Raw genomic sequence first — 230,686 nt, forward strand, 5'->3', positions numbered from 1 at the left:
CGTGGTCCGGGCAGCCGCGTTCGAGCCAGACCCTGTCATCCCGGATCAGCAGGGCGCCGGAGAGCCGCCGCACCTGCGCGAGCGGCGGGTTGCTCTCGTGGCAGCGGGGACAGAACGCTGTGACGTACCGGTGGATGCGGTCCCCACGGAGCGGCTGGCCGGGACCGGGCAGCGCCTGCCGGGAAGAGAACGGTGACGGATTCATCTCAGACCTCGCCTCTCATCTGCGCGAGGAACGCGACGCAGACGCCGCCACCGGCCAGCGTGAAGATCCCCAGGCCAATCAGCATCCCGGTACCCCACCGGGATGTACTTGGCCTGACCGCCAGCACTATGGCTACCGCCAGATAGGCTGCGATGGGTAGGAGCGCTGCGGGCCCCGCGAGGAAGGTCCTGTACCCCTGGTCCGGAGCGATTCCCATTGTTGTCCCGAAATAAAGGGCGTAAAGCGCCAGCGCCCCCAACAGGATTCCCAGCACCATCGAGCCCCGCTTCGGTTCAGGCGGCTCCTGTTGCGGCTGTTCGAAGGGATCCCATGGCGTGCCGGGCTTGTCCTCGCTCATGCCGGTGTTCCTTCCAACTGCGGGCGGAGAGGTTTCCCGAAGACCCGCTGCATCCGCCAAAGCAGCAAGGGAAGAATCACCAGCAGGAACCACTGGGGGCGGCTCATCCCCAGCAGGATCACCTCGTTGCCCCGGACAAACTCGACTCCGAACCGGAACAGGGCGTAGGAGGTCACATAACAGATAAAGAGATCGCCAGGGCGGGGCAGGCGGTCACGAAAGCGCCACATCACGGCGAAGGCAGCAAGGTGGAACACCATCTCGTAGGCAAATGACGGGTGGAGGCCCACACCCGCCTGTGTGCCCAGCATTGCAGCCTGCACGGGGGTGAGTTCGATCCCCCAGGCTCCCCCGGTTTGCGTGCCCGGAAGTTCCGTCAGGAGGCAACCGGTCCGCCCGATGATCAGCGCCAGCGCCACTGCGGGTGCCAGCAGATCCCCGGTTGGCTCACGGTAGCCAGTGAGCCGCTTGCCCAGATGGACGCCGAGCCATGCGCCCACCAGCCCCGCGAGGATGCTTCGGTCTCCGTTTCCCCACCAGTCCGCGAGGGAGACCTGCCGGGATACGTCCCAGGTGAGGAGCCTTGAGCCGATGGCGCCGAAGGCAACAGCGAATCCTGCGATGGGCCAGAGCCGTGGATCGGTGAGGCCTCTGCGGCGCTTTTCGTAGGCGTAAAACAGCAGGGCTGCGAAGATTCCCAGCCCCACGAGGCCACCATGCACCAGCCCGTTTCCCGCAAAGGGAAGCCCGATCATGAGCAGAGTGTAGCAGTGGGCTGGTGCGGCCCTTCGGTGCTACATGTGGACGTGCAGGCGCCGGGCAGCTTCGGAGATGGAGCCGCTGAGCGACGGGTACACGGTGAAGGTGCTGGCGACGTCGTCCACGTGGAGTTTCTGCTTCACGGCGATGGAAATGGCGAAGATCAGCTCTGACGCGTTCGGTCCCACCACCACCCCGCCGATCACAGTGCCGGAGCCTTTGCGGGCGAAGATCTTGACGAAACCGTCCTTGTGGTTGCGCATCTTGGCGCGGGCGTTGCTCTTGAGCGACAACTTGATCACATCGCCCTGATACTTGCCGGAGTGGATCTCGTCCTCGGACACACCCACCGAGGCGATCTCCGGGGAGGTGAAGATGTTGGAGGCCACCTGATGCAACTTGAGGGGCATGACGCTGTCGCCCAGGAAGTGGGCGATCGCGATCCTGCCCTGCATCGCCGCCACGGAGGCAAGAGCCAGGACGCCGGTGCAGTCACCGGCGGCGTAGATGTTGGGCGCGGTGGTGCGGGAAACGCCGTCCACCTTGATGTGCCCGCTCTCCGTCAGTGCAACCCCGGCTTCTTCCAGGCCGATGCCTGCGGTGTTGGGGATGGAGCCCACGCAGACCAGGCAGTGGCTGCCGGTGACCTTGGACCCGTCGCCAAGGGTGACCACCACGCCGTCGTCCGTCCGTTCGACCGTTTCCGCCCGGGCACGGGACAAAACCCGGACGCCGCGGCGTTCGAAGACTTCCTCGAGCACCTCTGCGGCGTTGGTGTCGGAGCCGGGCAGCACGCGGTCCCGGCTGGAGATGAGGGTGACTTTGGAGCCCAGGCCGTTGTAGGCGGAGGCAAATTCGGCGCCGGTAACGCCGGAGCCCACCACGATGAGTTCCTCGGGGAGTTCGTCCAGATCGTAGATCTGGGCCCAGTTAAGGATGCGTTCGCCGTCCGGCCGGGCCGTGGGGAGTTCGCGGGGATGGGCGCCGACGGCCAGCAGGATGGTGTCCGCTTCCACCATTTCCGTCCCGTCCGCGGTGACCACTTCGATGGTGTGCGTGTCCACGAGCCGGCCGGAACCGATCACGATGCGGACGTTGTGCTGCTCCAGCCCGGACGAAATATCCCGGGACTGCTGGCGGGCCAGGCCCAGCAACCTGTCGTTGATGTGCTTCAGATCGGCGCGCATCACCGGCACGAAGTCGCCGCCGTCGACGTCGAACTTCACTCCCAGCTCCCCCGCCTCGCCGACGCGGGTCATCAGATCCGCCGTCGCGATCAGGGTTTTGGAAGGTACGACGTCGGTCAGTACCGCCGAGCCGCCCAGGCCGGCGCGTTCGATGATGGTGACCTGCGCTCCCAGGGAGGCTGCCACCATGGCGGCTTCGTATCCGCCGGGGCCACCTCCCAGGATTGCGATCCGGGGTGAGCTGAAATCAGGATGCGTAGTCACAATCAACCATTGTCTCCCATCGGCACCGGGACCACCACCCGAGGCTGGGCAGAGCGGCGGCAGCAGGATAGCTTGTACCAGTGAGTAATACAGACCTCCCCACCATTGACCCCTTCCTCGCCGCGCGCTCCGCGGCCGACTACATCGCCGAGGCGACCGGAGTGGCGAGCCACGACGTCGCCCTGGTCCTGGGCTCTGGCTGGGCCGAAGCCGCCGACCTCATCGGTGACACCACCGCCACCCTGGCCGCCGCCGATGTCCCTGGCTTCCATGCCCCGGCAGTGGAAGGACATACCGGGACCATCCGCTCAGTCCTGACCAAAGAGGGCAAACGCGCCCTGGTTCTGGGCGCACGGACCCACTACTACGAGGGCAAAGGGGTCCGCGCAGTGGTGCACGGCATCAGGGCCGCGGCAGCCGCAGGGTGCAAGACCCTGGTCCTCACCAACGGCTGCGGTGGCCTGAACGAAAGCTGGGCGCCGGGGACGCCGGTTCTCATCAAAGATCACATAAACCTCACCGCCACGTCCCCGCTGGAAGGCGCAACCTTCGTGGACCTGACAGATCTCTACAGCCCGCGCATCCGCGACCTGGCCCGCGAAGTGGATCCCTCACTGGACGAAGGGGTCTACGCCCAGTTCAGCGGACCGCACTATGAAACCCCTGCTGAAGTCCAGTACGCCAAGCGGATCGGGGCTGACCTGGTGGGCATGTCCACCGCCCTGGAAGCGATCGCAGGCCGCCACGCCGGTATGGAGGTGTTCGGCATTTCGCTGGTGACCAATCTGGCGGCGGGCATCAGCCCCCTGCCGCTGAGCCACCAGGAAGTCATCGAATCCGGCCACGCCGCCGGACCGCGGATCTCCAAACTGCTGGCCGGAATCATCGCCAAACTCTAGGACAGCGCGGGGTCAGGACCTGGGCCCGGTCAGGTGCTTGAGCGTGTCCCCCCGGGCCTCGGGGAACCGGCGTTCGATGGAGTGGGCGATCCCCGCGATGCTTTGCCGGGAAAGCTCCGTCCGCCAGGTAACCTCGGCGTGGCGCATCGCCTGCGAGATAAGGCACGTCCGCGCGTAGTCGGCGTCCATGCTCCCGCCCGGGGCGTCCCCGAGGATCCCCTCGCAGCGGAAGGCGTCCTCGTTTCCCTCGATGGCCAGGACCACGTCGAGGACCGAGATCTTCTCCGGGCGCCGGGCCAGCGAAAAACCGCCCCGCGGCCCGGACACCGAGGTCAGGATCCCCGCGCGCACCAATGCCTGGAGCTGCTTGTTCAGGTAGGCGGCCGGAAGTTTGTAGAACTCAGCCAGCCGTGCGCTGCTTACGGCCTCCCCCGGAGTCGTCCAGGACATGTTGACGCAGCTGTGCAGCCCCCACTCAACGCCCTGCCCCATTTTCATATTCGCGACGTTACTTGTCCAGAAATCCGGCTGTCAAGGATTTCGGCTTTCGCTATCCGTCCTTGAGTGTTCAAGGAACAGTTCCGCCGGCAATGACGATAGCGTGGGGACCATGACGTCCTCCGATGCCGAGTCCTTGTTCAGCCGAGCCCGCGAATGGGCCGCCAAAGACCCGGATCCTGTTACTTCCGCAGCCCTCGCCGATCTGCTGGGGCTGGCCGAGGACGGCTCCCCCGCCGCTGTGCAGGAGCTTACCGACAGTTTCAACGGGACGCTGCAGTTCGGCACCGCCGGCCTCCGGGCCGCCCTCGGGCCGGGACCGAACCGGATGAACCGTGTGGTGGTACGCCGCGCCGCCGCCGGGCTGACCGCATTCCTGGCAGCGGCCGTGGGTGAGGCTGCCCCCGGAACCCGGCCGCGCGCCGTCGTCGGCTACGACGCCCGCCACAACTCGGATGTCTTCGCCGAGGAAACGGCCGCCATCTTCACTGCTGCCGGGATCGATGCGTTCCTGATGCCTGCAGCGCTTCCCACCCCGCTGCTTGCCTACGCTGTGCGGGCGCTCGATTGCGACGGCGGCGTGATGGTCACGGCCAGCCACAATCCGCCGCAGGACAACGGCTACAAGGTGTACCTGGGCCGCCATGCCGTGGAGGAAAGCGGCCGGGGCGCGCAGATCGTTGCCCCCTACGACGCCATGATTGCCGCACGGATCGACGCTGTGGGCGCACTGGAATCCATCGCACTTGCAGCCGATGGCTGGACCGTCCTGGACCCGTCCATCGCGGCGGACTACAACCGCGCGGCGGCAGCGCTCGCCGATCCGTCCTGCTTTCCCGCCCGTGACCTGCGGATCGTCCTGACGCCGATGCACGGCGTGGGCGGTGAAACGGCCGTGGCAGTACTGAATGCTGCGGGCTTTGCGGAGGTCACCCTTGTGGCGGAGCAGGCCGAGCCGGATCCTGACTTTCCCACGGTGAACTTTCCCAACCCGGAGGAACCGGGCGCACTGGATCTCGCGCTGGAGACCGCAGCCCGGGTGGACGCAGACATCGTCCTGGCCAACGATCCCGACGCGGACCGCGCCGCCGTGGCGGCGAAGGATCCGGACACCGGTGCGTGGCGCATGCTGCGCGGCGATGAGGTCGGCGCCCTTCTGGGTGCGCACATTGTGGCCCGGCTGGCGGCAGGAGCTGCCGGGGGCGCAGGCGGGACCGGTTCAGCCGCCGCCCCCACGGCAGGCGCGGAAAAAGCCGGCGTCTTCGCCAACTCGATTGTTTCCTCGCGCCTGCTCGCCCGCATCGCCGCGGCCGCCGGGTACGCGCATGAGGAGACTCTGACCGGCTTCAAGTGGATTTCCCGGGTGCCCGGGCTGCTCTACGGCTATGAAGAAGCCCTCGGCTACTGCGTTGCGCCGGACCTGGTCCGGGACAAGGACGGGATCTCGGCGGCTGTCCTTATTGCCGAGCTTGCCGCTGCTGCAAAGGCTGAGGGGAAAACCGTCTTCGACACGCTCGATGAGCTCTACCTGCGGCACGGGCTTCACGCCAGCGACCAGCTAAGCATCCGGGTGGCGGACCTGGGCCTGCTCGATGCCATGATGAACCGGCTCCGGGTCAGCGCGCCCGAATCGTTCGGTTCCTCAGCCGTCGAAACCTTCGTGGACCTGGCAGAAGGGAGCGCGCATCTGCCGCCCACCGACGGCCTGCTGTATCTCACGAAGGACCACACCCGGGTGATCATCAGGCCCAGCGGCACCGAGCCCAAGCTCAAGTGCTACCTGGAAGTCCTGCGCCCGGTGGAATCAGCGGCTGAACTTCCCGAGGCGCGGCAGGCTGCACGTGCCGCGCTGGACAACGTACTCACAGATGTCCGTGAGGCGCTGGGTCTCTAGCGAAGCGGTTTAGGCCTCGACCTCGACGAACCCGTCCGAGATGCGGGTGCTGAATGTCTCAAGGCGTACGGCCGCGGTTCCGAAGCACTCACCCGTCTCGAGGTCGTAAACCTCTTTGTGCAGCGGGGAGGCAATGGTGGGCCGGGCGCCACGGGAGCCCAGAATGCCGCGGGCCATCACGTGGGCGCCGGTGGCCGGGTCCTGGTGGGCCACGGCGAAGACCTCCCTGGGGCCGGTCCGGAAGAGGGCCACCTGGCGGCCCGCGATCAGTGCGGCTTCGCCCCACGCCAGCTCAAGGTCCTCTACTGCGCAAACCCGGTGCCAGCCTGTTGCCAGTGCTGCAGCGTTTCCCGCGGTGTCAGCTTCGGTGGCGAGCGCCCCAAGTTCCAGTGTTGCCGTCATGTCCGGCTCCTCTCCACGTTTCGTGTCTGTTTTGCTGTGCATGCTGCTGATATTGCTGAATGCTGCCGGCCACCTCTGCGGCCGTACTACCAAACTAGGCATCGGGTGTTTCGATGGCGTGCGGTGAATGTGTCCGGCGCGTAAAAGAGAACTCACCCTGCCGGAAACGCGTTCGTGATGCAGAAGTTAAGGTGACGAAACAATTGGGAAACTGAAGCGAAACTGCAGCTGCCTAGTGTGGAAGCACACCTCGTCAGAGAAAGCCGCAGAGAACCGCCTGCGGCCCATGCGAAAGGCCCACAGTGACCGAACAGACTTCAAGCACAGAGAACACGCGCCGCATCGTCGTCGCCGGTGGCGGACCCGCTGCCCACCGCTTTGCCGACGCAATGCACTCCCGTGGCCTCGATGGCTGGCATGTCACGGTCCTCACTGAGGAAGCCCACCTCCCCTATGACCGCGTGGCGCTCTCCAAGGCCCTCACCGACAGCGACGTCGATCTGACCCTGGGAAATGCCTCCATGTGGGACCACGCCTCCCTGTCGCTGAAGACCGGCGAGCGCGTGGTCAAGATCAACGCCGAAGCAAAGACGGTTCAGACCGCTGCCGGCAGCATCTTCGAATACGACGACCTCGTGGTTGCCACCGGCTCGAACGCCGCACGCCTCCCCATCCCCGGCGCCGAGCACACGCACGTCTACCGCACGCTCGAAGACGTCTGGGCTATCAACAAGGCCATCACCGAGCTCACGGAGAAGCTCGGCCGCAAGGTCAACGCCGTCACCATTGGTGGAGGCCTCCTCGGGCTCGAATCGGCTGCCGGCACGGAGCAGCTGGGCGCCAACCCGATCGTCATCGACGGTTCGCAGTGGCTGATGGCCACACAGCTGGATGAAGGCGCAGGCCAGGCAATGGGCCGGCTCATCAAGGCCAAGGGCTTCGCCGTCCACGGCGGCGTCTTCCCCTCGGAAGTACTGTCCGACGACGACGGCCAGGTCACCGGTGTCCTGATGGCAGACGGCCGCATCATCGACGCCGACCTTGTGATCGTCGCCATCGGCGTCCGGCCCCGCGATGAACTCTTCCGCGCCGCCGAAGGTGAAGAACAGGTGTTCAGCCTGGGCCAGCGCGGCGGTGTGGTCATCAACGATTTCTGCGCCACCGAAGTACCCGGCATCTGGGCCATCGGTGAAGTAGCCAACTTCGGCGGCATGTGCCTGGGCCTGGTCGCCCCCGCCAACACCATGGCAGAGATCGTGGCCGACCGCCTGCACGGCGGCGCAGCCACCTTCCCGGGCTTCGATACCGCCACCAAGCTCAAGCTGTCCGGCGTGGACGTTGCCAGCTTCGGCGACGGCTTCGCCAAAACCGAGCACTCCCTCGAAATCGTCTACGCGGACCCGGCCCGCGGCGTCTACCAGAAGATCGTCACCACCGATGATGCCAAGACACTCCTGGGCGGCATCTTCGTGGGCGACGCCAGCCCGTACACCAGCCTCCGCCCCCTCTTGGGCCGTGAACTCAGCGCCGAGCCGGGCGCCTACCTCACGGCGGCAGGCGGCGGCGACGCCCCGGAGACGGAACTCCCTGACGACGCCATCCTGTGTTCCTGCAACAACGTCTCCGCCGGAACCATCCGCGACACCGTCAACGGCTGCGGCGCCTGCGACGGCAACGCTCCCGTCCAGGAGCTCGGCGAACTCAAGGGCTGCACCCGCGCCGGCACCAGCTGCGGTTCCTGTGTCCCGATGCTCAAGAAGCTGCTGGAAACAGAGCTCACCAAGTCCGGCGTCGAGGTCTCCAAGGCTCTCTGCGAGCACATCGAACTCTCCCGCCAGGAACTGTTCGAGACCATCCGCGTCCTCGAGCTGTCCTCCTTCGAAGAAATCATGGCCAAGTACGGCACCGGGGCGGGCTGCGATATCTGCAAGCCGACCATCGCCAACATCCTGGCCAGCCAGAACAGCGCCTACGTCCTGGACGCCGGCCGCGGCACCCTGCAGGACACCAACGACCGCGCCCTGGCCAACATGCAGAAGGACGGCACCTACTCGGTGGTCCCCCGCATCGCCGGCGGCGAGATCACCCCGAAGAAGCTCGGCGTCATCGCCGCCGTGGCCGAGAAGTACAACCTGTACACCAAGATCACCGGCGGCCAGCGCATCGACATGTTCGGTGCCAGGCTGGAGGAGCTTCCGGAAATCTGGAAGGAACTGGTGGACGCCGGCTTCGAATCCGGCCAGGCCTACGGCAAGAGCCTGCGCACCGTGAAGTCCTGTGTCGGTTCCACCTGGTGCCGCTTCGGCGTGCAGGACTCGGTAGCCATGGCCATCCAGCTGGAACTGCGCTACCGCGGCCTCCGCAGCCCGCACAAACTCAAAATGGGCGTCTCCGGCTGCGCCCGTGAATGCGCCGAGGCCCGCGGCAAGGACGTCGGCGTGATCGCCACCGCGGACGGCTGGAACCTGTATGTAGGCGGCAACGGCGGCGCCACCCCGGCCCACGCCCAGCTGCTGGCCAAGGACCTGGACGACGAGACGCTGATCAAGTACATCGACCGCTACTTCATGTACTACATCCGCACGGCGGACCGCCTCCAGCGCACCGCGCGCTGGCAGGAAGAGCTCGACGGCGGCATCAAGCACGTGGAGGACGTGGTGGTCAAGGACACCCTGGGTATCGCCGAGGACCTCGAGGCCGCGATGGCAAAGCATGTTGACACCTATGTGGACGAATGGGCCGACACCCTCAAGGATCCCGACCGCCTCCGCCGGTTCCGGTCCTTCGTCAACGCACCGGACCAAAAGGACGATTCCATCACCTTCGTTTCGGACGAACGCGGCCAGTTCCGGCCGGCCACCGCTGAAGAAAAAGGGAAGGTCCTGATCGGAGCTTCCATCCCCATGAGGCCCCGCGATGAGAACGAGGTATAGCCATGCAGCTCAGCATTGATCTCACCGGCCGGGAAGTCCTGGTCACCGGATCCGACTACGCCGCCCGCCAGGCGGTCCGGCGCTACGAGGCCGCCGGCGCGGTAGTGTTCCGCCTCAGCACCCCGCAGGGCGCCAGCCATGACGGGCCGCTTCCCGAGCGCCCGTTCCTGGTTGCAGCGGTCGACGACGGCCAGCCGGGCTGGGAGGCCCTGCTGGACCGGTGCCGCGCCACCGGCATCCCGGTCGCCGTGGAACCTGCCGCCGGGCCCGCGGGCCACGTCACCCTGGTGGGTGGCGGCCCCGGAACCACTGAACTGCTGACCGTGGCCGCCGTGAAGGCGCTGCGCGATGCCGACGTCGTCTTTTATGACCGGCTGGCCCCCTACCAGGAGCTGCCCTCCCTGACCTCGGCCGAACTGGTGGATGTCGGCAAGAAGCCCGGCCACCACAAAGTCAGCCAGGCCGATATCGAGAAGCTGATGGTTGCCTCCGCCCTGGAGGGTAACAACGTGGTCCGGCTCAAAGGCGGCGATCCCTACGTGTTCGGCCGCGGCGGCGAGGAAGTGGCGTCCTGTGTTGCGGCGGGCGTCCCCGTCCGCGTGATCTCCGGAGTCACCAGCGCCATCTCGGTGCCGGCCGCGGCCGGAATTCCCGTGACCCACCGCGAAGTCAGCCACATGTTCACCGTGGTCTCCGGTCACGCCCCCCTGACCCACAAGGAGCACACCCACCTCGCCGGCCTGGGCGGCACCATCGTTGTCCTGATGGGCATCGGAACGCTGCACCAGCTCGCCGCGGGACTCCGTAAGGCGGGGATGCGCACCGACATGCCCATGGCCGTCGTCGAACGCGGCTACCGGCCGGGGCAGCGCACCACCATCGCGGATCTGGGCACCATCACGTCCGCCGCAGCCGGCTGCAGCAACCCTGCTGTGCTGGTCATCGGCGAGGTGGTTCGCGTGGCTGAGGCCAACCGCGGGCATGCCGAGGCCGCCGCCGATCTGGACCGGCTGGCGGCCTCGCTGCTGGGCTCGTGAAAGGATTGACCCCCATGAACGCACTCGCACCAACCGAAGCTCCCGAGGCTGCCCCGGCCCAGACTGAGGAAGCGCCCGGGCGGGAACCCGCGGAGTCGCCACTTGAGGGTTTCCGCATCGGCGTCACCTCGCACCGGCGCTCCCAGGACCTGATCGAGGCGCTGGAACGCCGCGGCGCCGAGGTGCTGCACGCCCCCGCCCTGAAGATCGCCCCGGTGCAGGAGGACATCCGCCTCATTGAGGACACCAAGGCTGTCATCGCCGCCAAACCGGACCTTTGCATCGCCACCACCGCTTACGGCATGCGCCGCTGGTGTGAAGCGGCGGACTCCTTCGGGATCGGTGAGCAGCTGCTGGAAACCCTCGGAAACTGCCGGATGTTTGTCCGCGGACCCAAAGCCCGCGGTGCCGTCCGCGCGGCGGGGCTTGCCGACGTCGGGATCAGCAGCGACGAAACCACCGCCACACTGGTGGACATGCTGCTGGCCGAGGGCGTGCGCGGCAAGACCGTTGCCGTGCAGCTCCACGGCTACACCGATGTCCGGCAGCTTGAACGCCTGCGCATGTCCGGCGCCACCGTGCTGACCGTCACCCCTTACCGCTGGGTGAAGCCCGACGGCGAGGACCGGCTCCCCCGCCTCATCGAAGCTGCCTGCAGCGGCAACCTGGACGTCCTGACCTTCACCAGCGCCCCCGCAGTGGACGCGATGTGGAGCACTGCCCACGAGATGGGCGTCTACAAGCAGCTCATCGAAAGCCTGCAGACCACGGTCACCACAGCCGTCGTCGGGCCCGTGACGGCCCAGCCGCTGCTCGACGCCGGCGTGACCCCGCTGATCCCGGAGCGCTTCCGGATGGGGGCACTGATCCGGCTGGTGTGCGAGCACCTTGCCCTGAACCACGTGCGGCGGCTGGACACGCGGTCCGGCAACATTGAACTGCGCGGACGCAGCCTGCGCATCGACGGGCAGCCCGTTGAGCTGGCACCCGCTCCCTTGCTGCTGCTCCGTGCACTGCTGGGAGCCGGCGGTGCTGTGCTGTCCCGCGAATCACTGTCCGAACTCCTGGAACTGCGCGGTTCAGTCCATGCCCTGGACATGACCGTCAGCCGCCTCCGCTCCTCCCTGCCGGACGGCCGGCTGGTGGAAACCGTGGTCAAACGCGGTTACCGCCTCCGCGTCTAAGCCTTCCGCCCCCGTTTCATTTCCGTTTCACGCGCGAATGAGACGGGGGTCACCGGAAGTGTTACCGGCCGGTAAACATTGGCGAACGGGCCCCGAAGAAGCAGCAATGACGGGGAAACACAACCGAAAAAGCCGGGGCCTACGCTGGGTCCATCAGGAAGTTCCGGCCGTTGACGCGGCCGCCAGCGAAAGGGCCAGCACATGTCCGCTCCGGCACCGTCCACCTCATTCTCCTCCGCCCAGCGCATCGTCATTGCGGGCGCCGGCCCTGCCGCCCAGGCGTTGGTCAGGCAGCTCAGCGGCGCACGGTTCAACGGCACCGTGACCGTCCTCAGCAACCGTGATGACGCACCCGAGGAACTCCTGGAACTGGCCCTGCTGCCCCAGGTTTCGGTCCGCTTCGGCCAGCCGGCCAGCCACATTGATGCAGAGGCCCGCACCGTCGCCACCGCCGATGGCATGGAATTCAGCTACGACCAACTGGTCATCGCCACAGGATCCGCACCGCTGGACGCACCCGTTGAGGGATCCGGACACTGCCTGAGCTACTCCACGATTGACGACGCCGCCCGTATTGGTGAAGCCGTCATGGACATCACCAAGGGACTGGGCCGGCGGCCGCTGGGAATCCTGGTGGGCACCGGAGCTGCCGCCGGACAGGCCGAAGCGGTGCTCCGCGCCCGCGGGGTCCGTCCGATCCGCACCACAGTCCGGCCCGCCGCCGTGGTTCCGGCTTCATCAGGCTCCGCCCTGGGCTCGTCCGGCGTGATCTTCGCGGACGGCAGCAGCATGAACGGAGACCTGGTGGTGCTTGCCGAGGAACGCGTCTCGCGGGACGGTCTGGCCGCCAGCGCAGGCCTGCAGACTGCGGCCAGCGGCGGCATCGTCATCAGCCGGGACTTCCGGACGTCAGTGCCGGGTATCTGGGCCATCGGGGACGCCGCAGCGTTCGACGGCGTCCGGCTGGGATTGTTGGTGGCGGCCGCATCTGCCGCCGGGGTCTGCGCCACCCAGCTCATGACGGCAGCACCCGCCGGCGCAGTGCTCGGGCTGGCCGCCTGAGCTTAGTGGCGCTGTGGCAAGATGGTCACCTGAACAGCCACTGACATGGTGGCGCCAGCGGCCCACAAGGCCACATGGAAAGGACCATCATGAGCAACGAAGCCACTCCTGTGAACCACCCCGGAGCGGGCACGGACTCAGTGCCGGGCAACATCGCTTCCTACATCGACCACACCCTGCTCAAACCCGAAGCGAGCGAAGCCGACGTCCTGAAGGTCTGCGCGGAGGCCGCCGAATACAGCTTCAAGTCGGTCTGCGTTAACCCGGTGTGGGTCAAGACTGTGAAGACCGCCCTCAAGGGTTCCGGTGTGCTGACCTGCTCTGTTGTGGGGTTCCCGCTGGGCGCCACTCCCACCGATGTAAAGACGTTCGAGGCCCGCGGCGCGGTCCTGGACGGTGCGGATGAAGTGGACATGGTCATCAACATTGCCGCTGCCCGTGCGGGCGATAAGGGCGCGCTGGTGGAGGACATCTCCGCCGTGGCCGAGGCCGTTCACGCCAGCGGGGCCATCCTGAAGGTCATCATCGAAACCGTCTTCCTCAGCGATGACCAGAAGGTCCTTGCCTGCCAGGCGGCTGTAGAGGCCGGGGCAGACTTCGTCAAGACCTCCACCGGATTCAACGGCGGCGGCGCCACCGCCGAAGACATCGCCCTGATGAGGCGCGCTGTGGGCCCTGACCTTGGCGTCAAGGCATCCGGCGGGGTGCGGTCGCTCGCCGACGCTCAGGCTATGATTGCTGCAGGTGCAACACGTATTGGTGCCAGCTCCGGCATTGCCATCGTCAAGGGTGAACAGGGTTCATCCGCCTACTGACAGCGCAGCCGGGCTTCCACAGGTCAAGCCCCACGGGGCCAAGGAGGAACGCATGTCCAGCAAGATCACCGGCCAGGCAAACACGTCCGGCAGTGCCCAGGCGGGCACCATCCAGACCCCGCAGAACGAGAACAGCCTCGTCACCAGCATCGCCCTCTTTGTGGTCATGATTGCGCTGTTCCTGGGCTCCGTCTACTCGCTGACGTGGCTGACGCTGGACAACTACTGGCCCATGGCGATCTGCCTTGGCCTGTTTGCCCTGGCCTTCTGGATTCCGATGACCGTGCTGGGCCGCTCCGACTCCGCCGGCGAAAACTAAGCACACCACGAACATTAAAGGCTGGGGCCCCGGATTCTTCCGGGGCCCCAGCCTTTTGTCATTATGTCCGGTTCAGCCAGTGCCTAAGAGCCTGCCGACCACGCTGCTGCCCAACGCCATGGCCGTGGGGAAATGTGCCTTCGCCAGGGACCAGCCGGCCACGCACATGCCCACCATGGCGTAGGCGCTGACCGGGATCAGCACCAGCCACTCACGCTTGGACCCGGCCCTGCCCAGCAGCGGCAGGGAGAACGCGCCGTTGGCCCGCCAGACATCGTTCAGTACCGGAAGCTTCCGGAGGACCCTCGGCGGTTTGATCACAATCGGCCAGAGCAGCGGCACGCCGCCGGTGGTGATCATGTCCCCGACGATGTGCACCACCACCCCGATCAGCATGGACATGGGCAGCCACGTCCACTGCTCGGGCGCAAACCAGGTGACCAGCCCCGCCATGACCAGCCCGAAGATCCAATTGGTGAGGAACCCTGACTTCGGAAACAGCTTCAGGGCCTTGGCAGCGATGTTGATCAGGAACATGCACAGCACCCCGGCGCACACGGACAGCAGTCCCCACTGCGTCTGCACCTGGATCTGGCCGGCCAAGCTAGCCAGCAGGACAAAAAACGCTGCCCCGAGGACCGAGTGGGTGCCCTGCCGGTGCCCGCCGCTGGCGTTTTCAATCCCGACGGCAATGACGTTGGACAACGGCGGCAACGACCGGGCAACGGTGCTGTGCCGGTGGTCCCAGTCGCACACCAGCGCGGTGCCCGCCGTCGCCATGCCCCCGATGATGATTCCGGTGGCGTCCAGCGGATACCAGCCCAGGGTGTACGGCCCCGTTGAGGCAACAGCTACCCACGCCGCGGCTCCCGACGCGGCGTGGTGTCCTCCCATCAAGGTCAGTTACCTGTGGGTGAGGCAGCAACCGCCGCGTCGGCGAAGATGTTGCTGATGACGCCGTTGGCCCATTCCAGGATTTCGGCGTCCTGGAGGTCCCGGCCGCCGATCCTTGCGGTCTTGGGTTTGGGAATCAGCACCGCGTCCAGGGCCGGTTTTGACTGGGAGCCGGGGTACATCCGGGTCAGCCGCATAAGTTTGGACTCCGGCAGCTGCGCCGGCGAGAACTTGATGAAGTTGCCCTGGAGCGCGACGTCGGACAGGCCGGATTCGCGGGCACCCACCCGGAAGCGGGCCACGGCAATGAGGTTCTGCGCCGGGAGCGGCGGCTCGCCATAGCGGTCCACCAGTTCGGCCAGCACCTCCTCGATTGCCTCGTACGTCAGCGCCGATGCGAGCTTGCGGTACGCCTCCAGGCGCAGCCGCTCCCCCGGCACGTAATCATGCGGCAGGTGGGCGTTGACGGGAAGCTCGATCTTCATCTCGGCGGCCTTTTCCTCGGCATCGCCGCGGTAGTCGGCCACTGCCTCACCCACCAGTCGGATGTAGAGGTCGAAGCCGACGCCCTGGATGTGGCCGGACTGTTCGCCGCCGAGCAGGTTGCCCGCGCCGCGGATCTCGAGGTCCTTCATGGCCAGCTGCATGCCCGCACCGAGTTCGTTGTGCGTTGCCACGGCCTTGAGCCGTTCCAGCGCCACTTCGCCCAGGGGCTTTTCCGAGGGGTACAGGAAGTAGGCGTAGGCCCGCTCGCGGCCACGGCCCACGCGGCCCCGGAGCTGGTGCAGCTGGGAGAGCCCGTATTTGTCGGCCCCGTCCACAATCAGGGTGTTGGCGTTGGAGATGTCCAGGCCGGTCTCGATGATGGTGGTGCACACCAGGACATCGAACCGCTTCTCCCAGAAGTCCACGATGATCTGCTCCAGCCGGCTTTCGGACATCTGCCCGTGGGCAACCTCCACCCGGGCCTCCGGAACCAGTTCACGGATCTTCGCCGCCGTGCGTTCGATGGTGGACACCCGGTTGTGGACGAAGAACACCTGGCCTTCGCGCATCAGTTCGCGGCGGATCGCGGCCGAGGTCTGCTTGTCCGTGTACGGGCCCACGTAGGTCAGGACCGGGTGCCGTTCCTCCGGCGGGGTGGCCAGCGTGGAGGTTTCGCGGATGCCGGTCAGGGACATCTCAAGCGTCCGCGGGATGGGCGTGGCGCTCATGGCCAGCACGTCGACGTTGGTGCGCATCTTTTTCAGCGCTTCCTTGTGCTCCACCCCGAAGCGCTGCTCCTCGTCCACGATGACAAGGCCGAGGTCCTTGAACGCGAAGTCCTTGGACAGCAGCCGGTGCGTGCCGATCACCACGTCTACAGAACCGCTCTTGACGCCCTCCACCGTCTCCTTGGTTTCCTTGGTCCCCTGGAAGCGGGACAGCGCCTTGACCCGCAGCGGAAAGCCGGAGAAGCGCTCGGTGAACGTTTCGTAGTGCTGCTGGGCCAGCAGGGTGGTGGGCACCAGCACCGCCACCTGCTTGCCGTCCTGGACTGCCTTGAACGCGGCGCGCACGGCGATCTCGGTCTTGCCGTAGCCCACATCGCCTGACACCAGCCGGTCCATGGGGATCTCACGCTCCATGTCAGCCTTGACCTCGTTGATGGTGGTCAGCTGGTCCGGCGTCTCCACATAGGGGAACGCCTCCTCCAGCTCACGCTGCCACGGCGTGTCCGGGGCGAAGGCGTGGCCCCGGGAGGCCATCCGCGCCGAGTACAACCGGATGAGTTCGCCGGCGATCTCCTTGACGGCCTTGCGGGCCTTGGATTTGGTGCTGGCCCAATCCGAGCCACCCATCTTGCTTAAGACAGGGGTGTCGCCGCCGACGTAGCGGGTCACCTGGTCCAGCTGGTCAGTGGGGACGAACAGCCGGTCCCCGGGGGCGCCGCGCTTGGACGGGGCGTATTCCAGTACCAGGTACTCGCGCACGCCGTCTCCGCCGCCGGCAACCTTGCGCTGGATCAGCTCCACGAACCGGCCAATGCCGTGCTGCTCGTGGACCACGTGGTCCCCCGCCAACAGTTGCAGCGGGTCCACGGCGTTCCGGCGCTTGGACGGCATCCGCCGCATGTCCTTGGTGGATCCTGCGGACGTCCTGCCCAGCAGGTCTGCCTCGGTCAGCAGCCCCACTTTCAGGGATTCCAGAACAAAACCGCGTCCGACGGCGGCGGTGGTCACCTCGATGATGCCCGCCTGCGGTTCCTTCTCCAGGGTGTCCACCCGGGCGCAGGGGATATCGGCGTCGTGAAAGAGTTCAGCCAGGCGCTGCGCGGGCCCTGGGCCTTCGGTGGCCACCACGATCCGCCACTGGTCCCGGACGTGGGAGCCAATGAACTCCATCATCTCGGCCACGTCGCCCTGGTAGCCGCGGGGCTCGCGGGCGTGAAGGTTCAGGACATCGATCTCCGGCAGCAGTTCCTCGTCCTGCTTCAGGGAGGTGATGGACCACCAGGACACGTCGTGGGCCAGGGCAGAACCGCGGGTCTCAGCGAGGGAGCGGAAGCTGGCGGAGTGCAGGGCTTCGGACGCCTGCGATGTCAGGTCCAGCGGTGCAGTGCCACCGTCGGACGCCGTGGACCAGGCAGCCTCCAGGAATTCCTCGTTGGTGGCTGCGAGGTCATGCGCGCGGGTACGGACCTTTTCCGGTTCGATGACCACAGAGATGGACCCGGCGGGCAGCTGCTCCACAAACGGAACCATGGCGTCCACCAGCACCGGGGCCAGCGATTCCATGCCTTCGACGGCGATGCCGCCGGCGATCTTCTCCAGCATGTCCGCTGCGGCCGGAAGCTGCGCCTTCAAGTGCGCTGCACGGGACATGACCGAGGGGGTAATGAGTATTTCGCGGCAGGGCGGGGCATGCAGTTCGGTGGGGTGGTGCAGGCCCGGTGAGGACAGCGAGCGCTGGTCGGCGACGGCGAACCAGCGCATCTGGTCCACCTCATCGCCGAAGAACTCCACCCGGAGGGGGTGGTCCTCCGTGGGCGGGAAAACGTCGATGATGCCGCCGCGGACAGCGAACTCACCACGGTGTGTGACCATGTCCACCCGGGCGTAGGCGGCATCTGCCAGGCGGCGCACAACGTCGGTGAAGGGCACTTCCTGGCCCACCTTCAGCGTGACCGGAACCAGTTCACCCAGCCCCGCCACGAGGGGCTGGACCACCGCGCGCACCGGCGCGACGACGACCCGCAGGGCGCCCGCCGTCGAACTTTCCGGGTGCGCCAGCCGGCGCAGGACGGACAGCCGCCTGCCCACGGTGTCCGAACGCGGCGAGAGCCGTTCGTGCGGAAGTGTCTCCCAGCTGGGGAATTCGGCAACGGCGTCGGCGGGCAGGTACGCGCGCAGAGCCGCCGTCAGGTCCTCTGCCTCGCGGCCGGTGGCGGTGACGGCGAGTACTACGGGAGCCTTACCGCCGTCGGCTGATCCGGTGTCCCCGGCGGACTGCGAGAGCCCGTCAGCCATCTCAGCAAGCAGCACGGCACGAAGGCCTGCCGGGGCGCTGATCTGGTAGTCCTGACCCCTGAAGCCGAACCCCCTGCCGGCCTCGGCCCGGACGCGGGCGAAGGTCTGGTCTCCGGCGAGGACGCGGCGCAGTCCGTCGAGTGACGGGCCGTGATGGGACGGGCCGGTGAGGCTCATGGTGGAAGCTCCTGTGGTGTTCATGGGGATCGCAGGCAACACGAAAACCCGAAATTCGCAAGAATCCCGGGTATTCCCAGCCTACCGCGCAACGCGCCGGACTAAGCTTTCAGGACCCACGGCCGTCCGGACGCCTCGCGGCTACGAATGACAAAGTGAGAAGAAGGAGTCTTCATGACGGGCACAACCGAGCCATCAGCGCGCGCCGCAGCCAAAACCGTACTGGTCACGGGGGCCACCGGCTACATTGGTGGCCGGCTGGTGCCCAAACTCCTGGAGGCCGGGCACCGCGTCAAGGTCCTGGTCCGGTCCCCGGACAAAATCTCGGGGGTGCCGTGGCTGGAGAAGGTGGAAGTGATCCAGAGCAGCCTCGACGACGGGGATGCGCTGCGCGACGGGCTCGCCGGCGTCGATGTCCTGTATTACCTGGTCCACTCCATGGCTGCCGGCGCCGGTTTCGAGGCTAAGGAGAAAGCGATGGCGGAGACCGTCGCTAAGGCGGCAGAGGCCGCCGGCACCAGCCGGATTGTGTACATGGGCGGCCTGCATCCGGCCAACGCCAACCTGTCCACCCACATGCGTTCCCGCGAGACGGTAGGCAAGGTCTTCCTGGACAGTCCCGTGGACGCGGTTGTCTTCCAGGCCGGCGTGGTGATCGGTTCCGGTTCAGCCTCCTTCGAGATGATCCGGCACCTGGCCGAGACACTCCCCTTTATGCCCGCCCCCAGCTGGGTTCGCAACAAGATCGAAGCCATTGCCGTCCGGGATGTGCTGCATTACCTCGTGGGCGCCGCCTCACTCGAAGGGCACATCAACCGCACCTTCGATATCGGCTGCCGGCAGGTGCTCACCTACGCCGGCATGATGAAGGAATACGCCGCCGAGGCAGGGCTGCCGTACCGCGTGGTGCTGGCGCTGCCCATCCCCGCTCCCAAGCTGGCGGGCGTTTGGGTGGCCCTGACCACGCCCATCCCGTTGTCCATGTCCCTCCCACTGGTCCAGTCGCTCCAGGACGACGCCGTCTCCAGTGAGCACGACATCGACCAGTACATCGCCCAGCCCGACGGCGGCCTGACCAGCTACCGTACCGCCGTCGCCCTGGCGCTGGGCAAGGAGCGCGACGGCCAGGTGGAGACCACCTGGGCCAACGCCGGAGCTGATGCCGATCCTTTGCCGAGCGATCCGGACTGGGCCGGGCACAAAGTGTATACGGACGAGCGGACTTTCCACGGGGACGTCGATCCCGCCCATGTGTGGACCATCATCGAGGGGATCGGCGGGCGCAACGGCTGGTACTCCCTCCCCCTGGCCTGGCAGGTGCGCGGCTGGCTGGACAAGCTCACCGGCGGGGCAGGGCTGCTCCGTGGCCGGCGCCATCCCGGCAACCTGGCGGTCGGCGAAGTGGTGGACTGGTGGCGGGTGGAACAGATCGAGCGCGGGAAACTGCTCCGGCTGCGGGCCGAGATGCGGGCCCCGGGACGGGCATGGCTGGAGCTTGCCGTGGAACCGGACGGCAACGGCAGCCTGTACCGCCAGCGCGCCATTTTTTTCCCCAAAGGCCTCAGTGGCAAGCTGTACTGGCTTGCCGTACTCCCCTTCCACAGCCTCATCTTCCCGGCGATGTCCCGGAACATCACCGCTGCCGCCCAGAAGCTCGCCGAGGCCGACGCCGGTTCTGAGAACCTTCCTGCCGCCCCGTAGGATGTGGGGAGCAAAAAGCGTTCTGACACTGAAGAATCACTGGAGGATTCATGGCACTGAGTGCAACCACCACCCTTCCGCACGCCGTCGACAGCGTTGCAGCTGTCCTGGTGAACGAGGACTTCCAGCGGCACACGAGCGAGCTTGTGGGCGGGACCCTGGAGTCCTTCGCGGTGACAGGTGACGTGGCAGGGGCATTCAGCACCACCTCCGTCCGGACCCTGCCCACCACGCGCCTGCCCGAAATTGCCCGCAAGTTCGTGGGTGAGAGCCTCACCGTGACGCAGGTGGAGACCTGGGACGCCCCGTCAGCTGACGGCTCACGCCAAAGCAACATCTCGCTGAAGATCGCCGGCGCCCCCGTGGATGTCTCCGCAGTCCAGCGCCTTGTTGCAGAGGGCGGCAGCACCCGGATCGATCTGGAGGGCAACGTCACTTCCTCGGTGCCCTTCCTGGGCAGCAAGATCGCCGCGGCTGCCGAGCCCATGGTTGCCAAGGCCTTGAACCTCCAGTCCCAGCAGGCCCAGGCCTGGCTCGAAAGCCACTAAGGCGATGCAGCTCCCGCTCTTCGCCGCCTGGATCCTGATTGTGGCCGGCGTCTGGTCCTTGGTGGTGTGGCCGCAGTTCCTGAAACGTGTACTGAAGGATCCGCGCGCCAGGGACGCTGCCGGCAAGGCCACGAAGTTCCTCACCGTCCACGTGGTGCTGGTCAGCATCTCGATGGTGCTGGGCGCTGCCACGGCGGTAATCGGGGTTATGGGCCTGCTCGGCTAGACTGGTCCAAGGTGCGCCGGGAAGTCTGGTCGGCAACAATTTTGCCGACCCCTCATTTCCCCAGGAGCCGTTATGGCCAAGCGCCCTTCCCGTCTTTTCCCGCCAGCTGCCAAAGTCCTCAGCCGGTCCAGCTATCCGGAATATCTGAGGATCTCCGAGATCCTCAGACTCGAGACCGTGGGCGGTGCACTGCTCCTCGTTGCCACTGCCATTGCCCTCATCTGGGCCAATTCCGCGGCCGCCGGCGGGTATTTTGCCCTTCGTGACCTGAAGATCGGCTTCGAGCCCTGGCACCTCCAACTGTCGCTTGGCCATTGGGCCTCCGACGGGCTCCTTGCCATCTTCTTCTTCATCGCCGGTCTTGAACTCAAACGCGAGTTCGTCTCCGGCGAGCTGCGGACCCTGTCCAAGGCAGTGGTGCCGGTGGCTGCGGCGGTGGGTGGAGTGGCGGTTCCCGCCATCATCTACGCCCTGGTCAACCTCAACCAGGGCGCCGAAAGCCTGCGGGGCTGGGCCATCCCCACGGCCACGGACATTGCCTTTGCACTGGCGGTGCTTGCTGTCATCAACAGCCACTTGCCTGCCGCGCTCCGCACCTTCCTGCTCACCCTTGCCGTGGTGGATGACCTCCTGGCCATCGGTATCATCGCCTTTTTCTACTCCTCCGGCTTGCAGCCGCTCTTCCTGCTGGCGGCCCTGGTTCCGCTGGGCCTGTTTACGCTGCTCGTTCAGAGACGCATCCGCAGCTGGTATTTCCTTCTTCCGCTCGCCTTCGCTACCTGGGCGCTGGTCCATGCCTCCGGGATCCATGCCACCGTAGCGGGCGTGCTGCTCGGCTTCGCCGTTCCGGTCCTGGCGTCCAGGAAGCGCGGCGAAACCGGCGCCGGAATGGCTGAATCCTTCGAACACCGCCTGCGTCCGTTGTCCGCCGGTTTCGCCGTCCCGGTCTTCGCCTTCTTCTCCGCCGGGGTGGCGCTCGGTGGTTTTGAAGGAATCCGCTCGGCGCTGACCGATTCCGTGGCCGTGGGCATCGTGGCCGCCCTGATCATCGGCAAGACAATCGGTGTCTTCGGCACCACTTATGTGCTCACGAAGACCACCAGGGCAAAGCTGGACGACAGCCTGGCATGGGTTGACGTGGCCGGCCTGGCACTGCTGGCCGGCGTTGGCTTCACGGTCTCGTTGCTGGTTGCCGAGCTCAGCTTCGGCCCCGGCTCACCCCACGATGACCATGCGAAGGTAGCCATCCTGACAGGTTCACTGGCCGCTGCAGTCCTGGCCGCGGTGGTGCTCCGGCTGCGGAACCGGCATTACCGGAAGGTGGAAGCCGACGAGCGCAGGGATGCAGACGGCGACGGCGTCCCGGACGTTTTCGAGCAGAAAGCCTAGGCGGCGCAGGCCACAGCCGTCACTGCTTGCTTAGGCTGCCGCCTGGTTCACGGCGTCTTCGGCGGCAACCCACGAGATCATGGCGCACTTGACGCGCGCGGCGTAACGGGCCACGCCCTCGAAGGCGGCTGCGTCGCCCAGGATTTCGGGATCGGCGTGGATTTTGCCGCGCGAGCGGAGGACCTCGCGGAAACTGTCGATGATCCCGTGCAGTTCGGCGACGCTGAGGCCTTCAGCGAGCTCACTGAGGACCGACGCCGACGCCATCGAGATGGAGCATCCGGCACCGTCCCAGGAAATCTGTGCCACCTTGCCGTCTTCCACAGCCACCCGGACGGTGACTTCATCGCCGCACACCGGGTTGAGCTGGTGCGACTGGCCAGTCGAGGCTCCCAGCGGTGCCTCGGTCCCGGCCAGGCCGCTGCCGTGGCGGGCTTTGGAATGGTCAAGGATGATCTGCTGGTACAGCTGGTCAAGGCTCATGGATACATCCTTCGGTGGGGGCGCGCTAGACGCGGAAGTAGGAGCGGACGCCTGCCACGGCGTCGAGGAACGCATCGACGTCGTCGGTGGTGTTATAGAGGTAGGCACTGGCCCGGGTGGTGGCGGTGAGCCCCAGGCGGCGGTGCAGCGGCTGGGCACAGTGGTGGCCCACGCGGACGGCGATCCCACGGGAATCAAGGAACTGGCCGACGTCGTGCGCGTGCACGCCCTCAACGTCGAACGCTGCCAGCCCTATCCTTTCCTGTCCGGCGGCGGGGCCAAGGACACGGATCCCCGGAAGGGCTTCCAGCCCGGCGACCATGCGCTGGCCGAGCTCAGCTTCCCAGCGGTGGACGCGGTCCAGGCCGGTTTCCGTGAGGTAGTTGGCAGCAGCGGCCAAGGCGACGGCCTGGGAGATCCGCTGGGTGCCGGCCTCGAAGCGCTGGGGAGCCGGCAGGTACTCGGCCCGTTCCATGGTCACGGTGGTGATCATGGAACCGCCGGTGAGGAACGGTGGCAGCGCGTCCAGGATGTCCTGCTTGCCGTACAGGACGCCGATCCCGGTGGGGGCCAACATCTTGTGGCCCGAAAACACGGCGAAGTCAACGTCCAGTTCTTTGACGTTCAACGGCAGGTGGGGCGCAGACTGGCAGGCATCAAGGACCACCAACGCCCCGGCCTTGCGGCCCAGCGCCACCAACTCCTTCACAGGGTTGATGATTCCCAGGACATTGGAGGCGTGGGTAAACGCCAGGACTTTGGTCTTGTTGCCGAGGATTTCGGCCGCGACGTCCAGCCGCAGCGCGCCGGCGTCGTCGATGGGGATGTAGCGGAGGGTGGCACCCGTGCGGAAGGCCAGCTCCTGCCACGGGATCAGGTTGGCGTGATGCTCCATCTCAGTGACCACAATCTGGTCTCCGGGGCCGACGGCGAGTTCCCTGAGCCGTTCATCCCCCCTGCCCTGTGCCGACCACAGTGAGGCGTTGGACAGGGCGTAGCTGACGAGGTTGAGGCCCTCGGTAGCGTTGGAGGTCCACACCGTCTCGGCGTAGTCAGCCCCGATGAAGTCCGCGAGGGTCTGGCGGGCGTCCTCGAAAACTTCGGTGGCTTCCACGGCGAGGTGGTGGGCGCCGCGGTGTACGGCGGCGTTGCGCTGTTCGTAGAACTCCTGCTCGGCCTCGATCACACTGAGCGGGTTCTGGGATGTGGCACCCGAGTCCAGGTACACCAGCGGCCGGCCGTTGACCTGCTGGCCCAGTACCGGAAAGTCATTGCGGATCCTGAGGACTTCGGCGTTATCCATGGCCGGCACGGCGCGTTCCAGCGTGGCAGGCGTTGATACTAAGGCCAAAGCTAACTCCTTGAGATGCCAATGGATTGACACTCAATTGTCCCACAGCACCACTGTGGCGGCGGTCCGAGGGCCAACCGCCACAGCAGCTCCGGGCTTCTACCCGCGGAGAGGAGGGCCGGCGACGGCTGGGGGGAGAGCCTCGGTCTCAGAAGACTCTGACGTCGCCGGCCCCGTCTATGTCCGGCCCGTGGGCCGGAAGTTTTTCTCAAGACGAGACCTGGAAAGTCTGGTGGCAGTCCGATCGACGTTTGCCGCCGTGTCTTTCTGCCTCTTCCAGTTAAGCGGTTCCGGGCGCCCGGGGCACGAGTAGGAGGTACTCGACTTCTACCCGGCCGTGCTACGGGTTACGCGCGGCTGATACGCGCATTTCGTAACTGCCACCACTTGGCATCCCCGCAGGTCCGCGGCGGCTGCCGGGTGAATAAAAAAACGGTGACCTCAGCGTGGAAGCGCGCTGGCCAGTTCGTCGCGGCTCCGTACCCCGAGCTTCACGTAGGTGCGGTACAGGTGGCCTTCCACTGTCCGCACCGACACCATGAGCCGCTGCGCGATCTCACGGTCGGTCAGCCCTTGGACCGCGAGCTCCACAATGTCCTGCTCCCGGCGGGTGAGGTGGACGGCGGGAGCTGCGGCGATGAACTGGCCCTCGCGGAACCGCTCCCCCAGTTCGTGATCACATTTCTCCCGCAAGGCAACGGCCTGGCGGGCCCGGCGGCGTTCCCCGGAGTTTTCCAGCACAGAGCTCGCACGGGCGTAGGCTTCCCTGGCCAGGTTGACGAACCCTGCTGATTCAAGGGCGGCCGCGGTGCCCATGAGGGCATCGGCGTCAGCGGACTCCCAGTGCCGGGCGAGAGTCAGCATCGCCTCGGCCCAACGGCCTTCGACGTTCGCGGCGACGGACTGGACCAAAGGAATCACCGAATGATCGCCCAGGTCCCAGCACACTGCCAGAAGCTCAAGCAGCATGCCGGCGCGCGCGGAGACCTCTGGAGTAGTAGCCAGTGTATGGACCGACGCCAGCCCTTTGCCGTCGCGTGAGACGTACTCCGATGCCGCGGCGGCGTAGGCGGTGGCCAGGAGTTCCTGACTTGCGGGGCCGGGCCCCGCATCCTTGTAGTCCAGCTCCAAACGACTGGCCTGGGCAGCGTCACCGAGCCTGGCCGCCACATAGAATCCCAGCGCAGATCCGAACCGGAACATCTGCTGGGGGTCCTTTAGCCTGAGGGTCTCCACGGCTGGCAGCAGCGTCTGGTAGGCCCGCTCAATCCGGCCTTGCCGCAGCAGCGAGTAGCCGCGCAGTATCTGCAGGCTGCCGGCGAACGCGGCGGAGCTGCGAGGGTCACCCGAGACGTAGTTCGCGAGCTCACGCTCGGCCGTCTCCCATTCCCCAAGGGCCAGGTAGTTGGCCACCAGGCGGCCGAGGACGAACTCGTTGAAGAAGAACACGCCGCCCTGGAGGGCGGGAAGTTCCGAGGCTGCCGTCACCGCGGCCTCGAGTCCCTGAACGGCGCGGCCGTCACCGGCCAGTGAGTGGGCCAACAAGGCCGTCCCCACCACGCGAAGAGCAGCCTGGGTCGCATCGCCCGAATCGCGGCTGTGAGGCTCCTGGACCTCGCGGGCCAGAGCCGTATGGTTGCCCGCTTCGCCGTGTTCCAGCATGCACAGCAGCTGGTCCCACCACGGCCTCAATGGGGCGTCGGAGGAGTCGCCGGGAGAATCCCGGCCGGACGCAGCGGAATCCACCCCCCGGAGTTGATCCCTGTATTGCGCGGCCAGGACTTCCAGCGGAGTACCGAGCGCCTGGTGGGCCATCACGCTGAGCATCAGCGCCGGGGCGGCTCCCCCGCCTGTCCCCGGCTGCAGCCAACATCTGTCCGCTATCCTCGCCGCGCCCGCGTAGTCGCCTTCGTTGAAAAGTGCCCGCGCCTGGACTGCCTGCGAGTGCGGAACCAACTTCGGATCGGCGACTCTTGCCGCCATGGTCCGGCTGCTCCTGTTCCTGAAATGGGCCAAGGCTGTGTCCGCTGCCTCCAGCAACTCAGGATCAGAAACCTTCAACCCACATTCCAGGGACCATTCCACCGCCCGCAACCGGCCTTCGGGCCCCGCGGGGGAGGTTTCCAGCTGCTCCCGGATGGTTTCGAGCAGCTGCAGGCTCCTGGAAACTGAGACGCTGCCGCGGAGGGCTTCGCCGAACATGGCATTCCACATGCGGAGATCGGCAGGTGTACCGGTGCTTTCCACGACCATCTGCTGGTCCAGCAGGGCACGAACCACTTCAGCGCCGCTGATGTCCTCGATCACCTTGCGCCGCACAGGGCCCGCCAGTGCCACCAACTTCAGTGCTTCCTGCTCTTCAGCGCTGCGGCGCAGCATGTCCTTGACCACAACGCCGGTGAGTTTGGGTCCGTCGGAAGGCAACGCCCCCAGAAGCATCCAGATCCCGTTCCGTTTTGCGAGCACTCCGCTCTCGGCGGCGTCGTGGAGGAGGGCATCGAGAATTCTTGGATTTCCCCCCGAAGCGCTCCAAATGGTGTCAACCGTTCCGGCCGGAACAGTCCCGTCCAGCGCGTGCGCGAGGACTTCCTCGATCTGGTCGCGGTTGAGGGGACGGAGATCCACCCGGTCGGCGAGGCCGTCGTACCAGAGTTGTGCCATGGGCTGCGGCAGTCCGGGACGTGGCCTGCCTGCAGCCACCACACTGGCCCAACCTGCCGAAATCATGTCAGCAACGATGCTGGCCGTCGCTTCATCGAGGTGGTGGGCATCATCCATCACCAGCAGCAGAGGCGTTTCCTTGCCGCCCTTGAGCTTCTCAAAGTAACTCCACACGGACCGGAGCACAGCCACCGAGGATACCGAGTCCTCAGCATTCAGTTCCGCTGTGTAGGGCGCCAGAACACCAAACGGGACGCTGGCCAGCGACGAACTGCCATGGATCTGCACGATGATCATTTCGGCGGCAAGCCGTTCGGTGATGGCATCGGTCAGCGCAGTCTTGCCGATGCCCGGCCCCGCCATCAGGTAGACAGCCTGGCTGGTGCGGCTGCGGATGATGTTGCAGATCCGGTCCAGCGGTTCACGCCGGCCGGTGAGCATACGGTACGCGGCTCCCGGTTTCGGAACGTGCGCCTTAGACGAGTCCAGTCAGATCACCCCTGGATGTGACTCCCAATTTAGTGAAAACCTGGTAAAGATGGCCTTCCACGGTACGTACGGACACACCCATCTCCAGCGCGATATCGCGGTTGGATGATCCCCGGCCCGCAAGCCGGGCAATCTGGCGTTCCCGGCTGGTCAGGAGCGGGCTGCCGCTGCTGGGCACGATGGGCAGACTTGCCACCGTTGCAGCAAGAATATCCAGCCGCGCCTGGGCGGTCCTGGCTGACACGGAGTCACCGGCCTGCCTGGCGTAGTCCACAGCCAGGGCCATGCACCGGGCTTCAACGGCGTCGAGTTCCAGCGTGGCCGCCAGTTCACCGCCGGACAGCAGTGTTTTGGCGTCCTTGGTCCGGCTGCCCACTGCGATCAGACGCGAAATTTCGGCAAGTGGTCCTTGACGGTGGCCGGCCACCTCTTCCATCAGTTTGAAATCGGCGTCGGTGCCATTGACGGTTGCGCCAAGCAGGCTGATGCCGGCCAGGGTGAACCTGCCTGCTGCGATGTCCTCGCGGGCGGACTGCTTCAGGCGCGAGGCGGCCTCATTGTCCCCCAGCCACCGGCCCGCGACGTCGGCACAGAAGTCTGCGATGCTCCGGGTGGCGTGATCGGAGACTCCCCCCGTTCGTGCAAGCTTGTCCAGGTACTTGCGGGACAGCCCGGCATTGCCGATCTGGGCATAGGCCAGGGCGGTGGCCGCGTAGGCGGCGCGAAGCATGCTCTGGACGGGCCGGAGCTCAAGTTGGGCGGTTGCGGACAACAGCGAGTCCAGAGCCATAGCACCCCGGCCGGAGTACACGTACGCAACGCCGGCGGACAACTCGGCGGCCGCGCTCCGGTAGGGAAGCGTGTGGATTTCACTCACCGGCGGCGGGTCAAGGAGATTTATGCAGCGGCGCCACTGACCGGCGGTCAGCAACACCATATAGGCCCGTCCGTTGAACTGTTCGCGCAGACCCACAATCTGCGCGGCATCCGAGATCTGCCCGCCGAGCTGCCGCATCAGGCCCAGGGCGTCCATTTCGCGCCCGGTCATGGACAACGCGCTCATGAGGATCATGGCAGAGTTCATCCGGAACCAGGTGTCGGGGTTCTGCTCCGGGTCCGCAGCGGCCTCCAGCGCCGGGATGGCAGAAGCGTAGTCACCCACGAAGGCCCGGTACTCGAATTCGCTGAGGCTGATCCGGTTGGCCGCGGCGGCCAGTGGCTCCGGCCAGTCTGTGGCGATGCCCGGGTCCACTCCCAGCCGTTCCCTTGCTGCCTGCAGCAGTCCCGGTACCCGGTCCGAATGTTCCGGCAGCCAGACCATTGCCTGTGCCTTGGCCTGGATGACCCTGGCGAACTCCTCAACGTCAAGGTTGTCCAGCTGCGGTTGGGAGATGTCCTCCAGGGCGGCCATGGCCTGCACCGGGAGGTCAAGCAGCAGGTACGCGGCAGCCTTTTGCCTCTGGCCGGGAACCCACTGAGGATCGTTCCGTTTCAGGATCTCCGCGTACCTCAGGGCGAAATGCGGGTCAAAGAGTTCGACGGCGGCCTCCGCAGCTGCCAGCGCCATCGCCGGACTGAGCTCGGCCTCGCATTCCTGCGTCCAGGCAGAGAACGCCATCAGCTCCTCCACCGTCATGGTGGCAGGGTCCGGGTCCTTGCCGTCGAGGAGGAGGCTGCGGAGCTCCCTGCGCCGGGTGATGCTGAGCCAGGAACGGACGACGTCGCCGAGGTACTTCTCGCGCAGGGTCACCCACCGGTTGTCCGACGCATCGATCTCCAGCATGCCGGAGTCCTCCATGTCGGCCACGATCCCGGCACCGTAGACCGCGGTAAGCCTTGAGAGCTCCACGCTCCGGGCACAGGAGAGCATCTCGATGACTTCGCGTTCCCGGGGGGATTTTCGCGACCACTGGGACCGTACGATGTCATCAAGGCTGGCCGCGCCGTCCAGCACCACCTTGTCCCGCAGGGTCCAGACCGAGTCCGAAAGCACCAGGTTCCCCGAATGCTGCTGCTCGGTGACAAGAGCCTTGAGCAACAGCGGGTTGCCACCCACCATGGTGTGGAAGGTACTCACCAGCGAGGCGGATACCCGGTGGCCCAGCAGAGAAAGCAGGACCTGGCGGGTCTGGAGCTCGTTGAGGTTGTCGAGTTTGACCTCGGTGAGCCGGTGATCGGTGAGGAGCCAGTGGAAGTCAGCGGGAAGATCGCTGATCTGCGGCGCGACGGCGACAATGCGGGCAGTGCCGGTCAGGAGGATGTTGAGCAGCACTCCGGCGCTCATGTCATCGATGCTGCCGGCTGTGTCCAGCGTAATCACACACTGCCGCCCTGCGGCGTCGCTCCTGATCAGCGATGTAATCCCCCGGAGAATCGCGGTGGGAGAACCCATATACGCTTGCGGCAGGCGCGCGAGCAGGAAGGCCAGGCAACCGTAGGGGGTCCGGGCCGATGTGGGGCCGCTGCGTAGCTGAAGAGTCCAGACATCCGGGCCAAGCTCTGATACTGCCGTCCGTGCGAGGGAAGATTTTCCAACCCCACGCCCACCGGTGATGACAACGCCAAGGGAGCCGGTGCTGGTCAGCGCCGTGCGGACGGATTCAAGGTTTGCGCTGCGTGCGGGCACAGACCATCGCTGTGGCTCAGATATGCCGGCGGTGTCCGTGCGTAGCCCAACGTCGTTGAGCGATGACCCACGTCCCCAGCTGAGTGGCTCGATTGACATGAACTTATCCCCTACATCCCACTAATAGCGGGAATAAGCCCCTTCGCCCCCCGCTTAGGAAGAAGACTACCCCTTGGCACAGACAGGAATACAGGGACTCAGGGGTTTTAAGTTTTTTTACGGGACATCGGTCTTGGCCGGGTGGAACTTCTGTTGGGCCGCGGTGAGCCCCTCCTTGACCAGCATCTCCACTGCATCGGCTGCCTCATCGAGCAGGAACGGAAGGTCTTTCCGCTCTGCGGTGCCGAAGTCCCGGAGGACGTAATCTGCGGTTTCCATCCGGCCCGGCGGACGGCCCACGCCCACCCGCACCCGGAGGTAGTCCTTGGTAGCGAGGGCCTTGGAGATATCGCGGAGGCCGTTGTGCCCGCCTTCCCCGCCACCGGATTTGAGCTTCACGGTGTTAAAAGGGATGTCGATCTCGTCGTGGACTGCCACAACGTGGTCCGGGAGGATGCCATAGAAGTTCGCGAGGCTGGCCACGGGGCCGCCGGAAACGTTCATGTAGCTCATGGGCTTGGACAGCACCACGCGGGGACCGCCGATCCCCAGCCGTCCTTCGAGCACCTGGGCACGGGATTTGTGGGTTTTGAAGCTTCCGCCCATCCGGGCCGCGATTTCGTCCAGGACCATCTGGCCGACGTTGTGCCTGTTGCCCTTGTATTCTGCCCCCGGGTTTCCGAGGCCAACGATCAGCCAGGTATCAGTCATTGTTCAATCCTAAAGTGGGTCTGACCCGCAAGGGGCGCGAGCCTCGGCGCAGGCCGGGCATCAGAACAGGCCCGGCATCAGAAGGGTCCGGACACAGGTGTGGCCGGACCCCAACGGGGATCCGGCCACACCCAGGTGGACGTGCTTACTCGGCGGCCGGAGCCGAGGAGCCTTCGGTGGTTTCAGCGGATGCCGCTTCCTCGGAGACCTCGGTGGCCTCGGAGATGTGAACAACCAGTGCCTCGGCGTCGGCCAGCAGGACCGAACCCTTCGGGAGGACCAGGTCAGAAGCGTGGATGTGCTCGCCGGCGGTGCGGCCCTCGATGTCGACCTCGATGGCGGTGGGCAGGTGGGTTGCCTCGGCCTCGAGGGAGATGACCGTGAGTTCCTGGTTGTAGACGTTGCCCGGAGCAAGTTCGCCAACAACGTGGACGGGGATGTCCACGGTAACCTTCTCGCCCTTGCGGACGGTCAGCAGGTCGATGTGCTCGATGATCTGCTTGATGGGGTCGCGCTGGATGTCCTTGACCAGGGCGAGGTGCTCTTCGCCGTTGATGTCCAGGGACAGCAGGGCGTTGGCCGTGCGGACTGCAAGCGTGGTGGCCTTGCTGGGCAGGGTGATGTGGATCGGCTCTGCGCCGTGGCCGTAGATGACCGCGGGGATCAGGTGGGCCATGCGCGCGCGGCGGGCAAAGCCCTTGCCGAATTCGGTGCGTACTTCTGCTGCGAGCTTCTGCTCAGACATGTGTATCTCCTCGGAAACTAAAACGGTGTTCAGCAAGGGCGGAGGTCTGTTTGCGACCTTCAACGCCGGGCGCCCTGCGGCGGCCCTTCCAGAAGGGAGATTCAGACCCAGTCGATAACGGAGACCTGCACTCCGGTTTCCGCAGAACGGATCCCGGGGCTCTCCCTCGCCAAGGTATCGTCAAAGAGTTTACCAGCGCGGGGCCCGATTACTGAAAACGGCAGTGATCAGGCGTTGCCGTCGAACAGGCTGGTGACCGAGCCGTCGTCGAAAACTTCACGGATGGCGCGGGCGATCAGCGGTGCGATGGAGAGCACCGTCAGCTGCGGGAACTGCTGGTGGGCTGCGATGGGCAGGGTGTCGGTGACCACCACTTCACGGGCGCCGGAGTCTGACAGTCGCTGGGCGGCGGGGTCGGAGAACACGGCGTGCGTGGCGGCGATGATGACGTCCTTCGCCCCGGCGTTCATCAGCACCTGGACGGCCCCGGAGATGGTTCCGCCGGTGTCGATCATGTCATCGATCAGGACGCAGGTCCTGCCCTCGACCTGGCCAACAACGGTCTTGGAGACGGCCTGGTTGGGAACGGTGAGGTCACGGCTCTTGTGCACAAACGCGAGCGGCGCTCCGCCCAGGCGCTCGGCCCACTGCTCCGCGACGCGGACGCGGCCGGTGTCCGGGGAGACCACAGTGATGTCATCCGCTCCGACGCGGGTGCGGATGTAGTCGGCCAGGAGCGGGATGGCCATGAGGTGGTCCACGGGGCCGTCGAAGAAGCCCTGGATCTGGGACGTGTGCAGGTCAACGCTCATGATGCGGTCCGCGCCCGCGGTCTTGTAAAGGTCAGCTACGAGCCGGGCGGAGATAGGCTCCCTGCCACGGCCTTTCTTGTCCTGCCGCGCGTACGGGTAGAACGGTGACACCACGGTGATCCGCTTGGCGGATGCACGCTTCAGCGAATCGATCATGATCAGCTGTTCCATGAGGTGGTTGTTAAGCGGGGCCGGGTGGGCCTGGATCACGAAGGCGTCGGTTCCGCGGACGCTTTCGCCGGCGCGTACGTAGATCTCCCCGTTCGCGAAGTCGTAGGCATCAACGGGCAACAGCTCGGTCCCCAGCTCCTTGGCGATTTCCCGTGCCAGCTCGGGGTGCGCCCGCCCAGCGGCAAGCACCAGCTTCTTCTCGCCGCGTGCCGTAATTTCGCTCATTTGTGCGTGCCCTCTTCTGTGGATGCCGGGGTAATTGAGGAAGCTTCTATGTCCGCCTGGTGGTCTGCGGCTTCAGCCAGTTCAGCCGAGCGCGTGCCGGGGCGGTGGGTGAGAACCCAGCCCTCGGAGTTGCGCTGGGCTGCGACGGAAACAACGAGTGCCCCCGCCGGAACGTCTTTGCGGATCACAGCGCCGGCGCCGCTGTAGGCACCGTCCCCCACGGTGACCGGCGCAACGAACACTGTATTGGAACCTGTCCGGACGCCCGAGCCGATCACCGTGCGGTGCTTCTTCTCGCCGTCGTAATTCGCTGTGATGTTGCCGCAGCCAATGTTGGTGTCCTCGCCGATTTCCGCGTCGCCTGCATAGCCGAGGTGGGACAGTTTGGAGCCGCGGCCAATGGTGACGTTCTTCGTCTCGTAGAACGCGCCGATCTTGCCGGTGTCACCCAGAACTGTGCCGGGCCGCAGGTATGTGAAGGGCCCGACGGCGGCACCGGCGCCGATCACCGCGCCGGAACCGTGCGTGCGGGTCACCTTAGCGCCTTCACCGATGCGGACATCGGTCAAGGTGGTGTCAGGGCCGACGACGGCGTCCCTTGCCACTGTGGTGTTCCCGTGCAGCTGGGTGTTAGGCAGGATCCGGACGTCCTCGTCCAGGGTGACCGTGGAGTCAATCCACGTTGTGGCAGGGTCAACCACAGTGACGCCGGAGCGCATCCAGGCTTCGACGGTGCGGCGGTTCAGTTCGGCGCCGAGGGCGGCGAGCTGGACGCGGTCATTGGCGCCCTCAACCTGCCAGCGGTCTTCGGTGACGACGGCGGCTACCCGGCCGCCTGCCTGCCGCGCGAGGCCCAGGACATCGGTGAGGTACTTTTCGCCCTGGGAGTTCTCTGTGGTGACGTGCAGCAGGGCATCCCGGAGGACCTCGGCGTCGAAGGCGTAAATCCCGGAGTTCACCTCGCGGATCAGGCGTTCGGTGTCCGTTGCGTCCTTGTGCTCACGGATGCCGGTTACGGATTCGTCGTCGTGGCGGAGGATCCGGCCGTAGCCTGTGGCGTCGTCCAGGAGGGCAGTCAGCACGGTGACGGCGTTGGCCTCGCGTTCGTGCGTTGCCACAAGCTCCGCCAGGAGGCTGCCGGTGAGGAGCGGGACATCGCCGTAGGTCACCACAACGGTGCCTTCAAGTTTTTCCTGGGCATCGAGGGCGTTCAGGGCCACCTCGACGGCGCGGCCGGTGCCGGGAACGTCATCCTGGTCAACGATCAGGGCTTCAGGGTCCAGCTCGTTCAGGTGGGCGGCCACGAGATCACGTTCGTGGCGGACCACCAGGGCCAGACGACCGGGGTTGATGCTGCGGGCCGCCAGCAGTGCGTGGGCCACCATGGAGCGGCCGCCGATCTCATGCAGGATCTTCGGGGTACGGGATTTCATCCGGGTACCGGCGCCTGCTGCCAGAACAATGACGGCGGCTGGGCCGGTATTCTCGGGGATCACGTACGGGCTCTCCTTGCTTGTTTACACGTTGCGCCGGGCGCGGCGCGAACCGGCCAAATCACTGGCGGGGCACCGTGTTCATCCTACTGGACGCTCTATCGCACAGCAGTTCCGCCCATAGGATTCGAACCTATACTCCACGGCTCCAAAGGCCGGGGTGCTGCCATTACACCAGGGCGGACCATGCCAGAGGCACAAGGCCAAGGCACAAGTATTTATTTTGCCATGGGTTCAGGGCAGCCCGCGACACGAGCAGGGATCCCGGCCCCGGGCTGTGCCGCGCCCGCGCTTTTCCGGCCCCATCCATGGTGGTCAGGCATGATGGAAATGTGAGTAACAACCCACCCCGCATCCGGATGACAGGCGTGCAACGGCGCAGCCAGCTGATCGACGTCGGCCGTGGTCTCTTCGCGGCCAAGGGACTCGACGGCACAACGATTGAAGAAATCGCCGCCTTCGCGGGCGTTTCGAAACCGGTGATCTACGAGCACTTCGGTTCAAAGGAAGGCCTCTATACACGGGTGGTTGACCATGAGTTCCGCATCCTCCTGGACTCGATCACCGCCGCCCTGACCGAGGAAGCCAAGCCCCGGGTCCTGGTGGAACGCGCCGCGCTGGCCCTGCTCACCTACATCGAGGACCGCAGCGAAGGGTTCCGGATCCTGATGCGTGACGCCCCGCCGTCCCAGCCCGAAGGGGCCTTCTCCACGCTGCTCTCCCAGGTCACAGCCCGCGTGGAACACATCCTGTCCGACGAGTTCGACCGCCGCGGCTTCAGCGCCGAAGACGGCGCCATGTACGCCCAGATGCTCGTGGGCATGGTGGCCATGACCGGCCAGTGGTGGCAGGACAGCCGCCGGCCCGACAAACAAACCGTAGCCGCGCACCTGGTCAACCTCGCCTGGAACGGCCTCACCGGCCTCCAAAAAGACCCGGAGCTGAAGTCCGGGGCGTAGAGGTTGCCGTTCCCGCGGTCACCTTCACAGGCAATTGCGTCACCTTCGCGGCGAAGGGCCCCCGCACCGCTATTGCATCAGTGGGGGTTCGTTGTCGGGACTCGTTCCCTCGGGAAGGTGACTTCTGCTCGCCGGAGCTGGTTCTTCCGAAAGGAGCGCATCGCGGCACATCGGAGTGCGCAGGTCGCTTAGCGACCGGAGCGCTCCCTATGTGCCGTGTCTAAGCGACGCGGAAGGGCCAACTCCGGCACCCAACGCGGCCACCCGGAAGGGGCCGAGTCGCGACCTGAACAAACAGCCCACGGGTGAGGAGCGTAGTGGTGACTATTCGCCGAGGACTTCCAGGGCTCCGAGCCATTCGAGTTCGAGGGCTTCGCGTTCGCCGGCGAGGTCCTTGAGTTTCTTGTTTTGCTCGGCGAGGGCGTCGAAGTCGTTGGAGTTGGTGCTCTTGACCATCTGGTCGTGGAGCTTCTTCTCGGCCTGTTCCAGTTTGCCCAGCTGGCGCTCGATGCGGTTCTTGGCCTTGCGGGCATCCCGCTTTTCGCCTTCGGAGGCTCCGGATGCTGCCGGCGTGGCGCTTCCGCTGGCGCCGGTGACGGGGTTGCCGCCGCCGGTGATCGTGGAGCCTGCCAGCGCGGATTCACGCAGTTCCAGATACTGGTCAACGCCGCGCGGCAGGGCGCGGATCTTCCCGTCGCCCAGGAGTGCCATCTGGTGGTCGGTGACGCGCTCCAGCAGGTAACGGTCGTGGCTCACCACCACGAGGGTGCCGGGCCAGCCGTCAAGGACGTCTTCGACGGCGGCGAGGGTGTCGGTGTCGAGATCGTTGGTGGGCTCATCGAGCATCAGGACGTTGGGCTCCCCCACCAGCAGGCGCAGCAGCTGGAGCCTGCGGCGCTCACCGCCGGAGAGGTCCTTGACCGGGGTCCACTGCTTCTCGTTCGTGAAGCCAAGCTGCTCCACGAGCTGCCCGGCTGTGAATTCCTTGCCGCCCACGTTGAAGGAGCGCTTTTCGCGCTCGATCACTTCGATCACACGCAGGTCAGAGACGTCGTCGAGCTCCTTGACCTCCTGGGTCAGCACCGCGGTGACCACGGTCTTGCCGCGCTTGACATTGCCGGAACTCGGCTCGATTTCACCGTTGAGGAGCTTGAGCAGGGTGGTCTTGCCGGCTCCGTTGACGCCCACCAGGCCCAGCCGCTCCCCCGGTGCCAGGCGCAGGGTGATGTTGTCGAACAGTTTCTGCCCTTCGTCGCCGCCGAGGAAGTCCAGCGAGACGTTTTCCAGGTCCAGCACATCCTTGCCCAGGCGTGCGGTGGCCATCTTGCTCAAGGCCGTGGAGTCGCGGGGTTCGGGCACGTCGGCGATCAGGGCGTTGGCGGCCTCAATGCGGAATTTGGGTTTGGCCGTGCGGGCCGGAGCACCGCGGCGCAGCCAGGCCAGCTCTTTTTTGACGAGCTGCTGGCGTTTGCTTTCCACCACAGAAGCCGAGCGGTCACGCTCGGCACGGGCCAGCACGTAGGCTGCGTAGCCGCCGTCGAACGGGTCCATGATGCCGTCGTGGATCTCCCAGGTCTTGGTGCAGACCTCGTCCAGGAACCAGCGGTCGTGCGTGACCACCAGGAAGGCGCCCTGGTTGGCCCGCCAGCGGGTCTTCAGGTGGCGGGAAAGCCAGGCCACGCCTTCCACGTCGAGGTGGTTGGTGGGCTCGTCAAGCATGATGACGTCGTGGTCTTCGATGAGGAGCTTGGCAAGGGCCACGCGCCGCTTCTGGCCGCCGGAGAGGGCGTGGACGTTCGCGTGCCAGTCGACGTCGGACACCAGCCCGCCCATCACCTCGCGGATCTGCGGGTTGCGCGCCCATTCGTAATCCGCCTGGTCCCCGACGATCGCGGCACCCACAGTGAGGTCGCCGTCGAGCACGTCGCTCTGGTCCAGGTACCCGATGTTTACGTCGCCGCGTTTGGTGACCCGGCCGGAATCGGGGGTTGAGCGCAGTGCCAGCAGGCGCATCAGCGTGGACTTGCCGTCGCCGTTCCGGCCCACCATTCCGATCCGGTCACCCTCTTCGAGACCGAGGGTGATGCCGTCCAGGACGGTGCGGGTCGCGTACGAGACTGTGAGGCTCTCGCCGCCAAGAAGGTGTGCCAAAAGAGGACTGCTTTCTGCTGCTGAAAAGTCGGAAGTGGTGGAGTCGGGGGTCAGAGGAGCGTATCGGAGATGATGCGGGCCCCCGGTACAGGCCCGTGGACAGCGAGGGCGGTCAGACCGTAGTGCCGCAGGTCCTCTGCCAGGCTTTCGGCGGCGGCTGGATTGTGGGTCAACAGCGCCACTGTAGGCCCGGAACCGGAGACGATCCCAGCGATGGCTCCGTGGGATTCTCCAATGCCCAGCGTATCGCGCAGTGCGGGTGCAAGTTCAATGGAAGCCCGCTGGAGGTCGTTCACCAGGACGCGGCTGAGGGCATCGGCATCTCCGCTCCGGAGGGCTTCGAGGATCTTGGGATCCACGGAGGTAGGCTCCTGGGTGCCCAGGCCCTCGGCTTCGCGAAGCCGGTCCAGGGTGCGGTAGACCTCCGGGGTGGGGAGCCCGTAATCGGCGGCAACCAGGACCCAATCAGTCTGCGCTTTGACCAATGCGGGAGAGAGTTCATCGCCCAGGCCGAGCCCGACGGCGGTGCCGCCCAGAAGGGAAAACGGGACATCGGCACCCAATTCCGCAGCCAGGTGCGCCAGCTCGTCCCGGGACAACCCGCTGTTCCACAGTGCGTCGCAGGCCAGGAGCGTTGCAGCTGCGTCGGCTGAGCCCCCGCCCATGCCGCCGGCCACCGGTACCCGCTTGGTGATCTCCAGGTGGACCCCGGTGGCGTGCTCGGACACATCCGCCATGATGGCCGCGGCCTTGTAGGCAAGGTTGTTCTCATCCAGCGGGATATCCACGCCGTCCAGGTCCAGGGTGCTGTCCGGGCTGATGCTCACGGTGATTCCCGGGGTCTCGGTGCTGGTGGCCGCTACTTCCTCGTAGAGCGATACCGCCAAGTACACGCTGGCCACAGAATGGTAGCCATCCGGCCGCAGTGGCCCTACATCCAGGGAAACGTTGACTTTTCCGGGCGCCTTGACCCTGACGGTCCGGGCGGGGAAACGCCCCGCCAGCGCGTTCATGCGGAGGCCTCGGCGGCCTCGCGGGCTTCGGCGATCCGTGCGAACGCGGTGATGTCTATGACTTCGCCCCTGGCGGTTGGATCAATGCCGGCCGCCACGAGGCAGCGCTCGGCTTCGGCGGCTCCCCCGGCCCAGCCGGCCAGGGCGGCGCGGAGTGTTTTTCGGCGTTGGGCGAAGGCGGCGTCGATTACGGCGAACACCTGCTCACGGGTTGCTGTTGTGACAGGCGGTTCCCGCCGGGTGAAGGCGACAAGGCCGGAGTTGATTTTTGGCGCCGGCCAGAAAACGTTCATGCCAATCACGCCCGCCTTGCGCATGCTGCTGTACCAGGCGGCCTTGACCGAAGGTACTCCGTAGGTTTTTGACCCCGGCCCGGCTGCCAGCCTGTCAGCCACCTCGTCCTGGACCATCACCAGCCCGTGCTGAAGGCTGGGGAAATGCTGGAGAAGGTGCAGGACCACGGGGACCGCCACGTTGTACGGGAGGTTGGCCACAATGGCGGTGGGCTCCACCGGCAGGGAAGTCACTCTCATGGCGTCGCCCTGCACCAGATGGAACGCCTCTGCCGCCTCCGGCCGCCACGCCTTGACGGTTTCGGGCAGCTTCGCTGCCAGGACGGGATCGATTTCGACGGCGACCACCGCCTTCGCGGCGTCCAGCAGCCCAAGTGTCAGGGAACCGAGGCCAGGCCCGACTTCAAGCACTGTCTCCTCCGGGCCGATGTTGGCCACAGAGACTATCCTGCGGATGGTGTTGCCGTCGATGACAAAGTTCTGGCCAAGTGTTTTGGTGGGCCGGATCCCGATTTCCTCCGCGAGCCGGCGAATGTCGGAGGCACCGAAGAGGGGTGCGGGCGCGGCAGCAGTCGGTTCAGTCACCTAGGTATCCTATCCCGGCGCCCATCAGCGCCGTGGCCTCTTAACGGCAGCGACCGGCCCCGGAACCCGGGACCGGTCGTGCCTGCGTGCGGTGCTTCCGCCTGCGTGCCTTGCGGCTCTGTGCCTGCCAGGCGGCTGTGGTCAGCTGCCGCCGGTGGGCTTGCGCAGTCGGTTCCTGCGCTTGCTTCCCTAGCTTGTGGCGGCCCAGCCACAGCCCCAGGGCTGGAGGCCACGCTGCGCGTAAACGCGGTTGGCAATGTCGATCTGCTGAGCCTTGGTAGCGAGGCTGGCGTTCGGCGCGTAAGCCCCGCCGCCGGCACCGATCCAGGTCCGGATATCGAACTGCAGGCCGCCGTAGTAGCCGTTGCCGGAGTTGATGGACCAGTTACCGGTGGATTCGCACTGGGCGATCTTGTCCCACATGGCCTCATTCATCATGGCGGGGGCCGATGCGCCCGTGTTCGTGCCGGCGGCCGGAGCCGCGGCGACAGGCTTGGCCTTGGTGCCCACGGTGACCTTCTCGGTCACAGGCTGTTCGGAAACCGTTTCGGAGACCAGCGTGCGGGAGGCTTCACGGCCGTCCACCATCACCAGCTTGAAGGTCTTGCTGACCTTTCCGGCTGCTCCGGCCTGGGTGACCTCTTTCTCACCCTTGAAGAGCTCTGCGCTCTCAGTGGTCATGCTGTCAAAACCAATGTCTTCGGTGGTGGCTGCCGTCTGGCTCGTATCGACGCGGGAAACCTTAACCACCATGTTGTTCACCACGTGGGCGTTGCCGGGCTGCGAGGTGCGGTCGTCGACGCCGAGCGTGATGCCGGCATCCTCAAGCACCTGGGCGACTGTTCCCGCCGTCGTGGTTGCCGCGGCGACCCGGCCATCGACCAGGATGCTGACAGCCTTGGGGGTGGAGATGGAGACGAATGAGCCGTCCACGGCGAGCTGCGCGTCCTTCGGGACGGAAACCGCCGAGGCGCTGGCGACTCCGAGTTCGGTGACGAGGCCCGCAACATCGGGGGACGTGGTGCTGACGGTCTTCTCGGAACCATCCAGGCTGACCTTCACGGCCTTGGCCATGTTGACGTTGATTACGGTGCCGTTCTCCACTTTGACGTCCGCCGAGGGCGAGACGCGGTCGGCCGGCTTCAGTTCCACGTTGGCGCTCTTGACCACTTGGCCAACCGTGCCGCCGAAGGACTGGACCGAGGTCACTTTGCCGTCGACGTTGAGGGTAACGGTTTTGTTATTTCCTACGAAGGCGACAAGCCCCAGCACCAGTGCGCAGAGCACTACGAGTTGGGTGCCGACTTTGACAAAGCTGAACTTGCCGTCCGTTGTGAAGACCTTGACCACGATTGCCCGTATCTATAGGACCATCCGGGCACGGGGAAAAACGCAGTAAAATAGCCGGCAGTTGCCCGTAGGGACAGCTCCGGCCACCATTGCGCCGCCACACTCCGCAAGGCAGGCAGGGGGCAAGAAAGCCTTGCCGGGTCCTGCTGCGAGTGAAGTGAAATAATCCGAAGGCCTTCCCCGACCCCGGCTAATAGTTACCCACTGTAACCGTAGCGTTATAAAGCGGCCAAGAAATTTGCATACGAAGTATGCTTTGCAAGGTCCCCGACTGCCCCCTCCTCAGGCCCAGGAACCGTATGCCCGCACGGTATTTTCGCTGATCCGGGAGCAGAGCTCGGCCAGGTCGGTTCCTGTCAATTCGGCCATGGCCCGGACCGTGTACGGCACCATGTAACTGGCGTTCGGACGGCCGCGGTGCGGGTGCGGGGTCAGGAACGGCGCATCAGTTTCAACCAGCACCAGGTGCGGATCTGCCACGGCGAGCGCCGCCCGGAGGTTTGCTGCGTTCTTAAAGGTCAGCGTGCCGGCGAACGACATGTTCCAGCCTGCCGCGTTGCAGATCCTGGCGAGCTCCTCATCACCCGAAAAGCAGTGGAAGACGACCCGCTCCGGCGCTCCCTCTTCGCGCAAAACCTGGACGACGTCGTCGTGCGCGTCCCTGTCATGGATCTGCAGGGTCAGGTCGAGGCGCTTGGCGATGTCGATGTGCCGCCGAAAGGAATAGCGCTGGTGCGCCAGGCCCTCCCCCTCGGTGCGGTAAAAATCAAGGCCGGTTTCGCCGATAGCGCGGATGCGCGGATGGGCGGCCAGTTGCTCGATCTCAGCCAAGGCCTCCTCCAACTCGCCTCGCTGCGCGTACTTCGGGGCGTCATTGGGATGCAGCGCCACCGCTCCCAACAGCCTGCTGTCCATGTCCACTGCCTGGACCGTGAACCGGGAGGACTCAAGGTCGCACCCCACCTGGACTGCGCCCTGGACCCCAACGGCCTGCGCGGCGTCCAACGCCGCGGCGATGGCGACAGGCTTGTCACCGTTGGGGAAATCGAGGTGCGTGTGGTTGTCCATGACAGGCACCGGCAAAGGCTCCGGGGCGGGCGGGAAGTCCTGCCGCGCCTGCGGGCCCGGCCCCGCCGCGGCGTCGGGCCCGGCTGACCGGTAAGCGGCGGGAATCAGCGGATTGCACATCCCTCCACACTAGCGGCGTCAGATCCCTCCGGAATTCGCGGAACTCTCTGTCTGCAAAGCCAGTTGTGTTAGTAGGCTGGTACGAACAGATCCGAATGTCCACCGAGGTCGAAGGCAGGCCTGCTGTCCCGTCCCAGGTGATCCCCGGGCTGAAAGGAGCGCAGATGGACCCTCATCGCCGCACCGCAGTAAACGAAATGGCTCCTGCCCCGCGAAATTTCACAGCTGTCACGGAGCCGGTGAGCCATCTGAACGGCCATAAGGCTGCGGCCATGGACGCCGAGGAGTTCCACGCAGCCAGCCGGCGGATCCTGGACTCGATCAACACCGTCATTGACGGAAAGTCGGATGCAGCAAGGCTTGCCCTGACGGTACTGCTGGCCCAGGGGCATCTCCTTTTGGAGGACGTCCCCGGGGTGGGCAAGACGTTGCTGGCCAAAACCCTCGCCCGGACCATTGACTGCACCGTCAGCCGGATCCAGTTCACCCCGGATCTCCTGCCCTCGGACGTGACGGGGGTGTCCATCTACAACCAGTCCTCGCGGCTCTTTGAGTTCCGGCCCGGGGCCGTGTTTGCCAACATTGTCATTGGTGATGAAATAAACCGCGCCTCGGCCAAGACCCAGTCGGCACTGCTGGAGTGCATGGAGGAGCATCAGGTCACCGTGGACGGGGACTCCTACAAGCTCGACGAGCCATTCATGGTCGTGGCCACGCAGAACCCCATCGAGATGGAAGGCACCTATCCGCTCCCGGAAGCCCAGCGCGACCGGTTTATGGCCCGCATCTCGATGGGCTACCCGGACAAGGAGTCCGAGATAGAAATGCTCGAGACGCATCAGGCGTCATCGCCGCTGGACAACGTCTCCCCCGTTGTCACCGCCGCCGACGTCGCGGCCATGATCGCTACCGTCCAGCAGGTTTACGTCTCCCAGGCGGTCAAGGAATACACCGTTTCGGTAGGCCGGGCCACCCGTGAAACCCCGCTGCTGCGGCTCGGAGCCAGCCCGCGCTCCATGCTTCAGTTGCTGCGGGCGGCCAAGGCCACCGCAGCCCTGGACGGCCGCGATTTCGTTCTCCCGGACGACGTCATCAGCGTGGCAGATTCCGTGCTGGCACACCGGATCATCCTCGACCGGAAAGCAGCCAGCGCAGGTGAGACGGCGCACAGCATTATCAGGGGTGTCCTGGCCAGGCTCCCGGTCAGCCAGGACCCGGTGAAAAGTGCCGGCCGGTCCTCCGACTCGCCGGTCGCGGCGTCGCGCCGCACCCATTAGGCAGCCACTCCCATGGCGCTGCACGACCGGCTCCCGCGGCACCTCTTCACCCAGCGCGGCTGGGGGCTCCTTGCTGCGGGGGCCATCTCGCTGTTGGCCGCGCAGATCATGGGACGGCGCGATCTCCTGACCCTCGCGGTCCTGCTGATCGTCCTCCCGCTGGTGTCGCTGGCGGGAATCAGGCTGGTGAAGCCCCGGTTCCAGGTGTACCGCGAGTTCAACCCGTCCCCCGTGGAGACCAACGCTGCCAGCACCGTACGGCTGGCTGTAGGAAGGACCAGTTACGCCGGCGGCCACGCGATCATGGAGGAACGGTTGCCGCCGCGGTTTGGCGAGTCGCCGGCCTTCCGGTTCCCCGCCCGCTCCGCCACCGGCGGGATCAGCAGATACGAATACCATCTCCGTGCCAGCCAGCGCGGGCAGTACCTGATCGGCCCGGTAACGGCTGAATTCACCGATCCGTTCGGCCTTTCGTTACACCGCCAGGCAATTGACGACGGCGACACGCTCACAGTGACGCCGGCCGCCGTCGACCTTCCCGTAACCGGGCTGGCCGGCGCCCGGGGGAACGATGGCATCACAGCTACCCGCACCCGCGCCAATCCCAGCGACGACGACGTCATGACCCGCGAATACCGCCATGGCGATCCCATGCGCAGGGTCCATTGGCCGGCCACCGCCCGCCACGGCGTCCTGATGGTACGCCAGGAAGAGTCGGTCACCACACCCGAAGCCACCCTTATCCTGGACCAAAGGTTCACGGCATTTCCCGGCGGCCCGGGCCCGGGACACGGCGGCAATCCAACGGTGAATGGCCGCGAGATGGCCAGCAGCCCCGCCTTTGAATGGGCCGTAATAGCTGCGATTTCCATCTGTACGCACCTTTCGGACCGTAACTACGCGCTTCGCCTCCTCGATCCCCGCGGCGAACCGGCCTTCCTCCGCTCCCCGTCCTCACCCGAACCGGAAGCCGAGGAATTTACGGGGGCGTCAGGACTGCTGGCAATCGCCGAAAGCCTTGCCGCCATTCACCTCAGCGGACCGCACCACGCCGCCCGGGACCATGGCCCGGACTCCGGCCCTGCCGTGTTCGACGATCATCTGATGGACAAGCTGTCCGCCCACCGGATGCGCGGGCCGGTCATTGCGGTTCTTGGCAAGGTCACAGCGGCCGAAGCCAGGGCCCTGGCGCCCGGTGCGGGCTACGGGGCGAATGCCTTCGCCATCATTGTCACCGACAGGCCCGCGGACGCCGAGGAATCCCTGGAGATCCTCCGTAGGGGTGGCTGGCGGGCTGTGGCAGTAGCTACGTCAATCCCGGTTCCCGTGGCCTGGAGCGAGTTTGATCAAGGTGGCGGCGGGCAGGCTACCGCTGCTGCCGACGTCCGCCGCGGAGCGGAGGTGGGGCGGTGACAATTGCGCCGGAACGTAAGGCCTCGCGCGAACAGCCTCAGGCGGGAGCGGGCACACCAGGTTCGGGACCGAACCGTGCCCGGCTGCGGGTAGGGGTTTACCCCTGGGCCATGGCCGGGGCGGTTGCCCTGTCCGTAGCGGGCGCCGCGGTCTCGCTCAACGGGGTCCTGCGCGGCTGGGCCTGGTACTTGCCCGTTGTGACCACAGTGCTCGTTGTCTGCCTGTCCATCGCAACGCTCCGTGCCCTCCGGGCCCATCCCGTGCTTGTGGCGGCCGGTGGATTCGCATCCCTGATCGCCATCCTGACCCTCACATTCTTCCGGAACACGGGAGTTGCAGGCTTTATCCCCTCCGGGGCAACCATGGCTGAACTGGACAGGTTTATCCGCCGCGCCAGTGAAACGGTGCTTGCCGAAAGCGCTCCGGTGGCTCCGAACGCGGGGATCGTCATGGTCATCTGTGCTGTTCTGGGCCTGACAGTCATCCTCATCGATGCGCTTGCGGTGCCACTGGGTATGCCTGCCACCACCGGGGTGGGCCTGCTCGCCATTCTGGTGGTCCCTGCCATGGTCAAACCGCAGAGCGTGGGGTTCTGGGGCTTCTGCGCCACGGTGGCCGGCTATCTGCTGATCCTGGCCTGCAGCCAATGGTTTGCCCCGGACGCACGCACGTCGGCGGACAGCGCCAGGAATCCGGGCCAGCTCAGGCGCGCGGTCATGACCGGAACCGTGGCGCTGGTGGCAACCCTCGCGGTGCCAATGGCAGTCCCCGGTTTCGATCACGGGACCTTCCCGCAGGGGTCCAGGCTCAACCCCTGGGGCACCGGAACAGGCCTGAATCCCATGATCACGCTGGGAAACAGCTTGCGGACCCCAGCGGGCAGCGGCCGGATCACCTACGCCACCAACGCCAGCAAACCGGTGTATTTGCGGTCGGTTACCGTGGATAATTTCGACGGCGACTCCTGGGGACCTGATGACCGGGAAGGAGACCGGCGGCCGGTTAACGGGGTGCTGGAGACCGGCTACGAGATCCTCGCCGAGGAACAGGTCCGCCAGGTGACGGCGGTGGAGACGGGAACGTTCACCAGCCCCTACCTTCCGTTGCCCTACGCTCCGGAGACCATCCGCGGGCTCAGTGGCGGCTGGACTTGGGACCCGGCCACCCTTTCGGTCAAGGGAGCCAACACCAACTCGCGCAACCAGCTGTACATCGTATCCTCCACCGCGCCCCGACTCACAGCGGAAGCGCTGCAGCAGTCGTCGGCGCCGGTCCGCGGCATCTCCGGGGACTTCACCAGGATCCCGGGCAACATCCCGGAAATAGTCCGCACCACAGCTGACACTGTGACAGGTTCCAGCGGCACCGCCTATGCCAAGGCCATGGCAATCCAAAACTTCTTGCGGTCCGGGGACTTCACCTATTCGCTCCAGTCTCCGGTCCAGAATGGCTATGACGGCAACGGGCTGTCTGTCCTGGCGGACTTCCTGACTCAAAAGAGCGGTTACTGCATCCATTACTCATCGGCGATGGCGGTGATGGCCAGGCTTGAAGGAATACCGAGCCGCATCGCCGTCGGTTACGCCCCCGGCAGGCCCACCGGAGCCACGGTGGCAGTGCTGGGACAGGGAGCGCTGCCCGAGTTCGAGGTGGACTCCCGGGACGCCCACGCCTGGCCCGAGCTCTACTTCCAGGGTTTGGGATGGGTACCGTTCGAGCCCACCCCCTCACGCGGCGTAGTACCCGATTACGCCACGGAGTCCTCCAGCCCCGGCTCCCCCAGCGTCATAGAAAACAACGAGGACCTCCTTCCCGGTGCCACCTCCGCTCCAGTTACCCCAACCCCCACTGCCGCGCCTCTGCCGGGTGCCGGTGGCGGTACGGACGACGCCGGCCAGCAACTCATGCCGTGGCTGGTGACGGCAGGGAGCGCCCTGGGCCTGTACCTGCTTCTGGCTTCGCCGCGGCTGATCCGGCTGGGGCGGCGTGCCCGACGGCTCCGGAGCCAGGATCCGCCCCAGGAGGACGCAGTTCCGCTGGCGTGGTCCGAACTGCGCGATCTCGGGACCGATTATGGCTTGCCACCGCTGCACAGCGAGACGCCGCGGACCTATTCTGCCCGGCTCAGCCATTCGGCCCTGCTCGGTGGAGCGGGCCGCATGGACGACGCCGCGCACAAGGCAGTCCGCACCCTGACAGCCGACTTCGAACGGGACCACTATGGCCGGCCACTCCATCAAGAACGCCCGGGAAAGCATCAGCCGGCGGCCGCACGGATCGCCGCCGTGCACCAGTCACTGCGTCAGAACGCCACCTTCTTCCGGCGTTTCAGGGCCGACTGGCTCCCGGCATCCGTCCTTGGACAGCTGGGCCGGATTCTGGCATTGCCGTTCAACGCGATCGGAAGGCTGGCGCTCCGGGCGGCCAGGACCGCCCCGCGCGCGTGGTCAAGGGCGCGCGACGGCCTGTTCCGGCCCCGCGGAAGCCAATAACAAAAGGTATAGCCGGAAGGCCCCGGATGGGTGAACCGCCCGGCAGGGGAAGCTTGCCGCGGCAAGCCGACGCCGGGGCTCCGGCGCCGCCGGGTCAGCAACCGGCCGTCAGCCGGCGTAGGGGTCGGCGATGCCGATGTACTGGGTGTAGAGGTATTCCTCGATGCCTTCGAGGCCGCCTTCGCGGCCCAGGCCGGACTGCTTGACGCCGCCGAAGGGTGCGGCGGCGTTGGAGATGACGCCGGCGTTCAGACCAAGCATGCCGGTTTCGAGCCGTTCACCCATCCGCAGGCCGCGATTGAGGTCCCTGGTGAAGACGTAGGCGACGAGGCCGTACTCGGTGTTGTTGGCCAGCCGGACAGCTTCGGCCTCGGTGCCGAACGTGATGATGGGGGCGACTGGTCCGAAGATTTCCTCGGACAGGATCCGGGTGCCTTCGGTGACGCCGGTGAGGATGGTGGGCTGGTAGAAGTAGCCCGGCCCTTCCGCCGGTGCGCCGCCCAGGACAGCCTTGGCGCCGGAAGCGACGGCGTCGGAAACCAGTTCGTGGACCTTGTCCCGGCTCTTGGCGTCGATCAGCGGGCCCACTTTGGACTCCGGTTCTGTCCCGCGGGCGGTGGTCATCTCCGCCATTTTCCCGGCGAACTTCTCCGCGAACTCCTCCGCCACCGCTTCGTGGACAATGAACCGGTTGGCCGCGGTGCAGGCCTCACCCATGTTGCGCAGCTTCGCCAGCATCGCCCCGGCGACGGCGGCATCCAGGTCCGCGTCCTCGAACACTACGAAAGGTGCATTTCCGCCGAGCTCCATCGAGGTCCGCAGCACGGTCTCGGAGGCGTCCGCGAGCAGCCGGCGGCCCACCTCAGTGGAACCGGTGAAGGACAGCTTCCTCAGGCGCTGGTCCTTAATCAACGGACCCGTGGTGGCGCCGGCCGTGGAGGTGGGGATCACGTTCAGGACACCGGCGGGCAGGCCTGCTTCCATCATGACGGCGGCGAACAGCTGCGAGGTCAGCGGGGTGAGGTTGGCGGACTTGAGCACCATGGTGCAGCCTGCGGCCACGGCGGGGGCGATCTTCCGGGTGGCCATGGCCAGCGGGAAATTCCACGGCGTAATCAGCAGGCACGGGCCCACCGGCTTTTTCGTCACCAGCAGGCGGGACTTCCCGTCCGGTGACACGGAGTACCGGCCGAAGGCCCGGACGGCTTCCTCGGAAAACCAGCGCAGGAACTCAGCGCCGTAGGTCACCTCGCCGCGGGCTTCGGCCAGCGGCTTGCCCATTTCCAGGGTCATCAGCAGGGCAAAGTCCTCGGCCCGTTCGGTCACCAGGTCAAAGGCCCGGCGCAGGATCTCGCCCCGTTCACGAGGCGGGACCTTCGCCCAGGACTCCTGCGCCCCAGCGGCAGCATCGAGGGCGGCCATACCGTCCTCGGCAGCGGCGTCCGCGATACTCAGCAGCACCTTGCCCGTGGCGGGGTCCTCGACGTCGAACGTCTTCCCCGAGGCAGCGGGCCGCCACTGGCCATTGATCAACAGGCCAGTGGGAACAGAGGCGAGCAGATCGCTCTCGTGCTTGGCGGTTACGGCTGGCTGTGCAGTGAGCGTCACGGTGACTCCCTTGTCAGTGGGGTTGGGCTGCTGATTCACTGTCAGACTACTGCTGCGGTTACTGAGGGTCTACGCCAGGAAGCACTGCAGGGCCCAGCCTCCGTTGTGCGACTGCACAGCCGGGCGCTTACTTCGACGGTGGGCGTTGGGAGGGGCCCCGGGGAGGCCGGTCAACCCTGGCCATTGCAGCCAGGCGCGTTAGTTGCGTTGCTGTAGCGCCCGGTCAGCGCGCCGCGAGGACTGCCGAATAGAGCTCCCGCTTGCTCACCCGGACGTCCTCCGCGACGGCGGCCACCGCTTCCTTGAGCCGGATTCCCTGGGAGATCAACTCGTTGACGGCCGCCACGTGGTCCTCAGGGGTTCCCGGTGCCTTTTCGGGGGCGCCGCCCAGCACCACGGCTATCTCGCCGCGGACCTCGTTGCTTTCTGCCCACAGCAGCAACTCCCCCACGGTGCCCCGGAGGACCTCCTCGTAGGTTTTGGTCAGTTCCCGGCACACAGCGATCCGCCGTTCTGCGCCGAAACGCTCCCGAAGCGCGCGCAACATCGATTCCAGGCGGTGCGGGGCCTCAAAAAACACCATGGTCCGGCGCTCCGCGGAAAGGTCCGCCAGCCGCGAAGCCCGTTCGCCCGCTTTCCGGGGAAGGAAACCCTCGAAGCAGAAGCGGTCAGTGGGGAGGCCGGACAAAGCCAAAGCGGTCAGAACGGCCGACGGCCCCGGGACCGCCGTCACCGTGAGGCCTGCTGCCACCGCGCCTTCCACCAGCCGGAAGCCGGGATCGGAAACGGACGGCATACCGGCGTCCGTGACCATGACCAGCGTCTTTCCCGCCCGCACCTGGTCCAGCAGTTCTGCGGTCTTGGTAGCCTCGTTGTGCTCGTGGTAGCTGATGACCCGCCCCGCGACGTTAACCCCAAGGTTCTGGACGAGCCGGTGCAGGCGCCTGGTGTCCTCAGCTGCCACAATATCGGCCGTACCCAGCAACCCGATCAAGCGGGCCGAGGCGTCTCCTGCGTTGCCAATCGGCGTCGCCGCGAGGATGATCCGGCCCGGCCCTCCCGCAACGGGCTCGGCCGGAACCTGCGCTGCCGGATCGAGCCCCTCCGGATCGAGCCCCTCCGGATCGAGCGCCGCCGTATCAGGCGCTGTCTTATCAGGCTCTGCATCACCGGTCCCGGAAAGGTCTGCAGGGCTGGAATCGGCGAAGGTGCTGGGGTTAGGGTCCACTACCCCAGCCTACTGCTGGGCGGCTTCACAGGCTGCAAAAGGTAGCATGGGGCAGGTGACGCAGACCTCCATGCGGCCTGCCGGGGCCGGGCAAGCCACCGCGCCGGCACCAGCCGCCGGGTCCCCCGGGAATGCGGGTGCCGTTAATTCGCTGCCTGGCCGCTCGTGGATCAGCCGGCCCGGGGAGGCCTATTCCGCAGAGGGTCTCCGGGAGCGCCTGATCGGAAACTTCCGCAGCTGGCGGGATTACCCGCCGTCGCTGCGGATCTGGTTCTGGCTCGTACCGATCCTGACCGCGATGATCGGTGGCATCCTCCGGTTTGTCCGGCTGGACACCCCCGCCAGCCTGGTCTTCGACGAAACGTACTACGTCAAGGACGCCTACTCGTACCTGATCAGCGGTTATGAGCGGAGCTGGCCGGACAAGGCCAATGACTCCTTCAATGCCGGCAACCCGACCGTCATTCTCGAAACCCCGGAATACGTTGTCCATCCCCCGGTGGGTAAATGGATGATTGCCGGCGGCATGTGGTTATTCGGGCCGGATAATCCCTTCGGCTGGCGGTTCGCCGCTGCCCTGACCGGCACCGTGTCCATCCTGCTGCTGTCACTGATTGCCCTGAAACTTTTCCGCTCCCTGCCCTTGGCAGCCGCTGCGGGCCTGCTGCTCGCCGTCGACGGCCACCATCTGGTGATGTCGCGGACATCACTCCTGGACGTCTTCCTGATGTTCTGGATCCTGGCGGCTTTCGGGGCGTTGCTGCTTGACCGCGACGACGGCCGGCGGCGCCTCGCGTCGCGGCTCGCCAGGTTTGCGGCCGCTTCCAGGAATGGCCGGCCGGCGGCGGGGCAGCTCCTCGCCGGCCCGTGGCTGGGCATCCGCTGGTGGCGGATCGCCGCGGGCGTGTGCCTGGGCCTTGCGATCGGCACCAAATGGTCGGGCCTCTTTTTCCTCGCAGCCTTCGGCGTACTCACAGTGCTGTGGGACCTCAATGCACGGCGCGTCGCCGGAATCCGCGGCTGGGCAAGCGGCGGCGTCATCAAGGACGGTCTGCCCGCCTTCACCTCAATGGTCCCCGTGGCCGCCTTGGTCTATGTTGCAACGTGGACCGGCTGGTTCGGGTCTGATGACGCCTACTACCGGCGCTGGGCCGAGTCCAACCCGTCAGCGCAATGGGGTTGGCTGCCGGATTCGCTGCGGTCGCTGGCCCACTACCACCTGGAGGCCTACAAGTTCCACCAGGGCCTGGGTTCCGAACACCCGTATGAGGCAAGTGCGTGGAGCTGGCTGGTCATGGGACGGCCGACGTCGTTCTTCTACCAGAAACCGGAACAGGGAACCCCTGGCTGCGATGTGCCCAACTGCGCCTCCGCCATCCTTTCCGTGGGGAATCCAATGATCTGGTGGAGTGCGGCCATCGCGCTGGTGGTGGTCCTGTTCTGGTGGGCCGGACGCCGTGACTGGCGGGCCGGCGCGGTCCTGGCGGGTGTGGCTGCCGGCTACCTGCCCTGGTTCCTTTACCCGGAGCGCACCATGTTCTTCTTCTACGCGGTGTCCTTTGAGCCATTCCTGGTGCTCGCCCTGGTGTACTGCCTTGGACTGGTGCTGGGCCGGGACACCGACCCGCTCTGGCGGCGGCGCTCGGGACTCTACCTTGTGACACTGTTCGTTGCCGGAGCGGTCCTGCTGTCCGCCTTCTTCTACCCGGTGTGGGCTGCGGAGACCCTCCCGTACCAGGAATGGCGCTTCCGAATGTGGATGCCGTCCTGGATCTAAGGCAGGATTGCATCAGACCCTGACGATGTAGAGCCGCCCCGCAGGAGCGCTCCGGTAAGGCAGTGGAACGGAGACGCCCGTGCGTGAAGCAAGCACAAAGCTCATGGTGGAGCTTGAACCGGACAGCAATGTCACCGATCTCCTGATGGCGCAGGCTGCCACAAACGGCGCCCATCCCCTCTACTCGTACAATTCCCCCACCGGCTGGACGGACGTCCCGGCACAGAAGTTCCTGCACGATGTCTCCGCCCTGGCCAAAGGCCTGATCGCCGGCGGCCTGGAGCCGGGGGACACTGTGGCCGTGATGTCCGCGACGCGGTACGAGTGGACCCTGGTGGATTTCGCCATCTGGTTCGCGGGCGGGGTGACGGTGCCGATCTATGAAACATCCTCCGCCAGCCAGGTGGAGTGGATCCTGCACGACGCCGGCGCCCGCCGCGTGTTCGCCGAGGACCGCGGCAAAGTGGCCATGATTGCCCAGGTACTGGAGTCCTCCGACAGCCTCAGGGACCGGCTGGTCAGCGTGGTCAGGATGGATTACGACGCCGAAGCCCCGGACCTCGCCAGCCTCGCGGCGGCCGGCACGGGGGTCACTGACGCCGAACTGGAACGGCACCGCACCGCCGCGGGGCTGGATGACGTCGCGTCCCTGGTGTACACCTCCGGCACCACCGGGCACCCCAAGGGCTGCGAGATCACCCATGGCAACTTTGCCCTCGTGGCCGCCAACGTCCAGGCCTTCCTTCCGGAGCTCCTGAAGCAGGAAACCGCCCGCACCCTGATGTTCCTGCCCTTGGCCCATGTCCTGGCCCGCGCCGTCCAGGTGGTGTGTCTCCATGCCGGCGTCACGTTGGGCCATGTTGCCAGTCCGGCGGCCCTGGTGGAGGATCTGGCAACCTTCAAGCCCACCTTCCTGCTGGCCGTGCCCCGGATCTTCGAGAAGGTCCGTGCCAGCGCCACCCATAAGGCAGCCATGTCCGGGAACGGAAGGATCTTCGGCTCAGCCTCGGCCACCGCTGTCCGCTTCTCCACCGAACAGGACAACGCAGCCCGGGGGCATGGTGGTGGCCCCGGCGTCGCCCTAAGAATCCAGCACGCCCTGTTCGACCGGCTGGTGTACGCGAAACTCAGGCGGGTCTTTGGCGGCCGGCTCACCTACATGGTGTCCGGGGCCAGCCCCCTGGCACCTGAGGACGCCCACTTCTTCCGCGGTGTGGGGATCCCGGTTCTCGAGGGCTACGGCCTGACCGAGACCACCGCCCCGTGCACGGCCAACACCCCCACCCGGACCCGGGTGGGCACCGTGGGCGTGCCGCTGCCAGGCACCACCATCCGTGTGGCAGAGGACGGCGAAGTGCTGGTCAAGGGAATCGGCGTGTTCAAGGGTTACCACGCCAACCCGGCTGCCAACGGCGAGGCGTTCGTGGACGGTTTCTTCCGCACCGGAGACGTGGGCGAGCTGGACGCTGAGGGCTTCCTGAAAATCACCGGCAGGAAAAAGGACATCCTGGTGACGGCGGGCGGTAAGAACGTGGCGCCCGGGCCGTTGGAGGAAAGGATCCGTGCCCACCAGCTCGTTGGCCACGCAGTGGTGGTGGGCGACGGTAGGCCATTTGTTGCCGCCCTGGTCAGCCTCGATCCGTCAGGCCTGGAAAACTGGTGCACGGAAAACAACTTCCCGGCACTTTCCATCCCCGAGGCGGTCGCCGATGCCCGGGTCCGGGCTGCCGTTCAGGCAGCTGTGGACCAGGCCAACACCTTGGTTTCGAAGGCCGAATCCATCCGGAACTTCACCATCCTGCCGGCCGAGTTCACCGAAGAATCCGGCCACCTGACGCCGTCCCTCAAACTCAAGAGGGCCGCCGTCGTGCGCGAATTTGAGGCCGAGATAGCTGGCCTTTACGGCTGAGAGCTTTACGGCTGAGCGGCGCTGGCCTGCTCATCGGTGACATTCTTCTCATCCCGCACGAGGCCCCGGCGCCGCCGTGTGGGCCAGGTGAGGATGAGGGTCACCAGCGAGACCAGGAAGACGAGCCCGGCAATGACAATGCCGGCGTCAATCCAGAACTGCCCCGGGAAGAGCCTGATCAGGGTGTCCTCAAGGGCGAACGTCCAGGTGCCGCTGGCAAAGAAGATCCGGTGGAACTCGGTGAAGAACTGCTGCCAGCCGAGAACGGCCAGCGCCCCCAGCCCCAGGATGATGACCAACGCAACGATGGAACCGGCAAACAGTCCCCGGCGCACTCCCCCGGTGCTGCGGCGCCGCAGGTAGGCGATACCCACAAGGCTGAGGATGATCAGGAGCAGGCCAGCGCCGAAGGCCGAAAGAATGACAAGCTTCACGTCTGCCATGTGGCTGACTTCGCCGTCTTTGAAGAGGTCGCCGCCGCTGCGGTTGACCAGGTCCCCCAGATAGCGCGGACCCGCCCAGTTGCTGAGGTAGTCAACGGTGTAGGAGCCGTAGGTCATCCTGTCGTCGGTGCTGAAGCCGTAGCCGTCACCGGGAAAACCGGGCCTGTTGTATTCCACCCACAGGAACAAAGGACTGGTCACTGCCCGGACAGCCAGCACCAGGAGGATCACGGGGTAGAAGATGGCCAGCAGCACCTGCCAGATCCGTGGCGGCACAGGCTTGGCATTGGCGGCGCTTTCCCGTTCGGCGTTGCGCCGTTCCACTTCCTCCTGCGGCGGCCGGACCTGCAGCGCCGACGTGGGATGCGGTTCGCTGAAGAGGCCGCCGTCCTTACGGCCGGCTCCCGACGGGGACGCTCCCATGTGGGAAGCGTTGTGGCCGGAAGTTTCGCGGCCGGAAGTTTCGGGGCCGGAAGCATCGCGGCCGACGGCGCCCTTGGCGGCAGGTGCGGTGGCGGCAGATGCGGTGGCGGGAGACACGACGGCTGCGGGTTCAATGTGGTGCGCCCCTGCGGAGGATTCCGCTGCGGAGGAAGCCTCGGAATGTTCGACGGCGGCCTCCGCCGCTTTGCGGTCGGCGCGGCTTTCGGGCTGAGCGGAAGCCTGCCCGGTGCGGACGCCGTCAGTGGAGTCATCGGTGCTGGAGTCATCGGTGCTGCTGGAGCCGGAGCCTGTCATCCAGGCAAACGCGGGCTCATCCGAGTCTTGCGACGCATCCAGGTCCGGATCCGGCTGCGGCTCCGAGCGTTTGGCAGGGGTCGGCGGGTTGTCGTTCACAGCAGCGTCACTTCCGTTGGGGTCCGCGCTGCCGGCTCTGGTCCGGGCAGCGCCATGTATCTGTTGTTGAGCCTACCGCCGCCCCTCTTCAACGGCGAGGTGCCACCCCGGAAGCGCCCGATTCAGGCGGCGATTTCCGTGTAGCCTGCGTCGCCCGCAGCAAGGTCTCCGCGTTCCCCCGCCTCATAGGCGCGCCGGCCCCACACGAGGACGTAGATCCAGTACGCAGCCAGGACAGCGGCGCCGATACTGATTTTCGCCCACACCGGCAAAGCGCTGGGCGTGACAAAGCCCTCCACCAGCCCCGAGATGAACAGCACCAGCACCAGGCCAAGGGCAACGGTGATCAGGGACCTGCCTTCGTCCGCGACGGCGCGTCCCCGGGTCCGGGAACCGGGCGAGACCATGGCCCAGAAGATCCTCAGGCCCGCAGCGCTGGCTATGAAAACCGCCGTCAGTTCCATCAGGCCGTGGGGAAGGATGTAGCTATAGAAAACATCCTGCTTGCCGACGGCGGCAAAGATTCCTGCGGCGATCCCCACTGCCTGAGCGTTGGTGAACAGAATCATCGGCACCCAGATACCCGTGATGCCCAGGGCCACCGCCTGCGCACTGATCCAGGCATTATTGGTCCATACTGCACCGGCAAATGAAGCAGCAGGGTTTTCCGAGTAGTAGTCAATGAAGTCCTGCTCGACGTACTGCCGCACTGCGGCGTCGGATGCCACCGACCGCAAGGCCTCGGGCGAGGTCCCGATCCACACCGCGTAGGCGGCGCCAACCACCACGAAGGCTGCGCCGCACGCCACCGTCAACCACCTCAGACGGTAAAACGCTGCGGGCAGGGCGGCAACGAAGAAGCGGGCGAGGTCAGTCATGAAGTTGGAGCGTGCACCCGTGAAGCGCGTCCTCGCCTGGACCAAGGTGGCGGAAAGGGACGCAGACAAGCCGCCCTCAGGGGCCACAGAGCGGATGAAGGACAGATGCGCGGAGGTGGTTTGGTAGAGCCTCAACAGTTCATCGGCTTCCTCCCCGCTGAGCCGCCGTTTATGGGCAAGTTCGTGCAGCCTCGACCATTTGTCTCCGTTGACGGCGGAGAACGCATCCATATCCACGGCCTCAGCCTAGCCGCCTTAGACTGTGAGCGTCCGGAGGTTGGTTGACCGCAGGAATGATGAGGGGAAGGGGAACCCGTTTGAGTTCAATAATTACAGGCGAGGCCGTTGTCCTGGAACTCCGCCCCGCGTCCTTCGCCGCCCGCGCGCTGGGGCTGTTGCTTGACGTGCTCTTCAATGTGGTCCTGCTGGTGGTGATCCTGTTCGGCGTCACTGCCGCTGCCCAGGACATCGACGAAGCAGCGTTCCGGATGCTGTTGCTGGTGAGCATCGTTTTCTGCTTTGTGATTCTTCCCGTGGCCGTGGAGACCCTCACCCGGGGCCTCTCCCTCGGAAAGCTGGCTGCGGGCCTGCGCGTGGTCCGGGACGACGGCGGCGCCATCAGGTTCCGGCACGCCGTCATTCGCGGACTGACGGGCTTCCTGGAAATCTATCTGACCCTGGGCGGCCTGGCCATCGCCGTCGCGCTCTTCAACGGCCGGTCCAAGCGGCTGGGAGATATCCTTGCAGGCACGTACGCCCTCCGGCGAAGGGTGCCGGTTGAGGCCGCTGTCCGGGTCGACGTGCCCCCGCATCTGCGGGCCTGGGCCGCGGCGGCGGACATCGGCCGGATTCCGGATGCAACGGCAAGGCAGGCTGCCCAGTTCATCCGTCAGGCCGGGCGGATGTCCCCCCGGTCCGCTGCCGGGATGGCCCAGGCAATCGCCACCGAACTGTCGGGGCAGGTGGCCCCTCCCCCTCCGCCCGGAACAACCCCCGAGCACTACCTGGCCGCTGTTATTGCCGAACGGCGCAACCGCGAATTGGCGCAGCTTCGGCAGGCCCGGCGGCGCAGCACGGTAACAGCCGAGCGGCTGGACCGCTTGCCGTTCAGTTCCTAGCCAAGCTGGCCGCTCGGGGGCGCGTGGCCGCCTGACCGGGCACGCGCCGTGACATTACGTCAGTTGTCGTACTCAGCCCAGGGAATGTTCCAGTCCCCATAGCCGTCGTCATGCGCGGCGAAGTCGCCTTCGGTGTTGATGATCTGGACAACGTCCCCGGTGGTCATGTTCTCGAACACCCAGGCGGCGCCGTCGGGAGCGAAACCGATGCAGCCGTGGGAGACGTTTTTGTTGCCGATGAACGGGTAGGCGGATTCCAGCGCCTGGTGGAGGTAGGCCCCGCTCAGGGTAAGGCGGATGGCGTACTCCACGTCCACTTCGCCGTAGTAGGCGGGATCGCCCGGTTTGAGGCCGATGCTGGCGGCCCGGAAGTGGTCATAGCGGTTCTTTTCCATCAGCACCCCGTAACCGCGGGCGGACGGAAAGCGTTCGTCGCCCATGCTGACCGGGAGGGTCTTGACCACCTGGTCGTTGACGCTGAGGGTGAAGGTGTGGGCGGCGGCGTCGGCGATGGCAACTTTCTTGTCGCCGAAGTTCACGTTGACCTTCTTGTTGAAGTTCGCGATCTGGCCGTTGCCAAGGTCTACGCCGAAGAGCTGCATGTCCATGGTGACGGTGGAGTTGGCGGCCCAGAAGGCCTCCGGACGGTAGCGGACCATCGTGTCACTGAACCAGTGGAACGCTCCGGCCTGGCCCGCGCTGGAGGTGATTTTGATGGCTTTCTCCACGGCATCCCGGTTGACCACCGGTTCGCTGAAGATGATCTGGAGGGGCTGGCCCACGCCTACCTTCATGCCGTCCAGCGGATAAATCGCGGCGTCGGCCTCATGCGTGCTGGAGACGGTGTTGAACGAATGCGTGGTGCTGGTTTCCCGTCCGGCGCCGTCCGCGACCACGTAGGTGTAGCTGTATTCGGTATTGAACTTCAGCGGACCTGCTGCGGACCAGCCGCTGCCGTCGGTAGCGAAAGTCCCCTCGACTGCTTCCCCTGAAGTGCTGGTCAGCGTGACGCTCTCGATCCTGCCGTTGGCCACTTTCAGTGACACCGGCGCGGCCGGGTTCACCTGTTTGGCCCCCTCTGCGGGGGTGACGTCCAGTTTCACGGGCGCGACGACGGGCGAAGCCACTCCCGGTGCCGACCGGACGGCGGAGCCCGCTTCCGATTCCAGGCCCCCGCCGGCGAACCCCGGAGCCACTGCGGCGAAAACTCCGCCGGTTGCAGCAAGGACACAAAGGACCGCCACCAAGAGAATCTTCTTGGCGGTCCCCCGGCGGCGCGGTTTTAGGTCAGGCTCCATGGTCCGATCTTAATCCTTGGACGTAACAAACCCGGGTGCGGTCAGCACCCGGGGCGTCACACGTCAGTAACGATAGTGCTCAGGCTTGTACGGACCCGCGACGTCCATGCCCAGGTATTCAGCCTGGTCCTTGGACAGTTCGGTGAGCTCGACGTCGAGGGCGTCGAGGTGGAGCCGCGCAACCTTCTCATCGAGGATCTTGGGCAGGACGTACACCTGGTTGCCGTACTCACGCTCGCCTTCGGGCTGGTCCCGCTTGGTCCACAGCTCGATCTGGGCGATGGTCTGGTTGGCGAAAGAGTTACTCATCACGAAGGAGGGGTGGCCGGTGGCGTTGCCCAGGTTCAGCAGGCGCCCTTCCGAAAGCACGATGATGGAGCGGCTTCCCTGTCCCGTGGCGGCGTCGGCCTCGAAGACCCATTCGTGCACCTGGGGCTTGATCTCCACCTTTTTGATACCGGGGATCCGGGCAAGCCCGGCCATGTCGATCTCGTTGTCAAAGTGGCCGATGTTGCCCACGATCGCCTTGTCGCGCATGCCGGCCATGTGTTCGGCCAGGATGACGTCCTTGTTGCCGGTGGTGGTGATGAAGATGTGGCCTTCGCTGAGAACGGACTCCAGCTTCGCCACCTGGTAGCCGTCCATGGCTGCCTGGAGTGCGCAGATGGGGTCGATTTCGGTGACGATGACACGCGATCCTTGGCCACGGAAGGCCTCGGCGGCGCCCTTGCCGACGTCGCCATAGCCACAGACCACTGCCACCTTGCCGCCCATCAGGACGTCTGTGGCGCGGTTGATGCCGTCCGGCAGTGAGTGGCGGATGCCGTATTTGTTGTCGAATTTGCTCTTGGTGACGGAATCGTTGACGTTGATGGCCGGGAAGAGCAGCTTGCCCTGTTCCGCCAGCTGGTAGAGACGGTGGACGCCGGTGGTGGTCTCCTCGGTGACGCCGCGGAGGCCGGAACCGATCCCGGTCCAGCGCTTCGGATCCTCCTGCAGGGACGCACGGAGCACGTCAAGGAAGATCCGGCCTTCCTCGGATTCGTCGGACGCTGCTGAAGGCACGGCACCCAGGGCCTCGAACTCAACGCCCTTGTGGACCAGCATGGTGGCGTCGCCGCCGTCGTCCAGGATCATGTTCGGGCCCAGGTCCGGCTCCGTGTCCGCTCCGGGCCAGACGAGGATCTGCTGGGCAGTCCACCAGTATTCCTCGAGGGTCTCACCCTTCCAGGCGAACACGGGAACTCCCTGCGGATCCTCCACAGTCCCCTTGCCGACGACAACTGCTGCGGCGGCCTCGTCCTGGGTGGAGAAAATGTTGCAGGAAGCCCAGCGGACCTCGGCACCGAGTGCGGTGAGGGTTTCGATGAGGACGGCGGTCTGCACCGTCATGTGCAGGGAACCGGCAATCCGGGCGCCCTTCAGCGGCTGGGTAGGTCCGAACTCGTCCCGGAGGGACATCAGGCCGGGCATCTCGTGCTCAGCGAGGCGGATCTGGTGCCGGCCGGCCTCTGCCAGCGAGATGTCAGCTACCTTGTAGTCAAATGTCATGGGATTCCTTTGCTCTGTCCTGCCGCGGCGACGGCGATGAGGTAGCCGCGGGTTTTGCATCTGGCGGGTTTGCGTCTGTGGGATGTTGCGGGCGCAGGCAGTTGCGCAGGCGCCGGGGGCGGGACTGGTCAGGCGGTTCCGGCGTCACTCTGCCGGGAATCGTGCTGGTCCGAGCCGGCAGCATTGGCCGCCGGGCGAAGTTCCGGCGGCAGCAGCAGCGGGATGCCGTCCTCGATCGGGTAGCGCAATTTCACGCCGGAATCCCCTGCCGCCGTCGAGACAAGTTCGTCGTCCTCCTGGATCAGGTGGGATCCGGTGACGGGACACCGCAGGACGGACAACAGTTCAGGACTGAGCTTTGGCATGGGTTGATGCTCCCGAAAGGGGCGCGTTCGCGCCGTTGGCTGACTGATTAGCAGGTTCCAGCCTACCGCCAGATGGGTGTCAGGAGGGTTCGCGCAGCACCCGCAGGTGCCCCCGCCGGGTGCCTTCTGTTCCGGCCGGTGCTTCCAGCGCTGAATGCGATGAACGCTGGGTTTGGGCGGGCTGGGACTTTGGCGGCTGCGCTGCTGCTTCGCGGACGGCATTTGCCAGCGCGAGGAGATCGTCCGGTCCGGGCTGCTGCGGGCTTGTTGGCATGGCGAGCCGATGGACTTCCCAGCCGCGCGGAACCGTCAGCGAGCCGGCATGCTGCTCGCACAAATCGTAACAATGGGGCTCGGCGTAGGTGGCAAGCGGACCCAGGACTGCAGTGGAGTCTGCATAGACGTACGTCAAAGTAGCCACCGCTGACTGACGGCAGGCTGACCTCGAACATTGACGGATAGCTCCCACGACATCCCAGACTACTCGCTGTCCCCGGCCGTTCGGCGTATTTAGGCACTCTCGCCGCGCCAGCGCCGGAACAGCGGATTGTGTCGCGTAAATCTTCGGCCGGGTTTAGAGTCAATGTATGCAGTCATCGAACCATGATTCAGCTTTTACGGTCCGGTTGGCTGACCCGGATGTCCGCAGTGGAGAGACGGGTTTGGGGTCACCGGGCCGGAGCTTCGCGATGCGCCGCCGGAACCGCCACGGCCGCGGCCTGCGCGGCGAGCTGATGTTGCCCACGCACCCCGGCTACCGGACGCGGTCCGACAGGTTTGATGACATGGTGCTGGATTCGGCACAGCGGCTCCACGATATCTGGGGCAAAACCCTCGATGGCGTCCGCTTCGCGGTGGACGAGATACCACCGCAGCTGGAGCAGCTGGTTGCCGACGCCTCGCCGCCGCCCATGGGCGCCTACACCGCCGCCACGGCAGAGGAAGGCCCGGTGATCACCTTGTACCGCCGGGTGGTGGAACAGGGCTGCGCCACCCGTGAGGAACTTCAGGACCTGGTTCACGACGTCGTGGTGGAGCACACCGCCGAAATGCTGGGCGTAGCGCCCGAAACGCTGGACCCGGTCTACCGGCGCCGGTACTGACTCCACGGTGTGCCGGTACTGACTCCACAATGTACTGACCCCCACGCGGGCTCCAGTTGCCCGCTGCCGGATGCTGCTTTCTGTGCGGGTCAGTAGCCGAGAATAACCGGCACCTTTTCCTGGCCTGTTGCCGCCGGCATAAAGGCCAGCGTGGAAACGTCTTCCCGGCCCTCCTGCTGCAGCAGCAGGGCGCCGTAGGCGGCGTCGCCCGAAGCCGAGACCACGTAGCCCACTACATCCGACTCCTCCACTTTTTCGGGAACCTTGATCGACGTGGTGGTGCCGCCGGCGACGTCCGCAGTAGCGGCCGCCCGGATCTTGCCGTCCGCCGTAATGGCGGCGTAGGAAATAGTGGCCCGGTTCTCCAGGACGCCGAATACCAGCGTGCGGTCCCCGCCCTGCGGCACCGGCACCACGTGCTGGCTTCCCAGCCGGACCCCGGAAGCTGCCCATGCAACGTCCAATGCTTTGTCGCTGCTCAGGCCGCGCGTGACCCGGGCCGCGGCCACGAAGGAGACATCCGAACTGGTGGACACCGTGTAGTGGCCGGCAGGGACGCCGGCCAGCGAAACCTCGGTGACGGCACCGGCTTTTGCGGTCACAACGCCTCCCCCGGGCAGGGCTTTTTGCCCGTCGCGGCCGAAGAGCTTGACCTCCACCACAGCATCGGCAGAGCCGGGAACTGTCAGGGAGAGAGTGGGCCCGGCGTCGTCGAAGCCGCCTGCCCCGGTGACCGCGGCGATTCCTGCGGCATCCTGGATGTCCACCCCGGTCATGACCTGACGGGCTGCCGGCGCCGCCCCCGGTGCAATGAAGTCGACGCCACCGGGCGTCAGTCCCCGCAGGACACTCTGCTGGATGGCCGCCGCCACCGGACCGCCGGCGCTGCGGACATGGACGGTGAGCTGCTCTTCACCCGGAGCGAGGCCGGCCAGAACAATGGAGCGGGTGGTTCCCGGCGCCACCAGCAGTCCCCTGCTGCCTGGGGCCTGGATCTGGCCTTGGCCACCGAAGAGCTCCAGGCTGACGGTGGCCGGTGTGCTCGAGGCATTACTGAGGACCAGCACCGAAGTGCGGCCTACCGTGGTGCTGGCACCGCCGAGCCAGTGGTCGTTGGCCGGCGCCTGGCAGTTGGCCGCAGCGGACCCTTGGAGGTCCCCGTCAGTGGCCGTGAACTTCTGGACGCCAGCGGCTGAGGGTTTCATCCCTTCCAGGGCATCGGCCCCCAGGACGGTGGGGCTTTCAACTTTTCGCCCGGCGAGCACCCCAGCAACCAGGTCCTGCGGGCCTGTGCCCTCTCCGGGCTGCCCGCCGCCCTTGGCGATCTCGACGGCGGCAGTTCCGTCGAGCGCGGACAACCGGCTGCCGGGCATCACACCGCCGGGGGCACTCAGGACAGCGCCTGTGACAGCGCTGTTGGCTGTGGCTGATTCAGGGCTGAACTGCGGGTCAGTGCCCGCTTCCGTACCTTCGAGCAGGCGCGCCGGCCCTGGACACACGCCCAGGCTGGCGCCGGCCGGGACAGTTGCCAGCGACGCCGGAATGCTCCGGCTCCCGGCTGGCTCCGGTGCGATCGACCCGGCAGCGACGATCCCGCCGGCCGCGGCCACTATCAGCAAGGCAGAGGCCAACCCTGCCAGCGCCTCCCGGCTGAGGGTACGGCGGGCCGGGGTCCGTGGCTGGCCGACGGCGTCATCAGCCACCGGCGCGTCTGCAACGGACGTGTCAGCCGCGGCCACCTCGGCGGGGGGTGCGTCGTTATGCATTCTGGTGTTCCTTACGCAAAGATCCCTCGTCACGGGACAGACCCGTGTTGGGCCGGCGGGCCGGCATGGGGATGGCAAGCATCACGGTCAGTCCGATCACCGTGATCTGGGCGATCCCGGCCCACAGGGCCCAGGGGACGTCGTAGCGGATGGTCAGCTGCCCGGCAGACGCCGGCAGGGTGAATGCCTGCGCAGGGCCGGAGGTGGTGGCCGTAAGCTTCCGCCCGTCCAACCAGGCGCTCCAGCCGGGATCGGCCCGTTCTGCCAGCACCACCAGCCGGCCTTCCGGTCCTTCAGCGACGGCAGTATCGACGTCGTCGTACCTGGATGGCACCAACGCAACAGTGGCGCCGGCCCCGTCAACTATCCGGACACGGTGGGCAACATCGGCAGGCTGCAGCGTGGGCTGGTTCAGCGGGGTGATGCGCCACAGCCAGCCGACGTCGGTCTGCCCCACGGCAACGAGCCCCGGCACGGCGTCCATCCTGCTTGCCGTGAGCTGTGCGGCGGTATCGGCAGAGCGCAGCACCACGAACCCGGCCCCCAGCTTTTCGAGCGCAGGCCGGGGGTCCACGCCCTGGCCCGCTACCAGAGTGGCTACAACGCTACGGATGGAGGCTGTGACGTCGTCGTCCTCCCTGACGGTTTCCTGGCCGGGGGCGCCCATGATGTTCCGGGCTGCGGCAATGGCCGAAAGGCTGTCCAGCGTGGTCCCGGCACCGCGCATCAGGGCGGCATCAAAGGTGCCGTTCTCCCGGGTGCTGATCAGAAGTGTGCGGGTCTGCTCGGGGCCGGTGCCGCGGTCGATGGCGGTAGCTGGAAGGGTCCGCGCGCTACCGGCCTCCACCAGGCGCTGTGCCCCAAGCGCCGGGCCGGACGGCACCTCGGTCACCGGAGCTGCAGCGGTGGACCGGAGCATGTTCTGGGCGGACCAGACCGCCATGCCGGCCAGTGGCCCGGCGAGCAGTACCACCATTGCCAGGGCGGTGGCAGAGCGCAGCGCCACATTGCGCCTGGTTCTTGTTGAGGTTGCTTTGTCTGCGGCGTCAAGCAAACGCTCGGCGCCAATGAGCGCGGCACCCAGCAGGGCGAACCCTGCGGCGGAGACAGCCGGGCCGGTGAAAGGGGTTACCAGGGTATCCGCGTTGGCAGCTGTGGCGATGTGCCCTGTGAGCCAGGATCCGGCAAGAATAATCAGTGCTGCCGCCCAGAGAACGCGTGCCGTGCGGGTCCTCTTGCCTGGCACAAACAGGGCCGCGACGGCAAGGAGCAGGACCGGTACCGCTATCAGCAACGCGAGCAGGAGTGCCCACGGGATCGCTTGGCCGCTGAAGAACGGCAGGCCGTAAAGCCCGCCTGACGGGGAGAAAAGCAGGGGCTGGCCCAGAAGCTGCTGCCATAAGGGAGCGGCTTCGAAACCCACGGGAAGGCCCGGATCGGCGAGCAACGCCCGTGGCCGGTCGATGGCTGAAAGTCCAAAGGGAATGAAAAGCGCGGCACTGGGAAACAGGGCCCACCAGACTGTCCGGCCCCTGCGGCCAAGCATCAGTCCGCAGATAACAATAATCGCGGCGGCGGGGATCAGCAGGGAAGGAGCGGACGCGGCTACAACAGCAAGCGCCAGCCCCGCCGCGGCAGCTGCCGTCCAGGAGGGCATGCCGTTGATTCCGGGCCGTGCAGGCGGTTTTTCGGTGAAACGCCGCTCGCCGGGGACCGGAACCGCAAACCGGCCGTGACCCACCGCCGAGCCGGTGGCGCGCAGGAGGGCGAGGACGAGCAAAGGAATCATGAGATGGGCCACCAGTGCGCCAACACGTCCCTGGTTCAGGGCAACGTGCAGGGCAGGGGCGGCAGCCCAGAAAAGAGCGGCCACGAACCGGAAGCGTCGCCGGAGCGTCAGCGCGCCGGCAGCAAACCAGGCCGTCAGTCCGGACAGCGGAGCCGCGAGCAGCAGCAGCCAGCCCATGGCTGCGTTGGCATCTCCCCCGCCGAGCAGCCCCAGGATCCACAGAACGTAGCCGAACGGGTCTCCCCTTCCGGGAAGGCCGGCCCCCAGGCTGATCCACCAGCTGGAGGCGTGATGCCAGATTTCGCCCAGCGTGGCGGAGACCGGAATGAGTCCGCCGCCGGAAACTGCCTCGGTGCGGAACAGCCCGCTGAGCGCAAGCAGGGAGGCTGCTGAGGCGATGATGAATGCCGCGAGTGCGCCGGTCCCCACCCAGCCCCGCTCGCTGGTGGTCAGCGCGGCGAAGTCGTCCGCTGAATCGCCGGTGGGCTGGTTTGCGAGGGGGTCCTGAACGAGGCCGTCCGGGGTGGAGTTGTCAGCGCCGAGGGCCTCCATCAGGGAACGTCGGTGGTTCCAGACTTCCCGCCGGGGAGTCTGCAGCTTCTGAATGACCGAGCGCCGGATCCGCCGCGTCCGGGCTGCCGTCCGCCGCGCCTTGGCCACAGCACGGGGCCGCGCCAGCGCAGCGAAGGTGGCCACGAGCTGGGAGAAACCGTGACCCGGATCCTTGACCGCGATGCTGAGTACAAGTTTGAAAATGCTGCCAAGGAGCGCACCGGCTGCGTGAACCGGAACCTTCCACAACGGGGCGTGCTTGAGGCGGAGGTGGACCTGGGCCTTGCGGGCAGCTGAAGGGTTGCCCTGTCCGTGGGGCCGGTGCGCCACATGGAACATTCTGGCCGTGGGGACCACCACAACGCGGTGCCCGGCCAGGCGGTTGCGCCAACAGAAGTCGACGTCGTCGCCAGTGCCCGGCAGGGCGGGATCGAATCCCCGCAGGTGCTCCCAGATGTCCCGGCGTACCAGCATGCCGGCAGAATTCACCGCGAAGGTGTCAGTCCGGCCGTTGTATTGCCCCTGATCGAGTTCGTCGGCATCAATGAGGGTGAGCCGCTCCGCCCAGCGGCTGGTGGAGAGCCCGACGTCGATGAGCCGCCGCCCTGAGTGCCAGTCCAATTGCTTGCAGCCGGCGACGGTCACCGACGGTGCGCGTTCCACAGCAGTCAGCAGTTCGGCGAGCGCTTCCGGCGCCGGTGCTGAATCATCATGCAGCAGCCAGATCCATTGCGTCCCGGCGCTTTCGTGCCCACCGTCCCACGGTGAGAGTGATGTGAGTCCGGCCCTGACGGCGCCACCCATTCCGCTTTTGCCGTGCGGAAAGCTGGTCACGTTATCTTCGCCGAAGGCGCCCTTAAGGAGCGCGGCGGAGTCATCCCGCGATCCTGTATCCACTCCGATGAAGGAATCCGCGGGCCGGGTCTGGCCCGCGAGGGCAGCCAGGGTTCTGGGGAGATAGGCACTGCCGTTGTGGGAAACCACAACGGCAGTGACATGCACTTCCTTAAGAATTAGATTGCTCGCTTCCTTAGCCGCCGGCGCTCACGCTCGGACAGGCCTCCCCAGATGCCGAACCGTTCGTCATTCGCCAGCGCATATTCAAGGCATTGGGACCGGACGTTGCAGGCACCGCAGACTTTTTTGGCGTCCCGTGTGGAGCCGCCCTTCTCCGGGAAGAAGGCTTCGGGATCCGTCTGCGCACACAATGCGTCAGTCTGCCAGCCGAGTTCGCCTTCGTCGTCAAAGTCCTGCCTGAACGGCAGTCCGATCCACACCGGCTGCGTGATGGTGTCTGCGGTACGCAGTTCCATCGGGGGGTCCAGGTCGTCATCGTCCTGGCCATGGCCGCCGTCGAGCAGTGCTTCGTGTGCCGCCAGGAAGGCCGTGGCCTGGTCCTGGCCTAAGTCTGTGGCGTTGCGGTTGTAACGGTCCGCGGCGCCAGGATCGGCGGGATCCACGTACCAGTCACTCGGTACGCCGCGTGAGCGGTATTTGGCCGTTGCCTCACCGGCGACGACAGCATCTTCATGGATACGCTCTGCTTGCCCCATGCGACCCTCCTGAAAGTTGCAGCCTCTGCCTGGATCCCTGAGCACTCGGTTGTGTGCCTGTATTTACGCAGTGGCCTTAGGTATCTAATTACACGTGTGTAACTACAGCCGCGTCAAGCCGCGGAGGGATAATAATCAACTTTCTGTTCCAACCCCGGGCACGCCACGCCCGGGGATTTTCCACAAGCCGGGCGCGTCGGGCCGGAACGGGTCCGTCAGGAAGCCCCTGATCGCCAAAATCCCCTGATTTGCGGCAGAAAGTACAGGCAACGGCCTAGTAAGACAAATGGAGTGACGAATCAAGGTGAGGAAGATCACAGCTGGCGTGCGTGGCAAGATGTAGCCATGAGCATCCCTGCTGTGCAACTGATGAATTCCCTGCGTTCCGGCCACGCCACGTCCCCCCGCCTGACGTGGTACGGCCCGGACTCGGAGCGTGTTGAACTTTCCGGCAGGGTCCTGGATAACTGGGTGGCAAAAACCAGCAACCTTCTCCAGGATGAACTGGATGCCGAGCCGGGGATGCGGCTCAGCATCTCCCTCCCGGCCCATTGGAAGTCACTGATCTGGGCGCTTGCCGCCTGGCAGGTGGGCATGGAGACAATCCTTGACGGGGGCGACGCCGAACTGCTGGTGACTGACAACCCTGGGACCGTCGCAGGAAAGCACGACGCCGTAATCGCCGTGGCGCTGCCTGCCCTTGCGATGCGGTGGCCGGGGGAACTTCCTGCCGGAATCATCGACTTCGCCTCCGAGGTCCGCATGCATGGGGATGTTTTCCTCGCCCACAGTGACCCGTCCCCGACTGGCTGCGCGGTGCAGGGACACAACGGCCAGCGGCACCTTCACCAGGACCTGATCACGGGCTTTGCCACCCCGCACGGCGACGGTGTCCGCCTGCTGGTCCCCGCCGCTGACGGCCTCGAAACCGCACTGGCAAACTCGCTCGGCGCCTGGACCAACGGCGGCTCGGTGGTGCTGGTGCATCCGGAAGTGGAACTGACAGACAAGCTTCTGGCGGCGGAACGGGTCCAGGGCGAGTAGACGTCCCCCGCGAGTAGACGTTCCCGGCGAGTAGAGCCCGAACCCGCAGTAGAAACCGAACCCGCTAAGGCTGGCGGTGCCTTTCGGTTTCCTCTTCGGCCGGCTCCCCGTACTGGGCGGCCACAGGAGCAGGGGCTTTCCCATGATGGTGCGGCTCGATGAGTTCGTGGTCGTGGGAGAACTCCGGCTCCTGATCCAGTTCTTCGTTGAAGACCCAGAACCGGTACGCGAAGAACCGGAAGATTGTGCCGAGTACCAGGCCCACCACGCTGCCTGCAATGAAGAGGGAGGGTTTGTCGTTCAGCTCAAGAATGTACTTGGCAAACCAGACGCAGCCCGAGGCGATCAGCAGGCCCACCACGTTCATCACGGCAAAAAGCGCTGCTTCGCGGGCCACGTTGGCCTGTTTCCGGTGCCGGAACGTCCAGTAGCGGTTCGCAACCCAGGAGAAGATGCTGGCCACTACTGTGGCCAGGGCCTTGGCCCACACCTCGCTCCCGTGCATGGGGCCGGTGAACAGCCAGATGAAGACCGCCGAGTCAATGACGAATGCCACACCGCCGACGGCACCGAATTTGGCCACCTCGCGCCAAAAGAGCGAGGCCAATCCCCGTATTCGATCTGCAAGTGAGCTAAGCATGACCCTCCAAGGCCGTCCGATTATGGGCCACACGGCCAGAGGTCCATTTTAGCCCCGAATCGGGGGTACCGGCCCCATCCCCCCGGTAGGAAGGGTGCAGGATTACCCGAAATTCAGCCCCCGCGACGTCTGAAAGCCGGGATCCCTTGAGCTTTTCTGTAGGCTGGCATATGTGACTTTTCCAGTAATCGGCGTGGTTGGCGGCGGCCAGCTCGCGCGCATGATGGCCCCTGCCGCCACCGCCCTTGGCTTTGAACTCCGTGTCCTCGCTGAGGCGGAGGACGTTTCGGCAGTGTCTGCTGTATCCACTTCGCCGGTGGGTGACTACAAGGACCTGCAGACGCTCCTCGATTTCGCGGACGGCCTGGACGTGATGACGTTTGACCACGAACACGTCCCTACTGACCACCTCCGCGAGCTTCTGGCAGCGGGCGTTAACGTGCAGCCCGGCCCGGACGCCCTGGTCAACGCACAGGACAAACTGGTGATGCGGGCGGCCATAGACAACCTGGGTTTGCCTAACCCCACCTGGGCTTCGGTTGAGGATGTGGCCGCGCTGGTGGACTTCGGCGATAAAACAGGCTGGCCTGTGGTTCTCAAAATGCCCCGCGGCGGCTATGACGGCAAGGGTGTGCGGATCATTGACTCGGCCGACGACGCCGCCGGCGCGGCTGAGTGGTTCGAGGCCATGAGCCCGCTCCTCGCCGAGGCGAAGGTTGACTTCAGCCGCGAACTGTCCGCTTTGGTGGCCAGGACTCCCGGCGGGGAAGCCCGCGCGTGGCCGGTGGTGCACACGATCCAGGTGGACGGTGTGTGCGACGAAGTCATTGCTCCTGCCCTTGGCATCCCCCTGGAAGTTGCGGCCGCGGCCGAGGACGCCGCCTTGCGGATCGCCAGTGAGCTCGGCGTGACCGGGGTGATGGCGGTGGAGCTTTTCGAAACTCCGGGAAGCGGAGCGGGCTTCCTGATTAATGAACTGGCCATGCGCCCCCACAACACCGGCCACTGGACCCAGGACGGTTCGGTGACCAGCCAGTTCGAGCAGCACCTGCGGGCAGTCCTGGACCTTCCACTCGGCGCCACAGACGTGCTGGGCCCGGTGGTGGTCATGAAGAACTTCCTGGGCGGCGAAAACCAGGACCTGTTCTCCGCCTTCCCTGCCGCCCTCGCCAGCGAGCCTGCAGCCAAGGTCCATTGCTACGGCAAGTCGGTCCGCCCAGGCCGGAAGATTGGCCATGTCAACCTTGTGGGCAGCTCCACCGCTGACGTTGACTCAGTCCGGCAACGTGCCACCAGGGTGGCCGCCATCATCCGCGACGGCCGGGTGCCGGCTGAAGAAACTGTACGGATTTCCAAGGAGAACGCATGAGCCCCGAAGCCACGTCCGTTGCGTCCGAGTCAACGAATAAACCGCTTGTTGGGCTGGTGATGGGCTCGGATTCGGATTGGCCTGTGATGGAGGCCGCCGCCGATGCGTTGGCTGAATTCGGGATTCCTTTTGAAGCCGACGTCGTCTCCGCCCACCGGATGCCCACTGAGATGATCCGCTATGGGCAGACCGCCCACGAACGCGGGCTGCGGGTCATCATTGCCGGTGCCGGCGGCGCTGCGCACCTTCCCGGTATGCTGGCCAGCGTCACGCCACTGCCTGTTATTGGTGTGCCGGTGCCGCTGAAAACCCTTGACGGCATGGATTCGCTGCTCTCCATTGTGCAGATGCCGGCCGGTGTCCCCGTTGCCACCGTTTCGATTGCCGGCGCCCGTAACGCCGGACTCCTGGCCGTCCGGATCCTGGCCTCCGGCACGGACACCCTCGCCGCATCGCTCCGCGCTGATCTCCTCGACTTCGCGCAAGAACTGAACGACACCGCTACCCGGAAGGGAGCAAACCTCAGGCAGAAAGTCAGTGAAGTATTCGCTGACGGCAACGGTGTTCTCCGGGGCAGCAGCTAAGGTATCCCGAAGATGTCCAGACGCGAACAGCAGCAGCCTCCAGCAGGCGTGTCCATGACCGATCCCGTGCGCTTTCCCTCGGCGGCCTCCGAACCCATGCGGACCAAACGTGGCTTCGTACTGGTCCTCATGACACTCCTGGTTCCGGGCAGCGCCCAGATTGTGGCCGGCGACCGCAGGATCGGCCGCATCGCCCTCCGGGTCACCCTCGCCGTCTGGGCCCTGTTGGTTGCCACCGTGCTGCTGGCGGTTCTGAACCGGTCACTGCTGATCAGCATCCTCACCAACCCCTTCGCTTCCCTGGTGATCATCCTGGTCCTCGTGGCGCTCGCGCTGGGGTGGGCCCTCCTCTTTATCAATACGCTCCGGCTCATCCGCCCGGTCCTGTTGGCACCCAAAGCCCGTCCCGCCGTCGGCATCGCACTGGTTCTCGCCCTGATCCTGAGCAGCGGCACCCTTGGCTATGCCGCCTACCTGCTCAACGTTGGCCGCAACGCCATCGGCAGCATCTTCTCTGCGGGACCTTCGATCGACCCGGTAGACGGCCGCTACAACTTCCTGATGATGGGTGGCGACGCCGGAGACGACCGTACCGGCCGCCGGCCGGACAGCCTCTCGGTGCTCAGCGTGGACGCCAAGACCGGGCAGACTGCCATCATCTCCGTGCCCCGCAACCTCCAGAACGCCCAGTTCAGCGAGGACTCCCCCATGCGCCAGGTCTACCCGGACGGCTACGACTGCGGCGACGGGTGCCTCATCAACGCCATCAACACCGAAGTCACCAACGAGCACGCCGATCTCTACCCCGGTGTCGCCGACCCCGGCGCCCAGGCCACGCTGGAGGCAGTCTCCGGGAGCCTTGGCATCACGGTCCAGGCGTACGTTCTGGTGGACATGGACGGTTTCGCCAAGCTCATCGATGCCATGGGCGGCATCAAGATCAAGGCCGGTGGCTGGGTTCCGATCAGCGGCGAAACCATCGATGAGGCCAGTGGCATCCACGGCATGCCGCTGGGCTGGATCCCGGCCGGCGACAATACGCTGGACGGCTACCACGCCCTTTGGTACGGCCGCTCGCGCGAATTCGTTGACGACTACGCACGGATCGCCCGCCAGCAGTGCGTGCAGCAGGCCATGCTCAAGCAACTGGATCCGGCCACACTCCTCTCGAAGTTCGAGGACATCGCCAGTGCCGGTACCAAGGTGGTGGATTCGAACATCTCCTCCACTCAACTGGGCAGTTTTGTGGACCTGGCCATCAAGGCCAAGGGCCAGGAGGTCAAGCGCCTCACCATCGGGCCGCCCGATTTTGACGTCTCCTTCTCGACGGTCCCGGACTTCGAGGTCATCCACGGCAAAGTGGACCAGCTGCTCGCTTCCGCGTCAGGGCCCCAGGCCGCTGCGCAGCTCGACTCCATGGTCCAGGCTTCAGCAACGGGCGGACGCCTCCAGGCGTCAGGCCCGCTCCAGCCGGCTGCCCTGCCGGGTGGCGGCTGGTCCCCCGCCCAGCAAACGCCGGCCCCGTCGTCGGACTTCACGCCCGTCACCACAACGCCCGACGGCGAGCCGATCACCGAGGAGTTGCTGAACCAGCTCAAGCGCCAGGGCGACGAACAATCGCTCCGCGCGTTGGTAGCCACGAACGGCCAGTGCGCCCCGCTCTAAGTGCTTTCCGTTCGCCGCTGACAGACTCCCCCTGTTCGCCCCATAGACCTGACGACACGTAGACCTGAAGACCAGAATGGACACCGGCTGTGTACGAAATCGAAAACGCCCTCCGCGATTACGCCTGGGGCTCCACCACGGCTATCGCCGGCCTGCTGGGACGCCCGGAGTCCGGCAACCCTGAAGCCGAGCTCTGGATCGGCGCCCACCCCGGCGACGCTTCCTTGGTCCGCCGGCCTGATGGCTCTGACATTCCGATGGATGAGCTCATCGCCGAAGATCCGGAGCATTTCCTGGGCAGCGAATCTGTTGCAGAGTTTGGCCCGCGGTTGCCCTTCCTGACCAAGATCCTTGCCGCCTCCCAGCCCCTATCGCTCCAGGTTCATCCCAGCATTGAGCAGGCCACAGCCGGCTATGCCCGGGAGAACGCAGCAGGTGTTCCCCTGGATGCGCCGCACCGGAACTACCGCGATGAGAACCACAAACCGGAAATGATCTTCGCGCTGACCCCGTTCGAGGCGCTGTGCGGATTCCGGGCACCAGGAGAGACCAGGAAGATCCTGCTTCGGCTTGCCGCGTCCTTTGACCTTGTGGAGACGGAGATCCCGCCGCTACTGGTAGCCCTGCTTGCGGATCTCGCCGATCCCGACGAAGGCAACGGCCTCCGGAAAGCCTTCGAGCGGCTGATCCAGGGCGGAGAGGCAGTTTCGCACGCAACCGCCATGGTGGCCGCCGTCCTGATTTCCGGTGCTCCCCTCACGCCGTACCAAGCAGAGCTGTCCACCGTGGTCAGCCTGAACGAGAAGTATCCCGGAGATCCGGGCGTCCTGATCTCGCTGCTGCTTAACAGGATTTCCCTGGCACCTGGCGAGGCTGTCTACCTGCCGGCCGGAAACGTGCACGCCTACCTGCATGGCCTGGGCGTGGAGGTCATGGCCTCTTCGGACAACGTGCTCCGCGGCGGCCTGACGCCCAAGTTCATCGATATTCCCGAACTCCTGCGCACCGTCGATTTCAAGCCGGTTGCCGTTCCGATGCTCACCCCGGAGGTTTCCGGCCTTGGCCAGGAGCTCTATCAGCCGCCCTTCCGGGAGTTCCAGCTTCAACGGATCGAACTGTCCCCCGGCGGCGCGCCGGTTCCGCTGGCGCAGGCCGGTGCCGCCGTCGTGATTGTGGTTCAAGGAGCCATCTACCTGGACTCCCCCAAGGGAGACCTGCAACTGGACCAGGGCGCCAGCGCCTTCCTGCCGGCCTCCGAAGCGCCGGTCAATGTCCACTCCGTTGTCGGGTCGGCGGAAACGGCCATTGCGTTTGCCGTGACCACGTCCATGAAGGCCTGACCGGTGGAATATTTTCTGCAGACGCCGGCATGGGCGGACACACTGTCCTCCCTCGGCCGCACCGTCCACCGGCAGTCCGGCCCCGGCTGGAGCTTCCTGGCAGTTGAGGAGAAGAACGCCGCCGGCAAGGTGCTGTACGCCCCTTATGGGCCGGTTGCCTCCTCAGCTGCCGCGTTCGACGCCGCCCTTGCCGCCTTGGTGGAAACGGCGCGTTCCTGCGGCGCTGTGTTTGTCCGCATTGAGCCTGTTTCTGCAGGACTTGAGCTAACGTCCGCAGCTGCGGAGCTGACCCGGCGGGGCCTGCGGCCCGCCCCGGTGAACCAGCAGCCCGAGCTCACATGGATTGTTGACCTCGACCGGGATTTCAAGGAAGTCCTGGCGGAGATGAAGCCGGTCAACCGGAACCTCTACCGGAACATCCACAAAAAAGGCGTCACGTTCCGGACCTCCCAGGATCCGGACGAGATCGGGATCCTGCTCAACTTCCTCCACATGACAGCCCGCCGCAACGGCTTCAAGCCCCAAAGCGACGAGTACCTGACCCAGGTAGCAGCATCCCTGATGCCGGCCGGCGCGGCGACGCTGTTCGTTGCCGAACTGCACGGCGAACCCATTGCAGCGGCACTGGCCTACGATTCCGCGGACACCCGCACGTATGCCCACGCAGCCCTCGATGACACCCACCGGAAGCTCAGTGCCGGAATTCCGCTCCTGGTCACGCTGATGGCCGATGCCAAGGACCGTGGGCTGAAGCACGTGGACCTGTGGGGGGTGGCTCCGGCTGACGTGCCCGATCACAAATGGGCAGGATTCACTGCGTTCAAGAAGTCCTTCGGCGGCTACGAGGTGGCGTACCCGGGCACCTGGGACCTTCCGGTGAAGAAGCTCCGCTACAGCGCCTATCAGCTGGCCCGCCAAGTGCGGGACAGGATGGTCTCGCTCAAATCGGCTCTTCGCGCGCGGATGGCCAAGTAACAGCGCGTTTCATCTGACCCAACGCCAGAGGCCCCGGATCCGTGTGGATCCAGGGCCTCTGGTATTTACGGCCGGGGGCCGGTCAGTTCTTGCGGGCGTAGCCCTCCCACTTGCTGGCCTGGTGCTCGCCGTCAACAAAGCGGATGGTGCCGGACTTGGAGCGCATCACGATGGACTGCGTCAGGACCGTGTTCTTGGAGTAGCGAACACCCTTGAGGAGGTCGCCGTCGGTGATGCCGGTAGCCGCGAAGTAGCAGTTGTCGCTGGAGACGAGATCGTTGGTGGAGAGCACGCGGTCCAGGTCGTGGCCGGCGTCGATGGCCTTCTGCTTCTCGTCATCGCTGGTGGGCCAGAGGCGGCCCTGGATAACGCCGCCCAGGGACTTGATGGCGCAGGCTGCAACGATGCCTTCCGGCGTGCCGCCGATCCCCATCAGGGCGTCAACGCCGGTACCGGAACGGGCTGCGGCGATAGCACCTGCGACGTCGCCGTCCATGATGAACTTGGTGCGCGCACCGGCTTCGCGGATCTCTTCAACCAGCGGGCGGTGGCGGTCGCGGTCCAGGATCATGACGTTGAGCTGGTTGACCTTCACACCCTTGGCCTTGGCGATCAGGTGCAGGTTCTGCTTCACAGGGAGGCGGAGGTCAACCATGTCGGCGGCTTCCGGACCCGTAACGAGCTTCTCCATGTAGAAGACGGCGGAGGGATCGAACATCGAACCACGCTCAGCCACGGCCAGAACAGCAAGGGCATTGTTGATACCCAGCGCGGTCAGGCGCGTTCCGTCGATGGGGTCCACCGCGACGTCGCACTCGGGGCCGGTGCCGTCGCCAACGTGTTCGCCGTTGAACAGCATGGGTGCTTCGTCTTTTTCGCCTTCGCCGATGACCACAACGCCGTTGAAGTGGACGGTGCCAAGGAACGAGCGCATGGCGTCGACGGCGGCGCCGTCGGCTTTGTTCTTATCGCCGAAGCCCACCCAGTGGCCACCGGCGATGGCCGCGGCTTCGGTGACGCGGACAAGTTCGAGTGCAAGGTTGCGGTCCGGCTCGTCGATTCCCACAGCCAGGGACGGGGAAATCGTGGAATACTGCTGGGTCATGGGCGTAGGTGACACGTAAACCTCTTCTTCGAGTGGCGATCATTGGACCCGCTCGGCCGGATTCAGCCATGCGGTGATTCCTCTGGTACTGATCATAGTCGCGGCGCCATCTTCCGGGCGCGCCATGACGCGGCCCCGCAACATGGGGCCTTCGCCGGACTGCCGTTCCCGAATATGAGTTGAGTCCGAACATGCGCGACTATAGAGGGGTGAGCGAAATGCAGGAAAAAACCAGCCCCGGACCAGATCCCACCGACTCCGGACGCCAACACGGGGATGTCAACGCGGGTGAACCCGGCCCCGTACGCCCCGTCATTCCGGCTGCCGCCGCGAAGCGGGCCAATGCATCCGTGATCGGCATGGTCATTGCCCTGCTGGTCAGCATCGCCGCATTCCTGCCCATCGTCTTGATGAATCCGCTTCCCAAGAGCGACGGCTTCCGGCCGGAGATCAACGTCAGCGAGGTGGCCCGGAACGCCACCGATGTGGCCGGATTCACACCGGTGGCACCGGATACGGGCAACACGTTCACTTCCAACTACGCACGCTGGGAGTCGGGCACCGGCAGCGGCGTCCCCACCTGGGAAGTGGGCTTCCTGACGCCCAAGGAGTCCTTCATCGGCCTGGTCCAGACCCGTCAGCCCAACCCCACCTGGCTTGTCCAACTGACCAAGAGCGCCCCCGTCACAGGAACACGCAGCGCCGGCGGCCAGGAATGGGAACTGCGGGACACGGGCAAAGGCGAGAAGTCCATGGTGCTTGAGTACCGCGGCACCACCGTTGTCCTGACGGGAGTCGCGCAGCTGGACGAATTCGCTGTCCTGGCCGCCGCCGTCGTGAAGTCCATGGAGGGCAGCCCGGCCGTCACAGTTTCACCCTCCGCCAGCACCGCACCGTAAAGTAGGCGCGTGGCTACCTACCTCACCCCTGCACTTGCCTGGCGCCGTCTGCGCGAAGGCAACGAACGTTTTGTCAACGGCGAGTCCTCGCACCCGAACCAGGATGCTTCCCGCCGGTCCTCACTCGTGGAGAACCAGCATCCGTTCGCCGTAATTTTCGGCTGCTCCGACTCCCGGCTCGCCGCTGAAATCATCTTCGACCTTGGCCTCGGCGATGCCTTTGTGGTTCGCACAGCCGGCCAGGTCATTGACGACGCCGTCCTGGGGTCTTTGGAGTACAGCGTCAGTGTTCTGGGCGTTCCGTTGATCGTGATCCTGGGACACGACAGCTGCGGAGCAGTCAGCGCCACCAAGGATGCCGTGGAGACCGGGCAGATGCCGACCGGCTTCATCCGGGACCTCGTCGAGCGGATCACCCCCTCGGTGCTGACGTCCCTGCGCAATGACCAGCACGAGGTCAATGACATGGTGGTGGAGCACACCAAGCAGACTTCCCAGCGCCTCGTGGACAGCTCCCGTGTGATTTCGGACGCAATCGAAAAAGGCCGGGCGGCCGTCATCGGTCTCTCGTACAGCCTCGTCGAAGGCAGGGCGAACGTGGTTTCAGGCATCGGCGAGCTCTAACCACCCACTCACGCGCCGCCCGTAGCATGCGGTTCACGGTTTTAGCCCCGGCTGCCAATCGCCCTAAGCTAGCCCCATGACTTCCACTGAAGAATTCCGCATTGAACACGACACGATGGGCGAAGTCCGCGTCCCCGTGAACGCCCTGTACCGTGCACAGACGCAGCGTGCAGTTGAGAACTTCCCCATTTCCGGCAAGACCCTGGAGCGCGCCCACATCGAGGCGCTCGCCCGGGTCAAGAAGGCTGCTGCCCAGGCCAACGCTGAACTGGGAGTGCTCGACGGCGAGCTCGCCAAGGCAATTGCAGACGCTGCCGATGAGGTAGCCGCCGGCAAGTACGACGGTGACTTCCCGATCGACGTCTTCCAGACCGGTTCCGGCACGTCCTCGAACATGAACACCAACGAGGTTATTGCCGAGTTGGCCAGCCGCGCGCTCAAGGCCGCCGGAAGCGACAAAGTTGTCCACCCGAACGACCACGTCAACGCCTCGCAGTCCTCCAACGACGTCTTCCCCACGTCCGTTCACGTTGCCGCCACCTCGGCCCTGATCAACGACCTCATCCCGGCACTGGGCTACCTGGCCGAGTCGCTGGAGCGCAAGGCCGTGGAGTTCAAGGACGTCGTCAAGTCCGGCCGCACCCACCTGATGGACGCCACCCCGGTCACCCTTGGCCAGGAATTCGGCGGCTACGCAGCCCAGGTCCGTTACGGCATCGAGCGGATCAACGCCTCGCTCCCCCGCGTTGCTGAAGTACCGCTGGGCGGCACGGCAGTTGGCACCGGCATCAACACCCCCGCCGGCTTCCCGGAGCGCGTCATCGAACTGCTGGCCACCGACACCGGGCTCCCCCTGACGGAGGCCCGCGACCACTTCGAAGCCCAGGCAAACCGAGACGGCCTCATCGAAGCGTCCAGCCAGCTGCGCAACATCGCGATCTCCTTCATGAAGATCAACAATGACCTCCGCTGGATGGGCTCCGGCCCCAACACCGGCCTTGGCGAAATCGCCATCCCGGACCTGCAGCCGGGCTCCTCGATCATGCCGGGCAAGGTCAACCCCGTCATCTGCGAGGCATCCATCATGGTCTGCGCACAGGTGATCGGCAATGACACCGCCATCGCCTGGTCCGGCACCAACGGCGCCTTCGAACTGAACGTGGGCATCCCGGTCATGGCCGCCAACCTGCTCGAATCAGTCCGCCTGCTGGCCAACACCAGCCGCGTCATGGCCGACAAGATGATCGACGGCATCACCGCCAACGTGGAGCGCGCCCGGTTCCTGGCAGAGGCTTCGCCGTCCATCGTGACTCCCCTGAACAAGTACATCGGCTACGAAAACGCCGCCAAGATCGCCAAGAAGGCTGTCGCTGAAGGGCTCACCATCCGTGAGACCGTCATCTCCATGGGGTTCCTGGAGCGGGGCGAGGTCACCGAAGAGCAGCTGGACACCGCGCTGGACGTTATGTCCATGACGCCCCCCCCCCACTTGGCCTTATCTCCGCCGGTCCGCCGCGGCCCCCCACCCTTCGGGGTTTGGGGGGGGGGCCGGCGTCGTTAACTCGGTTCTACCCGTTCCCATGCGTGTCGCATTCGGCGCGTCGATGAAAATTGCACTCAGGCTGAAATAGTGCAAACATATACTTTGTGAATGAAGGTGCAGTTATAGAAGGCGGGCTCCGCGAGCGTAAGCGCGCGGCGACGCGGGCGGCGATCACCGCCGTCGCGAGGAAACTGACCGCCGAACGGGGCCTGAACGGTTACACGGTGGAAGAAGTGTGCGAGCAGACGGACATTTCCCGCCGAACGTTCTTCAACTACTTCCCCACCAAGGAAGACGCCATCCTCGGTCACGTGGATGACGAAATTCCGAAGGACGTCATTGACGATTTCATTGCCGGCGGCGGGTCAACCGAGCCGGGCGAAGTTTCCCCCACTCTGTTCCAGGACCTGATCGTCCTCTCCCTGAAGCTCTCCGAGAACATGGCCGCCTCCGAGGAGGAGACCCGCCAGCTGATCGGCGTCATCAAGAAGGAACCCCAGCTGATGCTGAGGATCATCGGCGCCACTGAGGAACGCGAGGCCGAATTCGCCCGGGTGCTGGCCCTCCGTGAAGGCGTCGCCCCTGAGCACCCCGTGGTCCAGATGGCAGTGGTCCTGCTGGGAAACATTGCCCGCAAGAGCAGCTGGACCTATTTCTCCGACGGCAATACGCGCCCCTACCGCGAGCTGCTGCTGGAGAACATTGCCGCCGCACGCCAGCTCTTTTCCCAAAACTTTGAAGAACCCGTACCCGCAGAAGGACACTCATGAGCACCACTGTCAGTCCCCAGGCAGCGGCCGGGCCGCTGCTGCTGACCCAGAAACGCATCTGGATCATCTTCTCCGCGCTCATTGCCGGCATGCTGCTCTCAAGCCTGGACCAAACCATCGTTTCCACGGCCATGCCCACCATCGTGGGAAAGCTCGGCGGCGTGGAGCACCAGGCGTGGATCACCACCGCGTACCTGCTGGCCACCACCATCGTGATGCCGATCTACGGCAAGTTCGGTGACGTCCTGGGCCGGCGCAACCTGTTCCTGGTTGCGATTGCCTTGTTCACCTTGGCTTCGGTTGGCTGCGCATTGGCCACCGATTTCTGGGGCTTCGTCATTTTCCGCGCCATCCAGGGCCTGGGCGGCGGCGGGCTGATGATCCTCTCTCAGGCCATCATTGCCGACATCGTTCCGGCCAAGGACCGCGGCAAGTACATGGGCCCGCTGGGTGCCGTCTTCGGACTCTCCGCCGTCGCCGGCCCGCTGCTCGGTGGCTTCTTCGTGGACCACATGACCTGGGAGTGGGCTTTCTACATCAACATTCCCATTGGCATCGCTGCTTTCGCCATCGCCTGGTTCACGCTGACGCTGCCGAACAAGAAGGCTGAAAAGCGGATCGACATCCTTGGTGTTGTGCTGCTGTCCGCCGCCACCACCTGCCTGATCTTCTTCACGGATTTCGGCGGCAAGAAGGACGAGGGCTGGGACTCACCACTCACCTGGGCATTCGGCGCGGGACTTCTGATTTCCGCTGCTGCCTTCGTGATGGTGGAGCGCCGCGCCGAGGATCCCATCATTCCGCTGAGCCTGTTCAAGAACCCGATCTTCGTCAACGCAACAGCCATCGGCTTCACCCTGGGCCTGGGCATGTTCTCGGCAATCGCTTTTGTGCCCACCTTCCTGCAGATGTCCTCCGGCACGTCCGCCGCCGAGTCCGGCCTGTTGATGCTGCCCATGATGGTGGGCCTGATGGGCACTTCCATCTACTCCGGAATCCGGATCTCAAAGACCGGCAAGTACAAGATGTTCCCCATCCTTGGCGCAGCCTTCACCATGGCAGCCATGCTCTGGATGACAACGCTGACGGCAGCCACCCCCATCTGGGTCATCTGCGTCCAGTTGTTCATCTTCGGTGCAGGCCTCGGCCTGATCATGCAGGTGGTGGTTCTCGTGGTGCAGAACTCCGTGCCCGCCGATCAGCTCGGCACGGCCACCAGCACCAACAACTATTTCCGCGAAGTAGGCGCAGCCATGGGCGTGGCGGTCTTCGGCGCCATCTTCACCAACAGGCTGTCCGAATCCCTCACCACCGCGTTCACCGGGGCCGGCGCTTCTGCTGAGCAGGCGTCGCAGTCAACCAGCACCTTGGATCCGCAGGCCTTGAGTCAGCTTCCTGAGCAGTTGCGGGACGCCATCGTCAACGCCTACGCCGAATCCTTGGCGCCGGTGTTCTGGTACCTCATTCCGTTCATCGCTGTGGCCCTGCTGCTGGCCATCACACTCAAGCAGATCCCGCTCTCGGACACCGCCGGAATGGTGGCCCGCGGTGAAGCTGTGGGCGGGGAGGAAGCCGACCGGTTGGAGGCGGAGCATTTGGCCCTGCTTAACGGGAAGTCCGGGAAGATCTCTGCTGCCGGGCATGGTACTTCCGACATTGCTGATGCCAGCGGCTCAGCTGCCATAAAGGACGACGACGACGACCTGGTCTCCCAGCCTCGGTGACTGGTGCAGTGGGCTGACCGGAATGGCCGGTTCACCGGAGCAGCCGGTGGCCCGGGAACGGGGGAGCTGGCTTCCAGACCCACGCATTACCAAGCCCCTTAGGACCCAGAGATACGCAGTACCAAAAGACCTGCAGGACCTAGAGAGCCGCAGGACCAAAGGCCCGCAGGGGCGCCGCAATCTTGGGGGTTGCGGCGCCCCTGTTTTGCGTCCTGGCCGCCCATTCTGAATGTTCCGAGTCCTGAAGCATCCGCATACGGCGCCAGTGAACTGTCCTGAGTCGCGAGTCAAGGCACTTGGCTGGACCCTCATACCCTGGCGGGTTCCACAGGGGGTCTGCTCCTTCCTTGGAGCCGAATCCACTTCGGTGCGGAGTCCACCTCGTTCCGCTAACACCAGGAATCCGGGCTGAACCGTCTGCCGGAGGACACCGGATCAGGGATCTGGGAGTGGCCGTGCTTCGGCAGAGCTCGGCTGAAGGTCCGTGATCCACTCGTCTGGTAGTTGGGGTGGTTCCCAGTCGGGTTCTTCGGTGGCGTAGTGTCTGCCGGTGGGTGAGATCCAGCCTGGTGGGTGGTCTTTGGTGGCTGGTCCGGGTGTCCAGCCTCCGGTGTGCCTGAGCCGATGATGCCGTGGACACGGCTGGGAAAGGTTGCTGACGCCGGTGGTTCCGCCGTGGGCCCAGGCGAGCAGGTGGTCTGCTTCGTTGTCCAGGGAATGGTTGCTGCAGCCCGGGAACGGGCACTTCCCGTCCCGCATCCTGAGCCACTGGCGCTGGGCTTTGGTGACCCGGTAGCTGGTCCGGCCGATCTCCAACGGCGCACCATCCCGTGGGTCTATGAGGACGCGGTGGAAGGACTCGGCGCCTTCGGCGATGAGCCTGCGGGCCATGGTGATGGGGATCGGCCCGTACCCGTCCAAGTCTGCAGGCTCATCCGTAATTCCGAGGAGGGACATGATGGGGACGGTGAACAGGACCTGCGCCCGAGGGGAAGGGACACCCGTGGTGAGGCTGTCCTCAGCGCCGTCCAGGAGCCAGGTCGCGGCGGCGTCGGTCCGCAGCTGGGTCATGGTGCGGTCCTCGTCCGGGCCCTGCAACGCCCGGGCCGCGGCGGTGGTCCGGTTCCAGATGCCGGCGGCCTGGTCAGCGGGCAGGTACGCGGAGAGCCAGGCCATGCCGTCCCGGTCCGGACGGTATTCCAGCCTGCGGTCCGCCACGGACTTCAGGTGGCGTTTTTCGATGCTGACCGGGTGGTGGCGTTCCCGCCAGGTCCGGGCTTTCTGCCGGAACCGGGAGGGGATGAGTTCCCCGGCGGGACACCCGCGCGCCGGGTTGGGCGCCTCAGGGTCCAGGAAATGCGCCTCCAGTGCAGCCGCGCCGGTGGGGTCGAGGTTGGCGGTCTCATCCACCATCACCCGGGCATGCTGCCAGGAAATGGTCCCGTCCTGCAACGCCGACAGGGTCAACGGCAAAGCGGTGGTAAGTTCCAAGGATTCGGCCAGCAGGGCACCGGCGGTCCGCTCACCAACGGTCAATGCGCACGCGACCTCGGCGACCAACGACATTTCCTGAGCCGTGGCCTCCTGCGGTGACTGCCCCGGCGGGTCCAACGCTGCACAGACTTCGACCAGTTCCGCGAGGACCCGGACCTTCTCCGCCGCCGTCCGGGCCTCAAGCCGGGCAATCCCAACCAACCGGTCCAGGCAAAAATCCTTCCGCCGGCGCAACGGATCCGACGGGAACAAAACCTCGTCCAGAACCTCGTCCGCCGTCGTGCTTTCCATACCCCCATCATGCCGCGGGGCACCGACAATTAAGGTGCGGAGGAAGGCCTATGTGGATAACCTGGGAAACTGTTCCTTCAGCACAGCAAACGAGCTGGTGACCAGGTGGCCAACTCGCGTCAGCGTGAGCCCTATTGCGACCAAACAAACGCCGGCAAAGCCCGATCGGTCCGGGCACTTCCCGCCGGCAAAGCCCGATCGGTCCGGGTACTTCCCGCCGGCAAAGCCCGATCGGTCCGGGCACTTCCCGCCGGCAACTGCAGGCCTCAGGCGGGCAGCAACATGGCCGCAGCCGCGCCGGCGAGCATGAAGGGACCGAAGGGTATGGACGACTTCAGGGTGCCGCGCCGGGCCGCGAGCAGGCCTATGGACCAAAGGCCGCCCAGCAGGAAGGCCGCAAAGGTGCCGGCGAAGAGGTGGCCCCAGCCGAGGTAACCCAGGTACATCCCCAGGACTCCGGCCAGCTTCACGTCGCCGAATCCCATTCCCGGCGGGTAGACCAGCCGCAGGACAAAGTAGAAGACCCAGAGGACAGCTCCCCCGGCGAGTATGCGCAGTGCCGGCACGCCCAGGATCTCCGCACCGCCCTCAAATGCTGGCCCCTGCACCCCGGGACCGGCCACCACGAGGACGATGGCGGCCGCCACAAGCAGCACGCCAGCCACTGCGTAGGACGGGAAGACGATGCGGTTGGGCAAGAGGTGATGGCGCACGTCGATGACGGTCAGCCGGGCAGCCATGACTACAAAATAGAGGCACGCTGCCAGGACCAGCCAGAAGGCCAGCGGAGCCACGTCCCAAAGTTCGTCCAGTCGTCGGATCACCCCTCGGATGCTACTGGATTCCGGCGGTCCACGCCGCAGCGCTCACGCGTAAACTGTGGATATGTCGACATGGGACACCAGGCGCCGGCCGGACCCGGACAGCGGAGGGCCGCCCCAGGACCTGGCCACGGTGTTCCGGAATCTCTGCAGGTCCTCACCGTGGAAATGGCAGAGCCTCCGCTTCGAATACTGGGACGAGCCATTTACCGAGGCCCCCGAAGCCGACGCGCCGCTGGTCCGCGCGTGGCTGCGGAGGCCTGGCGCCCTCCGGCTGGAAACCCCTGACGGACTGGTCCTCCACAGCACAACCGGAATCAACGATTCGAAGGACGGGCTCTACATCAGCGCCACCCGGAAATCGTGGCTGCTTCCCCCGCAGCTGGTAGCGCCCGTTTACGACGACGGCGGGTTGGTCAGGCGCCGCCCTGAGGCCGCGTACGGCGAACCAGGCTTCGGTAACGGCCGCTTTTCGGCGGCACTGGATCCGGTGGAACTGGCCGGTAACGCTCCTGTCCCCCTGGAGTTTCCCGGGAACAACGCCGTGGAGGTCCACGAGGTACGGCGCACGGACCACGAAGGCCGGCCGGCTCTCGAAGCAATCGTCACACCCACGGCTGCCTACCGTCCGGCTGACCAGGCAGCGCCGCTGTGCCAGCCCGGCAGGAACCGGGTAAGGATCGATGTGGAAACAGCCGTGTGTGTGGCAAGCCAGTCTCTGGAAACCGCAACGCAGGATTATGGACACTGGCTTCGAATTGTAGCGGTGGACGAGTACATGCTGGATGATCTCTTTCTGGCGGAGTCCATGAACCTCACGGACGTGCGGCGCCACATCACTTGGGACATCTCCGCCTAAGCAAGGAGTGCGGAGGCCAGTGGGCTACGCTTCCCTGATGACCCCGCTGACTTCCCTCTGGCCCCTCTTCGACCTCACGCTGGCCACACCCCGGCTGGTGCTGCGGCCGATCACCGACGACGATATTCCTGCCGCGGTGGCAGCTGCCCGGAGTGGCATCCACCCTCCGGAACGGAATCCCTTCAGCATGCCTTGGACGGAACTTCCCGCCGAGGAACTTGGGCCCAATATGGCGCGCTGGTACTGGCGCTGCAGGGGCGGCTTTACCCCTGAGGACTGGACCTTGCTTCTGGGGATCTGGCACGAAGGTGAGTTCATCGGCTGCCAGGACATCGGCGCGAAGGACTTCGCAACGCTCAAGACCGTGAGCACGGGGTCATGGCTGCGGCAATCCCTGCAGGGTCAGGGCCTGGGCAAGGAGATGCGGGCCGCCGTCGCGCTTTACGCGTTTGACTGGCTGGGTGCCGAAGTGGCGGAGTCGGAGGCCGCCGTCTGGAACGCCGCGTCACTGGGAGTGTCCCGCTCCCTCGGGTACGAACTCAACGGTGTCGCCCGGAAGTCCTGGGGTGGCACCATAACGAAAGTCCAGAATGTCCGCCTCACGCCGGAACTCTTCAAGCGCCCGGACTGGACCCTAAATGTACAAGGCCACGAGGCAGCCGCCAAGTTGTTTGGGGCTGGCTGACCGATCGAGTCGGGCCCCGGGACTTCTCGTAGGAGCGCATCGCCGACCAAAGCGGCGCAAGGTCGCCCAGCGACCGTAGCGAAGCGGCGGGAGGTGTCAAAGCGACGGAGAAGGGCCGTGGCCCGACGAACGGAACCACGGCCCTTGGCGAACCGTAAGCCAAGGCTAGATCTCGGCGCCCTCCAGGAGTTCCGTTACCAGGGCGGCGATGGGCGAACGCTCGGAGCGGGTCAGGGTGATGTGACCAAAGAGCGGGTGTCCTTTCAGGGTTTCGACGACGGCGGCGATGCCGTCGTGCCGTCCGACGCGCAGGTTGTCGCGCTGGGCGACGTCGTGGGTGAGGACGATCTTGGAGTTCTGGCCGATGCGGCTCATGACGGTGAGGAGGACGTTCTTCTCCAGTGACTGGGCCTCGTCCACGATCACGAAGGCGTCGTGCAGGGAGCGGCCGCGGATGTGGGTCAGCGGCATGACTTCGAGCATGCCGCGGTCCATGACTTCCTCCACCACTTCCTGGCTGACCAGGGCGCCGAGGGTGTCAAAGACCGCCTGTGCCCAGGGGTTCATTTTCTCCGACTCGGAACCCGGGAGGTAGCCAAGCTCCTGGCCGCCCACAGCGTAGAGCGGGCGGAACACGATGACCTTGCGGTGCTCGCGGCGCTCCAGAACCGCTTCAAGGCCTGCACAGAGTGCCAGGGCGGACTTGCCGGTGCCAGCCCGTCCCCCAAGGGAAACAATGCCGACGGCGGGGTCCATCAGCATGTCGATGGCCAGGCGCTGCTCTGCAGAACGGCCATGCAGGCCAAAGACATCACGGTCGCCTTTGACCAGCCGGACCTGCTTGTCGGAGCCAACACGGCCCAGGGCGGAGCCGCGGTTGGAGAGAAGGACAAGGCCGGTGTTGACGGGCATCTCGGCAGCGGCCGGAATGAAGACAGGCTCGTGACCGTAGAGCGTGGAGACCTCTTCCTCGGTGGCCTCCACCTCCGCAATCCCGGTCCAACCGGAGTCCTTCACCAGTTCGTTGCGGTACTCGTCGGCGGTCAGCCCCATGGCGGATGCCTTGACGCGCATGGGCAGGTCCTTGGACACCACCGTCACGTTGCGGCCCTCGTTGGCCAGGTTCTTCGCCACAGCCAGGATGCGGCTGTCGTTATCGCCGCTGCGGAACCCGAGCGGCAGAACCTCCGCGGAAACATGGTTCAGTTCCACCATGAGGGTGCCGCCGTCGTCCCCGATGGGGATGGGTTTGCTCAAGCCGCCATGCTTGACCCGGAGATCATCGAGGAGCCGGAGCGCCTTGCGGGCAAAGTAGCCCAGTTCGGGGTCATGCCGTTTTCCCTCAAGTTCCGTGATGACAACGATGGGAACAATGACTTCGTGCTCGGCGAAGCGCAGCAGCGCCCGCGGATCCGAGAGCAGAACGGACGTGTCAATAACGAAGCTGCTAATGGTGGCTTCCCTTCCGGAGACAGCAAAACCGGCCGCAGACTGTTCGTCTGCTGCACCGGTTTGGGGGATAACTCGCGTGGCGCGAGAGGTAGCTTTCTGTCCCTCGGAAACGACCTCGGGCAGTAGTTCAGAAGTAGCCACATCGACTCCAGCCCCGGGCGTACGCCCGGAATTGTTATTGGTGAGGCGGTTCGGCCGTGAGGCCGGATCCGGCCTCCCATACAACCGGTGCGAAAATTCGCTCCATGTACTGGCCTCCCCGAACAGCCGGCGGTTTTGCCTGCTGATGGTTACAACGTAAATCCACAGCCAATAAATTCCCCTTTCATCCGTCGGCGATTCTTGTTGCCGGCCGGTAAATTCCGGATGAACGGCGCCGGCTGACGGCGGCGCGGCGGCTCAGGTTCCGAAGCGGCGCTGCCTGCCGGCATAGTCCCGCAGGGCGCGAAGGAAATCGACCTTGCGAAAGGCCGGCCACAGGGCTTCGCAGAAATAGAACTCGCTGTACGCGCTCTGCCACATGAGGAACCCGGACAGCCGCTGCTCCCCCGAGGTCCGGATCACCAGGTCCGGATCAGGCTGGCCCCGGGTGTACAGGAAGCGGGAAATGTCATCCACGGACAGGGTGTCCGCGAGCGCCGAAATGTCCGAACCTTTGGCCACGGCGTCATGAAGCAGTTCGCGCACGGCATCGACGATTTCCCGGCGTCCGCCGTAGCCCACCGCAACGTTGACGTGGATGTTTTCGTGCACCGGCGTCCGTGCGGTCAGGTTGTTCAGGCGCTCCGCCAGGTAATCGGGAAGGAGTTCGGGCGCACCCATGGCGTTGACGGAAATGTTGGCGTCCTCGTCGAGGCGGTCCAGGGTGTTGGCGATGATCCCCATCAGCAGGTCCAGCTCTTCCGAGGAGCGGCTCATGTTGTCGGTGGAGAGCATGTAGAGCGTGACAACCTTGACGCCCAGCTCCTGGCACCAGCCGAGGAATTCGTGGATCTTGTCCGCGCCCGCCTGGTGGCCCTGGCTGGTGGGGGCGTTGAACTGCTTGGCCCAGCGGCGGTTGCCGTCCACCATCACACCGATGTGCCGGGGAATGCGGTCACCGGCGAGGTCCCTGAGCAGCCGCCTCTCGTAGAAGCCATAGAGGAACCCGGGCAATTCCACGGGGAGATTCACCTGACTTCCGTAGCTGTTCGACGGCATTGCACATCCTAGGCTACCGTCCGGGGCAGGTACGGGGGCGCCAAAGCCCACGCCAACGCCTCGACTTTCTTTGTTACTCGTTGGTAACTTACGGCGCCGAAGGTTATTCTGGTGGGATGAACAGCCAGACTCCTGACGGCCACCGCGCCACCGGATCGGACCGCGGACAAAGCCCCATGGATGACGCAGCAGTCCGGCTTGCAGAGCTCCTGACCATCAAGCCCAAGTGGCGGGGCTGGATCCACACCATCACGGCGCCCCTGGCCTTGGCTGCCGGCATCGTTTTGGTGGTCCTGGCGCCGACCCTCGACCGGAAAGTCACCTCGGCCATTTACGCTGCCACCGGGGTCCTGCTCTTTGGCATCAGCGCCATCTACCACCGGGGCAACTGGTCCCCCGGGGTGAAAATCGTCCTGAAGCGCCTGGACCACACCAACATCATGCTGGTCATCGCCGGCAGCTACACGCCCCTGGCATGGTCGCTGCTGGAGCGGCCCAAAGCAGTCCTGCTGCTCTGGGTCATCTGGTCCGGCGCGATCCTGGGGGTGCTGTTCCGGCTGCTCTGGACCGAAGCCCCGCGGTGGCTGTACGTGCCCATCTACATCGCCCTGGGCTGCGGATCGCTCTTCTACCTCCCGGAGTTCTTCGCGGCGAGCGTTCCGGCGGCCATCCTGATCTGCGCCGGCGGAATCCTCTACATCACCGGGGCGGTGTTCTATGCCCTGAAGAAGCCCAACATCAGCTACGAGCACTTCGGCTTCCATGAGCTGTTCCACGCGCTGACGGTGCTCGCGTTCGGAGCCCATTTCGCCGCGATCCTCATCGCCGTTCTCAGCTGACGGGGTCACTCGCATAACTTTCGGTTTGGCGCGCTAGTCTTTCGGGCCGGGCCGGTTCGTGTCGGAGCCGTCCAGGGCGCGGCCCTCGACGCCGTCCTCCACCGGGTGCCGTTCCTCGTCAGCTTCAATGTCAGCCGCCTCGGCTGCCGCCTGCCGTTCTTCCTCCACCTGGGCGCGGTACCGGACGCGGCGGATGCGCCGGACCATATCCACAATCAGCAGCGTGGTGGCCAGGACGAAGAAGGCCGTCATGATAAAGCCCCACAGGCCGGGGGTGATCTGGTCCTCCGTGATGCCCTCGCGCAGGCCGGGAGTGGGCAGCGGCGAGGGCGTGGTGGCCAGGGCGAGGAGCAAGTGATGCACGGTTCAAACCTTCTGTGGAAACTGATGGGCAGCCGGGGCCGGGTTCCCGGACTTGGTCCACGGGACCAGGATCACCGGACTGCTTTTCTACACGGCATAGAACAACCTGCCGCATCTATCTTAGCCCGGCAAACAGGTCCTTCTCCGGGAATTCAACGGGAACCCGGGCCTCGATCAGCGAGTAATCCTCCCATGGCCACACCTTGCGCTGCAGCTCGGGTGAAACCGCGAAGAAGAACCCCAGCGGATCCACCTGCGTCCGGTGTGCACGGAGGGCGTCATCGCGGGCTTCGAAGTAGTCCCCGCAATCGATCTGCGTAGTAGTGGGGTGGGTGCCCGGCGGCGGGGTGTGGCCCTCGGCATCCGTCTCCAGCCACGCGGCCAGGCGCTCGGCGTAGGGGGACTGCAGGCCGGCTTCCTCGAGGGCGAAGTGCAGCGCCCGGAACCGTTCAGGACTGAAGGCACGGTCGTAGTAGAGCTTGCTGGGAAGCCAGGCCTTTCCAGCGTCCGGGTAGCGGTCCGGATCGCCGGCAGCTTCGAAAGCCTCCACCGCTACCCGGTGCGCCATGATGTGGTCAGGGTGCGGGTATCCCCCGTTTTCGTCGTAGCTGATGATCACCTGCGGCTTGAAGTCCCGGACCAGCCGCACCAAAGGTGCCGCCGCGCGGTTCAGCGGCTGGAGGGCGAAGGATCCTGCCGGCAGCGGCGGAAGCGGGTCCCCTTCGGGCAGCCCCGAATCGGCGAACCCGAGCCAGCGCTGCTTGATACCCAGGACCTTTGCGGCCTGTTCCATCTCCAGGCGCCGGGCCCCTGCCATGTCCCGCTTGGGGTGCGGTTCACTTTCCATGGCGGGGTTCTGGATATCGCCGCGTGCTCCGTCAGTGCAGGTGGCCACCATAACCTCGACGCCGGAGGCGGCATACATGGCCATGGTCGCTGCACCCTTGCTGGACTCGTCATCCGGGTGCGCGTGTACGGCGAGCAGCCGGAGCGGAGCCGGCGTTTGAGTGGACGCTGTCATCGGGGGACGGCTCCTTATTCTTCTGTGGCCGCCGGGACGGACATCGGGCTGATCGTGACTGACACTACTGACTCAGAACTGAAGGGGACGGCCCTGGCTGCGGTGCCGGGGCTGAGCGCCGGCGGGACGGACTGCCGGCGGAGCGGACGTGCACCAGCCGGGCCAGCGAAACGGACCGGCCGGCCGTGGACCGGATCCGAACTAAACTGGATTGGTGACTACCCAGGATCAGCCCACAGTGTCCCCGCCTGCAGACACTAGCCTAGCCAATCGTTATGGCAGTAAAAAGCAGCCCCTTCCCCGCGCAGCCAAGCGTGGCATCGCCATAGGTGCGCTGGCAGCCGGGATCGGTTTTATGGCCTGGGTTTCCACGTCCTCAGCCGTCTCCGACGTGACCTTCAAGGACATCGGCTTCAGCACCATCGACGCCACCGCGGCCGAAGTTGATTTCCAGGTCACCCGGGAGCCTGGTACCGCCGTCAAATGCGCCATCAAGGCCCTGGACTCCAAGTTTGCTGTGGTGGGCTGGAAAGTGGTTGACATCCCGCCCGGCGAAGCGGATGCAACAGCCGACGGCGGCAGGACCGTTTCCCAGCGTGTGGCACTGAGGACGGAGTCACTATCGGTTTCCGGTGTGGTGGACAGCTGCTGGATTCCGTAAGCCGCCCTGAAAATGTGATCTGCAACGCTTACCCGTTGGGATAAATCCACAGTATTGACTACAATGAGTCAATACCCTTTACCCCGCTGAGCTGGTTACTGAGTTCCACAAGTGGCCACCGTGGCGGGGTCTTTTGCATGTATCACCACTAGAGGAGAAGTCCGTGTCTACCACCAACAGCGCGCCTGCAGCCTGGCTCACCCAGGAAGCTTTTGACCGCCTGAAGGCAGAGCTGGACCACCTTTCCGGCGCTGGCCGTGCGGATATTGTCCAGAAGATTGAATCTGCCCGCCAAGAGGGCGACCTCAAGGAAAACGGCGGCTACCACGCTGCCAAAGAGGAACAGGGAAAGATCGAAGCCCGGATCCGTCAACTGACGGCCCTTCTGCGGGACGCCCATGTAGGAGAAGCCCCGGCCGACGACGGAATCGTTGAGCCCGGTATGCTCGTCGTCGCGAAGATTGCCGGCGACGAAGAGACCTTCCTGCTGGGATCCCGCGAAATCGCCGGCGATTCAGATCTGGACGTTTTCAGCGAAAAGTCACCCCTCGGGGCCGCAATCGTTGGCCACAAGGAGGGCGAGAAACTCAGCTACACCGCCCCGAACGGCAAGGATATTACGGTGGAGATCCTCTCCGCCAAGCCTTACGTGGGCTGAAAGCCCCAAGCCTGAAAACGCCGGCCCCGTCAGGGGGCCGGCGTTGTTGCGTTGGCCGGGCGCAGCAGCAGGGCGGCAAGCAATCCGCCCACTGCCCCACCGAGGTGCGCCTGCCACGAGACGTAGCTGCCCATGATTGGCAGCACACCCAGCAGGATGCTGCCGTAAACCATAAACAGCACCACGGCGAGAAGGATCTGCCGCCAGCTGTGGTTGAAGAATCCGCGGACCAGGAGGAAGGCGAACAGCCCGAAAACCAGGCCCGAGGCACCCACGGTGATGCCGCCGTCGCCAATCAGCCACACGGTCAGCCCGGAACCCAGCCAGCTGAACGCGAGGGCCGTGAGGAACACCCGGAGGCCCGAAAGGAACACCAGGAAACCGAAGACGATCAGCGGCAGTGCATTGGACAGCAGGTGGTTCAGGTTGGCGTGCAGCAGCGGGAAGGTGAGGATGTCCAGCAGGCCGTCAGCGGACCGGGGTCTGAGCCCGAAGGTCCGGTTCAGTGCGTGCAGGGTCAGCATGTTGAAGACTTCGATTACGAAGAGCAGGACAACAAACCCGCCTGACACCAGCAGCCCGCCCCGCGCCCGTGAGGCCGTGGTTTCCCTGCTCCGGGGCTTTCCGTCCCCTAATGCGTCCAGCATGGCTGCTCCTAATGCACCACGATGGGTTGGAAGCCCTCCGCACGGAGGGCCCCCAGGACCTGTTCGCAGTGCTCGTGTCCTTTGGTTTCCAGGTTTACGGTAATGGAGACATCGCCCATGCTGATGGAGCCGCCTACGCGGGTGTGGTCCAGGCCGGTCACGTTCGCATCGTTCTCGGCGATGATGCGGGCGATGGTCGCCAGCGAGCCCGGCCTGTCGTCGAGCATCATCCGCACGGTCATGTAGCGCCCGGCGGCGGACAGGCCACGCTGGATCACCTTCAGCATGAGCATGGGATCGATGTTGCCGCCGGACAGGATTACGGCCGTGGTGCCGGGATTCTCGATCTTGCCGTCCATGAGGGCAGCCACGCCCACAGCACCGGCGGGTTCGACCACCATTTTGGCCCGTTCCAGCAGGAAGATCAGGGCACGTGCCAGGGAGTCTTCACTGACCGTGACAACATCGTCCACAAGTTCGCGGATGATGCTGAAAGGCAGCTGACCGGGACGTCCCACGGCGATGCCGTCAGCCATGGTTGAGACCTTCTTCAGCGGCACGAGGGCGTCCGCGGCCAACGACGGCGGATAGGCCGCCGCGTTTTCGGCCTGGACGCCGATGATCCGGATCTCACGGCCCAGCTCCCGCGCCCTTGCCTTCACGGCTACGGCTACACCAGCAAGCAGGCCGCCGCCGCCAACGCCCATCAGGATGGTGTCCACGTTGGGGATCTGCTCGAGGATCTCCAAGCCAATGGTGCCTTGGCCTGACACCACGTCCACGTTATCGAAGGGGTGCACAAAGACCATGCCGGATTCGTCGGCGTAACGCTGGGCCTCGGCGAGGGCCTCATCAACGTTGTGGCCGTGGAGGATCACTTCAGCGCCATGGCTGCGGGTGGCTGCGAGTTTGGGCAGGGCCACACCCAGCGGCATGTAAATGCGGGCTTTGATGCCGAGGCTCTTGGCGGCCACAGCAACACCCTGGGCATGGTTACCGGCCGACGCCGCAACCACACCACGTTTTTTCTCCTCAGGCGAGAGTTTCGCCATCCGCACGTAAGCACCGCGGACCTTGAACGAACCGGCCCGCTGCAGGTTTTCGCATTTGAAGTAGACCTCGCCGCCCACCAAGGCACCGAGCGCCCGCGAAGATTCCACGGGAGTCCGCATAATAATTCCCTCGAGCAGCTTCTGCGCCTCCAGGACATCGTCCAGCGTGACGGGAAGGGTATCGAGGGTGTTCACTGACTATTCTCCTTGGGTGGATTCGGCTCCTGCGCCCTGGCCGGTGGTGCTGGCCCGAACGTCCGGGGTGGTTGCTTCCGCGCTGGTTGCGGCTTCCTTGCCGCGGCCGGATCTGCTGCCTGGTAACCGGACGTCCTTGATGGTGGTGTCAGTGTCCGGTCCATGCGCCACAGGCCCTACAGACGTTGCCAGCACTTGTTCATGTTCCCACGTTCTGGCGGCGATGTAGCGAATCGCTGAGTTTGCTACGGCGAGGATAGGTACCGAGAAAAGGGCACCGGGGATGCCCGCGAGGTAGGAGCCGGCCGCCACGGACAGGATGACGGCCACGGGATGCAGGGCCACCGCCTTGCCCATAACGAGGGGCTGCAGGATGTGGCTCTCGAGCTGCTGGACCAGCAGGACGATGGCCAGCATGATGAGGGCGTTGACCGGTCCGTTGGCCACCAGGGCAAGGAGGACTGCCACGGCTCCGGTCACCAGTGCTCCCACGATCGGGATGAAAGAGCCAATAAACACCAGCACGCCCAGGGGCAGTGCCAGGGGAACGCCGATGATGGCGGCACCTGCGCCGATGCCCACGGCGTCAACAAAGGCTACGAACATTTGGATCCGGGCGTAGCTGACCATCGATGCCCAGCCCTTGCGGCCGGCGCCGAAGGTTGCGGCGCGGGCCTTCCGGGGCAGCAGCCGGACCAGGAACGCCCAGATCCGGTCACCTTCAAGGAGGAAGAAGATTGTCACGAACAACGCAAGGACCAGGCCAGCGGCGAAATGCCCGGCGGTGCTTCCAAAGGAAAGGGCGCCGCTGAGGATGCTGCTGCTGTTGTTCTGCAGGGCGGCTGTGCCCTCCTCCAGATACTGGTCGATCTGCGCAGCCGTCAGGTGCAGGGGACCATCGGCGAGCCAGCCCTGGATCTGCTGGATCCCGGTCAGCGCCTGGCTCCACAGTTCGCTGAAACCGGCAACAAGTTGCCGCCCCACCAAGGCCAGGGAGCCCGCAATGAGGCCGAGGAACCCCACCACGGTGATGGCCACGGCCGCACCGTTGGGGACGCTCCGCCGCCGGAGCCAGCCGACCACCGGGCTCAGCAGGCCAGCCAGGAGGGCGGCCACCATCACCGGGATGATCAGGAAGCTGATCCGGCTGAGCAGCCAGACCAGGGCACCGGCCACCAGCAGGATCAGGCCGATGCGCCAGGCCCACGAAGCAGCGATCCGGACACCATAGGGAATGTCCTGGTCAAGTTCCCGGTCGCCCCGCACTCGCGGCGGACGGGTCAGACCAACCGCTGGGACGGCGGTCGATGGTGATGGGGTGGCATCCTCGGCTGGCGTCATAGCCTAATACTTCCTCAGCAACGTCCCTTATGCGAAACGGCGGGTTGGGATCATGGCTGGTCCAGGACGGCTCTGTCCAGGACCGCGCTGATTCCCCAGGAGATGCCAAAGGATTCACCCGCCGGGAGCCACCGCAGCCCGTCACCGGAGTTAAAGGCGTTGGCCGGTCCGGTCATCGGCTCGATCGCTACCGCCCGCTCATCGCCGGGGAGCTCGGTAGTCACAAAAACATGGACATACGTGCAGGACTCGTCCTGCCACAACGTCACACTGCGGCCGTCCGGTGCGCTCAGCGTGTGGCGGGCGGTCCCGCCGTCGAACACCAGATCCGTCAGGGCGACATCGACGTCGAGGTCGCCCACCCGCTGGCCGGCACGGAAGTCGGTGTCCCCACTGACTGGTTCGGAGCTGCGCGGAATAAGCCGCCCGTCCGCCACCAACTGCGTGTCAGCAGCTACCGTCAGGATCAGATCGTCCACGGCCGTCCCGCCCAGCCGCAGGTACGGATGCGCGCCCAGGACGAATGGCGCTGGGGCCGCGGAATGGTTGATCAGGGTCTGGCGGACCTCCAGCCCGAGATCCTCAGCCAGGGAATACTTCACCCGGTGGCGCACCAGGAACGGGTAGCCATGTTGCGGGAAGACCGTAGCTTCGAGGGTTACTGAGTGCTCGGACTCATCCACCAGGTTGTAGGAGGCATTGCGGAGCAGGCCATGGCTGGCGTTGTTCCGCGAGACCTCCGTGATGTCCAGCTGCTGCTTCTTGCCGTCGAGGTACCAGAGCCCGCCCTCCACCCTGTTCGCCCACGGTGCGAGGGTGATGCCGGCGGCACCGGGCGCGATGCGGTCATCGCCGTAGGTTTCCGTCAGCGCCACACCTGCGCGGCTGTAGAGGCGCAGGCCGGCAGCCAGCTCGGTGACAACCGCAAGGGCGTCGCCCCTGCGGAGCTCGTACTGCCGTCCGGTGGCGTAGGTCTGAAAGCCTGCGGCGACGCCCGTGTCCGCACTTGGAATCGAAGTCATGAGCACCACCGTACAGGGACACCGGAACGTCCTGCCATTACAGACCGATGTTATCTTTTGTGTGAATCTATTTCTTTTTGAGCGGAATGTGGGATGATCATTGAGGACACGCCGCCCGACGACCCAGCCCGAGGAGGGACACCATGTTGGCAGCTCAACGCCAGCACCTGATCCTCCAGGAGCTGATGGACGCAGGTACTGTCCGGGTGGCAGCCCTGGCGGCCCGCCTGGACGTTTCCGAAATGACCGTCCGCCGGGACATTGACGCCCTGGACGCCGGAGGTCTGCTCCTGCGCGTTCACGGCGGGGCGGCCCGCACGGACAGCTTCAGCGCGCTCGAGCCCGGCTTCGCCGTCAAATCCACCCGGGAACTGGATGCCAAGGCCGCCATCGCCGCGGCAGCCCTGGACCTGATCAGGCCGGGCATGACGGTGTTCCTGTCCGGCGGCACCACAACGTTCGAGCTGGCCAGGATCCTTCCCCGCAATCTGGGGATCACCGTGGCCACCAACTCCATCATGGTGGCCCACTCGCTTGGGTCCGGAGAACCGGCCACGCCGGCGGGCGAAAGCGACGTCAACGAAGGCCAACCCCGCGATGGCATCAGGATCCTGATCCTGGGCGGTGAGCGAACACCCTCGGAGGCGCTGGTGGGGCCACTGGCCGCGCAGGCCGCCAAGGCCATCGCCGCAGACCTGTGCTTCATGGGCGTCCACGGCATGGACCTGGAAGCCGGCATCAGCTCCCCGAACATGCTCGAAGCAGAGGTGAACGCCGCCATGATCGCCGCCTCCGGGAAGCTCGTTGTCCTCGCCGATGCCACCAAGTACGGCGTGGTGGGCCTGGCCGGCATCGCGCCGCTGGCCGCCGTCGACATCCTTATTACGGATCAAGGGATAAGCGCCAACGCCGCAACGTCCCTCCGCGGCGCGGTCCGCCAACTCCGCATCACCCCGGAAGCCGCTTAGACCCATCAGCCACTAAAGCCGGGCTTGTTCCGGCAACAGCACCCGAAGGAACGCAATGACAAGTATCACCAGCACCAACCTTGCCGACGGCCGGGAGCTGATCTATTTCGACGACGCCGATGTCCCCAAGCCGCGCACGGCGGAAACCACCACCGACCTCAGGCCCCTGCCGGAACGCGGCGAGCCCGGCGAAGTCCGCTTCGATGCCCTCACGGACGAATGGGTGGCCGTGGCAGCGCACCGGCAGACCCGCACGCACCTGCCGCCCGCAGACCAATGCCCCATCTGCCCCACCACCGCCGCCAACCCGTCGGAGATACCGGCGCCGGACTACGACGTTGTGGTGTTTGAAAACCGATTCCCCTCGCTGGGCCCTGCCTTGGGCCCGGTCCCAACAGCTCCGGAGTGGGGCACCACCGGCCCGGCCTACGGACGCTGTGAGGTGGTGGCATTCACCCCCGAACACACCGGCTCGTTCAGCGGTTTGGGCGAGGCGCGCGCGCGGACCGTCGTTGAGGCCTGGGCACAGCGCACGGCCGCGCTCAGCGCCCTCCCGGGCATCAAGCAGGTTTTTCCTTTCGAAAACCGGGGCGCCGATATCGGGGTCACCCTGCACCACCCGCACGGCCAGATCTACGCGTACCCCTACATCACACCCCGGGCCGGTGTCCTCGGGGCCGCGGCGCGGAAATTCTACGATGGGGCCGACGGCAGGCAGACCCTCACGGGTTCGCTGCTGCGGGCGGAACGGGAGGACGGAAGCCGGATGGTGCTGGAGGGCGAAAACTTCAGCGCCTACGTGCCCTTCGCCGCACGCTGGCCCCTGGAAATCCACCTGGTTCCGCACCGCCAGGTGCCTGACCTTGCAGCGCTGAGCGGGGAGGAAAAGGACGAATTGGCCCACGTCTACCTGGACCTCCTCAAGAGGCTCGATGCCCTTTACCCGACGCCCACGCCCTACATCTCCGCGTGGCACCAGGCACCCCTCGATAACCTCCTGCGTCCCGCCAGCTACCTACACCTCCAGCTGACCTCGCCCCGCCGGGCAGCGGACAAACTCAAGTACCTCGCCGGTTCCGAGGCCGCGATGGGCGCTTTCATTAATGACACCACTCCCGAAAGCGTCGCTGAACGGCTCCGCGCCGTGACCGTACCGGACTCCGCACCGTCCCCAGCTACCATAATTGCCGCCCCGCTGGCGGCCCAGACCGAAGGAGCCCACGCGTGAGCCACGCCCCCCACCCGGAGGTGACGCCGGCCCCGGCGGGCGCTCCGGACCGTTCCCCTGCTGATCTTGCAGCCCGCTTCGAACGGGAGTTCGGCAAGGCTCCCGACGGCGTCTGGCAGGCACCGGGCCGAGTCAACCTGATCGGCGAGCACACCGATTACAACGAAGGCTTTGTGCTGCCGTTCGCGATCGACAGGACAGCCAGGGTGGCCGTGTCCGTCCGGCCGGACTCCGTGGTGCGGCTCCTGTCCACCTACGGCGACCACGGGATGGTCAGCGCCGATGTCACTGCGCTGGATGCGGCCTCCGCCAAGGGCTGGACGAAGTATCCGCTGGGCGTTATGTGGGCATTGCAGCAGCGCGGCATCGCGGTCCCGGGGCTGGACCTGCTGCTCGATTCCAATGTCCCCCTTGGCGCCGGGCTCTCCTCCTCCCATGCCATCGAGTGCGCTGTCATCTCGGCGCTGAATGAGCTGACCGGGGCCGGGCTGGAGCCTGAGGAGATGGTCCTCGCAACCCAGCGCGCGGAGAACGACTTCGTGGGCGCCCCGACCGGCATCATGGACCAGTCCGCATCACTGCGCGGCGCGAAGGGCCACGCGGTGTTCCTTGACTGCCGTGACCAAAGCGTCGAACTGGTTCCCTTCGAGGCAGAGCCCGCCGGCCTGGTGATGCTGGTGATCGACACCAAGGTCTCCCATTCGCATGCCGACGGCGGCTACGCCTCGCGCCGGGCCTCCTGCGAACTCGGGGCGGAGGTGCTGGGCGTCAAAGCGCTCCGGGACGTCAAGAGCGGCGATCTCGCGGAAGCCAGCGGCCTCCTGGATGAGGTCACCTACCGGCGGGTGCGCCACGTAGTGACCGAGAATGAGCGTGTTCTCCAGACGGTGCAGCTGCTCGCCACCGAGGGGCCAGGCGCCATCGGAGCACTGCTTGATGCCAGCCACGCCTCCATGCGGGACGACTTCGAAATATCCTGCCCGGAACTGGACCTGGCCGTGGCCACGTCCCGCGCCAACGGCGCCATCGGCGCCCGCATGACCGGCGGCGGGTTCGGCGGGGCGGCAATTGCCCTCACCCCGCTGGCCGAGGAGCAGAAGGTGCGGGCCGCCGTCGAACGCGCCTTCGCGGAGGCAGGCTACAAGGCTCCGGAAATCTTTACTGTGACCCCTGCCGCCGGGGCGATGCGCCTGCAGTAGGGCTTTCACCGTGAAAAGGAGAGGGTCCCCGCCGTGCAATGAGCACTGGCGGGGACCCTCTACTTTGTTGAGGAATTACGACGGCGGATGCCGCCTTGGGTGCTAGTCCTCGCCGCGGAGGATGGCCAGGACGCGGATGATCTCCACGTACAGCCAGACCAACGTGACGGTCAGGCCGAACGCTGCGGTCCAGGAGAAGCGCTGGGGTGCGCCGGCCTGGACGCCGGCTTCAATGCTGGTGAAGTCCATCACCAGGGAGAAGGCGGCGAGGCCGATGGCGAGGATGCCAATAACTACCCCGATGATGCCGCTGCGCAGGCCGAACGGTTCCGAGGTCAGGCCAGTCATCATCATGACCAGGTTCACCACGGAGAACAGCGCATAGCCAACCAAAGCGATCATGAAGAACTTCATGGCCTTGGGCGTGGCGCGGACCTTGCCGCTCTTGAAGAGGAGCAGCGTCACGGTAAACACGGACAGGGTGCCGATGACGGCCTGCAGGCCGACTCCCGGGTACATGGTGTCCAGGACGCGGGTCAGGCCACCGAGGAAGAGGCCCTCAAGACCGGCGTAGCCAAGGATCAGCGCCGGGGAGGGCTGCTTTTTGAACGTGTTGACGAGTGCCAGGACGAAGCCGCCGAGCGCGCCGACAATCATGAGCAGGGACGCAAGGCCCATGCTGACGAACATGGTCACGGCGGCGCCGACGAGAAGAACGCCGAGGCAGGCCGCCGTCTTGACGATGACGTCGTCGTAGGTCATCCGGCCGGTGTCCGCGGGACCCGCAGCCGGCTGGTTGTACATCTGCTGGAGCTGCTCGTCAGTCATGTTCTGCTGCTGGCCCCAACCGCCCTGCCCGTCCATGACCTGGCCGGGCGCGCGGCCGTATGACTGCTGGCCGTAGGGCTGCTGGCCGTACGGCTGACCGTACTGTGCCTGTCCGTAGGGCGCCTGCGGGACAGGCGGCGCCTGCGTTGCTCCACGGAAATTCTTTCCGTTGAAGATCGGGTTTCCGCCAAGTGCCATTGCTGGTGTCCTCCAAATAAGGGATCGATACGTGAACTCAACCTTCACGTTACCAATTTCCACGTGCCTGCGCTCCAATAAGTTCCCGGTTCTCCGGCGCTGAAACCCAACCGTGATGCGGGGAAAGCCCTGCGGCGGCCTTCCGTGGGAGCGCCGCCGATCAAACGAGGGCATGGAAGTACCTCGATTCAACAAAAGTTTCGCCCGGGGCCACCTGCCGCCGGAGCAAGGACTTTCGACGAGTTGTTATGCGATCGCGACCGCTGAGCCTTCCAGGACCGGCTGATTTGCCGCTGACGAGCTGTAACATTGGCCACACACGGTGACGGACATCACAGATCGGCGTCTGTTCCGTGACGTTTGCAGAGGCTGCAATGGCGCAGCCTGCCCACCCCCCAAGTGGAGGTTATTCAATTTGAGAAGTACACCCAAAGGCCCGCCGCCTCGACGGCCCGGCAGATTGCTGAAGGCGTTAGGGGCTGTCTTTGCCTCCGTCTTGGCCATCCTGCTCGTGGTCGCTCCGGCATCACTGGCCACTTCCCCGTCTCCGACACCATCCCCGTCGAACCAGACCTTCCAGAACAACATCAGCGGCTTCCTCCGGGACGATACCCGGGCGCCGATCCCTGATGTAAAGATCACCGCAAAGAGCGGAGACTTCGAGGGAACTGCCACCTCCGGCGCCAACGGCGCATGGAATATCGGCGTCCCGGTCCAGGGCACCTACGAGATCGAACTGGACGAATCGACCCTGCCGGAGGGCATCAAGCTCGCGGACGGCCAGGAAAACCCCCGCAGCGTGACGTTCAGCCAGACCTCAAACCTGTCGGTCATTTTCGCCTTCGGAAAAGGCATTGTGGTCCAGCAGCAGGACTTCGGGCAAAACCTCCTCAACCGCCTCGTCGCAGGCCTGAGCTTCGGCCTCCTGCTTGCCCTGGCGTCCGTGGGGCTGTCACTCATCTTCGGTACCACCGGCCTGACCAACTTTGCGCACGGTGAAATGGTGACGCTCGGCGCGGTCCTGGTCTTTATGTTCAATGCGGTGGGCATGCCGTTCTGGCTCGCCCTGATCCTGGCACTGCTTGGCGGCGGACTCTTCGGCTACGTCCAGGACGCCGGTCTATGGAAACCGCTCAGGCGCAAAGGCACCGGCCTCGTGCCCATGATGATTGTGAGCATCGGCCTCGCCCTGGCCGTGCGCTACATCATCCAGTTCTTCTTCGGTGGGGCCACACAGCAGCTGCCCTTCGCCCAGAGCCCCGAAATCCAACTCGGGCCGGTTTCCATCTCGCCCAACAACCTCTGGTCCCTGGTGATCAGTGCCGTGGTCATAGCGATCCTGGGCATCGTCCTGCTCAAGACCCGCCTCGGGAAGGCAACCCGGGCAGTGGCTGACAACCCGGCCCTTGCTGCAGCCTCGGGCATTGACGTGGACAACGTGATCCGCATCGTCTGGGTGGCCGGCGGCATGCTGGCGTCCCTCGGCGGTATCCTCTGGGCCTACTACCGGCCAGGCGTCACCTTCGATATGGGTTCCCAGATCCTGTTGCTGATCTTCGCCGGCGTCACGCTTGGCGGCCTCGGGACAGTGTGGGGCGCGCTCATCGGGTCAATCATCGTCGGCATCTTCGTGGAGCTGACCACCGTGTTCGGCCTCGCCGCCGACCTCAAATACGTGGGAGCACTGTTCATCATGATTGTTGTCCTCTTGTTCCGGCCGCAGGGCATCCTGGGCCGTCGCGAGCGCGTGGGTTAGGAGACAGCCATGGACTTCGGATTTATTCTTTCCAGCGCCGCCGGTGAACTGTTCAGCCCGACGACGGCGGCGTACGCGCTTGCCGCCCTCGGCCTTGCGGTGCACTTCGGCTACTCGGGCCTGCTGAACTTCGGCCAGGCAGGCTTTATGGCCGTCGGAGCCTACGGCTTCGCCATCTCAACCCTGACGTTCGGCGTCCCTTTCTTTGTGGGACTCCTGATCGCCATAGTCTGTTCGGCCATCTTCGCGCTGCTGCTGGGTATCCCCACCCTGCGGCTCAGGGCTGATTACCTCGCCATCGTCACCATCGCAGCCGCCGAAATCGTCCGTTACATCGTGACGACGAACCAGCTCACGGCAGTTACTGGCTCGGCCAACGGCCTGGCGGCTTTCGAGGGCGGATTCTTCGCGATGAACCCCTTCCCCGAGGGTTCGTACTTTGGCATGAACAACAGGGACCTCTTCATCCGCGTTGTGGGTTGGGGCCTCGTGATCGTCTGCTGCCTCCTGGTCTGGCTGCTGATGCGGAGCCCATGGGGCCGCGTCCTGAAAGGCATCCGCGAGGACGAGAACGCTGTGCGCTCCCTGGGCAAGAACGTCTACGCCTACAAAATGCAGGCCCTTGTCATCGGTGGCGTGCTCGGTGCCCTCGCGGGCATGGTCTTCACACTCCCCCGCGGCGCGGTCCAGCCAGCCAACTACGGCACGGAACTGACGTTCTTCCTGTACACCTGCCTCCTGCTTGGCGGCCTGGGTACTGTGCTCGGCCCGGTGATAGGTGCCATGATTTTCTGGGTGGTACTTTCTCTGACTCAAGGCATCCTTTACGGGCTGATCGAATCCGGGGCTGTGACCTGGCTGAACACAGTCCAGGCCGGGCAGCTCCGTTACATCCTGGTAGGCATCGCCCTGATGCTGCTGATGATCTTCAGGCCGCAGGGCGTCTTTGGCAACAAAAAGGAGCTGGCGTTCGCATGAGCAAGCACAGCGAAGAACCCCGCACACCGGAAAACCGGGAAAACATCGAATATATGACGGACGAACGTCCGATCGCGGCCGGAGAGATCTCTCCCGGCTGCAAGAAGCGGGACCCGATCGTGGTGGCCGAGAATGTCACCCGGTCCTTTGGCGGCATCAATGCCGTGGACGTCGAATACCTCGAGATTCCGCGCCACAAGATCACGGCCCTGATCGGCCCGAATGGTGCCGGCAAGACCACCCTGTTCAACCTCCTCACCGGATTCGACACCCCGAACTCCGGTAAATGGCAGTTCGAAGGCAACAGCCTGGCAGGTGTTTCGCCGTACAAAGTGGCCAGGATGGGAATGGTTCGCACGTTCCAGCTGACCAAGGTCATGGGCAAGCTCACGGTCATGGAAAACATGCGCCTCGGCGGCTCTCAACAGCCCGGCGAACGGCTTTCCAAGGCATTGTTCAAGGGCCTGTGGGGCGGGCGTGAGAAGGAAATCACCGCGCAGGCGGAGGTCCTGCTGGAGAAGTTCAAACTTGATGCGAAAAGGGATGACTACGCAGCGTCCCTGTCCGGCGGGCAGCGCAAGCTGCTCGAGATGGCGCGTTCGCTGATGGTCCGGCCCAAGCTGGTGATGCTCGACGAGCCGATGGCAGGGGTTAACCCGGCCCTCACCCAGTCCCTCCTGGACCACATCAAGAACCTCAAGGCCGAAGGCATGACCGTACTGTTCGTCGAGCACGACATGAACATGGTCCGCCATATTGCCGACTGGGTGGTGGTCATGGCTGAAGGCAAGATCGTTGCTGAGGGCCCGCCGGGTGAAGTCATGAAGAACCCCGCCGTCATCGATGCCTACTTGGGCGCGCATCACGACGTCGATCTCGGCGATGCCGAGGGAATCAAGGAACTTGCCGCCGAGCTCGGCGCCGACGAGTCCTCCATCGTCGGAACCGATAACGCCGGAATCATCTCCATGGACGTCATTGGCACGGAGTCCGATGATCCGGGCTTCAGGAAGAAGGACACAAAATGAGCGCCGTCAGCGCGGCGGCAGCCGCAAGCAGCACAGCAAGCGACTCCGTGGTTAAGGTCACCGATCTCGTGGCCGGCTACCTTCCCGGCGTGAACATCCTCAACGGCTGCAGCATCGAGGCACGCAAGGGCGAGCTGATCGGCATCATCGGCCCCAACGGCGCCGGCAAGTCCACCCTGCTCAAAGCGATGTTCGGCCTGGTCAAGGTCCACTCCGGCACTGTTGTGGTCCGCGGCCAGGACATCACCGGGCTGAAGGCCAACAAGCTGGTGACGAAGGGCGTGGGATTCGTCCCGCAGAACAACAACGTGTTCTCCACCCTCACCATCGAGGAGAACATGCAAATGGGCATGTTCCAACGGCCCAAAGACTTCAATGAGCGGTTCGACTTCGTCACCAGCCTCTTCCCCGAGCTCGGAAAGCGCCGGGCCCAACGGGCAGGCTCACTCTCCGGAGGTGAACGCCAGATGGTGGCCATGGGACGGGCTCTGATGATGGAACCGGCGGTGCTGCTGCTCGACGAGCCGTCTGCAGGCCTCTCCCCCGTCAAACAGGACGAGACCTTCCTGCGCGTCCACGAGATCAACCGGGCGGGCGTTTCGGTCATCATGGTGGAACAGAACGCCCGGCGGTGCCTGCAGATCTGCGACCGGGCCTACGTCCTTGACCAAGGAAAGGACGCATACACGGGCACCGGCAGGGAACTCATGAAGGACCCCAAGGTGATCCAGCTGTACCTCGGTACGCTGGCAGACGAAGTATAAGGACCGCAGCAAGTCCTGCCGCAGTGCCCCGAAGGGCCGTCACCCGCTGGTGGCGGCCCTTCGTGCTGCCTGGGCTTTTGCCATGGTCCGCCGCCTTCCACCGGGCCGGCACAGACCTCCCCGGTCCGCCGCCCACCCACCCCGGGACCGGACGATTCCAGGCAGCAGAAAGCCCCCGTCCGGCTGGACAGGGGCTTTCAGTGCTATCTAAGGAGCGGCGTTACAGCTTGCCGAATTCTTCCTTGGACGGCTTGTAGGTGTTGTCGTCCTGGTATTCGTAGATACCAATGTAGGCCTCCGTGGGGTCGCCTGCATCGGAGAAGGTCACCGGACCGGACTGGCCGTCGTAGTCGATGTCCTCACCGTTGCGGAGCAGAGTCACACAGGACGGGTAGTCCATGCACTTCTCGCCGTCTTCAGAGACAGCCTTGAGCTGCGCAGCAATGTCCGTTCCCTTGGTGCTCTTGGCGGCTTCGGATGCAAGCGCGATCAGGTTGACGGCGTCGTAGGATTCACCTGCGTAGCTGTAGTCCTTCAGCGCGGGATCGACGGCCAGCAGCTTCTTCTTGAAGTCTTCCTTGGCGAAAGTTCCCGGAATGGTGCCCTGGGCGCCCTTGAGGGTGCCTGGCGTGAAGTCCTTGCTGTAGTCCGAGGTGTTGCCGTCAACCAGGAACATCTGGGTTGCATTGACACCCTTGCCGGTCATCAGCGGAACAATGCTCTTGGCCTGGTCGAAGGTGATCAGGGCGATAGCGTCCGGCTTGGCCGCAATAACCTTGTCCACCTGGCTGCTGAACTGGGAGTCGCCTTCATTGAAGAGCTCTTCGGCTACAACCTTGCCGCCGGCTGCCTCAAAAGCAGACTTGACGTTCTTGGCCAGGCCGGTGCCGTAGGCGTCGTTGAGGACGATCATGCCCACTGTCTGCGCACCACAGGTTGCCATGTAGTTGCCCAGGACCTTGCCCTGCAGGACGTCCGAGGGCGCGGTGCGCCAGTAGAGTCCCTTGTCATCCCAGGTGGTGAAGTCCGGGGACGTGTTTGCGGGGGAGAACTGGATCACGCCGGCACCGGTAATCTGGTTGATGACCGTCTTGGAGACGCCGGAGGAAGCAGCTCCAATAATGGCGCTGACGCCCGACCCGAGCAACGCGGTGGTGGACTGCGTGGCGATGTCGGTCTTGGTGTCACCGGAGTCGCGGTGGATAACCTCTACAGGCTTGCCCAGCACGCCGCCGGCACTGTTGACTTCCTGGATACCGAGGTTGACGCCAGCGATTTCGGGCGGGCCGAGGAAGGCCAGCGAGCCGGTGGTGGGCAGCAGTGAACCGATCTTGAGTGGCGTGTCCGTGGTGGTGGTTGAAGCGGGAACCTGGCCGCCGGCAACGGCCGGGGCCGAGGCGCCGGCCGTGGCGCTGGGAGCTGGGCAGGAAATTCCGGCTGCTGCTGTGGGAGCGGCCGTTTCCGTCGAGCTGGGGGTGGAGGTACCACCACAAGCTGTGGCCAGAAGGGCGACGCCCACGCCAAGCGCTGTGAGCTTGGCGACGCGGGGTGCCACAGGGGGGAGTGAAATCATTGACAATCTCCTGGATCGAAAGGTGCGAACGGCCTTTGACGCGGATGATCAGGTGTTCCTGAGTTAATTCAAGCTAATGCATATCTGAGGCGGATATAAGTGACTGAGGTCACATCCTTATAACAGTCGTTGCATATGCGAAACCATTTCCGGCATAGGGCCAGGATTTGTACCCCAGGTGGGACTCGAACCCACAACACGCGGATTTTAAGTCCGCTGCCTCTGCCAATTGGGCTACTGGGGCGCCCGGTCAATGGTATCCCGTCAGAGCACGTTGAATGGTTCGGCATACCGGAACCGGCCGTGGACTCCCCCGGGCCACACTGCCAGGGGCAGGAGCTGGAAGTTGTCAGCCCACACCTCTTCGGGTGGCAGCACACCCAGGGAGGTCGCCGGAACAAAGCCAAACCGCGGGTAATACTCAGTGCTGCCCAGGAGGGCGATTCCACTCTCCCCGGCGGCGTTGGCCCGCGCGATGGTCTCGTTCATCAGGGCACTGCCGATGCCATGGCGCTGGAGCCGGGGGGTCACGCCGATAGGTCCCAGCCCGAGCAATTCGTGCTCCTCTACCCAGCCGCGGGTGCTGATGACATGGGCCACCACCTCGCCGTCCAGTTCCGCCACGATGCTGAACCGCGGCAGGTACTCCTTGCACTCGAACAGCTGGCGCAGCACCTCAACTTCAACCGGCTCCCCCACAGCGGGCAGGCCCGTGGCAGGCGATACGGCAAAGGCTTCGGCAATCAGTTTCAGGATCGCCGCCCGGTCAGCCTCGGTTTCATCGCGCAGCACCAGCTCCGGGCGGGGCTGGTGCCGGCTTTCAGCGGACAGCTCGGCCAGGGCTTCGATGGCCCGGGCCGCGTCAGCGACAGGAACCAGGAGGTGGTCGTGGTGGAACCCAGCCAGCACGTTGCAGCTGATGTGGGCGTCGGTCAGGGCCCTGCCGACGGCGGCAGTCAGGCCAATTGCTTCGAGTTCGGAATGCACCTGCAGGGTGATCCACGCGGCCACAAAATCGTAGTGGAGGCCCAGGCTGTCCGCCTCCGCACGCGGAAGCACCACAGTGAGGCCCTCGGCTTCGCGGACTGCAGCTTCGATGCCGGCTGCCAGCGGCCTGCCATGCGGCCACAGCACATAGACGTATTCGCCTTCGCGCAGCTCCGGGTGGAGTGCAGCCAGCAGGGCCTGTAGGTTCTTTTCGCCAGTCATGGTGCCCAGTCTAGAAGGCGGAAACGCCAAACGGCGGCTGCCCCCTCAAGGGGACAGCCGCCGTCGGGCGTTACAAAAGGGCGGTTAGCCCGCTACTTGGCGTCAGCGGTGACCGACTGTTTGGGGTCAACCTTGGTGGCCTCAGCGGAGCCAGGCTGTGCTGCTCCGGCCGGGGCTTCGGCGCTACCCGCCGCAGGAGCGGCAGCCGCCGGCTTGGGGGCCGGAGTGGCCGCGGCGACAAAGGCGCCACGCGGGTTGTCCAGGTCGATGAGCTGGGTGGTGTCCCGTCCCATGAAGAACGCGAGGATCCAGCCCATGATGACGCGGATCTTGCGCTCCACCGTAGGCATTGCCATGCCGTGGTAGCCGCGGTGTGCCAGCCAGGCGAGCGGGCCCTTGAGCCCGATGCGGCCCACGAGGTTGATGTTGGCAACACCCTTCCACTCGCCGAAGCCGGCTACAGCGCCAAGGTTCTTGTGCTTGTAGTCCTTCAGCGGCTTGTCCCAGCGGGAAGCCCACAGGTTTTTCGCGAGGCGCTTGGCCTGGCGCAGGGCATGCTGGGCGTTGGGGACGCAGGTGCCGTCCGGCAGGCCGCTGCCCGTGAGGTCCGGTACAGCGGCGATATCGCCTGCGGCCCAGGCGTTCTCAATGATGCCTTCGTCACCGGCGATGCGGAGGTCCGGCAGAACGCGGACGCGGCCGCGGGGTTCCAGCGGGAAGTCGGAGGAGCGGATCATCGGGTTGGCCTGCACACCGGCAGTCCAGACCAGGGTGTCGGCTTCGAATTCCTGGGCGAAGCTCTTGTCCGGCAGGTTGATCAGCTTCAGGGTGCCTTCGGCGCTGTCCAGCGAGGTGTTCAGCAGGACCTCGATGCCGCGGCTGCGGAGGTGCTCCACAACCCACTCTGCCTGCGGGGCCGTGACCTCGGGCATGATGCGGCCCATGGCTTCAACCAGGACGAAGCGGACTTCCTCCTGCTTGATGCGGGGGTTGTTCCGGACCGCAGCGCGGGCCAGGTCCTCCATCTCGGTGATGCACTCGATGCCGGCAAATCCGCCGCCCACCACCACGAAGGTCAGGGCCTTGGCGCGGGCTGCGGGATCGATCATGGTGGAGGCTGCTTCAATGCGCTCGAGGACCTTGTTCCGAAGGGCCACGGCCTCTTCGATGGTCTTCAGGCCGATGCCCTTGTCCGCCAGCCCCTTGATGGGGAAGGTACGGGTGATGGCGCCTGCGGCAACCACGATGTCGAAGTAGGGAACCTCGAAGTGCCCGTTGCCGTCCGCGGCGGCCACGACGGCGGTGCGGTTGGCGTGGTCAATCGAGGTGACACTGCCCTGGATGAGTTCGGTCTGCTTCAGGTGCTGGCGGTGGGAGACCACGGCGTGGCGTGCTTCGATGTTGCCGCCGGCCACTTCAGGCAGGAAGGGCTGGTAGGTCATGTAGGGCAGCGGATCAACGAGCGTGACGATGCCACCGGCATTCGCGATCTTCTTCTGCAGTTTGAGGGCTACGTACAGGCCGACGTACCCGCCGCCGACGACGAGTACCCTGGGACGGTCCTGGAGCTGAGGGGTGGTTGCCATGGATTCAACGATACAGCAGTTTGTGAAAATCTTCACTAACTACGTGTGGCGGCCCGTATCAACGGTGTGGAAGGCTCCGGTATCGGGATCCTCGCGCACCAGGGCAGGGTTTCGCGCGGCCCTCCGAAGCTGGACGGCAGCGGCTCCGATAATCGCCACAAACAGCCCTGCCGAGCCGATCACGACGGCGGCGCCCACGGCACTGTCACGCCCTGACGGCGCCTCCGCTGCAGGCACGGAGGGCTCGGGCAGTGTGGGGACCGCGCTGGCCACTTCATCGGTGGGCACGGCCGCCGGTGTGCCAAGGTTCCCCCGGCGGTGGACACGGATCCAGTCAGAGATTGACCCCAGCGGGTTGACCGCCGCTTCGGGGACCGAATCCTTCAAGGCGGCCTCGGCATTAAGCACGCCGAAGCCGTACAGCGGATCCTTGCCCGCGGGACCGGCGTCCTTGGCCGTGCTGACAATCCTGTTGATGACCTGTTTGGCGCTCATCTCCGGCCACTTGGAACGGATGAGGGCGGCGACGCCGGCGACGATCGGAGTGGCTCCGGACGTGCCGGACCATTCGGCGTAGCCGCCGCCAGGAAGTCCGCCGAGGAGGTTTTCCGCGGGAGCCGCTACACCGATACTGATTCCCTGTGAGGACGAATCGACGCTTGCCACCCCTTTGCGGTCCAGGCCGGCGACCGTGAGGACGCCGGGGATGGTGGCCGGCGCTCCCACCTGGAGGTTGCCGCCGATCCGGTTTCCGGCCGCGGCAACGATCACCACGTCCTTCTGTTCCGCGTAGAGGAAGGCCGCGTCCCAGCTTTGCGGCCACTGCGGGGTGGTGCTGCCCAGGGAGATGTTGATGACTTTCGCACCGTTGTCCACAGCCCAGCGGACGGCCTCGGGGATCTGGTCCTGATCGCTCTTGCCGGCGGGGTTTGCCGAGCCCAGCCAGGTGGAGACTGAGAGGATCTCAGCCTCCGGAGCCACGCCCACCATGCCGTCTGGTCCGGCTCCGGCGGGGGCGGGGCTCGGGGAGGCGGTGGAACTGGCAGGCTGATGGCCCCGGCCGGCCAGTATGGTGGCCACCAGGGTGCCGTGCTCAGGCTTGATGCCAAGGCTTTTCTGTCCATTGGCGCTGCCTGCGCCGGAGGCGTCAAAGCCTCCGGTCACGGCACCTTTGAGGTCGGGGTGCTGGGCGTCGACCCCGCTGTCGATCACCGCAATCTTTACCCCGGCGCCTTTGGAGATTTCCCAGGCCTTGGTGATGCCGGCTTCGGCCAGCCAGTACTGCCTGTCCCGTTCGGCGTCGGCCTGTGCAGCAGGCGCCAGTGCGAGCCCGGTAGCCAAGCTGATGGCCGCAAGGGTCACCGCCAGCAGAGCTGAGGCGGTCCGGCGGAACCGTGCTGTTGCTCTGGTCATGTGGGGTCCCCAAGTAATTTGTCGGCTGAGCCTAAGTTCAGTTCAGGCTCAGGGCAATACCGTCAAGAATATCGTGTTCGCTGGCGGTGGCCGTAACGATGCGTCCCGCACTGAGTTCATTCACACGCTCCAGGATGCGCCGCCACACCAGTCCGCCGGCGCCGATGACGTCCACGCGGCCCGGGTGCATGTACGGCAACGCTGCCCGTTCTGCCCGCGGCATTTCCAGGAGATCGGTGGCAGCCGCGGCGATGTCCCCGATGGGCAGTTCGGTTCCGTGGATCGCCTCGGGAGAGTACTCCGGCAGCCGCAGCGCGTGCGCTGTAATAGTGGTGATCGAACCGGCCACCCCGACGACGGCGGTAGCGCGTTCCAGCGGAACGTCCAGTCCTGCACGGGTGATGGCGGCGTCGACGTCGGCCGTCGCTGCCGCGACCTGTTCCGCGGTGGGGGGATCATTCTTCAGGTGCCGTTCCGTCAAACGGACGCAGCCTATGTCCACGGATTTACCGGCCGAGACGCCGCCGGCGGTGCCCAGGACGAATTCCGTGCTTCCGCCGCCGAGGTCCACCACCAGGACATGGTCACCCTCGAGGACGGGCAGGACACTGCTGGCCCCGGCAAAGGACAGGGCGGCTTCCTCGTCGCCGGAGATAACCTCCGGCTCAACGCCGAGAAGTTCCCGGATGCCGTCCACAAAGACCTCGCGGTTGCTGGCGTCCCGGCTGGCCGAGGTCGCCACGAAACGCACGGCCACAGCGCCGTGCTCGCGGATCATGGCAGCATAGTCCGCCGTGGCCGCGAAGGTGCGCTCCAGCGCTGCGGGGGCGAGTTCACCGGTTGCGTCCACGCCCTCGCCAAGCCGGACCACGCGCATTTCCCGGACCACGTCCGTGAGCTTGGCCGTGCCGTTGCTGCGGTCGATGTCGGCGATGAGCAGGCGGATGGAGTTGGTGCCGCAGTCTATGGCCGCAACGCGGGTCACAGTGCTGCCCCTTCGCTGCCGGAAGACTTCCGGACCGGAGCGGGCCGGCCTACGATCTCCGGCAAACCCTGCGGCCCGTGCCGGCTGAGGTCCCGTGACGGGGCCTCCCCCGCGGTGTCCCAGGCTCCGCCGCAGTAGCAGCGGTCTGCGGTCCACCATTCGCTGATGCCCGCGATCGCTTCGTCGCCCAACGGGTTCACGCCCGGTCCGGCTGCCAGCGAGTGGCCCACCAGCACGTGCAGGCACTTGACGCGGGTGGGCATCCCGCCGGCGGAGATGCCGTCAATCTCCGGCACCGCCCCGATCCCTGAGCGTTCGCCGATGGCTGCCCGGGCTGCCAGATAGTCCTCATGGGCGGACCGGTAGGCTGCGGCAAGCGGCTCATCAGCGGTGAGGCGTTCGTTCATCTCGTTCATGAGCCCGGCAGCTTCCAGCCTCGAAACCGCCGCGGTGATGACCGGGTGCGTCAAATAGAACGTGGTGGGGAACGGCGTGCCGTTGCTCAGGCGGGGTGCGGTCGCGGCCACGAGCGGATTGCCGCAGACGCAGCGCGCCGGGATCTCCACAACGTCGCGGACCGGCCGTCCCAACTGCCTGCTGAGTACTTCAAGATCGTGTGCTGATGGCTGGCGGGACTTCTCCGGCGCAATTGCCGTGTTTTCTTCCACTGGCGCGGCCATCCTTCCTCTAGCTGTTCAGTCTGTGGCCGCACGCCTGATGGACTCCCACAGGGAATCCACCCACGGCAGATCGGCGGGGTCTTGTGCTGCTGTGGCGGTCTGGCTACTGCTTGTTCCGGCCGGCAGTTCGCTGCCGAAGACCCAGTAGCCGGATTCACCCGGCATAACCATGTTAATGCGGTCGCGGGCCTGCTGTTTCACGTAGTTCGGATCCTGCCAGCGCGAGAGCTGCTGCCGCAGGACGTCCTGCTCCGCCTGGCGGGCCTCAATATCGGCACTCAAAGCAGCTAGCTCGGCGCGCTTGTCGAAGAAGATTTTGACGGTGGGCGCGAGCATGATGGTGATGGCAATCATGACCACGGCAAGGGCAAGCATCCGCCCGGAGAATGCCTTCGCCGGAACCGGGTGGCCGTCGTCGTGGGTTGCGTTGTCCTTTTTGGCTGCGGCCCCTGCAACGGCAGCCTTACCGCTCACCCGCGTGCCGGCCTTAGCCTTGCCACCCGCTGTACCTTTCGAGGTTGCGGGTTTGTCCTTCGCGCCGGCCGCGCCTGCGCCGCCGAAGTCGGCACGTATGACCTCTGCCGCGTCCTTGGCGGCATCCGCTGCCGATGGGGTTCTGGCGGCGGCCTTGGGGACTTTGGGACGGCGGGTAGCCATGACACTCCTGAAACGTGCGGCCTGCCTCTGGCCGCTACTCTCTGCGCTGAACAAATGCCGGCTGAAATTTGCCGGCTGATACAGGTGCCGGCGGAAGACCGGGCTGAAACAAAAACCGGTGGCTATGGTCTTTCAACCATAGCCACCGGTCAGTGGTTTATGCGGCTACTAGCCCTTGAAACGCGGGAACGCGCTGCGGCCGGCGTAGCGTGCGGCGTCGTCGAGTTCCTCTTCGATGCGCAGCAGCTGGTTGTACTTGGCAACACGCTCGGAACGGGCCGGGGCGCCGGTCTTGATCTGGCCGGCGTTGGTGGCCACCGAGATGTCAGCGATGGTGGTGTCCTCGGTCTCGCCGGAGCGGTGCGAGGTGATGGTGGTGTAACCGGCACGCTGCGCCATGCTGACGGCGTCGAGTGTTTCGGTCAGCGAACCGATCTGGTTCACCTTCACCAGCAGCGAGTTGGCGGTCTTGGTCTCGATGCCGCGCTGCAGGATGGAGGGGTTGGTGACGAAGAGGTCGTCGCCCACCAGCTGGACTTTGTCGCCGATGGCGTCGGTGAGGGTCTTCCAGCCGTCCCAGTCGTTCTCGTCCAGCGGGTCCTCGATGGACACCAGCGGGTAGTCGGCCACGAGTTCGGTGTAGTAGGCGCTCATTTCGCTGGAGGTCAGAGCCTTGCCCTCGAACTGGTAGGCGCCGTCCGTGAAGAACTCGGAGGAGGCAACGTCCAGGGCCAGGGCGATGTCCTTGCCCGGGGTGTAGCCGGCGTTCTTGATGGCTTCCTGGATCAGGTCCAGGGCAGCGCGGTTGGACGGCAGGTTGGGGGCAAAGCCGCCTTCGTCGCCGAGGCCGGTGGACAGGCCCTTTTCCTGGAGCACGGCCTTGAGCGCGTGGTAGACCTCCACGCCCCAGCGGAGGCCCTCGGAGAAGGTCTCGGCACCCAGCGGGACAACCATGAATTCCTGGATGTCGACGTCGGAATCGGCGTGTGAGCCACCGTTGAGGATGTTCATCAGCGGCACGGGCAGCACGTGGGCGTTCGGGCCGCCCAGGTACTTGTACAGCGGCAGGTCTGCGGAGGCCGCGGCGGCGTTGGCCACGGCCAGGGAAACGCCGAGGATGGCGTTGGCGCCCAGCTTGCCCTTGTTGGGGGTGCCGTCCAGGTCAATCATGGCCTGGTCGATGCTGCGCTGGTCGGTGGCGTCGAAGCCGGTCAGGGCCGGAGCGATCTGGTCGATGACGGCGTCAACGGCCTTCTGGACTCCCTTGCCGAGGTAACGGCCCTTGTCACCGTCACGAAGCTCAACGGCCTCGTGCTCACCGGTGGAGGCGCCGGAAGGTACTGCCGCGCGGCCGATCTGGCCATCGGAGAGCAGTACTTCAACTTCTACGGTCGGGTTGCCGCGGGAATCGAGGATTTCGCGGGCGTGGATGGCATCGATAAGCGCCATGGATTTGCTCCTTTGGGTGAAGCGATTTACAGGGAATCTAACTGCTGGAACTAGCGGAAAGTCTGGGACGTCCTGGTCAGGACCTAGCGTAGTCGAGAGTGGCGCAGGTTACGGAAACCTATCCGGCACCCGGACGTCATGATGGCAGGGGTTGTTGCTGCTGGAACTCCCGGATTGCGCCGCGCAGGGCACGCTCGGCGTCGAACCCCATTTCCCGGGCGGAACCGACGACGGCGAGCAGCAGCTCCCCCAATTCCGCTTCGGAGGTGGCGGTTTTGACGAGCCCCACCACCGGATGTTCCGTGGCACCGCGATCCGGCGGACCCATTGGGACACCGGCGCGGGCGGCCCGGTCAAGGAACTTGTGCGCTTTGGCCAAGGCCGGCAGGGCGTCAGGAATTCCCTCGAAAGGGCTGTTCCGCTCCGGCCTTTCGGCGGTTTTGACGGCGTCCCACTTCTGTACGATCTCCTCGACCGTGGCCGGGAAGCTCTCCTGGAGCGTCCCGTCGGGCCGGAACACATGCGGATTGCGGCGGACCATCTTTTCGGTCAGACCGCGGGAAACGTCGTCGAACGTGAACGCGCCCCGTTCCTCGGCGAGCCGGGCGTGCAGCACCACCTGGAGCAGCACGTCACCCAGCTCGCCCCGGAGTTCGGATTCGTCGGTCCCGGTTTCGATGGTCTCGGCAAGCTCAAACGCCTCCTCGAGGAGGTACTCCACCAGTGAGGCATGCGTCAGTGCGCCCATCCAGGGGCAGTGTTCACGCAGTTGGCCTATGACCGTGACCAACCGGTCAACGGGGGCCTGATCAGCCAAGGTTGGCGTAGGTGTCGTTGATGTACTCCACCAGTGCTTCCTTTTCCTCCAAGGGCAGGAAGGATGCCTCGGCAGCGTTGAGGGTCAGCTCAAGGATGTCATCGAGATCGTAGTCGAAGGTTTCCACCAGCAGCTCGAACTCGTCCGTGAGGGTCACCCCGCTCATCAGCCGGTTGTCAGTATTGATGGTCACGTTGAAGCCGAGCTGGTAGAGCATGTCCAGCGGGTGGCTCTCGATGCCCTCGCCGAAGCCGGCAATCGCTCCGGTCTGGAGGTTGGAGGAGGGGCAGATCTCCAGCGCGATGCCCCGGTCCCGGATCCAGCTGGACAGATCGCCCAGGGTGACCAGGCCGATGCTGTCGTCGTCGCCCTCGGCGCCAGCTTCCGCCTCCTCGTCCTCGAACTCCACCATGATGTCCTCGGCGATGCGCACGCCGTGGCCAAGGCGGAGCGCCCGTCCGTCAACCAGCGCGGACTGGATACTCTCGAGTCCGGCGGCCTCGCCGGCGTGGACCGTGGCAGGAAAGTTGTTCTGGGCGAGGTACGTGAAGGCGTCCTTGAACCGGGACGGCAGGAAGCCGTCTTCAGCTCCGGCGATGTCGAAGCCCACGGCGCCCCTGTTGCGGTGGCGGACGGCGAGTTCAGCGATCTCCTGGCCGCGGTCGGCGTGCCGCATGGCGGTGATCAGCTGGCCCACCTGGATCTCGCGGCCGGTCTCGGCAACAGCGTCGACGCCGGCTTCGAGGCCTTCCTGCACAGCCTCCACTGCTTCATCCAGGGACAGGCCCTTCTGGAGGTGCTGCTCCGGCGCCCAGCGCACTTCGCCGTACACCACGCCGTCGTCCGCGAGGTCCTCAACGAATTCCTTGGCAACCCGGAACAGGCCCTCTTTGGTCTGCATCACGGCAACGGTGTGGTCAAAGGTCTCAAGGTAACGGACCAGCGAACCGGAGTCTGCCGATTCACGGAACCACTGGCCCAGGGCAACCGGATCGGTGGAGGGAAGGGTGTGGCCAACAGCCCCTGCCAGCTCGATGATGGTGGCGGGACGGAGACCACCGTCCAAATGGTCGTGGAGGGAGACCTTGGGCAGGCTCCTCAGGTCGAAATCGAGGGCAGGGGCAGCGTCAACAATAGGCTCAGTCACCTTCCAACCTTAGGGTCGGCAGGCGGCTTATGCCAGCCGCTACTTAGCGGGCTGCTCGCCGTCCGCCGAAGTTGCGGCAAGCAGGGTCTGATCGTGGGACGGAAGGGCGCCCTCCGGGCCGCCGTCCAGCCATTCGTCCACATCTTCGGCGTCGTTGCGGGCAAGGTGCTTGTGCCACCAGCGCAGGAGGTGATCGATGAGAATGCCCAGGACGATGGCGAACACCACGGCAATTCCCGCGCTCAGGAGCGGGTTGTGGTGCAGCCACGGAAATGAGCTGGCGAGTATGCCGATGCCGATGGAATACCCCACCCAGGTGACACAGGCAAAGGCGTCCAGCGGGAAGAAGCGCCGGTGCGCAAACCCGGTGCTGCCGGCGACGTAGTTGACCGCTACGCGGCCCCACGGGATGTAGCGGGCCGTGAAGATCAGGACGGCGCCGCGTTTTTCGAGTTCGTACCGTGCCCAGCCGAAGGCCTTCTGGACTTTGGGCCGCCGCATCCAGCGCCAGCGTTCCAGGCCGATCCTGCGGCCCAGCATAAAGGCCATATTGTCGCCCGCGATGGCGCCGATCAGTGCCGTGAAGCCAAGGATCCAGAGGTTGGGTTCGCCGCTGTGGCGGGAAAACGCGGCGAGGGCAACGATGAGGGTCTCGCTGGGAACCACCATGGCGAAGCCGTCAATGAAGAAGAAAATCAGCAGGACCGGGTAGATCCACCATTGGCCCGCCGCATGGAGCACGGCCTCATTAATAAACTCCACGCGGGTGTTGCTCCTAGACGAATGATGCAGCCGGAAGTGACGTAAATCGCTCTTCAGTGTCCCATGCCTCAGACGTGATTCGCTACGCCGGGTACCCCGTAACCCTAGGCTTCGGGGTCCTTCAGCCGCTCCACTACGGGAACCTTCCCCTTGATGCGGTTGATGACCAGGTCCACCAGGATTCCGAGGCCCACAGCGCAGATGATGGCGATGACAGCGCCAAGAAGGTGGTTGTTTTCAAACCACTGCCCGAAGAACAGCCCGATCCCCACGGAATAGCTGGCCCAGAGGGTGGCGGAGAGGACCGTCAGCCCCACGAACCGGAGGTGGTGATAGCGGGTCACACCGGCGGTGAGGTTGACGGCGACCCGGCCGATGGGGATAAAGCGCGCCACCAGGATCAGCGACGCCGGCCGTTTCCGCAGCTCGTGGCCTGCCCAACGGAACCCGCTTTGCATCCGCGGGCCGCGCATCCAGCGCCACCGCCGCGTCCCCACCCTGCGCCCGATGAGGTAGGCAATGTTGTCGCCCGAGAAGGCGCCCAATCCGGCGACCAGCATCAGCAGCCAGGGGTTGGGGACATCCGCGGTGGCGGCCACTGCGGCCAGGCCCACCACCACGGACTCACTCGGTATGGGCGGAAAGAAACCATCGATCATGCAGCAGGCCAGCACCAGGAGCAACACCCAGGGCTGCCCGGCAGCGGCGAGGATGAAGTCGTTGATGGCCTGCATCTACTTATGCTATTCGGTCGATGATCAGTTGCTGGGCCGGGCGTGAGCCTTCGGGAGCGATCACCACTGCGTGCTCCAGGGATTCCTTGGCGCGCGCGAACTTCCCGGGTGTGTCAGTGAGCAACGTCATAAGGGGCTCGCCGGCGCGCACCACCGCACCGGGCTTGGCGTGCAGGCGGACGCCGGCACCGGCCTGGACGGCGTCTTCCTTGCGGGCGCGTCCGGCTCCGAGCCGCCAGGCGGCGACGCCGACGGCCAGGGCATCGAGCTCAACCAGGACACCGTCCGCCGGTGCGTAGATAGTTTCGGATTCCCTGGCTACCGGCAGTTTGGCCCGGGGATCGCCGCCCTGCGCCTCGATCATCCGGTTCCAGACGTCCATGGCCCGCCCGTCCTTCAGGGCTGCGCGGACATCGGCATCGTGGACGCCGGCGCACGCCAGCATCTCTTCGGCCAGACGCACTGTCAGCTCCACCACGTCCTCGGGCCCGCCGCCGGCCAGAACCTCCACAGACTCTTCGACTTCGATCGCGTTGCCGGCGGTGAGGCCGAGGGGCGTGCTCATGTTGGTCAGCAGCGCCACGGTGTTGACCCCGGCGTCCTTGCCCAGGGCAACCATGGTTTCGGCCAGTTCCCGTGCCCGGGCCTCGTCCTTCATGAATGCGCCGCTGCCCACTTTGACGTCCAGGACCAGGGAGCCGGTTCCCTCGGCAATTTTCTTGCTCATGATCGAGGAGGCGATGAGCGGGATGGCCTCCACCGTCCCGGTGACGTCACGCAGGGCATAAAGCTTCTTGTCAGCGGGCGCGAGCCCCGCGCCCGCAGCGCAGATCACGGCGCCCACGTCCTGGAGCTGGGCCAGAATTTCCTCGTTGCTCAGGTCCGCCCGCCAGCCCGGGATCGATTCCAGCTTGTCCAGCGTGCCGCCGGTGTGGCCGAGTCCCCGGCCGGAGAGCTGCGGCACGGCAACACCGAACACTGCCACCAGAGGCGCCAGCGGCAGGGTGATCTTGTCCCCCACTCCGCCGGTGGAGTGTTTGTCGCTGGTGGCCTTCACGCCGCCGTCGGGCCGCCGCAGGCTGGAGAAGTCCATCCGCTCGCCCGAGGCGATCATGGCGGCAGTCCAGCGCGAGATCTCGGCCCGGTCCATGCCGTTGAGCAGGATCGCCATGTTCAGGGCGGCCATCTGCTCGTCGGCAATGGCACCGCGGGTGTACGCGTCGATGGTCCAGTCGATCTGTTCCGGGCTCAGTACGCCCCGGTCCCGCTTGATGCGGATGATGTCGACGGCGTCGAACGCTTCAGTTGTGTTCGGGGTTGATGTCACCGGGTTTCCTCCAGGTGTTGGGGACCAAAAGGCATCGGGAAGGACCTGGTCCATGGTCCTGATTCCCTGGGTGGTCATGAGCTCCATATCGGGAGCCCGGAATTCGTACAGCAACTGCCGGCACCGGCCGCAGGGCATCAGGACGTTCCCGCCGGAATCGACGCAGTAGAAGGCGCGGAGCAGTCCGCCTCCGGTCATGTGCAGGTTGCCGATCAGGGCGCATTCGGCGCACAGGGACAGCCCGTAGCTGGCGTTCTCGACATTGCAGCCGCTGATGATCCGGCCGTCCACCGTAAGGGCCGCTGCCCCTACCGCGAACTTTGAATATGGTGCGTATGCGTGGGCCATGGCGGCGACCGCGGCGGCCTCGAGGGCGGCCCAGTCGACGTCGACGGTATTCACCGTCAACCCTTCACGTACGGTATGCCGCTGGCCGCCGGGGGCCGGGACCTGCCTACGAGCCCTGCGACGGCGAACACGGTCACGAGGTAGGGCAGCATGGCCATGAACTGGCTCGGCACCGGGGTGCCGATGATCGTCACGATGCTTTGCAGGTTATCCGCGAAGCCGAACAGCAATGCTGCGAAGAACGCGCCGATCGGGTTCCAGCGTCCCAGGATCAGCGCGGCGAGGGCAATGAAGCCCCGGCCACCCGAGATTTCCTTGGTGAAGCTGTCGATCGCCACGAGGGTGAAGAACGAACCGCCGATCCCGGCAACGGCACCGCCGAGGGTGACATTCCAGAAGCGGGTGGCGTTGACTTTGATGCCCAGGGTGTCGGCTGCCTGCGGGTGCTCACCCACGGAGCGGACCCGCAGGCCCCACTTCGTCTTGAACAGTCCGATCCAGACCACAGCCACGGCTACATACATCAGGTAGCCCACCACGGACTGCTTGAAGAGGATGGGGCCGAGGACCGGGATGCTGGACAGGATGGGGATCTCGATGATGGGCAGCCGGCCCGGGGAGTTGAACATCTCCTTGTCCGCCTGCATCACGGTGCTGAACAGGAAGCCGGTCAGGCCCGAGATCAGCACGTTGAGCACCACGCCGACGATGATCTGGTTGACCACGTAACGGATGCTAAAGACGGCAAGCACCATGGACACCAGGGCACCGGCGACGGCCGCGGCCAGCAGTCCGAGGTAGGGGTTTTGCGTCAGGCTGGCCACGATGGCCGCCGTAAAGGCACCGCCCAGAAGCTGGCCCTCGATGGCAATGTTCACCACGCCGGAGCGTTCGCACAGGACTCCTGACAGCGAGCCGAAAACGATCGGCACCGCAAGGGTTACGGACCCGGCGATGAGGCCGGCCAGCGAGATGCTGGGGGTCCTTGCGCCGCCGACGACCCAGATCAGGAAGGCCACCACGAACAGGACCGTGAAAGCGACCGGCAGCCAGCGGGGCGGCCGTGCGTTCCTGGTCTTCAGGAACATGGCGTAGCCCGCGAGGCCCAGCAGGATCACGGAGAGCACGATCCCTGCCCCGAAGGCCGGCACTTCAATGGCCGGCAGCTGGAAGAAGTCGCCGCCGGAGGAGACGCCGAACCTGGCCGTTGCCTGTGGACCCATCAGGCCAAAGAAGATGAACGCGACCACGGCCAGGGCCAGCAGCGTTACCGGCAGCTTCCAGGTGACAGGCTTTCCGGAATATGCCGCGGTGCCGGTGCCGGTGCCGTCCGGCTGCGGTTGCCCCTGCTGCGGTTTGATGGGCTTTCCCGGGACGGGTGAGGTTGCTGTTGCGCTCATGCTGCACCTCCGGTGGTTGCTGCCTTCGGGGACTTGCCGGCGTTTGCGGCCTTCTTCTTACGTGCGTTGAGTCCGAAGACCGCCCGGACCAGCGGCGGCGCGGCGATGAACAGCACAATGAGCGACTGCACCACCAGCACGATGTCAATGGGGGTTCCGGTCTGGATCTGCATCTGGACCGCGCCGGCGCGGAAGGCGCCGAACAGCACGCCGGCGGCGAAGGTGCCCCACGGCGTCGAACGTCCCAGCAGTGCGACAGTGATCGCGTCAAAGCCATAGGTTGCGGCGACGCCGTCGGTCAGGACCTTTTCGGTGCCTGCCACCTGGGCGACGCCGGACAGACCGGCAAGGCCGCCGGCGATGGCCATCACCAGGACGGTGGCACGCGGGACGTTGATGCCGGCGGTCAGGGCCGCCTTCGGGTTGGCTCCCACCGCGCGGAACTCGAAGCCGATGGTGGAGCGGTTCAGCAGCCAGGCAACGAACACCGTTGCTGCGATGGCCAGCAGGAACCCGAGGTGCAGGCGGTACTGGGTGCCGAGGATCTGCGGATAGACGGCGGTGGCGTCCAAAATCGGGGAGATCGGGGTAGCCTCCCCGGGCCGCTGGAACGCCGGCGAATCGAGCAGGTACCGGACGAGGTAAAGCGCTATGTAGTTGAACATGATGGTCACGATGACCTCATGGGCACCGGTTCTGGCCTTCAGGAGTCCCACGAGGCCGCCCCAGACGGCGCCTGCTATGACTCCTGCGAGGAGGACCAGCAGCAGGTGGAGCCCCACCGGCAGGTGGAGGGCGAATCCAACCCAGGCAGCCGCGATGCCGGCCATGATGATCTGGCCCTGGGCGCCGATGTTGAACAGGCCGGCCCGGAATGCCAAGGCAACGCCGAGCCCTGCCGTAATCAGGGGGGTGGCGATGGTCAGGGTCTCCATCAGCGGGGCAAACTGTCCGCTGATCCCGCTCCCCCGCGGGTTGAAGACCGAGCCCTGGAAGAGAGCCACATAGGAGCTGGTGGCGGCCGACCACACGGCGGTGAGGAAGTCAGTAGGACGGGCAAACAGGTAGCCCGACGTGGCGGCAACCCTCTCGTCCGTGCTGGCAATAAGCAGCCCGCCGAGGATCAGTGCCAGGATGACGGCGAGGATGGTGACGATGCCGTTGCCGGTGAAGATCTTGCGCAGTACCGAGTCCTGGTCCTCGGCGCCAGGCAGGGATCCGCTCTGGGCCGATACGGGAACGGCGGATGGCCGCATCGCTCCGCCGGCGGTGTCCAGTGAGGTCACCAGGGACGTGTCCTCCCTGGGCGCCGGTGCAGCGGGTTCCTGGGGTTTCGGTGCCGGACCGCGGTCCGGATCCGGGTCAGCCGGACTGCGCGGCTCGTTGTTCTCAGACATGGTCGTCTCCTACGGCACCGGAGCGGGGCTCCTGCATGGGCTGGGCGGCGGGGGCTGGGGCGGTTGCCGGAAGATCGGCGGGGTTCTCCGCGGAGCGGCGGCCCGGGCTGCCCGGGCTGCCCGGGGCCTCGGCGAGGGCGGCCTCCGGGGAGACCCCTGCCATCATGAGGCCGAGGACGCCGCGTGAAGTGCCTGCCGGGACGATTCCGACCACTTTGCCTTTGTAGAGCACGGCGATCCTGTCGGCGAGCTCAATGACTTCGTCCAGTTCAGTGGAGACGATCATCACGGGGGTGCCCTGGTCCCGCTCGGCCACAATCCGCTTGTGCAGGAACTCGATGGATCCGACGTCCACGCCGCGGGTGGGCTGGGAGGCAATGAAGAGCCGCAGCGGCCGGGAAAGCTCCCGCGCCATGACCACCTTCTGCTGGTTTCCGCCGGACAGGGTGCCGGCGGCGAGCGAACCTGACGGCGTGCGCACATCGAATTCGTCGATCCGGGTTTTGGCGTTCTCCAGGACCTTCGCCGGACTCATGCTGATGCCCTTGGCGAACGGCGCCTGATCGTACCGGTCAAGGATCAGGTTTTCGGCGATCGAGAAAGTTCCGATCAGTCCGTCCACCGAGCGGTCTTCCGGGACGAAGCCGACGCCGGCGTTGAGGACTTCCTTGACGCTGCGGCCCAGGAGCTCTTCGCCGTCGAGCATGATGGAACCGTGAACGCGTTCCTGGAGGCCCAGGATGGCCTCGGTCAGTTCCGTCTGGCCGTTGCCTTGGACACCGGCGATGGCCACGATCTCGCCGCGGGCGATGTCGAAGCTGATGCCGTCCACCACGTGCTGGCCGCTGGGGGCGATGACGGTGAGGTCCTTGACCTGGAACGTCGTCTCCTGCGGCCTGGCGGGGGCCTTGTCCAGGGTGAGGCTCACGGCGCGTCCCACCATCATGGAGGCCAGCTCGGTGGTTGAGGCGCTGGGATCGGCAGTGCCCACTACCTTGCCGCGCCGGATCACCGTGATGGTGTCGGAGACGGCTTTTACTTCGCGGAGTTTGTGCGAAATGAACACGATCGAGGTGCCGTGGCTTTTAAGCTGGCGCATGATGTCCAGCAGTTCGTCGGTGTCCTGCGGGGTGAGTACGGCAGTGGGCTCGTCAAGAATGAGCACCTTCGCGTCCCGCACGAGCGCCTTGATGATTTCCACCCGCTGCTGCACGCCCACGGGAAGGTCTTCGATCAGGGCATCAGGATCGACGTCGAAGCCGTACCGGTCCGAGATCTCCTTGATCTTCCGGCGGGTGTCATCCAGGTTCAGGAATCCGCCGGCCTTGGTGGTTTCCGCCCCCAGCGCCACGTTTTCGGCGACCGTGAAGACGGGGACCAGCATAAAGTGCTGGTGCACCATGCCGATGCCCGCGGCCATGGCGTCGCCCGGGCCGCGGAAGGTGACCGGTTTACCGTCAACGAGGATCTGGCCCTCGGTTGGTTCGTACAGTCCATACAGGACGTTCATCAGCGTGGACTTGCCAGCGCCGTTTTCGCCGAGCAGACAGTGAATCTGCCCGGGTTCCACAACCACGTCGATGTGATCGTTGGCTACCAGGGAGCCGAAGCGTTTGGTGATCCCCTTGAGTTCAAGTTTCAAAACCCTGACCAATCTCGAAGTGTCCCGGCAGGCCATGCCCGGACGGATGATGGGGCTGCAGCAACAGCCTAGTGCCTGCAGCCGGATACGGAGCCGGTCCGCTCAACGAAAAGCGCCACAGCCCGTGCGGTGGATGACCGGACGGGCCGTGGCGCTTAGCGGAGGGAGTTAGACCTTCGGGCTGGCTGCGGATTCAACCTTCAGCGTGCCGCCGGCAATGTCCTTCTTGATCTGTTCCAGCTCGGCCTTCAGCTCAGCGGGAACCGCAGAGTCAAGGTCGTGGAACGGCGCCAGCTGCACGCCGTCGTTCGCGAGGGTGCCAACGTACGGCGTGTTGGTGAACTTGCCGTCCTTGTCTTCCTTCACAACGTTCTCCACTGCCTCGCCCATGAGCTTCATGACGGAGGTCAGCATCAGGTCCCCGTATTCGGGAGCGGTAAGGAAGCCGTCGGAGTCAACCCAGATGAGCTTGACGTCCTTGCCTGCTGCCTTGGCTTCCTTCAGGGCCGCGCCAGCGCCCTTGCCGACGGGGCCGGCAACAGGCATGACGATATCGGCGCCCTGGTCCAGGAAGTTCTGGGTCAGCTGCTTGCCCTTGTCCTGCTTGTCGAAGTCACCGGTGAAGGAGCCGTCCTGCGCTGCCTTGTCCCAACCGAGGACCTTGACGTCCTTGCCCTTTTTCTCGTTGTAGTACTTCACGCCGTCAGCAAAGCCGTCCATGAAGATGGTCACGGTGGGGAGCTTGATGCCGCCGAACGTGCCCACGGTCCCGGTCTTGGTGGTACCGGCTGCCACGTAACCGGCGAGGAACGCTGCCTGCGCGGTGTCGTAGATGATGGGCTTGACGTTGGCGACGGGCGGAGTGTAGCCATAATCGACGATTGCGAAGTGGCTGTCCGGGTTGGCCTCGGCCTGGGCCTTGGTGGCGTCGCCGAGGAGGAAGCCAACTGTGACGGTCAGGTCGCAACGGGCGGTGACCATGGCGCGCAGGTTCGGCTCGAAGTCGTTGTTGGTCTTGGACTCGGCCTCGTTGACCTTGATGCCGAAGTCCTTCTCAGCCTTCTTGAGCCCTTCGTACGAGGACTGGTTGAAGGACTGGTCGTCGAATCCACCGGAGTCGGAGACGATGCAGCCGGTGTAGTCGCTGGCCGTCGCAGTGGGGCTGCTGGCTTCGGGAGGGGCACCGCAACTGGTCAGCAGGAGTGCTGTAGCACCCATGGTGGCCACGCCGGCAACTGAACCGCGCTTGAGGTGCGCACGCAGTGATGTCTTCAATGTTCCTCCAGATAAGAGAGAAGTGCGCTACGACGTGAATTCAATGAGTGTCTGTTTCAACCCTGAAATTCTGTTTTCACTGACGGTCCGCAGCACTGCGCCGAGGCGCTCTGATGATTGCTACTTTAGTGGCCTGCGCCACTTCGGATAGCACATCCGGGCACGATCCTGGAGATTGTTGAGAACTTGTTACCAACGGGTAGTCAGCTCAGCCACCAGCGGGAGCAATGGCTAGAGGCGTACCAGCATCTTGCCGGTATTTGCCCCCTGCAGCAGATCCATAAACGCCTGCGGGGCGTTTTCCAGACCGTCAACCACTGTCTCGTCGTAGCGGACTGAACCGTCTGCCAGCCAGGCGGCCATCTTCTCAAAGAACTCGGCCCGGTGCTGGCGCTGGCCACTGACCAAGAAGCCCCGGAGGGTGAGCTGCTTGCCGATGGCGACCGCGAGGTTCCGGGGAGCCGGCGAGGGTTCGGTGGCGTTGTACTGCGCGATGGCGCCGCACATGGCGACGCGGCCGCCGACGTTGAGTTCGGAGAGGGCCGCTTCCAGGTGGTCACCGCCCACGTTATCGAAGTAGACATCAATCCCCTGGCCGTTCGCGGCGGCCTTGAGCTGTTCGCGGACCGGTGCATCGCGGTAGTTGAAGGCGGCATCGAAGCCCAGTTCCCGGAGCCGTTCCACCTTTTCCGGTGTTCCGGCGCTGCCGATGACCCGGGAGGCGCCCATGGCCTTGGCGATCTGGCCCACGAGCGACCCGACGGCACCGGCGGCACCGGAAACGAACACGACGTCGCCGGGCTTGAACTCCGCGACCTTGAGCAGGCCCGCGTACGCCGTCAGCCCGGTCATGCCCAGTGCCCCAAGGAACGCCGACGCCGGGGCGAGGTCCGTGCGGGCGACCGCCGTTGCGTCGGCCTCCAGGACGGCGTATTCACGCCAGCCCAGTTGATGGACGACGACGTCCCCCACCTTGCGCCCTTCGGCCCGGGACGCTATCACCTCACCCACGGCGCCGCCGTCGAGCGCTGCATCCAGCGCGAACGGCGCTGAGTACGATTTGGCGTCATTCATGCGTCCGCGCATGTAGGGGTCAACGGAAATGAAGAGGTTGCGGACCAGGACCTGGCCGTCCTGCAGTTCCGGTAGATCGGACTCTGCGAGGCGGAAGTTTTCCGGGCCGGGCCGGCCGTGCGGCCGCGATGCGAGCCGGATCTCGCGGGAGGTGCGGGGAAGGGCTGCGGTGTGGGTGCTCATGCGGCGAACTCCAGGATCTTGATGTCAACGGTCATGTTTCCGCGGGTGGCGTTGGAGTAGGGGCAGATCTGGTGCGCCTTGGCCACCAGGGCTTCGGCCGTGGCGAGGTCGAGGGCCGGCACAGCAATTTCCAGCTCCGCAGCCAGCCCGTAGCCCACGCCCCCGTCCAGGGCGCCGAAGTGGATCTTGGCTGCTACGGCAGAGTCGGCGAGGTCGGCGCCTTCCGTGCGGCCGACCAGGCGCAGTGCTGAGTGGAAGCATGCTGCATAGCCGGCGGCAAAAAGCTGCTCCGGGTTGGTGCCCTGGCCGTTTCCGCCCAGCTCCACGGGGCTTGCGAGGGTGACGTCCAGCTTGCCGTCCTTGGTGCGTGCGTTGCCGTCGCGGCCTTCGCCGGAAGCCAGTGCCTCGGCAGTGTAAAGAGTCTTCATGGTGGTCCGTCCTGTTGGGGTGGAAATCGGTGTGGTCAGTGAAAGGTGTGCAGGGCTTCAGTGAGCCGTTCGAGGGTGGCGCGGAGTTGTTCAAGTTCTGTGGGTGTCAGTCCGGCTGCTTCGGCGAGACGCTGGGGAATGGCGTTTGCCTTGCTGCTCAGCGACTGTCCGGCGGGCGTCAGGTGGACGGCAACGCGGCGCTCGTCCTCGCCTGACCGGCGGCGCTCCACGAGCCCCATCGCCTCCAGGCGCTTGAGCAGGGGCGAGAGCGTGCCGGAATCCAGGCCGAGCTCTTCGCCCAGCTCCCTGACCCCGCGCGGCTCGGCTTCCCACAGCACCAGCATCACCAGGTACTGCGGATACGTCAGGCCGAGGTCCTCGAGCACGGGGCGATATACCGCCGTCGCCGCCCGGGAGGCGGAGTATAGGGCAAAGCACACTTGGTGGTTCAGGCGGGGAGCATCAGTCACACCTTGAACGATAGTTGACAATTGAATTGTGCACAACTTACATCTGTGTGGGTTAAACGCGAACGGCCACTCCGCGCCCCAAAGAAAGGGTTTGGAGTGTCCGTTCATGCCGGGTACTGCCTAGACGCTTGGGCTTTCGAGGTCGCGGATGGTCCGGAGGGCTGCTGCCGTGAGGACCTGGATGCCGAGCCCCAGCGCGCGTTCGTCCACGATGTAATCGCCACGGTGCAGATCGTATTCTTCGCCGCCCGGGGTTTTGGTGCCGAGGCGCATCATGGCCCCGGGCAGCTCTGCGAGGAACCAGGCGAAGTCCTCGCCGCCCATGGACTGCGGTGTCAGGGTGACTGCGCTTTCACCGATCTCGGCGCGGGCCGCAGCCTCGATGAGTGCAGTTTCGTGTTCGGAGTTCACCACAGGAGGGACTCCCCTGGTGTGTTCCAGGTGCACATCCACGCCGTAAGGCGCCGCCACCTGGTTGACCACTTCGTCCAGCAACTCGCCGGCGTCATGCCACGCATCGCGGTCCAGGCAGCGCATGGTCCCTGCCATATAGCCCGTGCCGGGAATGGCATTGGGGGCCGATCCGGCGTTGATCTGGCCCCACACCACCGACACGCCGCTGCGGACGTCCACCCGCCGGGACAGCACGGCCGGAACGTTGACTGCGATCTGCGCCAGGACGAAAACGAGGTCCTCGGTCAAATGTGGCCGGGAGGTATGGCCGCCGCGGCCGCTCAGTTCGATCTTGATGGTGTCTGAGGCGGACGTGATGGCACCGATGCGGGTACCGATCTTTCCGACGTCGATCCTGGGATCGCAATGCAGTGCGAAGATCCGCGGAACACCGTCCAGCACGCCCTGCTCAATGCAGGACAGGGCACCGCCGGGCATGGTTTCCTCGGCCGGCTGGAAGATGATCCGGACAGTTCCGCCGAGCGGCGTCTCCTCATGCATGCTCTGCAGCACCAGGGCGACGCCGAGCATGGTGGCGGTGTGGACGTCGTGGCCACACGCGTGCGTGACGCCGTGGTTCTTGGACGAAAACGGCAATCCCGTTTCCTCGATGATGGGCAGGGCATCGATGTCGCCGCGGAGCGCCGTGGCGATGGGGCCCTCCCCGATGTCCACGGTCAGCCCTGTGCCTTCGAGCCGGCGCGGCGCCAGGCCTGCAGCCTCAAGGCGCTCCACCAGCTTGTCAGTGGTGCGGAATTCCTTGAAGGAAAGCTCGGGGTGCGCATGGAGATCCCGCCGGAAGGTGATCAGTTCCGGGAGGAGTGGCTCCAGCCATGGCCGCACCAGTGTGGTGGGCTCGGCTTCAGTAGTGTAATTTCGCACTCATTTACTCTAGCGAGAGTCCACGGAATAGCGGCATCACGGCTGGCTCGTTACAGATTGTGCCGGACAGCTAGAGAACGTCGGTGTCGCCGCTTGCCTTGAGCGCGTCGACGGCTCCCTTGACCCGCTGGGCATGCTGCTTGGTAGTCACCAGCAGGGCGTCGCCGGTGTCCACAATCACTACGTCCTTGATGCCGATCAGGGCAATGACGCGTTTGGTGTCCGAAACCACCACGCCGCTCGCGTTTTCGGTGAAGACCCGCGCGCCCTCACCGATGACCGTAACGTCATCGACTTCACGCGCACTGTTCAGCCGGCCCACGGAAGCGAAGTCCCCGACGTCGTCCCAGCCGAAAGTGCCCGGCACTACGGCGACATCGCCGGCGGCTGCCGCGGGCTCCGCCACGGCGTAGTCGATGGCGATCTTGGGCAGTGTGGGCCAGACCCGCGCCGTCACTTCATCGCGCGCCGGGGTATCCCAGGCTTCGGCGATCTCCTGCAGGCCTTGGAACAGCTCAGGCTGGTTGGCCTCAAGGTGCTTGAGCATCAGCGCGACCGGGGCAACGAACATGCCCGCATTCCACACATACTCGCCGCTGTCCACGTACTGCTGGGCGACTTCCTCGTCAGGCTTTTCCACGAATTCCACCACTGCCTGGGCAGTGGGGGCCCCTTCAATGTTGAGCCCCCGCCCGGCTCGGATGTAGCCGAATCCTGTAGAGGGGTGGGTGGGCTTGATGCCGATGGTGACAATCTTGCCGGCTGCGGCCGTATGGATGGCCTGGCGGACGGCGTCCTGGAAAAGGCTGTCCGGGCTGATGACCTGGTCCGCGGCGAAGGATCCCATGATGGTGTCCGGATCGCGCTGGTGCAGGATGGCAGCTGCCAGGCCGATAGCGGCGCCGGAATCCTTGGGCTCGCTCTCAAGGATGAGGTCTGCTTCCTGGACCTCAGGCAACTGGCGGCACACGGCGGCCCGGTGGGCTGTGCCGGTCACTACGAGGACGCGCCTGCCCGCGAGGGGCTCGAGGCGGTCGTACGTGGCGCGCAGCAAAGTGCTGCCCGATCCAGTCAGATCGTGGAGGAATTTGGGTGCTGCGGCGCGTGACAGCGGCCAGAGGCGGGTCCCCACTCCGCCTGCCGGAATCACCGCAATAAAGCGGCTAAGGGCTGAATCCGGGCTTGTCACTTTGTCTGTACTCATCACTGCTACTTTAGCTGACCGGCCATAGTCTCCCCTTCCGTGAAGGTCCTGGTGCCCTGAAATCCGCCGCTTGATGTGTCCTTTGTCTCAATTGACGGTCAAACCGGGCATTGCGGGTCACCAAGGAGTTCCTAAATTGAATAAGCTATGAGCGAAGCCTAGATTTAGGCTCTGAGCTACGAGTGCTCTCGCAGCAGGCGTTCCCCCCGCGTGGATCTCATGCCAGCGCCGCTGTGTTGCAGGGAGGTTTATCAGTGCCGACAAAACCAGCTGGCACCTTGTACCGCGGCCGTGAAGGCATGTGGTCCTGGGTAGGACACCGAATTACCGGTGTAGTGATCTTTTTCTTCTTGTTGGTCCACGTGCTGGACACCTCATTGGTGCGTGTATCGCCTGAGGCGTACACCGCTGTGATCGGGGCGTACAAAAACCCGCTGATGGCCCTGGGTGAGACGGGCCTGGTGGCGGCGATTGTCTTCCACGCCTTCAACGGCCTCCGGATCATCGCCGTCGATTTTTGGAAGAAGGGCGCCAAGTACCAGCGCCAGATGCTGTGGACCGTCCTGGCCCTTTGGGTGGTCGTTATGGTCGGCTTCTCCATCCGCCACCTTTCCCTTGCACTCGGAGGTCACTAAGCCATGACTGCAACTATTGAGAACCCACGCAGTGGACGAAACAGCAGCGGGAAGATCTCGCCCCAGTACCGCCGCACGGGCGCCAACAAGGGGAACTTCGAAATGCTGGCGTGGCTCTTCATGCGCCTCTCCGGCGTGGTGCTGGTTGTCCTGATCTTCGGCCACCTCTTCGTGAACCTCCTGGTGGGCGAAGGCATCCACGCCATCGATTTCGGTTTCGTCGCCGGCAAGTGGGCTGACCCGTTCTGGCAGATCTGGGACCTGGCCATGCTGTGGCTGGCAATGCTGCACGGCACCAACGGCGTGCGCACCATCATCAACGACTACGCCGAGAAGGACTCCACCCGTCTTTGGCTGAAGATCGTTCTCTACGCGGCCACCACCGTGATCATCGTTCTTGGCACCCTGGTGATCTTCACCTTCAACCCGTGCCCCATGGTTGACGGTGTTCCGCTGCCTGGCGGCTTCTGCCCCGCGTAGCCCCCACATCTTTGTTGCCCGCGGTGACCCGCGGGCTGTGTATTGCGGTGCAGGCAACGCCCGCCCGTTGTTTTATTGCGAATTTTGAGAGAAAGAGCGCCAAGTATGCAGGTCCATAAGTACGACGTCGTCATCGTCGGTGCCGGTGGCGCTGGCATGCGCGCCGCGATCGAGTCCGGTCAGCGCGCCCGAACAGCAGTACTGACCAAGCTCTACCCCACCCGCTCGCACACTGGTGCCGCGCAGGGTGGCATGTGCGCGGCCCTTGCCAATGTCGAGGAAGACAACTGGGAATGGCACACGTTCGACACCATCAAGGGCGGCGATTACCTGGTTGACCAGGATGCTGCCGAGGTCATGGCCAAGGAAGCCATCGACGCCGTACTGGACCTTGAGAAGATGGGCCTGCCGTTCAACCGCACGCCCGAGGGCCGGATCGATCAGCGCCGCTTCGGCGGGCACACCCGTGATCACGGCAAGGCACCTGTCCGCCGCGCCTGCTATGCAGCAGACCGCACCGGCCACATGATCCTGCAGACCCTGTACCAAAACTGCGTCAAGCACAACGTGGAGTTCTACAACGAGTACTACGTCCTGGACCTGCTGACAGTTGAAGAGGACGCAGTCCGCGAGGACGGCACGTCCTACAAGCAGAAGCGCGTTGCCGGCGTCGTGTCCTATGACCTCGCCTCAGGCGAGCTGCACGTGTTCCAGGCCAAGTCCGTGGTGTTCGCCTCCGGCGGCGCGGGCAAGGTCTTCAAGACCACCTCCAACGCCCACACCCTCACCGGTGACGGCATGGGCATCGCGTTCCGCCGCGGCATCCCGCTGGAAGACATGGAGTTCTTCCAGTTCCACCCGACAGGCCTTGCCGGCCTGGGCATCCTGCTTTCCGAAGCAGCCCGCGGTGAAGGTGCCATCCTGCGTAACTCCGAGGGTGAGCGCTTCATGGAGCGTTACGCCCCCACCATCAAGGACCTTGCACCCCGTGACATCGTGGCGCGTTCCATGGCCAACGAGGTCCGCGAAGGCCGCGGCTGCGGCCCGAACAAGGACTACGTCCTCCTGGACCTGACCCACCTGGAGCCGGCGCACATCGATGCCAAGCTCCCGGATATCACCGAGTTCGCCCGTACCTACCTCGGCGTGGAACCGTACACCGAGCCGGTTCCGGTGTTCCCGACCGCGCACTACGCCATGGGCGGCATTCCCACCAACATCACCACCGAAGTCCTGCAGGACAACGACACCATCGTCCCGGGCCTCTACGCCGCCGGTGAAGTTGCCTGCGTGTCCGTTCACGGCTCCAACCGCCTGGGCACCAACTCGCTGCTGGACATCAACGTGTTCGGCAAGCGGGCCGGTATCGCTGCCGCGGAATACGCCAAGACGGCAGACTTCGTGGAGCTCCCCGAGGACCCTGAGGCTTACACGATCGAGCTGCTGAACATTGCCCGCAACGGCACCGGCACCGAGAAAGTGGCCGTGATCCGCAAGGAACTCCAGGACACCATGGATGCCAACATGCAGGTGTTCCGCACGGCAGACACCTTGAACCAGGTGCTCCGGGACATCGCGTCCTTCGAGGCCCGGTACAAGAACATCACCGTCCAGGACAAGGGCAAGCGCTTCAACCTCGACCTCCTCGAAGCCGTGGAACTGGGCTTCCTGCTGGAGCTGGCCAAGGTCATGACAGTGGCAGCCCTGCACCGTGAGGAATCCCGCGGCGGACACTTCCGCGAGGACTTCCCGGACCGCAACGACGAAAAATTCATGAAGCACTCCATGGCGTACAAGGATGACCACGCCCCGGCGGCCGGCGCCTCTGCAGAGGCAATCGCCGGTATCCGCCTGGCTACCAAACCGGTTGTCTTTACCCGCTACGAGCCGATGGTGAGGAAGTACTAAGATGTCAGCCGAGCTTGCTGAACCAGCATCCAAGATCGAACTGCCCGCACACGTAGGTGGCGGCGGCGAGATCCCGACGTTTGACGTCACCCTCCGCGTGCGCCGCTACAACCCCGAGGTGTCCGAGGACGCCACCTGGGACGACTTCAAGGTCACCATGTACGGCACCGACCGTGTGCTGGACGCCCTGCACAAGGTCAAGTGGGAAATCGACGGCAGCGTCTCCTTCCGCCGTTCCTGTGCCCACGGTGTGTGCGGTTCCGATGCCATGCGCATCAACGGCCGCAACCGCCTTGCCTGCAAGACCCTCCTGAAGGACCTGGACACGTCCAAGCCCATCACGGTGGAGCCCATCAAGGGCCTTCCGGTGGAGAAGGACCTGATTGTGGACATGGAGCCGTTCTTCCAGTCGTTCCGCGAAGTCATGCCGTTCCTGATCAACAAGGGCCACGAGCCCACCAAGGAACGCCTGCAGTCCGCTGAGGACCGGGAGCGTTTCGACGACACCACCAAGTGCATCCTGTGCGCCGCGTGTACGTCCTCCTGCCCCGTGTTCTGGACCGATGGCCAGTACTTCGGCCCGGCCGCGATCGTCAACGCACACCGCTTCATCTTCGATTCCCGAGATGACGCCGGTGACATGCGCCTGGAGATCCTCAACGACAAAGAAGGTGTGTGGCGTTGCCGCACCACCTTCAACTGCACCGAAGCATGCCCTCGCGGCATTCAGGTGACGCAGGCAATCGCCGAGGTCAAGCAGGCCATCCTCTCCCGCAAGATCTAGCCCGGTCTTCTTCAAAGCAGTTCGACGACGGCGCCACTCACCTCCCAGGGTGGGGCGCCGTCGTTTGTTTTAACACACCGATGCCACAAGGAAAGAAGAACGCGATGTCCCGTTCCGAAAAGGTCAGCTTCGAAGGCTCCACCGGCGAACTCCTGTCCGGCATCATCGATGTCCCGGAGGGCCCGGTCCGGGGCTGGGGCGTCTTCTCCCACGGCTTTACGCTGGGCAAAGACAGTCCATCGGCCTCACGGATGTGCAAGGCGCTGGCTGATACCGGGATCGGCATGCTCCGCTTCGACAACCTGGGGCTGGGCGGGTCCGCCGGCGAGTGGGCTTCCGGATCGTTCAGCCATAAGGTCGCCGACACCGTCAAGGCCGCCGAGTTCATGCGCGGCCAGGGCAAGGCCATCTCCCTGCTTGTGGGCCATTCCTTCGGCGGCGCCGCAGTACTGTCGGCGGCCCGCCAGATCCCGGAGCTCGACGCCGTCGCAACAGTTGGTGCCCCGTTCTCACCAAAGCACGTGGCCCACGTTTTTGACGCCGCCCTGGATAAGATCCTCAGCGAAGGAAGCGCGGAGGTGATCCTCGGCGGCGGGAAACGCGTGGAGATCCGGAAGCATTTTGTGGAGGACTTGGAGAATGCGGACCTCACGGACTGCATCCGTCAGCTGCACAAGCCGCTGATGGTCATGCACTCCCCCACGGACAACACCGTTGGCATCGAGAACGCCAGCACCATCTTCCAGACGGCCCGGCACCCCAGGAACTTCGTGTCCCTGGAAGGCAGCGATCACCTGTTGACGGGCAAAGGCCAGGCGGCGCGTGCCGCCCGGATCATTTCTGCCTGGGCCGAGCAATACCTCGACGCCGGGCAGTAGTCACCGGCGTCGTCGCAGTGGCGCTGTGGCTTGAGGCCCCGGCGCCGCCTGCATCGGTGTGCCGCTCCACCGGGACTTTGCCGGGCTGGAGCTGCCGGGCGCCCAGCAGCGCTTTGTCGTGGGTGGCAGGGGCGCTTCTGAGGTCTTCGTCGCGGACCGCTGACCAGGCGGCCGCCACCAGGTAGACCTGGCTGACGAGGTTGAACCAGATCAGCAGGCCGATGATGATGGCGAACGGGGCCAGGATGGGGTTCCGCCCCGCCCCGGCAAGCAGTTCAGTGCTGAAGACCTGCAGGGCCGCCGTCCCCACACCGGCCAGGATGGTGCCTTCCAGCAGCGCCCGGCGGCTGAGCTTCAGCCCGCCGGCCAGGCGGAACATGATGACCGCGGTGACCCAGTTGAGCGTCAGGGGCACACCGATCTTGATCAGGTTGGTCAGCGGGCCCGCCACGGCCTCATCCAGCTGCAGGAAATCCGCGACCCAGCCGGCCGCCGTACCGAAAATCAGGGAAGCTCCGGCACTGATCACCAGGGCGGTGCCCAGGAGCAGGAGGGTCCCGGCGTCGCGCAGTTTCAGGACAATCGGGTTGATTTTCAGGGGCGCCAGTTCCATCACGCCCCGAAGACCGTTGCGCAGCCCATCGATCCAGCCCAGCGACGTGACCACGGTGACCACGGCCGCAATAACAGCGGTCCAGCCCAGCCCGTCCGGGTTCAGGAGGTCCCTGGGGTCCACCAGGCCTTCGCCGCCACCCACTTTCAGCAGGCCGGGCGCGCTCTGGGCCACGCTGCCGATGATGGTGTCCAGCAGGGCAGGCTGTCCCCGCAGGACCAAGCCGGCGATGGAGAAGCCGGTGGCCAGCAGGCCGGTGATGGAAAAGAACATCCTGAAACCGATGCCTGCGCTCATCAGCGGGCCGTGCTGGAGGTTGTAGTGCTGCCAGGCGCGCATGGGCCGGAAAGCGTTGAGCCGCGCCAGAAGCCACTGGAACATCGCCAGCAGGCTCGCCACCGGGCCGCCGTCGGACCTTCTGGCTTTGCCCCACGCCATCCGCTTCTGGCTGACGGCGAGCTTCAACCGTGCCTGTTCCGTAGGAAGCGGCGGGTCAGCCGGCGTTGGCGTCTGCGTCCTCGACTGTCTCGGCGCCCCGGGGGCCTTCGTACTCGTCAGTTTCGGTCCCAAAGTCCAGCTCTTCCCGTAGCTGCCAGATGCCATCGGCATCGTGCTCGTAAAGTCCCATGCTAACCACAGGGAAGGTGGCCCGATAATCCTTCAGCACCGTTTCGGCTTCGTCGAGGCTTTCGGGGGCAACATCGTGGGCAATTGTCACGTGAGGGTGGTACGAAAACGGCAGGTCGCGCTCAAGCGGGCCGGTCTGGAGCTTTTCGTGCAGGTCAACGCAGTGGTTGAAGCCGTCCTCCACGTTGATGAAAACCACAGGAGAGACCGGCCGGAAAGTGCCGGTCCCGGAGACTGTGACCATAAAAGGTGCCTGGCGCCGGGCAACGCTGCGGACGTGTTCGCGGGTGGCTTCCCAGTCGTCCGTGGTGGTAGTGGTCACCAGGGTGATGTGGGCAGGCACAATCCCCGCCATGGGATCCCCGAAGGACGCCCGCCAGCGCTGGAGTTCCTCGGCGATGGCAGGGGGGAACCCCAGAATGACACCTACGCTCATTCCCTCGCTGGCTTTGCTCGCGGCCGGCATTGCTTTAGCGGACTCCCGCCAGGCTCAGTGAGGGCAGGAAGCCCATGCGGTCATAGACCTTCCCGAGCGTGACCGAAGCGATTTCCCGTGCACGCTCAGCGCCCTGCGCGAGCAGGCGGTCCAGTTCGGCAGGGTCCGCCATCAGTTCGTTGGTCCGGTTACGCAATGGAGTGATGAAATCAACCATCACCTCGGCGAGGTCAACCTTGAGGTGGCCGTACATCTTGCCGGCGTATTCGGCTTCAAGTTCTGCAACGGACTTGCCGGTCAGTGAGGAGTAGATGGTCAGCAGGTTGGACACGCCCGGCTTCTCTTCCGGATCAAACCTGATCTCGGTGCCGGCGTCAGTCACCGCTGACTTGATGCGTTTGGCCGCGAGCTTGGGATCCTCCAGCAGCTGGATGGAGCCGCTGGCTGATTCCCCGGTTTTGGACATCTTGGCGCCGGGGTTCTGCAGATCGTAGATCTTGGCGCTTTCCTTGAGGATGGTGGCCTCTGGCACGGTAAACGTCTCGCCGAACCGGGTATTGAACCGCTGGGCGAGGTTCCGGGTCAGCTCAAGGTGCTGGCGCTGGTCCTCCCCCACGGGCACCAGGTCAGTCTGGTACAGCAGGATATCGGCAGCCATCAGCGTGGGATAGGCAAAGAGGCCCAGGGTGGCGGCATCAGTTCCGGATTTTTGGCTCTTGTCCTTGAACTGCGTCATCCGGGAGGCTTCGCCGAAGCCGGTGATGCAGTTCAGCGCCCACGCCAGCTGGGCATGTTCGGGCACGTGCGACTGGACGAAGAAGATGCTCTTGTCCGGATCAATGCCGGCAGCGATGTACTGGGCCGCCACCACGCGGGTCCGCTTGGTCAGCTCCGCCGGATCGAAGTCCACGGTAATGGCGTGGAGATCGGGGATGAAGAACACGGCGTCGTAGGCGGACTGCATGTCCACCCAGTTCCGGACGGCACCGATGTAGTTGCCCAGGTGCAGGGAGTCTGCGGTGGGCTTGGCGCCGGAGAGGATGCGCTTGCGCGGTGGGGTTAAGCTGGTCATTCGTTCGGAACCTTAAGAATTAGAGCCGGTAGTCCACTACCAGCGGGGCATGGTCAGAGAAGCGTGTGTCCCACGAGGGAGCCCGGTCCACCACTGCCGAGAAGGCGGCGGCGGCGAGGGCCGGGGTGGCCACGTGGTAATCGATGCGCCAGCCGGTGTCATTATCGAAGGCCTGGCCACGCTGGGACCACCAGGTGTAGGGGCCATCGACGTTGCCCGCCAGGCCCCTGTGAACATCCTTCCAGCCGATTTCTTCGCCGAAGAAGCGGTCAAAATATGCGCGTTCCTCCGGGAGGAAGCCGGCCTTCTTGACGTTGCCCTTCCAGTTCCGGATATCCAGCTCGGTGTGGCCGACGTTGAGGTCGCCCACCACCAGGGCGTGATCGCTGTGCTTGGTCAGTTCCGGCAGGCGGGTGCTCATGACATCCAGGAACCTGTACTTGTCCGCCTGCTTCGGCGTTCCCGCCCCGCCGGAGTGCACGTAGGCGCTGGCGACGGTCAGCTGGCTGGCAGTGCCGGAAGCGTCATAAACCCTGAAGTCCGCTTCGACCCAGCGGCCTGCGGTGGCGAAGTAGTCATCGCCGATGCCGTTGCGGGTTTCCAGGGGTTCTTCGCGGGAGGCAATCGCGACGCCGGCGCGGCCTTTTGCTTCGGCTTCGGCGTGCAGGATGTGCCAGCCCTCACCAAGCAGCTGCCGGACGATTGCGTCAGGGGCGCGGACCTCCTGGAGGCAGAGAATATCCACCTCGCGCGGCTCCAGCCATTCCGCCATGCCGTTCTTATAGGCAGCCCGGAGGCCGTTGACGTTGACTGATGCGATGCGAAGGTGGTCCTTCTTCAATGCCGAGCTCACCCGCTCCACTCTAGTCGATGATGGTTCCGCTGACCGGGTCCCCGGTACCGGCGGAGCGGATCATGTCCCGGGCGTTGGTGGCGGTGATCTCGATGGTCTCCAGCGCGCGGCGGATGGTGTCCTGGTCCGCTGCCGCTCCCTTGGCCCGTTCTTTCTCCACCACCTGGATCTGCACCTGCACGATCTTGAACGAGTGGTCCAGCTTGAGGTCGCGGACTTCCTCCGCTTCGGTGCGCTCGGATACCACGCGGGTGCCGCCATGGTCAGCAGAGGACGACGACGGCGCGCGGCCGGCTGCGCTGTTGAAGGCGTTCTGGGCTTCGGTCAGTTTGGCCCCGGCCCTCTTCGCCGCCTTCTGGATGCTGAACACCACGAAGGCTGCGAGCGCGAGCCAGAAGCCGGCGATGATCGCGACCACCCAGCCCACGACGTCGTTCTGGTTGGCGGCGAAGATGACGGCCACGATGAACGCAACGACGAAGACCATCATCCCCGGGCCGCTGATCCGGAGCATGGAGAAGCCGCCCTTGGACCGGCCGGACGGGGATTGAGGGTTACTCAGGGATCGCATGGGTTTATTGTCTCAAACGCGGCTGCGGTCGAATGCACCTTCCACCCCCGGCGAACAGGAACCCCTCCCGGAAGTGCTCGGCTGGAACAGCGTCACGTCAGGATCAGCTCACTTCAGGAACAGCTTGCGGAGCCGGACCGTGGTGAGGAGCATGCCCAGCGCGGTCATCAGCAGGTAGTACCCGATGTGGATCGCGGTGGCCGGGGTGAACATGCCCACGCTGATCTGGCGCAGGAGCTCCACACCGTGCCAAAGCGGCATGACCTGGATGAGCCACTGGATGTACTGCGGGTAGACGCTGAGCGGGTAGAACGTGGCGCTGAACAGGAACATGGGAAGCAAGATGAAGTTGATCCAGTCCATCTGCTGGAAAGTCTTCAGGAAGCTGGTGATTCCCATGCCCAGGCTGGCGAAGCCAAAGGCGATCAGCACGGAGGCCGGAATCATCAGGAGGGCCCACGGCGTGGTGATCAGTCCCATCAGGCCCATCACGGCCGTGAACCCGGTGGCGTACAGCAACCCGCGGAGCAGGGCCAGGAAGATCTCACCGATAGCTACATCCAGCGGCCCCAAAGAGGTGTAGAGCATCCCCTGGTAGAGCTTGGCGAAGTTCATCTTGAAAAAAACGTTCCAGGTGGAGTCGTACACGGCTCCGTTCATGGCGGAGACGGCGAGCAGCGCCGGGGCGATGTAGGCCGCGTAGCTGATCTCGGTACCATCCGGTCCCTGCACGGTGCCCACGATGGCGCCCAGTCCAACGCCCATGGAGATGAGGAACAGCACTGGCTCGAAGAAACCTGAGAGCATCACCAGCCAGTTGGTGCTTTTGGTGGCCATCAGCCCGCGCTCGATCACGGCTTTGGCGTTGCGCGAATACAGCGGACCGAAGGTCCTGTTGCGGGCCTCCTCCGTGGCGCTGTGACCGCGGGTCAGGATGCTCATTGCCCGAGCCGCCGGACGAACTGGCGCCGGGTGAGGATCCACCCCAGCGCGGCGAGCGCAACCAGCACCACGATGTGCACCACGGTGAGGACCGGAGGTTCCTCGTAGCCGTAGCTGAAGACCCTGCCGAGTTCGGTGCCGTGCCAGATGGGTGAGATCCAGCCGATCCACCGCACTGCAAGGGGCAGCGTGTCCAGCGGAAAGAAGGTCCCGGAGAAGAGGAACAGCGGCATGACGATAAAGCGCATGACCATGGCGAACTGGCCTTTGTCGTCCTTGATGGAGGCGGAATAGGCCATCAGCGGCAGGCCAAAGGACAACCCTGCCAGCGTGGCCCCCACAATGCCCACCCAGCCCCAGCCGGAAGGAGCGGCGCCGAACAGTGCCACGGCTTCGAAGTAAATGGCGGACTGCAGCAGCAGCCGGAGCGTCACCGCCATGATCTGCCCGGCGGCGATCTGCTGCGGAGTGAGCGGAGAGGCATGCGGCCCGTAGTAGACGCGCCGCCATTTGAAGCCGTCCATCACCGGGAACGTGAACTCGTTGGCTGCGGTCATGACGGCAGCGGACACCAGCAGCGCGGGGGCGATAAAGGCCAGGTAGCTCACCCCGCCGAAGGCGGCGGCGTCTTCAGGCTCAACCAACGTGGCAAGCCCCACCCCCATGGCGAACAGATAGGCCACGGGCTGCCCCACGCTGTACATCAGGATGGACCAGCCGTAGCCCTTCATGACCCGGAGGACCTGCTCGGCAAAGTAGAACGCGCCCCACCGGCGCGCTTTGGCGGCGGCCACCGCCGGGGAGTGGGCACGGGAACCGGTGCCCGCCGCGGCACCGGTGGCCACCTCCTCAGTCAACGAGGCTCCTGCCGGTCAGCCGCAGGAACACGTCCTCCAGGGATGACCTCCGCACCAGCGAGGTCAGCGGCCTCAGGCCGCGGGAAGAGACCTGCTCAAGTGCCGCCTCGCCGTCGTGCGCGTAAATCAGCACCCTGTCCGGCAGGGCTTCGAGGCGCTCGCCGATCCCCTGGAGCTCAGCGCCGATGGTGGCGTTGCGTTCGGAGCCGAACCGCAGTTCCAGCACCTCGCGGGTGGAATGCTCGCGGATCAGCTGCGCCGGGGACCCCTCGGCCATGATCCTGCCCTTATCCACCACGATCAGGCGGTCACACAGCTGCTCAGCCTCATCCATGTAGTGCGTGGTCAGGATCAGGGTGACGCCCTGCTCCTTGAGCCGGAAGAGCCGGTCCCAGAGGATGTGCCGGGCCTGCGGATCCAGCCCTGTGGTGGGCTCGTCCAGCAGGAGGATGCGGGGCTCGTTGATCAGCGAGCGGGCGATGGTGAGGCGCCGCTTCATGCCGCCGGACAGGGCGTCAACCTTGGATTTGGCTTTGTCGGTGAGCTGCGCGAACGCCAGCAGTTCGTCGGCTTTCGGCTTGAGGTAGCTCATGGGCAGTCCGAAATAGCGGCCGTAAACCAGGAGGTTGTCCCGGACCCGCAGCTCCTCGTCCAGGTTGTCCTGCTGCGGCACCACGCCCAGGTGCGCCCGCACTTCAGGGCCGTGGCTGTCCGGATCCAGGCCCATGATGCTGAGCGTCCCGGAGGTTCGCTGGGTGACGGCGCCGATCATCTTCATGGTGGTGGACTTCCCGGCCCCGTTCGGGCCCAGCAGGCCGAAGGACTCCCCCGCCGGAACACTGAAGGAAATACCGTCGACGGCGGCGACCTCGCCATAGGTCTTGCGCAGGTCCTTGGCCTCGATGACCGGCTGGTGGCGGGCTGGAAGGCCGGCGGAGGTGTTGGAGGGCACGATGGCTTTATTGCGCACCCTCCGCAGACTAGTGGAGCGTCCGGCAATGTGAAAGGGGACTTGCACTTGGGCGGCCGCGCCGCAGTAAACGGCCGACGGCGGCACGCGCCCTTCGTGAAAAGGGTGCGTGCCGCCGTCGGGCGTTAATGGTTCCGCGTTGGAATCAGGCGGTTGCCGGGCCGCTTTCCTGAGCCACTTGGCGTTCCGCGGCCTCAACCACGTTGGTCATCAGAAGCGCCACTGTCATGGGGCCGACGCCACCGGGGTTCGGTGAAATCCAGCCCGCTACCCCGGCAGCAGCGGGATCGATGTCGCCGTGCACCTTGCTCTTGCCGGTCTCCGCGTCAGTCTCACGGGTGACGCCGACGTCGAGCAGGGCCGCGCCCGGCTTCACGTCCGCAGCCTTGACGATGTGCTTGGCACCCGCCGCGCCGACAATGACGTCAGCCTGCCGCAGCAGCTCCGAGAGGTTTTCGGTGCCGGTGTGTGTGAGCGTGACGGTGGCGTTCACCGCGCGCCGGGTCAGAAGCAGGCCGATGGTGCGCCCGATCGTGACGCCACGGCCCACCACCACAACATGCTTGCCCGCGAGGCTGTAGCCGTTGCGCTCCAGCAGCTCGATGACGCCGCGCGGTGTGCACGGCAGCGGCGAGGTGATCTCGCCGCTGACGTTGAGCACCAGCCGGCCCAGGTTGGTCGGGTGGAGGCCATCGGCGTCCTTGGCGGGGTCGATCCGCTCGAGGATGGCGTCGGTGTCCAGGTGCTTGGGCAGCGGCAACTGCACGATGTACCCATGGCAGGCGGGGTCTGCATTGAGTTCGTCAATGAGGGCCTCCACCTGGGCCTGGGTGGCATCGGCGGGAAGCTCACGCTGAATCGAGTTCATCCCGATCTCCACTGACTGCTTGTGTTTCATCGACACATACAGCTGCGAAGCGGGATCAGCACCCACCAGGACAGTGGCAATCCCGGGGGTGACGCCGCGGGCCTTCAGGGCCGCAACGCGCTCAGCCAGCTCGGATTTGATGGCGCCGGCAGCTGCCTTGCCGTCAAGGACCTTCGCAGTCTGCGCCATGGACGGGCTCACCACTGCTCGTGCTGCGGGTAGAGCGGGAAGTCAGCAGCGAGCTTGTCCACGCGGGACTGCAGGGCCTCAACATCCGTGGCGGAGCCAGCCTTCAGCGCGGTGGCGATGATCTCGGCCACCTCGGTGAACTCCTCGGCGCCGAAGCCGCGGGTGGCCAGGGCCGGGGTGCCGATCCGCAGGCCGGAGGTGACCATCGGCGGGCGGGGATCGAACGGAACGGCGTTGCGGTTCACGGTGATGCCCACCGAGTGCAGGAGGTCCTCGGCCTGCTGGCCGTCCAGCTGAGAGTTGCGGAGGTCAACGAGCACCAGGTGCACATCGGTGCCGCCGGTGAGGACGGAGACGCCGGCCTCGGCGACGTCGGCCTGGTTGAGGCGGTCGGCGATGATCTTCGCACCTTCAAGGACACGCTCCTGGCGCTCCTTGAATTCCTCGGTGCCGGCGATCTTGAAGGCCACGGCCTTGGCTGCGATGACGTGCATCAGAGGGCCGCCCTGCTGGCCCGGGAACACGTTGGAGTTGATCTTCTTGGCCCACTCCTGCTTGGCCAGGATGACGCCGGAGCGGGGTCCTGCGAGGGTCTTGTGCACCGTGGAGGTGACGACGTCGGAGTACGGCACCGGGCTCGGGTGCAGGCCTGCGGCAACCAGTCCGGCGAAGTGCGCCATGTCGGTCCAGAGCAGGGCGCCCACTTCATCGGCGATGGAGCGGAAGGCGGCGAAGTCAAGGTGGCGGGGGTAGGCGGACCAGCCGGCGATGATGACCTGGGGCTTTTCGGCGATGGCCTGCTCGCGCAGTTTGTCCATGTCCACGCGGAAGTTGTCCTGCTCCACCTGGTAGGCGGCAACGTTGTACAGCTTGCCGGAGAAGTTCAGCTTCATGCCGTGGGTCAGGTGGCCGCCGTGGGCCAGGGAGAGGCCAAGGATCTTGTCGCCCGGGGTGATCATCGCGGAGAGGGCAGCGGCGTTGGCCTGTGCACCGGAGTGGGGCTGGACGTTGGCGTATTCGGCGCCGAACAGTGCCTTCACGCGGTCGATGGCCAGCTGCTCGGCGATGTCCACATATTCGCAGCCACCGTAGTAGCGGCGGCCCGGGTAGCCCTCGGCGTACTTGTTGGTCAGGACCGAGCCCTGGGCTTCCATCACGGCGCGCGGCGCGAAGTTCTCGGAGGCAATCATCTCCAGGGTGCCGCGCTGGCGGCCAAGTTCCTGGGCAAGGACTGCGGCGATTTCAGGATCAAGCTCGGCCAGCGGCTGATTGCTGACTTCGGCTGTTGTGGTGGCGGTAGTGGTCACGAAAAACTCCTGGCTAGGGATACGGGCACTGCTTAGGTCAGGCTACCGGCTGGCGCTGGGCGCTGTCCCCTGATGACAGGGCGTGACAGTGCGAACGTCAGGTGCTGCCCCGCTACATGGGCACAGCTGTTGTCCGGCATAACATGACCCTCGGCCCAGGCGTACGATCCGTGGTCTTCGTGATTGCCGCTCCCTGGTGGTTAGCCACCCAACGCCAGTTGCGACGCCACCAGACTACCAAAAGCGCGCACCCCGCGCGGGTACGCTGATATGCGTGACTGATGATCAGCTGAACCAAGCGTACGTAGTAACCCTGTCCTGCCCGGACCGCCCCGGCATTGTCCACGCCGTGGCCGGCGCCCTTCTGGTGGCGGGCGGCAACATCATGGATTCCCAGCAGTACGGCAGCCCTGCCACCGGCAACTTCTTCATGCGCGTGGAGGTCACCACTGCCGTTCCCCAGGCTGAACTGCACGCTGCCCTGCAGCCGGTGGCGGAGGCGTTCGGTATGCAGTGGAGCCTGAACGAAGTTGGCCAGAAGGTGCGCACGCTGCTGATGGCCAGCACGTCCGCGCACTGCCTTAATGACATCCTGTTCCAGCAGCGTTCCGGGACCCTGCCTATCGAGATCCCGGCAATTGTCTCCAACCACCAGGACCTGGCCGGGCTTGCCCAGTTCTACGGCATCCCGTTCCACCACATCCCCGTCACACCTGACACGAAGTCCCAGGCAGAGGACAAACTGCGGGCCCTGATGGCTGAGCACGATATTGAACTCACTGTCCTGGCCCGGTACATGCAGATCATCTCGGACGATCTCTGCGCGGAACTCACCGGGAAAGCCATCAATATCCACCACTCGTTCCTGCCCTCCTTCAAGGGCGCCCGGCCGTACCACCAGGCCCATGCCCGCGGCGTGAAGCTGATCGGCGCAACAGCCCACTATGTGACCGCCGCCCTGGACGAGGGTCCCATCATTGAGCAGGAAGTCATCCGGGTGGACCACGCCCGGACACCCGAACAGTTCGTGCAGATGGGCCGGGACGTGGAGGGCCGCACGCTGGCCCAGGCCGTCCAGTGGCATGCAGAGCACCGGGTCCTGCTGGACGGCAACCGGACCGTCGTCTTCAACTGACTGAACGGTTGCCGTCCCGGCCTCGTCCGGGCAGGATGCTGTTCTAGGCTGGGCTCATGGCTCCCCTTCACAGCTTTGCCGGCAACGCTCCGGCCGTCCATGAATCCGCCTTCATCGCCCCCACGGCATCGATTATCGGCAAAGCAACACTCGCCGAGAACTCCAGCGCCTTCTATGGCGTTTCCGTCCGGGCTGACACGGCCGCCATCACCGTCGGCGCCGGCAGCAACCTGCAGGACAACGTGGTGCTGCACGCCGATCCTGGCTTCCCCTGCACAGTGGGCGCCGGCGTCAGCGTGGGGCACGCCGCCGTCGTCCACGGCTGCACCGTGGAAGATGACTGCCTGATCGGGATGGGCGCCACGGTGCTCAATGGTGCGGTGATCGGCAGCGGGTCACTGGTGGCAGCAGGCGCCGTGGTCCTGGAAGGAACCGTTGTGCCGCCCCGCTCGCTGGTGGCCGGCGTTCCGGCAAAGGTCCGGCGCGAACTCACCGACGAAGAATTCGACGGCGTAAAGCAGAACGCGGCGCGGTATGTGGAACTGGCCCGCGCACACCGCGAACTGCACGCGTAGACCGGGGTTTCAGCTTGCCCGGCTACGGCCCGCGGCCACATGTTGCGTTAACTTCTTGACTACATGAGTCAATATAGGGCAATCTTCTTTTCATGTCCGCCACACCGCGCTCGACGAGGAGCAAGCCGAAAAATCCGGGATCCCAGTCCGCCCTCAGGCAACTGAACCAGCAGCGGATCATCGAGACCCTGATGAGCGGCCCCTCCACACAGGCCGAGCTTGCGCGCCAGACCGGCCTGTCCACCGCCACGGTCTCCAACATCGTCAAAGTCATGCAGGACGCGGGCCTGGCATCCACCGAACCGATCACCAGCTCGGGCCGCCGGGCCCTCAATGTCCGCCTCAACAGCAACGGTGCCGTGGCTGTGGGAATCGACTTTGGCCGGCGGCATCTGCGCGTAGTGCTGGCCTCCCTGAGCTACCACGTGATCGCCGAGGAATCCGTGCTGCTCCCGCTTGGGCATCAGTCCGAGGAGGGCATCCAGGCCGCGGTGGTGCTTCTGGATAAACTGCTGGCCGACAACGCTGTGGAACGGACCGCTGTGGTGGGTGCCGGCGTCGGAATTCCCGGCCCCATCGACCGCCGCACAGGGACTGTCGCGCAGGGCGCCATCCTCCCCGAGTGGGTGGGCATCAACATCCTCCAGCATCTCGAGGACACCCTCCAAATGCCCGTATTTGTTGACAACGACGCCAACCTGGGCGCCTGGTCCGAGGTCACCTGGGGACCACATACCGGTGTCAGCAACCTCATGTTCCTCAAGATCGGCTCGGGCATCGGCGCAGGCCTGATCCTGAACGGCGCACCCTATTACGGCCATGTCGGAATCACCGGCGAAATCGGCCACGCCACCATCCACGAGCAGGGCCTGGTGTGCCGCTGCGGCAACCGCGGCTGCCTCGAAACCATTGCCTCCACCACCACCATGATCGAGCTCCTCAGCCGGGGCGAGGACCGGCCGCTCACCCCCGCGGACATCGTTGCCAAGGCCCTCGCCCGCGACTCGGCAACGCTGCGGGTGGTCGATGATGCGGGCCTGGCGGTGGGCCGTGCGCTGGGCAACGTAGCCAACCTGATCAACCCTGAAGTCATTGTGGTGGGCGGACCCCTTGCGGGCCTGGGAAACCTGCTTCTGGACCCCATCCGGCGGGGACTCATCCGGCATGCCGTGCCGGTGATCGGGGAGACCACCACCCTGACAATGTCCTCGCTGGGGGACCGCGCCGAGGCACTGGGAGCAGCCGCCCTGGTCTTCCAACACGCCGGGATCCGGCGCACGTAGTCCAAGTTGTTATCCGGCAATTGCGTTCAAGACTTGACGACAACCCGTGTGATCAAGTTTACTTTTTCATCAGACGCCCCCGCACTTTGCTGGGCGGACAAAGAAGTCATCATTGGAGGCGTAAGGGCAAATGACGTCCCACACCACGCACACCGACCCGGTCATCCTGGAGATGCGCTCCATCACCAAGGAGTTTCCCGGCGTCAAAGCACTCTCGGAAGTCAGCCTCCGCGTCAAGGCCGGCGAAATCCACGCCATCTGCGGCGAAAACGGCGCCGGCAAGTCCACGCTGATGAAGGTGCTTTCCGGCGTGTACCCGTACGGCAGCTACGACGGCGATATCGTCTACCAGGGGCAGATCCAGCAGTTCCGGGACATCCGCGCCAGCGAACACGCCGGAATCGTGATCATCCACCAGGAGCTGGCACTTATCCCGGAACTCTCCATTATGGAGAACATCTTCCTGGGCAACGAGCCCACCAAACGCGGCGTGATTGACTGGGCTGAGGCCCGGATGCGCTCCACCGAACTGCTCGCCAGGGTGGGCCTCCGGGAGGACCCGGACACCCCCATCAAGGAAATCGGCGTCGGCAAGCAGCAGCTGGTGGAGATCGCGAAAGCGCTGAACAAGTCCGTCAAAATCCTCATCCTGGACGAGCCCACTGCGGCCTTGAACGAATCGGATTCGCAGCACCTGCTGGACCTGATCCTCGGCCTCAAAGGCAAGGGCATCACCTCGATCATCATTTCCCACAAGCTGAATGAGATTGAGCAGATCGCCGATTCGATCACCATCATCCGCGACGGCAAGTCGATTGAGACACTGGATGTTAAGGCCGACGGAGTCGACGAGGACCGGATCATCAAGGGCATGGTGGGGCGCACCCTCGAATCCCGCTTCCCGGACCACACGCCGAAGATCGGCGAGGTGTTCTTTGAGGTCAAGGATTGGACTGTTGGCCACCCGGCCATCCAGGACAGGCTGGTGTGCAAGGGCTCAAACTTCTACGTCCGCCGCGGAGAAATCGTGGGCTTTGCCGGCCTGATGGGCGCCGGCCGGACCGAGCTGGCCCGCTCCGTCTTCGGACGCTCGTACGGCCGGTTCATCAACGGCCACATCTATAAGGACGGCAAGGAGATCACCCTCAAGTCCGTCCGCCACGCGATCGATGCCGGCCTTGGGTACGTCACCGAGGACCGCAAGTCCCTGGGACTGAACCTGCTGGACGACATCAAAACCACCACGGTGTCCGCGAACCTGAAGAAGATCAGCCACAACAGCGTGGTGGATACCAACGAGGAATTCAAGGTCGCGGAGCAGTACCGGAAGTCGCTGCGGACCAAGACGCCGTCCGTCGAGGAAGGCGTGGCCAAGCTCTCGGGCGGAAACCAGCAGAAGGTGGTCCTGGCCAAGTGGATGTTCACTGACCCGGACCTGCTGATCCTGGACGAGCCCACCCGCGGCATCGACGTCGGGGCCAAGTACGAGATCTACGGCATCATCCAGCAGCTCGCCAACCAAGGCAAGGGCGTCATTGTGATCTCCTCGGAACTGCCGGAACTGCTGGGCCTTTCGGACCGGATCTACACCATCTTCGAAGGCGCCATCACCGGTGTCCTGGACAAAGAGGAAGCGAGCCAGGAAAGCCTGATGAAACTCATGACTTCTTCCCGCAAAGCCGCCTGACCCTCTGGATTCCTCCAGATCCTTCCAGAAACAAGGACTGAAACAATGAACGCGCTCAAGAAGCTCTTTGGCGGCAACACCCGCCAATTCGGGATGATCTTCGCCCTCGTTGCGCTGATCGTCTTCTTCCAGATCACCACAGAGGGCCGCACGCTCACACCGGGCAACGTGATCAACCTCTTCAACGGCAACTCCTACATCCTGATCCTGGCCATCGGCATGGTGCTGGTGATCATCGCCGGCCACATCGACCTCTCCGTCGGCTCAGTCGCCGCGTTTGTCGGTGTGACCGTTGCACTGGCCATCCGGGACTGGGGCATCCCCTGGTACGCAGGCGTGCTGCTCGGCCTGCTCCTGGGCGCCCTGATCGGAGCGTGGCAAGGGCTATGGACGGCCTATGTGGGCATTCCGGCCTTCATCGTCACGCTCGCCGGCATGCTGCTGTTCCGCGGCTTCAACCAGTTCGTCGGCAAGTCCAACACCATCCCCGTGCCCAGCGACTTCCAGTACCTCGGCTCCGGATACCTGCCCGAGGTGGGACCGAACCTTGGCTACAACAACCTGACCCTGCTGATCGGCCTGGCCGCCGTTGCCTTTGTGATCTTCTCCGAGATCCGCCGCCGCCGTACGGCCATCGCCCTTGGCGCCGAAGTCCCCGAAACCTGGGTTGTCATCCTCAAGCTCGTCCTCATCTGCGGCGCCATCCTTTACGCCACGTACCTGTTCGCAACCGGCCGGCCCGGCACATCCTTCCCCATCCCCGGCCTGATCCTGGCGGTCCTGGTCCTGATCTACGGATTCATCTCCTCCAAGACCGTTGTTGGCCGCCACATCTACGCAGTGGGTGGCAACCGCCACGCGGCAGAGCTGTCCGGCGTCCAGTCCAAGAAGGTCAACTTCCTGGTCATGATGAACATGTCCATCCTGGCCGGCCTGGCAGGCATGATCTTCGTTGGCCGTTCCACAGCTTCGGGACCGTTCGACGGCGTGGGCTGGGAACTGGATGCAATTGCGGCAGTCTTTATCGGCGGCGCCGCGGTGACCGGCGGTGTGGGCACGGTCATCGGCTCCATCATCGGTGGCCTGGTGATGGCAGTCCTGAACAACGGCCTCCAGCTGCTCGGCGTCGGCGCCGACCTCACGCAGATCATCAAGGGCCTGGTCCTCCTGATCGCCGTCGCGTTCGATGTCTACAACAAGACGCAGGGCAAGAAGTCGATCATCGGCCTGCTGACCCGCAACTTCAACCGCCCCTCCGGCAGCGGGCCAAGCAACCCCAACCAGCCTGACGAAGTCACCTCCACCAAGGAAACAATCGCCCGGGAAGCCTGAACGCAGAGACCCTCCGATTCACAACCCCCCAAAGAAAGAGAACCCAACAATGCGCATGATTGGTAAAGCAGGAAAGGCTGCAGCTGTTGCTGCTATCGCGGCATTGGCGCTGACGGCCTGCGGCCGCGCCGAGCCCGGCACTACCGGTGGCGGAACCGGAGCTGCAGGCTTCGAACAAAACTCCTCCATCGGCGTCGCACTCCCCCAGAAGACCAGTGAGAACTGGGTCCTGGCAGAAAAGCTGTTCAACGACGGGCTCTCCGGTGCCGGCTTCAAGCCGGATGTGCAGTTCGCCAACGGCGGCGTGTCTGAACAGCAGAACCAGATCAGCGCCATGATCACCAAGGGCGCCAAGGTCATCATCGTCGGTGCCATCGACGGCGCCCAGCTGGGTACCCAGCTGAAGCAGGCCAAGGACTCCGGCGCCACGATCATCGCCTACGACCGGCTGCTGCTGAACACCGAGAACGTGGACTACTACGTGGCCTACGACAACTTCAAGGTGGGCGTGCTGCAGGGCGAAGCGCTTCTCGAAGGCATGAAGGCCAAGAAGGCTACCGGACCGTACAACATCGAACTGTTCGCAGGCTCCCCCGATGACGCCAACGCGAAGGTCTTCTTCGACGGCGCCATGAGCATCCTGAAGCCGAAGATCGATGATGGAACGCTCAAGGTTGTCTCGGGCCAGACCAGCTTCGAACAGGCTGTTACCCAGGGCTGGAAGGCAGAAAACGCCCAGCGCCGCGCTGACACGCTGCTCACCGGCAGCTACGGCACGGAGTCCCTGGACGGCGTCCTGTCCCCGAACGACACCCTGGCCCGCGCTGTCCTGACCTCCGTCAAGGCTGCCGGCAAGCCGCTCCCGGTCATCACCGGCCAGGACTCAGAGGTTGAGTCCGTGAAGTCCATCATGGCCGGCGAGCAGTACTCCACCATCAACAAGGACACCCGCAAGCTCGTTGAGCATGCGATCGTGATGGTCAAGGACCTCCAGGCAGGCAAGACGCCTGAGATCAACGACGACAAGTCCTACAACAACACGGTGAAGACCGTTCCGGCCTACCTGCTGGAACCGGTCATCGTCACGGCCGCCAACGTGAAGACGGCCTACGTGGACGATCCGGTACTCGGCCCGATCACCAAGTAGTACCTGCTCAAACAGAGTGCTCTACAGAATGCCCCGGCTCCGCACAGGAGCCGGGGCATTCTGCCGTTTCCAACGCTCTCTCACTTCCTGCAACGTTTTTCCCCACGCTCTCTCACTCCCTGCAGCAAATTACGGAACGCTCTTGCACTCCAAGCGCCGGTTTCACAGGCCAATCACAGCTCCAGCCGCTTTCCCGCACAGCGAGTGCCGCGAGGGTAGGAGCAGTCGCTGGCCTTCTGCCGGCCCGGAAACCTAGGAGTACTGTGAGCGTCCTTGCCCGAAGTGTTGGCAATGCCTTCAGAAACAAAGTGCGAACGGCAGCGGTGGTGGCAGTCCTGGCCGTCGCGATCGGCCTTGCCCTCGCCATGCTGGTGGCCAACCAGGCCGTGGGGGCCAAAGTCCAGGAGCTGAATTCCTCCGTGGGCACGGTCCTGACCGTCAACCCGGCCGGCGGCCAGGGATTTGAAGGCGGCGGCGAACCGCTGACCACCGGGCAGGCAGCAACCGCAGCCGCCGTTCCCAACGTGAGCTCCGTCGTCGGGACCACCTCGCTCCGGCTGCGGAACGCCGCGGAGGCCGCAGCACAGACTGCGGCCGGTACCCAGGCAGGTCCCGGCGGCGGCCAGGGCGGACCCGGCGGCACATCCGCCGCAACGCTGACCACCAGCCTCACCGCCGCCGTCGACGCCGGAACGCTGGGCGGCCGCAACCAAGCCGCGAACGGCGCCACAGGCACCACCACACAGCCCGCCCGCTCGCTCCCGATCACCGCAACCGGAATCGGAGCCGAGGTGGACACCACGGGCAAGGCCCTGACCATCACCGAGGGCACCGGCCTGGGCGACTACACGGCAGCCTCCACCGACGCCCTGCTGGGCACCACGCTGGCCGAGAAGAACGGGCTGTCCGTCGGCTCCACCTTCACCGTCGATGATCAGACCTACACCGTGTCCGGCCTGTTCGATTCGGGCACCACGTTCGGCAACAACGCCCTCTACGTGACGCTCCCAACGGCACAGACCCTCGCGGAACTCCCGGATGAACTGTCCACCATGATCGTCACAGTGGACAGCATGGAGAACGTTCAGTCAGCCAAGGCCGCGCTGGAAACAGCCCTCGGCACCGACAAAGCCGACGTCACCCAGGGCCAGAATCTGGAAAGCGCCGTCAGTTCGCTCGGCAGCGTCAAGAACATCTCCTTCATCGCCTTCGTGGCAGCCCTTGGCACCGCCGGACTCATCATCCTCCTGATCATGGTGATGCTGGTCCGCGAACGCCGCCGCGAAATCGGCGTGCTGAAGGCCATCGGCGCCCCCAACCGCACCATCGGACTGCAGTTCGTCCTCGAAGCGCTGGTCCTGGTGGCCATGGGCAGCGCCGTGGGTGCCGCCGTCGCCTCCTTCGCCAGCGGCGGCATCGCCTCGGCACTGATCAGCACCAACACCACCACGACGGCGGCCACCACCGGGCGCGGGGCGGCCATGGCCGGTGCGGCCGGCGGCGCCGGAATGCCGGGCGGCGCAGGGTTTCCGAGCGGCGCTGGTCTTCCCTCCGGGGGGCCGCTCGGCGGCGCCTCCCAGCTGCTGACCTCAGTCACCGCGAGCGCCTCCCCCGGTGTCATCGCCGCCGGAATCGCCGCGGTGTTTGGCGTGGCCATCATCGGCGCGCTCGTCCCCGCGCTGCTTACAGCCCGCATCCGCCCCATCGAAGTCCTCCGAGGAGAATAGCCATGATTGAAGTCAAGAACCTGGTCCGCACGTTCAACTCCGGTGACCGCACCATCAAGCCCGTCAACGATGTCAGCTTCGTCCTGGAGCAGGGTACGCTGGCCTCCATCGTGGGCAAAAGCGGCAGCGGCAAGAGCACCCTGTTGTCCCTCCTGGGTGCGCTGGACAAACCCACCAGCGGAGACGTCGTCGTCAACGGCGTCAGCCTGGCCGGTATGCCGGACGGCAAGCTGACCGAGTACCGCCGCCGGGACATCGGCTTCGTGTTCCAGCAGTTTAACCTGATCCCCAACCTGTCCGCCGTGGACAACGTGATGCTGCCGATGGAGTTCGCCGGCATGCGCAAGGCGCAGCGGCTGGAGCGGGCCAGGGACCTTCTGGCGCAGGTGCAGCTGGACCCGGACAAGCAGGTCCGGCGCATCAACCGCCTCTCCGGCGGCGAGCAGCAGCGCGTGGCGATCGCACGGGCACTGGCCAACGAGCCCAAGCTGATCCTGGCCGATGAGCCTACGGGAAACCTGGACGAGCAGACCGGTGACCACATCATCGAGCTCCTGAGCGCGCTCAGCCGTGACCACCACACCACCATCCTGGTGGTCACGCACGACAGGGCGCTTGCCAACAAGACGGACCGCCGGTTCCGGCTCCAGCAGGGCAAACTCACGGAGGAACCTGCCCGGGCCATGGTCTGAGGGCCCTGATCCGACGTCGGCACTGGTCAGGGTGAGAGGATGGGCACCATGAGCGCGCTAATTGCCACGCCGTGGTTGTCCAGCCAGTCCGATCAGGATCCGCAGTCCGCCACCGGACGAACGTTGCGCTGGGGTGTCATCGCCACGGGCGGGATCGCCCGGTCGGTGTCGCAGGACCTGGCGCTGCTCGCCGACGCCGAGCTCTATGCAGTCAGTTCGCGGGGCCAGGACACGGCGGAGAGTTTCGCCGCCGCCTACGGTTTCGGCAGGTCTTACTGGGACGACGACGGCGTCCACGGCTACCAGCGGCTCCTTGCCGATGAAGCCGTGGACGTGGTCTACGTTGCCACGCCGCACGCCCAGCACCACCAGATCGTGCTTGCCGCGCTCAACGCCGGCAAGCACGTCCTGTGCGAAAAGGCCTTCACCATCAATGCCAGGGAAGCCAGCGAGCTCGTGGCGGTGGCCCGGGAACAAAAGCTCTTCCTGATGGAGGCCGTGTGGAGCCGGTTCCTGCCGTCCATGCAGCGGGCCTTTGAAATTGCGGCCTCCGGTGAACTGGGCGATGTGCACTGGGTAACCGCCGATCTGGGCTTCCCCGCCCCCTACTCCCCCACCTCCAGGCTGTGGGCCCGCCAGGACGGCGGCGGAGCCCTCCTGGACATCACGGTGTACCCGCTGCTGTGGGCGGTTGGAACGTTGGGATTCCCGCAGACCGTCAGTGCCACCGGTTTTATCAACGACGACGGCGTCGATTCCCAGAATGCCTTGACTCTCGGTTACAACCACGGCGCCCAGGCCCAACTGACCTCCTCCCTCCTCGCCCACGGCCCCCGCACTGCGACAGTGGCCGGAAGTCTGGGGTACCTGCAGAGTCTGGGTTCCATCAACAACCCGCGGGAACTGGTGGTGGGCATCGGCCTGGGCGAGCTGCGCACCGAGCCGTTCGACGTCGTCGGCCGCGGCTACACCTACGAGCTCCGCGAAGTGACCCGCTGCATCCAGCAGGGCCTCACCGAAAGCCCGGTCATGCCCTTGGAGGACTCGATCAAGACGATGCGGCTTTTCGACGGGGTCCGGGGCCAGCTGGGCGTCAGCTACCCGAATGACGCGCACTAAAGTCGCGCTTTTAGCCTTGATGCGCCGGTGACACCGGTGGTAAACAGGGCTGTCGCGCTGAGGTCGATTATCGACGAGCCGGTAAAATTAATTAGTAAGTTTGCTGGGTTTATTTTCCCATTTCCGTAGACGCGTCGCATGCAAAGGTCATACGCTGTAGAAATCGTCCGTTTCAACGGCACTGGGGGTGGTACGTATGGCTAAAGCTCGTTCGCCATGGCGTGCGCTCCGGCCCTTCCTCTTCGCAGGTGTTGCATCTGTGGCCTGGCTGACGCTTTCTTCCCCTGCTGCGGTGGCAGACTCATCCACTGAGTCCGGCTCACTTCTGGGCGGGCTGACATCTTCCGTCTCGTCACTTGCGGCTCCCCTGACTGGCGCTGTTGCGCCGCTCCAGGCAGCCGTTTCTCCCGCCGTGTCGCCATCCAGCGCCGCCGGGCTCCTGGAGCCCCTGGTGGGAACCGTTGCCGGCACAGCTGATCAGCTCGTGGCCGCCGTGCCAGTAATGAATCAGGTGGTTCCGGCGGACACGGTCTCGGCTCTGGCCGTCCCCGTTGCCGTCGCGGCTGATTCCACTGCTGCGGCCCTCGTCGATACTGTCGCCCCTCCGCTCACTGAGGCCCTGCCGGTCCTTGAACCTGTGCTGCGGCCCGTGGTGGAGCTGACAGGCGGTACTGTTCCGCAACTGCCGGTTGCCCAGCCTGATGGGCTGACCCAACTGCCTGCAGACGGCAATGCCGCTACCGGCGAGCCCTCGGCAGGTAGTGCCGCACTGGCGTCCGCTGCTGTCCCGGATCCAGCAGACCCCGGCACAATGAACACTTCCGTCCGGCCGCAGTCCGGCCTGGCGGCAACAGCGCTGGCTCCGTCGATAACAAGCGCGGCCATCCGTTCAGCTGCCCCGGAAAGCCCTCTGACGGGGGATCCTTCAACGCCGTTGGCCCCGGTGCCCGCAGCTCCTGCCTCGGGCGCAGGGAGCGGCGCTTCGCCGACGGGCCCCGCAAGCGCGGCGGCATGGATGTCGGAATTCGGCATAGACCTTCTGCTGCCGGGAACCTCCCCGATCAGCGCGTCACCCAAGCATTCCCCTTCACCGGTGTCGTTCGACCCCGGTTCTTCTCCTGACTAGTTGAGCCCCCCTGCCCCTTTTGATGGGCAGAACACGGCCTCAAGGCGCTGTTTTGCGTCCCAAATCAACTTCTCAGGAGAAAACCATGAACTGCAACCTTCGCAGGGGGCTGCTCAGCACCCTCTTTGCCGGCGGGCTCCTTGCCTTCGGCGCCACCGCAGCAAGTGCTGCGGACAACACCAGCGGACCGGATCTTTCCGCAACCGCCCTGGTCTCGGCGGCGACATCCGCTGACGCAACGTCGTTGGGCCTGCTGGGTGACCCAACGCCGTCTGCAGTAGCGGATGTCGTCGCCGTGGTGGACGTCAACCTCGGTCTCGGGGACGGCCTGCTCGGCAACACAGACGGCAACGGAACCACCGCTGACGTTGCGGCCGCCGCTGACATCAACCTCGGTCTCGGGGACGGCGTACTTACCGGAACCGGCACGGGCAACACCGCTACCGACGTCGTCGCAGTAGTGGACGTCAACCTCGGTCTCGGGGACGGCCTGCTCAGCAACACAGGCGGCAGCGGAACCACCGCCGATGTTGCAGCCGCCGCTGACATCAACCTCGGACTCGGACTCGGCGACGGCCTGCTCGGCAACACAGACGGCAGCGGAACCACCGCCGATGTTGCAGCTGTAGTAGACGTCAACCTCGGACTTGGGGATGGCGTACTTAACGGAACCGGCGCTGCCAACACCGCTGCCGACGTCGTCGCTGTAGTAGACGTCAACCTCGGCGGCGGCAACGGCGTTCTCGGCAGCACAGACGGCAACGGAACCACCGCCGACGTCATCGCTGCTATCGACCTGGGCCTGGGCACGAATGGAACCAACCCCGGTACGGGCACTGGTGATGGCCTCGAAGCGGTCGTTGTCGTCGACCTGGGCCTGGGTAATACCGGAGTTCTTGGTGACGCAGCTGCTGATCTCGATGCAGCGGTAATCATCGGCGGCGGCACTGACGGCGGCACGACTCCCGGCACTGAAAACCCGGGCACCGAGACGCCCGGCACGGACACCACTGACCCGGGAACCGGCACCACCGGCGGCACGGACACCCCGGGCACGGACGCCCCGGGCACTGACTCCACGGACCCGGGAACGGGCACCGGCACCGGCACCGATACGGCGGGCACCACAGGATCTACGGGCACGACGACGACCGGCATCACCGTTGTCCCGGCCGGCAACATCACCGGCTCGGTACCGGCGGCCGGAACAACCGGCAGCGCGATGGGCAGCAGCACCACAGGTCAGGGCGGCACCAACACCCTGGCGAAGACTGGAGTCGATCTTACTTTCGTCCCGCTCGCCCTGCTTCTCGTGATCGCAGGCCTGCTGATGCTCCGGAAGCGCAGGATCTCCTAGCCAACACAGGCCAGCCGTTCGCCGGCACCAGTGAGCGTTCCTGAAAGGAGGTGGAATACCGGAGAACACAACTAACAGCACTCAACCTTGTGGCCGAAGGTCCGGCTGAGCAGGTCCTGAAGACTTCTCAGCCGGGCCGTCGGTGTGAGCGGGCAGCCGCGGAGGGAGATGGCCAGGGCTACGTTAGCCGGCCGCAAATTGGGTACCTAACCTCCAGCGGCAGGTCAGCAGAGGCACTTACTCGCCCGTATAATTTGGGGTATTACAGTGCCGCAGCGCACCGGGAGGAACGGTCATGGTGGCGGAATCGCCTAGCTCCATCAAGAATGAAGTGATCGGCGGACGTTACCGGCTCGGTGAGGTTATCGGCCGCGGCGGGATGTCGTCGGTCTATTGTGCACGGGACGAGAATCTGGGCCGGGACGTGGCGCTGAAGCTCTTCGCTCCCCAGGCCCCTGACGCGGATGAACTCAAGCGGCAGGAAGCTGAAATCCAGCTGCTGGCAACCTTGAACCATCCCAGCCTGGTGACGCTCTTCGATGCCGGCATTGACACCCGAATCCCCGGTGAGCCCCGCCCCTTCCTGACCATGGAACTGGTGGACGGGCAGGACCTGCGGAGCCGCATCAGGCACAGCCCCGTCCCGCTGGACGAACTGGCAGTCATCGGGGCCGGAATCGCCGACGCCCTGGCATATGTCCACAGCCTCGGGGTCATCCACCGCGACATCAAGCCCGGCAACATCCTGCTGGTTCAGATCCGCCCGGGCGAGCCGCTCCGGCCAAAACTTACTGACTTCGGCATTGCCCGGATCGTTGACGGAACACGCCTGACGGCCACTGGAACCATGGTGGGGACCGCGGCCTACCTCAGCCCGGAGCAGGCCATGGGCTCGCCGCTCACACCTGCCACTGACATCTATTCGTTCGGGCTGGTCCTGCTCGAGTGCATCAAGCAGACCATTGAATACCCCGGCAGCGCCGTTGAATCCGCCGTGGCCAGGCTGCACCGCGCGCCCGAAATCCCCGAGGATCTCCCCTCGGAATGGGCGGGCTTGATCCGCTCCATGACCGCAATTGAGCCATTGGAACGTCCGTCAGCACCGGACATTGAGACGGTGCTGCGTCAGGCCCTGGTCTCACCGGCGTCCACGCCCGGCGAACTTACGCCGGAGCCCACGCGGGTGCTCCCGGCCATGCCGTTCCGGCCGCCGACCATTACCTCTGAGTTGCCCTCCCCCGCCCTTTCCCTGGCGGACGGTGACAACGGCGTCCCAAACGGTGTGGAGCGGATCAGTGACTCTGGACGTTCACCCCTGATCGGCGGAGAGACGTGGCTTCAGCGCGTGAAACGCCGCAGGCGGCTGTGGCTGGTGGCAATACTGACGTTCCTTGCCCTGGCGGCCGGCGCAGCAGTGCTCACGGTGGGCCTTTCCCCACAGCAGAGCCCCGACGTCGTGCCTTACCCCACCGTCACCGGGACCTTGGGCGACCACCTCCAAGAACTACAGAAGAGCGTTGAACCGTGACAGTAGTAGGGCTCAACCGCCGGCGCTCTTTGGCGCGCGGACTGATGCAGGCTGCCGCCGCAGTGGTGCTGGCTGCTTCACTCGCCAGCTGCGCTCCGGCGGAGACAGGGCTGCAGCGGGACGCTGCCAGGCAGCTTCAGGAACGGGTACTGGGAGTGAGCCAGGCAGCAGCGGCCAATGATCATGCTGCCGCACTCACGGCGTTGGACAGCCTGGAAACAGAGCTTTCGGCGGCAGCAGACAACGGCCAGGTTTCCGAGGAACGCCGCCGGACCGTCATGACTGTCATCACCGCCGTCCGGGCGGATCTCAACGCGGCCATCGATGCCGCCGCAAAAGCAGCAGCGGAAGCAAAGGCAGCGGAGGAGAAAACCAAGGCAGATGCGGACGCCGCGGCGAAAGCCGCCCAGCAAAGCGCCGCGCCAGTGGTGCCGGCCCCAGCCCCCGCACCAGCTCCCGCGGATAACGGCAACGAGGGCAAAGGCAACGAAGGCAAAGGCAAGGACAAAGACGACTGAGGGCTGAACCAGGAAAGGGAGCGCCAGCCAAGTACGACGGCGGCGCTCCCTTCCGGTGTCAGCTACCCTTCAGCCGGGAAGCGTTCCCACACGCGGTGGCTGGCCAGCAGCTGGGCGAGCTGGGGAACCAATTCCTCCGCCCCGTCGGCCGAGACCACACCGGCAGCACCTGACGGGATACCCGCCGCGTCCAGCGCCGCGGTACCCTGCCCCCACACGCCGAGGGCTTTGGCATGCCGGAACGCCTCGGAGAGCATCAGCACCACGCGAGGGTCCGCGGAGGCGCCGGGCTCGCCAGCTTTGGCGTCACGGCCCTGCGTGGCGTCCGGAGCCGGCGTGGCTGCACCGGCAACGATGATCGCATCAAATTCCGTGGACCTCGCGGTGAGGTAGGTCCGCTGGACGGGGACACCGCCGTCGCCCTCTTGACCCAGGTACCCGCCCGCCGGGGCGATGACCAGAGGCACCATGCCCTGGGCGTTCAGGGCGTTCCGTGCTGCGTTGACCGCGGCGAGGTCGCTGCCCTGATCGGCCACGATGCCCACCACCCTTCCCGCCACGGGCCAGGTCTTGCCCAGCTGGGACAAGGCGGGGCTGGGCTCGGAGTCCGGGACGTCCTCAGTGGCGGCCGGCGCGGGCATACCCAGACCCTTCGCCACCGCTGCGCAGAGGTCCTTGTCAACGTTCGCCAGGGCCAGCAGCTGCCGTTCCCGGATTGCCTTCTCGTAGCACTTGCCCAATTCGAAGGTGTAGGCCTGGATGACATGGTCCTGCTCCGCGGGGGTGAGGCTGCGGAAGAAGAGACGGACCTGGCTGTAGTGGTCACTGAAGGACGCGGGGTTCTTGCGCTCTTTGATGGACGCTGCCAGCTCCTCGGGTACGTCGATGAAGGCTCCCACGTCCTGGCCGGCCAGGAACGGGCAGCCGCCGTCCAGGGAATTGGGGTGGTAGGGCGCCGCGCCGCCGTGCACTGCCTGCTGGTGCATGCCGTCGCGCAGCATGTCGTTCACCGGCGCCTGCGGGCGGTTGATCGGGATCTGGGCGAAGTTGGGCCCACCGAGGCGGGAGATCTGCGTGTCCAGGTACGAAAAGAGCCTGACCTGCAGCAGGGGGTCGTTGGTGACATCGATGCCGGGAACCAGGTGGCCGGGGTGGAAGGCCACCTGCTCCGTCTCCGCGAAGTAATTGGTGGGGTTCGCGTTGAGGGTCATGATCCCGATGGGCTGGACCGGGGCCAACTCCTCGGGAACGAACTTCGTGGGGTCCAGCAGGGAGATGCCCTCGAACATCTGGTCCTCATTGTCGGGGAAGGTCTGCACGCCCAGCTCCCACTCCGGGAAGGCACCGGCTTCAATGGAGTCCGCCAGGTCGCGGCGGTGGAAGTCGGGGTCCATGCCGTTGATGATCTGGGCTTCTTCCCAGACCAGCGAATGGACGCCTTGTTTGGGCTTCCAGTGGAGCTTCACCAGCGTGGTCTTTCCCTCAGCATTGAGGAAGCGGAAGGTGTGGACGCCGAAGCCTTCCATGGTGCGGAAGGACCGCGGGATGCCGCGGTCGGACATGTTCCACATGGTGTGCGCCTGCGCCTCGGTGTGCAGGGAGACAAAATCCCAGAACGTGTCGTGGGCACTTTGGGCCTGCGGAATTTCCCGGTCAGGGTGGGGTTTGCCGGCGTGGATGATGTCCGGGAACTTGATGCCGTCCTGGATAAAGAACACCGGGATGTTGTTGCCCACCAGATCGTACGTGCCTTCATCGGTGTAGAACTTGGTGGAGAAGCCGCGCGTATCCCGGACAGTGTCTGCGGATCCACGCGAACCCAGGACTGTGGAGAACCGGACGAACACCGGCGTCTCAACATCCTTGGCGAGGAAGCCCGCGCGGGTGATGTTGGCAGCCGTCCCGTAGGACCTGAAGACCCCGTGGGCACCGGCGCCCCGGGCGTGCACCACACGCTCCGGGATGCGCTCGTGGTCAAAATGCGTGATCTTTTCCCGGAGGTGGTGGTCCTGCAGCAGGATGGGCCCGCGGCTGCCGGCCTTCAGGGAATGGTCTGTATCGCCGAGCCGCAGACCCTGTGCGGTAGTCAGGTACTGGCCGGACTGGGCACGGGCCGTCGCCGGTGCTCCGGTAGGGCTTCCCGTGGGGGAGACCGCTTCCGGGCCTTGCTGGTCAGGCTTGGGCGGCAGCGGCTCACGCGGGGTGGTGGGTTCCTCGAGGCTTGCCGGTTCGCTGGCGGGTACACCGGGGATCTGGATGTTGCTTTCTTCAGGCACGGATTCTTCTCCTCAGGGTGGGCAACCTCAGCATTCTTCGGCATAGGCCGAGATACTAAGCGTACTTAGCACCTTAGGCAAGGATGCCTGATGCCACAACCCTGGTTCGTGCTTTCAGCGGGAAGATTGGCAGCCGAAGAACAAAAAATGCGGCGCCACGGTTTCCCGGGGCGCCGCATCTGGGTGTTCGTCAGCTGGTTGAGCCGCCTAATTGAGGGTGGCGATGACCCTGTTCAACGTAACGGACGGGCGCATGACGGCGGAAGCCTTGGCGTCGTCCGGGTTGTAGTAACCGCCGATGTCCACCGGAGAGCCCTGGACTGCTGCCAGTTCGCCCACAATGGTTTCCTCGTTGGCGGACAGCTCCTTGGCAATCGCCGCGAACGAAGCAGCAAGCTCGGCGTCCTCGGTCTGCTTGGCCAGTTCCTCGGCCCAGTAGCGCGCCAGGAAGTAGTGGCTGCCGCGGTTGTCCAGTTCGCCTGCGCGGCGGCTCGGGGATTTGTTCTCCAACAGGAAGGTGCCGGTGGCCTTGTCCAGGGTGTCGGCCAGGACCTGGGCGCGGGCGTTGCCGGTGGTGGTGGCCAGGTGCTCGAAGCTGACGGCCAGAGCCAGGAACTCGCCAAGGCTGTCCCACCGCAGGTGGTTTTCCTTGAGCAGCTGCTGGACGTGCTTCGGGGCAGATCCGCCGGCACCGGTCTCGAACAGCCCGCCGCCGTTCATCAGCGGAACCACTGAAAGCATCTTGGCGCTGGTACCCAGTTCCAGGATGGGGAAAAGGTCCGTGAGGTAATCGCGGAGCACGTTGCCGGAAACCGAGATGGTGTCCTCGCCCTTGCGGATCCGCTCCAGCGTGAAGGCCGTTGCCTTCTCCGGGGACATGATTTCGATCTGCAGGCCCTCGGTGTCATGGTCCTTGAGGTATTCGCGGACCTTGGCGATGAGGTTGGCGTCGTGTGCGCGGGTCTCGTCCAGCCAGAAAACGGCAGGCGTCTTGGAGGCACGGGCCCGGGTGACTGCCAGCTTGACCCAGTCGCGGATGGGCAGGTCCTTGGTCTGGCAGGCGCGCCAGATATCGCCCGGGGCAACCTCGTGCTCGATCAGCACGGCACCGGAGCCGTCAACGATCTGCACGGTTCCGGCTTCCTGGATCTCGAAGGTCTTGTCGTGGCTGCCGTATTCCTCGGCGGCCTGGGCCATCAGGCCAACGTTCGGCACGGTTCCCATGCTGGTGGGATCGAAGGCGCCGTGGGCGCGGCAATCGTCCAGCACCACCTGGTAGATGCCGGCGTAGGAGCTGTCCGGGAGGACCGCCAGGGTGTCTGCTTCCTTGCCGTCCGGGCCCCACATGTGGCCGGAACTGCGGATCATGGCAGGCATGGAGGCGTCAACGATGACGTCGGACGGGACGTTCAGTGTGGTGATGCCCTTGTCCGAGTCCACCATGGCCAGGGCCGGGCCTTCTTCGAGGCCCTTCTTGATGAGCGCCTGGACGCCTTCGCGGACGTCCTCGGGCAGATCCTCGAGGCTGCTCAGGATGGCGGCGAGCCCGTTGTTGGGGCTGATGCCGGCGGCGGCGAGCTGCTTGCCGTAGGTTTCGAAGAGCTCGGAGAAGTAGGCCTTCACCACGTGGCCGAAGATGATGGGATCGGAGACCTTCATCATGGTGGCCTTCAGGTGGGCTGAGAAGAGCACACCTTCTTCCTTGGCGCGGGCAACCTGGGCCTTCAGGAACTCGTCAAGGGCAGCGGCGCGCATCACGGTGCCGTCGATGACCTCACCGGCGAGGACGGGGAAAGCCTTCTTGAGGACCTTGACCGAGCCGTCTTCGCGGACCAGCTGGATGGCGATGGTGCCTTCAGACTCAATGACTACGGACTTCTCGTTGGAGCGGAAGTCGTCAGCCGTCATCGTTGCGACGTTGGTCTTGGAGTCCGCGGACCAGGCACCCATGGAGTGCGGGTTCTGGCGTGCGTAGTTCTTCACGGACAGCGGCGCGCGGCGGTCGGAGTTGCCTTCACGCAGTACCGGGTTGACGGCGGAGCCCTTGATCTTGTCGTAGCGGGAGCGGACAGCGGTCTCTTCGTCCGAGGAAGGGTTGTCCGGGTAATCCGGCAGGTTGTAGCCCTGGCCCTGGAGTTCGGCGATGGCGGCCTTCAGCTGCGGGATGGAAGCGCTGATGTTGGGCAGCTTGATGATGTTGGCTTCGGGCTTCTTTGCCAGTTCACCGAGTTCAGCAAGGGCGTCACCGATCTGCTGTTCCGGGGTGAGGTAGTCACCGAACACGGAGATGATGCGGCCTGCGAGCGAAATGTCACGGGTCTCCACCTCCACACCTGCGGTCGAAGCAAACGCCTCGATGATCGGCAAGAACGAATAGGTAGCCAGCATCGGCGCTTCGTCGGTGTGGGTATAGATAATCTTGGACATACGCGGGCGTCTCCCTGGAGGTCGGCTGATTTTTTTAGAATCCGGCTATTTCACCATGGATTAACTTACCCGAGGACACGGCTTTGAACCCTACCCGCGAACCGGGAAGGGCCTTCCATTACCGTTTGGGGAACGGTTCAGTCAGCGGCGCTTGTGGGGAATGTCACTGGGCCACAGCTGGACGTACTTGGAATCCTTGCGACGCAATTCCTCCGTCGAAGTGAACGGCGCCGAGGTGAACGAGTGAACCGGGTCGACGTCGCGCAACTGCAGGGCAGCGGCGGAAGCTTCGGGATCCGGGGAACTCTCTTCGCCGCCGGCAACATGCCGGCCATGTAGAACAGAACGTTTGGCGGACTTCCAGAATGCAAGCACGGCGGGGCCCCAATTCACATAAAGTCCGGAGCCCAGCGGACGATTCATTGATACTGAAAAAGTACCCTCCACCAGCCCTTTTTGCCAGCACCCCCGCATAACTTCTATTTACAAAACGGGCTTGTCCCGATACGTTACATGGGTTCACGGCGGGCCGATTGGGAGCCCGCCGCCAACTTTTAGACAGGAAAATAATGACGCGCAACCGGTCTGTGGCTGCCAGCTTCCTCACCCTTTCCGCGGCGGCCGTGCTGGCACTGACGGGTGCCGGTGGTGCCGCTGCAGCACCCGCCGGGTCGGATGACAAGGCAACGCCGTCCGTATACAGCGCCAAAGTTGATAGCACCGGCGCGGCCAACTATTGGACTGCAGACCGGATGCGCGCCGCACTGCCCGGCGATCTCCTGGCAGACAAGTCGCTGGAACGCGGCAACAAGTCCAGCACAGTCTCAGCCGAAAAGGCCAAGGTCAAGGCCACCAAGCCCAAGGGCACCTCGGGCAAACCCACCATCGCCCAGCCCGCCAGCGGCATGAACCACGTCGGCAAGATCTTCTTCACCCTGGACGGCGCGGACTATGTCTGCTCCGGAAACGCCGTCAAGTCCGCAAATCAGAGCACCGTGGCCACCGCCGCACACTGCCTCTTTGGCGGCACCGCGGAACCCACCAGGTTCATTTTCGTGCCCGGTTATTACAACGGCACGAGCCCCCACGGCTCCTACGAAGGTGTGTCCTACCATCTCCCGTCCGGGTGGAAAGACGGCGGGAATATGGCGTTCGACACCGGTTTCGTTGTGGTCAAACCGGGCCGAGAAGCCCCCGCCAATACCCCGCCCCTTTCCCAGATAGTTGATGAGTCGGACGTTCTGTTCAATGCGCCCCGAGGCCTCACCTACCAGGCCTTCGGATACCCGGCTGACAGCCCCTTCGACGGCGGATCCCTGAAGACCTGTACCGGGACAGGCACTCCTGACACCAACAACGCACAGTTCGCTACGCAAGGTATCCCCTGCGACATGACCGGCGGTTCTTCCGGCGGGCCGTGGTTCATCCAGACCGCCAACGGCCTGGTCCAGACTTCCGTCAACAGCTACGGCTACAACCCGCACCCCGTAATGTACGGCCCGCAGTGGGGGGCAGACATCAAAGCCGCCTATGACAAGGCAGTCGTAGCCCCCCTACGCTGACCTCCAGCTAGCGCATTAACAACGACGGCGCCTGTCCCCTCAGCGGGGACGGGCGCCGTTATTGTCGGTCTGGTTAGTGGAAGAAGTGGCGGGCACCCGTGAAGTACATGGTGACGCCGGCGGCGTTGGCCGCCGCAATGACTTCCTCATCGCGGACTGAACCGCCGGGCTGGACCACGGCGCGGACACCGGCGTCGATCAGGATCTGCAGGCCGTCAGCGAACGGGAAGAACGCATCGGAAGCCGCAACGGCACCGCGTGCCCGCTCCGGTGCGCCGGAAGCATCGGCGTTTGAGGCACCACCGGCACCGTCGACGTCGGACTCCACCGTTACGCCCAGCGTGTTGGCCCGTTCCACTGCGAGGCGGCAGGAGTCAAGGCGGTTGACCTGGCCCATGCCGATGCCCACGGCGGCACCATCGGCAGCGATCAGGATGGCGTTCGACTTGGCGGCACGGCACGCGGTCCAGGCAAAGGCCAGGTCCGCGAGGGTCTTTTCGTCGGCGGCTTCACCGGCGGCAAGGGTCCAGTTGGCGGGGTTGTCGCCGTCGGCGTCCACCTTGTCCGTGACCTGGACCAGCACGCCGCCGGAGACCTGGCGGATCTCCGACGGGTAGCGGCCGTAGCCTTCCGGCAGGGTCAGGAGGCGGATGTTCTTCTTCTTGGACAGGATCTCCACGGCTTCAGGTTCGAAGGCCGGTGCGATGACCACCTCGGTGAAGATGCCCGCCACGGTGCGTGCCATGCCGGCGGTGACGGGGCGGTTCGCGGCGATGACCCCGCCGAACGCGGAGACGGGATCGCAGGCGTGGGCCTTGGCGTGCGCGTCCGCGATCGGGTCCGCGGCGTCGGCGGATCCAACGGCAACACCGCAGGGGTTGGCGTGCTTGATGATGGCGACTGCCGGCTCGGCGAAGTCGAACGCGGCGCGGAGGGCGGCGTCGGCGTCCACGAAGTTGTTGTAGCTCATGGCCTTGCCGTGCAGCTGGTCCGCCTGGGCGATGCCGGCGGGAGCTGCCTTGTCCACGTAGAGGGCTGCCTGCTGGTGTGGGTTTTCGCCGTAGCGCAGGACCTCGGAGCGCTCCAGCGAAAGGCCTGCGTAGGCGGGCCAGTCGATGACGCCGTCGCCGTCTTCGTCCAGGAACTGGCTGGCCGTCCAGGAGGCCACTGAGTTGTCGTAGGACGCGGTGTGCGCGAACGCCTTGGCGGCGAGCCGGCGCCGGGTCTTCAGGTCGAAGCCGCCTTCAGCGGCGGCGGTGACCACATCGCCGTAGAAGCCGGGGTCAACCACAATGGCGACGGCGGCATGGTTCTTCGCGGCCGATCGCACCATGGCGGGACCGCCGATGTCGATCTGCTCCACGACGTCGTCCTGGGGTGCGCCGGACTTGACCGTCTCGACGAAGGGGTACAGGTTCACCACCACGAGGTCGAAGGTTTCAATCTCCATGCCGGCGAGGGTCTCCATGTGCGCGGGCACGCGGCGGTCCGCGAGAATGCCGCCGTGGACGCGGGGGTGCAGCGTTTTGACGCGGCCATCCAGCATTTCCGGGGAGCCGGTGACTTCCTCGACTTCCTGCACCGGAATGCCCGCTGCGGCAATCTTCTTGGCCGTGGAGCCAGTGGAGACGATCTTCACCCCGGCTGCGTGCAGGCCCCTGGCGAGCTCCTCCAGACCGGTCTTGTCGTAAACCGAAATCAGTGCCCGGCGGATGGGGACTCGGTCGATGGATACACGGTCAGGCTGCGGCAAGCTCACAAAAGTCTCCGTCTTATCTCGCGGGCAAGGGCCGCGGTTGGTGGGGATACGGCCCAGTTTATCGCGTCGCCGCCCCGAGCCGGTGCCGCCCCCGGTTGCCTCTAAGATTTAGGCAGGAGGCCTTGATGAATACTTATACGACTGTGCCCAGTGGCGAACAGGTGGTGCAGGAACTGCCCTGGCGGTGGAAAGTCCAGGGCCGCATCTTCCTGATCGGCGGCCTCGGCTTTATGTTCGACGCCTGGGACGTCACCCTCAACGGCATCCTGATTCCGCTGCTCTCCACACACTGGGCCCTTGCCCCAGGTGAGGTGGCATGGGTGGGCACGGCAAACCTGATCGGCATGGCCCTCGGCGCCTTCATCTGGGGCACCATCGCGGACACGATCGGGCGCAAAAAAGCCTTCACGGCCACCCTGCTGATCTTCTCCCTCTTCACCGTCCTGGGGGCCTTCTCCCCCGACTTCGTCTGGTTCTGCGTGTTCCGGTTCATGGCCGGCTTCGGACTGGGCGGCTGCATTCCCGTGGACTACGCCCTGGTGGGCGAGTTCACGCCGCGGAAGCAGCGCGGCAGGGTCCTGACCGCGATGGATGGCTGGTGGCCCATCGGCGCCGCCCTCGCCGGTTTCGTGTCCGCGGCCCTGGTAGGGATCTTCGGCGACTGGCGCCTGACCATGCTGGTGATGGTCCTGCCTGCGCTCCTGGTGTTCTGGGTGCGCCGCAGCGTCCCCGAATCGCCACTGTTCCTGATCCGGAAGGGCCGGCGGGAGGAAGCGGCGAAAGTCATCGATGAGCTGGTGATAGCCACCGGCGCCGAGCCACGGGCCTACAGCCTCCCGGACGCACAGGAAGTCCCCCGGCTTTCCGCCGGCAGCGCCTGGCATCAGCTCAAGCTGGTCTGGCAGTTCAACTGGAAGATCACAGCAACTGCCTGGGCCCTCTTCTTCAGCATCCTGCTGGTCTACTACCTGTCCCTGACGTGGATGCCCCGGATTCTCATCGGCGCGGGCTTCGCAGAGTACAAGGCATTCATTACCACGGCGTCCATGGCCGCCGTCGGCCTGCTGGGCGTCATCGTGGCCGCGCTGCTGGTAGAGCGGGTAGGCCGCAAATGGATCCTTGCGATTGCCGGCCCGCTGTCCGCGCTGACCCTGGTGATCGTGGCTTTCGTGGTGGATATCCCCACTGCTGCCGTGTTCTGGCTGCTGGTTTTCGGATTTGTGGTGCAGGTGGCCATCCCGGTCCTCTATGCCTACGTGTCCGAGCTGTACCCCACCGAACTCCGCGGCACCGGGTTCGGCTGGGCGTCAACGTTCTCCCGGCTGGGCGCAGGCTTCGGTCCGCTCATCTTCGCCAACTACTTCTGGCCTGAACTGGGGCTGGCAACCTCGTTCGCGCTGGCCGGCGGCCTGGTCCTGCTGGCGGTGCTGTGGATGGCCTTCTTCTCCCCCGAGACCAAGCAACGCCGTCTTGAGTAGCAGTTATGGCTGTTGACGGCCGGAGTAAATAGCGGTCATCTCGTGATAATTGAAACCTTGCGGAACGGTAAGCACGCTGATTAGCTTATGGAGTCGGCATGGGGGTTTGGCATAACTCACTGAGAAGGAAGTGGCAACATGGGCATTATCGGATTTCTCATTTTGGGCTTGATTGCGGGAGCCATCGCCAAGCTCATCCTGCCCGGCAAGCAGGGCATTGGCTGGGTCATGACGCTGGTACTCGGCGTTGTGGGTGCACTCCTGGGCGGCTGGATCGGATCGCTGATCTTCGGCGGCGGACTGGCGGAATTCTTCGATATCCGGACGTGGCTGCTCGCCATTCTGGGTGCCGTCATCGTCCTGCTGGTTTATGGCGCAGTGACCGGACGCAGCCGCACCCGCGCCTAACCACTGGAACATAAAGCAGCATAAAGCAGAGAAAGGCGCCGCCTCCCGAAAGGGAAGCGGCGCCTTTCTGCTGTTCTGGCCAATGCTGTGCCGGTCAATGCTGTGCCGGTTAGTGCTGTGCCGGTCGATGCTGTGCCGGTCAATGCTGTGCCAGTCGATCCTGTCCAGGACCTCCCCGCAGGATCAGCCCCGGCCCGCAGGCGAGGATGCTGCGGCGAGGGAGGCCAGGGTGGCGATCAGGAGCCGGCGCTCCACCACCTTGATCTTTTCGTGCAGGGTTTCCTCAGTATCGGCATCCTCGATGACCACCGCTTCCTGGGCGACGATAGGTCCGGTGTCCATGCCGGCGTCGGCCCAGTGCACCGTGCAGCCGGTGACCTTCACCCCGTAGGCCATGGCATCGCGGACCCCGTGCGCGCCGGGGAAGGACGGCAGCAGGGCAGGGTGGGTGTTGAGGTACTTGCCGTTGAAGGCATTGATGAAGTCGGCGCTGACGATGCGCATAAAGCCTGAGGAAACCACCACGTCCGGGGCGTAGGAAGCTACGCGGGCGGTCAGCGCTGCGTCCCATTCTTCGCGGGTGGGGAACGAGTTGAAGTTGATCACGAACGTCTCCAGCCCGGCTTCGGAGGCGCGTTCGACGCCGTAGGTTCCCTCCCGGTCAGCGCCCACCGCGGCGATTTCAACGTCCAGCTCCCCTGACGTGGCGGCGTCGATGACAGCCTGGAGGTTGGAGCCGGTTCCGGAGACGAGGACTACGATGCGCATGGGTCTAGCTTATGGGCAGGCTCGCGTAGGCTGGAAAACATGAACCCCTCCACGGAACCGGCGCAAAAAAAGCGGACCAAACAGCCTCTGAGTGAGGCCGCCAAAAGTTCGCTGGGCAAGACCCGCAACCTGTTCCGCATCTTCATTGTCACCGTGCTGGGCGCCTTCTTTGTCTATCAGCTCGATGTCAGCTACCTGTGGCTCACCAGCATTCTGACGGTGGCGAGCCTGGTCATCGGCATCATTTTGCTGGTCCGCTCAGCGAAGCTGAAGGAATCCAGGCTGGTGCTCATCGGGACCATCTCCGGGCTGGTGGTCATGCTGATCATGGTGCTGGTCATCCTGGTGACAGCATTGTTCTTCGACCAGGTCAGGGACTTCCAGGCGTGCTCCCGGCAAGCCATTACGGACCAGGCGCTCTCCAGCTGCCGGGTCCAGCTTGAGGGCTCCCTGCCGGGTCTCCGCTAGGAGGAGGAGCCGCCGCAGGAGGAGCCGCTAGGAGGACCCGCCGCCAGGAACAGCCGGACCTAGCCGGAACCGGAACTAGCGGACCAGCTCCGCTTTCTCTTCCACCTGCTGGCGGCGTTCCAGCCACGGTCCGGCGGCATAACCGATCACGACGCCGGTCCCCACCTCCGCGGCGATCCACAGGCCCGTCCACAACGGGTCGGGGCCGATGGACGTAAGCCGCCCCAGGCCGGCGGAGCCGCGGGCCAGCCAGGCGAGCCCGGCGGCGAGGAGCCCTGATGCTGCGCCGACCAGCAGCCCCAGCACGAGGGTGGATACGGTGGCCGTAAACCAGCGGTAGCGCACCTTGATGGACAGCCACTCGTCGAAGTGGTTTTCCCCTTCACGCAGGAACCACCAGCCGGCGAGGATCCCGGCGAGGACCGGCACCACCAAAGCCACGAATCCGTAATCCAGCGGTCCTGACGGGATGGCGGCAAAAACCGGAATGGCGGGCAAGGGCCCGGCTGCGGTTCCCAGCGGGCCCACCTGCGAGCCCGCCCCCATGGCGAAACCGGAGCCGGACACCCAGGCGAGGGCAAAGACGGCCAGGTTGGGGAGGTAGCCGAGCTGCGCGATGGTGAGGGCCGCGCCCCCGACCGCGCCGGCGTCGAGCGCTTCATAGACAGAAATCACCAGGTTCCAGTGGATGAAGAAGTCCACCGCGAGGAGCGCGCACGCGAGTGCAAGCGCCGAGGTGAGCGCCAGGAACCCGGCCTTGGCGGCGGAGCCGAGGTAGGAACCGGCCCAGCGGGAGTGCTGGCTGGTGCGCGAGATCCAGTCGACGGCGTCGACGCCGATCAGCCGGCTCCACGAGCCTGCCTCACGGCGGGCGCCGATCACCATGCCCAGGGCGAAGGGGATCAGCGGGATGACCATGGCGTACCAGATGTTGATGACCACGTCCGGGGTGCGGCAGATGAAGCCGGTGGCCGCCCCAAACGCGGAGTAGACCAGCCAGGAGCCGAGGAGGGCCTGCCAGAGCTGATCGGTATAGGAGGCGCGGGCCAGGCGGCGCCCGGCGCGCCAGGCCAGCAGAAAAGGAATGAGGGTCAAGGCCAAGGGAACCAGGGTCAGCATGCCGGAGCCCGGACTGCCCGCCGTGCCCGGGCCGACCTCGGCCAGTTGGAGTGGCACCCCGTGGATCAGCAGCCAGGCCTGGCCGGCGAGGCGGGCCAGGGCGTCGAAGCCCGTGTTCTGGAAGCCGCCCGTAGCCCAGACGGCCACGATGGGGGCCAGCACCAAGAGCGCCGAGATGATGGCCGCCTGCGCCGTTTCGATGGCTCCCTGCAGCCACAAGGGCATGGGAATGCCACGGTCTCCGGTCTGATCAGCGCGCAGTTTCATCGTTTTCCATGGTGTCACGGCCGGGCCTGCGCACCGGTTTGCGACAGGCTCATTCCGTGTAAGAGACCAACCTCATCCTTGGGGCCTGGCGGCGCTTTTTCCACAGGTCCGCCGTAAAATTGGTATGTCCGCAATCAGTGGTTGGAGGCAGAAAATGACTACCGCATCCCCACACGCACACGGCGTACATTTTGGACGGGCAGATGTCCAGAACGCCGGCATGGGTGTGGGTGCACTTATGTTGTTGGTGGGAATCCTGGGCTTTATCCCCGGCGTGACCACCCAGTACAGCGAATTGATGTTCCTTGGGCCGGCTTCGCATGCCATGTTCCTTGGCCTGTTCCAGGTGTCCATGCTGCTCAATATTGTGCAGCTGGCCATCGGCGCAACCGGCCTGACCATGTCCCGCACGGAACACGGCGCCCGGAACTTCCTCATCGGCGCCGGCGCGCTGTACATCGTCCTCGCTATTTTCGGGCTCAGTGTCGGAGTGGATTCGGCGGCCAATTTCCTGTCGCTGAACATGGCGGACAACTGGACCCATCTTGTGCTGGGCGTCCTGATGATTGGTGCCGGCTGGCTGTTCTCAAGGAATCTGGCCAGCGATCGGCGGTAAACCCGGAATAACCAGCCGGGAATAAGGAGCCGCGAATGAGGAAGTTCTCTTAGTTCTGAATATTCGTCCTACTGGCCGGTGCAGTTGACGCGATTCCGCGGACGGCTGCACCGGCTTTCCTTTGCCCGCAGCCCACCTGTTCACCCAACCTTTCCCTCGGTGTAACACCTCCTCCCCCGCCGCGTCAGGCTGCGGGCCCACCGTTGAGGGGTGAGGATCGCAATTGTTGCCGAGTCATTCCTGCCGCTGATGAACGGGGTGACCCACTCCATCCTGCGGGTGCTGGAGCACCTGGAGGGTCAGGGCCACGACGTCCTGGTCATTGCGCCCTCACCCCATGCTGTGGCCGAGACCGCTGGGACCTCCGAGGTGGTCTACGGCGCCACGGTGCACCGGCTCCCCGCTGTTCCGCTGGCCGGCTACACCAATGTGCGGGTGGCGATGGGCGGTGTGTACCGGGTCAAGCGAATCCTTGCCGACTACGCACCCGATATCGTCCACCTCGCCTCGCCGTTTGTCCTGGGCTGGCGGGCCGTGCAGGCCGCCCACCAGCTGGGGATCCCCAGCATCGCCATCTACCAGACCGAGGTCCCCAGCTACGCCGCGCGGTATGGCGTGCCGTTCCTGGAGAACTGGGCCTGGAACCGGGTCGAAAACATCCACCTGCTGGCCACCCGCACGCTGGTGCCTTCCACTTTCGCGCTGAACCAGTTGCGCGGCCGCGGGATTCCGCGGGTTCAGATGTGGCGCCGCGGAGTGGATACCGCACGGTTCTCGCCGGGAAAGCGCGACGCCGGGTGGCGGGCTTCTGTGGCCCCTGGCGGTGAGCGGATCATCGGTTACGTCGGCCGGCTGGCGATCGAAAAGCAGGTGGAGGACCTGGCTGCGCTGGCCAATGTCCCGAACTCAAGGCTCGTCATTGTGGGCGACGGCCCCCAGCGGGCGGCGCTGCAGGAAGCACTGCCCCGTGCTGTCTTTACCGGGTTCCTCGGCGGCGAGGAACTAGCCAGGGCGGTGGCCTCCTTCGATCTCTTTGTCCACCCCGGCGAGTTCGAGACGTTCTGCCAGACCATCCAGGAGGCCATGGCGTCCGGCGTCCCGGTGGTGGCCACGGGACGCGGTGGGCCCCTGGATTTGGTGGAAAACTCGCGCACCGGCTGGCTGTACCAGCCCGGCGACCTGGCAGGCTTCCGGGCTCATGTCATGGACCTCATGGGCGACGACGCCAAGCGCCGCGCGTTCGCCACGGCAGCCCACGCCTCGGTCCAGAACCGGACGTGGCCTGCCCTGTGTGCCCAGCTTGAGGAGCACTACCGCCAGGTCTTGTCCAGCATGCCCTCAATCTCCGGAAGTGGAGCGTCCCTGTGAAAATTTCGGTGATCGGCTGCGGCTACCTCGGCGCGGTGCACGCCGCCACCCTCGCCTCGATGGGCCACACCGTGGTGGGCATCGACGTCGACGCCGCCAAAGTGGAGCAGCTCGGCCGCGGCCAGGCCCCCTTCTTCGAGCCGGGCCTGGACGAACTCCTCGCGGACGGCCGCGCCACCGGCCGGCTCAGCTTCTCCACGGATTTCTCCCGTGCCGCCCAGGCCCAGGTGCACTTCCTGTGCGTCGGGACGCCGCAGTCCAAGACGTCCGACGGCGCCGACCTCAGCTATCTCGTCTCAGCCACCGGGGCGCTGCTCCCGCACCTGGCGAGGGGCGCCGTCGTCGTCGGTAAATCAACGGTGCCCGTGGGCACGGTGGACATGCTCCAGGAAGTCCTGGCGGGGCGACCGGACGTGCAGCTGGGTTGGAACCCGGAGTTCCTGCGTCAGGGCACTGCGGTGAAGGACTCGCTGGTTCCGGACCGGCTGGTTTACGGCGTGGCCGGCGGGCGCGCCGCGGCGTTCAACCCGCGCACCGGCGCCCCGCGTGGTGTGGCGGCGGCGCTGGATGCCGTCTATGAGCCCTTGCTGAACGCCAGGATTCCGCGGCTGGTCTGCAATTTCGCCACCGCGGAGCTGATCAAATCGGCCGCCAACGCGTACCTGGCCACCAAGGTCAGCTTCATCAACGCGATCTCCGAGCTGTGCGACGCCTCGGGCGCGGACGTGGCGGAACTGAGTGAGGCCATGGGTATGGACCCGAGGATCGGCAACCGGTACATGCACGCCGGGCTGGGCTTCGGCGGCGGCTGCCTGCCCAAGGACATCCGCAGCCTCCGGACGCAGGCAGCGGCCCTGGGGGTTGACCCGGTTGACGAGTGGATGGGCGTGGTGGATTCCATCAACCTGCGGCAGCGGACCAGGACGGTGGAACGGGCCGCAGAGCTGTGCGGCAACGGGCTTTCCGGGCGGGCCGTCACCATCCTGGGCGCATCCTTCAAGCCGGAGACCGATGACATCCGCGATTCGCCGGCCCTGGACGTCGCGGTCCAGCTGGCTGCCGCGGGAGCGCACGTGACGGTGACGGATCCGAAAGCCATCAACCACGCGTGGCTGCGCTTTCCCCAGCTGCGGTTCGAGGCCTCCACCTCGCGGGCCCTGGAGGGTGCGGAGCTGGTGCTGCTCCTGACGGAATGGGACGAGTACCGCCGGCTGTCCCCTGCCGCTACGGGCGGCTTGGTGCGACGGCGGGTCATTCTGGATGCGCGGAACGTGCTGGATCCGGCAGCCTGGCAGGCCGAGGGCTGGGTGGTCCGCGGGCTGGGGACCAACGCAGGCACTGACGTCCGTGCGGATGTGGCGGCGGTAGGCGGAACCGCCCGAAAGTGACGCATTTGCGTTCCGTCCCCAGCGGCTGCACTTTATGATGTGCGTGGGGGTGGTTGCGCATGGGGGGATCCAGGCGGCAGAAAAACAGGGAATCTGCAGCACCGGCTTTCGGCGCGCTTCTGGACGCCAGCCCCGATGCCCTCCTGGTGCTCAACCCGGACGGCACCATCAGGCTCGCGAACGCGGCCTCAAGCAGGCTGTTCGGGTACCCGCGGGCAGAGCTGATCGGCAGCAGCCACTGGCGGCTCCTGTCCGAAGGGTTCCGGAACGAAACCGCCCAGCTGCTGGAGCGCCTGACGGCGCAGCCTGATGAACCCCTGCCGCCGCGGGAGGTTTACGGAATCCACCGCGACGGTACAGAGTTCGCCGCGGAGATCGCAGGATCACTGCTCGACGACGGCGGCTCGCAGCTGCTGCTCGTTTCGGTCCGCGGCACGGGGCACCGCAAGGAAGCGGATGCGGACCTGCGCGAGGCCATGTCCCTGCTGACGGCCACACTCGAATCCACCGCCGACGGAATCCTGGTGATCAACTCCGCGGGCAAGGTGGCCGGCCTCAATGACCAGTTCCTGAAGATGTGGGGCATTCCGCCCGAATTCATGGAAGCCTCTTCGGAGGAACCCGCCATGGGCGTGGTGATGTCCCAGGTGCAGGATCCGGCGGCTTTTATGGCCCGGATCGCCGAGGTGACGGACAACCCGGCAGCCGAGAGCCATGACGTGGTGGACCTGCTGGACGGCCGGACCTTTGAACGGTATTCGCGTCCGCAGAAAGTGGGCCACCGGATAGCGGGGCGCGTGTGGAGCTTCCGCGATGTGACTCCGCGCCGCGAAGCCCAGGAGCAGGCCCAGCAGGCCATGCGCGATCTTGCGGCGCAGGCCGAACAGCTGAAGGCCCTGGCCTTCCAGGACCCGCTGACCGGGCTGGCCAACCGGGCCGTGTTCAACGAGGCACTGGCTCAGGCCCTCCGCGAACCACGTCTCAAGTCCGTTGACGTCCTCCTGATTGACTTGGATGACTTCAAGGAAGTCAACGACATCCTGGGCCACCAGGCAGGCGACGACATGCTGGTGGAGGTGGCGCGCCGGCTTCGCGGCTGTACCCCTACCGCCGATGTGGTGGCGCGGCTGGGCGGCGATGAGTTCGTGGTGCTGCTGACTGCCTGCCCGGATGTGGAGGCCACGGCGGCGTGCATTGTGCGGTGCCTCAATGTCCCGGTGTGGATTGAGGGAACCATGCTGCGGCCCAGCCTGAGCCTGGGGCTGGCTTCCATCGGCAAGGATGCCGTGGTCCCGTCCGAACTGCTGCGTGAGGCGGACATCGCCATGTACGCGGCCAAGGCCGCCGGCAAGAACAGGTTCCTCAGGTTCCATCCGGACATGATGACGGCGCTGGTCCAGCGCACGGACATGGAGGCCGCCCTGCAGCTGGCGGTAGCGCGGGGTGAGATTTCCGTGGATCTCCAGCCCATTGTGTCGCCGCGCATGGGGCGGGTGGTCAAGGTTGAAGCGCTGGCGCGCTGGACCCGCGACGGCGAGAGGATCCCACCCGCTGTCTTCATTCCCATGGCGGAGCGAAGCGGCCTGGTTAACGAGATCGGCACCGAGGTGATGGCCCAGAGCCTGGCACTGTTGGCCCCGTGGCTGCGGGCCGATCCGTCCCGGTCACTGTCTTTGAATGTGTCCGGGGTTCAGCTGCTGGCACCGGATTTTGATGAGCGGGTTTTGCGGCTGGCCGAGCTTAGCGGGGTGGCTGCCTATCAGCTGGTCCTGGAGGTCACCGAGAGCGTGTTTTTCGACGCCGACTGCCACGTGATCCGCCAGCTGGGCAGCCTGCGGGAAGCGGGAGCCAGGGTTGCCCTGGACGACTTCGGCACGGGTTATTCGTCGCTGGGCCGGCTGCAGGACCTGCCGGTGGACATCGTAAAGATCGACAAGACCTTTGTGTCCATGGTGCGGACCGGGAACGAACGCCTGCCCATCCTCAGCTCCATGATCAACATGGCGCACAGCCTGGGCCTGACCGTCACTGCGGAGGGAATCGAGACCCCGGAGCAGGCGAACTACCTGATCGGGCTTGAGTGCGATTCGCTGCAGGGCTACCTGTTCTCGCACCCGGAGCCGGGCCACCGGTTCGAGCAGGCTTTGCAAAATGCCGGGCAGGCACTCGAGGCGCTGGCCCGGAGTTAGGCCGCTTTTTTGCGCTGCTTTGCCTGGGCCGGCTTCTTGGGCTGCTGGCTCTGGGGCTGGGTCGCTGCGCGCTGGCTGGCTGCCGGCTGCACGTCCGCGGCCGGCTGCGCCTCGGGGGCGCTCTCCGGCTCGGGCTGCACCTCAGGGGCAGGTTCCTGCTCCAACGGCACCTCAGCGGCAGGTTCCTGCTCCAACGGCACCTCAGCGGCAGGCTTCCCTTCCAACGGGAACTCTGCGTCGTCGTCGTACGCGGCTGCATACCCGCCGTAAGCGGCTGCGGCGTCGCGGTTACGGATCCAGCGGCGGACCAGATCCATCCCGGCGAGGACTCCGGCCAGCGGCGTCAGGACGGCGGCGGCGTAAACGAACAGCATCCAGGTGAGGGTGGCCATGGGCGGCTGGTTGTTGTTGAGCAGCGAGAGGCCGCCAAACGCTGCGATGACCCAAAAAAGCACCACGGCAGTCAACACCGCGGCGGCAGGAAAATACTGGTTCTTGACGATCTTTTTCAGGGTTTCCATGCACTTCCTCCTGCCTGGCCGGGGGTTGCGGCTGACCACCGCATCAAGGTCAAGTATGCGACCGCAGGCCCGTGGATTTGCGCAACACGCAGGAGGTGGTGACGAACCTAACTTGAGCAGATATTTCCTTCCCGATCCGGAGCCCGGCATCTACCGTGGAATGACCGGCATCGACGCCGGCGGGTACGTACCGTTAACACCTTTTGGAGGTCCCATGCGCAAACTGACTGCTGGCCTGTTCCACTCCGTCGACGGCGTGGTGTCAGAGCCGAATCTCTGGCAGTTCGACAGTTTCGATGAGGACCTTGGCAAGGGCATGACCGGCATGATGGAGCGCGTGGACACCGTGCTGCTGGGGCGGGTGAGCTACCAGGAATGGGCCGGCTACTGGCCCAATGCCACCGAGGACCAGGACTTTGCCGGCTTCATCAACCCGATGGAGAAGCATGTGGCCTCCCGGACGCTGACGGAGCCGCTGGAATGGCAGAACTCGCATCTGATCAAAGGTCCGCTGGACGGCTTTGTGGCGGAACTGAAAAGGCGCGACGGCGGCGAGATCGCCGTGATGGGCAGCATTTCCGTGACCCGGCAGCTGTTGTTCGCCGGGCTGCTGGATGAACTGACGCTCATGACGCACCCCGTGGTGGCCGGGAGCGGCCGGCACCTGTTCGAGGACGGCGACCCGCTCACCCGGCTCAGCCTGACGGACCAGTACAGGACCAGCAAGGGCAACGTGATCAGCACGTACTCACGGTTCGGCGGATGAGCGCACCCCGAGGCGGGTGACAGGAAACAGCGTCCGACGGCGGCACTCCCCCGGGTGCCGCCGTCGGCCTTTCTCCGGAGAATTTCGTGGCTGCAGAATTACTCCACGAGTAGAATCGAGTTGGGGCCCAGCGCGGAGCCACCGGCTCCACCGCAGCTCCGAGGATGGGGTGGCAACATGCTCAAGGCGTTGCTATTTACAGACGGCCTTTGCGCAGTGCACCCTTCAATGAAGAGCCGGACCCTTCGATGCGTTGCCCTGCTCTTTTCGGCGGCCCTGGTCCTGCCGGCCTGCACTTTCACTGACCCCACGGTGTCCTCCTCCAGCGGGACAGCCGGCCTGCCGGCCGCGGAGCTGGAGGAATTTGCCCAGCGTGCCCTGGAGCAGGGTGCGCCCGCTTTTGTCCTGCAGGTACGGAACGGGGATCAGCAGATCATCCGGGCCCACGGGGTAAAGGACCTGGATTCCAAGGAAGCCGCGGAGGCGACCGACAGGCTCTGGATCACGGGAGCCGGGACCCCCATGGTTGCCGTCCCGGTCCTGAAGCTGGTGGAGGAAGGCAGGGTGGCCCTGGACGCGCCAATCACGGGCTACCTTCCCGAGTTCGCCACGATCTTCCCGGCCTGGCAGGGCACCACTGTGCGGGAACTGCTGGGAAGCCGCACCGGCCTGCCCGATTACTTCCCCCGCCTGGCCACTTCCATGCCCGCAGAGCAACTGCAGACCACTGCGCTGAGCTACGAGCAAAGGCTCAGGATTGCGGCCGATACCGGGCTCCCGCGCCCACCGGCAGTGGACAGAGTCCTCTGGTCGGCTACCGACTGGGAGGTCCTGGCATGGATGCTTGAACGAATCCACGGCCGCCCCCTGGCTGAGGTCCTGGATACCGACGTCTTTGGGCCCGCCGGAATGACCAACACCATGGTTGCCTCGCCGGGCCAACCTTCCGAACCCATGCTTCACGGCTACGCCCTGTCTGCCGGTACGAGGCTGGACTTCACCAGGGTGGACATCTTTGCAGGCTCGGGCGACGCCGGCATCATCTCCACTGTTGAAGACGTGAGCACGTTTTTCAAAGCCCTGGCGTCCGGCCTGCTCCTGGGGGACGAAATGAAAAACGAAATGCTCAAGGGCAGCCAATACCAACTGGGCGGCCTCCAGACCAAGGACGGCATCTGTCCCGGCAGGCAACACGTACTCTTCGCCGGGGGTGGCGGGCCGTATTCCATCGTCTCCGTCTCGTCCCTGGACGGCCGGCAGCAGGCAGCGGCAGCCATGGCCCTGCCACCCATGGACCTGGACACCGGCGAAGTCCCTCTCCTCGTCGCACAGATCGAAGACGTTGTCGGGTCCACCGCCGGGGCCATGTGCTCCTAGACCATAGTCGGCCGCCTGACAGGGAACTGGTAAGCTCCACGACTGGAAAGCCCTAGAGAATTGCGGTAGCTGTGGACATATTGGGCGGAGTAAGCCTCGACTGGCTCAAGTACCTTACGTGGATTGCTGCCATCGCGGCCGGGCTGCTGACGGTCTTCCTGAGCCCCCGCCGGCCCGATCTTGCTGCACTGCGTGCCGTAGTCGTCTTTATGGTTGCCAGCGCAGGGGCAGGCATCTACATTCTGAATCATGTGGGCGACTCCCGCTGGGATTCCAAAGCGGAGGACCGCTTCAATGCTCCTCCACTGACCGAGACCCCCATGGTGGGTCAGTTTATGGAGCCCTTGGACTCCTTCCTTGGCGGAATGGTTGGAACTGTAAACCAGGTGGTGGACTTCCAGGCTGCCTTTCCCGTGGCCATGGAGTTCTTCGTGGCAGCAGGTTGGGCATTTGCCCTTTCCCTGCCGTTGGGCCTGCTCTCGCTGGTAGGCGCGTATCTGGAAGCAAAACGGCGGAAACGGGAGTTCCGTAGATATAAGATCCGGGTTGACGATCTCGCAGCCGAGCTCGAGGACATTAAGCGCCACCTCGACTACCAGCGGGCAGAACGCGCCGAATTCGGCTAGCGTCCGCTTCACCACGGCGCTGGGTTGATGTCACTTTCCTGTGCCCGCGGCGCTGAATCCGGTGGCAGATCAACTGTGTAGCGCCCGCCATGCTGCACCTCCTGGACTACCTGCGCCAGTGTCAGTTCGCTGCCCGCCGCCCAAGCAAGTCCAAACCGGATAGGCCCGGATTCGGAACGTGCTTTGTCGATCATCGCGTCGATCCGCCGGCGTTCCGCCGCGGCGAGCGGAATGCCCCGGTCGATGCGGTAGGCGGAAGCGGCGCCCAACACACGAATGGCGTGCTCGACGCGGTGCTGGGCTGTGTAGACGCCGGCCAAGGACTCGAGGAGAGCCACGAGATAGCCTGGGGTCCCAAACTCCAGCGCAGTACCGATTGCCTCGTAGAGTGACTGCTCGGCGGCATCGTAATCGCCCGCTTGCTCCAAGGCGTCTGCGAAGTTGACCAAGGTGTTCCCGAGGAGCGCCCTGTCGCCGAGCGGCCTGGCGTGTTCGACGGATTCACGGGACAAATCAAGCGCCCGGGCGTTATCGCCGGCGTAGAACGCCAGCAGCCCCAGGATAATCAACACGGCAACACGGGTGCGCGGGCTGGCGTGGGGCAGCGATAACGCTTCTGTAGCCAGCTTTTGGGCGGTCACCGGGTCGTCCTGCTGGGCGGCCTGCGTCGCCAGGCACATGGTGGTCCAGGCCATGCCCGCACCGTTCCCGGCTGACTCGAAAGCCTGGAGCGCCCGGCGGTGGAAGTGGGCCGCCTGGTCATACCGGCCAACCGTCCAGCACAAGGTCGCTGCTCCGCTCAACGCCGGTGCCCAAACCGAAGCGGAAGCGGAAGGTTCCGAAATGTCCTCCATGAGCGCCACGGCAATCCGGTGCTGCTCGGCCACGTCCCCGGTGAGCTCCCAGTAGTGCCAGAGGCTCCCGACAAGACGAAGAGCCACCTCTGCAGAGCCGCCGGGCCCGGTGGCCCACAGCAGCGCAGCCCTCAGGTCCGGGGCGTCGGAGTGCAGCAGCCGGAAGGCCTCCACCTGGCCAGACCCCCACAGCTGCGGGGCACCCTGCTCAGCAACGCCGAGAAAGTACTCTGCGTGCCGACGCCGGACCACGGCCGGGTTATCCAGCAGATAGAGCCGTTCACGGGCAAACTCGCGGATTGAATGCAGCATCGCAACACGGCTTTGTCCCGAATGATCCGTGTAGCGCCGCAGCAGGCTGTGGCGCGCGAGTGCGGCCAGGAAGTCCTCGGCGGGCAGGTCCTGGGGCGGCGGCTCCTGGCACACTGGGCCGGCGTCTCCCCCAGCGCCGCTGATAGCACCCACGGCCGAAGCGGTCGGATCGCCCGCGAAGACGCCAAGCCGGTCAAAGAGCAGACGCTCGCCGGGGCCCAGCATGTCGTAACTCCACGCGATCGTCGCAGTTAGGGTTCGTTGCCGGTCCGGGAGGTCACGGAACGCTGCGGGCAAGGCTGTCAGGCTGAGCTCCAAGTCTTCCAAGAGCGCGGCCTCACTGCGATGCCGCAATTGGGCGGCCGCCAGTTCGATGGCCAGCGGAAGGCCGTCCAAGCGGTGACACAAGCGGGACAGCACGCCGGCGTTGCCACTGTTGACATCGAAATGCGGGCGGACTGCCCGTCCTCGGGTGAGAAGCAGGTTTACCGCCGGCACCTCCCGCAGTTGGCTCGGCGGCAGGGGCTGGTCGAGCGGCGGCAAGGCTAGCGGCGCGAGTTCGTATTCATACTCGGCACGAAGCCCAAGGCATCGCCGGCTTGTGGTCAGGATCCTCAGTTCGGGGGCGGCCGTGAGCATATCCAGGACCACCGGCCACGCCTCCTCCAGGTGCTCGAAGTTGTCCAGGACCAACAGGAGCCTGCGCGTGCGCAGAAAGTGGGACGCGCTCTTGAGGGGATCTTCGCCAGCCTGGTCCGCCAGGCCCAGAGTCTCGGCGATGGCGCCGGCAACCTGCTGCGGTTGAGTGAGCGGGGCCAGATTAACCCAGCCCACGCCGTCGGCCATCCGCTGGCCGAGCTGAGCGGCCGCCGCCATCGCCAGCCGGGTCTTCCCGGTCCCGCCCGGGCCGGTGACGGTCACCAGCCTGCAGCCCTCCGAGCGGTAGAGGGAGCATACGTCCCCCAGTTCCGCATCCCGGCCAACCAGCGGGGTGAGCTCGGCCGGCAGGTTGTTCAGCCGCTGCCGGATCCTGCGGTGCCGGTCAGCGGGCGGAGCGGCAAGGCAAGGATCCTGCCGCAGCACCAGCGTTTCCAACTCCCGCAAGCGGGTCCCGGGATCAATCCCCAGTTCTGCGGCGAAGATGCTCCGCGCTTGGCGGCACGCCGCGAGGGCACCCGCCTGCCGGTCGGCGCGGTACTCAGCGAGGACCAGCGCGGCCCACAACCGTTCCCGGAACGGATGCTGCTGTACCAGCCGCTGCAGCTCCCCCACCAGGGTGCCGTGCCTGCCCAGGGCAAGCTCGACGTCGATGAGGTCCTGGTGCGCGTCCAGCCGGGCTTCTTCCAGTTCGTCCAGGTCCGGCCCCAGAAGCTCGATATCGGCAAGGTCCGGGAAGGCCGGTCCTGTGAAGAGCTCAATGGCTTGGCGCAGGTGGTCCTCGCCTCCGGCCAGGTCCCCCGCCGCCACCGCCGACTCCCCGGCGGTGACGTGTTCACGAAACTGCAGCAGGTCGAGTTCGTCCTCGGCAACTGTCAGCTGGTAGCCACCCGGCCGGCTGGCGAGGCGCCGGGAAGCAGCGCCCTTAAGCCGGTCAGGTTCAAGCAGGCGCCTGAGGTTTGCAACGTAGACCTGGAGTTGCGGCCCCGGCTGCGCAGGCGGGCGGCCGTCCCAGACTGCCTCGGCCAGAAAGTCGGCGGCGACCACCGAGTTGGCCCGGAGCGCCAGAGTTTCGAGGACGATCCGCGGCTTCCCGCTGCTCACGGCAACGGGCGTCCCATCCGCGATGACCTCCAACGGGCCCAAAGCCTTGATCCACAGTGCGCTCATCTCGAGCACCCCTCACCGACCGGTGAATTTCCGGACACATCAACCCCCATCATGCTCCCGACCAAGCGGAGGGTCCAGTGTTCCGCAGGCGATTAAGGACCGGTTAAGGCCCCGGGACCACTCTGGTTTCACCACCCGAAAACCTCCGAAAGGAAAGTCCCATGAAAAACAACAGCATTACCCGTGGTCTGGCACTGTCCGCTCTGGCAGCCGGCGCGCTCGTTGCACCCTCGCAGCCTGCGGTTGCAGACTTCTTCTATTTGCTGCCAGCGGGCACCGCGTGTGACTTCAACCTCGGGTACGCGGGCACCGGAGGGAATCTACAGATCAAGGACTTTAAGGACGCGGACGGAAACGTAGTCCGTCATCTGGAATCGGGGAAGGGCGTGCTCCTGACCTACACAAACTACGGGTCCAAGCCTAAGAAACCCGTAGCGGGTGAGTCCATCACCATCCGAACTGACGGTTCGGTGACAGAGACGGTGTACAACCCGGACGGTACCCGGACTGTCACCGCAACGGGGCATAACGGCCTCATTATGTTTCCTACGGACATTCCAGAGGGACCGACGACGACGCACTACATCGGAAAAATCGTTTTCACGATTGACAAGAATGACGTGTTCACTCTCGTAAGTACCACTGGACAGCAAGTCGACGTCTGCACAGAACTGGCCGGCTGACTCCCCTGGCAACTTCTATACGAGCGACAACAACTGCATAGGAACAACGAGGGGCGGGTGAACACCCGCCCCTTTGCTATGCCCCTTTGCTATGTCCCGGACAGTCCGCACAAAAAATGATCGATAACCCGTTGACAGTAAAGTGATCGATAACCATAATTGTGTTACCGATCACTTTCCAGTCGGAAGCCGGCACCGCATCAGCTAAGAATGCGCCGGCACCGCTTCACAAGCAACATCGTCGTTGAAACCGGAGGACCCCACGTCGCCGTGGACCGTCCTGCTCAGTGAGGAACCAACATGCGTCAATTCAACATCCCGGGGGAGAACTGTGCCGCGTCGCAGGCCAGCACTCCCTTGGCGGAGGCCACGCCGTGAGCGCCCTATCCGAGCTCAGCAAGCTCAAAGGCAAAGGCATGGGCTCGGAAGCCCGGGACACCAAAGCTGCCCTGGTCTTCCTGGCTCCCTGGCTGGTGGGACTCGTCGCCATAACTCTGGGCCCCATGCTGATCTCGCTCTACCTGTCCTTCACGGACTACAACCTGCTCCAGGAACCGGAGCTCGTCGGCTTCGAAAACTTCAGCCGGATGCTGGAGGACTCGCGGCTGCAGAACTCCCTGAAGGTGACCTTCATCTACGTTCTGGTGGGCGTCCCGCTCCAGCTGGCCGTGGCCCTGTTGATCGCCATGGTCCTGGACCGCGGCATCCGCGGCCTCCCGTTCTACCGGTCCGTGTTCTACCTGCCGTCCCTGCTCGGCGGCTCGGTGGCCGTGGCCATCCTCTGGAAGCAGATCTTCGGCACCACCGGCCTGGTGAACCAGTTCCTGGCACTGATGGGGATCGAGGGCCCGGGCTGGATTTCAGATCCCAGCACGGCACTGAGCACCATCATCCTGCTGCACATCTGGACCTTCGGCAGCCCCATGATCATCTTCCTCGCAGGTCTCCGCCAGATCCCGGTCATGTACTACGAGGCAGCCCAGGTGGACGGTGCCTCCAAAACGGCCCAGTTCTTCAGGATCACACTGCCGCTGCTCAGCCCCATCATCTTCTTCAACCTGGTGCTGCAGATCGTGGGCGCCTTCCAGTCCTTCACCCAGGCGTTCATCGTCTCGGGCGGCACCGGCGGCCCCTCGGATTCCACAATGTTCTTCACGCTCTACCTGTACCAGAAGGGCTTCGGCCAGTTCGACATGGGCTACGCCTCAGCCATGGCCTGGGTCCTGCTGCTCATCATCGGCGCCTTCACCGCCATCAACTTCTACGCCTCAAAGTTCTGGGTGTTCTATGACGACTGAAATCCAGCCCCTGTCCCCCGCTCCCGCCACGCCCCGCCCCGGCGGCGCGGCAGCGGGCCCGCCCAAGGCTTCCCCACGCCGGCCGAAGTCGCCGGCGGCGAAACGCCTCCGCGCTGCCGGGAAGCACCTGCTGCTGATCGTCTCGGCACTGGCCATGATCTACCCGCTGCTCTGGATGATCGCGTCCTCGCTGCGGCCCAACGAGCTGATCTTCCGGGAACCCGGCCTGCTGCTCTCCACGTTTGAGGTGGGCAACTACAGCGAGGGCTGGAACGCCCTGGCCAACCCGTTCTCCACCTACCTGCTGAACTCCGCAATGGTGGTGTTTGGCTGCATCCTCGGCAACCTGGTGTCCTGTTCGATGGCTGCCTACGCGTTTGCCCGCCTGAACTTCAAGGGCAAGAAGTGGCTGTTCGGGGCCATGCTGCTGACCATCATGCTGCCGTTCCACGTGGTGATCGTGCCGCAGTACATCCTGTTCTCCCAGATCGGCTGGGTGAACACGTTCTGGCCGATCATCCTCCCCAAGCTGCTCGCCACAGACGCGTTCTTCGTGTTCCTGATGGTCCAGTTCATCCGCGGCATCCCCAAGGACCTGGACGAAGCAGCCAGGATTGACGGAGCCGGCCACCCCCGCATCTTCCTCCAGGTCATCCTGCCGCTGATGGTCCCGGCGCTGGCAACCACCACCATCTTCACGTTCATCTGGACCTGGAACGATTTCTTCAGCCAGCTGATCTATCTCACGGATCCGAAGATGTTCACCGTCCCGGTGGCGCTGCGGGCGTTCGTCGATGCGACGGCGACCACCTCCTGGGGCTCGCTGTTCGCCATGTCCATCGTGTCCCTGCTCCCCGTCTTCATCGCTTTCCTCCTGGGCCAGAAATTCCTGGTCAAGGGCATCGCCACCACCGGTATCAAGTAACTCCCACCCCCACCTCCGGCGCCGACGTCGACGCCGCCCTTTGAAAGGACTCCCATGAACCACATTCCCACCCGCCGGACGTACCTGAAGCTTTCAGCCGCCGTCGCAGCCTCGGTCATCGCTTTGTCCGGCTGCGCGGCCGGAGGCACCCCCGCTGCCGAGGAGACCGGGCCGGTCACGATCCGGTTCACGTGGTGGGGCGGCGACGCACGGCAAAAGGCAACGCAGAAGGTCATCGATGCCTTCCAGGCCGAAAACCCCAACATCACGGTTAAAGGCGAATACAGCGACTGGACCGGATACTGGGACAAGCTCGCCACCCAGGTGGCAGCCAACGATGCACCTGACATTATTCAGATGGACGAGAAGTACGTGCGCGAATACGGCGACCGCGGCGCACTGCTGGACATGAAGAAGCTCACCGGCCTGGACACGTCCGGGATCGAACCGGACACCCTGAAGAGCGGCGAGGTGGACGGTGAGCTGGTGGGCCTGGTCACCGGCGTTGCCACCTTCTGCATTGCGGCGAACCCCAGCGTCCTCGCCAAGGCCGGCGTGGCCATGCCGGACGACACCAAGTGGAGCTGGGAGGACTACCGGAAGATCGGCCAGCAGGTCAGCGCCAGCGGCGCAGGCACCGGCGTCGGCGTCCAGTACGGCGATCAGGACCTCTACATCTGGGCCCGCCAGAACGGCGACCGGCTGTACGACGATTCCGGCAAGGTGGTCATCAAGCCCGAGACCCTGGTCTCGTTCTGGAAGCACACCCTGGAGCTCTCCAAGTCCGGCGCCGGCCCCAAGCCTTCGGCAATCATCGAGAACGCCTCCGCATCCCTGAACCAGACCGCGATCGCCAAGAACGAGATGGGCTTTGCCGGTGTCTTCAGCACCCAGCTCACTGCCTACTCGGGTGCCGCCGGCCAGGAGCTCAAACTGCTGCGCCTGCCCGGCGAATCAACGTCCAAGGAAGCGGGCGCGTACTACAAGCCGTCCATGTTCTGGTCCGTCTCATCACGCACCAAGAACCAGAAGGCCGCCGAGAAGTTCCTGAACTACCTGACCAACAGCCAGACAGCGGCGGACATCATGCTTACCGAGCGTGGCATCCCGGCCAATACCAAGATGCGTGAAGCCATTGCGCCCAAGCTCAACGCCACGGACAAGGCCGCCATCGCCTTCACCGACGCCATCGCCGATGAGGTCCGCCCCGCCCCGCCCATCACGCCTTCCGGCGGAAGCACCATCACGGACATCCTTAGCCGCTACACCTCGGACATCCTGTTCGAGCGCAACACCCCGGAAAAGTCCGCCCAGCCCTTCATCGACGAACTCTCCTCCTCACTCCGGAAGTAACCATGACTGACAACCAAGGCACCACAAGAATCCGCGTCGCCTTCATCGGCACCGGCGGCATCGCCAACGCCCACGCGGAAGCCCTGCAGCAGCAGCCGGGCGTGGAGCTGGCCGTGGCCATCGACATCGACGCATCACGCTCGGAGGCTTTCGCGGCCAAGTGGGGCATCACCGGCACCGCGGCCAGCCTGAAAGAAGCGGCCGACGGCGGCGGGCTGGATCTGGTGGCGATCTGCACCCCGCCGTCGAGCCACTTTCCCCTGGCGCTGGAGGCCCTCGCGCTCGGCCTGCACGCCGTCATCGAAAAGCCGCCGGCACTGTCCTTGAGCCAGATGCGCGAACTGGAAGCGGCCGAAGCCGCGTCCACCGGGTCCCTGAGCTGCATTTTCCAGCACCGGTTCGGCTCCGGCGCCCAGCGGCTGCTGGCCCTGCAGCGCTCCGGCGCCCTGGGCCGGCAGCTCGTGGGAACCTGCAATACGCTCTGGTTCCGGGACCAGCCGTACTTCGATGTGCCGTGGCGCGGGCTCTGGGATGTGGAAGGCGGCGGCCCCACCATGGGCCACGGCATCCACCAGTTCGATCTGCTCCTCCACCTGTGGGGTCCCTGGTCCGAGGTCACGGCCTTCGCCGGCAAGCTCGCCCGGAAGACCGACACCGAGGATGCCTCCGCCGCGGTGGTCCGGTTCGAATCCGGCGCGATCGCCACGATCATCAACTCCGTGATTTCGCCGCGCGAGACCTCGTACCTGAGGCTGGACTACGAAAACGCGACAGTGGAACTTGACCATCTCTACGGCTACGCCGACCACAACTGGACGGTGACTCCGGCACCGGGCCAGGACGCCGTCGTCGGACTCTGGGCCCAGGGTGAGGACACGGAAAGCGGGCACCCGGCGCAGTACGCCGCCATTGTCCAGAGCCTGCAGGGCGGCGCGCCGGCTCCCGTCTCCATCACGGACGCCTATGCCACCATGGAACTGGCCGCCGCCATCTACGCATCCAGCGTCAGCGGAACCACCGTTGCCCGAGGCCAGATTGACGAGGCCAGCCCGTTCTTCACCCGTATGGACGGCCATCTGGAACCCTGGAAACAAGAGGAAGCACTCAGCGCATGAACACCGCAACCGCCCTGTCCTGGCGCGATGACAACCAGTCCCTCACCGTTTCGCTCGGGGACCTGGAGATCGCCACCTACACCTACGATGCCACCGACGAACAACGCGAATCACCGCGCCCGTTCTTCCACCCGCTCCGCACCACCGCCGGCGAAACCGTCAGCGTCTACCGCCCCTGGGACCACGTCTGGCACAAGGGCATCGCGTGGTCGCTGCCGCACTTCGGTGAGGACAACTTCTGGGGCGGCCCCAGCTACCGCCGCGGCGAGGACTACAAGTGGCTGCCCAACAACGGCGCCCAACGGCACGAGCGGGTGATCGGTTCAGGGCTCGACGGCGGCGCGTTCAGTTTCAGCCACGCGCTGAGCTGGTGGACCCAGGCCGGGAAGCACGTGGTGGATGAGACCCGCACCATCCGGATCAGCCCGGGCGCGGACGGCAACTCCTGGACGCTGTTCTTCGAAACGGAGATGACCAACGTCTCCGGGGCCGATATCCAGATCGGCTCCCCCACCACCGAAGGCCGGGAGAACGCCGGCTACGGCGGCCTGTTCTGGCGCGGACCCCGCGAATTTGCCGGCGGCAGGATCGCCGGCCCCGGCGGAGCAACAGGCGAGGCGCTGCGCGGCACCCGCGGACAATGGCTCGCGTTCGTGGGCCAGCACGATGACAGCTGCCGCTTCTCCACCGTGCTGATCGCCGATGACACCGCCAACGCCCAGCACCCGCCCGAATGGTTCGCCCGGTCCGAGCCGTTCGCCTGCTTCGGGCCCGCACCGTTCTTCAGCACGGAAGTCACCTTCGCGGCCGGCACCACCATGAAGAACCGGTACGCCGTAGTGATTGCCGACGGCGACTCCGACGCCGGGCGGCTGGAGAACCTGGCGGCCGCCGCCGGGGACGCCCTGCGCCAGCAGCCGGTGGAGGCCACCGCATGACCGTCACCGGGCAGGTTGCAGCGTTTCCGGGTGCGGTGGCGCTGACCCGGCTCGGCGTCTACGACTGGGAAGCGGCCGACGGCGTCTGCGGCGGCTCCCCGCACCTGCACACCGCCTCCACCGAGGCCTACCTGGTGCTGGGCGGTACCGGACGGGTGGAAACCATCACCGCCTCCGGCTACGAATCCCACGGGCTGGCCCCCAACGATCTGCTGTGGTTCAGCCCGGGAACCATCCACCGGATCATCAACACCGGCAACCTGGATATCCTGGCCATCATGCAGAACGGCGGGCTCCCGGAAGCCGGCGACGCCGTCCTCACCTTCGAGCCAGACATCGTGGCCGACCCGGAGCGGTATGCCCGGACTGCAGCGCTCGACGGCGGCCCGCGCCCGACGTCGGACTCGCTGGGTGACGCTGCACTCACCCGGCGTGACGCGGCCCTGGCCGGCTACCACCGGCTCAAGGAGGCAGCGCAGGCAGGCGACCTCGCCGCCGTCGAACGCTTCCACCGCGACGCCGTCCGGCTGGTCCAGCACCGGGTCCCGGGCTGGCAGGAACTCTGGCGCGGGAGGATCGCGCCCGAAGCCGCGCGGACCGAACAGTGGCTGGCGGACCTGGCCGAAGGCAAACACAGCCATTTCAAGGACGCGGGCGTGTCCCGCACAGCACCGGCCCATCCGGAACGGCTCTTCGGCATGTGCGGCATGCTGCAGAAATGGGACTCAGCCGGCCCCGCCTGAGCCACGGGCGCCCGCGCGGGCTGCGGTGGGGCGGGAGGGATTAGGCTGGAGCCGGATCCCTCCCGCGGACAACCGCTGGAAGAACATCTGAAGGGACGCCGCCATGGTGCAGTCAACAGTAGGCCCGGGCCGGTCGAAGGCCCCCACCATCTACGATGTGGCGGAGCTGGCCGGCGTATCGCACCAGACCGTGTCCCGCTACCTCAAGGACAAAGCCAAGCTCAAACCCGCAACGCTGGACCGCGTGGAAAAGGCCTTGGCTGAACTCAACTACACCCCGAACCTCGCCGCGAGATCCCTGCGGTCCCGCGAGCTGTACCGCCTTGTGGTGATTGTGCCGGAAGCATCCCTGTACTTCCCCCTGCGTATGCTCAACGGTGCCGCGGAGGTGGCGCATGCGGCCGGCTTCCGCATTGATGTGGTGGCGATGGAGGGCACTGCCCAGGCCCGGGCCAGCCGGCTGCAGGGTCTGCTCGCCGGTGATGACGTTGCCGGCATCCTGTCCTTCGTTCCCCGGCCCGCCAAGCTCGGATCCTCCCCTGAGGAGGGGCCCAAAGTTCCCATGGTGGTGGCCGGTGAGTATGACAACCGGATGCGTGCCCGCGGCAGCCTGGCGGACGGCACCTCAGCGGCCAAAATCGTGGAACACCTGGCGTCCCTCGGCCACCGCAATTTCTTCCACGTGGCCGGCCCCTCCGCCTGGCCCTCCGCCCGGAACCGCCTCGCCGTCTACGAGGAAACCATCGCGCAGCTGGGCCTGACCTCACTGGGCGTTGCCGCGGGGGACTGGTCCCCCGCGGCAGGTTACGCCGCCGGCCAGGAGATCGCCGCCCTCCCGGAGGTCACGGCCGTGGTGGCCGCCAACGACACCATGGCCATGGGGGTGATCCGGGCGCTGCACGAGCACGGCATCACCGTGCCGGACCAAATCAGCGTGTTCGGCTGGGACGACATGGCCGAAGCAAAGTACTTCATCCCCTCGATTTCATCGGTCAACATGGACGTGGAGGCGCTGGGCGCCCGGAGCATGGGTGAACTGATCGCCCGGATCCGCGGCGGGCAGCCCACCGACGACGGCCTGACGCTTGCCCCGATGGAACTCGTCTTCCGGGAATCCACCGGCCAGGTCAGGGAAAGCCCCTAGTTTCGGCTCGGGCGCTCTGGCGGCAGCACTTCGTGTTCAACCGTTCCGGCGGCAACGCCCGACGGCGGCGGCGCTGGCTTCCAGCCCGCCGGCCAGCAGTCCCGCCACCACCCCGGCCGCATCGGCGTCCGAGCGGTTCTGGCTGTTCTTCTCCTTGGCTTCGATCCGGGTGATGACGAGTTCGATGCCCACGATGGCGCGCAGCTGACCGGCGATGAAGCGTTCCGGCGCATCGTCCACGGTCCAGGGCTGCTCCCGGCCCGCCTCGTGCAGTCCGGTCAGCTGCCGGACGTGGCGGGCCAGCCAGCCGGCGTCGTCATGGATCACGAGCCTGCCGTAGACGTGCGCCGTGGAGTAGTTCCACGTTGGCACCACACGGCCGTGCTCGGCTTTGGACTCATACCAGGACGGCGAGATGTAGGCGTCCGGACCCTGCACAATGACCATCGCATCGCCAATCGGAGCGCTGGACCACTGCGGGTTGTTCCGCGCCACGTGGGCGTGCAGCGCACCGTGCTCCCCCGCGGCAGGCTCGTAAACGAAGGGCAGCAGCGTGGCCATCAGGCCGTCCTCAGTCATGGTGACCAGGTTGGCCGCGGCAGGGCGGCTGAGGAGCTCTTGGACGGCGGCGGGCCCGGCAGCGAAGTGGGACGGAATATACATGGCAGGGTCCTGTCAGCGGGTGGGGATTGGTTCAGGGAGGATGCCGGCCGCTGGCTTGCGCGGGCGGAAAAGCCGCACTCTTACCGCGGCGCCGGCACAGGCTATGACCGCCAGGCCGCCGATGGCAGTGCTCCAGGTCAGGGCCTCGCCCAGGAGCAGTGCGGCCCAGCAGATGCTCAGGACCGGCTGGATGAGCTGGATCTGGCTGACCTGGGCCATGGGGCCGATGGCGAGGCCGCGGTACCAGGCAAAGAACCCCAGGAACATGCTCACCACACCAAGGTAGGCGAAGGCGCCCCATTGCAACGGTGAGGCCTGCGGCGGCTGCTCGGCAATGGCCATCGCTGCCAGGAACACCATCAGCGGCGAGGCCAGGACCAGCGCCCAGGACACCGTCTGCCACGCCCCAAGCTCCCGCGCCAGCAGCCCGCCTTCGGCGTAGCCGATGGCAGCGGCAACCACTGCGGCCAGGAGCAGCAGGTCCGCCCACTGCAGCCGGCCGATGCCGCCCGCCTGCACAAAGGCGAAGGTGATGGCAGCCAGCGAACCGAGGACCAGGACCGCCCAGAACGCTGCGGGCGGACGCTCACCGGTGCGGAGCACCACTGCCGTGGCGGTGGCCGCGGGCAGCAGGGCGATGACCACGGCGCCGTGGCCGGCTTCCACCGATGTGAGGGCGAAGGAGGTCAGCAGCGGAAAGCCGACGACGACGCCCCCGGCCACCAGCGCCAGCCGCGCCCAGATCCGGGGTGAAGGTAGCCGTTGCCGGGTCAGTGCCAGCGCCGTGGCGGCGAGCACTGCGGCCACCACTGCCCGGCCGGAGCCGATGAACAGCGGCGACAAGGCGGAAACCGCCAGCCGGGTGAACGGCACGGTGAAGGAAAATGCGGCCACGCCCAGCAGTGCCCACCAGATCCCGGTGGCGGTCCGGGGCAGTATCACTGGGCTCACTAAGAGAGTAGCGCTACTATCAGCTTTCATGAACAACGATAGCAGTTCGCGGATCGTTCTGGCACTGCAGCAATGGATGAATGCGGCAGCCCCCGGCTCCCGGTTACCGTCCACCCGGTCGCTGGTCGCGGAGTACCAGGCCAGCCCGGTGACCGTGCAGAAAGCGCTTCAGACCCTGACGGCGCAGGGCCTGATCGAGAGCAGGCCCGGCGTCGGGACGTTCATGCGCGCTGTCCGGACGGCGCGCCCTTCGGACTACGGCTGGCAGACTGCCGCGCTCCGTTCGCCGCAGTCGATGCTGCCCCCGGCATCGAACACCATGCGCGATGTGCCGAACAACGCCATCTCGTTCCATTCGGGATATCCGGACCGGGAGCTCTTGCCGGAGCGGCTGGTCCGGGCTGCCCTGACGCGTGCCGCTCGTGGGGACGCCGCCCTGTCGCGGCCCCCTGCGGCCGGGCTCCCGGAGCTGCAGTCGTGGTTCGCCCAAGAGCTGGGCACCTCCACGCCGGCCGGGATCACTCCGCCCACGCCGAGCGATGTCATTGTGCTGCCGGGCAGCCAGAGCGGGCTCAGCTCGATCTTCAGAGCACTGGTGGGCGCCGGGCAGCCTCTGCTGATGGAGTCACCCACCTACTGGGGTGCCATCCTGGCGGCAGCCCAGACGGGGGTTCGGGTAGTTCCCGTGCCCAGCGGCCCGGAGGGTCCCGATCCGGCCGAGCTGGCCCGCGCCTTTGAGGAGACGGGGGCGCGCGTCTTCTATGCCCAGCCCAATTACGCCAACCCCAGCGGCGCGCAGTGGGCTCCGGGACGGGGAGAGGAGGTCCTCGAGCTGCTGCGCCGGCATGGGGCTTTTATGGTGGAGGACGATTGGGCGCACGATTTCGGTATCTCCACCAGTCCTGTGCCTGTTGCCTCGCGGGACGACTCCGGCCATGTGGTCTACATCCGGTCGCTGACGAAGAGCGTTTCCCCGGCCATCCGCATCGCCGCCGTCATCGCCCGGGGCCCGGCCCGTGAGCGGATCCTTGCCCAGCGCGCCGCCGAGTCCATGTACGTCAGCGGCCTCCTGCAGGCGGCAGCGTTGGATGTGGTGACCCAGCCTGGCTGGCAGACGCACCTGCGCAGCCTCCGCCAGCAGCTCCTGTCCCGCCGGGACCTCCTTGCTGCCAGCCTGCGCCAGCATGTTCCGCAGGCCCACCTTGAAGGCCTGCCCCACGGCGGGCTGAACCTGTGGCTGCGCCTGCCGGACGGGACCGATGCCGCCAAGCTGGCCCGGCGCTGCGAGGATGCTGGGGTCATCATCGCCGCCGGGACGGAGTGGTTCCCGGCCGAACCAGCCGGGCCGTATGTCAGGCTGAACTATTCCGGCCCGAATCCGGGCGCATTTCCTGAGGGCGCACGGATCATCGGGGAGGCGCTGGCAACCGACGCCGCCTAGGGTCCTCGACGCCGGCGCCTAATGCACCGAGCGGTCAGGCGGTTGCCTTGACCAGCTCTTCGCTGGCGTCCCAGAGCCCGCGGGCCAGTTCGGCGTCGTAGGCCTGCGCGTTGGCCTTGGCCAGGGCGCGCTTGTAGTAGTAGGCGCCGGAGATCCAGTCGGTGCCCGCGGTGCCGTTGATCAGCCACAGCAGGGTGTCGGCGCCCTGGTCCGGGGTGAGCATGAAGCGGTTCAGCAGGGTCTTGTAGGCGTGCCGCCACGGGCTGGTGGACTCTGCCGCGAAGTTGGTGCGCACCACGCCCGGGTGGAACGCCGCCGGCGTGATTCCCTGTTCGCCGAAGCGGCGGTGCAGTTCGGATGTGAACAGGATGTTGGCGAGTTTTGCCGTGCCGTAGGCGCGGTTGGTGGAGTACGTGTGTTCGGCGTTGAGGTCGAAGAGGTCCAGTTTGCCGAAGCTGTTGGCGCCGCTGGAGGTGTTGATGACCTTGGCATTGCTGGCCGTCAGGGTGTCCATCAGCAGCGTGGTGAGCAGGAACGGCGCCAGGTGGTTGATCTGGAAGGTGGATTCGTTGCCGTCCACGGTGCGCAGGTGCTTGCCCATGATGCCGCCGGCGTTGTTTGCCAGCACATCGATGCGCGGGTAGTTGTCCTTGAGCTGCGCGGCAAGGGTGCGGACCTGGGCCAGATCAGCGAAATCGCAGACAAAGTAGTCGGCGTCTAGTTCCTTGGCGAGGGCGCGCGTCTTCTCCGCGGAACGCCCGACGACGACCACCCGCTCCCCTGCCTTTGCCAGCGTCCGGGCGGCTGCCGCGCCGATGCCGTCGCTGGCGCCGGTGATCACAATGGTGCGAGGGGTCAAGGGGTGTCCTTTGATTGGTTCGTTCCCGAAAAGGGTGCCGTTGGGACAACGACGGCGGGGCGGCCGGTGTTCCCACCGGCCGCCCCGCGCAGCAATTCTGTCAGCCGTTGGCTCAGGTCAGAGCGCTAACCGGCTAGCCCGGCGAGGAAGAAGAGCACGGCCGCGATGGCGAAGCCCATCACACCGATGAGGGTCTCCATGACGGTCCAGGTCTTCAGGGTGGTCTTGACGTCCATGCCGAAGAAGCGGCCCACCAGCCAGAAGCCGGAGTCATTGACGTGGGAGACCACCACGGAGCCGGCGGCCACGGCGATGACCAGCGCTGCAACCTGCATGCCGGTCAGTCCGGCAATGGCCACGGCCGGGGCGATCAGGCCGGCGGTGGTGGTCAGGGCCACGGTGGCCGAGCCCTGGGCGATGCGCAGGATGGCGGAGATCAGGAAGCCGGCCAGGATGAGCGGGATGCCCAGGTCGCCCAGGACATCGGCCAGTGCGGCGCCGATGCCGGAGGCACGGAGCACGCCGCCGAACATACCGCCGGCGCCGGTGATGAGGATGACCGAGCAGACCGGGCCCAGGGAGGATTCGAGCAGCTTCTCGATGGCGCCGGCGTCCTTGCCGCGGCGGTTGCCCAGGACGAACACGGCCACGAGGACGGCGATCAGCAGGGCCACCGGGGTTTCACCGATGGTGCGGAGGATCTGGAACCACTGTTCGTTTTTGACGTCCTCGGACAGGACGCCGGAGGAGGCCAGGGTGTTCAGGCCGGTGTTGAGGAAGATCAGGACCAGCGGCAGGAGGAGCAGGCCAATGATGGTGCGGAAACGCGGCGGGTGGGACTCGGCCTCGGCGCTGGCGTGGCCCAGGATTTCCGGTACGGGCAGGACCAGCTTCTTGCCGGTCCACAGGCCGAAGAGGTAAGCGGTGACGTACCAGGTGGGGATGGCGGTGATGAGGCCGGCGATCATGACCAGGCCGATGTTGGCGTCGAAGAAGGCAGCGGCGGAGACCGGACCCGGGTGCGGCGGCAGGAAGATGTGCATGACGGAGAACGCGCCGGCAGCCGGGAGGCCGTAGCGCAGTACTCCCCCGCCGAGGCGGTGGGCCACGGCGAAGACCACGGGCAGCATGACCACCAGTCCGGCGTCGAAGAAGATCGGGAAGCCGAAGATCAGGGAGGCCAGGCCGAGGGCGAACGGGGCACGCTTCTCGCCGAACACGCCGATCAGGTAGTCGGCCAGGACTTTGGCGCCGCCGGACGTTTCAACGATCCGGCCGAGCATGGCACCCAGGCCCACCAGGAGCGCCACGGTGCCCAGGGTGGTGCCGAACCCGTTGATTAGGACCGGCACCACCTGGTTGGCGGGGATGCCCGTGGCGAAGGCGGTGGCGAGGCTGATCAGGATCAGGGCAACCAGCGCGTGCATTTTCAGCTGGATGATCAGGAACAGCAGCACTACTATCGATGCCGCGGCGATGAGAAGCAGGGGGCCTGCTCCCAGCGTTTGGGTCCATCCTTCGATGACCATGGTTCTCCTTTGAAACTGGAACTTGTTGGGGGGTGTGAAAGGTTAGGACGCGTGCACGGCGGGGAGCCTCAGCGCGGCGATGATGCCCGCAACAAGCTCCGCCGGGGACTTGGAAATGTCCAGCCGGAGGCTTCCGGTGGCCAGTTCGTCGTCGCTGAGGGGTTCAAGGGCGGCGAACTGGCTGGGCAGGAGCGTGGGCGGCATGAAGTGGCCTTCGCGGCCCTGCATCCGCTCGCTGATCAGGCCCGCTTCGCCGTCCAGGTGCAGGAACAGCACACGGCCTTCCGCCCCGGCGAGCAGGCTGCGGTAGCTCTGCTTGAGGGCGGAGCAGGTCAGCACAGTGCTGCCGCCGGCGCGGGCTTTGGTGCTCATCCAGCCCTGGATCTGCTGCAGCCAGGGCCAGCGGTCCTCGTCCTGCAGGGGAATGCCCTGGGTCATCTTCCCGATGTTGGACTGCGGGTGGAACTCGTCCGCTTCGGCGCAGGCCCAGCCAAGCTGCTGGGACAGGGCGGCAGCAATGGTGGACTTGCCGGAACCGGCAACGCCCATCACCACCAGGTGCGTGGCTGGGTTGTGCATGTTGTACCTCCGAAGAAGACGCCGTTGGCTTAGTGAAAGAAAGCTCGCAGCGCACCGTGTGGAAAGTGCGCCGGGAGATAAGGTATCACCATTTGTGAGCAAAGATACTATCTTTGCGTGTCACAAGTCATACCTTTGGCGTTTCCTTCGGTATTCTGGAAGGGCGCGCAGCGCAGAGGAAGGCAGGAAAGATGTCGACGGCGACACTTCAGGACGCGGACAACACGCACGACGGCGGGGCCTCCCCCGCCATGCACGAGCGCATTCTCGAGGCGGTTGGCCTGGCCATCGCTTCGGGCAGCCTCCCGCCGGGAAGCCGGCTCACCCTTGAGGACCTCCAGCAGGACTACGGAATCTCCCGCACCGTGGCCCGGGACACCATGAAGGTCCTGGAATCCATGAACCTGGTCTACTCCCGCCGCCGGGTGGGCATCGTGGTGCAGGAGCGCGCGCTCTGGAACGTGTTCGACCCCAAGCTGGTGCGGTGGCGCCTCGCCGGTGACCGGCGCGAGATCCAGTACAGCAGCCTCACAGAGCTGCGCATCGCCGTCGAACCCATTGCAGCGGCCGGGGCTGCCCGCCGGGCCAGCGCTGCCGAACGCGCCAGGCTGGTTTCCCTCGCCGCCGATCTGCGGCGGCTGGGCGAGGCCGGCGAGCTGGAGGCGTTCCTGGCGGCCGATATCGAGTTCCACCGCCTGCTGCTGTCCAGCTGCGGCAATGAGATGTTCATGTCGCTGGACGGCATGGTGGCCGAGGTGCTGACCAGCCGGACCCGGCAGGGGCTGATGCCGTTCAAGCCGCGGAACGAAGCCTTGCAGGCCCACGAGGACGTGGCTGCGGCTGTGGCAAACGGGGACGCCGTCAGCGCCGAGGCCGCCATGCAGCACATCCTGAACGAGGTCCGGAACGCCATGGGACTGCACTGACGGCAGCTGGGCTTGCCCAACCCCTTTCCGGGCGCGCCGCATCCGAGTAGCCTGCAAAGTAAGGGCTCAAGAAACGCGGCCCACTTGCTCTGCAGAGGGATCTGTGAGGTAAAAAATGGCCATCACCGGACAGACATCTGAAGGCCTCGCCGACACCGCCGCGCCGGCGGTGGTACCGCGGCGCAAAGGCAGCATGGTGGTCAAGTGGATCACCACCACGGACCACAAGACCATCGGCTACATGTACCTGATCACATCGTTTGTGTTCTTCCTGCTTGCCGGCGTCATGGCACTGCTGATCCGTGCGGAGCTGTTCCAGCCGGGCATGCAGATCCTGCAGACCAAGGAGCAGTACAACCAGCTGTTCACCATGCACGGCATCGCCATGCTGCTGATGTTCGCAACACCGCTGTTTGCCGGGTTCGCGAACTTCGTCATGCCGCTGCAGATCGGCGCGCCGGACGTGGCCTTCCCCCGCCTGAATGCGCTGGCTTTCTGGTTCTTCCTCTTCGGTTCCACCATCGCCATGTCCGGCTTCATCACCCCGCAGGGTGCTGCATCCTTCGGCTGGTTCGCCTACACACCGCTCTCCAACACACTGTTCAGCCCCGGCCTCGGCGGTGACCTGTGGGTATTCGGCCTGATCCTCTCCGGTTTCGGCACCATCCTCGGTGCCGTCAACTTCATCACCACCATCATCTGCATGCGCGCCCCGGGTATGACCATGTGGCGGATGCCGATCTTCACCTGGAACACCCTGGTCACCTCCATCCTGGTGATCATGGCCTTCCCGCCGCTGGCCGCAGCGCTGTTCGCCCTGGGCGCGGACCGCAGGTTCGGTGCCCACATCTACGATCCGGAAAACGGCGGGCCCGTCCTGTACCAGCACCTGTTCTGGTTCTTCGGCCACCCCGAGGTGTACATCATCGCGCTGCCGTTCTTCGGCATCGTCTCGGAGATCTTCCCGGTCTTCAGCCGCAAACCGATCTTCGGCTACAAGGGCCTGATCTACGCGACCATCGCCATCGCCGCCCTGTCCATGACGGTATGGGCCCACCACATGTACGTGACCGGCTCGGTCCTGCTGCCGTTCTTCGCGTTCATGACCATGCTGATTGCCGTACCCACCGGCGTGAAGTTCTTCAACTGGATCGGCACCATGTGGCGCGGTTCGCTGACGTTTGAGACACCCATGCTCTGGAGCCTGGGCTTCATCGTCACGTTCCTGTTCGGCGGGCTGACCGGCATCATCCTGGCCTCACCGCCGCTGGACTTCCACGTCTCGGACTCCTACTTCGTGGTGGCGCACTTCCACTACGTGGTGTTCGGCACCGTGGTGTTCGCCATGTTTGCCGGCTTCTACTTCTGGTGGCCCAAGTTCACCGGCACCATGCTGAACGAACGCCTCGGCAAGATCCACTTCTGGATGCTGTTCCTGGGCTTCCACGGCACGTTCCTCATCCAGCACTGGCTCGGCGTGATGGGCATGCCCCGCCGCTACGCCGACTATCTGGTGGAGGACAACTTCATGTGGATGAACCAGTTCTCCACCTATTCCTCGTTCCTGCTGGGAGCGTCAATGCTGCCGTTCCTCTTCAACGTGTACGTCACGTGGCGCCGCGGCGAGAAGGTGGAAGTTGACGATCCGTGGGGCTTCGGCGCCTCGCTCGAATGGGCCACCTCCTGCCCGCCGCCGCGCCACAACTTCACCTCCCTGCCGCGCATCCGTTCCGAGCGGCCAGCCCTGGACCTGCACCACCCCGAGATCCGCGTCCGCGAACACGAGGCAGTCCACAGCGCCGCGGCTGCGGCCCTTGGAGCCGCCGACATCGGCGAGAAGGACGTGCGCAGCCCGGACCCGGACGAATAAACAGGGTTGGTTTAGAAGAGGCACAAAAAAGCAGGGCCGGTCAGTGACCGGCCCTGCTTTTGAAAATGAAACCCTAAGGCCCCAGAATCTCTAATGAATTAGAGTGCCTGGATGTTGACGGCCTGGGGACCCTTGGGGCCCTGCTCGGTTTCGAAGGAAACCTTCTGGTTCTCTTCGAGTGAGCGGAAGCCGGAAGAGGCGATCGCGGAGTAGTGAGCGAAAACGTCCTGTGAGGAGTCATCGGGGGAAATGAAGCCGAAGCCCTTTTCAGCGTTAAACCATTTGACGGTACCAGTAGCCATTATTTTTGTCCTTCGTGAAGGTGGAGGAAAAGTCCCGACTTTCGGGTCCTCCGGTGTGGGGTGTTCAAAACCGCTACTTCAGAAGAACGCGGACTTTCGACCGCGCGTACTGCCTGAACTACGAACTGCATAAACACAACAACAAAATCAACTGTACAGGAGTTTCCAGGCAGCACTTACCACTGCCAATTCGAGGCCCTGTACCTCGCGACCTGTACCTCCCACCGCAGCGGGCATATCCTGCCAACAGATCCAAGCTGCACCCAACCCCCTGGAGGGAACCATGGAGATGCCCAAAGCGTCCGACGCCGGCAAGGAACGCTTCAGGCTGGCGGTCCCGGACCATCCGGACGTTGTGGTGAAGCCGATGTTCGGCAACCTCGGGGCCTTTGTTAACGGCAACATGTTCGCCGGGCTGTTCGGACCCACCATCGGCGTGAAGCTCGCCGACGGTGACAGGGAAGTCCTCGAAGGCTCAGAGCGGACCGTACCTTTCGGGCCGGCGGAGCGGCCGATGGGCGGCTACACCGGGCTGCCGGAAGTCTGGAATGAAGAGGGCGACGGCGACGACGCCCGCGTGCGCGCCTGGATCGGTAAGGCATACGGCTACGTCGCCACCCTGCCCCCGAAGGCCCCCAAAACGAAGGCCGCCAAAGCCCGGGCACCACAGAAGTAGCCGGATTACCCCTCATCCCCCACGACGCTCTGGCAGCACCTGCAGGTCCGGTCCACTTCTCCCCCACGTAAATGTCGGCGCCGGCGTGTAGCTTAAGCCTGATCAGTCATCCCGTTCGTCAAGCACACCCGTCCCGAGGACGCCATGGATTTCTACGCCATCAACGCCCTGCGCGAGAACCACCCAGGATGGTCCCTGTTGCGGGCGCAGAACGCCCCGCTGGCCATCAGTTTCTTTATGAAGGCCTTCACCGGACCCAACCAGCGGGACATCGGCCGGCAGGAGCTCATCGACCACCTCGACGACGTCCTGTTCGGCCTCCGCGATGTCTACGGCGAGGACAAGTTTCCCCGGCCGGCCGGCGAGTACCTGGACGACTGGGCCGCCACTGAGCGCGCCTGGCTGCGGAAGTACTACGTGCCCGGCCAGGACGAGCCGCACTATGACCTCACTCCCGCCGCCGAGGACGTGGTCCGCTGGGTGGAGAGCCTGCGGGGCAGGGACTTCGTGGCAACCCAGTCGCGGCTGACCAGCATTTTCGCGGTCCTCAAGGCCCTGGTCCAGCAGTCCGAAACCGATCCCGAAGTCAGGCTGGCCGAGCTCCAGCGGCAACGGGACGGTATCGATGCCGAGATGCAGCGGATCAGGGACGGCAACATCAGGGTCATGACAGCCCCCGAGGCGCTGGACCACTTCCAGCAGCTGACGTCACTGGCCAAAGACCTCCTCTCGGATTTCCGCGAAGTGGAGCAGAACTTCCGCAAGCTTGACCGCCAGGTCAGGGAACAGATCGCCACCTGGGACGGCGGCCAGGGCGAGCTCCTGGAGAGCATCTTCGCCAACCAGCAGGGCATCAGCAGTTCCCTGCAGGGCCGCACGTTCCAGGGCTTCTGGGACTACCTCATGTCCCCGCAGCTTCGCGCGGAACTGCAGGACCTGCTGCAACGGGCCACCCGGATCGAGGCACTCTCAGGTGTGGCGGACCTGCACGCGGTGACCAGGCTCCACCAGGACTGGCTGCCCGCCGTGGACCAGACCCAGGCCACTGTCCGGCAGCTCTCCGAGCAGATGCGCCGGCTGCTGGATGACAAGGTCTTCCTCGAAAACAAACGCATCATGCGGCTGATCCGCAGCATCGAGTCCGGTGCGTTGGGCACCCGGGAGGCCCCGCCGTCGGGCGTCTTTATGGAGATCGCCGCGCAGTCGGTGGACGTAGCGCTGCCTTTTGACAGGCCCCTGTATGAGCCCAGCCGGAAGGTGATGGTGGACGACGACGTCGTCACGGCGGACGATGCCGACGTGGACGCCGGCGCCCTGTTCAGTCAATTCCATGTTGACAAGGAGCGGCTGAAATCGAACGTCGACGCCGTCCTGGCCGATGCCGAACAGGCCACCCTGGTGGAGATCACGCAGGCCCATCCGCTGCAGCAGGGGCTAGCGGAGATCGTGGCGTACTACCAGCTGGCCAGCGAATCCGAATGGGCCAGCATCCATGACGAAGTACCCCAGCAGCTGTCCTGGGAACTCCCGGACGGCAGCATCCGCGAAGCAACCATCGACCAGATCATCTTTGTGAGGCCGGCATGAATCCCACCGAAACGTTGGACGCAACTGAGACTACCGAGAGCCGCACGCCCGGGGAACTTCCCGGCGTTGTGACCAGGCTGTTCCGGGGCGTGCTGTACGCGGAGTCGGACGAGAAAGTCTGGCAGTCGCTGATCGGGCTGGAGTCGCAGGCCCGGGACTATGTCTCCGTGCTGGGGCTGGACCTGATCCTGGACGAGTCGGAAGGCTACGCGTTCCTCAGGTCCCGGGAAGATCCGGAGGGAGATCTCCCCCGCCTTATTCAGCGGCGGCGGCTCACGTTCGACGTCAGCCTGCTGCTGGCGCTGCTGCGTGGCCGCATGCTGGAGTTCGACACCAACAGCAGCGAACTCCGGCTGGTCATGACCGAGCAGGAGATCGTGGACATGGTGGCCGTCTTCCTGCCCGAATCCAGCAATCAGGCCAAGATCCTGGACAAACTGGGCACCAACATCAAGAAGGTGGTGGAGCTGGGCTTCCTGCGCAGGATGAGCGGGCAGACCGGCACGTACGAGGTTGCCCGGATCCTGAAGGCCTATGTGGATGCGCAGTGGCTGGAGGAGTTCGACGCGCGGCTGGCTGACTACCGCGCGTCGCTGGAGGGGCCAACGGGTCCTACCGCCGGAACCACCGCCCCGAACACCACAGAAGGGGACCTCCCGTGACCGCCGATCTGCAGGACAGCCTCTTCAGCCTCGAAGAACCCGCCGAAGAAGTATCGGAGCAGGGCACAACGGACGACGCCGGGACTCCCCCGGGTTACCGCCTGCACCGCCTGGAGCTGCTCAACTGGGGCACGTTCCACCAGGGTGTCCGGACGTTCCGCCTGGATGGAGCGAACAGCCTGCTCACCGGTGACATCGGCTCGGGCAAGTCCACTGTGGTGGATGCGATCACCACGCTCCTGCTGCCCGCCAACAAGATCGAGTACAACAAGGCCGCAGGCGCGCAGAAAAAGGAACGCAGCCTCATGTCCTACGTGCGGGGCTACCACAAGAGCACCCGCAGCACCGGTGGCGAAAACTCCAAACCGGTGTCCCTGCGCGGAACGGGCGCACTCACCGTGGTGCTCGCCGTTTTCCACAACGCCGTGCTGGGCAAGTCGGTCACCCTCGCCATCACCCTGTGGGCCGTCCAGGAGGCAGGGCAGCCGAGCCGCTTCTACTCGCTGGCCGAAACAGACCAGACCATCGCTGCGGACTTCTCCAACTTCGGCCAGGACCCCGCCAAGCTGAAGCGGAAACTCAAGGCCGCCGGCGCCGCAGTGCACGACACCTTCGAACCCTATGCGGCCGCTTTTAAGAGGCAGTTCGGCATCAGCGGAAACCAGGCCATGGAGCTGTTCCACCGGACGGTGTCCATGAAGCAGGTGGAGAACATCACCCACTTTGTGCGCACCAACATGCTGGACGAGGACGACGTCGAAACCCGGATCGGCAACCTGATCCACCACTTCGACGACCTCAAGAAAGCCCACGGCGCCGTGCTGCGGGCCAAGGACCAGATCAGCCTTTTGACCCCCATCCGCGACGGCGCCGCCAGGCACGCAAAGCTGACGCTCGAAGACAACCTGGCCCGGGCGCAGCGGGACCAGCTGCACCCGTGGTTCACCAACCAGCGGCTCGTCCTCAGCCTGGAACACCAGAAGGAGCTGGAGAGCACAGGGAAACGGCTTAGCGAGGACAACACGGCCCTCACTTCCCGGATCACCGAGGTCCGGCACGAGCTGACCGCCGTGGCCGAGGATATCCGCACGAACGGCGGCGGAAGGCTGGCGGCCATCGACGCCGACGTCGCCCGCCTGGGCACCGAAGCCGGCGCACAGCGGACCCGCTACCAGACCTACGCCGCAGCAGCAGCCGAACTGGGCCTCCGGGCGCCGGCGGACCGGGTGCTGTTCGACGGCAACCGGGACGCGCTGGCCGCCGTCGAAACCGGTCTCGCCGAACAGTACAGCGCTCTCCAGGAGGAACGCACAGAGCTGACCATGACGCGCACGGTTCTGAACTCCCGCGCCACCGATTTCAGGGCCGAACTGACCAGCCTCCAGTCGCGGCGGAACCTGCTGCCGCTGGACCAGCTGCGCATCAGAGGACGGCTCTGCGAGGGAACCGGCGTGCCGGAGAAGGCGCTGCCGTTCGTGGGCGAGCTGCTGCGCGTCCGCGACGGCGAATCCGGCTGGGAGGGCGCGGCGGAACGGACGCTGCGCGGATTCGCCCTGTCCCTGCTGGTGCCGGCCGAGCACTACGCGGCGGTGAGCAGCTGGGTGGATACGAACAACCTCAAGGGCCGGCTGGTCTACCTGAAGGTTGGCGACTCGCACTCGCCCAGGGCCGCGGAGCCAGGAACGCTGGGCGCCAAAATCGGCATCAAGCAGGGCACACCGTTCCGAGATTTCCTGATGGAGGAGCTCGCCGGCCGGTTCGACTACGTCTGCTGCGACTCGCTGGCGGATTTCCGCCGCTTCCCCAAAGCACTGACAGCCAATGGCCAGCTCAAGGGCGGACGCGGCCGGCATGAAAAGGATGACCGCAAGGACCTGGCAGACCGGCGGAACTATGTCCTGGGCTGGGACAACCAGGACAAGATCAACCGGTTCCTGGCCGAGATGGACGAGGTTACAGGCCAGCTGCGGGTGGCGGACACACAGCTCGCCAAGGTGGACCGGCGGCTGGGCGATATCGGCCGGAAGAACCAGCAGCTCGGCACCGTCCGGTCTGTGGCCGATTTCGGCGAGATCAGCTGGGAACTGACCGCCCGGCGGATCGAGGAACTCAAGGAGGAGCGCCGGCAACTGGAGTCGGCCAGCGACGTCCTGCAGGAGCTGGCGGCCAAGGAAACAGCCCTGAACCTGGATCTGCGCCGCCTCGAGGAGCGCGCCGCCAAACTCCAGCAGCGGATCGGCGCGAACAATACGGATGCGGAAAACCTCGCCGAGGCCATCGCGGAGTGCCGCGCCCTGCTGAGTGAAGAGCCGTTGACGGACGACGCCGGCGTGCTGGCCGCGGTGGCCGGCCTTGCGGCAGCGGCGCCCGGCGAGAAGGTGCTCACCTACAAGAACACGGTGGCCGTGGAGAGTGCAGTGCGGGCCCGCCTGACCGCGGACATTGATGCGCTGTCCAAACGGCTGGCGACGGCGGAAACCAACACCGTGCGGCTGATGGCGGATTTCCGGAACAAATACCGGACTGAAACCACGGAAATCGATGCCTCGCTGGATGCTGCCGGGGAGTACAACCGGCTGCTGGACCAGCTGGAGAAGAACGATCTGCCCAAGTTCGAGGCGCATTTCAAGGAGTCGCTGAACCAGAACACCATCCACGAGGTGGTGGCCTTCAACGCGTTCCTGGACAGCCGCCGGCAGGACATCGTGAACCGGATTACCGAGATCAACCTGTCGCTGGCCACTATTGAGTACAACCGCGGCCGGCACATCCAGCTGGAGCACCAGAACAGCACGGACCTGGATGTGCGCCAGTTCGGAGCGGACCTGCGGGCCTGTTCGGAGGGCACCATCGGGGACGATGACCAGTACTCGGAGCAGAAGTACCTGCAGGTGGAGCGCCTGATTGAACGGTTCCGTGGCCGCGACGGGTTCACCAATCTGGACGAACGGTGGACGGCCAAGGTCACGGACGTGCGGAACTGGTTCACGTTCTCGGCCTCAGAGAAGTGGACCGAAACCGGCGAGGAGTTCGAGCACTTCACCGATTCGGGCGGCAAGTCCGGCGGGCAGAAGGAGAAGCTGGCGTACACCATCCTGGCCGCGGCGCTGGCGTTCCAGTTCGGGCTGGGGGCCGGCCAGGGTGCGGCGGCGGGTGCGGCGGCGGGCGCCGGCAAGGGCGCCGGCAAGGGCCGCAGTTTCCGGTTTGTGGTGATCGACGAGGCATTCGGCCGCGGCTCCGACGAGTCGGCCAGGTACGGTCTGGAGCTGTTCCAGCGGATGAAGCTGCAGCTGTTGATCGTCACTCCCCTGCAGAAGATCCACGTGATCGAACCGTTTGTGGCGCACGTGGGCTTCGTTGCGAACACCAACGGCAACGATTCCCAGCTGCGGAACATGACCATCCAGGAGTACCGGGACGAACGGGACCGCCGTGCCGGCTGAGGGTTCGGGCCGGGGATCTTCTGGCGCTGCCCAGGGCTGGACCACTCTGGCGGACCTGCAGGCGCTATCCCTGAAAGCCTGGAACAGCGGCGCGCTGCTGCGCGAACTGGTGGAACCCGCCGGACTGTACCCGCGCCGTCGTCCGTTGAAGCGTCCGACGGCGGCCACTCTCCGGAGTGATTACGCTGCGGCCCGTGCGTGGGCGGCCGAGCTGGCTGCCGCCGCCGGCCGCTTCAGTCTGGAGACAGCTGAGGTGGGCCGCACCACGATCGGCGCCAACCAGCTGCCGGCCGCTGCGGTTTATGAGGCCGCGGAGGACGAGATCGCGTTTGTGGGCAGGACGAAAGAGGCAGCCCGGTTCGTGGAGCTGGCTGCAGGGCTGGCGGCGCTGGATCCGGCGTTCCGCCGCTGGGCGCTGCGGCGGCCGCTGAAGCTGCTGGAACTCGGGGCGGACGCTCTGACGGCGGCACGGGTGGCCCTGTGGCTTCGGGACAATCCCGGTCCCGGCATTTACGTGCGTCAGCTGAGCCTGGCCGGGGTACACACCAAGTTCGTCGAGACCCACCGGGCCGTGATCGGCGAGCTTGCTGGTGTTCTTTTGGCCACGGCGGATGCGCTGGACCCGGCCATGGATCCCGCGGAGGACGCGGTCCTCACTGAAAGCCCGGCCGAACCCGGCTCGCTGCTTGGCCTTGCGCCGGCAAGGACCCCTGCGGCGCGCTTCGCGGCGGGCCACGGCTTCCTGCATCCGCCCGAACTGGTCAGGTTCCGCCTGCTGGATCCGGACATGCAGCTGCTGGGCCAGGCCCGGGACCTGGCCGTCACCGCTGAGGCGTTCAGCACGCTAGACCTGCCGGTCCAAAAGGTGCTCATCACCGAGAACCTGGTCAATTTCCTGGCCCTCCCCGCCCGCCCGGACACGCTGGCGATCTACGGCGGAGGCTATGGCTTCTCGTCGCTGCGGGACGCGGAGTGGCTGCGCAACTGCGAAGTCCTCTATTGGGGGGACCTGGACACCCATGGTTTCCGGATCCTGGACCAGCTCCGGGCGGTCCATCCGCACGTGGCCAGCGTGCTGATGGACCAGGCCACGCTGCTGGCACACCGTGACGTGTGGGGCACGGAGCCTGCGCCGTCCCGTGCGGCGCTCACTCGGCTGACGGCCGGGGAATCTGCGCTGTACGACGCTTTGCGCGGGGACACCTTCGGCACCGCCGTCAGGCTGGAGCAGGAGCTGATCCGTTGGGACTGGGCGCTGGCAAGAACCGGCGGTTGAGCCAATAAGGCCGGAGACAGAGGTACTGCGGAAAACGCGATTTATTCGGCTACAATTTTCGGCTACAAAATGATAGACTGATCCCATGGCACCAAGGTGGGTCGGCTCCAGCGAAAGGCATGGGATCCCCCGCGGTGACCAGATACACGCCATCCTTAACGCCACTTTTGAAGCCGAACTGCAAGGGGAAGCCAAGGAAGGGCGGATAGTCCTATTCATTGGACCGCCACACGGGCAAACGGCCAGAGAGCTGGAAATTCTGGTAAACGAATTTCCGGGCACTGGGAGAGAAGCAGTCGTGTTCCACGCGATGGAATTAGGCACCAAATTCAGGCGGTTCCGGGAGGAGCATCAGCGATGACTGAGCAGAAAAAGACCGACTACGATGCCCTGGCCGATCGGCTAACCGGCGACTCTCCACTGGAGGCGGCTGCCGTGCAAGTGGGCGCCAATGCAGCCGCCGCAGGGCGGGAATTCCTGCTGCGGGAGTACGGGACAGAGGCTGCAGTCAACCATGCCCTGCGCCGTGGCCGTCCCCGTGTCGGGGACTCCGCGCCGGGCGAATCCGCTACGGTGCGCGGGCGTATAGGCGACGTCGAATATCGCGCCTTCATGGAACTGGTGGCGGAACTCGGCAAGCCACAATCGCAACTGATTCGCGAAGCCGTGCATCTATTGCTGGAACGCCACAACAAGCTGGCTGGTTAAAAAGCCTTCGTCGAGACGTTCAAAACCTACGACCTCAGCCGTGCCCGGCTGGAAGCCTTCAGCAAGCCTGTGCTCTTTGTCCTTGGCGGCCTGAGCAACCCGGACGATTACGGCGAGGTGGCCGAACGCCCGGCGGCGGTCTTCCCGGACTACCGCCTGGAGGTGTTCTCCGAACGCCACCACTTCGATGCCCCGCACCGGATCGAGCCTGAACGGCCGGCAGGGTTGTTGCGCGGGCACTGGGAGCGGGCCGAAGGGAGTTGACCGCTACGGGAGGCAAACTTCCGCACCTACGGCGCGGCAGGCACTACCATGTCGAGTAGAAGTCAGAGGGTGATGACCATGGCAATCACAGCGTCCCAAGCACAGCGAGACCTTTTCGGGTTGATCGAGCGCGTAAACCTTGACCACAGTGAGGTCGAGATCATCTCGCGCGGTGGATCTGCAGTGCTAATATCCAAGGCCGATTACGACGCCCTCGTGGAAACGAGTTACTTGCTGCGCTCCCCCAAGAACGCACGCCGCCTGATTTCCGCTCTGGACGCGGCCCGCGCGGGCGAAACTGGCACGCACGCCCCGCGAGAAACTTAAGAGTGATGAAGACATGGCGGCAGGCGCAGCCTGTTTATTTGAGGCTGAGCACCTCGTCGATCGGGCGGCCGTTGACAAACACCTCGGCGCTCGTGGCCCCGGACGCCGCCATGGCGGTGTACTCCAGCTGTGCCTTCGCTCGCGGGACGTCACACACACCGCCCAGCATGAACTGGCCGGAGAGGTAGATCGTGATGGTGCTACCCGCCAGTTCACCGCCGAGGTACGTCAGGTCCGACTGGTAGAGGGCGTTCACGAGCCCGGACAGGCCGACGTCGCGGCTCTTGTTGGCGAGCAACGCCCCGATGCTCGGGCCCACCTGGTCAGTGAAGCGGACCGGAGCCGTGGACGTGGCGACGAGGCTGTCGCCGCACCCGATCATGGGCCCGGAGACGCCGTTATCACCGATGGCGACGTAGTAGACCGTCAGCCGGGCCACCTGCTCGGGGAACCCCGTGAACGTGGGTTCCCCGGTCGGGGTGGGGTCAGCGGGGGCGGACGACGGCGGCGGGACAGTCGCCGTCGCGGTGGGCGCGACTGACGGGCTGCTTGGCGCGGTGGGGCTCGCCGTCGAGGTCGCGGACGCGGTGGGGCTCGCCGTCGAGGTTGGGGCCGCTGTGCCCGTGGGCGCCGGGGCCGGCGGGCCGAAACAGCCTGCGAGCCCGATCAGGGCGCAGACCCCCAGGACGCTGAATGCCGAAACTCCGGGCCTGGTCATGATGCCCCCTTGGGTGCGGTGCCCGGATTCTCGGGGCTCCACTCTGAACCTACGCCGATGGCGCCAGGGCGCAACAGGGACTTAAGTCCGGCGCCCGCACACAACCGGAGCCCGTCCGTGCCGGTGACGGACCAACTCCACCGGTCAGTTACACAGTGCCCGGTCCGTCGAACAATGCGCTGGTGCTGCCCTGGGGTACCAGCACGTGGACGGCGTTGCGCTGGATGGTGAAGTCCGTGGGCGTGACCGTGGCGATCTCGCCGTCGAGGTTCACCGATAGCGGCGGTTCGGTGACAAGCCGGACGCGTCGGCTGGTCAGGTGGTACACCTTGTCGTGTTTGACGAAGCTGCCGTCCTTGAGCAGCCGCGCAATACTCACGTGCTCCCGGAGCGGCGCCAGCGGGATCGCGTAGATGTCGAGGGTGTGGTCGTCAATCCCGGCCGTCGGGGAGACCATGTTCCCGCCGCCGTAGTGCTGGCCATTGCCGACGGCCACCTGGAGCAGGTGCTCAAGCTCCATCGGCTCGTGGTCCCCCTCCGGGAATTCGAGACGGGCACTGAACGCCTTGTGCCGGACATAGGCGCGCAGGGTGGCAATGCCATACGCCAACGGGCCGATGTACCGCTTCAGGCGGGGGCTGAGAGACTCGGTGACACCCACCGACAGGCCCACGGAAGCCACGTTGAGGAAGGGCTGGCCGTTGGCCCGGCCCAGGTCAATGTCCACCACCTTCCCGTCCGCGATGACAGCGCACGCCCCGGCAAGATTGTTCGGGATCGCCAGCGTGCGGGCCAGATCGTTGGCGGTGCCCAGCGGAAGGACGCCAAGAACGACGCCGGTGCCCGCCACCCTGCCGGCCGCGTAGGAAACCGTCCCGTCGCCGCCGCCGACAATCACCAGATCGTGCCCCTCCGCAATCACCCGATCCAGTGTCCCGGCCAACTCCGCCCCAGAGTGCACCGGGTGCACGGCGGAGACAGGCACGCCTGCGGTTCGCATCGTGGCCAGTGCCAGTTCGTGTGCCGCTGCTCCCCGGCGTGATCCGGCGTTGATCACCACGGCCGCAGAGCGGGCCTCTCGGGCATCCTTCATGTGGGCCATGTTAGGTGGTTTGCCTGTGTATTCCTGCAGAAACCGGCCTGCCCCTACTACCCGCCCGTAACGTAGCGCCGGGTTTTGGAGTAGGAGCATACTGGAAACGCCACTCAAGTCGATGGACGATTTCAACGTCCTTGAGGCTCCTTCACCGGCAGTACCCGGGGAATCCTGCCGGCATCCTGCGAAGGCGTGAAAACTCCCGGCCTTCGTAACCTAAACAGAAATACCCGTCTCAGAGGGGTAGATGATCAACCATGAACCGCACCAGGACAGGGCTACTGTCCATGGCCACCGCTGCAGTACTTGCACTGGGGCTTGCTCCCGGAACTGCGGCCGCCCACGGAGGATCCGGGCACGGAGGCTCGGACCACAGCGACGACTGGAAGAAAAATGATGATCAGCGCCGGCTGGTCAGGATCCTGCGCCACGTTACCGACGATTATCGCTGGCTGGAGAACGCGAAGAAGGACGGCTACAAGAAGATCACTGAATGCATCGAGAATCCCGGCGTGGGGGCCATGGGCTTCCACTACGCGAGGGAAGACCTGATCGATGACAAGACCCAGGCCCGCAAGCCTGAGGTTCTCGTGTATATGCCGGATGAATCCGGGCGGTACAGGCTGGTAGCCGCTGAGTTCATCTCGACGGCGGCCAAGCGGCCCAAGATCGCCGGCATCGACTTCGAGGACGGGCCGTTCCCCGGCTCCTTCGCGCTGCACGCGTGGGTATGGAAGGACAACCCGCACGGCATGTTCGCAGCCTTCAACCCGAGGCACAGCTGCCCGAAATAGCGCCCATTCAGTGGCCGGGCACGGTCGATCCTGACCGCCAACTCGCACCTGGCAATAAGGAGCAGAGCGCTCCTGCACCCCGTGTGCAGGAGCGCTTTCGCGTGCACAGGCCGGAACAATTCCCTACGCTCCAAACCGTCAAGGTCTTGACTGGTTCTGTCATATCCTGATACACCTTAGGGGCGGAAAGCGCTTTCTCGCTCGGTCCCAGACAAGTTCACAATCCTCATCAGCAGGTCCGGGCCATGAATGAAACGTTACAAAACACGCGGCAGACTCAGCTGCCGCCTGCATCAAAGGAGATGTTCCTTGACCTACCCCGCGAAATGTTCCCCTCACTACAAACCCTTCAAGGCGGCGCCCTTGGCCGCCGCGGCTGCCCTCACGGCAGCAGCCCTCGCTTTTACCGGCGTCCCGCTGGCTCAGGCAGAGCCCAGCTCGAACGCAGCAGCCCGGCAGTCCGGAGCCGCTGAGCTCAAGCGCCAGGTTGAAAACCTGGACCGCGCCCCGGTGGCGGTGGCAACTGACCAGGGCGTCACGCTCGGCTGGCGGATGCTCGGCCTGGACAAGGACAGCATCGGTTTCCATGTGATCCGCGACGGCGTCCAGCTCACCGTGGACCCGATCCGGAACAGCACCACGTACGTGGACCCGGCCGGCACGGCCACCTCGAAATACGTCATCCAGACGGTGGGGAACGGTGACGGCCAGAACAGGCTCACCGAAGAGTTCACCCCGCTGGCGCAGAACTACCTGGCGATCAAACTGGACAAGCCGGAAGGCGGCGTTACCCCCGCCGGGCAGGCCTACACGTACACCGCCAATGACTCCACCGTGGCGGACCTGGACGGGGACGGCAAGTACGAGATCATCCAGCTGTGGAACCCGACCAACGCCAAGGACAACTCCCAGTCCGGCTACACAGGCAACGTCTATGTTGACGCCTACAAGATGGACGGCACCAAGCTGTGGCGCATTGACCTGGGCCGCAACATCCGCGCCGGCGCCCACTACACGCAGCTGCTCGCGTACGACTTCGACGGCGACGGCAAGGCCGAGCTCTCCCTGAAGACCGCGGACGGCACCACGGACGGGGCCGGTACCGTGATCGGCGACGCCGCAGCCGACTTCCGGAACAGCGGCGGGTACGTGCTCTCGGGTCCGGAATTCCTGACCGTCTTCAAGGGCGAGACCGGTACCATCATGGACACCGTGGCCTATGAGCCGCCGCGCGGTTCGGTTGCTGCCTGGGGCGACAACTACGGCAACCGGGTGGACCGGTTCCTTGCCGGCGTGGCCTACCTCGACGGCGAGCGCCCGTCCATGATGTTCAGCCGCGGCTACTACACCCGCACCGTCCTGGTCACCTACGACCTTGTGAACGGCAAGCTGGTGAAGCGCTGGACCTTCGATTCGGACATCGCCGGCGCCGAGTACAAGGGCCAGGGCAACCACAACCTGTCCGTGGCTGACGTGGACCAGGACGGCAAGGACGAGTTTGTCTTCGGGTCCATGACCATCGACGACGACGGCACCCCCCTCTACAACACCAAGCTAGGCCACGGCGACGCGATCCACACGAGCGATCTGGATCCGTCCCGCCCGGGCCTGGAGACCTTCGCTGTCCACGAAAGCTTGAGCCAAAGCGGGAAGCGCGGCGCCACGTTCCGCGATTCCGCCACCGGCGAGGTGCTCTGGAGCATACCGGCCGTCAAGGACACGGGCCGCGGCGCTGCCGGCGACATCGATCCCCGCTACGCCGGGGCAGAGGGCTGGGCTGTGGGCGGCGACGCCTCCTGGAACTCCCCGCGGGGCCAGCTGATGTCCGCCAAGGGCGAGCTGATCGCCGAGAAGATCCCGGCCGCCAACTTCATGGCGTGGTGGGACGGCGACCTGCTCCGCGAGATCGTTGACCATGACTTCGACGCCGTGGCCGGCGTCGGCGTGCCCACCATCTCCAAGTGGAACTGGGAAACCGAAACCAGCGACAGGCTCCTGACCGCCACCGGCGCCCGGAGCAACAACCACACCAAGGGCAACCCCTCACTCCAGGCGGACCTCCTCGGTGACTGGCGCGAGGAACTGGCCTTCCCTTCGTCGGACAGCACTGAACTGCGGATCTACACCAGCACGGCGCCCACCGAGGTCCGCCTCCGCACGCTGATGCATGACCCGATGTACCGGACGGGAGTAGCCCGCGAAAACGTGGCCTACAACCAACCGCCGCACCCGAGCTTCTTCATCGGCGAGGGCATGGAAACGCCGGCCATGCCTGCAGTTACTTACACGGGCGTCGCCAAGTAATCACCCGGCGCGTCAAACACGAACGGTCCTGCCCCGCACGAATGGTGCGGGGCAGGACCCTTCGTGTTTCCAGCAAGCGCTCGGCGTTGTGGCTCACGCCTGAACTCCTCAGGGGGCCAGCACTTTCACGGCCGTGTGGCGTCTCCAGTGGATTTCGGTGATTTCAATCTCCTGATTGCATAGGCAACAGCCACCCCACCAAGGACTAATCCGAGCGTGATTATCCAACCAAAATTGGTCCCTCCGGCGACGACCTTGGCCTCCGTGGCGTCTTCGAATGTATCCCCCGCCGGGGCGATAGTGACAATGCCATTTGGTGGCAGAGCAGAGGCAGAGTCCGCTGCCGCTGTTGACGAATATGTTTCCGGGGATGTCGCCTGAGGTTCCTGGGTGACTTCATCCACTACAGTCTCAGGTGAAATTACCCCAGGTTCAGCCACCGCCACTTCCTGCGCCGCATTGCCAGCAGCTGGGGTGTTTCGGGTGGAAGCGGCTGCAGTCTCCTGGGAGGGAGCATATGCCCGTGCTCCCGGTTGTTCGGGAGCCAGCGCCGGGGCAGTGGTAGCAGGTGCCGGGACTGCATTAGTCGTGGCAATGGGACCGGAAGCTTCAGCAGCAGTTGCGGCGGACGTTTCAGCAGCCGTTGCGGGGGTGGCTTCAGCAGTGGCGAGGGTAGAAGCTGCTGGCCCCTGCAACCCGCAATGCGTACCTACCCCGGCCCATGCGTCACCAGGTTGGAGATCGGAGCAGGAGGGCGGAGCCGGATTGGCTGCGGGGATATAAAGCAGCCTGTTGGGAGTTGCGCCCTTATTGGCACTTATGACACCCGCCGTCGCATTATTGATCATCGACTGGTGAACTTGGGCAGGGGATAACCAAGGGGCGCGGGACAGCAGGATTGCGGCCGCACCTGACACGTGCGGAACAGCCATTGAAGTGCCGTCCAAAGTGTTGTAGCCGGTCGGGGCATTGCTCCAAGCAGACCTGATGAATACTCCCGGCGCCTGAATATCAACGCAAGAGCCGTAGTTGGACCATGACGCTTGAGCGTCGTCGATATTCGTTGCTGCAACGGTAATAGCAGTCGGAACGCGAGCAGGAGAATTAGCACAGGCATCCGCACCGGAGTTGCCCGCTGATGCGATGACCGTCATCCCGTCGGTCACAGCACTTTGAACGGCTTCGTCAAATGAAGCATTAGTGAAACCGCCAATACTCAGGTTCAGTACTGCCGGCTGACCAGCCACGTGGTGCTGAACTGACCAGTCAATTCCTGCCATGATCGTTGAAGCCCAACCGCTTCCGTCACACTCAAGCGCCCGCACGGGGATGATGCTTGCTTTCCTGGCAACGCCATAGGTTGTTCCGGCGGCCGTCCCAGCCACGTGCGTCCCGTGACCATTACAGTCATTGATTCCATTGCCGTCATGAACGCCCCACCAGACGGCCGGAACCCTGCCGGTAAATTCTGTGTGGGAAACATTGAGCCCGGTGTCAACTACATAGATGTTCACACCCGCACCTTCATCACCGACGCTGTACTGTCCGTCTCTTCCTGAGCGCTGATCTACCCGGTCAAGTCCCCAGATAGACGTTGTGCCGGAGATTGAAACGCGAGTGTCAAGTTCAACGGAGGCCACGTCTTCTGATTCTTGCAGGGACTCCATTTCCTTAGGTGTCGCCACAACCACTGACGCTTTCATTGCGTGGGAAAGAGTTGCTTTAACTTCAATCCCTTGTTGCCGCAGGGAACTTGACTCCGCTTCTGCATTCACCTCATCGCCATATTTCACGATATATCGCTGCTCTCCTCCGGGCAGAGCAGAGGGAGCCGAAGGAGAAGGAAAAGCCGGCGACGGCGGAATGGTTGCAGGATCAGCACGTGCAACTGCCGGGGCCAGAGACAGAACTATTGAGGCGAAGAATACAGATGTAACGGTTTTCAATAGGTACGGCGGTATCGACATCTGCACTGTTCTTTCTGGGCCTCAGCGAATCATTTGTCCGAACTTACTGGTCCAGCACGAACATCCTGCCGCAACTGTAGTGCCTTCGAGGCCGCTGGCAATGGCGCTGAGCTCTTCGTTATGTGATCGCCGCCGCAGCCGGACCGCGCCCGCTGATGCCGCCTCTTCGCTTGCGGTTCAGCCATTCCCCCCGCGGGCCGCTGAGCCGTCCGAACCGTTGCCGGTTGAGGCCTGTGGGCGGAGGACGTCTTCGCGGCTGTAGTGCCCAACGACGTCGAACAATCGTTTCGCGGTCATGCAGCGGCCCAAGTCGACGTCTGCGGCAACGATCCCTTCCTGATCGTAGAGTGGCCCTGCTATTGCCCGGCCCTGGACCGGCTCGAAGATCGCTGCCCCGCCTCGTCCAAAGGCCTTGCCATCGTCCGGCATCGGTACGGGGAAATCATCGGGAAACGCAGAGCGCGGGATGTACTGAGGCGCCGAAACCACGAACGCGCCGGACTCGATCGCTATGTGACTCATTGTGGAGAGCCAGCCGTCAGCGTCGTCGGCAGTCGGGGCCGCCCAGATCTGCACGCCCTGACGGTACACCTCATACCGGGCCAGAGGCATGCGGTTCTCCCAGCAGATGAGGCCCCCAACCCTCCCGATGGGAGTATCGGTGACTTTCAGATCCTGTCCGTAACCAACACCGTGGAACAGGCGTTCGTGCATCGTGGGCATCAACTTCCGGTGTTTCCAGAGCAGACCCTCAGGACCAATCAAGATCATGGTGTTGTAAAGACTTCCAGGCCTGACAGATTCCCGTTCGTTCACTCCAAGCACGCAATACATATCGTGCTCGGCACACGCCTGGATGAAACGGTCAATGTGGGGGCCCGGCACGTCGACGGAGTTGGCACCGGATGCAATACCCCGTCAATACTGCAGCGCTTCCAGCGCCCGTGAACCGGGGGACTCAGGAGCAGAGCGCGCTGGCGCGGAGGCTAGCCGGGGTTGGACCAGCTTTGCAGCTCCACCAGGTTGCCTTCCGGATCACTGACGTAGCACCAGGTGACCCGCCGCCCATCGGCCGTCTGCAGCGTGACGATCTCGCCGACGTCGGCCCCGCCGTTCTGGAGGACGTCTTCCCGGGCAGCGTCGACGTCGTCAACCACGAAGGCAACGTGGCCCCAGCCGGTGCGGTTGGCAGCCGGCGTACCGCCCGGAACGTTCTCGCCGTATGTGTAGATCTCGAGCGTCGGCCCGTTGTCCCCCTGGCCGGGCAGCCGCAGGTGGACACCGCGCAGAGTCGCCCCGGGCACGGCTGTGCCCCGCTCGAGATCGCTACCGCCGTAATCGCGCTCAGGTGGGACGAGTTCGCAGCCGAAAACCCGCCCGTAGAAGTCGGCGAGCCGCCGCCAGTCTGCGGCAATAACGTTGACGTGGCCGAATTTCGCGCCGTGGGGAGCCTGTTTCATGCCCAAGATTCTAGTCCCGCAGCGGCGGCTTCCTCTAGAGATTCTGCCGGCACTACGAAAGTAGTGACAGGCCCCAAAGGAAGGGGTACCTTGTGTCTAGGGCAGGAATATCTGGCTTCGAGGGAGCATGCGCCATGCCTGTAGTGGAAGAAACCGTGACCGTCGCCAGGCCACCGCAAGAGGTCTTCGATTTCCTCGCGAACTTCGGGAACCTCTCGGCCTACGATGCCTTCGTCACAACATCCGGGCAGGTTGGGGACGGTCCCCCGGGTCTGGGAACCCGAGGCCGGGGAACAACCCGCTTTATGGGCCAGCAGTTCGACTGGATGGTCGAATTCACGGAATTCGAGCCACCCCGGCGGATGGTGTCCCGCTCAATCGACGGAACACGCGACCTCACTGCGACGTTCATGCTGGAACCGAACGGTGGCGGCACGAGCGTCACGGAGCGGCTGGAGACCGGGGCCAAGATGGGCGGCCTCCTGGGCAGACTCCCCGACCCAGTGGTGAACCGGCTCCTGGCCCGGTCACTCCGCCGCAACCTCAAGACCCTGACCCGGCTGCTGGGATGACACAGGGCCCCTGAAGGGGCAGCCGGACAATCTTTACGGATGCACCAGCACTTTCACTGCGGTGTCCTTGTGGTTGATGAGGGTGTCGAAGCCCTGCTCCACGAGGTCATCCAGCGCGATCCTGCCTGTGATGAACGGCTTGAGGTCCACCTTGCCCTCCTGCACCATCTTGATGACGGCCGCATGGTCCCGGACGTAGGCGATGGTCCCGCGCAAGTCGATCTCCTTCAGCACCAGCTTCTGCATGTCCAGTGTGGCCGGAGCACCCCAGATGGACACGTTGACCACCACGGCACCCGGCCGGACGGCGTCGAGCATTGTGTCCAGGACGGCATTTACGCCGGCGCACTCGAACGCGACGTCGGCCCCGGTTCCTCCGGTGAGTTCCCGCACCCGCGCCGGGACGTCCTCCTGGCTGGGGTCCAGCACGTGGTCCGCCACGCCGCTGGAGACGGCCTTCTCCTTGCGCGCCTGGGTCAACTCGCTGACGATCGTGGTCACACCCATGCCCTTGAGCACGGCGGCGGTCAGCAGCCCGATCGGACCCGAGCCGCCCACCAGGGCAACGTCGCCGGCCTTGGCGCCGCTGCGGGCCACCGCGTGGTGGGCCACGGACAGCGGCTCGATCATGGCCGCCTCGTCCAGCGGAATATCCCCGATGGGGTGCACCCATCGTTTGTCCACCACGATCTTTTCGCTCAGGCCTCCCCCGCCGCCGGACAGCCCGATGAAGCCCATCTGCCGGCAGAGGTGGTAGCTGCCCGCCTGGCACATGTCGCAGTCGCCATCCACAAAGTACGGCTCGACGACGACGTTGTCCCCCACCGCGATCCCGTCCACACCTTCGCCAATTTCTGAGACAGTCCCCGAGAATTCGTGTCCCAGGGTCACCGGTGCTTCCTCGTGGGAGAGGGGGTGCGGATGTCCCGGCGCGGGGATGAAGATGGGACCTTCGAGGTATTCGTGCAGGTCCGAGCCGCAAATACCGCACCACGCGACGTCGATCTTCACGGCTCCGGCACGGAGCTCCGGCTCCGGAATGTCCTCGATACGGATATCCTCGCGGCCGTGGAAACGTGCTGCCTTCATGATGGTCCTTCCATTCGGTGAACGTGCATGTCGTCTAAGGGCCAAGTTCCGCTGGTGCCCAGGCCGCCCGCGAACATCCTCGCACCGGCTTCGCACGTTGGCTAGGGACCTACGGTTGGCGGCCCAGACCGGCCGGGCTTCAGACCGGCCGGGAATAAGAGGACCCCGACGCCGTCCGCTCGAGCAGCCCGAAGTCCACAAGGTAGCGGCGCAGCAGCACCACATCGTCCGTGTAGCTGAGCAGCCGCTCGTTGACCTGCCTTTCGGTGAGGTCCTCCCCCGGCTGGATGGCTTCGCCGACGATCCAGGCCAGGAGCTCACGCCGGTCCGCCGTGCTGGCCGGGTATCTGTCGATCCGGCCGAGGCGCAGGAAACGGTCCACGCCGGTCTTCGGCTGGCGTTTTGGCTGCTGGGACAGGAGATCGTGGAAGATCGTGTCGGAGGCCTGATAGCCGCTTCCGGTCCGCTCCACCAGCCCGGCCTCCAGCAGAATGGCGATGGCCCGGTTGCGGCGCTGCTCCTTCACGCCGGCAAGGGCTTCCTCACCGAGCACAATCTGCGCGTACGCGGTGCGCGCATCGCGGTTGGCGAGCGCAGCCATCACCCTGCGCCAGTGCGGTCCGCTGTGAGCGGCCGGTCCGTTCATTGTGCCTCCACCTCCACCTGCTGTTCGGAGCCGCCCCTTAGCGGGACGGCCCGCCGTCGGAATCCGAATCCCATTGTGCGCCGTGAGGGGCGGGCGTTACGATGCTGCCGGGGAGAGGTCCTGGTCTGCCGAAACGAGTGTTAGGGGCCCAGCAATGACCGACTTCTTCACCATGCAGCCCGGCGAGACCGCGGCCCCGTTGCCGCCGGGGCCCGTCCTGTGCACCGGGACTGCGGGGATGCGGCGCATCCACCGCTTTTTACTCTGGGCGTACAGCGAGGCCCCCGGCCTTGTCCGTTCCGCAGCGCCCGGTGACACCGCCCGCTCCGCCTACGTGGGCGAGGTCCTTGGGAACTTCGACAAGGTCCTCCATATCCACCACGAGGGCGAAGACCTGCTGATGTACCCGCCGCTGGGAGAGCGGGCACCGGCGTGCGCATTGCACATAGGGCAGATGCTCGCGCAGCACCGGCAGGTCACGGAACGGCTGGAGGTCATCGAACCGGTCCGCCTGCGGTGGATGGAAACGGCTGACGCGGAGGCCGGCAAGGAACTGGCTGAGCGTTACGAGGACCTGTCGGCCGTCCTCAATGTGCACCTGCGGCGCGAGGTCACCGAGGTCATGCCCGCCGTGGACAGGGTGATGACCGAGGAGGAAATGAACGGCGTCGGCCAGCACGGGATCAGCCAGTTCTCCAAGAAGTTCCTGGTGGGCTATCTCGGCATGGTGCTGGCGACGAATCCGCCCGCAGACCGCAAGGAACTGTTCAAGGAGCTCCCAGCGCCCGTCCGCCTTGGTTACCGCCTCGCCGGGCGCCGAATGTACCGGAAGCAGTACTCCACACTCTTTCCGGGACGCGAAGTTCCCGCGACCCTGTAGCTTCCGCCCTCCCGGAGCGCAGTGGAACGGCCGACGGCGGTTGTTGAGTCGCATGGGATGTTCCGGGTGCGAAGTCCGGCTTGGTCAGCTTTGCTCGCCGTTCGCAGGTCCGGAGCGCGGCACAGCCCGAAAATTCTTGCGGTGAGTGACGATTGAGCAATGGGAAAGCACATCCGAGGCCTAGCCGCGATCTACAAGCAGCCACCTTCCGTTCCGGCGATCCAAGGGTCAGCCTCTTGAAGCAGATGAAGCTCCGGTATGCCGGAGTGTGTCGGCTCTGCGGTGCGTCTCTTCCGGCCAGGACAGAAGCGATCTATGACAGTGAGACGAAGACCGTCCACTGCCTGGAGTGTGCCACCGAGGCTGCGGAAATCACGTCCCCAGATCTGGAACCTTCCGTTGAGCCACTTTCCACTGAGCCCGGTGTAGCCGGGTGGTCCGCCCGGCGCGAATATGAGCGCCGCAAGGCGAAGGACGAGGAAAAGCTCCGCGAGAAGTGGGGCCGCTTCGGCGGCCTCGCAGTCGCCCTATCTGACGAGCGCCAGCCCACCAAGGCCTGGGATCGGGGCGCGGTGGGTGAGGAACGCCTCGGCGCTCGTCTCAATGCTCTTGCCAGTGATGACCTGGCTGTCCTCCACGACCGGCGAATCCCCGGCTCGAAGGCCAACATTGACCACATCGCCATCACTCGCGGTGGAATCTGGGTGATCGATGCCAAGCGGTACAAGGGACGGCCTGAACTGAAGGTCGAGGGTGGCATCCTTCGCCCCCGCGTTGAGAAGCTCCTCGTTGGCCGGCGTGATTGCACAAAACTGGTCGATGGGGTGCTCAAACAGGTCGACATCGTGCGCGATCTCGTTGGGGATGTTCCGGTCACGGCGGCGCTGTGCTTCGTCGAAGCAGACTGGCCCCTCATCGGGGGCGCATTCGCCACTCGCGGCGTTCACGTGCTCTGGCCGAAACGCTTGGCCAAAGTGCTTGGTGAGCAGACAGCCGGCGACGTTGACGTGGCGGCGATGCGTGAGTTGATAGCCTCGCGGTTCAAGTCTGCGTGACGTCAGGCGTCAGCGCAGACCTCGACAATAATGGCGGACACCGTGTCCGCAGCGTCCAGGGGATCGGAGGGGTCCCCGGCCACTACGGTGCGAACCGGGGCCGATGTTCCGGCCTGTCTGGCAGCTTGAGTAACGGGCGTACCTAGAAGGATCTATATAGCTGACGTCAATTGCTCCTTCTTCTCATTTGGCGCGATGACGGCCAATCCTTTGGCAGTAGGATCGAGCTCGAGGACCGTCTGGTCCGATGCTGTCAAAAGGGGCAGGCTATCCGGAGTCGTGTGAAGTGCCCGAGCGAGACGTCCGAAGGTGGTGCGAGCCCCAATAGTGCCCTTACCCGCGAACGCAATTGGCACCTTGCTCGAATCGATCTGCAAAACATTGAGGTCATCAAGTAGACCCACAAGCTGGGACTGTCGGTCGGCAAGTACTGAAAGCTCCTCACGCAGGACGTTCTCGACATGCGGAAGCGAGCGATCGCCATTCGAGAACTCGGCCGCGATTTTCTCAAGGACGACCACTCGTGCCCGGAGCGCAAGGGCTTGATAGGTCTGGGTCACCATCTGCTCGAATTCCTGCGCCTGATTGTCCCGTTTGTCGACGAGCGCCTTCATAAGATCAGGTGCGTACACTCGGTCCGAGCCCTGGTATTTATCGGCGATTTCCAACCAACGATCAAGGCGATTGATGTACGTGTTCGTCAGGGTGTCGAGTTCGCCAAACGCATGAGCAGCGGACGAAATAGATGGAATGTGCGCCCGATCCAGCAGATAACCGGCAACCTTGCGGGCTTGTTGCTCTGCCGTTGTTAGGACCGACCGCTCTTGCGCATCCATGCGGACCTGAATACCGGTCACAGCGTTCTTTATCGCGTCTAGCTTCTTGTTCATCTGATGTTGCGCCAACATCTCTCCCGCAACGGCAAGTCCCACCGTAGCGATGAGTGGCCCAGCTGCCACGGCGGCACCAGTACCTGCCGCCGCCGGCACGAGGCGTACGTGTCCGGCGATCTTTGTTGATCCGGCAGCACGAGCGATTCCCCGAAATCCGCCACCAACGGCAGGAACGAGATCTCGTGCCACTGATCCGGTCGGCAGGATAACTCGGTATAGACCTTCGGTCGATGCGGTAGGGCCGGCTTGTTTGAACGCTTGACTAATTGCCTTGGCAAACGCTCCTGAGGTTTGCGCTACCATCCCCGTTGGAGTGCTGTGCGAAGGCTTTGCGACGCGGCTGATGAGCAGAGCCTCTCGATTCAGCAGCATTCGGAGCATCATCTCGGTACTTGGCTCCGTTTCGAGCGGGAATAGCGGAACAACGACGGTATCTTCTTCAAGTCCCACGGGGCCTCCGGATAGTGATCGATCAATTATGGTGCCAGTAAGTATCGCCTACGTTGACCGCTCACCATTTTGCCTCGCCTCGGAGCGCGGCCGGCCCGCGGCGCACCGGCAGACTCTACGGAACCCCGGCCGCCGCTTCCGCCGCGGCCAAGGCCTGGGAAAACCTGTCCACCGCGATCTTGTAGTCCACCGGATTCCCGACGGTTTTCTCGTGGTCAGCCGCGCGCATTGCCCTGACCATGGCCGCTGTCGCAGGGAGGGAAGTGTCGGACATCGCGGGGTAGTCGAACTGCAGCTGCGGGTCAACCTCATAGGTGAGCCACCGCCGTTTCAGCAGAGCGTGACGGTCGGCGGTTCTCCCGTGTTCCGTCACATCCGCCAAGGAGAGATGCGCCAGCAACGCGGCGTCCACGCCAGTGGCCAAGGAAACCGACCGGACTGCCTCACGCTGGCGGCCAAGAGCCTGTTCAGTCCCCAGGGCCAGAGGAGTGACACCCTTCTGCACGAACTCGACGTTGAACTGGTAAGCCCGGATCTCCGCCGGCGTCATAAAGTCCAAATCGCCGGGAGACTTGTTCGCCAGCTCCTTGGCGCCGTAGGGGCTTGCCACGCTGCTCCGGGGAACCGGCCAGAAGTACTTTCCGCCGAAGAACCCGCCAACGACTGCCACCCAGAACAGCCAGTCAGGAGAATCCACCGATACTGCCCCGACAGCGCCACCCACCGTGGACGCTATATGCCCACGCGTCAGAAGGATCTTCGTGCGGCCTAGCCGGTAGACACGGCGGGGACGGTCCAGTTGCTTCTCGTGGAATGCCTTGAGCCTGACAGCCCAGTCACTGGTGTTGCTCACCAGTCACGCTCCTCAGTCATGATGACGGCGGCACTGCCGTCGACGCGGACACCGGCGGCGTGCTGCTGCTCGGCATGGCCGCGCTCAACCTGAACACCGGTGTAGGACATGACCGGTACGGCCCCCCTCACCAAGAATACTTGCGCTGCGGCCGAACTCGTCTCCCCTGCCCTTAGTGACGGACGACGGCGCCGACTCGGGTCTAGTGCAGAAGTTCCGTTGGGCAACAGTTGAGGTTTAGGCGGCGGCCTTCGCCGGTAACCCGCGGGAGTGCGACTTGGAGACACTGCCGCGTCACTCTATGCTCTCGAAGAGACTTTGATGTCCGGGCCAGGGGGAACAACGTGACGACAGCAACGGCTGTGAAGTACGAAACAAAGTCCGTAAAAACAGTTCGTGGCATGGAGGCCAGGACTCGAGCCAAGGTAGAGAAAGAGGGCTGGGAGTTCGTTTCTCAGACCCAAGGGACGGTTCGGTCTGAAATGATCTTCCGGCGCCCGAAACCAGCGACCCCATGGAAACTGATCGGGATCGGGCTGTGCCTGTTCGCAGTCCTTTTCATCGGGGTGCGCATCATGGATGCGGTTGCGGGTGGTGACCGTTCAAGCAACAGCGCCGAGACCTTTCCGTCGCCGACTCCCTCCCAGGTAGTGACAACTGAATTCCAGACCGCCCCATCGGAAGCAAGGACGCCTTCGGTCGAGCCCGCCCCTGCTAACCCTTTGGTCAAAGCAATCACAGTCGATGAACTGCTGGACAAGCTCAACTCCAGCCAGTCGGGTGGAATCAAGGTTGGGGACCAGTTCCGGCTGACCGGCGAGCTGTTCATGTCCGACTTGTGGAGGACCGGGGCGAACGGGGCGTTCTACGTCTTGCTAAAGGCCCACGGAGGAGCCAATGACCTGCCCGTGTTCGCTGACGAGTCAGATGCGTCGGGTTGGCAGGACGGTACAAAGGTCCAGATGGTTGTGGAAATGGGTGAGGCCACAATCAACCGTGAGACCACAGATGGCTGGCTAAGGGCTCTGTCCGTGGAGACGATTCCGTAGCCGAGGCAACCGCCGCTGTGCTGCGACCAGCATGAACTCTATTGGCCCCGAAAAAGCATGAATGACGGCCATATACTCGCTTGTGCGAGGCGCAACTGCCGGCGCGATCAGGGCAGAGGGCACAAAATTGGCCCTAACCCAATCGAGGCTCCGGAAGCTAAAATGGACCATGTTGGTCTTCCCAGCCATCGGACTCCTGCTTTGGATTGGCTTCCTTTTTGCCGTTCTGGTTCTAAGTGGCATCGTCTGGGTCTTTTGCCAGCTAGTGCTCGGGATCCTGAACGTCATATCGCCACCCAAAAAGAAGACAGTCGCCAGTGTCAGGCGGGTATCACCCCGCGTCCAGCCCCGCGGCCCCGACCGGGCTCCCCTGCGGGCAGCACCCCGGGCAGCCCCGCCCGTTCGCAACGTCGCACCGCGGCCGCCACAAGCCGCACCAAAAGCCCTGTCCCCGTCAGACATCTGGCCCAAGTGGACTCCGGCCCACCGGCGCTACGTGGACGAGGAGCTGGCCCTCTGGCAGGAGCAGTTCGACGCCCTGAGCTCCCGCAGGTAGCAAGCAGGCAGCAGCAGGTAGGAATCGACAGTTCTTGTCACGCAGTTAACTGTCTATTCACACCGACCTCACAACGCGTCCAACCGGACTCCGTACCGTCGGACGCATGGACAACATTTCACGCAGATCCCTTCTGACCGCCGGCCTCGGGGCCGGGCTCGTCGCCGCCTGGCCGGGTGCCGCCGTCGCCGTTTCCACCGCGGACGACGCCGGCCTCCGTTCTGATCCGTTCCTGCTGGGCATCGCCTCCGGCGAGCCGTGGCCGGACGGCTTCGTGATCTGGACCCGGCTGGCGCTGGACCCGGTAGCCGAAGACGGCCTGGGCGGCATGCCCGCCCGCAACGTCGCGGTGGCATGGGAAGTGGCAGAAGACGCAGGCATGCGCACCGTAGTAGCCCGCGGCGTCGAGCAGGCCCGGATCGAAACCGCCCACTCCGTCCACGTTGAGCTGAAGGGACTGCGCCCGGGGCGCGAATACTTCTACCGGTTCCGCACCGGCCGGCACATCAGCCCGGTGGGCCGCACCCTCACCAGCCCGGCACTGCACGAGACGCCGGCCGCGCTGGCCATGGCGTTCGCCAGTTGCGCGCAGTACGAGCACGGCTACTTCACCGCCTACTCGCGGCTGGCGCAGGACCACCCGGACCTGGTGCTGCACCTGGGCGACTACCTGTACGAGTACAAGAAGGGCAGCTACGTGATCGGCGGCGGCAACCCGCGCGACCACGAAGGCCCGGAGACCACCAGCCTGGCCGGCTACCGGCAGCGGCACGCACAGTACAAGTCCGACGACGACCTGCAGGCTGCGCACGCTATCGCACCGTGGCTGGTGGTCTGGGATGACCACGAGGTGGACAACAACTGGGCGGACGAGATCCCGGAGAACAGGGACGCCGGCCAGCTGAACGACACCACCGAGCGGTTCCGGCAGCGCCGCACCGCCGCGTTCCAGGCGTACTACGAGAACATGCCGCTGCGGGCCTCGTCCGTGCCGGCCGGCTACGACATGAAGATCTACCGCACCATCCAGTGGGGCCAGCTGGCCAACTTCCACATGATGGACACCCGGCAGTACCGCGATGACCAGCTCGCCGGGGACGGCTGGAAGAAGAACGTCACCGAACGCCTCGCCGAGGACCGCACCATCACCGGCGCCGAGCAGGAAAAGTGGCTGCTGGACGGCTTCCAGAACTCCACCCAGCGCTGGGACATCCTGGGCCAGCAGGTCTTCTTCGCCGAAAAGGACAGGAACGCCGCCCCCGAGATCGACGACGTCTCCATGGACGGGTGGGACGGCTACGCCGCCTCCCGCCGCCGCATCACCCAGGGCTGGGTGGACGCCAACGTCCGCAACGCCGTGGTCCTCACCGGCGACGTCCACCGCAACTGGGCCAACGACGTCAAGGTCGACTACAAGGACCCCGCCTCCCCCGTGGTCGGCTCCGAACTGGTCTGCACCTCCATCACCTCCACCGGCAACGGCACAGGCTCCACCGTGGACCCGGTCCTGCCCTGGAACCCGCACCTGAAGTTCTACAACGACAACCGCGGCTACGTGAACACCACCATCACCCGCGAGGCGATGACCGCGGACTTCCGCGTCCTGGACTACGTCACGACGCCGGGATCCCCCGTCAGCACGAAAGCCTCCTTCGCGATCCAGGACGGCGTTCCGGGGTTGGTCGCCAAGTAGAACCTGCCGACGCGCTTACTGAGCTTCTCGAAGCCTGCCCAGAGACCTTGGGGCGGCCAGCGATATTCGCTGGCCGCCCCATTGTTTTTTCGTTGGCTTTATTTGGCGGGGTATTCCCATTCCCAGCCGGCGGGCATGAAGCCCTGTTGGCGAATCAGGACACCGGTAGGCGTTGGGACATCGAGAATAATTGATCCTGTAGCTTTCTCCCCCGGACCACGGGATCCGTCGCCTTGACGACGGCACGCTCATTGAGGGGTAACACCTCGCGCGGAAGTCGAACGGGTAATAGTTTATACATAAATAGGCTTTAGGGGTAAACTATTACCCATGGGACGTCGAGAACTTGGTCTAACCCGCGTTGCCGAGGACGCGGTTGTCATGCTCGGGCAGCAAATTCGGATGGCGCGCGCTGCGCGAGGGATGACCGCAGAGCACCTCGCTGGCACAGCAGGTATTACGCGGAAAACTTTGGCGGCCATCGAGCACGGAAGCGCCGCGAGCAGTATCGGCAACGTGTTCAACGTGGCGTCGATCGTTGGTGTCCCCCTGTTCGGGGTCGACGACCCCAGTGAACTCATCGCGCTCCGCCGACGAGGCGAGGAACGACTCGCACTGCTTCCCGCCCGTGTCGACAAGAAGCGAAAGGACAACGACGATGGCCTCGACTTCTGACGTCTATGTGTGGGTGTGGCGGCCCGAGGCGACCGCACCGGTGCCCGCTGGCCGTCTTCGGGAGGGTGGGCCCGGCCAGTTCTCCTTCGACTACGGTCGGCGGTACCTCGAGCGCCGCAACGCCATCTCCCTAGCTCCAACCCTCCCGCTATCCGAGCGAACGTTCGGGCCCACTGGGTCAATGGGGCTACCTGGTGCTCTGCGCGACGCTTCACCAGATGCATGGGGGCGGCGCGTCGTTCAGTACCAAGTCACCGGTGACCGTGGCGACGACGCCGACACGGGTGACCTAGACGAACGCACATATCTCTTGAACTCCAGCTCCAACCGCTTCGGCGCTATCGATTTCCAGAGGTCAGTCACCGACTACGTCCCGCGTGCTACGGCGCCCGCCCCGCTGGAAACTCTCCTGAACGCCGCAGACCTCGTTGAAGCCGGAGGCGAGCTGCCGTTCGAACTCGAGCGAGCTCTCCTGAGCGGTACAGCGATGGGTGGGGCGCGCCCGAAAGCCGTCATCCACGACTCTGGTCGCGAGTACATAGCGAAGTTCACCGCGTCCAATGACCACTTCCCTGTGGTCGGGGCAGAGGCTGCGAGCATGTTTCTCGCCGAGAAGGCGGGGCTCAACGTCGCTCGAACCCGCGTCGAGAGCGTCCTCGGTCGGGGTGTCTTGCTGGTTGAGCGATTCGACCGAACGAACGACGGCGGGCGCATCCTTGCGACGAGCGCCCTGACCCTGACCGGCTTAGACGAGCTGCAGGCGCGCAGCGGCAGCTATGTCGAGTTTCTGGACGCTCTTCGCAACAACGGCGCGCCCGAGGGTACTGCCTCCGAACTCTTCGCACGCATCGCTTTCAGCATGTCAATCTCCAACTCCGACGACCACCTTCGGAACCACGCCGCGCTCTGGGACGGATCTGTAGCGAAACTCAGCCCCGCCTATGACCTTTCGCCCATGCGGCGTAGCGCAGAGACGGCTTCGCAGGCCATCGCATATGACAGGAACGGGACAAGGCGGAACAACTTATCTGACCTCATCGCCGCCCGTAGTCTCTATGACCTGACCAGAGACGAGGCCAACAACATCGTTGCCCGAATCGAAGACGCTATTCGTGAGCACTGGGCGGAGGCTGCGGACTTTGGAATGCTGACCAGCGCCGACAGGCGCCTCCTGTGGGGGCGGCAGTTCCTCAATCCCGGCACCCTCTACGGCTTCCGCGATCGGTGAAGTTCGATCATGGGCAAAAATCGCCAGGCATTTGTTCGATCAGCACTCAGGAACCGCCAGCACATGAAATCGGCGAATAATTTGGGATCCGAGTAGGGCATGACTGCCCAGTGCAAATCCTCAGCTGAGTCGATCAGGCTGAGATCTGCGCAGTCCTGCTGCCTTGACGGACTTGACCGAGACGGCATTCTCGTGGGCCTCAACTGGTAGGGCGTTCGCGCAACGGGCGATGACGTTCAGCCACAAGAGGTCCGCGCTGGACTCGAGGCCAACGAATAGGGCCCACACAGGCATTTTCGGACAGCCCGGTTAAGGATCCCCTTGCGGACAGGCAGGTATTTCGTTGCCTCATCTCACTGCCGAAAGCGTTGCCCAGGCGACATCGATGACGCAGAGCTCGCCGCCAGTCTCACCGAAGAAGACATTGCCCGGGAAGGTGGTGCCCGCTACTGCACCCTCGGGTAAGCCCTCGAGGTTGATGCTCCACTTCGGATCAAGCGCTGCCTGGTCCTTCCAATACTTGCCGGTAAATTTCTCGGGCTCGCCAGCGGACAGCGAAGACCAGTCGCTAGGTTCACCAAAATCTGCGGTGGAATCAGCACAGACGATGTCCGACGTCTCGCCCGCAGCCAAGTCAGCAATGAGCTTCTCCGTTGCTTCAATCACCTTGGCACCGTCACTTCCCCATATCAATGAGTCGACCGAGCATCCGGTCAATAGCGCAGCCAAGGCTCCTCCAGATAGTCCGCAAACCACTCTTCGCCCCAGTTCCATGCCTTAAACCTAGGGTGCGCGCCAGCAAAAGACCGCAACGCCGTGGTCCTCACCGGCGACGTCCACCGCAACTGGGCCAACGACGTCAAGGTCGACTACACGGACCCCGCATCCCCCGTGGTCGGCTCCGAACTGGTCTGCACCTCCATCACCTCCACCGGCAATGGCACGGGCTCCACCGTGGACCCGGTCATGCCCTGGAACCCGCACCTGAAGTTCTACAACGACAACCGCGGCTACGTGAACACCACCATCACCAAGGACGCGCTCACCGCAGACTTCCGCGTCCTGGACTACGTCACGACGCCGGGATCCCCCGTCAGCACGAAAGCCTCCTTCGCGATCCAGGACGGGGTTCCGGGGCTGGTGGCGCGCGGCTGACCTGCACTGAAACCGCTACGACGACGGCGGGGTGGCCAGCAATTCTGCTGAACGCCCCGCCTCCACCACCTGGACGCCGACAAAATCACCGACATCGAGGTTGACGGGAGACTACGACGGTCCGCTCGGTCATCCACGCCGCAGGGAACATC

Annotated in this window: 202 protein-coding genes, 2 tRNA genes, 3 pseudogenes and 1 riboswitch (1 of these 208 running past the window's edge); of the genes and pseudogenes, 102 read left to right on the top strand and 105 right to left on the bottom strand. The window is 65.1% G+C overall.

Annotation, left to right across the window (positions count from 1 at the left end; genetic code table 11):
* The 4 genes in view from ACP7AX_RS00180 to ACP7AX_RS00195 are tightly spaced (at most 39 nt apart) and all read right to left on the bottom strand, a layout consistent with a single transcriptional unit that may run on beyond the window.
* Positions 1–205, bottom strand: partial view of a radical SAM protein gene (locus ACP7AX_RS00180; RefSeq protein ID WP_426224939.1) — the start only. It extends 1,400 nt beyond the left edge of the window; the window shows 205 of its 1,605 coding nt (coding positions 1–205); the start codon lies at positions 203–205; its stop codon lies off the left edge, out of view.
* Between the two features lies 1 nt (position 206).
* Positions 207–563: a hypothetical protein gene (locus ACP7AX_RS00185; protein WP_426224940.1), complete on the bottom strand. Its 357-nt coding sequence runs from the start codon at positions 561–563 to the stop codon at positions 207–209.
* Positions 560–1,318 carry a prolipoprotein diacylglyceryl transferase gene (locus ACP7AX_RS00190; RefSeq protein ID WP_426224941.1) on the bottom strand — a complete coding sequence of 253 codons (759 nt, stop codon included), beginning with the start codon at positions 1,316–1,318 and terminating at the stop codon, positions 560–562. The genes ACP7AX_RS00185 and ACP7AX_RS00190 overlap by 4 nt, the downstream gene beginning before the upstream one ends.
* Positions 1,319–1,357: 39 nt before the next feature.
* The gene (locus tag ACP7AX_RS00195; RefSeq protein WP_131682047.1) at positions 1,358–2,773 is read right to left on the bottom strand and encodes an NAD(P)H-quinone dehydrogenase; all 1,416 of its coding nucleotides are present in this window, start codon (positions 2,771–2,773) and stop codon (positions 1,358–1,360) included.
* 80 nt (positions 2,774–2,853) lie between these two features.
* On the opposite strand from ACP7AX_RS00195, the gene ACP7AX_RS00200 reads away from it, so the two are divergent.
* Complete coding sequence (locus ACP7AX_RS00200; protein ID WP_426224942.1) at positions 2,854–3,672, top strand: purine-nucleoside phosphorylase; 819 nt, start codon at positions 2,854–2,856, stop codon at positions 3,670–3,672.
* Between the two features lie 12 nt (positions 3,673–3,684).
* Here the strand turns inward: ACP7AX_RS00200 and ACP7AX_RS00205 are convergent, their stop codons facing one another.
* Positions 3,685–4,170, bottom strand: a complete 486-nt coding sequence (locus ACP7AX_RS00205) for an RrF2 family transcriptional regulator (protein WP_426224943.1) — start codon at positions 4,168–4,170, stop codon at positions 3,685–3,687.
* A 112-nt stretch (positions 4,171–4,282) separates the two neighbouring features.
* Here ACP7AX_RS00205 and ACP7AX_RS00210 point away from each other — a divergent pair, with 112 nt between their 5' ends.
* Positions 4,283–6,064: a phospho-sugar mutase gene (locus ACP7AX_RS00210; RefSeq protein WP_426224944.1), complete on the top strand. Its 1,782-nt coding sequence runs from the start codon at positions 4,283–4,285 to the stop codon at positions 6,062–6,064.
* Between the two features lie 9 nt (positions 6,065–6,073).
* Here ACP7AX_RS00210 and nirD read toward each other — a convergent pair whose 3' ends face one another.
* Positions 6,074–6,466, bottom strand: coding sequence for a nitrite reductase small subunit NirD (gene nirD, locus ACP7AX_RS00215; protein WP_426224945.1), 393 nt, complete (start codon positions 6,464–6,466; stop codon positions 6,074–6,076).
* Positions 6,467–6,768: 302 nt separating this feature from the next.
* On the opposite strand from nirD, the gene nirB reads away from it, so the two are divergent.
* From nirB to ACP7AX_RS00245, 6 genes are all read left to right on the top strand, one after another.
* Positions 6,769–9,399 (top strand): nitrite reductase large subunit NirB, encoded by a 2,631-nt coding sequence (gene nirB, locus ACP7AX_RS00220; protein ID WP_426224946.1) that lies wholly within the window; start codon positions 6,769–6,771, stop codon positions 9,397–9,399.
* A gap of 2 nt (positions 9,400–9,401) precedes the next feature.
* On the top strand, positions 9,402–10,436 hold the full coding sequence (gene cobA / locus ACP7AX_RS00225; protein WP_426224947.1) for a uroporphyrinogen-III C-methyltransferase: 1,035 nt from the start codon (positions 9,402–9,404) through the stop codon (positions 10,434–10,436).
* Between the two features lie 14 nt (positions 10,437–10,450).
* The gene (locus ACP7AX_RS00230) at positions 10,451–11,620 is read left to right on the top strand and encodes a uroporphyrinogen-III synthase (protein WP_426224948.1); all 1,170 of its coding nucleotides are present in this window, start codon (positions 10,451–10,453) and stop codon (positions 11,618–11,620) included.
* A 201-nt stretch (positions 11,621–11,821) separates the two neighbouring features.
* The gene (locus ACP7AX_RS00235) at positions 11,822–12,682 is read left to right on the top strand and encodes an FAD-dependent oxidoreductase (protein ID WP_131682055.1); all 861 of its coding nucleotides are present in this window, start codon (positions 11,822–11,824) and stop codon (positions 12,680–12,682) included.
* A gap of 89 nt (positions 12,683–12,771) precedes the next feature.
* Positions 12,772–13,497 carry a deoxyribose-phosphate aldolase gene (gene deoC / locus ACP7AX_RS00240; protein ID WP_426224949.1) on the top strand — a complete coding sequence of 242 codons (726 nt, stop codon included), beginning with the start codon at positions 12,772–12,774 and terminating at the stop codon, positions 13,495–13,497.
* A 52-nt stretch (positions 13,498–13,549) separates the two neighbouring features.
* Positions 13,550–13,816, top strand: coding sequence for a hypothetical protein (locus tag ACP7AX_RS00245; RefSeq protein ID WP_426224950.1), 267 nt, complete (start codon positions 13,550–13,552; stop codon positions 13,814–13,816).
* 72 nt (positions 13,817–13,888) lie between these two features.
* Here ACP7AX_RS00245 and ACP7AX_RS00250 read toward each other — a convergent pair whose 3' ends face one another.
* The gene (locus tag ACP7AX_RS00250) at positions 13,889–14,710 is read right to left on the bottom strand and encodes a metal-dependent hydrolase (protein WP_426224951.1); all 822 of its coding nucleotides are present in this window, start codon (positions 14,708–14,710) and stop codon (positions 13,889–13,891) included.
* 5 nt (positions 14,711–14,715) lie between these two features.
* On the bottom strand, positions 14,716–18,420 hold the full coding sequence (gene mfd / locus ACP7AX_RS00255) for a transcription-repair coupling factor (RefSeq protein ID WP_426224952.1): 3,705 nt from the start codon (positions 18,418–18,420) through the stop codon (positions 14,716–14,718).
* Positions 18,421–18,570: 150 nt separating this feature from the next.
* On the opposite strand from mfd, the gene ACP7AX_RS00260 reads away from it, so the two are divergent.
* The 4 genes from ACP7AX_RS00260 (at position 18,571) to nhaA (ending at position 22,260) form a co-directional block, all read left to right on the top strand.
* A complete protein-coding gene (locus ACP7AX_RS00260; protein ID WP_426224953.1) occupies positions 18,571–20,097 on the top strand; it encodes an SDR family oxidoreductase in 1,527 nt (508 codons plus the stop codon).
* A 50-nt stretch (positions 20,098–20,147) separates the two neighbouring features.
* Positions 20,148–20,645, top strand: a complete 498-nt coding sequence (locus tag ACP7AX_RS00265) for a DUF2505 domain-containing protein (protein WP_426224954.1) — start codon at positions 20,148–20,150, stop codon at positions 20,643–20,645.
* A gap of 4 nt (positions 20,646–20,649) precedes the next feature.
* Positions 20,650–20,871 carry an SCO4848 family membrane protein gene (locus ACP7AX_RS00270; RefSeq protein WP_131682060.1) on the top strand — a complete coding sequence of 74 codons (222 nt, stop codon included), beginning with the start codon at positions 20,650–20,652 and terminating at the stop codon, positions 20,869–20,871.
* A 72-nt stretch (positions 20,872–20,943) separates the two neighbouring features.
* A complete protein-coding gene (nhaA, locus tag ACP7AX_RS00275; RefSeq protein ID WP_131682061.1) occupies positions 20,944–22,260 on the top strand; it encodes a Na+/H+ antiporter NhaA in 1,317 nt (438 codons plus the stop codon).
* A gap of 30 nt (positions 22,261–22,290) precedes the next feature.
* Here nhaA and sufU read toward each other — a convergent pair whose 3' ends face one another.
* The 9 genes from sufU to ACP7AX_RS00320 form a co-directional block, all read right to left on the bottom strand.
* Positions 22,291–22,743 carry a Fe-S cluster assembly sulfur transfer protein SufU gene (sufU, locus tag ACP7AX_RS00280; RefSeq protein ID WP_131682062.1) on the bottom strand — a complete coding sequence of 151 codons (453 nt, stop codon included), beginning with the start codon at positions 22,741–22,743 and terminating at the stop codon, positions 22,291–22,293.
* 25 nt (positions 22,744–22,768) lie between these two features.
* Positions 22,769–24,094 (bottom strand): SufS family cysteine desulfurase, encoded by a 1,326-nt coding sequence (locus ACP7AX_RS00285; protein WP_426224955.1) that lies wholly within the window; start codon positions 24,092–24,094, stop codon positions 22,769–22,771.
* A 441-nt stretch (positions 24,095–24,535) separates the two neighbouring features.
* On the bottom strand, positions 24,536–27,196 hold the full coding sequence (locus ACP7AX_RS00290; protein ID WP_426224956.1) for a LuxR C-terminal-related transcriptional regulator: 2,661 nt from the start codon (positions 27,194–27,196) through the stop codon (positions 24,536–24,538).
* A 34-nt stretch (positions 27,197–27,230) separates the two neighbouring features.
* Complete coding sequence (locus ACP7AX_RS00295) at positions 27,231–29,969, bottom strand: LuxR C-terminal-related transcriptional regulator (RefSeq protein WP_131682064.1); 2,739 nt, start codon at positions 29,967–29,969, stop codon at positions 27,231–27,233.
* 117 nt (positions 29,970–30,086) lie between these two features.
* Positions 30,087–30,680, bottom strand: coding sequence for an aminoacyl-tRNA hydrolase (gene pth, locus ACP7AX_RS00300; RefSeq protein WP_131682065.1), 594 nt, complete (start codon positions 30,678–30,680; stop codon positions 30,087–30,089).
* A 145-nt stretch (positions 30,681–30,825) separates the two neighbouring features.
* Positions 30,826–31,425: a 50S ribosomal protein L25/general stress protein Ctc gene (locus ACP7AX_RS00305; protein ID WP_426224957.1), complete on the bottom strand. Its 600-nt coding sequence runs from the start codon at positions 31,423–31,425 to the stop codon at positions 30,826–30,828.
* A gap of 227 nt (positions 31,426–31,652) precedes the next feature.
* Positions 31,653–32,633: a ribose-phosphate diphosphokinase gene (locus ACP7AX_RS00310; RefSeq protein WP_131682067.1), complete on the bottom strand. Its 981-nt coding sequence runs from the start codon at positions 32,631–32,633 to the stop codon at positions 31,653–31,655.
* Complete coding sequence (gene glmU, locus ACP7AX_RS00315; RefSeq protein WP_426224958.1) at positions 32,630–34,129, bottom strand: bifunctional UDP-N-acetylglucosamine diphosphorylase/glucosamine-1-phosphate N-acetyltransferase GlmU; 1,500 nt, start codon at positions 34,127–34,129, stop codon at positions 32,630–32,632. Before glmU ends, ACP7AX_RS00310 begins: the two co-directional genes overlap by 4 nt.
* Positions 34,130–34,238: 109 nt before the next feature.
* Positions 34,239–34,310, bottom strand: a tRNA-Gln gene (locus ACP7AX_RS00320).
* Between the two features lie 148 nt (positions 34,311–34,458).
* Here ACP7AX_RS00320 and ACP7AX_RS00325 point away from each other — a divergent pair.
* Positions 34,459–35,085, top strand: coding sequence for a TetR family transcriptional regulator (locus tag ACP7AX_RS00325; protein ID WP_131682069.1), 627 nt, complete (start codon positions 34,459–34,461; stop codon positions 35,083–35,085).
* A gap of 324 nt (positions 35,086–35,409) precedes the next feature.
* Here ACP7AX_RS00325 and ACP7AX_RS00330 read toward each other — a convergent pair whose 3' ends face one another.
* The 5 genes from ACP7AX_RS00330 to ACP7AX_RS00350 form a co-directional block, all read right to left on the bottom strand.
* Positions 35,410–37,236, bottom strand: coding sequence for an ABC-F family ATP-binding cassette domain-containing protein (locus ACP7AX_RS00330; RefSeq protein WP_426224959.1), 1,827 nt, complete (start codon positions 37,234–37,236; stop codon positions 35,410–35,412).
* 50 nt (positions 37,237–37,286) lie between these two features.
* Positions 37,287–38,249 (bottom strand): 4-(cytidine 5'-diphospho)-2-C-methyl-D-erythritol kinase, encoded by a 963-nt coding sequence (locus ACP7AX_RS00335; RefSeq protein WP_131682071.1) that lies wholly within the window; start codon positions 38,247–38,249, stop codon positions 37,287–37,289.
* Complete coding sequence (gene rsmA / locus ACP7AX_RS00340) at positions 38,246–39,127, bottom strand: 16S rRNA (adenine(1518)-N(6)/adenine(1519)-N(6))-dimethyltransferase RsmA (RefSeq protein ID WP_426224960.1); 882 nt, start codon at positions 39,125–39,127, stop codon at positions 38,246–38,248. The genes ACP7AX_RS00335 and rsmA overlap by 4 nt, the downstream gene beginning before the upstream one ends.
* A 189-nt stretch (positions 39,128–39,316) precedes the next feature.
* The gene (locus tag ACP7AX_RS00345; RefSeq protein ID WP_426224961.1) at positions 39,317–40,477 is read right to left on the bottom strand and encodes a transglycosylase family protein; all 1,161 of its coding nucleotides are present in this window, start codon (positions 40,475–40,477) and stop codon (positions 39,317–39,319) included.
* A gap of 282 nt (positions 40,478–40,759) precedes the next feature.
* Complete coding sequence (locus tag ACP7AX_RS00350) at positions 40,760–41,665, bottom strand: TatD family hydrolase (protein ID WP_131682074.1); 906 nt, start codon at positions 41,663–41,665, stop codon at positions 40,760–40,762.
* Between the two features lie 164 nt (positions 41,666–41,829).
* Here ACP7AX_RS00350 and ACP7AX_RS00355 point away from each other — a divergent pair, with 164 nt between their 5' ends.
* Genes ACP7AX_RS00355 through ACP7AX_RS00365 form a run of 3 tightly spaced genes read left to right on the top strand, consistent with a single transcriptional unit; the run spans position 41,830 to position 46,847 of the window.
* Complete coding sequence (locus ACP7AX_RS00355) at positions 41,830–42,942, top strand: AAA family ATPase (RefSeq protein WP_426224962.1); 1,113 nt, start codon at positions 41,830–41,832, stop codon at positions 42,940–42,942.
* A 12-nt stretch (positions 42,943–42,954) separates the two neighbouring features.
* A complete protein-coding gene (locus ACP7AX_RS00360; RefSeq protein WP_131682076.1) occupies positions 42,955–44,355 on the top strand; it encodes a DUF58 domain-containing protein in 1,401 nt (466 codons plus the stop codon).
* Positions 44,352–46,847: a transglutaminaseTgpA domain-containing protein gene (locus tag ACP7AX_RS00365; protein WP_426224963.1), complete on the top strand. Its 2,496-nt coding sequence runs from the start codon at positions 44,352–44,354 to the stop codon at positions 46,845–46,847. The genes ACP7AX_RS00360 and ACP7AX_RS00365 overlap by 4 nt, the downstream gene beginning before the upstream one ends.
* A gap of 108 nt (positions 46,848–46,955) precedes the next feature.
* On the opposite strand, the gene ACP7AX_RS00370 is transcribed toward ACP7AX_RS00365, so the two are convergent.
* Together ACP7AX_RS00370 and rsmI are read right to left on the bottom strand one after the other, a co-directional pair.
* Entirely contained in the window at positions 46,956–48,455 is a 1,500-nt protein-coding gene (locus tag ACP7AX_RS00370) for an NAD-dependent succinate-semialdehyde dehydrogenase (protein ID WP_426224964.1), read from the bottom strand.
* Positions 48,456–48,678: 223 nt separating this feature from the next.
* A complete protein-coding gene (gene rsmI, locus ACP7AX_RS00375; RefSeq protein ID WP_426225285.1) occupies positions 48,679–49,500 on the bottom strand; it encodes a 16S rRNA (cytidine(1402)-2'-O)-methyltransferase in 822 nt (273 codons plus the stop codon).
* A gap of 229 nt (positions 49,501–49,729) precedes the next feature.
* Here rsmI and ACP7AX_RS00380 point away from each other — a divergent pair, with 229 nt between their 5' ends.
* Both ACP7AX_RS00380 and ACP7AX_RS00385 read left to right on the top strand, forming a co-directional pair.
* Entirely contained in the window at positions 49,730–51,460 is a 1,731-nt protein-coding gene (locus ACP7AX_RS00380) for a dolichyl-phosphate-mannose--protein mannosyltransferase (RefSeq protein WP_426224965.1), read from the top strand.
* Between the two features lie 79 nt (positions 51,461–51,539).
* Positions 51,540–53,369, top strand: a complete 1,830-nt coding sequence (locus ACP7AX_RS00385) for an AMP-dependent synthetase/ligase (RefSeq protein WP_426224966.1) — start codon at positions 51,540–51,542, stop codon at positions 53,367–53,369.
* Between the two features lie 5 nt (positions 53,370–53,374).
* Here the strand turns inward: ACP7AX_RS00385 and ACP7AX_RS00390 are convergent, their stop codons facing one another.
* Positions 53,375–54,649, bottom strand: coding sequence for a TIGR01906 family membrane protein (locus ACP7AX_RS00390; protein ID WP_426224967.1), 1,275 nt, complete (start codon positions 54,647–54,649; stop codon positions 53,375–53,377).
* 122 nt (positions 54,650–54,771) lie between these two features.
* Positions 54,772–55,764 (bottom strand): stage II sporulation protein M, encoded by a 993-nt coding sequence (locus ACP7AX_RS00395; protein ID WP_426224968.1) that lies wholly within the window; start codon positions 55,762–55,764, stop codon positions 54,772–54,774.
* A gap of 80 nt (positions 55,765–55,844) precedes the next feature.
* Between ACP7AX_RS00395 and ACP7AX_RS00400 the strand changes: the two genes are divergently transcribed.
* Positions 55,845–56,645 carry an RDD family protein gene (locus ACP7AX_RS00400; RefSeq protein WP_131682081.1) on the top strand — a complete coding sequence of 267 codons (801 nt, stop codon included), beginning with the start codon at positions 55,845–55,847 and terminating at the stop codon, positions 56,643–56,645.
* A gap of 59 nt (positions 56,646–56,704) precedes the next feature.
* Here ACP7AX_RS00400 and ACP7AX_RS00405 read toward each other — a convergent pair whose 3' ends face one another.
* The 4 genes from ACP7AX_RS00405 to ACP7AX_RS00420 form a co-directional block, all read right to left on the bottom strand.
* The gene (locus tag ACP7AX_RS00405) at positions 56,705–57,943 is read right to left on the bottom strand and encodes an Ig-like domain-containing protein (protein WP_426224969.1); all 1,239 of its coding nucleotides are present in this window, start codon (positions 57,941–57,943) and stop codon (positions 56,705–56,707) included.
* Positions 57,944–58,006: 63 nt separating this feature from the next.
* Positions 58,007–59,494 carry an adenosylhomocysteinase gene (gene ahcY / locus ACP7AX_RS00410; RefSeq protein WP_426224970.1) on the bottom strand — a complete coding sequence of 496 codons (1,488 nt, stop codon included), beginning with the start codon at positions 59,492–59,494 and terminating at the stop codon, positions 58,007–58,009.
* Between the two features lie 128 nt (positions 59,495–59,622).
* Entirely contained in the window at positions 59,623–59,859 is a 237-nt protein-coding gene (locus ACP7AX_RS00415) for a Trm112 family protein (RefSeq protein WP_131682084.1), read from the bottom strand.
* 79 nt (positions 59,860–59,938) lie between these two features.
* Complete coding sequence (locus ACP7AX_RS00420; RefSeq protein WP_426224971.1) at positions 59,939–60,328, bottom strand: DUF3499 domain-containing protein; 390 nt, start codon at positions 60,326–60,328, stop codon at positions 59,939–59,941.
* Positions 60,329–60,446: 118 nt separating this feature from the next.
* Between ACP7AX_RS00420 and ACP7AX_RS00425 the strand changes: the two genes are divergently transcribed.
* Entirely contained in the window at positions 60,447–60,962 is a 516-nt protein-coding gene (locus ACP7AX_RS00425; protein ID WP_131682086.1) for a metallopeptidase family protein, read from the top strand.
* Between the two features lie 89 nt (positions 60,963–61,051).
* Here ACP7AX_RS00425 and ACP7AX_RS00430 read toward each other — a convergent pair whose 3' ends face one another.
* From ACP7AX_RS00430 to ACP7AX_RS00440, 3 genes are read right to left on the bottom strand one after another with little or no spacing between them, the layout of a single operon-like run.
* Entirely contained in the window at positions 61,052–62,728 is a 1,677-nt protein-coding gene (locus ACP7AX_RS00430) for a DUF5719 family protein (protein WP_426224972.1), read from the bottom strand.
* Complete coding sequence (locus tag ACP7AX_RS00435; RefSeq protein WP_426224973.1) at positions 62,721–66,071, bottom strand: glycosyltransferase family 2 protein; 3,351 nt, start codon at positions 66,069–66,071, stop codon at positions 62,721–62,723. The genes ACP7AX_RS00430 and ACP7AX_RS00435 overlap by 8 nt, the downstream gene beginning before the upstream one ends.
* Positions 66,072–66,082: 11 nt before the next feature.
* Entirely contained in the window at positions 66,083–66,622 is a 540-nt protein-coding gene (locus ACP7AX_RS00440; RefSeq protein WP_131682088.1) for a WhiB family transcriptional regulator, read from the bottom strand.
* A gap of 345 nt (positions 66,623–66,967) precedes the next feature.
* Here ACP7AX_RS00440 and ACP7AX_RS00445 point away from each other — a divergent pair, with 345 nt between their 5' ends.
* Positions 66,968–67,666, top strand: coding sequence for a TIGR03089 family protein (locus ACP7AX_RS00445; RefSeq protein ID WP_131682089.1), 699 nt, complete (start codon positions 66,968–66,970; stop codon positions 67,664–67,666).
* Between the two features lie 64 nt (positions 67,667–67,730).
* Here ACP7AX_RS00445 and ACP7AX_RS00450 read toward each other — a convergent pair whose 3' ends face one another.
* On the bottom strand, positions 67,731–68,306 hold the full coding sequence (locus tag ACP7AX_RS00450) for a GtrA family protein (RefSeq protein WP_426224974.1): 576 nt from the start codon (positions 68,304–68,306) through the stop codon (positions 67,731–67,733).
* 220 nt (positions 68,307–68,526) lie between these two features.
* On the opposite strand from ACP7AX_RS00450, the gene ACP7AX_RS00455 reads away from it, so the two are divergent.
* From ACP7AX_RS00455 to ACP7AX_RS00475, 5 genes are all read left to right on the top strand, one after another.
* The gene (locus ACP7AX_RS00455; protein ID WP_426225286.1) at positions 68,527–69,675 is read left to right on the top strand and encodes a 5-(carboxyamino)imidazole ribonucleotide synthase; all 1,149 of its coding nucleotides are present in this window, start codon (positions 68,527–68,529) and stop codon (positions 69,673–69,675) included.
* Positions 69,672–70,259, top strand: coding sequence for a 5-(carboxyamino)imidazole ribonucleotide mutase (gene purE / locus ACP7AX_RS00460; RefSeq protein WP_131682092.1), 588 nt, complete (start codon positions 69,672–69,674; stop codon positions 70,257–70,259). The genes ACP7AX_RS00455 and purE overlap by 4 nt, the downstream gene beginning before the upstream one ends.
* A 12-nt stretch (positions 70,260–70,271) precedes the next feature.
* The gene (locus ACP7AX_RS00465; protein WP_426224975.1) at positions 70,272–71,924 is read left to right on the top strand and encodes an LCP family protein; all 1,653 of its coding nucleotides are present in this window, start codon (positions 70,272–70,274) and stop codon (positions 71,922–71,924) included.
* 89 nt (positions 71,925–72,013) lie between these two features.
* Positions 72,014–73,264 carry a mannose-6-phosphate isomerase, class I gene (gene manA, locus ACP7AX_RS00470; protein ID WP_426224976.1) on the top strand — a complete coding sequence of 417 codons (1,251 nt, stop codon included), beginning with the start codon at positions 72,014–72,016 and terminating at the stop codon, positions 73,262–73,264.
* 3 nt (positions 73,265–73,267) lie between these two features.
* Positions 73,268–74,239 (top strand): lipid II:glycine glycyltransferase FemX, encoded by a 972-nt coding sequence (locus ACP7AX_RS00475; RefSeq protein WP_426224977.1) that lies wholly within the window; start codon positions 73,268–73,270, stop codon positions 74,237–74,239.
* An 82-nt stretch (positions 74,240–74,321) separates the two neighbouring features.
* Here the strand turns inward: ACP7AX_RS00475 and glpX are convergent, their stop codons facing one another.
* Positions 74,322–75,344: a class II fructose-bisphosphatase gene (gene glpX, locus ACP7AX_RS00480; protein ID WP_181365305.1), complete on the bottom strand. Its 1,023-nt coding sequence runs from the start codon at positions 75,342–75,344 to the stop codon at positions 74,322–74,324.
* Between the two features lie 218 nt (positions 75,345–75,562).
* Here glpX and ACP7AX_RS00485 point away from each other — a divergent pair, with 218 nt between their 5' ends.
* The 5 genes and pseudogenes from ACP7AX_RS00485 (at position 75,563) to ACP7AX_RS00505 (ending at position 80,904) form a co-directional block, all read left to right on the top strand.
* The gene (locus ACP7AX_RS00485) at positions 75,563–76,243 is read left to right on the top strand and encodes a DUF4245 family protein (RefSeq protein ID WP_131682096.1); all 681 of its coding nucleotides are present in this window, start codon (positions 75,563–75,565) and stop codon (positions 76,241–76,243) included.
* A 9-nt stretch (positions 76,244–76,252) separates the two neighbouring features.
* On the top strand, positions 76,253–76,867 hold the full coding sequence (locus tag ACP7AX_RS00490) for a carbonic anhydrase (RefSeq protein ID WP_131682097.1): 615 nt from the start codon (positions 76,253–76,255) through the stop codon (positions 76,865–76,867).
* Positions 76,868–76,943: 76 nt separating this feature from the next.
* Positions 76,944–78,362, top strand: a pseudogene (locus ACP7AX_RS00495) (class II fumarate hydratase); the annotation flags it as partial.
* Positions 78,363–78,514: 152 nt separating this feature from the next.
* Positions 78,515–79,180: a TetR/AcrR family transcriptional regulator gene (locus ACP7AX_RS00500; RefSeq protein ID WP_426224978.1), complete on the top strand. Its 666-nt coding sequence runs from the start codon at positions 78,515–78,517 to the stop codon at positions 79,178–79,180.
* Complete coding sequence (locus tag ACP7AX_RS00505) at positions 79,177–80,904, top strand: MDR family MFS transporter (protein WP_426224979.1); 1,728 nt, start codon at positions 79,177–79,179, stop codon at positions 80,902–80,904. The genes ACP7AX_RS00500 and ACP7AX_RS00505 overlap by 4 nt, the downstream gene beginning before the upstream one ends.
* A gap of 435 nt (positions 80,905–81,339) precedes the next feature.
* On the opposite strand, the gene ACP7AX_RS00510 is transcribed toward ACP7AX_RS00505, so the two are convergent.
* Both ACP7AX_RS00510 and ACP7AX_RS00515 read right to left on the bottom strand, forming a co-directional pair.
* Positions 81,340–82,689 carry a DUF222 domain-containing protein gene (locus tag ACP7AX_RS00510; protein ID WP_426224980.1) on the bottom strand — a complete coding sequence of 450 codons (1,350 nt, stop codon included), beginning with the start codon at positions 82,687–82,689 and terminating at the stop codon, positions 81,340–81,342.
* 266 nt (positions 82,690–82,955) lie between these two features.
* Positions 82,956–83,513, bottom strand: coding sequence for a prepilin peptidase (locus ACP7AX_RS00515; protein WP_426224981.1), 558 nt, complete (start codon positions 83,511–83,513; stop codon positions 82,956–82,958).
* A 61-nt stretch (positions 83,514–83,574) separates the two neighbouring features.
* On the opposite strand from ACP7AX_RS00515, the gene ACP7AX_RS00520 reads away from it, so the two are divergent.
* Both ACP7AX_RS00520 and ACP7AX_RS00525 read left to right on the top strand, forming a co-directional pair.
* Complete coding sequence (locus ACP7AX_RS00520) at positions 83,575–84,369, top strand: hypothetical protein (protein WP_426224982.1); 795 nt, start codon at positions 83,575–83,577, stop codon at positions 84,367–84,369.
* Positions 84,370–84,406: 37 nt separating this feature from the next.
* Positions 84,407–85,054, top strand: a complete 648-nt coding sequence (locus tag ACP7AX_RS00525; protein ID WP_131682103.1) for a GNAT family N-acetyltransferase — start codon at positions 84,407–84,409, stop codon at positions 85,052–85,054.
* A 165-nt stretch (positions 85,055–85,219) separates the two neighbouring features.
* On the opposite strand, the gene ACP7AX_RS00530 is transcribed toward ACP7AX_RS00525, so the two are convergent.
* Both ACP7AX_RS00530 and ACP7AX_RS00535 read right to left on the bottom strand, forming a co-directional pair.
* The gene (locus tag ACP7AX_RS00530) at positions 85,220–86,647 is read right to left on the bottom strand and encodes a PhoH family protein (RefSeq protein ID WP_131682104.1); all 1,428 of its coding nucleotides are present in this window, start codon (positions 86,645–86,647) and stop codon (positions 85,220–85,222) included.
* Positions 86,648–86,905: 258 nt separating this feature from the next.
* Positions 86,906–87,667 (bottom strand): isoprenyl transferase, encoded by a 762-nt coding sequence (locus tag ACP7AX_RS00535; RefSeq protein ID WP_131682450.1) that lies wholly within the window; start codon positions 87,665–87,667, stop codon positions 86,906–86,908.
* Positions 87,668–87,882: 215 nt separating this feature from the next.
* On the opposite strand from ACP7AX_RS00535, the gene trhA reads away from it, so the two are divergent.
* Positions 87,883–88,545: a PAQR family membrane homeostasis protein TrhA gene (gene trhA / locus ACP7AX_RS00540; RefSeq protein WP_131682451.1), complete on the top strand. Its 663-nt coding sequence runs from the start codon at positions 87,883–87,885 to the stop codon at positions 88,543–88,545.
* 33 nt (positions 88,546–88,578) lie between these two features.
* On the opposite strand, the gene ACP7AX_RS00545 is transcribed toward trhA, so the two are convergent.
* Positions 88,579–88,908 carry a hypothetical protein gene (locus ACP7AX_RS00545; protein ID WP_131682105.1) on the bottom strand — a complete coding sequence of 110 codons (330 nt, stop codon included), beginning with the start codon at positions 88,906–88,908 and terminating at the stop codon, positions 88,579–88,581.
* Between the two features lie 115 nt (positions 88,909–89,023).
* Positions 89,024–89,929: a mycothiol conjugate amidase Mca gene (gene mca / locus ACP7AX_RS00550; protein WP_426224983.1), complete on the bottom strand. Its 906-nt coding sequence runs from the start codon at positions 89,927–89,929 to the stop codon at positions 89,024–89,026.
* A gap of 214 nt (positions 89,930–90,143) precedes the next feature.
* On the opposite strand from mca, the gene ACP7AX_RS00555 reads away from it, so the two are divergent.
* Positions 90,144–90,590: a DUF4307 domain-containing protein gene (locus ACP7AX_RS00555; protein WP_131682107.1), complete on the top strand. Its 447-nt coding sequence runs from the start codon at positions 90,144–90,146 to the stop codon at positions 90,588–90,590.
* A 163-nt stretch (positions 90,591–90,753) separates the two neighbouring features.
* Positions 90,754–91,248 (top strand): transcription elongation factor GreA, encoded by a 495-nt coding sequence (greA, locus tag ACP7AX_RS00560; protein WP_131682108.1) that lies wholly within the window; start codon positions 90,754–90,756, stop codon positions 91,246–91,248.
* Positions 91,249–91,277: 29 nt separating this feature from the next.
* On the opposite strand, the gene ACP7AX_RS00565 is transcribed toward greA, so the two are convergent.
* From ACP7AX_RS00565 to ACP7AX_RS00580, 4 genes are read right to left on the bottom strand one after another with little or no spacing between them, the layout of a single operon-like run.
* On the bottom strand, positions 91,278–91,895 hold the full coding sequence (locus ACP7AX_RS00565; protein WP_426224984.1) for a rhomboid family intramembrane serine protease: 618 nt from the start codon (positions 91,893–91,895) through the stop codon (positions 91,278–91,280).
* 8 nt (positions 91,896–91,903) lie between these two features.
* Entirely contained in the window at positions 91,904–93,142 is a 1,239-nt protein-coding gene (ilvA, locus tag ACP7AX_RS00570; RefSeq protein ID WP_426224985.1) for a threonine ammonia-lyase, read from the bottom strand.
* A 3-nt stretch (positions 93,143–93,145) separates the two neighbouring features.
* A complete protein-coding gene (locus ACP7AX_RS00575; protein ID WP_426224986.1) occupies positions 93,146–94,483 on the bottom strand; it encodes an AI-2E family transporter in 1,338 nt (445 codons plus the stop codon).
* A 50-nt stretch (positions 94,484–94,533) separates the two neighbouring features.
* Positions 94,534–95,505: an aldose 1-epimerase family protein gene (locus ACP7AX_RS00580; RefSeq protein WP_426224987.1), complete on the bottom strand. Its 972-nt coding sequence runs from the start codon at positions 95,503–95,505 to the stop codon at positions 94,534–94,536.
* A gap of 143 nt (positions 95,506–95,648) precedes the next feature.
* On the opposite strand from ACP7AX_RS00580, the gene ACP7AX_RS00585 reads away from it, so the two are divergent.
* The 3 genes from ACP7AX_RS00585 to galK are packed head-to-tail and all read left to right on the top strand — an operon-like array spanning position 95,649 to position 98,900.
* Complete coding sequence (locus tag ACP7AX_RS00585) at positions 95,649–96,473, top strand: DeoR/GlpR family DNA-binding transcription regulator (RefSeq protein WP_426224988.1); 825 nt, start codon at positions 95,649–95,651, stop codon at positions 96,471–96,473.
* A 55-nt stretch (positions 96,474–96,528) separates the two neighbouring features.
* Complete coding sequence (galT, locus tag ACP7AX_RS00590) at positions 96,529–97,701, top strand: galactose-1-phosphate uridylyltransferase (protein ID WP_426224989.1); 1,173 nt, start codon at positions 96,529–96,531, stop codon at positions 97,699–97,701.
* 20 nt (positions 97,702–97,721) lie between these two features.
* On the top strand, positions 97,722–98,900 hold the full coding sequence (gene galK, locus ACP7AX_RS00595) for a galactokinase (RefSeq protein WP_426225287.1): 1,179 nt from the start codon (positions 97,722–97,724) through the stop codon (positions 98,898–98,900).
* Positions 98,901–99,002: 102 nt separating this feature from the next.
* Here the strand turns inward: galK and ACP7AX_RS00600 are convergent, their stop codons facing one another.
* Positions 99,003–99,926 (bottom strand): Bax inhibitor-1/YccA family membrane protein, encoded by a 924-nt coding sequence (locus ACP7AX_RS00600; RefSeq protein WP_426224990.1) that lies wholly within the window; start codon positions 99,924–99,926, stop codon positions 99,003–99,005.
* A gap of 415 nt (positions 99,927–100,341) precedes the next feature.
* On the opposite strand from ACP7AX_RS00600, the gene ACP7AX_RS00605 reads away from it, so the two are divergent.
* From ACP7AX_RS00605 to ACP7AX_RS00620, 4 genes are read left to right on the top strand one after another with little or no spacing between them, the layout of a single operon-like run.
* Entirely contained in the window at positions 100,342–101,682 is a 1,341-nt protein-coding gene (locus tag ACP7AX_RS00605) for a branched-chain amino acid ABC transporter permease (RefSeq protein WP_426224991.1), read from the top strand.
* Positions 101,683–101,691: 9 nt separating this feature from the next.
* A complete protein-coding gene (locus ACP7AX_RS00610) occupies positions 101,692–102,660 on the top strand; it encodes a branched-chain amino acid ABC transporter permease (protein WP_426224992.1) in 969 nt (322 codons plus the stop codon).
* A complete protein-coding gene (locus ACP7AX_RS00615) occupies positions 102,657–103,688 on the top strand; it encodes an ABC transporter ATP-binding protein (protein WP_426224993.1) in 1,032 nt (343 codons plus the stop codon). The genes ACP7AX_RS00610 and ACP7AX_RS00615 overlap by 4 nt, the downstream gene beginning before the upstream one ends.
* A complete protein-coding gene (locus ACP7AX_RS00620; RefSeq protein ID WP_131682119.1) occupies positions 103,685–104,452 on the top strand; it encodes an ATP-binding cassette domain-containing protein in 768 nt (255 codons plus the stop codon). The genes ACP7AX_RS00615 and ACP7AX_RS00620 overlap by 4 nt, the downstream gene beginning before the upstream one ends.
* Before the next feature lie 220 nt (positions 104,453–104,672).
* On the opposite strand, the gene ACP7AX_RS00625 is transcribed toward ACP7AX_RS00620, so the two are convergent.
* The 24 genes and pseudogenes from ACP7AX_RS00625 to ACP7AX_RS00740 all read right to left on the bottom strand — a co-directional run bounded on the left by ACP7AX_RS00625 (position 104,673) and on the right by ACP7AX_RS00740 (position 129,547).
* On the bottom strand, positions 104,673–106,025 hold the full coding sequence (locus ACP7AX_RS00625; RefSeq protein ID WP_426224994.1) for an ABC transporter substrate-binding protein: 1,353 nt from the start codon (positions 106,023–106,025) through the stop codon (positions 104,673–104,675).
* Positions 106,026–106,195: 170 nt separating this feature from the next.
* A tRNA-Leu gene (locus ACP7AX_RS00630) sits at positions 106,196–106,269 on the bottom strand.
* 20 nt (positions 106,270–106,289) lie between these two features.
* Positions 106,290–107,234 (bottom strand): N-acetyltransferase, encoded by a 945-nt coding sequence (locus ACP7AX_RS00635; RefSeq protein ID WP_426224995.1) that lies wholly within the window; start codon positions 107,232–107,234, stop codon positions 106,290–106,292.
* A gap of 92 nt (positions 107,235–107,326) precedes the next feature.
* Positions 107,327–108,820 (bottom strand): NAD(P)/FAD-dependent oxidoreductase, encoded by a 1,494-nt coding sequence (locus ACP7AX_RS00640; protein ID WP_426224996.1) that lies wholly within the window; start codon positions 108,818–108,820, stop codon positions 107,327–107,329.
* A 39-nt stretch (positions 108,821–108,859) separates the two neighbouring features.
* Positions 108,860–110,233 (bottom strand): S8 family serine peptidase, encoded by a 1,374-nt coding sequence (locus tag ACP7AX_RS00645; RefSeq protein ID WP_426224997.1) that lies wholly within the window; start codon positions 110,231–110,233, stop codon positions 108,860–108,862.
* 37 nt (positions 110,234–110,270) lie between these two features.
* The gene (locus ACP7AX_RS00650) at positions 110,271–111,218 is read right to left on the bottom strand and encodes an exopolyphosphatase (RefSeq protein ID WP_426224998.1); all 948 of its coding nucleotides are present in this window, start codon (positions 111,216–111,218) and stop codon (positions 110,271–110,273) included.
* Positions 111,215–111,886: a DUF501 domain-containing protein gene (locus ACP7AX_RS00655; RefSeq protein WP_426224999.1), complete on the bottom strand. Its 672-nt coding sequence runs from the start codon at positions 111,884–111,886 to the stop codon at positions 111,215–111,217. Before ACP7AX_RS00655 ends, ACP7AX_RS00650 begins: the two co-directional genes overlap by 4 nt.
* A 27-nt stretch (positions 111,887–111,913) precedes the next feature.
* Positions 111,914–112,555 (bottom strand): FtsB family cell division protein, encoded by a 642-nt coding sequence (locus ACP7AX_RS00660; RefSeq protein WP_426225000.1) that lies wholly within the window; start codon positions 112,553–112,555, stop codon positions 111,914–111,916.
* 168 nt (positions 112,556–112,723) lie between these two features.
* Positions 112,724–114,004: a phosphopyruvate hydratase gene (gene eno / locus ACP7AX_RS00665; protein ID WP_108598691.1), complete on the bottom strand. Its 1,281-nt coding sequence runs from the start codon at positions 114,002–114,004 to the stop codon at positions 112,724–112,726.
* Between the two features lie 136 nt (positions 114,005–114,140).
* A complete protein-coding gene (locus ACP7AX_RS00670; RefSeq protein WP_426225001.1) occupies positions 114,141–114,752 on the bottom strand; it encodes a MazG nucleotide pyrophosphohydrolase domain-containing protein in 612 nt (203 codons plus the stop codon).
* A 61-nt stretch (positions 114,753–114,813) separates the two neighbouring features.
* The gene (locus ACP7AX_RS00675) at positions 114,814–115,968 is read right to left on the bottom strand and encodes an adenosine deaminase (RefSeq protein ID WP_131682128.1); all 1,155 of its coding nucleotides are present in this window, start codon (positions 115,966–115,968) and stop codon (positions 114,814–114,816) included.
* Between the two features lie 39 nt (positions 115,969–116,007).
* Entirely contained in the window at positions 116,008–116,730 is a 723-nt protein-coding gene (locus ACP7AX_RS00680; protein WP_426225002.1) for a DedA family protein, read from the bottom strand.
* A gap of 104 nt (positions 116,731–116,834) precedes the next feature.
* Positions 116,835–117,464 (bottom strand): VTT domain-containing protein, encoded by a 630-nt coding sequence (locus ACP7AX_RS00685; RefSeq protein ID WP_131682129.1) that lies wholly within the window; start codon positions 117,462–117,464, stop codon positions 116,835–116,837.
* Between the two features lie 4 nt (positions 117,465–117,468).
* Positions 117,469–118,791, bottom strand: a complete 1,323-nt coding sequence (locus ACP7AX_RS00690; RefSeq protein ID WP_131682130.1) for a thymidine phosphorylase — start codon at positions 118,789–118,791, stop codon at positions 117,469–117,471.
* Between the two features lie 36 nt (positions 118,792–118,827).
* Positions 118,828–119,193, bottom strand: a pseudogene (locus ACP7AX_RS00695) (cytidine deaminase); the annotation flags it as partial.
* Positions 119,194–119,195: 2 nt separating this feature from the next.
* On the bottom strand, positions 119,196–120,539 hold the full coding sequence (locus ACP7AX_RS00700) for an ABC transporter permease subunit (RefSeq protein ID WP_131682132.1): 1,344 nt from the start codon (positions 120,537–120,539) through the stop codon (positions 119,196–119,198).
* A complete protein-coding gene (locus ACP7AX_RS00705; protein WP_426225003.1) occupies positions 120,536–121,936 on the bottom strand; it encodes an ABC transporter permease in 1,401 nt (466 codons plus the stop codon). The genes ACP7AX_RS00700 and ACP7AX_RS00705 overlap by 4 nt, the downstream gene beginning before the upstream one ends.
* Positions 121,929–123,578 carry an ABC transporter ATP-binding protein gene (locus ACP7AX_RS00710; protein WP_426225004.1) on the bottom strand — a complete coding sequence of 550 codons (1,650 nt, stop codon included), beginning with the start codon at positions 123,576–123,578 and terminating at the stop codon, positions 121,929–121,931. Before ACP7AX_RS00710 ends, ACP7AX_RS00705 begins: the two co-directional genes overlap by 8 nt.
* Before the next feature lie 168 nt (positions 123,579–123,746).
* A complete protein-coding gene (locus ACP7AX_RS00715) occupies positions 123,747–124,853 on the bottom strand; it encodes a BMP family lipoprotein (RefSeq protein WP_426225005.1) in 1,107 nt (368 codons plus the stop codon).
* 231 nt (positions 124,854–125,084) lie between these two features.
* Entirely contained in the window at positions 125,085–126,110 is a 1,026-nt protein-coding gene (locus ACP7AX_RS00720) for an NADP-dependent oxidoreductase (protein WP_426225006.1), read from the bottom strand.
* The gene (locus ACP7AX_RS00725) at positions 126,107–126,538 is read right to left on the bottom strand and encodes an Ohr family peroxiredoxin (RefSeq protein WP_131682136.1); all 432 of its coding nucleotides are present in this window, start codon (positions 126,536–126,538) and stop codon (positions 126,107–126,109) included. Before ACP7AX_RS00725 ends, ACP7AX_RS00720 begins: the two co-directional genes overlap by 4 nt.
* Before the next feature lie 35 nt (positions 126,539–126,573).
* The gene (locus tag ACP7AX_RS00730; RefSeq protein WP_131682137.1) at positions 126,574–127,008 is read right to left on the bottom strand and encodes a transcriptional regulator, SarA/Rot family; all 435 of its coding nucleotides are present in this window, start codon (positions 127,006–127,008) and stop codon (positions 126,574–126,576) included.
* A gap of 120 nt (positions 127,009–127,128) precedes the next feature.
* Positions 127,129–128,343, bottom strand: coding sequence for an amidohydrolase (locus ACP7AX_RS00735; protein ID WP_131682138.1), 1,215 nt, complete (start codon positions 128,341–128,343; stop codon positions 127,129–127,131).
* A gap of 70 nt (positions 128,344–128,413) precedes the next feature.
* Positions 128,414–129,547 (bottom strand): sugar phosphate nucleotidyltransferase, encoded by a 1,134-nt coding sequence (locus ACP7AX_RS00740; RefSeq protein WP_131682139.1) that lies wholly within the window; start codon positions 129,545–129,547, stop codon positions 128,414–128,416.
* 254 nt (positions 129,548–129,801) lie between these two features.
* On the opposite strand from ACP7AX_RS00740, the gene sdhC reads away from it, so the two are divergent.
* The 5 genes from sdhC (at position 129,802) to ACP7AX_RS00765 (ending at position 134,232) form a co-directional block, all read left to right on the top strand.
* A complete protein-coding gene (gene sdhC / locus ACP7AX_RS00745) occupies positions 129,802–130,182 on the top strand; it encodes a succinate dehydrogenase, cytochrome b556 subunit (RefSeq protein ID WP_082576094.1) in 381 nt (126 codons plus the stop codon).
* Positions 130,183–130,185: 3 nt separating this feature from the next.
* Positions 130,186–130,662 carry a succinate dehydrogenase hydrophobic membrane anchor subunit gene (locus tag ACP7AX_RS00750; RefSeq protein ID WP_426225007.1) on the top strand — a complete coding sequence of 159 codons (477 nt, stop codon included), beginning with the start codon at positions 130,186–130,188 and terminating at the stop codon, positions 130,660–130,662.
* A 105-nt stretch (positions 130,663–130,767) separates the two neighbouring features.
* On the top strand, positions 130,768–132,570 hold the full coding sequence (gene sdhA / locus ACP7AX_RS00755) for a succinate dehydrogenase flavoprotein subunit (protein WP_131682141.1): 1,803 nt from the start codon (positions 130,768–130,770) through the stop codon (positions 132,568–132,570).
* A 1-nt stretch (position 132,571) separates the two neighbouring features.
* Entirely contained in the window at positions 132,572–133,354 is a 783-nt protein-coding gene (locus ACP7AX_RS00760) for a succinate dehydrogenase iron-sulfur subunit (protein WP_131682142.1), read from the top strand.
* A gap of 104 nt (positions 133,355–133,458) precedes the next feature.
* Entirely contained in the window at positions 133,459–134,232 is a 774-nt protein-coding gene (locus ACP7AX_RS00765; protein WP_131682143.1) for an alpha/beta fold hydrolase, read from the top strand.
* Here the strand turns inward: ACP7AX_RS00765 and ACP7AX_RS00770 are convergent.
* From ACP7AX_RS00770 to glyA, 10 genes are all read right to left on the bottom strand, one after another.
* Positions 134,189–135,283: a YihY/virulence factor BrkB family protein gene (locus ACP7AX_RS00770; RefSeq protein WP_426225288.1), complete on the bottom strand. Its 1,095-nt coding sequence runs from the start codon at positions 135,281–135,283 to the stop codon at positions 134,189–134,191. The genes ACP7AX_RS00765 and ACP7AX_RS00770 overlap by 44 nt on opposite strands.
* 55 nt (positions 135,284–135,338) lie before the next feature.
* Entirely contained in the window at positions 135,339–135,938 is a 600-nt protein-coding gene (locus tag ACP7AX_RS00775) for a 2'-5' RNA ligase family protein (RefSeq protein ID WP_131682145.1), read from the bottom strand.
* A 4-nt stretch (positions 135,939–135,942) separates the two neighbouring features.
* A complete protein-coding gene (gene trpS, locus ACP7AX_RS00780; RefSeq protein WP_426225008.1) occupies positions 135,943–136,980 on the bottom strand; it encodes a tryptophan--tRNA ligase in 1,038 nt (345 codons plus the stop codon).
* 19 nt (positions 136,981–136,999) lie between these two features.
* Complete coding sequence (locus ACP7AX_RS00785) at positions 137,000–137,833, bottom strand: exodeoxyribonuclease III (protein ID WP_426225009.1); 834 nt, start codon at positions 137,831–137,833, stop codon at positions 137,000–137,002.
* Between the two features lie 10 nt (positions 137,834–137,843).
* Positions 137,844–138,404 (bottom strand): hypothetical protein, encoded by a 561-nt coding sequence (locus ACP7AX_RS00790; RefSeq protein WP_426225010.1) that lies wholly within the window; start codon positions 138,402–138,404, stop codon positions 137,844–137,846.
* 108 nt (positions 138,405–138,512) lie between these two features.
* Positions 138,513–139,346: an ABC transporter permease gene (locus tag ACP7AX_RS00795; RefSeq protein WP_426225011.1), complete on the bottom strand. Its 834-nt coding sequence runs from the start codon at positions 139,344–139,346 to the stop codon at positions 138,513–138,515.
* Positions 139,343–140,203, bottom strand: a complete 861-nt coding sequence (locus ACP7AX_RS00800) for an ABC transporter permease (RefSeq protein WP_426225012.1) — start codon at positions 140,201–140,203, stop codon at positions 139,343–139,345. The genes ACP7AX_RS00795 and ACP7AX_RS00800 overlap by 4 nt, the downstream gene beginning before the upstream one ends.
* On the bottom strand, positions 140,196–141,155 hold the full coding sequence (locus ACP7AX_RS00805) for an ABC transporter ATP-binding protein (protein WP_426225289.1): 960 nt from the start codon (positions 141,153–141,155) through the stop codon (positions 140,196–140,198). Before ACP7AX_RS00805 ends, ACP7AX_RS00800 begins: the two co-directional genes overlap by 8 nt.
* Before the next feature lie 163 nt (positions 141,156–141,318).
* Positions 141,319–142,230 (bottom strand): bifunctional methylenetetrahydrofolate dehydrogenase/methenyltetrahydrofolate cyclohydrolase, encoded by a 912-nt coding sequence (locus ACP7AX_RS00810; RefSeq protein WP_131682150.1) that lies wholly within the window; start codon positions 142,228–142,230, stop codon positions 141,319–141,321.
* A gap of 8 nt (positions 142,231–142,238) precedes the next feature.
* The gene (gene glyA / locus ACP7AX_RS00815) at positions 142,239–143,537 is read right to left on the bottom strand and encodes a serine hydroxymethyltransferase (RefSeq protein ID WP_131682151.1); all 1,299 of its coding nucleotides are present in this window, start codon (positions 143,535–143,537) and stop codon (positions 142,239–142,241) included.
* Positions 143,538–143,683: 146 nt separating this feature from the next.
* Positions 143,684–143,769, bottom strand: a riboswitch (ZMP/ZTP riboswitch).
* 42 nt (positions 143,770–143,811) lie between these two features.
* Here glyA and purU point away from each other — a divergent pair.
* From purU to ACP7AX_RS00880, 13 genes are all read left to right on the top strand, one after another.
* Positions 143,812–144,672 (top strand): formyltetrahydrofolate deformylase, encoded by an 861-nt coding sequence (gene purU, locus ACP7AX_RS00820; protein ID WP_131682152.1) that lies wholly within the window; start codon positions 143,812–143,814, stop codon positions 144,670–144,672.
* A gap of 56 nt (positions 144,673–144,728) precedes the next feature.
* On the top strand, positions 144,729–145,247 hold the full coding sequence (locus tag ACP7AX_RS00825) for a gamma carbonic anhydrase family protein (RefSeq protein ID WP_131682153.1): 519 nt from the start codon (positions 144,729–144,731) through the stop codon (positions 145,245–145,247).
* A gap of 92 nt (positions 145,248–145,339) precedes the next feature.
* Positions 145,340–146,530: an ROK family transcriptional regulator gene (locus tag ACP7AX_RS00830; RefSeq protein WP_426225013.1), complete on the top strand. Its 1,191-nt coding sequence runs from the start codon at positions 145,340–145,342 to the stop codon at positions 146,528–146,530.
* A gap of 130 nt (positions 146,531–146,660) precedes the next feature.
* A complete protein-coding gene (mmsA, locus tag ACP7AX_RS00835) occupies positions 146,661–148,217 on the top strand; it encodes a multiple monosaccharide ABC transporter ATP-binding protein (protein ID WP_108598786.1) in 1,557 nt (518 codons plus the stop codon).
* A 45-nt stretch (positions 148,218–148,262) separates the two neighbouring features.
* Positions 148,263–149,549, top strand: a complete 1,287-nt coding sequence (gene mmsB, locus ACP7AX_RS00840; protein WP_131682155.1) for a multiple monosaccharide ABC transporter permease — start codon at positions 148,263–148,265, stop codon at positions 149,547–149,549.
* Positions 149,550–149,598: 49 nt separating this feature from the next.
* A complete protein-coding gene (locus ACP7AX_RS00845) occupies positions 149,599–150,696 on the top strand; it encodes a substrate-binding domain-containing protein (RefSeq protein WP_426225014.1) in 1,098 nt (365 codons plus the stop codon).
* 263 nt (positions 150,697–150,959) lie between these two features.
* Complete coding sequence (locus tag ACP7AX_RS00850) at positions 150,960–152,423, top strand: ABC transporter permease (protein WP_426225015.1); 1,464 nt, start codon at positions 150,960–150,962, stop codon at positions 152,421–152,423.
* A 2-nt stretch (positions 152,424–152,425) separates the two neighbouring features.
* Positions 152,426–153,115: an ABC transporter ATP-binding protein gene (locus ACP7AX_RS00855; RefSeq protein ID WP_426225016.1), complete on the top strand. Its 690-nt coding sequence runs from the start codon at positions 152,426–152,428 to the stop codon at positions 153,113–153,115.
* Between the two features lie 48 nt (positions 153,116–153,163).
* Positions 153,164–154,234 (top strand): Gfo/Idh/MocA family protein, encoded by a 1,071-nt coding sequence (locus ACP7AX_RS00860; RefSeq protein WP_426225017.1) that lies wholly within the window; start codon positions 153,164–153,166, stop codon positions 154,232–154,234.
* Positions 154,235–154,430: 196 nt separating this feature from the next.
* Entirely contained in the window at positions 154,431–155,360 is a 930-nt protein-coding gene (locus tag ACP7AX_RS00865; protein ID WP_426225018.1) for a hypothetical protein, read from the top strand.
* Between the two features lie 85 nt (positions 155,361–155,445).
* Positions 155,446–156,717, top strand: coding sequence for a hypothetical protein (locus ACP7AX_RS00870; protein WP_131682161.1), 1,272 nt, complete (start codon positions 155,446–155,448; stop codon positions 156,715–156,717).
* Positions 156,718–157,012: 295 nt separating this feature from the next.
* Positions 157,013–158,245 carry a serine/threonine-protein kinase gene (locus ACP7AX_RS00875; RefSeq protein WP_426225019.1) on the top strand — a complete coding sequence of 411 codons (1,233 nt, stop codon included), beginning with the start codon at positions 157,013–157,015 and terminating at the stop codon, positions 158,243–158,245.
* On the top strand, positions 158,242–158,763 hold the full coding sequence (locus ACP7AX_RS00880) for a hypothetical protein (protein WP_426225020.1): 522 nt from the start codon (positions 158,242–158,244) through the stop codon (positions 158,761–158,763). The genes ACP7AX_RS00875 and ACP7AX_RS00880 overlap by 4 nt, the downstream gene beginning before the upstream one ends.
* A gap of 62 nt (positions 158,764–158,825) precedes the next feature.
* On the opposite strand, the gene ACP7AX_RS00885 is transcribed toward ACP7AX_RS00880, so the two are convergent.
* From ACP7AX_RS00885 to ACP7AX_RS00895, 3 genes are all read right to left on the bottom strand, one after another.
* On the bottom strand, positions 158,826–161,039 hold the full coding sequence (locus ACP7AX_RS00885) for a catalase (protein ID WP_426225021.1): 2,214 nt from the start codon (positions 161,037–161,039) through the stop codon (positions 158,826–158,828).
* 207 nt (positions 161,040–161,246) lie between these two features.
* Complete coding sequence (locus ACP7AX_RS00890; RefSeq protein WP_426225022.1) at positions 161,247–163,466, bottom strand: NADP-dependent isocitrate dehydrogenase; 2,220 nt, start codon at positions 163,464–163,466, stop codon at positions 161,247–161,249.
* Positions 163,467–163,607: 141 nt separating this feature from the next.
* Complete coding sequence (locus tag ACP7AX_RS00895; RefSeq protein WP_426225023.1) at positions 163,608–163,889, bottom strand: hypothetical protein; 282 nt, start codon at positions 163,887–163,889, stop codon at positions 163,608–163,610.
* Between the two features lie 146 nt (positions 163,890–164,035).
* Between ACP7AX_RS00895 and ACP7AX_RS00900 the strand changes: the two genes are divergently transcribed.
* Positions 164,036–165,028, top strand: a complete 993-nt coding sequence (locus ACP7AX_RS00900) for a trypsin-like serine peptidase (RefSeq protein WP_426225024.1) — start codon at positions 164,036–164,038, stop codon at positions 165,026–165,028.
* A 73-nt stretch (positions 165,029–165,101) separates the two neighbouring features.
* Here the strand turns inward: ACP7AX_RS00900 and purH are convergent, their stop codons facing one another.
* On the bottom strand, positions 165,102–166,787 hold the full coding sequence (purH, locus tag ACP7AX_RS00905; RefSeq protein ID WP_426225025.1) for a bifunctional phosphoribosylaminoimidazolecarboxamide formyltransferase/IMP cyclohydrolase: 1,686 nt from the start codon (positions 166,785–166,787) through the stop codon (positions 165,102–165,104).
* A 125-nt stretch (positions 166,788–166,912) separates the two neighbouring features.
* Between purH and ACP7AX_RS00910 the strand changes: the two genes are divergently transcribed.
* Both ACP7AX_RS00910 and ACP7AX_RS00915 read left to right on the top strand, forming a co-directional pair.
* Positions 166,913–168,265, top strand: coding sequence for an MFS transporter (locus ACP7AX_RS00910; RefSeq protein ID WP_426225026.1), 1,353 nt, complete (start codon positions 166,913–166,915; stop codon positions 168,263–168,265).
* Between the two features lie 138 nt (positions 168,266–168,403).
* Entirely contained in the window at positions 168,404–168,673 is a 270-nt protein-coding gene (locus ACP7AX_RS00915) for a GlsB/YeaQ/YmgE family stress response membrane protein (RefSeq protein WP_131682169.1), read from the top strand.
* A 183-nt stretch (positions 168,674–168,856) separates the two neighbouring features.
* On the opposite strand, the gene purN is transcribed toward ACP7AX_RS00915, so the two are convergent.
* The gene (gene purN / locus ACP7AX_RS00920; RefSeq protein ID WP_426225027.1) at positions 168,857–169,441 is read right to left on the bottom strand and encodes a phosphoribosylglycinamide formyltransferase; all 585 of its coding nucleotides are present in this window, start codon (positions 169,439–169,441) and stop codon (positions 168,857–168,859) included.
* Positions 169,442–169,480: 39 nt separating this feature from the next.
* Here purN and ACP7AX_RS00925 point away from each other — a divergent pair, with 39 nt between their 5' ends.
* Positions 169,481–169,909, top strand: coding sequence for a hypothetical protein (locus tag ACP7AX_RS00925; protein WP_426225028.1), 429 nt, complete (start codon positions 169,481–169,483; stop codon positions 169,907–169,909).
* A 75-nt stretch (positions 169,910–169,984) separates the two neighbouring features.
* Here ACP7AX_RS00925 and ACP7AX_RS00930 read toward each other — a convergent pair whose 3' ends face one another.
* Entirely contained in the window at positions 169,985–171,295 is a 1,311-nt protein-coding gene (locus ACP7AX_RS00930) for a DUF6350 family protein (protein WP_426225029.1), read from the bottom strand.
* Positions 171,296–171,449: 154 nt separating this feature from the next.
* Here ACP7AX_RS00930 and ACP7AX_RS00935 point away from each other — a divergent pair, with 154 nt between their 5' ends.
* From ACP7AX_RS00935 to ACP7AX_RS00950, 4 genes are all read left to right on the top strand, one after another.
* Positions 171,450–171,911, top strand: a complete 462-nt coding sequence (locus ACP7AX_RS00935; RefSeq protein ID WP_131682173.1) for a DUF4383 domain-containing protein — start codon at positions 171,450–171,452, stop codon at positions 171,909–171,911.
* Positions 171,912–172,121: 210 nt separating this feature from the next.
* Complete coding sequence (locus tag ACP7AX_RS00940) at positions 172,122–173,279, top strand: glycosyltransferase family 4 protein (RefSeq protein WP_426225030.1); 1,158 nt, start codon at positions 172,122–172,124, stop codon at positions 173,277–173,279.
* Positions 173,276–174,667 carry a UDP-glucose dehydrogenase family protein gene (locus tag ACP7AX_RS00945; protein ID WP_426225031.1) on the top strand — a complete coding sequence of 464 codons (1,392 nt, stop codon included), beginning with the start codon at positions 173,276–173,278 and terminating at the stop codon, positions 174,665–174,667. Before ACP7AX_RS00940 ends, ACP7AX_RS00945 begins: the two co-directional genes overlap by 4 nt.
* A 59-nt stretch (positions 174,668–174,726) precedes the next feature.
* On the top strand, positions 174,727–176,856 hold the full coding sequence (locus ACP7AX_RS00950; RefSeq protein WP_426225032.1) for a putative bifunctional diguanylate cyclase/phosphodiesterase: 2,130 nt from the start codon (positions 174,727–174,729) through the stop codon (positions 176,854–176,856).
* Here the strand turns inward: ACP7AX_RS00950 and ACP7AX_RS00955 are convergent.
* Entirely contained in the window at positions 176,853–177,377 is a 525-nt protein-coding gene (locus ACP7AX_RS00955; RefSeq protein WP_426225033.1) for a hypothetical protein, read from the bottom strand. The genes ACP7AX_RS00950 and ACP7AX_RS00955 overlap by 4 nt on opposite strands.
* A 214-nt stretch (positions 177,378–177,591) precedes the next feature.
* On the opposite strand from ACP7AX_RS00955, the gene ACP7AX_RS00960 reads away from it, so the two are divergent.
* From ACP7AX_RS00960 to ACP7AX_RS00970, 3 genes are all read left to right on the top strand, one after another.
* The gene (locus ACP7AX_RS00960; RefSeq protein WP_426225034.1) at positions 177,592–178,143 is read left to right on the top strand and encodes a dihydrofolate reductase family protein; all 552 of its coding nucleotides are present in this window, start codon (positions 177,592–177,594) and stop codon (positions 178,141–178,143) included.
* Between the two features lie 228 nt (positions 178,144–178,371).
* Entirely contained in the window at positions 178,372–179,520 is a 1,149-nt protein-coding gene (locus ACP7AX_RS00965) for a serine hydrolase domain-containing protein (protein ID WP_426225035.1), read from the top strand.
* Positions 179,521–179,591: 71 nt separating this feature from the next.
* On the top strand, positions 179,592–180,146 hold the full coding sequence (locus ACP7AX_RS00970) for a hypothetical protein (protein WP_426225036.1): 555 nt from the start codon (positions 179,592–179,594) through the stop codon (positions 180,144–180,146).
* Positions 180,147–180,154: 8 nt separating this feature from the next.
* Here the strand turns inward: ACP7AX_RS00970 and ACP7AX_RS00975 are convergent, their stop codons facing one another.
* Positions 180,155–183,139 carry a BTAD domain-containing putative transcriptional regulator gene (locus tag ACP7AX_RS00975; protein ID WP_426225037.1) on the bottom strand — a complete coding sequence of 995 codons (2,985 nt, stop codon included), beginning with the start codon at positions 183,137–183,139 and terminating at the stop codon, positions 180,155–180,157.
* A gap of 161 nt (positions 183,140–183,300) precedes the next feature.
* Between ACP7AX_RS00975 and ACP7AX_RS00980 the strand changes: the two genes are divergently transcribed.
* The 8 genes from ACP7AX_RS00980 (at position 183,301) to ACP7AX_RS01015 (ending at position 191,338) form a co-directional block, all read left to right on the top strand.
* Positions 183,301–183,822: a hypothetical protein gene (locus ACP7AX_RS00980; protein ID WP_426225038.1), complete on the top strand. Its 522-nt coding sequence runs from the start codon at positions 183,301–183,303 to the stop codon at positions 183,820–183,822.
* A gap of 416 nt (positions 183,823–184,238) precedes the next feature.
* Positions 184,239–185,120 carry a carbohydrate ABC transporter permease gene (locus ACP7AX_RS00985; protein ID WP_426225290.1) on the top strand — a complete coding sequence of 294 codons (882 nt, stop codon included), beginning with the start codon at positions 184,239–184,241 and terminating at the stop codon, positions 185,118–185,120.
* A complete protein-coding gene (locus tag ACP7AX_RS00990) occupies positions 185,110–186,045 on the top strand; it encodes a carbohydrate ABC transporter permease (protein WP_426225039.1) in 936 nt (311 codons plus the stop codon). The genes ACP7AX_RS00985 and ACP7AX_RS00990 overlap by 11 nt, the downstream gene beginning before the upstream one ends.
* Positions 186,046–186,099: 54 nt before the next feature.
* Positions 186,100–187,398, top strand: coding sequence for an extracellular solute-binding protein (locus tag ACP7AX_RS00995; protein ID WP_426225040.1), 1,299 nt, complete (start codon positions 186,100–186,102; stop codon positions 187,396–187,398).
* 2 nt (positions 187,399–187,400) lie between these two features.
* A complete protein-coding gene (locus ACP7AX_RS01000) occupies positions 187,401–188,513 on the top strand; it encodes a Gfo/Idh/MocA family protein (protein ID WP_426225041.1) in 1,113 nt (370 codons plus the stop codon).
* Positions 188,510–189,451, top strand: coding sequence for a PmoA family protein (locus ACP7AX_RS01005; RefSeq protein ID WP_426225042.1), 942 nt, complete (start codon positions 188,510–188,512; stop codon positions 189,449–189,451). Before ACP7AX_RS01000 ends, ACP7AX_RS01005 begins: the two co-directional genes overlap by 4 nt.
* Positions 189,448–190,194 carry a cupin domain-containing protein gene (locus ACP7AX_RS01010; RefSeq protein WP_426225043.1) on the top strand — a complete coding sequence of 249 codons (747 nt, stop codon included), beginning with the start codon at positions 189,448–189,450 and terminating at the stop codon, positions 190,192–190,194. Before ACP7AX_RS01005 ends, ACP7AX_RS01010 begins: the two co-directional genes overlap by 4 nt.
* Positions 190,195–190,297: 103 nt before the next feature.
* Positions 190,298–191,338 carry a LacI family DNA-binding transcriptional regulator gene (locus ACP7AX_RS01015; RefSeq protein WP_426225044.1) on the top strand — a complete coding sequence of 347 codons (1,041 nt, stop codon included), beginning with the start codon at positions 190,298–190,300 and terminating at the stop codon, positions 191,336–191,338.
* Between the two features lie 36 nt (positions 191,339–191,374).
* On the opposite strand, the gene ACP7AX_RS01020 is transcribed toward ACP7AX_RS01015, so the two are convergent.
* Both ACP7AX_RS01020 and ACP7AX_RS01025 read right to left on the bottom strand, forming a co-directional pair.
* Positions 191,375–192,001: an FMN-binding negative transcriptional regulator gene (locus tag ACP7AX_RS01020; protein WP_426225045.1), complete on the bottom strand. Its 627-nt coding sequence runs from the start codon at positions 191,999–192,001 to the stop codon at positions 191,375–191,377.
* 12 nt (positions 192,002–192,013) lie between these two features.
* Positions 192,014–192,982, bottom strand: coding sequence for a DMT family transporter (locus tag ACP7AX_RS01025; protein WP_426225046.1), 969 nt, complete (start codon positions 192,980–192,982; stop codon positions 192,014–192,016).
* Between ACP7AX_RS01025 and ACP7AX_RS01030 the strand changes: the two genes are divergently transcribed.
* Positions 192,981–194,393, top strand: coding sequence for a PLP-dependent aminotransferase family protein (locus ACP7AX_RS01030; RefSeq protein WP_426225047.1), 1,413 nt, complete (start codon positions 192,981–192,983; stop codon positions 194,391–194,393). The genes ACP7AX_RS01025 and ACP7AX_RS01030 overlap by 2 nt on opposite strands.
* Before the next feature lie 34 nt (positions 194,394–194,427).
* On the opposite strand, the gene ACP7AX_RS01035 is transcribed toward ACP7AX_RS01030, so the two are convergent.
* From ACP7AX_RS01035 to ACP7AX_RS01045, 3 genes are all read right to left on the bottom strand, one after another.
* Entirely contained in the window at positions 194,428–195,252 is an 825-nt protein-coding gene (locus ACP7AX_RS01035; RefSeq protein ID WP_426225048.1) for an SDR family NAD(P)-dependent oxidoreductase, read from the bottom strand.
* 125 nt (positions 195,253–195,377) lie between these two features.
* Positions 195,378–196,781 carry a gluconate:H+ symporter gene (locus tag ACP7AX_RS01040; protein WP_131682192.1) on the bottom strand — a complete coding sequence of 468 codons (1,404 nt, stop codon included), beginning with the start codon at positions 196,779–196,781 and terminating at the stop codon, positions 195,378–195,380.
* Between the two features lie 42 nt (positions 196,782–196,823).
* Positions 196,824–197,360 (bottom strand): gluconokinase, encoded by a 537-nt coding sequence (locus ACP7AX_RS01045; RefSeq protein ID WP_426225049.1) that lies wholly within the window; start codon positions 197,358–197,360, stop codon positions 196,824–196,826.
* Positions 197,361–197,551: 191 nt separating this feature from the next.
* Between ACP7AX_RS01045 and ACP7AX_RS01050 the strand changes: the two genes are divergently transcribed.
* Positions 197,552–198,286, top strand: a complete 735-nt coding sequence (locus tag ACP7AX_RS01050; RefSeq protein WP_131682194.1) for an FCD domain-containing protein — start codon at positions 197,552–197,554, stop codon at positions 198,284–198,286.
* A gap of 115 nt (positions 198,287–198,401) precedes the next feature.
* Positions 198,402–200,156 (top strand): cytochrome c oxidase subunit I, encoded by a 1,755-nt coding sequence (gene ctaD, locus ACP7AX_RS01055; protein ID WP_426225050.1) that lies wholly within the window; start codon positions 198,402–198,404, stop codon positions 200,154–200,156.
* 98 nt (positions 200,157–200,254) lie between these two features.
* Here the strand turns inward: ctaD and ACP7AX_RS01060 are convergent, their stop codons facing one another.
* Positions 200,255–200,458: a cold-shock protein gene (locus ACP7AX_RS01060; RefSeq protein ID WP_024365339.1), complete on the bottom strand. Its 204-nt coding sequence runs from the start codon at positions 200,456–200,458 to the stop codon at positions 200,255–200,257.
* A gap of 283 nt (positions 200,459–200,741) precedes the next feature.
* Between ACP7AX_RS01060 and ACP7AX_RS01065 the strand changes: the two genes are divergently transcribed.
* From ACP7AX_RS01065 to ACP7AX_RS01100, 8 genes are all read left to right on the top strand, one after another.
* Complete coding sequence (locus tag ACP7AX_RS01065) at positions 200,742–201,134, top strand: TfoX/Sxy family protein (protein ID WP_426225051.1); 393 nt, start codon at positions 200,742–200,744, stop codon at positions 201,132–201,134.
* 144 nt (positions 201,135–201,278) lie between these two features.
* Positions 201,279–202,721: a DUF3375 domain-containing protein gene (locus tag ACP7AX_RS01070; protein ID WP_426225052.1), complete on the top strand. Its 1,443-nt coding sequence runs from the start codon at positions 201,279–201,281 to the stop codon at positions 202,719–202,721.
* Positions 202,718–203,383, top strand: coding sequence for a DUF4194 domain-containing protein (locus tag ACP7AX_RS01075; protein ID WP_131682198.1), 666 nt, complete (start codon positions 202,718–202,720; stop codon positions 203,381–203,383). Before ACP7AX_RS01070 ends, ACP7AX_RS01075 begins: the two co-directional genes overlap by 4 nt.
* Complete coding sequence (locus tag ACP7AX_RS01080) at positions 203,380–206,826, top strand: ATP-binding protein (RefSeq protein ID WP_426225053.1); 3,447 nt, start codon at positions 203,380–203,382, stop codon at positions 206,824–206,826. The genes ACP7AX_RS01075 and ACP7AX_RS01080 overlap by 4 nt, the downstream gene beginning before the upstream one ends.
* A complete protein-coding gene (locus ACP7AX_RS01085; protein ID WP_426225054.1) occupies positions 206,816–208,102 on the top strand; it encodes a Wadjet anti-phage system protein JetD domain-containing protein in 1,287 nt (428 codons plus the stop codon). Before ACP7AX_RS01080 ends, ACP7AX_RS01085 begins: the two co-directional genes overlap by 11 nt.
* 357 nt (positions 208,103–208,459) lie before the next feature.
* Positions 208,460–208,810, top strand: coding sequence for a ribbon-helix-helix protein, CopG family (locus ACP7AX_RS01090; RefSeq protein ID WP_131682201.1), 351 nt, complete (start codon positions 208,460–208,462; stop codon positions 208,808–208,810).
* Between the two features lie 69 nt (positions 208,811–208,879).
* Positions 208,880–209,074 (top strand): hypothetical protein, encoded by a 195-nt coding sequence (locus ACP7AX_RS01095; protein WP_131682202.1) that lies wholly within the window; start codon positions 208,880–208,882, stop codon positions 209,072–209,074.
* Positions 209,075–209,152: 78 nt separating this feature from the next.
* The gene (locus ACP7AX_RS01100; RefSeq protein WP_131682203.1) at positions 209,153–209,401 is read left to right on the top strand and encodes a type II toxin-antitoxin system prevent-host-death family antitoxin; all 249 of its coding nucleotides are present in this window, start codon (positions 209,153–209,155) and stop codon (positions 209,399–209,401) included.
* Positions 209,402–209,435: 34 nt separating this feature from the next.
* On the opposite strand, the gene ACP7AX_RS01105 is transcribed toward ACP7AX_RS01100, so the two are convergent.
* Positions 209,436–210,119 (bottom strand): hypothetical protein, encoded by a 684-nt coding sequence (locus ACP7AX_RS01105; RefSeq protein WP_426225055.1) that lies wholly within the window; start codon positions 210,117–210,119, stop codon positions 209,436–209,438.
* Between the two features lie 148 nt (positions 210,120–210,267).
* Positions 210,268–211,212 carry a lipid kinase gene (locus ACP7AX_RS01110; protein WP_426225056.1) on the bottom strand — a complete coding sequence of 315 codons (945 nt, stop codon included), beginning with the start codon at positions 211,210–211,212 and terminating at the stop codon, positions 210,268–210,270.
* A gap of 260 nt (positions 211,213–211,472) precedes the next feature.
* On the opposite strand from ACP7AX_RS01110, the gene ACP7AX_RS01115 reads away from it, so the two are divergent.
* On the top strand, positions 211,473–212,009 hold the full coding sequence (locus tag ACP7AX_RS01115; RefSeq protein WP_131682205.1) for a hypothetical protein: 537 nt from the start codon (positions 211,473–211,475) through the stop codon (positions 212,007–212,009).
* A 249-nt stretch (positions 212,010–212,258) separates the two neighbouring features.
* Positions 212,259–214,313, top strand: coding sequence for a rhamnogalacturonan lyase (locus tag ACP7AX_RS01120; protein ID WP_426225057.1), 2,055 nt, complete (start codon positions 212,259–212,261; stop codon positions 214,311–214,313).
* Positions 214,314–214,438: 125 nt separating this feature from the next.
* Here the strand turns inward: ACP7AX_RS01120 and ACP7AX_RS01125 are convergent, their stop codons facing one another.
* The 3 genes from ACP7AX_RS01125 to ACP7AX_RS01135 form a co-directional block, all read right to left on the bottom strand.
* Positions 214,439–216,280, bottom strand: a complete 1,842-nt coding sequence (locus tag ACP7AX_RS01125) for a S8 family serine peptidase (RefSeq protein ID WP_426225058.1) — start codon at positions 216,278–216,280, stop codon at positions 214,439–214,441.
* A 177-nt stretch (positions 216,281–216,457) separates the two neighbouring features.
* On the bottom strand, positions 216,458–217,165 hold the full coding sequence (locus ACP7AX_RS01130; protein WP_426225059.1) for a nitrilase-related carbon-nitrogen hydrolase: 708 nt from the start codon (positions 217,163–217,165) through the stop codon (positions 216,458–216,460).
* 101 nt (positions 217,166–217,266) lie between these two features.
* Positions 217,267–217,740: a VOC family protein gene (locus ACP7AX_RS01135; protein WP_426225060.1), complete on the bottom strand. Its 474-nt coding sequence runs from the start codon at positions 217,738–217,740 to the stop codon at positions 217,267–217,269.
* Positions 217,741–217,874: 134 nt separating this feature from the next.
* Between ACP7AX_RS01135 and ACP7AX_RS01140 the strand changes: the two genes are divergently transcribed.
* Positions 217,875–218,312, top strand: coding sequence for an SRPBCC family protein (locus ACP7AX_RS01140; protein WP_426225061.1), 438 nt, complete (start codon positions 217,875–217,877; stop codon positions 218,310–218,312).
* 33 nt (positions 218,313–218,345) lie between these two features.
* Here the strand turns inward: ACP7AX_RS01140 and ACP7AX_RS01145 are convergent, their stop codons facing one another.
* A complete protein-coding gene (locus ACP7AX_RS01145) occupies positions 218,346–219,401 on the bottom strand; it encodes a zinc-binding dehydrogenase (RefSeq protein ID WP_131682211.1) in 1,056 nt (351 codons plus the stop codon).
* A gap of 139 nt (positions 219,402–219,540) precedes the next feature.
* Positions 219,541–220,047, bottom strand: coding sequence for a DUF2087 domain-containing protein (locus tag ACP7AX_RS01150; RefSeq protein WP_426225062.1), 507 nt, complete (start codon positions 220,045–220,047; stop codon positions 219,541–219,543).
* A gap of 154 nt (positions 220,048–220,201) precedes the next feature.
* On the opposite strand from ACP7AX_RS01150, the gene ACP7AX_RS01155 reads away from it, so the two are divergent.
* A complete protein-coding gene (locus tag ACP7AX_RS01155) occupies positions 220,202–220,927 on the top strand; it encodes a hemerythrin domain-containing protein (protein WP_426225063.1) in 726 nt (241 codons plus the stop codon).
* A gap of 245 nt (positions 220,928–221,172) precedes the next feature.
* Positions 221,173–221,982 carry a nuclease-related domain-containing protein gene (locus ACP7AX_RS01160; RefSeq protein WP_426225291.1) on the top strand — a complete coding sequence of 270 codons (810 nt, stop codon included), beginning with the start codon at positions 221,173–221,175 and terminating at the stop codon, positions 221,980–221,982.
* Positions 221,983–222,134: 152 nt separating this feature from the next.
* On the opposite strand, the gene ACP7AX_RS01165 is transcribed toward ACP7AX_RS01160, so the two are convergent.
* The 3 genes from ACP7AX_RS01165 to ACP7AX_RS01175 all read right to left on the bottom strand — a co-directional run bounded on the left by ACP7AX_RS01165 (position 222,135) and on the right by ACP7AX_RS01175 (position 224,309).
* Positions 222,135–223,325 (bottom strand): hypothetical protein, encoded by a 1,191-nt coding sequence (locus ACP7AX_RS01165; protein WP_426225064.1) that lies wholly within the window; start codon positions 223,323–223,325, stop codon positions 222,135–222,137.
* A 115-nt stretch (positions 223,326–223,440) separates the two neighbouring features.
* Positions 223,441–224,178 carry a hypothetical protein gene (locus ACP7AX_RS01170; RefSeq protein WP_426225065.1) on the bottom strand — a complete coding sequence of 246 codons (738 nt, stop codon included), beginning with the start codon at positions 224,176–224,178 and terminating at the stop codon, positions 223,441–223,443.
* The gene (locus ACP7AX_RS01175; protein ID WP_426225066.1) at positions 224,175–224,309 is read right to left on the bottom strand and encodes a hypothetical protein; all 135 of its coding nucleotides are present in this window, start codon (positions 224,307–224,309) and stop codon (positions 224,175–224,177) included. The genes ACP7AX_RS01170 and ACP7AX_RS01175 overlap by 4 nt, the downstream gene beginning before the upstream one ends.
* 213 nt (positions 224,310–224,522) lie before the next feature.
* Here ACP7AX_RS01175 and ACP7AX_RS01180 point away from each other — a divergent pair, with 213 nt between their 5' ends.
* From ACP7AX_RS01180 to ACP7AX_RS01200, 5 genes are all read left to right on the top strand, one after another.
* A complete protein-coding gene (locus tag ACP7AX_RS01180; RefSeq protein WP_426225067.1) occupies positions 224,523–225,227 on the top strand; it encodes a hypothetical protein in 705 nt (234 codons plus the stop codon).
* A gap of 169 nt (positions 225,228–225,396) precedes the next feature.
* Complete coding sequence (locus ACP7AX_RS01185) at positions 225,397–225,783, top strand: hypothetical protein (RefSeq protein ID WP_426225068.1); 387 nt, start codon at positions 225,397–225,399, stop codon at positions 225,781–225,783.
* A 106-nt stretch (positions 225,784–225,889) separates the two neighbouring features.
* Positions 225,890–227,476, top strand: a complete 1,587-nt coding sequence (locus ACP7AX_RS01190) for an alkaline phosphatase D family protein (protein WP_426225069.1) — start codon at positions 225,890–225,892, stop codon at positions 227,474–227,476.
* Positions 227,477–227,806: 330 nt separating this feature from the next.
* Positions 227,807–228,151 (top strand): helix-turn-helix transcriptional regulator, encoded by a 345-nt coding sequence (locus ACP7AX_RS01195; protein WP_426225070.1) that lies wholly within the window; start codon positions 227,807–227,809, stop codon positions 228,149–228,151.
* Positions 228,135–229,379 carry a type II toxin-antitoxin system HipA family toxin gene (locus ACP7AX_RS01200; RefSeq protein WP_426225071.1) on the top strand — a complete coding sequence of 415 codons (1,245 nt, stop codon included), beginning with the start codon at positions 228,135–228,137 and terminating at the stop codon, positions 229,377–229,379. The genes ACP7AX_RS01195 and ACP7AX_RS01200 overlap by 17 nt, the downstream gene beginning before the upstream one ends.
* A 348-nt stretch (positions 229,380–229,727) precedes the next feature.
* Here the strand turns inward: ACP7AX_RS01200 and ACP7AX_RS01205 are convergent, their stop codons facing one another.
* Positions 229,728–230,153 carry a hypothetical protein gene (locus tag ACP7AX_RS01205; RefSeq protein ID WP_426225072.1) on the bottom strand — a complete coding sequence of 142 codons (426 nt, stop codon included), beginning with the start codon at positions 230,151–230,153 and terminating at the stop codon, positions 229,728–229,730.
* Between the two features lie 24 nt (positions 230,154–230,177).
* Between ACP7AX_RS01205 and ACP7AX_RS01210 the strand changes: the two are divergent.
* Positions 230,178–230,534, top strand: a pseudogene (locus ACP7AX_RS01210) (alkaline phosphatase D family protein); the annotation flags it as partial.
* Positions 230,535–230,686: the final 152 nt, after the last annotated feature.

This window comes from Pseudarthrobacter sp. DSP2-3-2b1 (assembly GCF_049895945.1).
GTDB lineage: Bacteria > Actinomycetota > Actinomycetes > Actinomycetales > Micrococcaceae > Arthrobacter.

Bases quoted from the DNA above. Each gene is read 5' to 3' on its own strand.
- ACP7AX_RS00185 (WP_426224940.1), bottom strand. From the start codon at position 563: ATGAGCGAGGACAAGCCCGGCACGCCATGGGATCCCTTCGAACAGCCG.
- ACP7AX_RS00190 (WP_426224941.1), bottom strand. From the start codon at position 1,318: ATGATCGGGCTTCCCTTTGCGGGAAACGGGCTGGTGCATGGTGGCCTC.
- ACP7AX_RS00205 (WP_426224943.1), bottom strand. From the start codon at position 4,170: ATGAAAATGGGGCAGGGCGTTGAGTGGGGGCTGCACAGCTGCGTCAAC.
- ACP7AX_RS00210 (WP_426224944.1), top strand. From the start codon at position 4,283: ATGACGTCCTCCGATGCCGAGTCCTTGTTCAGCCGAGCCCGCGAATGG.
- nirD (WP_426224945.1), bottom strand. From the start codon at position 6,466: ATGACGGCAACACTGGAACTTGGGGCGCTCGCCACCGAAGCTGACACC.
- cobA (WP_426224947.1), top strand. From the start codon at position 9,402: ATGCAGCTCAGCATTGATCTCACCGGCCGGGAAGTCCTGGTCACCGGA.
- ACP7AX_RS00230 (WP_426224948.1), top strand. From the start codon at position 10,451: ATGAACGCACTCGCACCAACCGAAGCTCCCGAGGCTGCCCCGGCCCAG.
- ACP7AX_RS00235 (WP_131682055.1), top strand. From the start codon at position 11,822: ATGTCCGCTCCGGCACCGTCCACCTCATTCTCCTCCGCCCAGCGCATC.
- deoC (WP_426224949.1), top strand. From the start codon at position 12,772: ATGAGCAACGAAGCCACTCCTGTGAACCACCCCGGAGCGGGCACGGAC.
- ACP7AX_RS00245 (WP_426224950.1), top strand. From the start codon at position 13,550: ATGTCCAGCAAGATCACCGGCCAGGCAAACACGTCCGGCAGTGCCCAG.
- ACP7AX_RS00250 (WP_426224951.1), bottom strand. From the start codon at position 14,710: ATGGGAGGACACCACGCCGCGTCGGGAGCCGCGGCGTGGGTAGCTGTT.
- mfd (WP_426224952.1), bottom strand. From the start codon at position 18,420: ATGAACACCACAGGAGCTTCCACCATGAGCCTCACCGGCCCGTCCCAT.
- ACP7AX_RS00260 (WP_426224953.1), top strand. From the start codon at position 18,571: ATGACGGGCACAACCGAGCCATCAGCGCGCGCCGCAGCCAAAACCGTA.
- ACP7AX_RS00265 (WP_426224954.1), top strand. From the start codon at position 20,148: ATGGCACTGAGTGCAACCACCACCCTTCCGCACGCCGTCGACAGCGTT.
- ACP7AX_RS00270 (WP_131682060.1), top strand. From the start codon at position 20,650: ATGCAGCTCCCGCTCTTCGCCGCCTGGATCCTGATTGTGGCCGGCGTC.
- nhaA (WP_131682061.1), top strand. From the start codon at position 20,944: ATGGCCAAGCGCCCTTCCCGTCTTTTCCCGCCAGCTGCCAAAGTCCTC.
- sufU (WP_131682062.1), bottom strand. From the start codon at position 22,743: ATGAGCCTTGACCAGCTGTACCAGCAGATCATCCTTGACCATTCCAAA.
- ACP7AX_RS00290 (WP_426224956.1), bottom strand. From the start codon at position 27,196: ATGCTCACCGGCCGGCGTGAACCGCTGGACCGGATCTGCAACATCATC.
- ACP7AX_RS00295 (WP_131682064.1), bottom strand. From the start codon at position 29,969: ATGTCAATCGAGCCACTCAGCTGGGGACGTGGGTCATCGCTCAACGAC.
- pth (WP_131682065.1), bottom strand. From the start codon at position 30,680: ATGACTGATACCTGGCTGATCGTTGGCCTCGGAAACCCGGGGGCAGAA.
- ACP7AX_RS00305 (WP_426224957.1), bottom strand. From the start codon at position 31,425: ATGTCTGAGCAGAAGCTCGCAGCAGAAGTACGCACCGAATTCGGCAAG.
- ACP7AX_RS00310 (WP_131682067.1), bottom strand. From the start codon at position 32,633: ATGAGCGAAATTACGGCACGCGGCGAGAAGAAGCTGGTGCTTGCCGCT.
- ACP7AX_RS00335 (WP_131682071.1), bottom strand. From the start codon at position 38,249: ATGAACGCGCTGGCGGGGCGTTTCCCCGCCCGGACCGTCAGGGTCAAG.
- ACP7AX_RS00350 (WP_131682074.1), bottom strand. From the start codon at position 41,665: ATGTGCAATCCGCTGATTCCCGCCGCTTACCGGTCAGCCGGGCCCGAC.
- ACP7AX_RS00355 (WP_426224962.1), top strand. From the start codon at position 41,830: ATGGACCCTCATCGCCGCACCGCAGTAAACGAAATGGCTCCTGCCCCG.
- ACP7AX_RS00360 (WP_131682076.1), top strand. From the start codon at position 42,955: ATGGCGCTGCACGACCGGCTCCCGCGGCACCTCTTCACCCAGCGCGGC.
- ACP7AX_RS00380 (WP_426224965.1), top strand. From the start codon at position 49,730: ATGGGGCAGGTGACGCAGACCTCCATGCGGCCTGCCGGGGCCGGGCAA.
- ACP7AX_RS00405 (WP_426224969.1), bottom strand. From the start codon at position 57,943: ATGGAGCCTGACCTAAAACCGCGCCGCCGGGGGACCGCCAAGAAGATT.
- ahcY (WP_426224970.1), bottom strand. From the start codon at position 59,494: ATGACATTTGACTACAAGGTAGCTGACATCTCGCTGGCAGAGGCCGGC.
- ACP7AX_RS00415 (WP_131682084.1), bottom strand. From the start codon at position 59,859: ATGCCAAAGCTCAGTCCTGAACTGTTGTCCGTCCTGCGGTGTCCCGTC.
- ACP7AX_RS00425 (WP_131682086.1), top strand. From the start codon at position 60,447: ATGCAGTCATCGAACCATGATTCAGCTTTTACGGTCCGGTTGGCTGAC.
- ACP7AX_RS00430 (WP_426224972.1), bottom strand. From the start codon at position 62,728: ATGCATAACGACGCACCCCCCGCCGAGGTGGCCGCGGCTGACACGTCC.
- ACP7AX_RS00440 (WP_131682088.1), bottom strand. From the start codon at position 66,622: ATGGGGCAAGCAGAGCGTATCCATGAAGATGCTGTCGTCGCCGGTGAG.
- ACP7AX_RS00445 (WP_131682089.1), top strand. From the start codon at position 66,968: ATGAGCATCCCTGCTGTGCAACTGATGAATTCCCTGCGTTCCGGCCAC.
- ACP7AX_RS00450 (WP_426224974.1), bottom strand. From the start codon at position 68,306: ATGCTTAGCTCACTTGCAGATCGAATACGGGGATTGGCCTCGCTCTTT.
- ACP7AX_RS00455 (WP_426225286.1), top strand. From the start codon at position 68,527: ATGATGGCCCCTGCCGCCACCGCCCTTGGCTTTGAACTCCGTGTCCTC.
- purE (WP_131682092.1), top strand. From the start codon at position 69,672: ATGAGCCCCGAAGCCACGTCCGTTGCGTCCGAGTCAACGAATAAACCG.
- ACP7AX_RS00465 (WP_426224975.1), top strand. From the start codon at position 70,272: ATGTCCAGACGCGAACAGCAGCAGCCTCCAGCAGGCGTGTCCATGACC.
- glpX (WP_181365305.1), bottom strand. From the start codon at position 75,344: ATGACCCAGCAGTATTCCACGATTTCCCCGTCCCTGGCTGTGGGAATC.
- ACP7AX_RS00485 (WP_131682096.1), top strand. From the start codon at position 75,563: ATGCAGGAAAAAACCAGCCCCGGACCAGATCCCACCGACTCCGGACGC.
- ACP7AX_RS00505 (WP_426224979.1), top strand. From the start codon at position 79,177: ATGAGCACCACTGTCAGTCCCCAGGCAGCGGCCGGGCCGCTGCTGCTG.
- ACP7AX_RS00510 (WP_426224980.1), bottom strand. From the start codon at position 82,689: ATGGAAAGCACGACGGCGGACGAGGTTCTGGACGAGGTTTTGTTCCCG.
- ACP7AX_RS00520 (WP_426224982.1), top strand. From the start codon at position 83,575: ATGTCGACATGGGACACCAGGCGCCGGCCGGACCCGGACAGCGGAGGG.
- ACP7AX_RS00525 (WP_131682103.1), top strand. From the start codon at position 84,407: ATGACCCCGCTGACTTCCCTCTGGCCCCTCTTCGACCTCACGCTGGCC.
- trhA (WP_131682451.1), top strand. From the start codon at position 87,883: ATGGATGACGCAGCAGTCCGGCTTGCAGAGCTCCTGACCATCAAGCCC.
- mca (WP_426224983.1), bottom strand. From the start codon at position 89,929: ATGACAGCGTCCACTCAAACGCCGGCTCCGCTCCGGCTGCTCGCCGTA.
- ACP7AX_RS00565 (WP_426224984.1), bottom strand. From the start codon at position 91,895: ATGCTGGACGCATTAGGGGACGGAAAGCCCCGGAGCAGGGAAACCACG.
- ACP7AX_RS00575 (WP_426224986.1), bottom strand. From the start codon at position 94,483: ATGACGCCAGCCGAGGATGCCACCCCATCACCATCGACCGCCGTCCCA.
- ACP7AX_RS00580 (WP_426224987.1), bottom strand. From the start codon at position 95,505: ATGACTTCGATTCCAAGTGCGGACACGGGCGTCGCCGCAGGCTTTCAG.
- ACP7AX_RS00585 (WP_426224988.1), top strand. From the start codon at position 95,649: ATGTTGGCAGCTCAACGCCAGCACCTGATCCTCCAGGAGCTGATGGAC.
- galT (WP_426224989.1), top strand. From the start codon at position 96,529: ATGACAAGTATCACCAGCACCAACCTTGCCGACGGCCGGGAGCTGATC.
- ACP7AX_RS00600 (WP_426224990.1), bottom strand. From the start codon at position 99,926: ATGGCACTTGGCGGAAACCCGATCTTCAACGGAAAGAATTTCCGTGGA.
- ACP7AX_RS00610 (WP_426224992.1), top strand. From the start codon at position 101,692: ATGGACTTCGGATTTATTCTTTCCAGCGCCGCCGGTGAACTGTTCAGC.
- ACP7AX_RS00615 (WP_426224993.1), top strand. From the start codon at position 102,657: ATGAGCAAGCACAGCGAAGAACCCCGCACACCGGAAAACCGGGAAAAC.
- ACP7AX_RS00620 (WP_131682119.1), top strand. From the start codon at position 103,685: ATGAGCGCCGTCAGCGCGGCGGCAGCCGCAAGCAGCACAGCAAGCGAC.
- ACP7AX_RS00625 (WP_426224994.1), bottom strand. From the start codon at position 106,025: ATGATTTCACTCCCCCCTGTGGCACCCCGCGTCGCCAAGCTCACAGCG.
- ACP7AX_RS00635 (WP_426224995.1), bottom strand. From the start codon at position 107,234: ATGACTGGCGAAAAGAACCTACAGGCCCTGCTGGCTGCACTCCACCCG.
- ACP7AX_RS00640 (WP_426224996.1), bottom strand. From the start codon at position 108,820: ATGGCAACCACCCCTCAGCTCCAGGACCGTCCCAGGGTACTCGTCGTC.
- ACP7AX_RS00645 (WP_426224997.1), bottom strand. From the start codon at position 110,233: ATGACCAGAGCAACAGCACGGTTCCGCCGGACCGCCTCAGCTCTGCTG.
- ACP7AX_RS00660 (WP_426225000.1), bottom strand. From the start codon at position 112,555: ATGGCTACCCGCCGTCCCAAAGTCCCCAAGGCCGCCGCCAGAACCCCA.
- eno (WP_108598691.1), bottom strand. From the start codon at position 114,004: ATGGCGCTTATCGATGCCATCCACGCCCGCGAAATCCTCGATTCCCGC.
- ACP7AX_RS00670 (WP_426225001.1), bottom strand. From the start codon at position 114,752: ATGGGCGCACTGACGCATGCCTCACTGGTGGAGTACCTCCTCGAGGAG.
- ACP7AX_RS00685 (WP_131682129.1), bottom strand. From the start codon at position 117,464: ATGCAGGCCATCAACGACTTCATCCTCGCCGCTGCCGGGCAGCCCTGG.
- ACP7AX_RS00700 (WP_131682132.1), bottom strand. From the start codon at position 120,539: ATGAGCGCAACAGCAACCTCACCCGTCCCGGGAAAGCCCATCAAACCG.
- ACP7AX_RS00705 (WP_426225003.1), bottom strand. From the start codon at position 121,936: ATGTCTGAGAACAACGAGCCGCGCAGTCCGGCTGACCCGGATCCGGAC.
- ACP7AX_RS00720 (WP_426225006.1), bottom strand. From the start codon at position 126,110: ATGAGCACCCACACCGCAGCCCTTCCCCGCACCTCCCGCGAGATCCGG.
- ACP7AX_RS00725 (WP_131682136.1), bottom strand. From the start codon at position 126,538: ATGAAGACTCTTTACACTGCCGAGGCACTGGCTTCCGGCGAAGGCCGC.
- ACP7AX_RS00740 (WP_131682139.1), bottom strand. From the start codon at position 129,547: ATGAGTACAGACAAAGTGACAAGCCCGGATTCAGCCCTTAGCCGCTTT.
- ACP7AX_RS00750 (WP_426225007.1), top strand. From the start codon at position 130,186: ATGACTGCAACTATTGAGAACCCACGCAGTGGACGAAACAGCAGCGGG.
- sdhA (WP_131682141.1), top strand. From the start codon at position 130,768: ATGCAGGTCCATAAGTACGACGTCGTCATCGTCGGTGCCGGTGGCGCT.
- ACP7AX_RS00760 (WP_131682142.1), top strand. From the start codon at position 132,572: ATGTCAGCCGAGCTTGCTGAACCAGCATCCAAGATCGAACTGCCCGCA.
- ACP7AX_RS00765 (WP_131682143.1), top strand. From the start codon at position 133,459: ATGTCCCGTTCCGAAAAGGTCAGCTTCGAAGGCTCCACCGGCGAACTC.
- ACP7AX_RS00770 (WP_426225288.1), bottom strand. From the start codon at position 135,283: ATGGCGTGGGGCAAAGCCAGAAGGTCCGACGGCGGCCCGGTGGCGAGC.
- ACP7AX_RS00775 (WP_131682145.1), bottom strand. From the start codon at position 135,938: ATGCCGGCCGCGAGCAAAGCCAGCGAGGGAATGAGCGTAGGTGTCATT.
- trpS (WP_426225008.1), bottom strand. From the start codon at position 136,980: ATGACCAGCTTAACCCCACCGCGCAAGCGCATCCTCTCCGGCGCCAAG.
- ACP7AX_RS00790 (WP_426225010.1), bottom strand. From the start codon at position 138,404: ATGCGATCCCTGAGTAACCCTCAATCCCCGTCCGGCCGGTCCAAGGGC.
- ACP7AX_RS00795 (WP_426225011.1), bottom strand. From the start codon at position 139,346: ATGAGCATCCTGACCCGCGGTCACAGCGCCACGGAGGAGGCCCGCAAC.
- ACP7AX_RS00810 (WP_131682150.1), bottom strand. From the start codon at position 142,230: ATGGCGCAGACTGCGAAGGTCCTTGACGGCAAGGCAGCTGCCGGCGCC.
- ACP7AX_RS00825 (WP_131682153.1), top strand. From the start codon at position 144,729: ATGGCTCCCCTTCACAGCTTTGCCGGCAACGCTCCGGCCGTCCATGAA.
- ACP7AX_RS00830 (WP_426225013.1), top strand. From the start codon at position 145,340: ATGTCCGCCACACCGCGCTCGACGAGGAGCAAGCCGAAAAATCCGGGA.
- mmsA (WP_108598786.1), top strand. From the start codon at position 146,661: ATGACGTCCCACACCACGCACACCGACCCGGTCATCCTGGAGATGCGC.
- mmsB (WP_131682155.1), top strand. From the start codon at position 148,263: ATGAACGCGCTCAAGAAGCTCTTTGGCGGCAACACCCGCCAATTCGGG.
- ACP7AX_RS00845 (WP_426225014.1), top strand. From the start codon at position 149,599: ATGCGCATGATTGGTAAAGCAGGAAAGGCTGCAGCTGTTGCTGCTATC.
- ACP7AX_RS00855 (WP_426225016.1), top strand. From the start codon at position 152,426: ATGATTGAAGTCAAGAACCTGGTCCGCACGTTCAACTCCGGTGACCGC.
- ACP7AX_RS00860 (WP_426225017.1), top strand. From the start codon at position 153,164: ATGAGCGCGCTAATTGCCACGCCGTGGTTGTCCAGCCAGTCCGATCAG.
- ACP7AX_RS00865 (WP_426225018.1), top strand. From the start codon at position 154,431: ATGGCTAAAGCTCGTTCGCCATGGCGTGCGCTCCGGCCCTTCCTCTTC.
- ACP7AX_RS00870 (WP_131682161.1), top strand. From the start codon at position 155,446: ATGAACTGCAACCTTCGCAGGGGGCTGCTCAGCACCCTCTTTGCCGGC.
- ACP7AX_RS00875 (WP_426225019.1), top strand. From the start codon at position 157,013: ATGGTGGCGGAATCGCCTAGCTCCATCAAGAATGAAGTGATCGGCGGA.
- ACP7AX_RS00890 (WP_426225022.1), bottom strand. From the start codon at position 163,466: ATGTCCAAGATTATCTATACCCACACCGACGAAGCGCCGATGCTGGCT.
- ACP7AX_RS00895 (WP_426225023.1), bottom strand. From the start codon at position 163,889: ATGAATCGTCCGCTGGGCTCCGGACTTTATGTGAATTGGGGCCCCGCC.
- ACP7AX_RS00900 (WP_426225024.1), top strand. From the start codon at position 164,036: ATGACGCGCAACCGGTCTGTGGCTGCCAGCTTCCTCACCCTTTCCGCG.
- ACP7AX_RS00910 (WP_426225026.1), top strand. From the start codon at position 166,913: ATGAATACTTATACGACTGTGCCCAGTGGCGAACAGGTGGTGCAGGAA.
- ACP7AX_RS00915 (WP_131682169.1), top strand. From the start codon at position 168,404: ATGGGCATTATCGGATTTCTCATTTTGGGCTTGATTGCGGGAGCCATC.
- purN (WP_426225027.1), bottom strand. From the start codon at position 169,441: ATGCGCATCGTAGTCCTCGTCTCCGGAACCGGCTCCAACCTCCAGGCT.
- ACP7AX_RS00925 (WP_426225028.1), top strand. From the start codon at position 169,481: ATGAACCCCTCCACGGAACCGGCGCAAAAAAAGCGGACCAAACAGCCT.
- ACP7AX_RS00930 (WP_426225029.1), bottom strand. From the start codon at position 171,295: ATGAAACTGCGCGCTGATCAGACCGGAGACCGTGGCATTCCCATGCCC.
- ACP7AX_RS00935 (WP_131682173.1), top strand. From the start codon at position 171,450: ATGACTACCGCATCCCCACACGCACACGGCGTACATTTTGGACGGGCA.
- ACP7AX_RS00950 (WP_426225032.1), top strand. From the start codon at position 174,727: ATGGGGGGATCCAGGCGGCAGAAAAACAGGGAATCTGCAGCACCGGCT.
- ACP7AX_RS00955 (WP_426225033.1), bottom strand. From the start codon at position 177,377: ATGGAAACCCTGAAAAAGATCGTCAAGAACCAGTATTTTCCTGCCGCC.
- ACP7AX_RS00960 (WP_426225034.1), top strand. From the start codon at position 177,592: ATGCGCAAACTGACTGCTGGCCTGTTCCACTCCGTCGACGGCGTGGTG.
- ACP7AX_RS00965 (WP_426225035.1), top strand. From the start codon at position 178,372: ATGAAGAGCCGGACCCTTCGATGCGTTGCCCTGCTCTTTTCGGCGGCC.
- ACP7AX_RS00975 (WP_426225037.1), bottom strand. From the start codon at position 183,139: ATGAGCGCACTGTGGATCAAGGCTTTGGGCCCGTTGGAGGTCATCGCG.
- ACP7AX_RS00980 (WP_426225038.1), top strand. From the start codon at position 183,301: ATGAAAAACAACAGCATTACCCGTGGTCTGGCACTGTCCGCTCTGGCA.
- ACP7AX_RS00985 (WP_426225290.1), top strand. From the start codon at position 184,239: ATGGGCTCGGAAGCCCGGGACACCAAAGCTGCCCTGGTCTTCCTGGCT.
- ACP7AX_RS00990 (WP_426225039.1), top strand. From the start codon at position 185,110: ATGACGACTGAAATCCAGCCCCTGTCCCCCGCTCCCGCCACGCCCCGC.
- ACP7AX_RS00995 (WP_426225040.1), top strand. From the start codon at position 186,100: ATGAACCACATTCCCACCCGCCGGACGTACCTGAAGCTTTCAGCCGCC.
- ACP7AX_RS01000 (WP_426225041.1), top strand. From the start codon at position 187,401: ATGACTGACAACCAAGGCACCACAAGAATCCGCGTCGCCTTCATCGGC.
- ACP7AX_RS01005 (WP_426225042.1), top strand. From the start codon at position 188,510: ATGAACACCGCAACCGCCCTGTCCTGGCGCGATGACAACCAGTCCCTC.
- ACP7AX_RS01010 (WP_426225043.1), top strand. From the start codon at position 189,448: ATGACCGTCACCGGGCAGGTTGCAGCGTTTCCGGGTGCGGTGGCGCTG.
- ACP7AX_RS01015 (WP_426225044.1), top strand. From the start codon at position 190,298: ATGGTGCAGTCAACAGTAGGCCCGGGCCGGTCGAAGGCCCCCACCATC.
- ACP7AX_RS01020 (WP_426225045.1), bottom strand. From the start codon at position 192,001: ATGTATATTCCGTCCCACTTCGCTGCCGGGCCCGCCGCCGTCCAAGAG.
- ACP7AX_RS01030 (WP_426225047.1), top strand. From the start codon at position 192,981: ATGAACAACGATAGCAGTTCGCGGATCGTTCTGGCACTGCAGCAATGG.
- ACP7AX_RS01025 (WP_426225046.1), bottom strand. From the start codon at position 192,982: ATGAAAGCTGATAGTAGCGCTACTCTCTTAGTGAGCCCAGTGATACTG.
- ACP7AX_RS01040 (WP_131682192.1), bottom strand. From the start codon at position 196,781: ATGGTCATCGAAGGATGGACCCAAACGCTGGGAGCAGGCCCCCTGCTT.
- ACP7AX_RS01045 (WP_426225049.1), bottom strand. From the start codon at position 197,360: ATGCACAACCCAGCCACGCACCTGGTGGTGATGGGCGTTGCCGGTTCC.
- ACP7AX_RS01050 (WP_131682194.1), top strand. From the start codon at position 197,552: ATGTCGACGGCGACACTTCAGGACGCGGACAACACGCACGACGGCGGG.
- ctaD (WP_426225050.1), top strand. From the start codon at position 198,402: ATGGCCATCACCGGACAGACATCTGAAGGCCTCGCCGACACCGCCGCG.
- ACP7AX_RS01060 (WP_024365339.1), bottom strand. From the start codon at position 200,458: ATGGCTACTGGTACCGTCAAATGGTTTAACGCTGAAAAGGGCTTCGGC.
- ACP7AX_RS01065 (WP_426225051.1), top strand. From the start codon at position 200,742: ATGGAGATGCCCAAAGCGTCCGACGCCGGCAAGGAACGCTTCAGGCTG.
- ACP7AX_RS01070 (WP_426225052.1), top strand. From the start codon at position 201,279: ATGGATTTCTACGCCATCAACGCCCTGCGCGAGAACCACCCAGGATGG.
- ACP7AX_RS01075 (WP_131682198.1), top strand. From the start codon at position 202,718: ATGAATCCCACCGAAACGTTGGACGCAACTGAGACTACCGAGAGCCGC.
- ACP7AX_RS01090 (WP_131682201.1), top strand. From the start codon at position 208,460: ATGACTGAGCAGAAAAAGACCGACTACGATGCCCTGGCCGATCGGCTA.
- ACP7AX_RS01100 (WP_131682203.1), top strand. From the start codon at position 209,153: ATGGCAATCACAGCGTCCCAAGCACAGCGAGACCTTTTCGGGTTGATC.
- ACP7AX_RS01105 (WP_426225055.1), bottom strand. From the start codon at position 210,119: ATGACCAGGCCCGGAGTTTCGGCATTCAGCGTCCTGGGGGTCTGCGCC.
- ACP7AX_RS01110 (WP_426225056.1), bottom strand. From the start codon at position 211,212: ATGAAGGATGCCCGAGAGGCCCGCTCTGCGGCCGTGGTGATCAACGCC.
- ACP7AX_RS01115 (WP_131682205.1), top strand. From the start codon at position 211,473: ATGAACCGCACCAGGACAGGGCTACTGTCCATGGCCACCGCTGCAGTA.
- ACP7AX_RS01120 (WP_426225057.1), top strand. From the start codon at position 212,259: ATGAAACGTTACAAAACACGCGGCAGACTCAGCTGCCGCCTGCATCAA.
- ACP7AX_RS01125 (WP_426225058.1), bottom strand. From the start codon at position 216,280: ATGTCGATACCGCCGTACCTATTGAAAACCGTTACATCTGTATTCTTC.
- ACP7AX_RS01135 (WP_426225060.1), bottom strand. From the start codon at position 217,740: ATGAAACAGGCTCCCCACGGCGCGAAATTCGGCCACGTCAACGTTATT.
- ACP7AX_RS01140 (WP_426225061.1), top strand. From the start codon at position 217,875: ATGCCTGTAGTGGAAGAAACCGTGACCGTCGCCAGGCCACCGCAAGAG.
- ACP7AX_RS01145 (WP_131682211.1), bottom strand. From the start codon at position 219,401: ATGAAGGCAGCACGTTTCCACGGCCGCGAGGATATCCGTATCGAGGAC.
- ACP7AX_RS01150 (WP_426225062.1), bottom strand. From the start codon at position 220,047: ATGAACGGACCGGCCGCTCACAGCGGACCGCACTGGCGCAGGGTGATG.
- ACP7AX_RS01155 (WP_426225063.1), top strand. From the start codon at position 220,202: ATGACCGACTTCTTCACCATGCAGCCCGGCGAGACCGCGGCCCCGTTG.
- ACP7AX_RS01160 (WP_426225291.1), top strand. From the start codon at position 221,173: ATGAAGCTCCGGTATGCCGGAGTGTGTCGGCTCTGCGGTGCGTCTCTT.
- ACP7AX_RS01185 (WP_426225068.1), top strand. From the start codon at position 225,397: ATGTTGGTCTTCCCAGCCATCGGACTCCTGCTTTGGATTGGCTTCCTT.
- ACP7AX_RS01190 (WP_426225069.1), top strand. From the start codon at position 225,890: ATGGACAACATTTCACGCAGATCCCTTCTGACCGCCGGCCTCGGGGCC.
- ACP7AX_RS01195 (WP_426225070.1), top strand. From the start codon at position 227,807: ATGGGACGTCGAGAACTTGGTCTAACCCGCGTTGCCGAGGACGCGGTT.
- ACP7AX_RS01200 (WP_426225071.1), top strand. From the start codon at position 228,135: ATGGCCTCGACTTCTGACGTCTATGTGTGGGTGTGGCGGCCCGAGGCG.
- ACP7AX_RS01205 (WP_426225072.1), bottom strand. From the start codon at position 230,153: ATGGAACTGGGGCGAAGAGTGGTTTGCGGACTATCTGGAGGAGCCTTG.